Source organism: Kosakonia pseudosacchari, assembly GCF_015167415.1.
In the GTDB taxonomy this organism is placed as follows: Bacteria; Pseudomonadota; Gammaproteobacteria; order Enterobacterales; family Enterobacteriaceae; genus Kosakonia; species Kosakonia pseudosacchari.
The window spans coordinates 2,994,749-3,225,434 of record NZ_CP063425.1 but is presented as its reverse complement, the minus strand read 5'-3'; the positions used below and the strand labels follow the sequence as shown (position 1 = coordinate 3,225,434).

At 53.8% G+C, this 230,686-nt stretch carries 208 protein-coding genes, 5 tRNA genes, 3 pseudogenes, 2 riboswitches and 1 other annotated feature (2 of these 219 cut by a window edge); of the genes and pseudogenes, 150 read left to right on the top strand and 66 right to left on the bottom strand.

Going from position 1 to position 230,686, the window contains the following annotated elements; genetic code table 11:
- Positions 1 to 373: the 3' portion of a PTS fructose transporter subunit IIBC gene (gene fruA, locus IP581_RS15200; protein ID WP_193820763.1), read on the top strand. Its footprint begins 1,319 nt before the window's first position; only the last 373 of its 1,692 coding nucleotides appear in the window; its start codon lies beyond the left edge, outside the window; its stop codon occupies positions 371 to 373.
- A gap of 50 nt (positions 374 to 423) precedes the next feature.
- On the opposite strand, the gene nfo is transcribed toward fruA, so the two are convergent.
- Together nfo and IP581_RS15190 are read right to left on the bottom strand one after the other, a co-directional pair.
- Entirely contained in the window at positions 424 to 1,281 is an 858-nt protein-coding gene (gene nfo, locus IP581_RS15195) for a deoxyribonuclease IV (RefSeq protein ID WP_086868172.1), read from the bottom strand.
- Positions 1,282 to 1,353: 72 nt separating this feature from the next.
- Positions 1,354 to 2,403, bottom strand: a complete 1,050-nt coding sequence (locus IP581_RS15190; protein WP_193820762.1) for a YeiH family putative sulfate export transporter — start codon at positions 2,401 to 2,403, stop codon at positions 1,354 to 1,356.
- A 101-nt stretch (positions 2,404 to 2,504) separates the two neighbouring features.
- Between IP581_RS15190 and yieE the strand changes: the two genes are divergently transcribed.
- The 8 genes from yieE to IP581_RS15150 all read left to right on the top strand — a co-directional run bounded on the left by yieE (position 2,505) and on the right by IP581_RS15150 (position 13,265).
- Entirely contained in the window at positions 2,505 to 3,371 is an 867-nt protein-coding gene (gene yieE / locus IP581_RS15185) for a DNA-binding transcriptional regulator YeiE (RefSeq protein WP_097400432.1), read from the top strand.
- Between the two features lie 177 nt (positions 3,372 to 3,548).
- Positions 3,549 to 4,334, top strand: a complete 786-nt coding sequence (locus tag IP581_RS15180; RefSeq protein ID WP_193822710.1) for a transporter substrate-binding domain-containing protein — start codon at positions 3,549 to 3,551, stop codon at positions 4,332 to 4,334.
- A gap of 3 nt (positions 4,335 to 4,337) precedes the next feature.
- Positions 4,338 to 5,003, top strand: coding sequence for an amino acid ABC transporter permease (locus IP581_RS15175; RefSeq protein ID WP_097400433.1), 666 nt, complete (start codon positions 4,338 to 4,340; stop codon positions 5,001 to 5,003).
- Entirely contained in the window at positions 5,003 to 5,659 is a 657-nt protein-coding gene (locus tag IP581_RS15170; protein ID WP_097400434.1) for an amino acid ABC transporter permease, read from the top strand. Before IP581_RS15175 ends, IP581_RS15170 begins: the two co-directional genes overlap by 1 nt.
- Positions 5,640 to 6,377: an amino acid ABC transporter ATP-binding protein gene (locus tag IP581_RS15165; RefSeq protein WP_086868180.1), complete on the top strand. Its 738-nt coding sequence runs from the start codon at positions 5,640 to 5,642 to the stop codon at positions 6,375 to 6,377. The genes IP581_RS15170 and IP581_RS15165 overlap by 20 nt, the downstream gene beginning before the upstream one ends.
- Before the next feature lie 182 nt (positions 6,378 to 6,559).
- Positions 6,560 to 8,029 (top strand): amino acid permease, encoded by a 1,470-nt coding sequence (locus tag IP581_RS15160; protein WP_017459778.1) that lies wholly within the window; start codon positions 6,560 to 6,562, stop codon positions 8,027 to 8,029.
- Positions 8,030 to 8,302: 273 nt separating this feature from the next.
- Positions 8,303 to 10,282: a catecholate siderophore receptor CirA gene (gene cirA / locus IP581_RS15155; RefSeq protein ID WP_193820761.1), complete on the top strand. Its 1,980-nt coding sequence runs from the start codon at positions 8,303 to 8,305 to the stop codon at positions 10,280 to 10,282.
- Between the two features lie 130 nt (positions 10,283 to 10,412).
- Positions 10,413 to 13,265: an RHS repeat protein gene (locus IP581_RS15150; RefSeq protein WP_193820760.1), complete on the top strand. Its 2,853-nt coding sequence runs from the start codon at positions 10,413 to 10,415 to the stop codon at positions 13,263 to 13,265.
- Positions 13,266 to 13,302: 37 nt separating this feature from the next.
- Here IP581_RS15150 and fghA read toward each other — a convergent pair whose 3' ends face one another.
- On the bottom strand, positions 13,303 to 14,139 hold the full coding sequence (gene fghA / locus IP581_RS15145; RefSeq protein ID WP_086868185.1) for an S-formylglutathione hydrolase: 837 nt from the start codon (positions 14,137 to 14,139) through the stop codon (positions 13,303 to 13,305).
- Positions 14,140 to 14,289: 150 nt separating this feature from the next.
- Between fghA and IP581_RS15140 the strand changes: the two genes are divergently transcribed.
- From IP581_RS15140 to IP581_RS15100, 9 genes are all read left to right on the top strand, one after another.
- Positions 14,290 to 15,417, top strand: a complete 1,128-nt coding sequence (locus IP581_RS15140; protein WP_193820759.1) for a YbfB/YjiJ family MFS transporter — start codon at positions 14,290 to 14,292, stop codon at positions 15,415 to 15,417.
- A gap of 126 nt (positions 15,418 to 15,543) precedes the next feature.
- Complete coding sequence (gene folE, locus IP581_RS15135) at positions 15,544 to 16,209, top strand: GTP cyclohydrolase I FolE (protein WP_017459784.1); 666 nt, start codon at positions 15,544 to 15,546, stop codon at positions 16,207 to 16,209.
- An 18-nt stretch (positions 16,210 to 16,227) separates the two neighbouring features.
- Positions 16,228 to 17,388: a DUF418 domain-containing protein YeiB gene (gene yeiB, locus IP581_RS15130; RefSeq protein ID WP_193820758.1), complete on the top strand. Its 1,161-nt coding sequence runs from the start codon at positions 16,228 to 16,230 to the stop codon at positions 17,386 to 17,388.
- 155 nt (positions 17,389 to 17,543) lie between these two features.
- On the top strand, positions 17,544 to 18,569 hold the full coding sequence (gene galS, locus IP581_RS15125; RefSeq protein ID WP_097399390.1) for an HTH-type transcriptional regulator GalS: 1,026 nt from the start codon (positions 17,544 to 17,546) through the stop codon (positions 18,567 to 18,569).
- Between the two features lie 294 nt (positions 18,570 to 18,863).
- Positions 18,864 to 19,862 carry a galactose/glucose ABC transporter substrate-binding protein MglB gene (mglB, locus tag IP581_RS15120; protein ID WP_086868191.1) on the top strand — a complete coding sequence of 333 codons (999 nt, stop codon included), beginning with the start codon at positions 18,864 to 18,866 and terminating at the stop codon, positions 19,860 to 19,862.
- An 81-nt stretch (positions 19,863 to 19,943) separates the two neighbouring features.
- Entirely contained in the window at positions 19,944 to 21,464 is a 1,521-nt protein-coding gene (gene mglA / locus IP581_RS15115; protein ID WP_086868193.1) for a galactose/methyl galactoside ABC transporter ATP-binding protein MglA, read from the top strand.
- Positions 21,465 to 21,479: 15 nt separating this feature from the next.
- Complete coding sequence (gene mglC, locus IP581_RS15110; protein WP_017459789.1) at positions 21,480 to 22,490, top strand: galactose/methyl galactoside ABC transporter permease MglC; 1,011 nt, start codon at positions 21,480 to 21,482, stop codon at positions 22,488 to 22,490.
- Positions 22,491 to 22,667: 177 nt separating this feature from the next.
- Positions 22,668 to 22,895: a hypothetical protein gene (locus tag IP581_RS15105; RefSeq protein WP_086868194.1), complete on the top strand. Its 228-nt coding sequence runs from the start codon at positions 22,668 to 22,670 to the stop codon at positions 22,893 to 22,895.
- 136 nt (positions 22,896 to 23,031) lie between these two features.
- Positions 23,032 to 23,457, top strand: coding sequence for a hypothetical protein (locus tag IP581_RS15100; protein WP_086868195.1), 426 nt, complete (start codon positions 23,032 to 23,034; stop codon positions 23,455 to 23,457).
- Here IP581_RS15100 and sanA read toward each other — a convergent pair.
- The 4 genes from sanA to IP581_RS15080 all read right to left on the bottom strand — a co-directional run bounded on the left by sanA (position 23,450) and on the right by IP581_RS15080 (position 26,410).
- Positions 23,450 to 24,181 (bottom strand): outer membrane permeability protein SanA, encoded by a 732-nt coding sequence (sanA, locus tag IP581_RS15095; RefSeq protein ID WP_086868196.1) that lies wholly within the window; start codon positions 24,179 to 24,181, stop codon positions 23,450 to 23,452. The two genes, IP581_RS15100 and sanA, sit on opposite strands and share 8 nt — an antisense overlap.
- 121 nt (positions 24,182 to 24,302) lie before the next feature.
- Positions 24,303 to 25,190 carry a cytidine deaminase gene (cdd, locus tag IP581_RS15090; RefSeq protein ID WP_193820757.1) on the bottom strand — a complete coding sequence of 296 codons (888 nt, stop codon included), beginning with the start codon at positions 25,188 to 25,190 and terminating at the stop codon, positions 24,303 to 24,305.
- A gap of 129 nt (positions 25,191 to 25,319) precedes the next feature.
- The gene (locus IP581_RS15085; protein ID WP_086868199.1) at positions 25,320 to 26,015 is read right to left on the bottom strand and encodes a CidB/LrgB family autolysis modulator; all 696 of its coding nucleotides are present in this window, start codon (positions 26,013 to 26,015) and stop codon (positions 25,320 to 25,322) included.
- Positions 26,012 to 26,410, bottom strand: coding sequence for a CidA/LrgA family protein (locus IP581_RS15080; protein ID WP_065370513.1), 399 nt, complete (start codon positions 26,408 to 26,410; stop codon positions 26,012 to 26,014). Before IP581_RS15080 ends, IP581_RS15085 begins: the two co-directional genes overlap by 4 nt.
- A gap of 220 nt (positions 26,411 to 26,630) precedes the next feature.
- Here IP581_RS15080 and dusC point away from each other — a divergent pair, with 220 nt between their 5' ends.
- From dusC to IP581_RS15060, 4 genes are all read left to right on the top strand, one after another.
- Entirely contained in the window at positions 26,631 to 27,581 is a 951-nt protein-coding gene (gene dusC, locus IP581_RS15075; RefSeq protein WP_193820756.1) for a tRNA dihydrouridine(16) synthase DusC, read from the top strand.
- Positions 27,582 to 27,770: 189 nt separating this feature from the next.
- Positions 27,771 to 28,604, top strand: coding sequence for a transcriptional antiterminator BglG (gene bglG / locus IP581_RS15070; RefSeq protein WP_193820755.1), 834 nt, complete (start codon positions 27,771 to 27,773; stop codon positions 28,602 to 28,604).
- Positions 28,605 to 28,729: 125 nt separating this feature from the next.
- On the top strand, positions 28,730 to 30,586 hold the full coding sequence (gene bglF / locus IP581_RS15065; RefSeq protein WP_193820754.1) for a PTS beta-glucoside transporter subunit IIABC: 1,857 nt from the start codon (positions 28,730 to 28,732) through the stop codon (positions 30,584 to 30,586).
- 15 nt (positions 30,587 to 30,601) lie between these two features.
- Positions 30,602 to 31,993, top strand: coding sequence for a glycoside hydrolase family 1 protein (locus IP581_RS15060; protein WP_193820753.1), 1,392 nt, complete (start codon positions 30,602 to 30,604; stop codon positions 31,991 to 31,993).
- A gap of 34 nt (positions 31,994 to 32,027) precedes the next feature.
- Here IP581_RS15060 and IP581_RS15055 read toward each other — a convergent pair whose 3' ends face one another.
- On the bottom strand, positions 32,028 to 32,942 hold the full coding sequence (locus tag IP581_RS15055; RefSeq protein WP_097399395.1) for a LysR family transcriptional regulator: 915 nt from the start codon (positions 32,940 to 32,942) through the stop codon (positions 32,028 to 32,030).
- A 73-nt stretch (positions 32,943 to 33,015) separates the two neighbouring features.
- Here IP581_RS15055 and IP581_RS15050 point away from each other — a divergent pair, with 73 nt between their 5' ends.
- Positions 33,016 to 33,972, top strand: coding sequence for an MBL fold metallo-hydrolase (locus IP581_RS15050; protein WP_097399396.1), 957 nt, complete (start codon positions 33,016 to 33,018; stop codon positions 33,970 to 33,972).
- Between the two features lie 39 nt (positions 33,973 to 34,011).
- On the opposite strand, the gene yohP is transcribed toward IP581_RS15050, so the two are convergent.
- Positions 34,012 to 34,095: a small membrane protein YohP gene (gene yohP, locus IP581_RS15045; protein WP_000698460.1), complete on the bottom strand. Its 84-nt coding sequence runs from the start codon at positions 34,093 to 34,095 to the stop codon at positions 34,012 to 34,014.
- A 109-nt stretch (positions 34,096 to 34,204) separates the two neighbouring features.
- On the opposite strand from yohP, the gene IP581_RS15040 reads away from it, so the two are divergent.
- Positions 34,205 to 34,978, top strand: a complete 774-nt coding sequence (locus IP581_RS15040) for an SDR family oxidoreductase (protein ID WP_193820752.1) — start codon at positions 34,205 to 34,207, stop codon at positions 34,976 to 34,978.
- On the opposite strand, the gene IP581_RS15035 is transcribed toward IP581_RS15040, so the two are convergent.
- Positions 34,975 to 35,559 (bottom strand): DedA family protein, encoded by a 585-nt coding sequence (locus IP581_RS15035; protein WP_086868211.1) that lies wholly within the window; start codon positions 35,557 to 35,559, stop codon positions 34,975 to 34,977. The two genes, IP581_RS15040 and IP581_RS15035, sit on opposite strands and share 4 nt — an antisense overlap.
- 170 nt (positions 35,560 to 35,729) lie before the next feature.
- Here IP581_RS15035 and IP581_RS15030 point away from each other — a divergent pair, with 170 nt between their 5' ends.
- Both IP581_RS15030 and pbpG read left to right on the top strand, forming a co-directional pair.
- A complete protein-coding gene (locus IP581_RS15030) occupies positions 35,730 to 36,317 on the top strand; it encodes a Yip1 family protein (RefSeq protein WP_017459802.1) in 588 nt (195 codons plus the stop codon).
- 170 nt (positions 36,318 to 36,487) lie between these two features.
- Positions 36,488 to 37,432, top strand: a complete 945-nt coding sequence (pbpG, locus tag IP581_RS15025) for a D-alanyl-D-alanine endopeptidase (protein ID WP_193820751.1) — start codon at positions 36,488 to 36,490, stop codon at positions 37,430 to 37,432.
- Here the strand turns inward: pbpG and IP581_RS15020 are convergent, their stop codons facing one another.
- Together IP581_RS15020 and dld are read right to left on the bottom strand one after the other, a co-directional pair.
- A complete protein-coding gene (locus tag IP581_RS15020) occupies positions 37,433 to 37,987 on the bottom strand; it encodes a GNAT family N-acetyltransferase (protein WP_097399399.1) in 555 nt (184 codons plus the stop codon).
- 101 nt (positions 37,988 to 38,088) lie between these two features.
- Positions 38,089 to 39,825: a D-lactate dehydrogenase gene (gene dld, locus IP581_RS15015; protein WP_193820750.1), complete on the bottom strand. Its 1,737-nt coding sequence runs from the start codon at positions 39,823 to 39,825 to the stop codon at positions 38,089 to 38,091.
- Positions 39,826 to 40,130: 305 nt separating this feature from the next.
- Here dld and bglX point away from each other — a divergent pair, with 305 nt between their 5' ends.
- From bglX to IP581_RS14990, 5 genes are all read left to right on the top strand, one after another.
- The gene (gene bglX, locus IP581_RS15010; protein ID WP_193820749.1) at positions 40,131 to 42,428 is read left to right on the top strand and encodes a beta-glucosidase BglX; all 2,298 of its coding nucleotides are present in this window, start codon (positions 40,131 to 40,133) and stop codon (positions 42,426 to 42,428) included.
- 149 nt (positions 42,429 to 42,577) lie between these two features.
- Positions 42,578 to 43,495, top strand: a complete 918-nt coding sequence (gene osmF, locus IP581_RS15005) for a glycine betaine ABC transporter substrate-binding protein OsmF (protein ID WP_086868221.1) — start codon at positions 42,578 to 42,580, stop codon at positions 43,493 to 43,495.
- An 8-nt stretch (positions 43,496 to 43,503) separates the two neighbouring features.
- Positions 43,504 to 44,658 (top strand): ABC transporter permease, encoded by a 1,155-nt coding sequence (locus tag IP581_RS15000; protein WP_193820748.1) that lies wholly within the window; start codon positions 43,504 to 43,506, stop codon positions 44,656 to 44,658.
- On the top strand, positions 44,651 to 45,598 hold the full coding sequence (locus IP581_RS14995) for an ABC transporter ATP-binding protein (RefSeq protein ID WP_086868227.1): 948 nt from the start codon (positions 44,651 to 44,653) through the stop codon (positions 45,596 to 45,598). Before IP581_RS15000 ends, IP581_RS14995 begins: the two co-directional genes overlap by 8 nt.
- Positions 45,582 to 46,319 carry an ABC transporter permease gene (locus IP581_RS14990; RefSeq protein WP_193820747.1) on the top strand — a complete coding sequence of 246 codons (738 nt, stop codon included), beginning with the start codon at positions 45,582 to 45,584 and terminating at the stop codon, positions 46,317 to 46,319. Before IP581_RS14995 ends, IP581_RS14990 begins: the two co-directional genes overlap by 17 nt.
- On the opposite strand, the gene IP581_RS14985 is transcribed toward IP581_RS14990, so the two are convergent.
- Both IP581_RS14985 and mlrA read right to left on the bottom strand, forming a co-directional pair.
- Positions 46,294 to 46,407: a protein YohO gene (locus IP581_RS14985; protein WP_086868231.1), complete on the bottom strand. Its 114-nt coding sequence runs from the start codon at positions 46,405 to 46,407 to the stop codon at positions 46,294 to 46,296. The two genes, IP581_RS14990 and IP581_RS14985, sit on opposite strands and share 26 nt — an antisense overlap.
- 60 nt (positions 46,408 to 46,467) lie before the next feature.
- Positions 46,468 to 47,199 (bottom strand): HTH-type transcriptional regulator MlrA, encoded by a 732-nt coding sequence (mlrA, locus tag IP581_RS14980; RefSeq protein ID WP_086868233.1) that lies wholly within the window; start codon positions 47,197 to 47,199, stop codon positions 46,468 to 46,470.
- Between the two features lie 219 nt (positions 47,200 to 47,418).
- Here mlrA and IP581_RS14975 point away from each other — a divergent pair, with 219 nt between their 5' ends.
- From IP581_RS14975 to IP581_RS14965, 3 genes are read left to right on the top strand one after another with little or no spacing between them, the layout of a single operon-like run.
- The gene (locus tag IP581_RS14975; protein ID WP_086868235.1) at positions 47,419 to 49,107 is read left to right on the top strand and encodes a sensor histidine kinase; all 1,689 of its coding nucleotides are present in this window, start codon (positions 47,419 to 47,421) and stop codon (positions 49,105 to 49,107) included.
- On the top strand, positions 49,101 to 49,820 hold the full coding sequence (gene btsR / locus IP581_RS14970; protein ID WP_086868237.1) for a two-component system response regulator BtsR: 720 nt from the start codon (positions 49,101 to 49,103) through the stop codon (positions 49,818 to 49,820). The genes IP581_RS14975 and btsR overlap by 7 nt, the downstream gene beginning before the upstream one ends.
- Positions 49,821 to 49,873: 53 nt before the next feature.
- Complete coding sequence (locus tag IP581_RS14965) at positions 49,874 to 50,359, top strand: YehS family protein (protein WP_086868239.1); 486 nt, start codon at positions 49,874 to 49,876, stop codon at positions 50,357 to 50,359.
- A 72-nt stretch (positions 50,360 to 50,431) separates the two neighbouring features.
- Here IP581_RS14965 and IP581_RS14960 read toward each other — a convergent pair whose 3' ends face one another.
- Together IP581_RS14960 and metG are read right to left on the bottom strand one after the other, a co-directional pair.
- The gene (locus IP581_RS14960) at positions 50,432 to 50,887 is read right to left on the bottom strand and encodes a YehR family lipoprotein (RefSeq protein ID WP_086868241.1); all 456 of its coding nucleotides are present in this window, start codon (positions 50,885 to 50,887) and stop codon (positions 50,432 to 50,434) included.
- 87 nt (positions 50,888 to 50,974) lie between these two features.
- Positions 50,975 to 53,008, bottom strand: coding sequence for a methionine--tRNA ligase (gene metG, locus IP581_RS14955; RefSeq protein WP_193822709.1), 2,034 nt, complete (start codon positions 53,006 to 53,008; stop codon positions 50,975 to 50,977).
- Positions 53,009 to 53,299: 291 nt separating this feature from the next.
- Between metG and apbC the strand changes: the two genes are divergently transcribed.
- The gene (gene apbC / locus IP581_RS14950) at positions 53,300 to 54,409 is read left to right on the top strand and encodes an iron-sulfur cluster carrier protein ApbC (RefSeq protein ID WP_017459824.1); all 1,110 of its coding nucleotides are present in this window, start codon (positions 53,300 to 53,302) and stop codon (positions 54,407 to 54,409) included.
- A 33-nt stretch (positions 54,410 to 54,442) separates the two neighbouring features.
- Here apbC and IP581_RS14945 read toward each other — a convergent pair whose 3' ends face one another.
- From IP581_RS14945 to IP581_RS14930, 4 genes are all read right to left on the bottom strand, one after another.
- A complete protein-coding gene (locus IP581_RS14945) occupies positions 54,443 to 54,868 on the bottom strand; it encodes a GNAT family N-acetyltransferase (RefSeq protein WP_086868243.1) in 426 nt (141 codons plus the stop codon).
- A 12-nt stretch (positions 54,869 to 54,880) separates the two neighbouring features.
- A complete protein-coding gene (locus IP581_RS14940) occupies positions 54,881 to 55,216 on the bottom strand; it encodes an RcnB family protein (protein ID WP_017459826.1) in 336 nt (111 codons plus the stop codon).
- A gap of 196 nt (positions 55,217 to 55,412) precedes the next feature.
- Positions 55,413 to 56,426, bottom strand: coding sequence for a zinc-binding alcohol dehydrogenase family protein (locus tag IP581_RS14935; RefSeq protein WP_086868246.1), 1,014 nt, complete (start codon positions 56,424 to 56,426; stop codon positions 55,413 to 55,415).
- A gap of 108 nt (positions 56,427 to 56,534) precedes the next feature.
- Complete coding sequence (locus tag IP581_RS14930; protein ID WP_086868248.1) at positions 56,535 to 57,665, bottom strand: ABC transporter ATP-binding protein; 1,131 nt, start codon at positions 57,663 to 57,665, stop codon at positions 56,535 to 56,537.
- Positions 57,666 to 58,017: 352 nt separating this feature from the next.
- Here IP581_RS14930 and IP581_RS14925 point away from each other — a divergent pair, with 352 nt between their 5' ends.
- The 6 genes from IP581_RS14925 to IP581_RS14900 all read left to right on the top strand — a co-directional run bounded on the left by IP581_RS14925 (position 58,018) and on the right by IP581_RS14900 (position 65,155).
- Positions 58,018 to 59,253, top strand: a complete 1,236-nt coding sequence (locus IP581_RS14925; RefSeq protein ID WP_017459829.1) for an extracellular solute-binding protein — start codon at positions 58,018 to 58,020, stop codon at positions 59,251 to 59,253.
- 56 nt (positions 59,254 to 59,309) lie between these two features.
- Positions 59,310 to 60,617: a carbohydrate ABC transporter permease gene (locus tag IP581_RS14920; protein WP_086868252.1), complete on the top strand. Its 1,308-nt coding sequence runs from the start codon at positions 59,310 to 59,312 to the stop codon at positions 60,615 to 60,617.
- Positions 60,618 to 60,627: 10 nt separating this feature from the next.
- On the top strand, positions 60,628 to 61,479 hold the full coding sequence (locus IP581_RS14915; protein ID WP_017459831.1) for a sugar ABC transporter permease: 852 nt from the start codon (positions 60,628 to 60,630) through the stop codon (positions 61,477 to 61,479).
- 4 nt (positions 61,480 to 61,483) lie between these two features.
- A complete protein-coding gene (locus tag IP581_RS14910) occupies positions 61,484 to 62,683 on the top strand; it encodes a glycoside hydrolase family 53 protein (protein ID WP_193820746.1) in 1,200 nt (399 codons plus the stop codon).
- Positions 62,684 to 62,713: 30 nt separating this feature from the next.
- Positions 62,714 to 64,771 carry a beta-galactosidase gene (locus IP581_RS14905; RefSeq protein WP_193820745.1) on the top strand — a complete coding sequence of 686 codons (2,058 nt, stop codon included), beginning with the start codon at positions 62,714 to 62,716 and terminating at the stop codon, positions 64,769 to 64,771.
- 66 nt (positions 64,772 to 64,837) lie between these two features.
- Positions 64,838 to 65,155: a glucose PTS transporter subunit EIIB gene (locus IP581_RS14900; protein ID WP_097399409.1), complete on the top strand. Its 318-nt coding sequence runs from the start codon at positions 64,838 to 64,840 to the stop codon at positions 65,153 to 65,155.
- Positions 65,156 to 65,378: 223 nt separating this feature from the next.
- Here IP581_RS14900 and IP581_RS14895 read toward each other — a convergent pair whose 3' ends face one another.
- The gene (locus IP581_RS14895; protein WP_086868260.1) at positions 65,379 to 66,644 is read right to left on the bottom strand and encodes a maltoporin; all 1,266 of its coding nucleotides are present in this window, start codon (positions 66,642 to 66,644) and stop codon (positions 65,379 to 65,381) included.
- Positions 66,645 to 66,912: 268 nt separating this feature from the next.
- On the opposite strand from IP581_RS14895, the gene IP581_RS14890 reads away from it, so the two are divergent.
- The 5 genes and pseudogenes from IP581_RS14890 (at position 66,913) to IP581_RS14870 (ending at position 75,482) form a co-directional block, all read left to right on the top strand.
- Positions 66,913 to 67,986 (top strand): LacI family DNA-binding transcriptional regulator, encoded by a 1,074-nt coding sequence (locus tag IP581_RS14890; RefSeq protein WP_097399411.1) that lies wholly within the window; start codon positions 66,913 to 66,915, stop codon positions 67,984 to 67,986.
- A 755-nt stretch (positions 67,987 to 68,741) separates the two neighbouring features.
- Positions 68,742 to 73,400: an autotransporter outer membrane beta-barrel domain-containing protein gene (locus IP581_RS14885; RefSeq protein ID WP_228007771.1), complete on the top strand. Its 4,659-nt coding sequence runs from the start codon at positions 68,742 to 68,744 to the stop codon at positions 73,398 to 73,400.
- A gap of 340 nt (positions 73,401 to 73,740) precedes the next feature.
- Positions 73,741 to 74,109 (top strand): annotated as a pseudogene (locus IP581_RS14880) (integrase); the annotation flags it as partial.
- Positions 74,110 to 74,116: 7 nt separating this feature from the next.
- Positions 74,117 to 74,439, top strand: a pseudogene (locus IP581_RS14875) (methyl-accepting chemotaxis protein); the annotation flags it as partial.
- Positions 74,440 to 74,810: 371 nt separating this feature from the next.
- Positions 74,811 to 75,482, top strand: coding sequence for a hypothetical protein (locus IP581_RS14870; RefSeq protein ID WP_193820744.1), 672 nt, complete (start codon positions 74,811 to 74,813; stop codon positions 75,480 to 75,482).
- Positions 75,483 to 76,063: 581 nt separating this feature from the next.
- On the opposite strand, the gene IP581_RS14865 is transcribed toward IP581_RS14870, so the two are convergent.
- Entirely contained in the window at positions 76,064 to 76,573 is a 510-nt protein-coding gene (locus IP581_RS14865) for a hypothetical protein (RefSeq protein ID WP_193820743.1), read from the bottom strand.
- A 379-nt stretch (positions 76,574 to 76,952) separates the two neighbouring features.
- Positions 76,953 to 77,049: riboswitch (TPP riboswitch) on the top strand.
- A 34-nt stretch (positions 77,050 to 77,083) separates the two neighbouring features.
- Here IP581_RS14865 and thiM point away from each other — a divergent pair.
- From thiM to IP581_RS14820, 9 genes are all read left to right on the top strand, one after another.
- Complete coding sequence (gene thiM / locus IP581_RS14860; protein ID WP_097399414.1) at positions 77,084 to 77,866, top strand: hydroxyethylthiazole kinase; 783 nt, start codon at positions 77,084 to 77,086, stop codon at positions 77,864 to 77,866.
- Positions 77,863 to 78,663 (top strand): bifunctional hydroxymethylpyrimidine kinase/phosphomethylpyrimidine kinase, encoded by an 801-nt coding sequence (gene thiD / locus IP581_RS14855; RefSeq protein ID WP_086868267.1) that lies wholly within the window; start codon positions 77,863 to 77,865, stop codon positions 78,661 to 78,663. Before thiM ends, thiD begins: the two co-directional genes overlap by 4 nt.
- A gap of 150 nt (positions 78,664 to 78,813) precedes the next feature.
- Positions 78,814 to 79,866: a class I fructose-bisphosphate aldolase gene (fbaB, locus tag IP581_RS14850; RefSeq protein WP_086868271.1), complete on the top strand. Its 1,053-nt coding sequence runs from the start codon at positions 78,814 to 78,816 to the stop codon at positions 79,864 to 79,866.
- A 237-nt stretch (positions 79,867 to 80,103) separates the two neighbouring features.
- Positions 80,104 to 81,258: a mandelate racemase family protein gene (locus tag IP581_RS14845; RefSeq protein WP_193820742.1), complete on the top strand. Its 1,155-nt coding sequence runs from the start codon at positions 80,104 to 80,106 to the stop codon at positions 81,256 to 81,258.
- Between the two features lie 88 nt (positions 81,259 to 81,346).
- Positions 81,347 to 82,975: an ABC transporter substrate-binding protein gene (locus IP581_RS14840; protein ID WP_193820741.1), complete on the top strand. Its 1,629-nt coding sequence runs from the start codon at positions 81,347 to 81,349 to the stop codon at positions 82,973 to 82,975.
- Positions 82,972 to 84,009, top strand: a complete 1,038-nt coding sequence (locus tag IP581_RS14835) for an ABC transporter permease (RefSeq protein ID WP_086868280.1) — start codon at positions 82,972 to 82,974, stop codon at positions 84,007 to 84,009. Before IP581_RS14840 ends, IP581_RS14835 begins: the two co-directional genes overlap by 4 nt.
- Positions 84,006 to 84,911 carry an ABC transporter permease gene (locus IP581_RS14830; protein ID WP_193820740.1) on the top strand — a complete coding sequence of 302 codons (906 nt, stop codon included), beginning with the start codon at positions 84,006 to 84,008 and terminating at the stop codon, positions 84,909 to 84,911. Before IP581_RS14835 ends, IP581_RS14830 begins: the two co-directional genes overlap by 4 nt.
- Complete coding sequence (locus tag IP581_RS14825) at positions 84,883 to 85,746, top strand: ABC transporter ATP-binding protein (protein ID WP_193820739.1); 864 nt, start codon at positions 84,883 to 84,885, stop codon at positions 85,744 to 85,746. Before IP581_RS14830 ends, IP581_RS14825 begins: the two co-directional genes overlap by 29 nt.
- A 10-nt stretch (positions 85,747 to 85,756) precedes the next feature.
- Positions 85,757 to 86,530 carry an ABC transporter ATP-binding protein gene (locus IP581_RS14820; RefSeq protein ID WP_086868287.1) on the top strand — a complete coding sequence of 258 codons (774 nt, stop codon included), beginning with the start codon at positions 85,757 to 85,759 and terminating at the stop codon, positions 86,528 to 86,530.
- A 611-nt stretch (positions 86,531 to 87,141) separates the two neighbouring features.
- On the opposite strand, the gene yegS is transcribed toward IP581_RS14820, so the two are convergent.
- The 3 genes from yegS to IP581_RS14805 all read right to left on the bottom strand — a co-directional run bounded on the left by yegS (position 87,142) and on the right by IP581_RS14805 (position 90,502).
- Positions 87,142 to 88,041 carry a lipid kinase YegS gene (yegS, locus tag IP581_RS14815; protein WP_086868289.1) on the bottom strand — a complete coding sequence of 300 codons (900 nt, stop codon included), beginning with the start codon at positions 88,039 to 88,041 and terminating at the stop codon, positions 87,142 to 87,144.
- A gap of 250 nt (positions 88,042 to 88,291) precedes the next feature.
- Positions 88,292 to 89,653, bottom strand: coding sequence for a prephenate-dependent tRNA uridine(34) hydroxylase TrhP (gene trhP / locus IP581_RS14810; RefSeq protein ID WP_086868291.1), 1,362 nt, complete (start codon positions 89,651 to 89,653; stop codon positions 88,292 to 88,294).
- A 117-nt stretch (positions 89,654 to 89,770) separates the two neighbouring features.
- The gene (locus IP581_RS14805; RefSeq protein ID WP_193820738.1) at positions 89,771 to 90,502 is read right to left on the bottom strand and encodes a tetratricopeptide repeat protein; all 732 of its coding nucleotides are present in this window, start codon (positions 90,500 to 90,502) and stop codon (positions 89,771 to 89,773) included.
- A 234-nt stretch (positions 90,503 to 90,736) separates the two neighbouring features.
- Between IP581_RS14805 and IP581_RS14800 the strand changes: the two genes are divergently transcribed.
- On the top strand, positions 90,737 to 91,201 hold the full coding sequence (locus tag IP581_RS14800; protein WP_193820737.1) for a helix-turn-helix domain-containing protein: 465 nt from the start codon (positions 90,737 to 90,739) through the stop codon (positions 91,199 to 91,201).
- A 41-nt stretch (positions 91,202 to 91,242) separates the two neighbouring features.
- Here IP581_RS14800 and baeR read toward each other — a convergent pair whose 3' ends face one another.
- From baeR to yegD, 7 genes are all read right to left on the bottom strand, one after another.
- A complete protein-coding gene (gene baeR, locus IP581_RS14795) occupies positions 91,243 to 91,965 on the bottom strand; it encodes an envelope stress response regulator BaeR (protein ID WP_086868299.1) in 723 nt (240 codons plus the stop codon).
- On the bottom strand, positions 91,962 to 93,473 hold the full coding sequence (gene baeS / locus IP581_RS14790; protein WP_193820736.1) for an envelope stress sensor histidine kinase BaeS: 1,512 nt from the start codon (positions 93,471 to 93,473) through the stop codon (positions 91,962 to 91,964). Before baeS ends, baeR begins: the two co-directional genes overlap by 4 nt.
- Entirely contained in the window at positions 93,470 to 94,885 is a 1,416-nt protein-coding gene (gene mdtD, locus IP581_RS14785) for an MFS transporter (protein WP_193820735.1), read from the bottom strand. Before mdtD ends, baeS begins: the two co-directional genes overlap by 4 nt.
- A complete protein-coding gene (gene mdtC, locus IP581_RS14780; protein ID WP_193820734.1) occupies positions 94,882 to 97,959 on the bottom strand; it encodes a multidrug efflux RND transporter permease subunit MdtC in 3,078 nt (1,025 codons plus the stop codon). The genes mdtD and mdtC overlap by 4 nt, the downstream gene beginning before the upstream one ends.
- Entirely contained in the window at positions 97,960 to 101,082 is a 3,123-nt protein-coding gene (locus tag IP581_RS14775) for an MdtB/MuxB family multidrug efflux RND transporter permease subunit (protein WP_193820733.1), read from the bottom strand.
- A complete protein-coding gene (locus tag IP581_RS14770; protein WP_193820732.1) occupies positions 101,082 to 102,317 on the bottom strand; it encodes an MdtA/MuxA family multidrug efflux RND transporter periplasmic adaptor subunit in 1,236 nt (411 codons plus the stop codon). The genes IP581_RS14775 and IP581_RS14770 overlap by 1 nt, the downstream gene beginning before the upstream one ends.
- Positions 102,318 to 102,497: 180 nt before the next feature.
- Complete coding sequence (yegD, locus tag IP581_RS14765) at positions 102,498 to 103,850, bottom strand: molecular chaperone (RefSeq protein WP_193820731.1); 1,353 nt, start codon at positions 103,848 to 103,850, stop codon at positions 102,498 to 102,500.
- Positions 103,851 to 103,983: 133 nt separating this feature from the next.
- On the opposite strand from yegD, the gene alkA reads away from it, so the two are divergent.
- Complete coding sequence (gene alkA, locus IP581_RS14760; RefSeq protein ID WP_193820730.1) at positions 103,984 to 104,838, top strand: DNA-3-methyladenine glycosylase 2; 855 nt, start codon at positions 103,984 to 103,986, stop codon at positions 104,836 to 104,838.
- 157 nt (positions 104,839 to 104,995) lie between these two features.
- Here alkA and IP581_RS14755 read toward each other — a convergent pair whose 3' ends face one another.
- Positions 104,996 to 108,325, bottom strand: coding sequence for a diguanylate cyclase (locus IP581_RS14755; RefSeq protein WP_193820729.1), 3,330 nt, complete (start codon positions 108,323 to 108,325; stop codon positions 104,996 to 104,998).
- 353 nt (positions 108,326 to 108,678) lie between these two features.
- Here IP581_RS14755 and udk point away from each other — a divergent pair, with 353 nt between their 5' ends.
- The 3 genes from udk (at position 108,679) to asmA (ending at position 111,864) form a co-directional block, all read left to right on the top strand.
- Positions 108,679 to 109,320: a uridine kinase gene (udk, locus tag IP581_RS14750; protein WP_017458502.1), complete on the top strand. Its 642-nt coding sequence runs from the start codon at positions 108,679 to 108,681 to the stop codon at positions 109,318 to 109,320.
- Positions 109,321 to 109,406: 86 nt separating this feature from the next.
- Positions 109,407 to 109,988 carry a dCTP deaminase gene (dcd, locus tag IP581_RS14745; RefSeq protein ID WP_086868319.1) on the top strand — a complete coding sequence of 194 codons (582 nt, stop codon included), beginning with the start codon at positions 109,407 to 109,409 and terminating at the stop codon, positions 109,986 to 109,988.
- Positions 109,989 to 110,013: 25 nt separating this feature from the next.
- On the top strand, positions 110,014 to 111,864 hold the full coding sequence (gene asmA, locus IP581_RS14740; RefSeq protein WP_086868321.1) for an outer membrane assembly protein AsmA: 1,851 nt from the start codon (positions 110,014 to 110,016) through the stop codon (positions 111,862 to 111,864).
- Positions 111,865 to 111,910: 46 nt separating this feature from the next.
- Here asmA and IP581_RS14735 read toward each other — a convergent pair whose 3' ends face one another.
- The gene (locus IP581_RS14735; protein WP_193820728.1) at positions 111,911 to 112,495 is read right to left on the bottom strand and encodes an NUDIX domain-containing protein; all 585 of its coding nucleotides are present in this window, start codon (positions 112,493 to 112,495) and stop codon (positions 111,911 to 111,913) included.
- Between the two features lie 82 nt (positions 112,496 to 112,577).
- On the opposite strand from IP581_RS14735, the gene IP581_RS14730 reads away from it, so the two are divergent.
- Positions 112,578 to 113,333: a DeoR/GlpR family DNA-binding transcription regulator gene (locus tag IP581_RS14730; protein ID WP_193820727.1), complete on the top strand. Its 756-nt coding sequence runs from the start codon at positions 112,578 to 112,580 to the stop codon at positions 113,331 to 113,333.
- 41 nt (positions 113,334 to 113,374) lie between these two features.
- Here the strand turns inward: IP581_RS14730 and IP581_RS14725 are convergent, their stop codons facing one another.
- Entirely contained in the window at positions 113,375 to 114,958 is a 1,584-nt protein-coding gene (locus IP581_RS14725; RefSeq protein WP_193820726.1) for a TerC family protein, read from the bottom strand.
- 693 nt (positions 114,959 to 115,651) lie between these two features.
- Here IP581_RS14725 and IP581_RS14720 point away from each other — a divergent pair.
- The 39 genes from IP581_RS14720 (at position 115,652) to ugd (ending at position 159,586) form a co-directional block, all read left to right on the top strand.
- On the top strand, positions 115,652 to 116,797 hold the full coding sequence (locus IP581_RS14720; RefSeq protein WP_086868329.1) for a polysaccharide export protein: 1,146 nt from the start codon (positions 115,652 to 115,654) through the stop codon (positions 116,795 to 116,797).
- Between the two features lie 2 nt (positions 116,798 to 116,799).
- Positions 116,800 to 117,243, top strand: coding sequence for a low molecular weight protein-tyrosine-phosphatase Wzb (wzb, locus tag IP581_RS14715; protein WP_025263910.1), 444 nt, complete (start codon positions 116,800 to 116,802; stop codon positions 117,241 to 117,243).
- 2 nt (positions 117,244 to 117,245) lie between these two features.
- Positions 117,246 to 119,414, top strand: coding sequence for a tyrosine-protein kinase Wzc (gene wzc, locus IP581_RS14710; protein ID WP_097399438.1), 2,169 nt, complete (start codon positions 117,246 to 117,248; stop codon positions 119,412 to 119,414).
- A 103-nt stretch (positions 119,415 to 119,517) separates the two neighbouring features.
- Entirely contained in the window at positions 119,518 to 120,363 is an 846-nt protein-coding gene (gene wcaA / locus IP581_RS14705; RefSeq protein WP_097399439.1) for a colanic acid biosynthesis glycosyltransferase WcaA, read from the top strand.
- Positions 120,363 to 120,854, top strand: coding sequence for a colanic acid biosynthesis acetyltransferase WcaB (gene wcaB, locus IP581_RS14700; protein ID WP_086868337.1), 492 nt, complete (start codon positions 120,363 to 120,365; stop codon positions 120,852 to 120,854). The genes wcaA and wcaB overlap by 1 nt, the downstream gene beginning before the upstream one ends.
- Positions 120,851 to 122,068 carry a colanic acid biosynthesis glycosyltransferase WcaC gene (wcaC, locus tag IP581_RS14695; protein ID WP_193820725.1) on the top strand — a complete coding sequence of 406 codons (1,218 nt, stop codon included), beginning with the start codon at positions 120,851 to 120,853 and terminating at the stop codon, positions 122,066 to 122,068. The genes wcaB and wcaC overlap by 4 nt, the downstream gene beginning before the upstream one ends.
- Positions 122,043 to 123,263 carry a colanic acid polymerase WcaD gene (wcaD, locus tag IP581_RS14690; protein WP_065370571.1) on the top strand — a complete coding sequence of 407 codons (1,221 nt, stop codon included), beginning with the start codon at positions 122,043 to 122,045 and terminating at the stop codon, positions 123,261 to 123,263. The genes wcaC and wcaD overlap by 26 nt, the downstream gene beginning before the upstream one ends.
- Before the next feature lie 13 nt (positions 123,264 to 123,276).
- Entirely contained in the window at positions 123,277 to 124,023 is a 747-nt protein-coding gene (gene wcaE, locus IP581_RS14685; protein WP_193820724.1) for a colanic acid biosynthesis glycosyltransferase WcaE, read from the top strand.
- A 22-nt stretch (positions 124,024 to 124,045) separates the two neighbouring features.
- On the top strand, positions 124,046 to 124,600 hold the full coding sequence (wcaF, locus tag IP581_RS14680) for a colanic acid biosynthesis acetyltransferase WcaF (RefSeq protein WP_086868343.1): 555 nt from the start codon (positions 124,046 to 124,048) through the stop codon (positions 124,598 to 124,600).
- 26 nt (positions 124,601 to 124,626) lie between these two features.
- Positions 124,627 to 125,748 (top strand): GDP-mannose 4,6-dehydratase, encoded by a 1,122-nt coding sequence (gene gmd, locus IP581_RS14675; protein ID WP_017458486.1) that lies wholly within the window; start codon positions 124,627 to 124,629, stop codon positions 125,746 to 125,748.
- A 2-nt stretch (positions 125,749 to 125,750) separates the two neighbouring features.
- On the top strand, positions 125,751 to 126,716 hold the full coding sequence (fcl, locus tag IP581_RS14670) for a GDP-L-fucose synthase (protein WP_086868345.1): 966 nt from the start codon (positions 125,751 to 125,753) through the stop codon (positions 126,714 to 126,716).
- Between the two features lie 2 nt (positions 126,717 to 126,718).
- On the top strand, positions 126,719 to 127,192 hold the full coding sequence (locus tag IP581_RS14665; RefSeq protein WP_193820723.1) for a GDP-mannose mannosyl hydrolase: 474 nt from the start codon (positions 126,719 to 126,721) through the stop codon (positions 127,190 to 127,192).
- Positions 127,189 to 128,493 carry a colanic acid biosynthesis fucosyltransferase WcaI gene (wcaI, locus tag IP581_RS14660; protein ID WP_193820722.1) on the top strand — a complete coding sequence of 435 codons (1,305 nt, stop codon included), beginning with the start codon at positions 127,189 to 127,191 and terminating at the stop codon, positions 128,491 to 128,493. Before IP581_RS14665 ends, wcaI begins: the two co-directional genes overlap by 4 nt.
- Positions 128,490 to 129,926 (top strand): mannose-1-phosphate guanyltransferase, encoded by a 1,437-nt coding sequence (gene cpsB / locus IP581_RS14655; protein WP_193820721.1) that lies wholly within the window; start codon positions 128,490 to 128,492, stop codon positions 129,924 to 129,926. Before wcaI ends, cpsB begins: the two co-directional genes overlap by 4 nt.
- 109 nt (positions 129,927 to 130,035) lie before the next feature.
- Positions 130,036 to 131,406: a colanic acid biosynthesis phosphomannomutase CpsG gene (gene cpsG, locus IP581_RS14650; RefSeq protein ID WP_193822707.1), complete on the top strand. Its 1,371-nt coding sequence runs from the start codon at positions 130,036 to 130,038 to the stop codon at positions 131,404 to 131,406.
- A 57-nt stretch (positions 131,407 to 131,463) separates the two neighbouring features.
- Positions 131,464 to 132,858: an undecaprenyl-phosphate glucose phosphotransferase gene (gene wcaJ / locus IP581_RS14645; protein WP_097399443.1), complete on the top strand. Its 1,395-nt coding sequence runs from the start codon at positions 131,464 to 131,466 to the stop codon at positions 132,856 to 132,858.
- A gap of 9 nt (positions 132,859 to 132,867) precedes the next feature.
- Complete coding sequence (wzxC, locus tag IP581_RS14640; protein WP_086868355.1) at positions 132,868 to 134,346, top strand: colanic acid undecaprenyl disphosphate flippase WzxC; 1,479 nt, start codon at positions 132,868 to 132,870, stop codon at positions 134,344 to 134,346.
- A 32-nt stretch (positions 134,347 to 134,378) separates the two neighbouring features.
- Complete coding sequence (wcaK, locus tag IP581_RS14635; RefSeq protein WP_086868357.1) at positions 134,379 to 135,659, top strand: colanic acid biosynthesis pyruvyl transferase WcaK; 1,281 nt, start codon at positions 134,379 to 134,381, stop codon at positions 135,657 to 135,659.
- Positions 135,656 to 136,876, top strand: a complete 1,221-nt coding sequence (gene wcaL / locus IP581_RS14630; RefSeq protein WP_086868359.1) for a colanic acid biosynthesis glycosyltransferase WcaL — start codon at positions 135,656 to 135,658, stop codon at positions 136,874 to 136,876. The genes wcaK and wcaL overlap by 4 nt, the downstream gene beginning before the upstream one ends.
- Positions 136,877 to 136,886: 10 nt before the next feature.
- Positions 136,887 to 138,302, top strand: a complete 1,416-nt coding sequence (gene wcaM, locus IP581_RS14625) for a colanic acid biosynthesis protein WcaM (protein ID WP_193820720.1) — start codon at positions 136,887 to 136,889, stop codon at positions 138,300 to 138,302.
- A gap of 176 nt (positions 138,303 to 138,478) precedes the next feature.
- Positions 138,479 to 139,372: a GalU regulator GalF gene (gene galF, locus IP581_RS14620; protein WP_097399446.1), complete on the top strand. Its 894-nt coding sequence runs from the start codon at positions 138,479 to 138,481 to the stop codon at positions 139,370 to 139,372.
- A 405-nt stretch (positions 139,373 to 139,777) separates the two neighbouring features.
- Positions 139,778 to 140,860, top strand: coding sequence for a dTDP-glucose 4,6-dehydratase (rfbB, locus tag IP581_RS14615; RefSeq protein WP_193820719.1), 1,083 nt, complete (start codon positions 139,778 to 139,780; stop codon positions 140,858 to 140,860).
- A gap of 2 nt (positions 140,861 to 140,862) precedes the next feature.
- Positions 140,863 to 141,762 (top strand): dTDP-4-dehydrorhamnose reductase, encoded by a 900-nt coding sequence (gene rfbD, locus IP581_RS14610; RefSeq protein ID WP_193820718.1) that lies wholly within the window; start codon positions 140,863 to 140,865, stop codon positions 141,760 to 141,762.
- A gap of 45 nt (positions 141,763 to 141,807) precedes the next feature.
- The gene (gene rfbA / locus IP581_RS14605; RefSeq protein ID WP_193820717.1) at positions 141,808 to 142,686 is read left to right on the top strand and encodes a glucose-1-phosphate thymidylyltransferase RfbA; all 879 of its coding nucleotides are present in this window, start codon (positions 141,808 to 141,810) and stop codon (positions 142,684 to 142,686) included.
- Positions 142,687 to 142,688: 2 nt separating this feature from the next.
- Positions 142,689 to 143,237: a dTDP-4-dehydrorhamnose 3,5-epimerase gene (rfbC, locus tag IP581_RS14600; protein ID WP_193820716.1), complete on the top strand. Its 549-nt coding sequence runs from the start codon at positions 142,689 to 142,691 to the stop codon at positions 143,235 to 143,237.
- A gap of 14 nt (positions 143,238 to 143,251) precedes the next feature.
- Complete coding sequence (pseB, locus tag IP581_RS14595) at positions 143,252 to 144,283, top strand: UDP-N-acetylglucosamine 4,6-dehydratase (inverting) (RefSeq protein WP_228007770.1); 1,032 nt, start codon at positions 143,252 to 143,254, stop codon at positions 144,281 to 144,283.
- Positions 144,283 to 145,434, top strand: a complete 1,152-nt coding sequence (pseC, locus tag IP581_RS14590; protein WP_193820715.1) for a UDP-4-amino-4,6-dideoxy-N-acetyl-beta-L-altrosamine transaminase — start codon at positions 144,283 to 144,285, stop codon at positions 145,432 to 145,434. Before pseB ends, pseC begins: the two co-directional genes overlap by 1 nt.
- A complete protein-coding gene (pseF, locus tag IP581_RS14585) occupies positions 145,435 to 146,145 on the top strand; it encodes a pseudaminic acid cytidylyltransferase (protein ID WP_193820714.1) in 711 nt (236 codons plus the stop codon).
- Complete coding sequence (gene pseG, locus IP581_RS14580; RefSeq protein ID WP_193820713.1) at positions 146,123 to 147,655, top strand: UDP-2,4-diacetamido-2,4,6-trideoxy-beta-L-altropyranose hydrolase; 1,533 nt, start codon at positions 146,123 to 146,125, stop codon at positions 147,653 to 147,655. The genes pseF and pseG overlap by 23 nt, the downstream gene beginning before the upstream one ends.
- Entirely contained in the window at positions 147,655 to 148,707 is a 1,053-nt protein-coding gene (pseI, locus tag IP581_RS14575; protein WP_193820712.1) for a pseudaminic acid synthase, read from the top strand. The genes pseG and pseI overlap by 1 nt, the downstream gene beginning before the upstream one ends.
- Before the next feature lie 59 nt (positions 148,708 to 148,766).
- Entirely contained in the window at positions 148,767 to 149,948 is a 1,182-nt protein-coding gene (locus tag IP581_RS14570; protein WP_193820711.1) for a lipopolysaccharide biosynthesis protein, read from the top strand.
- Positions 149,941 to 150,921: a polysialyltransferase family glycosyltransferase gene (locus IP581_RS14565; RefSeq protein ID WP_193820710.1), complete on the top strand. Its 981-nt coding sequence runs from the start codon at positions 149,941 to 149,943 to the stop codon at positions 150,919 to 150,921. The genes IP581_RS14570 and IP581_RS14565 overlap by 8 nt, the downstream gene beginning before the upstream one ends.
- Complete coding sequence (locus IP581_RS14560; RefSeq protein ID WP_193820709.1) at positions 150,911 to 152,272, top strand: DUF6418 domain-containing protein; 1,362 nt, start codon at positions 150,911 to 150,913, stop codon at positions 152,270 to 152,272. The genes IP581_RS14565 and IP581_RS14560 overlap by 11 nt, the downstream gene beginning before the upstream one ends.
- Positions 152,257 to 153,240: a glycosyltransferase family 2 protein gene (locus tag IP581_RS14555; protein WP_193820708.1), complete on the top strand. Its 984-nt coding sequence runs from the start codon at positions 152,257 to 152,259 to the stop codon at positions 153,238 to 153,240. Before IP581_RS14560 ends, IP581_RS14555 begins: the two co-directional genes overlap by 16 nt.
- A complete protein-coding gene (locus tag IP581_RS14550) occupies positions 153,240 to 154,010 on the top strand; it encodes a DUF4422 domain-containing protein (protein ID WP_193820707.1) in 771 nt (256 codons plus the stop codon). The genes IP581_RS14555 and IP581_RS14550 overlap by 1 nt, the downstream gene beginning before the upstream one ends.
- Positions 154,007 to 155,152: a UDP-galactopyranose mutase gene (glf, locus tag IP581_RS14545; RefSeq protein ID WP_193820706.1), complete on the top strand. Its 1,146-nt coding sequence runs from the start codon at positions 154,007 to 154,009 to the stop codon at positions 155,150 to 155,152. Before IP581_RS14550 ends, glf begins: the two co-directional genes overlap by 4 nt.
- A 14-nt stretch (positions 155,153 to 155,166) precedes the next feature.
- On the top strand, positions 155,167 to 156,603 hold the full coding sequence (locus IP581_RS14540; protein ID WP_193820705.1) for an undecaprenyl-phosphate galactose phosphotransferase: 1,437 nt from the start codon (positions 155,167 to 155,169) through the stop codon (positions 156,601 to 156,603).
- Positions 156,604 to 156,745: 142 nt separating this feature from the next.
- Complete coding sequence (gene gndA, locus IP581_RS14535; RefSeq protein ID WP_097399463.1) at positions 156,746 to 158,152, top strand: NADP-dependent phosphogluconate dehydrogenase; 1,407 nt, start codon at positions 156,746 to 156,748, stop codon at positions 158,150 to 158,152.
- 267 nt (positions 158,153 to 158,419) lie between these two features.
- A complete protein-coding gene (gene ugd / locus IP581_RS14530) occupies positions 158,420 to 159,586 on the top strand; it encodes a UDP-glucose 6-dehydrogenase (protein WP_193820704.1) in 1,167 nt (388 codons plus the stop codon).
- Positions 159,587 to 159,628: 42 nt separating this feature from the next.
- On the opposite strand, the gene IP581_RS14525 is transcribed toward ugd, so the two are convergent.
- Complete coding sequence (locus tag IP581_RS14525; protein ID WP_193820703.1) at positions 159,629 to 160,633, bottom strand: NAD-dependent epimerase; 1,005 nt, start codon at positions 160,631 to 160,633, stop codon at positions 159,629 to 159,631.
- Positions 160,634 to 160,837: 204 nt separating this feature from the next.
- Here IP581_RS14525 and wzzB point away from each other — a divergent pair, with 204 nt between their 5' ends.
- Positions 160,838 to 161,821, top strand: coding sequence for an LPS O-antigen chain length determinant protein WzzB (wzzB, locus tag IP581_RS14520; RefSeq protein ID WP_193820702.1), 984 nt, complete (start codon positions 160,838 to 160,840; stop codon positions 161,819 to 161,821).
- Positions 161,822 to 161,861: 40 nt separating this feature from the next.
- On the opposite strand, the gene hisIE is transcribed toward wzzB, so the two are convergent.
- The 9 genes from hisIE to hisL form a co-directional block, all read right to left on the bottom strand.
- Positions 161,862 to 162,473 (bottom strand): bifunctional phosphoribosyl-AMP cyclohydrolase/phosphoribosyl-ATP diphosphatase HisIE, encoded by a 612-nt coding sequence (gene hisIE / locus IP581_RS14515; RefSeq protein WP_193820701.1) that lies wholly within the window; start codon positions 162,471 to 162,473, stop codon positions 161,862 to 161,864.
- The gene (hisF, locus tag IP581_RS14510) at positions 162,467 to 163,243 is read right to left on the bottom strand and encodes an imidazole glycerol phosphate synthase subunit HisF (protein ID WP_193820700.1); all 777 of its coding nucleotides are present in this window, start codon (positions 163,241 to 163,243) and stop codon (positions 162,467 to 162,469) included. The genes hisIE and hisF overlap by 7 nt, the downstream gene beginning before the upstream one ends.
- Entirely contained in the window at positions 163,225 to 163,962 is a 738-nt protein-coding gene (gene hisA, locus IP581_RS14505; RefSeq protein WP_086873114.1) for a 1-(5-phosphoribosyl)-5-[(5-phosphoribosylamino)methylideneamino]imidazole-4-carboxamide isomerase, read from the bottom strand. The genes hisF and hisA overlap by 19 nt, the downstream gene beginning before the upstream one ends.
- A complete protein-coding gene (gene hisH, locus IP581_RS14500) occupies positions 163,962 to 164,552 on the bottom strand; it encodes an imidazole glycerol phosphate synthase subunit HisH (RefSeq protein WP_193820699.1) in 591 nt (196 codons plus the stop codon). The genes hisA and hisH overlap by 1 nt, the downstream gene beginning before the upstream one ends.
- Positions 164,552 to 165,619, bottom strand: coding sequence for a bifunctional histidinol-phosphatase/imidazoleglycerol-phosphate dehydratase HisB (gene hisB, locus IP581_RS14495; RefSeq protein WP_193820698.1), 1,068 nt, complete (start codon positions 165,617 to 165,619; stop codon positions 164,552 to 164,554). Before hisB ends, hisH begins: the two co-directional genes overlap by 1 nt.
- On the bottom strand, positions 165,616 to 166,677 hold the full coding sequence (gene hisC / locus IP581_RS14490; RefSeq protein WP_193820697.1) for a histidinol-phosphate transaminase: 1,062 nt from the start codon (positions 166,675 to 166,677) through the stop codon (positions 165,616 to 165,618). Before hisC ends, hisB begins: the two co-directional genes overlap by 4 nt.
- Positions 166,674 to 167,978, bottom strand: coding sequence for a histidinol dehydrogenase (gene hisD / locus IP581_RS14485; protein ID WP_193820696.1), 1,305 nt, complete (start codon positions 167,976 to 167,978; stop codon positions 166,674 to 166,676). Before hisD ends, hisC begins: the two co-directional genes overlap by 4 nt.
- Before the next feature lie 4 nt (positions 167,979 to 167,982).
- The gene (hisG, locus tag IP581_RS14480; RefSeq protein WP_086873109.1) at positions 167,983 to 168,882 is read right to left on the bottom strand and encodes an ATP phosphoribosyltransferase; all 900 of its coding nucleotides are present in this window, start codon (positions 168,880 to 168,882) and stop codon (positions 167,983 to 167,985) included.
- 35 nt (positions 168,883 to 168,917) lie between these two features.
- Positions 168,918 to 169,040 (bottom strand) — a sequence feature (His leader region).
- Positions 169,016 to 169,066: a his operon leader peptide gene (hisL, locus tag IP581_RS14475; RefSeq protein ID WP_001364200.1), complete on the bottom strand. Its 51-nt coding sequence runs from the start codon at positions 169,064 to 169,066 to the stop codon at positions 169,016 to 169,018. (Overlaps the previous feature by 25 nt.)
- Positions 169,067 to 169,241: 175 nt before the next feature.
- On the opposite strand from hisL, the gene IP581_RS14470 reads away from it, so the two are divergent.
- From IP581_RS14470 to tsuB, 4 genes are all read left to right on the top strand, one after another.
- A complete protein-coding gene (locus tag IP581_RS14470; protein ID WP_193820695.1) occupies positions 169,242 to 170,069 on the top strand; it encodes an SDR family oxidoreductase in 828 nt (275 codons plus the stop codon).
- A 340-nt stretch (positions 170,070 to 170,409) separates the two neighbouring features.
- Complete coding sequence (locus tag IP581_RS14465) at positions 170,410 to 171,771, top strand: APC family permease (RefSeq protein WP_020454269.1); 1,362 nt, start codon at positions 170,410 to 170,412, stop codon at positions 171,769 to 171,771.
- A gap of 167 nt (positions 171,772 to 171,938) precedes the next feature.
- On the top strand, positions 171,939 to 172,994 hold the full coding sequence (gene tsuA, locus IP581_RS14460) for a thiosulfate utilization transporter TsuA/YeeE (protein ID WP_193820694.1): 1,056 nt from the start codon (positions 171,939 to 171,941) through the stop codon (positions 172,992 to 172,994).
- A gap of 15 nt (positions 172,995 to 173,009) precedes the next feature.
- A complete protein-coding gene (tsuB, locus tag IP581_RS14455; protein ID WP_020454267.1) occupies positions 173,010 to 173,237 on the top strand; it encodes a thiosulfate utilization sulfurtransferase TsuB/YeeD in 228 nt (75 codons plus the stop codon).
- A gap of 32 nt (positions 173,238 to 173,269) precedes the next feature.
- Here the strand turns inward: tsuB and sbcB are convergent, their stop codons facing one another.
- Positions 173,270 to 174,694 carry an exodeoxyribonuclease I gene (gene sbcB, locus IP581_RS14450; protein ID WP_193820693.1) on the bottom strand — a complete coding sequence of 475 codons (1,425 nt, stop codon included), beginning with the start codon at positions 174,692 to 174,694 and terminating at the stop codon, positions 173,270 to 173,272.
- Between the two features lie 210 nt (positions 174,695 to 174,904).
- Between sbcB and dacD the strand changes: the two genes are divergently transcribed.
- The 4 genes from dacD to IP581_RS14430 all read left to right on the top strand — a co-directional run bounded on the left by dacD (position 174,905) and on the right by IP581_RS14430 (position 178,346).
- Entirely contained in the window at positions 174,905 to 176,065 is a 1,161-nt protein-coding gene (gene dacD, locus IP581_RS14445) for a serine-type D-Ala-D-Ala carboxypeptidase DacD (protein WP_193820692.1), read from the top strand.
- A gap of 121 nt (positions 176,066 to 176,186) precedes the next feature.
- Positions 176,187 to 176,660 carry a DNA gyrase inhibitor SbmC gene (sbmC, locus tag IP581_RS14440; RefSeq protein WP_097399476.1) on the top strand — a complete coding sequence of 158 codons (474 nt, stop codon included), beginning with the start codon at positions 176,187 to 176,189 and terminating at the stop codon, positions 176,658 to 176,660.
- Positions 176,661 to 176,785: 125 nt separating this feature from the next.
- Positions 176,786 to 177,844, top strand: a complete 1,059-nt coding sequence (locus tag IP581_RS14435) for an FUSC family protein (protein WP_097399477.1) — start codon at positions 176,786 to 176,788, stop codon at positions 177,842 to 177,844.
- Between the two features lie 166 nt (positions 177,845 to 178,010).
- A complete protein-coding gene (locus IP581_RS14430) occupies positions 178,011 to 178,346 on the top strand; it encodes a DUF496 family protein (RefSeq protein WP_193820691.1) in 336 nt (111 codons plus the stop codon).
- A 31-nt stretch (positions 178,347 to 178,377) separates the two neighbouring features.
- Here IP581_RS14430 and IP581_RS14425 read toward each other — a convergent pair whose 3' ends face one another.
- A complete protein-coding gene (locus tag IP581_RS14425) occupies positions 178,378 to 179,238 on the bottom strand; it encodes an L-threonine kinase (RefSeq protein ID WP_193820690.1) in 861 nt (286 codons plus the stop codon).
- A 455-nt stretch (positions 179,239 to 179,693) separates the two neighbouring features.
- Positions 179,694 to 179,875, top strand: a riboswitch (cobalamin riboswitch).
- A gap of 99 nt (positions 179,876 to 179,974) precedes the next feature.
- Here IP581_RS14425 and IP581_RS14420 point away from each other — a divergent pair.
- From IP581_RS14420 to cobT, 16 genes are all read left to right on the top strand, one after another.
- Entirely contained in the window at positions 179,975 to 181,354 is a 1,380-nt protein-coding gene (locus tag IP581_RS14420; protein ID WP_193820689.1) for a cobyrinate a,c-diamide synthase, read from the top strand.
- On the top strand, positions 181,351 to 182,307 hold the full coding sequence (gene cbiB / locus IP581_RS14415) for an adenosylcobinamide-phosphate synthase CbiB (protein WP_193820688.1): 957 nt from the start codon (positions 181,351 to 181,353) through the stop codon (positions 182,305 to 182,307). The genes IP581_RS14420 and cbiB overlap by 4 nt, the downstream gene beginning before the upstream one ends.
- 11 nt (positions 182,308 to 182,318) lie before the next feature.
- The gene (locus tag IP581_RS14410) at positions 182,319 to 182,951 is read left to right on the top strand and encodes a cobalt-precorrin-8 methylmutase (protein WP_193822705.1); all 633 of its coding nucleotides are present in this window, start codon (positions 182,319 to 182,321) and stop codon (positions 182,949 to 182,951) included.
- Positions 182,948 to 184,087 carry a cobalt-precorrin-5B (C(1))-methyltransferase CbiD gene (gene cbiD, locus IP581_RS14405; protein WP_193820687.1) on the top strand — a complete coding sequence of 380 codons (1,140 nt, stop codon included), beginning with the start codon at positions 182,948 to 182,950 and terminating at the stop codon, positions 184,085 to 184,087. Before IP581_RS14410 ends, cbiD begins: the two co-directional genes overlap by 4 nt.
- Positions 184,081 to 184,686 (top strand): cobalt-precorrin-7 (C(5))-methyltransferase, encoded by a 606-nt coding sequence (locus IP581_RS14400; protein ID WP_193820686.1) that lies wholly within the window; start codon positions 184,081 to 184,083, stop codon positions 184,684 to 184,686. The genes cbiD and IP581_RS14400 overlap by 7 nt, the downstream gene beginning before the upstream one ends.
- Positions 184,676 to 185,245 carry a decarboxylating cobalt-precorrin-6B (C(15))-methyltransferase gene (locus tag IP581_RS14395; protein WP_193820685.1) on the top strand — a complete coding sequence of 190 codons (570 nt, stop codon included), beginning with the start codon at positions 184,676 to 184,678 and terminating at the stop codon, positions 185,243 to 185,245. Before IP581_RS14400 ends, IP581_RS14395 begins: the two co-directional genes overlap by 11 nt.
- Complete coding sequence (locus tag IP581_RS14390; protein ID WP_086873096.1) at positions 185,238 to 186,011, top strand: cobalt-precorrin-4 methyltransferase; 774 nt, start codon at positions 185,238 to 185,240, stop codon at positions 186,009 to 186,011. Before IP581_RS14395 ends, IP581_RS14390 begins: the two co-directional genes overlap by 8 nt.
- A complete protein-coding gene (gene cbiG / locus IP581_RS14385) occupies positions 185,992 to 187,047 on the top strand; it encodes a cobalt-precorrin 5A hydrolase (RefSeq protein ID WP_193820684.1) in 1,056 nt (351 codons plus the stop codon). The genes IP581_RS14390 and cbiG overlap by 20 nt, the downstream gene beginning before the upstream one ends.
- Positions 187,047 to 187,772 (top strand): precorrin-3B C(17)-methyltransferase, encoded by a 726-nt coding sequence (locus tag IP581_RS14380; RefSeq protein ID WP_193820683.1) that lies wholly within the window; start codon positions 187,047 to 187,049, stop codon positions 187,770 to 187,772. The genes cbiG and IP581_RS14380 overlap by 1 nt, the downstream gene beginning before the upstream one ends.
- Entirely contained in the window at positions 187,769 to 188,554 is a 786-nt protein-coding gene (locus IP581_RS14375) for a cobalt-precorrin-6A reductase (RefSeq protein ID WP_193820682.1), read from the top strand. Before IP581_RS14380 ends, IP581_RS14375 begins: the two co-directional genes overlap by 4 nt.
- 10 nt (positions 188,555 to 188,564) lie before the next feature.
- A complete protein-coding gene (gene cbiK, locus IP581_RS14370) occupies positions 188,565 to 189,359 on the top strand; it encodes a sirohydrochlorin cobaltochelatase (protein ID WP_086873092.1) in 795 nt (264 codons plus the stop codon).
- Entirely contained in the window at positions 189,356 to 190,066 is a 711-nt protein-coding gene (locus IP581_RS14365) for a cobalt-factor II C(20)-methyltransferase (protein ID WP_193820681.1), read from the top strand. The genes cbiK and IP581_RS14365 overlap by 4 nt, the downstream gene beginning before the upstream one ends.
- 201 nt (positions 190,067 to 190,267) lie before the next feature.
- Complete coding sequence (locus IP581_RS14360; protein ID WP_193820680.1) at positions 190,268 to 191,791, top strand: cobyric acid synthase; 1,524 nt, start codon at positions 190,268 to 190,270, stop codon at positions 191,789 to 191,791.
- Positions 191,785 to 192,330, top strand: a complete 546-nt coding sequence (gene cobU / locus IP581_RS14355; protein WP_193820679.1) for a bifunctional adenosylcobinamide kinase/adenosylcobinamide-phosphate guanylyltransferase — start codon at positions 191,785 to 191,787, stop codon at positions 192,328 to 192,330. Before IP581_RS14360 ends, cobU begins: the two co-directional genes overlap by 7 nt.
- The gene (cobS, locus tag IP581_RS14350) at positions 192,327 to 193,067 is read left to right on the top strand and encodes an adenosylcobinamide-GDP ribazoletransferase (RefSeq protein ID WP_193820678.1); all 741 of its coding nucleotides are present in this window, start codon (positions 192,327 to 192,329) and stop codon (positions 193,065 to 193,067) included. Before cobU ends, cobS begins: the two co-directional genes overlap by 4 nt.
- 27 nt (positions 193,068 to 193,094) lie before the next feature.
- On the top strand, positions 193,095 to 194,153 hold the full coding sequence (gene cobT, locus IP581_RS14345; RefSeq protein WP_193820677.1) for a nicotinate-nucleotide--dimethylbenzimidazole phosphoribosyltransferase: 1,059 nt from the start codon (positions 193,095 to 193,097) through the stop codon (positions 194,151 to 194,153).
- Positions 194,154 to 194,192: 39 nt separating this feature from the next.
- On the opposite strand, the gene IP581_RS14340 is transcribed toward cobT, so the two are convergent.
- A complete protein-coding gene (locus IP581_RS14340) occupies positions 194,193 to 194,504 on the bottom strand; it encodes an ArsR/SmtB family transcription factor (RefSeq protein ID WP_017458424.1) in 312 nt (103 codons plus the stop codon).
- 237 nt (positions 194,505 to 194,741) lie between these two features.
- Between IP581_RS14340 and fusA the strand changes: the two genes are divergently transcribed.
- The 8 genes from fusA to IP581_RS14300 all read left to right on the top strand — a co-directional run bounded on the left by fusA (position 194,742) and on the right by IP581_RS14300 (position 201,655).
- On the top strand, positions 194,742 to 196,844 hold the full coding sequence (fusA, locus tag IP581_RS14335) for an elongation factor G (RefSeq protein WP_193820676.1): 2,103 nt from the start codon (positions 194,742 to 194,744) through the stop codon (positions 196,842 to 196,844).
- 216 nt (positions 196,845 to 197,060) lie between these two features.
- Positions 197,061 to 197,414, top strand: a complete 354-nt coding sequence (locus tag IP581_RS14330; protein WP_407659109.1) for a type II toxin-antitoxin system RelE/ParE family toxin — start codon at positions 197,061 to 197,063, stop codon at positions 197,412 to 197,414.
- Between the two features lie 4 nt (positions 197,415 to 197,418).
- Complete coding sequence (locus IP581_RS14325; protein WP_086873084.1) at positions 197,419 to 197,721, top strand: helix-turn-helix domain-containing protein; 303 nt, start codon at positions 197,419 to 197,421, stop codon at positions 197,719 to 197,721.
- A gap of 82 nt (positions 197,722 to 197,803) precedes the next feature.
- The gene (gene ldtA, locus IP581_RS14320) at positions 197,804 to 198,754 is read left to right on the top strand and encodes a L,D-transpeptidase (RefSeq protein WP_193822704.1); all 951 of its coding nucleotides are present in this window, start codon (positions 197,804 to 197,806) and stop codon (positions 198,752 to 198,754) included.
- Between the two features lie 143 nt (positions 198,755 to 198,897).
- Positions 198,898 to 199,923 carry an LLM class flavin-dependent oxidoreductase gene (locus IP581_RS14315; RefSeq protein WP_097399495.1) on the top strand — a complete coding sequence of 342 codons (1,026 nt, stop codon included), beginning with the start codon at positions 198,898 to 198,900 and terminating at the stop codon, positions 199,921 to 199,923.
- A gap of 187 nt (positions 199,924 to 200,110) precedes the next feature.
- Entirely contained in the window at positions 200,111 to 200,587 is a 477-nt protein-coding gene (locus IP581_RS14310) for a cold-shock protein (RefSeq protein ID WP_086873081.1), read from the top strand.
- A gap of 245 nt (positions 200,588 to 200,832) precedes the next feature.
- Entirely contained in the window at positions 200,833 to 201,372 is a 540-nt protein-coding gene (locus IP581_RS14305) for a DUF2058 domain-containing protein (RefSeq protein WP_097399496.1), read from the top strand.
- Positions 201,373 to 201,409: 37 nt separating this feature from the next.
- Positions 201,410 to 201,655 carry a DUF2543 family protein gene (locus IP581_RS14300; protein WP_097399497.1) on the top strand — a complete coding sequence of 82 codons (246 nt, stop codon included), beginning with the start codon at positions 201,410 to 201,412 and terminating at the stop codon, positions 201,653 to 201,655.
- A gap of 98 nt (positions 201,656 to 201,753) precedes the next feature.
- On the opposite strand, the gene IP581_RS14295 is transcribed toward IP581_RS14300, so the two are convergent.
- Positions 201,754 to 202,263 (bottom strand): hypothetical protein, encoded by a 510-nt coding sequence (locus tag IP581_RS14295; RefSeq protein ID WP_193820674.1) that lies wholly within the window; start codon positions 202,261 to 202,263, stop codon positions 201,754 to 201,756.
- Between the two features lie 510 nt (positions 202,264 to 202,773).
- Positions 202,774 to 203,109 carry a gamma-glutamylcyclotransferase family protein gene (locus IP581_RS14290; protein WP_193820673.1) on the bottom strand — a complete coding sequence of 112 codons (336 nt, stop codon included), beginning with the start codon at positions 203,107 to 203,109 and terminating at the stop codon, positions 202,774 to 202,776.
- A gap of 330 nt (positions 203,110 to 203,439) precedes the next feature.
- Between IP581_RS14290 and IP581_RS24140 the strand changes: the two genes are divergently transcribed.
- The gene (locus tag IP581_RS24140) at positions 203,440 to 203,694 is read left to right on the top strand and encodes a rhodanese-like domain-containing protein (protein ID WP_097399500.1); all 255 of its coding nucleotides are present in this window, start codon (positions 203,440 to 203,442) and stop codon (positions 203,692 to 203,694) included.
- The gene (locus tag IP581_RS14280) at positions 203,691 to 204,998 is read left to right on the top strand and encodes an MFS transporter (RefSeq protein ID WP_193820672.1); all 1,308 of its coding nucleotides are present in this window, start codon (positions 203,691 to 203,693) and stop codon (positions 204,996 to 204,998) included. The genes IP581_RS24140 and IP581_RS14280 overlap by 4 nt, the downstream gene beginning before the upstream one ends.
- Positions 204,999 to 205,103: 105 nt before the next feature.
- Here the strand turns inward: IP581_RS14280 and IP581_RS14275 are convergent, their stop codons facing one another.
- Both IP581_RS14275 and IP581_RS14270 read right to left on the bottom strand, forming a co-directional pair.
- Positions 205,104 to 206,282, bottom strand: coding sequence for a dienelactone hydrolase family protein (locus tag IP581_RS14275; RefSeq protein ID WP_193820671.1), 1,179 nt, complete (start codon positions 206,280 to 206,282; stop codon positions 205,104 to 205,106).
- 295 nt (positions 206,283 to 206,577) lie between these two features.
- A tRNA-Asn gene (locus IP581_RS14270) sits at positions 206,578 to 206,653 on the bottom strand.
- 6 nt (positions 206,654 to 206,659) lie between these two features.
- On the opposite strand from IP581_RS14270, the gene IP581_RS24135 reads away from it, so the two are divergent.
- The 3 genes from IP581_RS24135 to IP581_RS14260 all read left to right on the top strand — a co-directional run bounded on the left by IP581_RS24135 (position 206,660) and on the right by IP581_RS14260 (position 208,451).
- Positions 206,660 to 206,818 (top strand): DUF5951 family protein, encoded by a 159-nt coding sequence (locus IP581_RS24135; RefSeq protein WP_228007769.1) that lies wholly within the window; start codon positions 206,660 to 206,662, stop codon positions 206,816 to 206,818.
- Between the two features lie 27 nt (positions 206,819 to 206,845).
- Positions 206,846 to 208,294, top strand: a complete 1,449-nt coding sequence (locus IP581_RS14265; protein WP_193820670.1) for an EmmdR/YeeO family multidrug/toxin efflux MATE transporter — start codon at positions 206,846 to 206,848, stop codon at positions 208,292 to 208,294.
- A gap of 81 nt (positions 208,295 to 208,375) precedes the next feature.
- Positions 208,376 to 208,451: transfer RNA gene (locus IP581_RS14260), tRNA-Asn, on the top strand.
- A gap of 247 nt (positions 208,452 to 208,698) precedes the next feature.
- Here IP581_RS14260 and IP581_RS14255 read toward each other — a convergent pair.
- The 6 genes and pseudogenes from IP581_RS14255 to IP581_RS14230 form a co-directional block, all read right to left on the bottom strand.
- Positions 208,699 to 210,477 (bottom strand): aminopeptidase P family protein, encoded by a 1,779-nt coding sequence (locus IP581_RS14255; protein ID WP_193820669.1) that lies wholly within the window; start codon positions 210,475 to 210,477, stop codon positions 208,699 to 208,701.
- 19 nt (positions 210,478 to 210,496) lie between these two features.
- Positions 210,497 to 211,951: an AMP nucleosidase gene (locus tag IP581_RS14250; protein ID WP_086873064.1), complete on the bottom strand. Its 1,455-nt coding sequence runs from the start codon at positions 211,949 to 211,951 to the stop codon at positions 210,497 to 210,499.
- Positions 211,952 to 212,087: 136 nt separating this feature from the next.
- Entirely contained in the window at positions 212,088 to 213,065 is a 978-nt protein-coding gene (gene acuI, locus IP581_RS14245) for an acrylyl-CoA reductase (NADPH) (RefSeq protein ID WP_193820668.1), read from the bottom strand.
- Positions 213,062 to 213,799, bottom strand: a pseudogene (gene acuR / locus IP581_RS14240) (acrylate utilization transcriptional regulator AcuR). Before acuR ends, acuI begins: the two are co-directional and overlap by 4 nt.
- A gap of 144 nt (positions 213,800 to 213,943) precedes the next feature.
- Positions 213,944 to 214,132, bottom strand: coding sequence for a YjfB family protein (locus tag IP581_RS14235; RefSeq protein WP_017458405.1), 189 nt, complete (start codon positions 214,130 to 214,132; stop codon positions 213,944 to 213,946).
- Positions 214,133 to 214,292: 160 nt separating this feature from the next.
- Positions 214,293 to 214,781, bottom strand: a complete 489-nt coding sequence (locus IP581_RS14230) for a GNAT family N-acetyltransferase (RefSeq protein WP_193820666.1) — start codon at positions 214,779 to 214,781, stop codon at positions 214,293 to 214,295.
- A 96-nt stretch (positions 214,782 to 214,877) separates the two neighbouring features.
- Here IP581_RS14230 and IP581_RS14225 point away from each other — a divergent pair, with 96 nt between their 5' ends.
- Entirely contained in the window at positions 214,878 to 215,810 is a 933-nt protein-coding gene (locus IP581_RS14225; protein ID WP_193820665.1) for a LysR family transcriptional regulator, read from the top strand.
- Positions 215,811 to 216,160: 350 nt separating this feature from the next.
- Positions 216,161 to 217,705, top strand: coding sequence for a methyl-accepting chemotaxis protein (locus tag IP581_RS14220; protein WP_193820664.1), 1,545 nt, complete (start codon positions 216,161 to 216,163; stop codon positions 217,703 to 217,705).
- Positions 217,706 to 218,052: 347 nt separating this feature from the next.
- Here the strand turns inward: IP581_RS14220 and IP581_RS14215 are convergent.
- Positions 218,053 to 218,128, bottom strand: a tRNA-Asn gene (locus tag IP581_RS14215).
- Positions 218,129 to 218,458: 330 nt separating this feature from the next.
- Between IP581_RS14215 and nac the strand changes: the two genes are divergently transcribed.
- Both nac and cbl read left to right on the top strand, forming a co-directional pair.
- The gene (gene nac / locus IP581_RS14210) at positions 218,459 to 219,376 is read left to right on the top strand and encodes a nitrogen assimilation transcriptional regulator NAC (protein WP_086873058.1); all 918 of its coding nucleotides are present in this window, start codon (positions 218,459 to 218,461) and stop codon (positions 219,374 to 219,376) included.
- A gap of 104 nt (positions 219,377 to 219,480) precedes the next feature.
- Positions 219,481 to 220,431: an HTH-type transcriptional regulator Cbl gene (gene cbl, locus IP581_RS14205; RefSeq protein WP_020454221.1), complete on the top strand. Its 951-nt coding sequence runs from the start codon at positions 219,481 to 219,483 to the stop codon at positions 220,429 to 220,431.
- An 84-nt stretch (positions 220,432 to 220,515) separates the two neighbouring features.
- On the opposite strand, the gene shiA is transcribed toward cbl, so the two are convergent.
- Both shiA and IP581_RS14195 read right to left on the bottom strand, forming a co-directional pair.
- On the bottom strand, positions 220,516 to 221,841 hold the full coding sequence (gene shiA, locus IP581_RS14200) for a shikimate transporter (protein ID WP_193820663.1): 1,326 nt from the start codon (positions 221,839 to 221,841) through the stop codon (positions 220,516 to 220,518).
- A 348-nt stretch (positions 221,842 to 222,189) separates the two neighbouring features.
- A complete protein-coding gene (locus IP581_RS14195; RefSeq protein ID WP_193820662.1) occupies positions 222,190 to 222,735 on the bottom strand; it encodes a chorismate mutase in 546 nt (181 codons plus the stop codon).
- 305 nt (positions 222,736 to 223,040) lie between these two features.
- Between IP581_RS14195 and IP581_RS14190 the strand changes: the two genes are divergently transcribed.
- Entirely contained in the window at positions 223,041 to 223,553 is a 513-nt protein-coding gene (locus tag IP581_RS14190) for a GNAT family N-acetyltransferase (RefSeq protein WP_193820661.1), read from the top strand.
- 43 nt (positions 223,554 to 223,596) lie between these two features.
- On the opposite strand, the gene IP581_RS14185 is transcribed toward IP581_RS14190, so the two are convergent.
- Both IP581_RS14185 and IP581_RS14180 read right to left on the bottom strand, forming a co-directional pair.
- Positions 223,597 to 224,388 carry an MBL fold metallo-hydrolase gene (locus IP581_RS14185; RefSeq protein ID WP_193820660.1) on the bottom strand — a complete coding sequence of 264 codons (792 nt, stop codon included), beginning with the start codon at positions 224,386 to 224,388 and terminating at the stop codon, positions 223,597 to 223,599.
- Positions 224,389 to 224,625: 237 nt separating this feature from the next.
- Positions 224,626 to 224,970 carry a winged helix-turn-helix transcriptional regulator gene (locus IP581_RS14180; RefSeq protein WP_086873053.1) on the bottom strand — a complete coding sequence of 115 codons (345 nt, stop codon included), beginning with the start codon at positions 224,968 to 224,970 and terminating at the stop codon, positions 224,626 to 224,628.
- A 90-nt stretch (positions 224,971 to 225,060) separates the two neighbouring features.
- Between IP581_RS14180 and IP581_RS14175 the strand changes: the two genes are divergently transcribed.
- A complete protein-coding gene (locus tag IP581_RS14175) occupies positions 225,061 to 225,387 on the top strand; it encodes a nuclear transport factor 2 family protein (RefSeq protein ID WP_193820659.1) in 327 nt (108 codons plus the stop codon).
- Positions 225,387 to 226,166, top strand: coding sequence for an SDR family oxidoreductase (locus IP581_RS14170; RefSeq protein ID WP_193820658.1), 780 nt, complete (start codon positions 225,387 to 225,389; stop codon positions 226,164 to 226,166). The genes IP581_RS14175 and IP581_RS14170 overlap by 1 nt, the downstream gene beginning before the upstream one ends.
- A 115-nt stretch (positions 226,167 to 226,281) precedes the next feature.
- On the opposite strand, the gene IP581_RS14165 is transcribed toward IP581_RS14170, so the two are convergent.
- Both IP581_RS14165 and mtfA read right to left on the bottom strand, forming a co-directional pair.
- Positions 226,282 to 226,357, bottom strand: a tRNA-Asn gene (locus IP581_RS14165).
- 99 nt (positions 226,358 to 226,456) lie between these two features.
- On the bottom strand, positions 226,457 to 227,254 hold the full coding sequence (gene mtfA / locus IP581_RS14160; RefSeq protein WP_086873050.1) for a DgsA anti-repressor MtfA: 798 nt from the start codon (positions 227,252 to 227,254) through the stop codon (positions 226,457 to 226,459).
- A gap of 93 nt (positions 227,255 to 227,347) precedes the next feature.
- On the opposite strand from mtfA, the gene IP581_RS14155 reads away from it, so the two are divergent.
- From IP581_RS14155 to IP581_RS14140, 4 genes are all read left to right on the top strand, one after another.
- Positions 227,348 to 227,437, top strand: a tRNA-Ser gene (locus IP581_RS14155).
- 397 nt (positions 227,438 to 227,834) lie between these two features.
- Positions 227,835 to 228,101, top strand: coding sequence for a cell division protein DrpB (gene drpB, locus IP581_RS14150; RefSeq protein ID WP_193820657.1), 267 nt, complete (start codon positions 227,835 to 227,837; stop codon positions 228,099 to 228,101).
- Positions 228,102 to 228,125: 24 nt separating this feature from the next.
- Entirely contained in the window at positions 228,126 to 228,824 is a 699-nt protein-coding gene (locus tag IP581_RS14145; protein ID WP_097399516.1) for a phosphohydrolase, read from the top strand.
- Between the two features lie 12 nt (positions 228,825 to 228,836).
- A complete protein-coding gene (locus IP581_RS14140; protein ID WP_193820656.1) occupies positions 228,837 to 229,331 on the top strand; it encodes a very short patch repair endonuclease in 495 nt (164 codons plus the stop codon).
- Here the strand turns inward: IP581_RS14140 and yedA are convergent.
- Complete coding sequence (yedA, locus tag IP581_RS14135) at positions 229,306 to 230,217, bottom strand: drug/metabolite exporter YedA (RefSeq protein WP_193820655.1); 912 nt, start codon at positions 230,215 to 230,217, stop codon at positions 229,306 to 229,308. The two genes, IP581_RS14140 and yedA, sit on opposite strands and share 26 nt — an antisense overlap.
- Positions 230,218 to 230,393: 176 nt before the next feature.
- Between yedA and IP581_RS14130 the strand changes: the two genes are divergently transcribed.
- Positions 230,394 to 230,686, top strand: the 5' portion of a protein-coding gene (locus IP581_RS14130) for a DUF808 domain-containing protein (protein ID WP_193820654.1). 619 nt of this gene lie beyond the right edge of the window; only the first 293 of its 912 coding nucleotides appear in the window; the start codon lies at positions 230,394 to 230,396; its stop codon lies off the right edge, out of view.

Below are 230,686 nucleotides of genomic sequence, written 5' to 3'. Positions count from 1 at the left end.
GCCGCTGGCGATGGGTCTGGCGACCATTGTTGCCCGCAACAAGTTCGACAAAGGTCAACGTGAAGGTGGTAAAGCGGCACTGGTACTGGGTCTGTGCTTTATCTCCGAAGGGGCTATTCCATTTGCCGCCCGTGACCCGATGCGTGTTCTGCCGTGCTGTATCGCCGGCGGTGCGCTGACCGGCGCTATCTCCATGGCGATTGGCGCGAAACTGATGGCACCGCACGGTGGTCTGTTTGTGCTGCTGATCCCAGGCGCTATCACGCCGGTGCTGGGCTACCTGCTCTCTATCGTAGCGGGTACGCTGCTGGCGGGTCTGGTGTATGCCTTCCTGAAACGGCCGGAAACAGAAGCCGTAGCGAAAGTAGCATAAGAAATTGCTGACACCCGGGAAATGAGAAGGGCCGCTAAGCGGCCCTTTTTTTATGCGGTGGCGTCAGCGGTCTGCTGCGCCTTCAGCCAGGCAATCTCTTCAGCCCAGATATCCGGATTAATGGTTTCCAGAATCATAGGAATACCGTCGAAACGCGCATCGCGCATGATCCAGCGAAACGCGTCATGCCCGATATTACCTTCGCCGAGGCTGTGGTGGCGGTCAACGCGGCTACCAAAAGTGCTTTTGGCATCATTCAGATGCATACCGCGCAGATACTGGAAACCAACCACACGTTCGAATTCCGCAAAGGTGTCTGCTGTGGCTTGTTCAGTACGCAAATCATAGCCTGCGGCAAACGCATGGCAGGTATCAATGCACACACCAACGCGGGATTTGTCTTCCACACCGTCAATGATCGCCGCCAGATGCTCGAACTTAAACCCCAGATTGCTGCCCTGACCGGCCGTGTTTTCAATCACGGCGGTAACACCTTCGGTTTGTGCCAGCGCAATATTGATGGACTCGGCAATACGCGCCAGGCATTTATCTTCGTCGATCTGCATCAAATGGCTGCCGGGGTGGAAGTTCAGCAGCGTCAGCCCCAGTTGCTGGCAACGGCTCAGCTCATCAATAAACGCGTCGCGGGATTTTTCCAGCGCCTCGGCCACCGGATGGCCCAGGTTAATCAGGTAGCTGTCGTGCGGCAGGATCTGGCCGGGTGTGAAGTGGTATTTTTCGCAGGCGGCTTTGAATTCGTCGATGGTTTCCGAACTCAGCGGCGCGGCCCGCCACTGGCGCTGATTTTTGGTAAACAGCGCAAAGGCGGTCGCGCCAATCTCTGCCGCGCGAATGGCGGCATTCGCCACGCCGCCGGAGGCGCTCACATGCGCACCAATGTATTTCATAAAAACTCCTGTTAAACCCGCCAGGGGAAAAACGCTCATCATAGCGGGTCAACAGGCAGGAGATGTAGTGGTTTATGCCATCAGGTGATGAACTGCAAGGTTAATGGCACCGCCGCCGACAATCAGCCAGACAAACAGAATCAGCCCCATGACCAGCGGTTTTGCCCCGGCATTCTTCAGCGCGCTGATGTGTGTGGTTAACCCCAGCGCCGCCATCGCCATGGCAAGCAGCAGCGTATCCAGCGTATTCAGCGTGTTCACTACCGATGCTGGCAACAGATGAAATGAGTTAAACACCGCGACAGCCACAAAGCCCAGCGCAAACCACGGGATCGTCAGCTTGCTTTTTTCTGCGCCTTGCTGCGGGCTGAGCTGTTTTACGCGTGCGGCCAGCAGCAGTAAAAACGGAGCCAGCATCATCACGCGCAGCATTTTGGCAATCACGGCGGCATTTTCCGTTTCCGGGCTGATGGCATGACCGGCGGCAACCACTTGCGCCACTTCATGTACCGTTGAACCCACCCAGATACCGTAGGTTTCCGGGCTGAACCACTGTGCAAGCAGCGGGTAGAGCGCCGGGTAGATAAAAATTGCCAGCGTGCCGAAAATCACGACTGTGGCGACCGCTACGGTCACTTTACTGGCTTCCGCTTTGACCACCGGTTCGGTTGCCAGCACGGCTGCCGCACCGCAAATACTGCTGCCTGCGCCAATCAGCCAGCTGGTTTTTTTATCCAGCCCGAATACTTTTTGCCCAAGAAAGCAGGCCAGCAAAAAAGTACTCGATAGCGTCAGCACATCGATGGCGATACCGCTAACCCCCACGTCGGCAATTTGCGAAAACGTCAGGCGAAAACCATAAAGAATAATCCCCAGTCGTAACAGGTGCTGTTTGGCGAACAGCACGCCGCTGTCGCAACGGTGGTGCCATGTCGGGTAGAGCGTGTTGCCGAGAAGCATGCCGATAAGAATAGCCAGCGTTAAGGCGCTCAGCCCCAGGCCCGCGACCGACGGGATAGCGCCAAGCCATAATGCGGCGGCGGTAATCAGGCCGGTCAACAGCAAGCCAGGAACAAAGTGCCAGGCCGGATGGCGTCGAGTCTGTAACGTGATTTCTGTCATAACCTTCTCCTTTCAATGGAGAAAAGGTTAAGGCGAACTGGCTTAAAGGTAAAATTGATTATATATTTATAATCAATCTTTATAAGTGGTAAGTGACCTCTATGCATATAACGTTACGCCAGCTTGAAGTCTTTGCTGAAGTGCTGAAAAGCGGCTCCACTACGCAGGCCTCACAGCGACTGGCGCTCTCGCAATCTGCGGTAAGCGCTGCGCTAACCGATCTTGAAGGGCAACTGGGTGTGCAACTGTTTGACCGCGTAGGCAAACGGCTGGTGGTGAATGAACATGGACGTTTGCTTTATCCCCGCGCGCTGGCAGCGCTGGAGCAGGCGACGGAGATCGAGCAGCTGTTTCGCGAAGATAACGGCGCTATCCGCGTATTCGCCAGTAGCACCATTGGTAATTACATCCTGCCGGAGGTGATTGCCCACTACCGCCGCGATTTTCCCGATCTGCCGCTGGAACTGAGCGTGGGCAACAGCCAGGATGTGATCAACGCGGTAGCAGATTTCCGCGTCGATATCGGTTTAATCGAAGGCCCGTGCCACACGGCGGAGATTATCGCCGAGCCATGGCTGGAAGATGAACTGGTGGTGTTCGCGCCGCCGTCATCGCCGCTGCTGCAAGGGCGCGTGACGCTGGAGCAACTCGCCGCTGCACCGTGGATCCTGCGTGAACGCGGCTCCGGCACGCGCGAAATCGTCGACTATTTACTCCTCTCGCATCTGCCGCAATTTCATCTGGGTATGGAACTTGGCAACTCAGAAGCCATTAAGCACGCGGTGCGCCACGGGTTGGGCATTAGCTGCCTGTCGCGGCGCGTGATTGCCGAACAGCTTGAAACAGGCAGCTTAGTGGAAGTGCCAATCCCGCTGCCGCGTCTGGTGCGCACGTTGTGGCGTATCCACCACCGTCAGAAACACCTCTCCAGCGCATTAAACCGCTTTATTCGCTACTGCGAGATTTGATTGCACCATCAGCAGGCGTCTGCACCGTTTTGGTGGTGCAGACGCAGCGCTGCAACCTTCGGTTCACGCCGTAAACCTCCTGTATATCACGCTCCGTCAGAATATATCGTTCTGGCACATTAGTTGCAGAAAGTGATTCAAAGAATCTTTTGTTTCATGAGTGATGAGGTGTTGATGATGAAAACGTGGATGAAAGCAGCAGCGGTGGCGACAGTAATGTTGGCTTGCGCCTCGCAGGCTATGGCGGATCAATTACAGGATATTCAGAAGCGCGGCGTACTGCGTGTCGCGGTGCCGCAAGATTTCCCGCCGTTTGGCTCTGTAGGCACCGATCTCAAACCGCAGGGTTACGACATCGATATGGCCGAATACCTGGCAAAAGGTATGAAGGTGAAACTGCAACTGGTGCCAGTAACCAGCGCTAACCGTGTGCCGTACCTGCAAACGCATAAAGTTGACCTCGTCATTTCCAGCCTTGGCAAAAATGCGGAACGCGAAAAAGTGATCGACTTCAGCCGCGCCTATGCCCCGTTCTTCCTTGGCGTGTTTGGCCCGAAAGAGGCCACCGTGACCGATGCGAAAGCGTTAAGCGGCAAATCCATCGGCGTTACACGCGGTGCCGTGGAAGATATGGTGCTGAGCGACATCGCGCCGAAAGATGCCGACGTGAAGCGCTACGAAGATAACAACACCACGCTGTCTGCTTATATGTCCGGCCAGGTGCAATATCTCGCCACCGGTAACGTTGTCGTGGCGGCGATTGCGCGGCAGAACCCGCAAAAAGCGCCGGTCAGCCAGTTTATGCTGAAAGATTCGCCGTGCTATATCGGGCTGATGAAAAACGAACCCGCGTTGAAAGCGGAAGTCGACAAGCTGGTAGAGCAGGCGCTGAAAGAGGGCGAGCTCAATAGCTTGTCACAGAAATGGATGCAGGCGCCATTACCGGCCAATTTTGGCGCGTAACGCATGACGACATCGCTTGATTTCGCCGCGCTCTGGCCGTTCTGGCCGGAGCTGCTGGCAGGGCTCTGGACCACGGTGACCTTAACCACGCTGGCGACGGTTGGCGGTGTGGCGATAGGCATCGTCGGTGCGGCGCTGCGTAGCGGTAAACCCGGCGTGCTGAGTGCCATCTGGGGCGCGTACGTTGAGCTTATCCGCAACACGCCTTTTGTGGTGCAGCTGTTCTTTATTGTGTTTGGTTTACCAGGGCTCGGGCTGAAACTCACCGCCGGTGAAGCGGCGCTGATCGCCATGCTGGTTAACCTCGGTGCCTACAGCACGGAAATTATCCGCGCCGGGATCCAGGTGGCGCCGAAAGGGCAGTGGGAAGCGGCCCGCGTATTGGGGCTCAGCAAATCGCAAACCTTTTTACGGGTGATTTTGCCTCCCGCGCTGAAACGCATTTATCCGGCGCTGGTGAGCCAGTGCATTATCGTCATGCTGGGCTCCTCGGTGGTGTCGCAAGTCTCTTATGAAGAGTTGACCTTTATGGCCAACCTGATTCAGTCGCGCACATTTTTAAGTTTTGAAGTCTATTTTGTCACCACATTGCTGTATCTGATGCTGTCGCTGTTGATGCGCCAGCTGCTGCTGGCAATTGGACGCAAATGGCTGGGGAGCGAGAGCTGATGAGTACGTTTACCGACTGGGATATTCTGCGCAACCTGCTGCTGGCGGCGCGCTGGACGGTGCTGCTGTCGCTGATCGCCTTCATCTGCGGCACGCTGGTAACGCTGCCGCTGCTGGTGTTGCGCATTAGCCGCTGGCGCTTACCAAAACGGTTTATCAGCGCCTATGCCGCGTTATTTCAGGGCACGCCGCTGTTGATGCAACTGTTCCTGGCTTTTTTTGGCCTTGCGCTGTTTGGTATTGACGTCAGCGCGTGGACGGCGGCGACGCTGGCACTAACGCTGTTTACCAGCGCTTTCCTGCTTGATATCTGGTACGGCAGCATTAACGCGCTGCCAAAAGGGCAATGGGAAGCCTGCCGCTGCCTGGGGCTGAGTTTTGGTCAAACGCTATTTCGCGTGATCGCGCCACAGGCCATCCGAATCGCCATTGCGCCGACGGTGGGCTTTTCCGTGCAGGTGATTAAGGGCACGGCGCTGGCGTCGATTATCGGTTTTGTCGAACTGACCAAAGCCGGCACCATGCTTAACAACGTCACCTTCGCGCCGTTTAAAGTGTTTGGCCTGGTGGCGTTAGGCTACTTCCTGCTGTGTTATCCGCTGTCGCGCTACAGCCGTTATCTGGAGAAGAAATTCCATGCCGCTCATCACCATTAATGAAGTGCAGAAATATTATGGCGACAACCATGTGCTGAAGGGCGTAAGCCTCGACATTGAAATGGGCGAAGTGGTGTCGATCATTGGCCGCAGCGGTTCGGGCAAAAGCACCTTACTGCGCTGTATGAACGGGCTGGAAGGCTACCAGGATGGCAGTATTAAACTGGGCGGTATGACGGTAACTGACCGGGAATCGCAGGCGCGTGAGATCAGCCGCTCAGTGGGCATGGTATTCCAGAGCTTTAACCTGTTCCCGCATATGACAGCGCTGGAAAACGTGATGCTGGCGCCGCGCCGGGTGCTGAAATTACCTGCTGACGAGTGCCGTCGGCTGGCTATCGAGATGCTGGAAAAAGTGGGGCTCGGCGAGCGTATCGACTACTATCCCGCCAATCTTTCCGGCGGTCAGCAGCAGCGTGTGGCGATTGCCCGTGCGCTGGCGATGAAACCGAAAGTGCTGCTGTGCGATGAAATTACCTCGGCACTGGATCCGGAACTGGTCGGCGAGGTGCTGCGCGTGCTGGAGCAGCTTGCCCGCGAGGGGATGACGCTGATTCTGGTGACCCATGAAATGAATTTTGCGCGCGAAGTGGGTGACCGCGTGGTGTTTATGCATCAGGGAAAAGTCTGGGAGCAGGGCGACAGCAAAGCCTTTTTTACGCAGCCGAAAACACCGGAACTGCAGCAGTTTATCGCCTCAGTACGCGGTCTGAATTAATCTTTCTGCTCCCGCATCCGCGCGGGAGCCTGTTTTGTGCCTCGCAACATCTGCCATTCACTGCTTTACTTATAATCCGTTGCCGATCATGAAGGTCTCTAATAAGAGGCGTTTTATGCCGGAAGGCCGGCGTTTCGTTTGCTACAATCGCGCCTCATTTTTTGGATGGATAGCATTTTCTTATGGTTTCCGAAACTAAAACCACAGAAGCGCCCACGCTTCGTCGAGAACTCAAAGCGCGTCATCTGACGATGATCGCCATTGGCGGTTCCATCGGTACAGGTTTGTTTGTCGCATCAGGGGCGACCATTTCTTCAGCGGGCCCTGGCGGCGCGCTGTTCTCTTATATTCTGATTGGCCTGATGGTCTATTTCCTGATGACCAGCCTGGGTGAACTGGCGGCGTTTATGCCGGTTTCCGGTTCGTTCTCCACTTATGGTCAGAAATATGTTGAAGAGGGTTTCGGCTTCGCGCTGGGCTGGAACTACTGGTACAACTGGGCGGTGACCATCGCCGTTGACCTCGTGGCGTCGCAATTAGTGATGACCTGGTGGTTTCCGGATACGCCGGGCTGGATCTGGAGCGCGCTGTTCCTCGCGGTGATTTTCCTGCTTAACTACATCTCTGTGAAAGGCTTTGGCGAAGCGGAGTACTGGTTCTCGCTGATTAAAGTAGCTACCGTCATTATCTTTATCATTGTCGGCGTGATGATGATTGTCGGTATTTTCCAGGGGGAAAAACCGGCGGGCTGGAGCAACTGGGCGATTGGCGATGCGCCATTTGCCGGTGGTTTTTCCGCCATGATCGGTGTGGCAATGATCGTCGGTTTCTCTTTCCAGGGGACTGAGCTGATTGGTATCGCGGCGGGTGAATCGGAAGATCCGGAGAAGAACATTCCGCGCGCGGTGCGCCAGGTGTTCTGGCGTATTCTGCTGTTCTATGTGTTCGCGATTTTGATTATCAGCCTGATTATTCCATACACCGATCCGAGCCTGCTGCGTAACGACGTGAAAGATATCAGCGTCAGCCCGTTTACGCTGGTGTTCGAGCATGCGGGTCTGCTCTCTGCGGCGGCGGTGATGAACGCGGTGATCCTGACGGCGGTGCTGTCGGCAGGCAACTCAGGAATGTACGCCTCCACGCGTATGCTCTACACGCTGGCGTGTGATGGCAAAGCGCCGCGCATTTTCGCGAAATTATCGAAAGGCGGTGTACCGCGTAACGCGCTGTATGCCACCACGGTGATTGCTGCGCTGTGCTTCCTGACCTCCATGTTTGGCAACCAGACCGTGTACTTATGGCTGCTGAACACCTCCGGGATGACCGGTTTTATCGCCTGGCTGGGCATTGCCATTAGCCACTACCGTTTTCGTCGTGGCTATGTGGCGCAGGGGCATTCGCTGGATAACCTGCCGTATCGTTCAGGTTTCTTCCCGCTGGGGCCGATTTTCGCTTTCGTCCTGTGCCTAATCATCACGCTTGGGCAGAACTATCAGGCTTTCCTGGCAGACAGCATTGACTGGGGCGCCGTTGCGGCGACGTATATCGGTATCCCGCTGTTCCTTATTATCTGGTTAGGCTATAAATTTTCTAAAGGAACCCGTTTCGTGCGTTATAGTGAAATGGAGTTTCCGGAACGTTTCACGAAATAAATTCACTCTTTAGCCCTCTGTATGGAGGGCTTTTTTTTGCCCTGCCAACGTTCCCTCCCGCTGCGATTATTTACATAACTTTAATTTTTCGAAATTGATAATCATTATCGTTTGCATTATGGTAAGTGCCTGAATAAAAAGGGTATCTCCCTGGGCCTTCTGTGCCCGAATGCCACTCATTTTCCCCGTCAGAGTCAATGTAACGCTGACGTGTTTTGCAGTATGTGAGCAATATTCTTCGCAATTTTTGTAGTTACCTCATGGAGTTACGGAATGTTTACCTTGAATCCCATTGTCCGGGGAGGCCTCTGCGCGTCCGCATTTTCTTTGGCGCTGCCGGTAATGGCCGCAGAGAATGGCGAAACGCTGGTGGTCACCGCGTCGGCAACGGAGCAGAACCTGAAAGACGCTCCGGCCAGTATTAGCGTGATCACGCAGGAAGATTTACAGCGTAAGCCGGTGCAAAACCTGAAAGATGTGCTGAAAGAGGTGCCTGGCGTTCAGCTCACCAACGAAGGGGACAACCGTAAAGGCGTCAGTCTGCGTGGCCTCAACAGTAGCTACACGCTGATCCTGATTGACGGCAAGCGCGTCAACTCCCGCAATGCGGTTTTCCGCCATAACGATTTTGATCTTAACTGGATCCCGGTCGATGCCATTGAGCGCATTGAAGTGGTGCGCGGCCCGATGTCTTCCCTGTACGGTTCGGACGCGCTCGGCGGCGTGGTGAACATCATCACGAAAAAAATCGGCCAGCACTGGACCGGCACTATCACTGCGGATAGCACTATTCAGGAGCACCGCGATCGCGGTGACACCTGGAACGGCCAGTTCTACACCAGTGGCCCGCTAATTGATGGTGTGCTTGGGCTGAAAGCCTTTGGCAGCGTGGCGAAACGCGAAAAAGATGAACAGCAGAGCTCGCAAACGGACGCCAGCGGTCAGTCGCCGCGTATCGAAGGTTTCACCAGCCGTGATGGCAACGTTGAGTTTGTCTGGACGCCAGGCGACGATCACGATTTTACCGCCGGATATGGCTACGACCGCCAGGACAGAAACTCGGATTCGCTGGATAAAAACCGCCTTGACCGGCAAAACTACTCGCTGGCGCACAATGGCCGCTGGGGCGTGGCAAACAGTGAGCTGCGTTTCTACGGCGAACAGATCGATAACAAAAACCCGGGCAACAGCAGCGCAATCCGTTCGCAAAGCAACACGCTCGATGGCAAAGTGGTGCTGCCGCTGGGGCAATATAATCAGCTTGTTACGCTGGGTGGCGAGTGGCGTCACGACACGTTAAAAGATCCTGTTAACCTGACTGGCGGCAACAGCAGTGAAACCTCGACCAGCCAGTACGCACTGTTTGTTGAAGATGAGTGGCGCATTTTCGAACCACTGGCGCTGACCACCGGTGTCCGTATGGACGACCACGACACTTATGGCGATCACTGGAGCCCACGTGCTTACCTGGTTTACAGCGCCACCGATACGCTGACCGTAAAAGGCGGCTGGGCGACGGCATTTAAAGCGCCTTCTTTGTTGCAGCTCAGCCCGGACTGGGCTACCAACTCATGTCGTGGCGGCTGTCGCATTGTTGGCAGCCCGGAGCTGAAACCAGAGACCAGCGAAAGTTTCGAGCTCGGCCTTTACTACAGCGGGGAAGCGGGCTGGCTGGAAGGCGTGCAGGGCAGCGTAACGGCGTTCCAGAACAATATCGACGACATGATCAATATCAGCCGTACGTCGAGCCTGAGCGAAGCACCGGGTTACGCTAACTTCGTCGGTTTTGAGCGTAATGCCAGCGGCGTGCGGGTGCCGGTATTCCGATACTACAACGTGGATAAAGCGCGAATTCAGGGGGTGGAAACCGAGGTGAAAATCCCGTTCGATGAAGCATGGAAGCTGACGCTGAATTACACCTATAACGATGGGCGTAACCTGAGCGGTGGCGGCAATAAACCGTTGCAGGATCTGCCGTTCCACACCGCCAACGGCACGCTGGACTGGCAAGCAAACCCGGCGTGGTCATTCTATGTTTCCGCCAACTACAGCGGGGAAAAACGCTCCGTATCGCAGGGCGTAACGCCGGGCGGCTACGTTATCTGGAATGCGGGCGGCGCATGGCAGGCGACGAAAAGCGTCAAGCTACGCGCGGGTGTGCTCAACCTTGGCGATAAAGATTTGCGCCGCGACGATTACAGCTACAACGAAGATGGCCGCCGCTACTTTATGGCGCTGGATTACCGCTTCTGACAGACTCCCCGGTGGCGGGGCAAAAAGCCGCCGGGGTATGATTTCGCATTATCACCCCCGGCTTTAGCCTCTATACGCGCCTGCGCGTACCTATACTTCTCCTGATATCTACCCGCAAATGGAGAATCCTATGAGCACGTTTCTTTACAGTAAAACTCCGTCGGTCACGGTTTTTGACAACCGTGGCCTGACGGTTCGTGAAATGGCATATCACCGCCATCCAGACACTCCGGACGTCACCGATGAGCGCATTACGCGCCATCAGTTCGATGCGCGCGGTCTGCCGTCACAAAGTGCCGACCCGCGTCTGTATGCCGCCGGGCTGGCGAATTTTGTCTTTATCAGTGATCTCGGTGGTACGCCGCTGCGTACGCAAAGCGCCGATGCGGGCACATCCGTTGTCCTGAACGACGCCGCCGGGCGGACTGTTTTGCAGGTCAGCAATATTGGCGCGGGTAATGACCGCAGCGCCACCGTCACCCGTGCCTTTCAGTATGAAGATGCCAGCCTGCCGGGGCGGCTGCTGGGCATTACCGAGCAGGCTGCCGGCGACAGCGCGCACGTCACGGAGCGGTTTATCCGGGGCGGTAATTCCGCAGATGAACAGAACCACAACCTGGCCGGGCAACTGGTCGGCCACTATGACCCGGCAGGCCTGCTGTCGACCAACAGCATTTCCCTGAGCGGCGTGCCGCTTTCTGTCACCCGCCAGCTGCTGCCTGATGATGCAGAAGCCGACTGGCAGGGCGCGGATGCGTCTGCATGGAACGACCTGCTGGCGGGGGAAACCTACACCACTACCAGCACGGTGGATTCCGCCGGTAATGTACTGACCACCACCGACGCGAAAGGCAATGTCCAGCGCGTGGCGTATGACGTGGCGGGGCTGCTGAAAGGCAGCTGGCTGGCGGTAAATGGTGGGACAGAGCAGGTCATCGTGAAATCCCTGGCCTGGTCCGCCGCCGGGCAGAAACTGCGCGAGGAGCACGGCAACGGTGTGGTGACCACGTATTCCTATGAAGCCGAAACGCAACGTCTGGTGGGGATTAAAACCGAGCGCATTACAGCCGCGAAAGTGCTGCAGGATTTGCGCTACGAGTACGACCCGGTGGGCAATGTGCTGGTTATCACTAACGATGCCGAGGAGACGCGCTTCTGGCGCAATCAGGAAGTCGTTCCCGAAAACCGCTACACCTACGACAGCCTGTACCAGCTTATCAGCGCGACCGGGCGTGAAATGGCGAACGCGGTACAGCAGAACAGCAGCCGGCCTGATTTCTCCTCTTTTGACGACGCCACCTACACGAACTACTCCCGCACGTACACCTACGATAACGCCGGTAATCTGACGAAAATTCAGCACAGCGCGCCCGCATCCGGCAATAACTACACGACATCAATGACAGTCAGCGACCGCAGCAATCGCGCGGTGCTCAGCACGTTTACGGAAAATCCGGCGGATGTGGAGGCGCTGTTTACCGCTGGCGGTCAGCAGAAACAGCTTTTACCGGGACAGTCGCTGGTATGGACGCCGCGCCAGGAATTACAGCAGGTCACGCCCGTCACCCGCGACGGCGCAGCCGATGACAAAGAAAGCTACCGTTACGACGCCGCCAGCCAGCGCATCGTCAAAACCACCTCACAACTGACCGGCAACAGCACACAGACAAAACGGGTGATTTACCTGCCGGGTCTCGAACTGCGCAGCAGCGCAGCCGAAGAATTGCAGGTCATCACTGTTGGTGTTGCCGGTCGCGCCCAGGTGCGGGTTTTACACTGGGAAAGCGGGCAGCCTGACAGCATCAGTAATGACCAGATTCGTTACAGCTATGACAATCTCACCGGCAGCAGCAGCCTCGAAGTGGACAGCAGCGGCGAGCTTATAAGCCAGGAGGAGTATTACCCCTACGGCGGCACGGCACTGTTTGCCGCACGCAGCCAGCTGGAGGCGGATTACAAAACCATTCGTTATTCCGGCAAGGAACTGGACGCAACCGGGCTCTATTACTACGGCTACCGTTATTATCAGCCGTGGGCGGGCAGATGGCTTTCGGCAGACCCGGCGGGCGGTATCGACGGACTGAACCTGTTCAGGATGGTCAGAAATAATCCTGTTCGCTATCGGGATAATAATGGTCTGCAACCGAATGAAAACCCTGCAAGCATAATCGGCAATGTTTTAAGTGAAAGATTCAATGAGGAAATGACGAAGCCTGGGCAACAAAGTTGGTCTATTTCTACAGAAGAGCCTTTTGAAACGTTGCAAAAAGTGGTGACAGATTTAGTCGCCCGGAAACAAACTCCCGTTTTTATGATGATAGATATGCAGCGATTACAAACAGCCAGTACCGGCATTAAGGCTTTATTTAATAAAGGAAAGGTAAGAACCAACCCTGAAACGGAACGCCGGCATATCGAGATAATCAATTTCGCTAAAGAAAAGAAATTGCCGATGATTGACGTTAATTATTTATTCAGTGCGATGAAGGGCATACCAAAAGGTGAAAGTATGGAAAGTCTGACAAATAAAGTGAAGACTTACAGTAAGCTCCGCAACCCGATGGAGTCGGTGCCTGACTCATGGAGAATGCTGAAAAAATCGGAAAGCTTGTTTACGCCGGGTATGGATATTTCAACGCAAGAAGTTGCGGGTGTGAATAATGCTGACAGAATAATGACAACCAGTCAGTTCCTGGCAAAATTCGCCGATAATCCAATAGTTTTAATGGGGCAGCTTGAAGATGTTTGTGTGCGCATGACCGCGATGGACTTGCTACGAATGGGGAAAACCGTGTTGGTTAGCCAGGATCTCATTGTTGATGATAAAAATCAAAATAACATAAGCGGTATTACCACAACGAAAGCAGGCTACTGGGATTATCCTGCAAAACGCACTGCGCCGAATTCCGAATATAAAGGGAACCTCGTTTTCTTCACCAAAAAGGTCGCGGCAAAAAGTAGAGCTTCTCAGATGCAGAACTAGCACTTAAACCCCGGCGAATGCATTGCCGGGGCTACTGCTATTTCAGCAGATGCTGCGCATGGAAGCGCAGATGATCTTCTATAAAAGCAGCAATAAAGAAGTAACTGTGATCGTAACCGGACTGGATACGCAGCGTCAGCGGCCAGGATTTTTGCCGCGCCACTTCCGCCAGCCGCGCGGGCTGTAACTGATCGGCCAGGAACTGATCGTTATCACCCTGATCGATAAGTGTTGGGATCGCGTCAGTTTCATTGCTTTCCAGCATCAGCGCGCAGCTATCCCACTCACGCCATTGTTGCGCGTCGTCACCCAGATAGGCGCGAAATGCTTTTTGTCCCCACGGAACCTGTATTGGGTTCACGATTGGTGCGAAGGCGGAAACGCTGGTGTAACGGCCTGGGTTTTTCAGCGCCATGATCAACGCGCCGTGACCGCCCATCGAATGGCCACTGATCGCGCAGCGGTCGCTGACCTTAAATTGCGACTGGATAAGCGCAGGGAGTTCATCGCGCAGATAATCATACATACGATAGTGCGCCGCCCATGGCTGCTCGGTGGCGTTGAGGTAAAAACCTGCGCCTTTGCCGAGGTCATAGCCTTCTGCATCTGCCACATCGTCGCCGCGCGGGCTGGTATCCGGCATTACCAGCACAATACCTAATTCTGCGGCCACGCGTTGCGCGCCAGCTTTGGTGGTGAAGTTTTCATCATTGCAGGTGAGACCGGAAAGCCAGTACAGCACCGGCGGCGGTGTTGCGCTGTAGTGCGGCGGTAAAAAGATGCTAAAGGTCATCGTGCAGTTCAGTACGGTGGAGTCGTGGCGCCAGCGCTGTTGCCAGCCTTCAAAACAGCGGTGCTCTTCAAGCATTTCCATGCGGGGCTCCTTAGAATTTTTACAGACAAAGTAAGGTGACTTCCTTTCATCATACAGGCTATTCCCCTTGCTGTGAGTAACTTTCACTTCCGCATAAACGCAACATACTGCATCATAAACATAACTTTACGTTAACATTTGGGGGCGCTAATGGCGCAACGTGTGGCGCTTTGTGGGTTTATTGTGCTGGTGGTCGCGATGGGCATCGGGCGTTTTGCCTTCACGCCGCAGGTGCCGTTAATGATCCGCGACGGGCAACTGACTCTGACCAGCGCCGGGCTGGTGGCGGCGATTAACTACCTCGGTTATCTGCTTGGTGCCTGGGACGCAATGCGCGCGCAGCGGCATATCGAAGTCCGTCTTTATCTTGGTATTGGCGGCGCGGTGGCGCTGACCTTTCTCTCTTCGCTTGCGGATAACGCCGTGATTCACGGCGCATTGCGCCTGGTGATTGGCGCCATGAGCGGCTGGGCGATGGTGCTGATTGCCGCCTGGACCAACGAGCGGCTGGCGCATGCCGGAAAACCAGGACTGAGCGCCGCGGTTTTCGCCGGGCCGGGGGCGGGCATTGCTTTAAGCGGCCTGCTGGCGGTGGCGATCCAGGCAAAAGGGTTAAGTGCTGCATCTGCCTGGCAGGTGTATGGCGTGCTGGCACTGCTGCTGGTGGCGTTGATTGCTCGCTATTTGCCGCGTCCTGGTGAGTGGCATCGGCCGGGAGAAAAGCCGCAGCCGTTACAGTTAACCCCCGATCTTAAACGGCTGGTGTGGAGCTATAGCCTCGCCGGGTTTGGCTATATCTTACCGGCGACCTTTCTGTCGCAAATGGCGGCGCTGCGCTTTCCTGGTAGCCTGTTTGCTCAGTTTGTCTGGCCGGTATTCGGTGCCGCAGCGGTGGTGGGGATAGCACTCAGTATTCTGCTGCACCATGTTGGTCACAGCCATCAGCGGCTGGCAGTCGTGCTGTGGCTACAGGGCGCGGGCGTACTGGCGGCATGGTTGCTACCAGGGATGAGCGGGCTGGTGTGCGGTGCGTTGCTGGTGGGCGGCGGATTTCTTTGCGCCGTGCAACTTTCACTGCTGTATGGACGCGAGCTCGCCCCCAATCACACACGCTATATGGCCGGGTTATTGACCACCGGTTATGCGATGGGGCAACTGGTGGGACCCATGACGTCCGCGCTTTCCACCTGGCTTACGCAGCGGCTGGAACCGGCGCTTGGCGTGGCGGCAATTGCCCTGGTTATTGGCGGGGTTCTGGTCTGGAAACGCACGAACTGAAAGGCGGCAGCGATTTCAATAATTATCGCCGCCGGGGCTGGATTATGTGCGCGACCTCACGCACAATGTTCGCTCACTTTGCGTTAACAACGCGAAGTTCGCCACACCTGCAGGAGAATAAAAAACATGTCATCACTCAGTAAAGAAGCGGCGCTCGTTCATGAGGCTCTGGTTGCCCGTGGTCTGGAAACGCCGCTGCGCCCACCGGTGCAAATGGATAACGAATCCCGTAAACGTCTTATCGCCGGCCATATGACCGAGATTATGCAACTGCTGAATCTCGATCTGAATGATGACAGCCTGATGGAAACACCGCATCGCATCGCCAAAATGTATGTCGATGAGATCTTCTCCGGCCTCGATTACGCCAATTTCCCGAAGATCACCGTCATTGAAAACAAAATGAAAGTCGATGAGATGGTGACGGTGCGCGATATCACGCTGACCAGCACCTGCGAACACCATTTTGTCACTATCGACGGCAAAGCCACCGTTGCCTATATTCCGAAGGATTCAGTGATTGGCCTGTCGAAAATCAACCGTATCGTGCAATTCTTCGCGCAGCGCCCGCAGGTGCAGGAGCGACTGACGCAGCAGATCCTTACCGCACTGCAAACACTGCTTGGCACCAACAATGTCGCGGTTTCTATTGATGCGGTGCATTATTGCGTGAAAGCGCGCGGCATCCGCGACGCGACCAGCGCGACGACGACCACCTCGCTCGGCGGCTTGTTCAAGTCGAGCCAGAATACCCGCCAGGAGTTCCTGCGCGCCGTCCGCCACACTAACTAATTCGCCGGAGCCGCCGACATGGAGAGGAATGTCACGCTGGATTTTATTCGTGGCATCGCCATTCTCGGTATTCTTTTACTGAATATCACCGCCTTTGGTTTGCCCAAGGCGGCCTATCTTAACCCAGCCTGGTACGGCGACATCACGGCGTCAGATGCCTGGACCTGGGCGCTGCTCGATCTCTTCGCGCAGGTAAAATTCCTCTCGCTGTTTGCCATTTTGTTCGGCGCGGGTCTGCAAATGTTGCTGCCGCGCGGTAAGCGCTGGATCCAGTCGCGCCTGACGCTGCTGGTGCTGCTCGGTTTCATTCATGGTCTCTTTTTCTGGGATGGCGATATTCTGCTGGCTTACGGGCTGGTGGGGCTGATTGCCTGGCGCATGGTGCGTGACGCGCAGAACGTGAAAACGATGTTTAACACCGGCGTGGTGCTGTACCTGATTGGCATTGCCGTTTTGTTGTTGCTGGGGGGGATTTCGGGTTCGCAGCCGAACCGCTCCTGGTTGCCGGATGCGGCGAATGTGCAGTACGAAACCTGGTGGCGAGTCAGCGGCGGCATCGGCGAGGCCATCAGTAATCGCGCGGATATGCTCTCTAACGCGCTGCTGGCACTGGGCGCGCAATATGGCTGGCAACTGGCGGGCCTGATGCTGACAGGCGCGGCGCTGATGCGCAGCGGCTGGCTGAAAGGGCAATTCAGCCTGCGCCATTACCGCCGAACGGGTGTGCTGCTGATTAGCTTAGGGCTTCTGATCAACATTCCGGCGATAATTGCTCAGTGGCAGCTTGGCTGGTCGTATCGCTGGTGCGCTTTTCTTCTGCAAGCGCCGCGCGAGCTTGGCGCGCCGTTACAGGCGGTGGGCTATGCGGCGCTGGCGTGGGGGTTCTGGCCGCAGATCTGTGGTTACAAACTGGTCAATGCCATTGCCTGCGTTGGACGCATGGCGCTCACTAACTACCTGCTGCAAACGGTAATCTGTATCACCTTATTCAATCGTTTCGGGCTGTTTATGCAGTTCGATCGCTTGCAACTGCTGGCCTTTGTGCCTGCGGTGTGGGCGGTGAACATCCTCTTTTCCCTCTTCTGGCTCAGGCATTTTCGCCAGGGGCCAATGGAGTGGTTATGGCGGCAATTGACCGCACGTGCTGCAGGGACATCATTAGCACGCACATCCAGATAACGATCTGGATCACAATCATTAACAAAACGGATGTAACCGTTTCCATTCATGTGATGTCACTCACGTAGCTATCGCCTGCTCGCTGCCAGAATAGCCTCCTTACTTAACACAGGGGGTGGCTGTGAACTGCCGCAATCCAGAAAAGGTGGGTAAAAATGATCACCATTCGTGACGTTGCCCGGCATGCGGGCGTCTCTGTCGCGACGGTGTCCCGCGTGCTCAATAACAGCGCGCTGGTCAGCCCGGAAACGCGCGAAACGGTGATGAAAGCCGTCGCCCAGCTGGGTTATCGCCCGAATGCCAACGCCCAGGCGCTGGCGACGCAGGTTAGCGACACCATTGGTGTGGTGGTGATGGATGTCTCTGATGCTTTTTTCGGTGCGCTGGTGAAAGCGGTGGATACGGTTGCGCAGCAGCACCAAAAATATGTGCTGATAGGCAACAGTTATCACGAGGCGGAAAAAGAGCGTCACGCTATTGAAGTCCTGATCCGCCAACGTTGTAACGCCCTGATTGTTCACTCAAAAGCCCTCAGCGATGAAGAGCTGACAGGCTTTATGGAGCAGATCCCCGGCATGGTGCTTATCAACCGCCTGGTGCCAGGCTATGCTCACCGCTGCGTCTGCCTTGATAACGTCAGCGGGGCGGTGATGGCGACGCGCATGTTGCTTAATAACGGCCATCAGCGCATCGGTTATCTGGCGTCCAGCCATCAGATTGAAGACAACGATATGCGCCGTGAAGGGTGGTTCCGCGCGCTGGAAGAGCAGGGGATTAACGCCCCGGACAGCTGGGTTGGCACCGGTTCGCCGGACATGCAAGGCGGTGAAGCGGCGATGGTGGAATTGCTGGGGCGCAACCTGCAACTCACCGCCGTCTTTGCCTATAACGACAGCATGGCGGCGGGGGCGCTGACGGCGCTGAAAGACAACGGCATTGCGGTGCCACAGCATTTATCACTGATTGGTTTCGATGATATTCCCATTGCGCGTTACACCGACCCGCAACTAACGACGGTGCGTTACCCGGTCGCCTCAATGGCGCGACTGGCGACCGAGCTGGCGTTGCAGGGAGCCGCGGACAAGCTGGATCCAGAGGCTGCGCACTGTTTTATGCCGACGCTGGTACGCCGCCATTCGGTGACCTCGCGGCAAACTGTGGCACCGATCACTAACTTATAAACTTCGATGATGTAACCGTTTTCAATCTGTGAGTAAATTCACAGTATCTTAACAAGGCGCTGACTATGATGTCAGCGTTTTAGAAGCTGAAACACGATGTAACGGTGATTAATCACTTTCACTACAAGTGAGCGCTTTGAAACATCGAAGAAAGCGAACTTCTGGAGCGTTACCCGGACACGGACGAATGGATTTTTAGAGTGAACTTCGGTCGGCAGTAACGTCTTCGTAACAACTGACCCGCCGAGCATTATTCACAAGAACTACCCTGCATATAAAAAAACCGGAGATACCATGAATAAGAAGGTGTTGACTCTGTCTGCTGTTATGGCAAGCATGCTTTTTGGCGCAGCCGCACACGCAGCGGATACCCGCATTGGTGTGACCATCTATAAATATGACGACAACTTTATGTCCGTTGTCCGTAAGGCTATTGAGAAAGACGCCAAAGCAGCGCCAGATGTTCAGCTGCTGATGAACGACTCGCAGAATGACCAATCCAAACAGAACGACCAGATCGACGTGCTGCTGGCGAAAGGCGTAAAAGCACTGGCGATCAACCTGGTTGACCCGGCAGCGGCAGGTACGGTGATTGAGAAAGCGCGTGGTCAAAACGTTCCGGTTGTTTTCTTCAACAAAGAACCTTCTCGTAAAGCGCTGGATAGCTACGATAAAGCCTATTACGTGGGTACCGATTCCAAAGAATCCGGCGTGATTCAGGGCGACCTGATTGCTAAACACTGGGCGGCAAACCCGGCCTGGGATCTGAATAAAGATGGTCAGATCCAGTACGTGTTGCTGAAAGGCGAGCCGGGCCACCCGGATGCTGAAGCACGTACCACTTACGTTATCAAAGAGCTGAATGATAAGGGCATTAAAACCCAGCAGCTGGCTCTGGATACCGCGATGTGGGATACCGCTCAGGCGAAAGACAAAATGGACGCCTGGCTCTCTGGTCCGAACGCTAACAAAATTGAAGTGGTTATCGCTAACAACGACGCGATGGCAATGGGCGCGGTTGAAGCACTGAAAGCACACAATAAATCTGCTATTCCGGTATTTGGCGTTGATGCGCTGCCAGAAGCGCTGGCGCTGGTGAAATCCGGTGCTATGGCCGGTACTGTGTTGAACGATGCGAACAACCAGGCGAAAGCAAGCTTTGATCTGGCGAAAAACCTTGCCGAAGGCAAAGGCGCGGCAGATGGCACCAACTGGAAAATCGACAATAAAATTGTTCGTATTCCTTACGTTGGTGTAGATAAAGACAACCTGGCTGAAATCGCCGGTAAATAATATTAAGAAAGCATGTTCTCATTGGGCGCAACGACTGTTGCGCCCTTATAACACGATATGCCAGGCCAACAAGGTATAATTATGGTCAGCAATAATACTCAGTCGTCAGGTGAATTCTTGTTGGAAATGAGCAATATCAACAAGTCTTTTCCAGGCGTAAAGGCACTCGATAATGTCAATTTGAAAGTCCGTCCGCACTCTATCCATGCATTAATGGGTGAGAACGGTGCGGGGAAATCAACATTATTAAAATGTCTTTTTGGGATCTATCAAAAAGATTCCGGTAGCATTCTTTTTCAGGGGAAAGAGATCGATTTCCATTCCGCGAAAGAAGCGCTGGAAAATGGTATTTCGATGGTTCACCAGGAACTCAACCTGGTGTTGCAACGTTCCGTGATGGACAATATGTGGTTGGGGCGTTATCCCACCAAAGGCATGTTTGTCGATCAGGATAAAATGTTCCACGATACCAAAGCCATTTTTGATGAGCTGGATATTGATATCGACCCTAAAGCACGCGTGGGAACATTATCTGTATCGCAAATGCAGATGATTGAAATTGCCAAAGCGTTCTCTTATGACGCCAAAATTGTCATTATGGATGAGCCGACTTCTTCGCTGACGGAAAAAGAAGTCAATCATCTGTTTAAAATTATTCGTAAGCTGAAAGAGCGTGGCTGCGGTATTGTTTATATCTCCCATAAAATGGAAGAGATATTCCAGCTGTGCGATGAAATTACGGTCTTGCGTGATGGTCAATGGATCGCCACCCAGCCGCTGGAAGGGCTGGATATGGATAAGATCATCGCCATGATGGTTGGCCGCTCCCTGAACCAGCGCTTCCCGGACAAGCACAACGTACCGGGTGAAACCATTCTGGAAGTGCGTAATCTCACCTCGTTGCGCCAGCCCTCTATTCGCGATATCTCCTTTGATTTGCGTAAAGGCGAAATTCTCGGTATCGCAGGCCTGGTCGGGGCAAAACGCACTGATATCGTTGAAACGTTATTTGGTATTCGCGAGAAATCCTCTGGCACCATTAAATTGCATGGCAAAGTGATTAATAACCACAACGCCAATGAAGCCATTAATAATGGTTTTGCGCTGGTGACTGAAGAGCGCCGTTCTACCGGTATTTATGCTTATCTTGATATCGGTTTTAACTCCCTTATCTCCAATATTCAGAATTATAAAAATAAGGTTGGTCTACTGGATAATAGCCGCATGAAGAGCGATACCCAGTGGGTTATTGACTCGATGCGTGTTAAAACGCCTGGGCACCGTACACAAATTGGATCGCTTTCCGGTGGTAACCAGCAAAAAGTTATTATCGGCCGTTGGTTATTAACTCAGCCGGAAATTTTAATGCTCGATGAGCCGACCCGTGGTATTGACGTTGGTGCGAAATTTGAAATTTACCAACTGATTGCCGAACTGGCGAAAAAGAATAAGGGGATCATTATTATTTCCTCTGAAATGCCTGAGTTGTTAGGCATCACTGACCGTATTCTGGTAATGAGCAATGGCCTTGTTTCCGGAATTGTTGATACTAAAACGACAACGCAAAACGAAATTCTCCGTCTTGCGTCTTTGCACCTTTAAGATCAGGGGCTCCTCATGAGTGCGTTAAATAAGAAAACTTTTCTCACTTATCTGAAAGACGGCGGTATTTACGTTGTTCTTTTAGTGTTACTGGCCATTATCATTTTTCAGGATCCCACATTCTTAAGTCTGCTGAACTTAAGTAACATTCTGACCCAATCCTCGGTGCGTATTATTATCGCGCTGGGTGTTGCGGGGCTGATTGTTACCCAGGGTACCGACCTTTCCGCCGGGCGTCAGGTTGGCCTCGCGGCGGTGGTTGCCGCAACGCTGCTGCAATCGATGGAAAACGTCAACAAGGTCTTCCCGGATATGGCGACGATGCCGATTCCGGTGGTGATCCTGATTGTTTGCGCGATCGGCGCGGTGATTGGCCTGGTAAACGGTATCGTGATTGCCTACCTGAACGTGACGCCGTTTATCACCACGCTGGGTACGATGATCATCGTTTACGGTATCAACTCCCTGTACTACGACTTTGTTGGCGCGTCGCCGATTTCCGGCTTTGACAGCGGCTTCTCGACCTTTACGCAGGGCTTTATTGCGCTGGGCAGCTTCCGCTTGTCATATATCACCTTCTACGCGTTGATCGCCGTGGCGTTCGTCTGGGTGCTGTGGAATAAAACCCGCTTTGGCAAAAACATTTTCGCCATCGGCGGTAACCCGGAAGCGGCGAAAGTCTCCGGCGTTAACGTGGCGCTGAACCTGCTGATGATTTACGCGCTGTCCGGGGTGTTCTATGCCTTCGGCGGGATGCTGGAAGCGGGTCGTATCGGTTCTGCCACCAACAACCTTGGTTTTATGTATGAACTGGACGCCATCGCCGCCTGCGTGGTTGGCGGGGTCTCCTTCAGCGGTGGCGTGGGTACCGTGCTTGGCGTGGTGACCGGTGTGATTATCTTCACCGTTATCAACTACGGCCTGACCTATATCGGTATTAACCCGTACTGGCAGTACATCATCAAAGGCGGCATCATTATCTTCGCCGTGGCGCTGGACTCGCTGAAATACGCACGCAAAAAATAATCCCATCGTCTGTACCCGGCCCGCTCAAAAAGCGGGCTTTTTTTTGCCTGTTTCCCCCTGCTGCCATGGAGTAAACCCACTGCCTTCCTCCAAAAAACTTCACGCGCGGCGAGTTGTTAAATTTTTTGCTTCGGTGCTACGCTCAATAAAGACGCAACATTAATAAGGAGATTAGGGATGAACAGCGAGTGCGCGTTTCCTGCACTTCCCGTGATTGGCTGGCAGGTGGGAGTGGTAGAGGATGTAAATGGCGTGGTAGTGAAGTTTGGTTGCAGCACGGGACCCTGCGGCGCGGGAACAACGACCTTTGATTCGCCCTTTTTTAATTTAACCCCGGATATGGTGAGAAGCCTGATCTACGACCTTGAGCGAAGCCTGCAACAGCATGAGAGCAAAGTGGCCTGACGCTTCGCTTTGCACTTCGGGTACATCCCATGTGCCCGATATTTAAGTCAATTCTGAATGCCTGTCTGCCCATAGCTACTTACGCTTGAAAGAATGAATCTGTGAATGATGTTGTATCCGCAGCTCAGGGGCGCTTATGAATTTTGTCTATTTTACTGTTGATAATTTACCGCATGAAAAAAACTCACCTGTTAACTTCTCTTTGAAAAATGTCGAACTGTTGCGCGATGGCGACGTGATTGCCTCACTTGGCGATATAAAAATCACCGCATTGCCTTTTTTTTACTTTTGCCCGGTGCCCACCGGTTTTCGCAAAATAGAGTTCAGAATGAAGAACAGCCCGCCAGCGCGAATTGTCTGCAGCGCAGGGTACTTAAAAAGCGGGGAATACCTGGTGAATACGCCGGAAGGGGAGAAGGCCCTGTCCTTCAATGCGCTAAATGGTCACTGGACGCTCGATAAAGCCAGCCGTGCGGTTATCGATCACCGTCATTTCGTTGAGCGCGGCTTTACGCTTGTTCGTCCAGTGAAAACCAGCAGTCGCAACGCGGCAATTAATTAACGCTTCCGTTTTTTCCTTTCTTTTGCATATCGATAAGCTGCTCGGCGGTGACGGCCGGGTAGCCTTGCGCGTCGTCCGGCACTTCCTGCATTGACGGAATGGGCACCAGCGGGCCGAGGAAGCGCGGCTCACGCTTGAATATATAGAGATCGGCGATAGTACCCAGCCGTGCGCCAAACTCGCGTACGCGTACGCTCCACATATCTTTCGGCGAAGGCACGGCGTAACACTGCGCCTGAATACCCATATGCTGGGCGATAAATAACGCGCGTTCGCAGTGGAAACGTTGGGTAATGATGATGAAATCGTTGGTATCGAAGACTTTGCGGGTGCGCACAATCGAATCCAGCGTCCGGAAACCGGCGTAATCCAGCACGATATCGGCAGGATCGACACCGGCGGCAATCAAATCCTTACGCATGGTCATCGGTTCGTTGTAACTTTGCAGCGCGTTATCGCCGCTCAGCAACAGGTAGTTAACCTTGCCGCTGTTATACGCATTAAGCGCACCCTGAATTCGGTAGCGGTAATATTGATTGATAACGCCGGTGCGGTAGTACTTCGCAGTGCCGAGAACCACCCCAACCTGGCGCCAGGGGAGATCCTGCAAGTCGTCGTAAATATAGGGGGCGGTTTTCCAGCTCATCCAGCGGTCTAAGCCAAGCGCAGTCAACAGCAGTAAGCCGATAAGGACTAACAAGCTGTAAGTAAAACGCTTTAACATGCAGCAGACTCGAACAGGATTAGAATGTCCCTCAGGCTACTTTACCCGTACGGCAAGCGCAAGAAACGGCAGTTCAATTGCGGGGTTTTTCATCACTGCGGGCGCGAACCCGCAGCGACAATTATTTACTTAGCAAAACGCGTTCGACATGCTCACATCCCAGCGCGCGCAATGTTGCGGCAGTGGCATCCCATTGGGTGAGCGGCGCATCGGCGCGTTCCGCCAGCACCGCGCGTTGAATATCTGCGTAATCAAAACCGCTAAGGCTTAGCAGATTCAGCGCGCCTTGCAATGGTGGCAGCGTTGGGTTGAACGCGGCGTTTTCCGCGTAGCTCCCGCTGAAGATACGTCCGTCACGACAAAGAATTGCCACGCCTGACGGCGAAGTGGTGTAGGGCGAATGGCTTTTATTTGCCGCGTGAATGGCCGCCTGCGCTACCTCATCCCCGCTCGATGCAAAACCGTGGTTCTGTTGATCCATTAACAGCGTTTTGATGTCAAGATCTTTTGGACCAAACGCGTCCGGCAGGTAATCACCCAGCGTATGCGGCGCGCGACCCGGCAGGTTAATGCGCAGACTCAGACCGCTGTTGAGTTCATTCATAAACTGGCGGCAGTGGCCGCACGGCGTGTAGTTGACGGTGATGGAAGAGAGCGCTTTTTCACCGCGCAGCCAGGCGTGGCTGATAGCGCTCTGCTCGGCATGCACGGTTTGCTGCATTGTCGCGCCGGCAAACTCCATATTGGCACCGAAGTACCATGTTCCGCTGACGCCACGCGCAATCGCGCCCACGTTGAAGTGGGATAGGTCGGTGCGGGCGCAGGCGGCGGCGAGCGGCAGCAACGCAAATGCCAGCGCATCTTCGTCCAGCCCCGTTGCGCTTTGCAATGTTGCCACCTGCTCTGCGCTCAGCATGGCGGGGAAGTGCTCATCCGCCAGCAGAGGAGCCAGTGCGGTCTGTAAATTCTCCGCAAGCCCGGAAAAAGCAGGGTGAAAACGTGAATGCATAGCTGTGCCTCATAGCAGTGTATTGGAATCGTAGTTTACGGGGCTGTATAGCCCTTATGTGTGATTCACTTCACACTGTATGTGCAACTTATGAAACTCAAATTAAAAATGCGCGACGTATCGCAAATTTTAGCCCAGCAACGCGAGGATAACCGGGAACAAAAACGGGGCGACCAGCGAGGTGATAATCCCGCAAATCACCAGCGCCAGCGAACTGAACGCCCCTTCCTGATAATCCAGCTCGGCGCAGCGCGCGGTTCCCAGCGCATGCGAGGCGGTTCCCATCGCCAGCCCGCGTGCTGATTTTGTGGTGATACGCATCAGGTTCAGCAAGGTATGGCCAAACACCGCACCCAATACGCCAACAAAGATCACGCAGACAGCGCTGATGGCCGGGATACCGCCAATGCTGCCGCCAACCGCCATCGCAATCGGCGTGGTGACGGATTTGGGTAATATTGACGCTGCAATTTCCGGTGTCGCGCCCATCAGCAGCGCCACGGCGGTACCGGAAAACATCGCCACCATGCTGCCGATAAAGCAGATAGTAATAATCGATTTCCAGCGGGCGCGAATCTGGTGTAACTGCTCATAGAGCGGAAACGCCAGCGCCACGACGGCGGGTTGCAGCAGATCGTTAAGGATTTTACTGCCCTGGAAATAGTGGTCATAGGGAGTGCCCGTGACCAGCAGGATCGGGATGATCACCACCATCGCCACCAGCAGTGGGTTGAGCAGCGGCAGCTTGAAACGTGCGGCGAGTTTACGCGCGGCGAAAAACACCGCCAGCGTCAGCGGTAACGACCACCAGATATACGTCATCATTCTTTCTGACCTTTTTGTCCTGCCACTTTACGCTCGCCGTGCACCAGATGGGTGCTCCAGCTCACCACCAAAAAGACGATAAGTGTGCTCACCGCACAAGAAACAACAATCGGGCCGAACTGCGCGCGCAGCAGGTCGTAATACTGCATCACGCCTACGCCAATAGGCACGAACAGCAGCGCCATGTAACGGATCAAAATAAAGCAACCGGGGTTTACCCATTTGGCGGGCAGAATTTGCAGCGCCAGCAGCACGAACATAATCAGCATGCCGATAATGCTGCCAGGAATGGCAATCGGCAGCAGGGATGAAACAAAAATGCCTGCGTAGAGACAAGCGTAAATAAGCACAAACGCACGAAGATACTGCCAGATAATATTCAATGAGTTACTCATGGTGAAAGCCCTTGTCGAAACGCATTCATCATACAATTAAAGCGAAAAACGTGCTACTGATCACATCATGAATTGTGAGCATACCAAACATTCCATTCAGGAACGTTATGCATTCCCACAAGATTTACCGCATGATGTAGCCCAAAGTGTAGTGAAGAAAGGCACTTTCCACGCCTGAACAGAGACGCTACTATGGCGCCTCTTTTTTATGGGGCGAGATATGCGTGTATTACTGGCGCCGATGGAAGGCGTGCTCGATTCGCTGGTGCGCGAGCTGCTGACTGAGGTTAACGATTATGATTTGTGCATCACCGAATTCTTGCGCGTGGTGGATCAACGCCTGCCGGTAAAATCCTTCTATAAAATCTGCCCGGAACTGCATCGTCAAAGCCGCACGCCTTCCGGTACGCTGGTGCGTATTCAACTCTTAGGGCAATATCCGCAGTGGCTGGCGGAAAATGCCGCGCGCGCGGTTGAGCTGGGCTCCTGGGGTGTTGATCTCAACTGCGGTTGCCCGTCGAAGCTGGTCAACGGCAGCGGCGGCGGCGCGACGTTGCTCAAAGATCCTGAGCTTATCTACCGTGGCGCAAAAGCGATGCGTGAAGCGGTGCCGTCACATCTGCCGGTGACGGTAAAAGTGCGTCTTGGCTGGGACAGCCCCGCTCGGGCGTTTGAAATTGCCGATGCGGTACAGCAGGCCGGTGCCAGCGAACTGGCAGTCCACGGGCGCACCAAAGAAGAGGGCTACAAAGCGGAGTGCATTAACTGGCACGCCATCGGTGAGATCCGCAAGCGGTTAACGATCCCGGTGATTGCCAATGGCGAGATCTGGGACTGGAAAAGTGCGCAGGATTGTATGGCGGCCACCGGCTGCGATGCGGTGATGATTGGTCGCGGTGCGCTGAATGTGCCGAATCTTAGCCGGGTGGTGAAGTACAACGAACCGCGTATGCCGTGGCCGGAGGTTGTCGAATTGCTGGCGAAATATTCGCGGCTGGAAAAGCAGGGCGATACCGGTTTGTATCATGTTGCGCGCATCAAACAGTGGCTCGGTTATTTACGTAAAGAATATCTTGAGGCCAGCGAACTGTTTACCGAGATCCGCGCCTATAAAAATTCCGACGATATCGCGCAAGCGATCGCCCGCCAGCGTAGCCGCGTTGGCGTCTAACACGCGCCGATTACAACATTTATTAACTGAATATATCGTATGATGGCGATCACATTTCACTGGCTGTCTCGTTGTTCGCTCTGATAAAGCTGGTTTAAAGTGCGGGCGTGGATTGTTACTGCGCAAGCAGGCGAAACCTGATCATCTGGCAACTGCCGGAGGTCAGGTTTTTTTGTTTCCGGGGTCGGAATGAATATCGCCAAAATATTAAACAATAACGTCGTGGTGGTGCTGGACGAGCAGCAGCGCGAACAAGTGGTGATGGGCAGGGGAATTGCCTTCCAGAAACGCCCCGGCGACCAGCTTGATGAGCGCTGCATCGAAAAAGTGTTCGCCCTGCAAAGCGATGAACTGGTGCGGCGTCTTGGCGAGCTTCTTAGTCAGATCCCGCTGGAGGTGATGACCGCCTGCGATCGCATTATTGAACTTGCCAAAGAGCGGCTCGGGAAGTTGCAGGAGAGCCTCTACATCACGCTGACCGACCACTGTTTTTTTGCCATTGAGCGGCAGAAAAAGGGCGCGGTGGTGCGCAATGTGCTGTTGTGGGAGATAAAACGCCTCTACCCGAAAGAGTTTGAACTGGGTCAGCAGGCGCGGGCGATCCTCGCGAAACGCCTTGGCGTGGAGCTGCCGGAAGATGAGGCGGGGTTTATTGCCCTGCATCTGGTGACGGCGCAACTGAACAGCGAAATGCCTGAAGTGATGCATATCACTAAGGTGATGCAGGAAATTTTGCATATCGTGAAGTACCAGTTGAAGCTGGAATACGATGAAGAGTCGCTGAGCTATCACCGTTTTGTCACGCACCTGAAGTTCTTCTCCCAGCGCATGCTGAGCCGCACGGTGGTGGAAGACGACGATGTGTCGCTCCACCAGGCGGTGAAAGAGAACTACCGGCTGGCCTGGCAGTGTGCGGAAAAAGTGGCGCGTCACCTGGTAAGCAATTATCAGCGCTCGCTGACCACAGAAGAGATTATGTTCCTCGCTATTCATATTGAGCGGGTACGCAAAGAACGGCGCTAACGCGCTTTACGGATTGTTACTGCAAGCATAATGCAGGCAAAACCTGAGTCCGACACCGCGAGGTGCCGGTCTCAGGTTTTTTTTTACTCAGTCAACGCCTCCGGGCATGAAGTAAGGAACGCAGCATGGAATATCAAGCGCTGGCAAAAGAGATCCTCAGCCACGTAGGCGGCAAAGAGAACATCACAAGCCTGGTGCACTGCGCCACGCGGTTGCGCTTTAAACTTAAAGAGATGAAAAAAGCCGATGCCGAAGGCTTAAAAGCCAACCCCGGCGTGATTATGGTGGTGGAAAGCGGCGGCCAGTTTCAGGTGGTGATTGGTAACCACGTTCATGATGTCTGGCAAGCAGTGCGTAACGAAGCGGGCTTAACAGACGATACGCCCGTGGCGGCAGGCGATGATAAAGGCAGTCTGTTTGGCCGCATCATTGATATCATTTCCGGCATTTTCACCCCTTTTATCGGCATTCTTGCGGCGTCCGGTATCCTTAAAGGTTTACTGGCGCTGGCGGTCGTATGTGGCTGGCTCACGACCACCAGCGGCACGTACAAAATCTGGTTCGCCGCCAGCGACGCGCTCTTTTTCTTCTTCCCGCTGATCCTCGGTTACACCGCCGGGAAAAAATTTGGCGGCAACCCGTTTATTACGATGGCGATTGGCGGCGCGTTAACGCACCCATTAATGATAAGTGCCTTTGAAGCCGGCCAGGCGAGCGGAGCGGTGAGCGAAACCTTCCTGGGTATGCCGGTCACCTTCATCAATTACAGCGGGTCGGTGATCCCCATTATTCTGGCTGCGTGGGTTAGCTGCTGGCTGGAAAAGCAGGGCAACCGCTTTCTGCACGCGTCGATTAAGAACTTCTTCACACCGCTGTTTTGCATTGCCATTACCGTGCCGCTGACATTTCTGGTGATTGGCCCGATCGCCACCTGGCTTAGCCAGATGCTGGCGCATGGCTACCAGGCGGTTTACACGCTGGCACCGTGGCTGGCGGGCGCGGCGCTCGGCGCGCTGTGGCAGGTTTGTGTGATTTTTGGTCTGCACTGGGGGCTGGTGCCGTTAATGATCAACAACCTGGCGGTGTTCGGCCAGGACACCATGCTGCCTGTCCTGCTGCCTGCGGTATTAGGCCAGGTGGGAGCAACGCTGGGGATCTTCCTGCGTACCCGCGATGGCCGACAGAAAATGCTGGCAGGCTCCGCCATCGCCGCCGGTATTTTTGGTATTACCGAACCGGCGGTCTACGGTTTAACGCTGCCGCTGCGTCGTCCGTTTATTTTCGGTTGTGTCGCCGGGGCGATGGGCGGCGCGATTGTTGGCTTCAGCAACAGCCATGTTTACTCCTTCGGTTTTGCCAATGTCTTTACGCTGGCGCAGATGATCCCGCCGGGCGGCGTTGACGCCACGCTGTGGGGCGGCATTGTCGGGTGTGTTGTAGCGCTGGTGCTCTCCTGCGTATTGACGTTTGTTGCCGGTCTGCCGGCAACGACCGTTGCCGCAGAGCCGGTTGACGTTGTCCCGGCAACGGCCAGCGCGGTCCTCGCGCCGATGAACGGTAGCGTGCTGGCGCTCGACCAGGTGCCGGACACCACTTTCGCCAGCGGTTTGCTGGGGGAAGGGGTGGCGATTATTCCGGCCGATGGTCGGGTGGTGGCGCCGTTTGCCGGTGAAGTAGCTTCGTTGTTTGAAACCAAACACGCTATAGGCCTGCTCGGCGATAACGGCATTGAAGTGCTTATCCACGTCGGTATCGACACGGTGAAACTCGACGGGAAGCCCTTCACCGCCCATGTGCAGGTGGGTGACAAAGTGAAAGCCGGCGATCTGCTGCTGGAGTTCGATCGCGAGGCGATTATCGCCGCCGGATTCGATCTCGCCACGCCCATTATCATCAGTAACAGCGACAGCTTCGGTGGCGTTCACACCGTGGCCTCCCGTTCAGTTCAGGCCGGTATGCCGCTGCTTGCGGTTGCGGGTTAATCAAAGGAGAAAGAGATGAAAGCATTTCCGAAAGCGTTCTTATGGGGGGGCGCACTCGCGGCCAATCAGGTGGAGGGCGCGTATCTTGAAGGTGGGAAAGGTCTTTCGACCTCTGATGTACAGCCAAAAGGCGTGTTTGGCGATGTTGTCGAACGTGTGCCGGGTGACAGCGCCCTGAAAGATGTGGCGATCGATTTCTATCACCGCTACCCGGAAGACATCGCCCTGTTTGCCGAGATGGGGTTTCGCTGCCTGCGAGTGTCGATAGCCTGGACGCGCATCTTCCCCAACGGGGATGAGCCCGCGCCGAACGAAGCCGGCCTGGCATTTTACGACAAGCTGTTTGATGAGCTGGCAAAACATGGCATCACGCCGCTGGTCACGCTCTCCCACTATGAGATGCCATGGGGGCTGGTAAAGCAGTACGGCGGCTGGGGCAACCGCAAAACCATCGCGTTTTTCGAACGTTATGCGCGCGCGGTGTTCACCCGCTATGCCAGCAAAGTGAAACTGTGGCTGACCTTTAATGAGATCAACATGTCGCTGCACGCGCCGATGACCGGCGTAGGTCTGCCGGAAACCAGCAGCAAAGCGGAGGTGTACCAGGCCATTCATCACCAACTGGTGGCGAGTGCGCTGGCGGTAAAAGCCTGCCACGAGATTGTCTCTGACAGCAAAATCGGCAACATGTTGCTGGGCGGTTTGATGTATCCGCTGAGCTGTAAACCGGAAGATGTGCTGGAAGCGCTCCAGCAGAACCGTAGCTGGGAATTTTTTGGCGATGTACAGTGCCGTGGCGCCTATCCGGGCTATATGCTGTGCTATTTCCGCGACAACGGCATTCGCATCGATATCACCGATGCTGACCGTGACGCGCTGAAATCGACTATCGATTTTATCTCTTTTAGCTACTACATGACCGGTTGTGTCACTACTGATGAAGAGCTGAACCAGAAAGCGCGCGGCAATATTCTCAGCATGGTGCAGAACCCGCATCTGGCAAGCTCTGAGTGGGGCTGGCAGATTGACCCGATTGGCCTGCGCACACTGCTTAATATGTTGTGGGATCGCTGGCAGAAGCCGCTGTTCATCGTTGAAAACGGTCTGGGCGCGAAAGACAAGGTGGAAGCGGACGGCAGCATTAACGACGATTACCGCATTGTTTATCTTAACGATCATCTGGTGCAGGTGCGCGAAGCGATTGACGATGGCGTGGAGGTGATGGGCTACACCAGTTGGGGGCCGATTGATCTGGTCAGCGCCTCCAAAGCGGAGATCTCTAAGCGTTACGGCTTCATTTATGTCGATCGCGATGATAATGGCAACGGCACCCTTGCACGCAGCCGTAAGAAAAGTTTTTACTGGTATCGCGATGTCATCGCCAGCAATGGCGAGAGTCTGAAATAACACCCGCTCTGCCCGCGTTGAGCGGGCAGAGGCGTCAGTTAAGGCGTTTAGCGATAAACGCTTTCAGCCACATTACCGCCGGATCGCTGCTGTGGCGCTGATGCCACAGCATTGCCAGCTCAATTGGCTGCACATCCAGCGGCAGCGGGCTGCTCGCAAACCCGCGCGTGCGCTGCCACTCCTGCGCCAGGCCTGCCGGTACGGTTGCCAGTGCGGGCATGGTCTCCAGTAACCCCGGCAGGGCGGCGAAATGCGGCGTGGTGTAGTAGATGCGGCGCTGATGGCCGGTTTTTGCCAGCAGCGTGTCGAAGTGGCTGCTGGTGGCTTCCCGGTAGCTGACCATTAAGTGCGGCTGCGCGGCAAAAGTGTCGATATCCAGCGGTGCGCTCAACGCCAGCTGTTGCGGATGCCAGAGCGTGATAAACGGCATGGTGGTCAGCACCTCGCGCTCCAGCCAGCGCGGTCCGGCCTCGGCGACGCTTATCGCCATATCCATCTCGCCGCCTTCCAGCCGACCTGCGTCGCTGAAGGGATCGCTGGCCACCACATTCAGGCGCATGCCAGGCGCGGCCTGTTGCAACGCCGGGATCAGCTTCGGCATCAGCCACATTTCCACCCAGTCCGCCATCCCGAGCGTCAGCGTAACGGTTGCCGTTTGCGGATCAAATGCCGTTTGCTGAAACAGCGCGCTTTGCAACTGCTCCAGCAGCGGTAGCAGTTCTGTGTGCAGCTCCACGGCGCGGGCGGTGGGCTGCATTTTATGGCCGCTACGAATAAACAACGGATCGTCAAACAAGGTACGCAGACGCGACAGCACACCGCTTACCGCCGGTTGACCCAGATGCAGCTTATCCGCTGCGGCGGAAACGCTCTGTTCGCGAAACAGCACCGCAAAGGCGATCAATAAATTAAGATCGATTTTGCGGAAATCATTCTCTTTGATAGTCATTATTACTCCAATCAATTGGAGTGATAGTAGCCGTTGCCGGATACTGGCGCAATGAAAACGACTGGAGAAGAGTATGAAACATTATCCACTTCTGTTGGCGCTGGCGACGGCGGGGTTGAGTTTTGGCGCTATTGCCGCCACACCGCTCTCAACACACCAGCCGCAAGCGCCGGGTTTTTACCGCATGGCGATGGGCGACTGGCAAATCACCGCCGTTTCCGATGGCACCGTAGCGGTTCCGTTCGACAAACTGTTGACCCATATCACCCCGGAGCAGTTGCAGGAACGGATGGCGCAGGCCAGTTTACCCGTCAATGCCGAAACCTCGATCAACGCCTTTGTGATTAACACCGGTAAGCAGCTCATTCTGGTGGATGCCGGTGCCGGGCAGTTGTTTGGTGACGCGGGCGGTCATCTGCCGGAAAACCTGCGGGCGGCGGGCATTGATCCGGCGACCATCGATACGGTGCTGTTGACGCATATCCATGCCGATCACTCCGGCGGCGTGCAGCGCGACGGCAAACCGGTATTTGCGAATGCCACCGTGCGGGTCGATCAGCGTGATGTCGATTTCTGGCTCAACCCGGCACATGAAAAAGAGGTAGAAGAGGGGCAGCGCCATACTTTTGCGGAGTCCGAACGCTCGCTGCGCCCGGTTATCGATGCCGGTAAGCTCAGCCCCTTCCGTGCGCCAACGCAAATTATCCCCGGCATTGAAGCGATCCCGGCCCCGGGACACACGCCAGGCAGCGTCATTTACCGCGTCACTCACGGCGGTAAGACGCTGATGCTGTGGGGCGATATTATTCACGCGCACCCGGTGCAACTCCCCCAGCCGGAAGTGGCGATCCATTTCGATGTTAATCAGCAGCAAGCGGTAACAACCCGTGAAAAGGTGCTGGCGCAGGTCGCGCGTGAAGGCGACTGGGTGGCCGCGGCGCATATTGCTTTCCCGGGTATCGGTAAAGTGATGAAAGCGGACAACGGTTATCGCTGGGTGCCGGTGAATTACAGCGCTAAGGGGAATTAATCAGCAAAGCCGGGTAGCGGGAGCTACCCGGCGACACAGTTAGAAGATCATCTTAAATACGCCAGTGACCACCAGCAGACCAATCAGAAAGATAATCAGGATTGCCCAAAGCAGTATCTTCATCATTTTCTTCGTCCTTTTTATATGCAGGTAGTTAAAAGCGTAGGCAATCTCACGCAGTTGTGCCTTTTTCCTATACTTACCTGTCTATTTGTTAACCAGAGGACGACCTATGCCTGTAACCAAAGTTGCGATTGTGACCGCCGCCGATTCCGGGATTGGCCGACAGTGTGCGCTGATGCTGGCGGAACAGGGGTTTGATATCGGCATTACCTGGCATTCGGACGAAAAGGGCGCGAAAGAGGCTGCTTTGCATGTTGAGGCGCTTGGACGGCGGGCGGAAACCATCCACCTCGATCTCAGCCAGTTGCCGGAAGGGGCGCAGGCGATTGAGACGTTGATTTCCCGCTTCGGGCGCATTGACGTGCTGGTGAATAACGCCGGGGCGATGAGCAAAACCCCGTTTCTTGATATGAAATTTGAGGACTGGCGCAGCATTTTTACCGTCGATGTCGACGGCGCGTTTCTCTGCTCGCAAATCGCCGCCAGGCACATGGTGCAGCAGGGGCAGGGCGGGCGCATTATTAATATCACCTCGGTGCATGAGCATACGCCGTTACCGGACGCCAGTGCCTATACCGCCGCCAAACACGCGCTCGGCGGGTTAACCAAATCGATGGCGCTGGAACTGGTGGATCACAACATCCTGGTCAACGCCGTCGCGCCGGGGGCAATAGCCACGCCGATGAACAACATGCGCGATGAAGATGCAAAACCGGGTTCGTTGCCCATTGTTCCGCTGACAAGACCGGGCACCACCAAAGAGATCGCCAGCATGGTTGCCTGGCTCTGTTCAGAACATGCCAGCTACACCACCGGACAATCGTTGATTATTGATGGCGGTTTTATGCTGGCTAACCCGCAGTTCAAACCGAAAACGGCTTAGTCGTTCGCCGCGTTGCGCTGGCGTTTTTTCCGCCGATGATGAAACCACCAGCGCAGCGCCACCACCAGCACGATGGCGAGAATCAGCCAGATCCAGCGTTTAACATGCTGGTCGAACTGGTGCAGCCACGGGCCAATCACTTCCCCGCCTACGTAACCGAGCGTGGTAAACAGCAGTGCCCAGACGATGGCACCCACGATGTTGAGCGGCAGAAAGATTTTCGGTCGTAAACGGCTGGTGCCAATCAACAGTGGGCCAATAATACGAAAGCCGTACATAAAACGTGAACCGATAACAAACAGGTAGGGATGGCGGCGGATGAGCGACTGCGCCTGGTGGATTTTTTCCCGGTGGCGGGAGAAGCGGCGCAGGATTTTCGTGCCGTAGCGTCTGCCGAGCAGATAGAGCAACTGATCGCCGATCATGCCGCCCAGCGCCACGGATATCACCACCAGCCAGAACCGTAATAGCCCCTGGTGCGCGGCGACACCGCCCAGCAGGGTAATTGTCTCTCCTTCAGCCACACTACCAATCACCAGCGCGGCGTAGCCGTACTGGCTAATCAGATGATTGATATCCATTGTTTTTATGTCCTCCCGGTAAAACGCTTTTAAGCATACACCCGATATCGCGCCTTCGCCGGAATGACGCCGTTTCGTTGTCGCGCCATTTTTGTTGTTGTACAAAAAATAATCGTAATAGTGAATTATACTGACAGTGTCGATGTTCGGGCTTTCAGCGAGGGGGCGTTATGAACCATGTCTGGGGACTCTTTTCCCATCCCGATCGTGAAATGCAGGTTATTAAGGGCGAAAACGAGACAATTTCGCATCATTACACTCACCATGTATTAATCATGGCGGCCATTCCGGTTGTCTGCGCGTTTATTGGGACGACGCAAATCGGCTGGAATTTTGGTGAAAACAGTGTGGTGACGCTGTCATTGTTTACCGGTTTCTATCTGGCGGTGCTGTTTTATGCGTTGATGCTGGCAGGCGTGGCGGTGATGGGGCGCGTGATCTGGTGGATGGCGCGTAGCTTGCCGCAGCGGCCCTCATTAGGGCGCTGCATGGTGTTCGCCGGTTATGTGGCGACGCCGCTGTTTCTCAGTGGGATTGTGGCGCTCTATCCGCTGGTGTGGCTTTGCGCGCTGGTGGGGACGGTGGCGCTGTTTTACACCGGTTACTTGCTGTATGTCGGTATCCCAACCTTCCTGAATATCAATAAAGAAGAGGGCTTAAGTTTCTCAAGCTCGACGCTGGCGATCGGGGTGCTGGTACTCGAAGTGCTGCTGGCGCTGACGGTGATCCTGTGGGGTTACGGTTACCGCTTGTTCTAAACCTGTTGCGTTGCTGGCGTAAATGTCGGCAACGCAATCTCTCGCAACGATTATCCTCTGGCGGCAACCCTGCGTGGCGGCTATTATGCCAAAGCCAGCTCTGTTATTGCTCCGGCTGACAGAAGCGGTGTGCGTAATAACGTGCGTGAATAATTTTCAGAAGTCTCACCATGCAGAAATTTCGAGTTTCCTTATTAAGCCTGGCGTTAATACTGGCTGCGCCCGTGGCGCCGTTTGCCGTCGCGAAAACCACAGCGGCGACCACCGCCGCACAACCTGAAATCGCTTCAGGTAGCGCGATGATTGTCGATCTGCAAACCAATCAGGTTATCTACTCCAGCCACCCTGATCTGGTGCGTCCTATTGCTTCCATTACCAAGCTGATGACAGCGATGGTGGTGCTGGATGCGCACCTGCCGCTGGATGAGAAACTCAAAGTGGATATCAGCCAGACGCCGGAGATGAAAGGGATTTACTCTCGCGTGCGCCTCAATAGCGAAATCAGCCGTAAAGATATGCTGCTGCTGGCGCTGATGTCTTCGGAAAACCGCGCGGCGGCGAGTCTCGCGCACCACTATCCGGGCGGTTATAACGCCTTTATCGCGGCGATGAACGCCAAAGCGAAAGCGCTGGGCATGACTAATACCCATTATGTTGAACCGACCGGCCTGTCAATTCACAACGTCTCGACCGCCCGCGACCTGAGCAAGCTGTTAATTGCCACCAAACAGTATCCGCTGATTGGTCAGCTCAGCACCACGCGTGAAGAGATGGCCACCTTCGCCAACCCGGCTTATACACTGCCGTTTCGCAATACTAACCACCTGGTGTACCGCGATAACTGGAACATTCAGTTGACGAAAACCGGCTTTACCAATGCGGCAGGACACTGCCTGGTGATGCGCACCGTGATTAACAACAAACCGGTAGCGCTGGTGGTGATGGATGCGTTTGGCAAATTTACCCACTTTGCCGATGCCAGTCGTTTGCGCACCTGGATTGAAACCGGCAAAGTGCAGCCGGTTCCGGCTTCTGCATTAAGCTATAAGCGCCAGAAAGCGGCGCAGATGGCACAAAACCCTTCTGCGGGTGAGCAGACCGCGCAAAACGATTAATTACTCCGGCAGCGTCCAGTCACCGTCGTTGAGTGGACGCTGCATGATCAGCGTATCCCGCCAGTCGCCTTTCTTGTAACCGACGCTTCGCAACTGCCCGGCAATCTCAAACCCGTGCTTTTTATGCAGCCGCAGCGAACCGGAATTGTTGTTGCCATCGCCAATCACCGCAATCAGTTGCCGCCACGGGCCTTCTTCGCAACGTGCGATCAATGCGCTCATCAACGTGCTGCCAATACCACGCCCGGTCATGCTGGCATCCACATAAATGGACTCTTCGAGCGTGTAACGATAGGCCTCGCGCGGACGGTAATAACCGGCATAGCAATAGCCGACCACGATGCCGTGATAGAGCGCCACCATCCACGGCAAACCCTCTTTCGCGATGCGATTCATGCGGCTGCGCATTTCATCAATAGTAGGTGGGACTTCTTCAAAGGAGGCCCGGCCGTGCAGAACATGCCAGGCGTAAAGCGAAGCGATGGCGTGAACGTCGTCAGGGCAGGCGTCGCGCACTACCACCGCAGGACCGGATAAGATATCGACAGCTGACATAACGGGTGTGCTCCTTCAAAGCAGGCGGCCATAGAAACGTTTCTCTGGCGCTGTTCGCTACTCTATTACGAAAGGAGCACACAATACAGCCCGTCGCCGGGTTATTTCATCGCCGTTGACGATGCATTATCTGTCGCCGATTCTTCCTGCCAGAACTTACGCTTGCTGGTTTTACCGATGCCGGGGTTCATGCTGTTTGTCGGGTCGTTTCCTTTATAAAAACGTTTTAACGGTTCAGCGGCTTCATACAGATGCCCGACGTTATGCTCGGCCGGATATTGCGCGCCACGCTGGCGTAACAGTTCCAGCATTTGCGCTTTCAGCGCATGGGCATCCACGCCTTTTTTCACAATGTAATCCTGGTGGAAAACATGGCACATAAAGTGGCCGTAATAGAGTTTATGCACCAGCTGGCTGTCGATTTCCGGCGGCAGATGCTCAAACCAGTCGCTGTCATTGCGGCGCAGCGCGATATCCAGCGCCAGAATATCCTCCACTTCATCGGCATGAACGGCCTGGTAGCGGATCGCCGCACCGGCGGCGGCAAAGCGGTGTAAAAACGCTTTGCTCCCCTCTTCAGGAGTGCAAACGAAGAAATCCCCCTCGGCACTGGCAAAGTACGTTTTCAGCCAGTTTTCTGCTTCCGCAATGCCATCGCCGGACATTTTCAGTAGCAAGTGGTGCTCATATTTATCGCGCCATTCTTTCATGCGCGGCGGCAGGTGAGACGGGAAAAAGCCACTGATTTTTTGCAATGAGCGGTCAATAAAATGCGGCTTAAACACCGCCGCCTTTTCCAGTAGCGCTTCGGTGCGGCCTTTCATGGTGAAGAAGAACGGCATTTTGTCGGTGCCGAGTTTATCGATCATCAGGAAGGTGTCTTTACCGTAGCGTTCGGCGATATCGTAAATATCGCGATGCATATACTCACCGGCGACCGGCAGGTGTTCGAAGTTCGCCAGAATATGACGGCGGATCTCCGCCAGCACTGCCGTTTGATTGGTACCGATGTAGAACACTTGCTGGCGCGTTTCGGCCGGGAAGGTATCCAGACGCACGGCGAACACCGCCAGTTTGCCCGCACAGCCGGACGCTTCGAACAAGCGCTGCGGGTCGGCGTTGTAACGCGCCGGCGTGTCGGCATCGACATCGCGCACGCGGGTGACGTAATCATGATCGTGGCCGTGGCGCTGGTCGTGCAGCACGTCGCTATCGCTCACACGATCGTCATCGAGCTTGCTTAAAATCTGCTCCGGCGTTTCCCCCAGCGAAATCCCTAAATGGTTTACCAGCACCAGTTTGCCCTGCTCATCGATACGCGCGAACAGCGACATTTCGGTGTAGGCCGGGCCGCGTTGCACCAGCGAACCGCCGGAGTTATTGCAGATCCCGCCGATGACCGACGCGCCAATGCAGGAGGAGCCGATCACCGAATGCGGCTCGCGGCCCAGCGGTTTAAGCGCTTTTTCCAGCGAATAGAGCGTCGTACCCGGGTAGGCAAGCACCTGTTCGCCGTTATCCAGCAGGTGCAGCTTATCAAGGCGCAGGGTGCTGATAATCACGATTTCCCGGTCATAATCATTGCCGTTTGGCGTCGATCCTTCCGTCAGCCCGGTGTTGGCCGCCTGCATCAGAATAATTTTATCGGCGTTAACACAGGCCTGCAGAACGCGCCATAATTCGACCAGCGAGCCGGGGAAAACCACCGCCAGCGCATCGCCCTGTCCAGAGCGAAAGCCTTTACGATAGCGGGCCGTTTTGGCCGGGTCGGTAAGCAGGTGAGAAGCGCCAACCAGCCGTTTGAGTTCGCTGATAAAGGCGTTGTTTGGATGTGACATTATCCACTCCTTGTGGCTAATCATTGTTCAAGACATTTCATTCTTCGGGCCGTCTTTTATTGGCGTTGGCACCCGGAAGCTTATCTCAGTAAGCGTCATAAGAATGTGAACCTGCCGCTTTGGCGCGTTATGCATGATGACGTGTAAAGTGCGCATTAATGGTAGTCCCGTAAAACCAAACGGGGGAGCGAATTCGCATAAAAATCAGAGTCCCACTCTGCAACACGTGCCAGGATTATGGCACACTGCGTTTCTTTCGCGGCCAGTGACCGCGGTTATGGGTGAAAAACAAGAGAGTAAACGACATGAAATGGCTATGTTCTGTAGGTGTCGCTGTGAGCCTCGCGCTGCAACCAGCGCTGGCTCAGGAGATGTTCGGCAACCATCCGCTGACGCCAGAAGCAAGGGATGCGTTTGTCACTGAGTTGCTCAAGAAAATGACGGTCGATGAAAAAATCGGCCAGTTGCGTTTAATCAGCGTCGGGCCGGATAACCCAAAAGAAGCCATTCGCGACATGATCAAAGCAAGCCAGGTCGGCGCGATTTTTAACACCGTCACCCGGCAGGATATTCGCGCCATGCAGGATCAGGCGATGCAGCTTAGTCGTCTGAAAATCCCTCTGTTTTTCGCCTATGACGTGGTACACGGCCAGCGTACCGTCTTCCCGATTAGCCTCGGTCTTGCTTCCAGTTTTAACCTTGATGCGGTGAAAACGGTGGGCCGCGTTTCTGCCTATGAGGCGGCGGATGACGGCCTGAATATGACCTGGGCGCCAATGGTCGATGTCTCGCGCGATCCGCGCTGGGGCCGCGTTTCTGAAGGGTTTGGCGAAGATACGTACCTGACCGCTGAAATGGGTCGCACCATGGTAGAAGCGATGCAGGGCAAAAGCCCGGCGGATCGCTACGCGGTCATGACCAGCGTGAAACACTTCGCCGCTTATGGCGCGGTTGAAGGCGGTAAAGAGTACAACACCGTTGATATGAGCCCGCAGCGCCTGTTCAACGACTATATGCCGCCGTACAAAGCCGCGCTGGACGCTGGCAGCGGCGGCGTCATGGTGGCGCTGAACTCGCTCAACGGCACGCCGGCGTCATCTGACTCGTGGTTGCTGAAAGATCTGCTGCGTGACGAATGGGGCTTTAAAGGCATCACCATTTCCGATCACGGGGCGATTAAAGAGCTGATAAAACACGGCACCGCCGCCGACCCGGAAGACGCCGTGCGCGTGGCGCTGAAGTCCGGCATCAACATGAGTATGAGCGATGAGTACTACAGCAAATACCTGCCGGGCCTGGTGAAATCCGGCAAAGTGACGATGGCGGAACTTGATGATGCCACCCGCCACGTACTGAATGTGAAGTACGATATGGGGCTGTTTAACGATCCGTACAGCCACCTGGGGCCGAAGGAGAGCGACCCGAAAGACACCAATGCCGAAAGTCGTCTGCACCGCAAAGAAGCGCGTGAAGTGGCGCGCGAAAGTATGGTGCTGCTGAAAAACCGTCTGGAAACGCTGCCGCTGAAAAAATCGGGCACCGTGGCGGTGGTGGGCCCGCTGGCCGACAGCAAACGCGATTCAATGGGCAGTTGGTCTGCGGCTGGTGTCGCCGATCAGTCCGTTACCGTGCTGACCGGTATCCGCAACGCGCTGGCCGGTAAAGGTGAAGTGGTGTATGCCAAAGGGGCAAACATCACCAATGACAAGGATATCGTTAATTTTCTCAATCTCTATGAACCGGCGGTAGTGGTTGATCCGCGCTCGCCCAAAGAGATGATTGATGAAGCGGTCGCTGCGGCGAAAAAATCCGACGTGGTTGTTGCGGTTGTCGGTGAAGCACAGGGCATGGCGCATGAAGCCTCCAGCCGTACCGATATCACCATTCCGCAGAGCCAGCGCGATTTGATTGCCGCGCTGAAAGCCACCGGCAAACCGCTGGTGCTGGTGCTGATGAATGGTCGTCCGCTGGCGCTGGTGAAAGAGGATCAGCAAGCCGACGCCATTCTGGAAACCTGGTTTGCCGGCACCGAAGGCGGCAACGCCATTGCCGATATTCTGTTTGGTGATTACAACCCGTCCGGCAAACTGCCGATGTCTTTCCCGCGCTCGGTTGGTCAGATCCCGGTTTATTACAGCCACCTGAACACCGGACGCCCGTATGACGCCGATAAACCGAACAAATATACCTCCCGCTACTTCGACGAAGCGAACGGCCCGCTCTATCCGTTTGGTTATGGCCTGAGCTACACCACCTTTAAAGTCTCTGACGTGAAGATGTCTGCGCCGTCGATGACGCGCACCGGCAAAGTGACCGCCAGCGTTGAGGTGACCAACACCGGCAAGCGAGAAGGCGAAACGGTTATCCAGATGTATTTGCAGGATGTCACCGCGTCAATGAGCCGTCCGGTAAAACAACTGCGCGGCTTTGATAAGGTGAATCTGAAACCGGGCGAAACCCAAACCGTTAGCTTCCCGATCGATATTAATGCGCTGAAATTCTGGAACCAGCGCATGAAATATGACGCGGAGCCGGGCAAATTCAACGTCTTTATCGGCGTTGATTCCGCGCGCGTGAATCAGGGCGCTTTCGAACTGCGTTAACCTTTCCCAGGCCGGGAAACCGGCCTGATTTTCCTCGCTATATCTTATTCCTTTATCGTTTAGGGCTCTCAGGCGACAAAGCGGCTATTTTTCGGCTACGCTCTTTTCTCAAGCTGCTGAAAAAGGCGGTAAAAAATGAGGGAAGTACAATGACAATCATGAAAAAGATTGCGTGCTCAATAGGGTTGATGGCCGCCGTGAGCCTCCCGCTGCAGGCGGCGGAGCCGGTAAAGGTCGGTTCTAAAATTGATACCGAAGGGGCGCTGCTGGGCAATATCATTTTGCAGGTTCTGGAAAGTCATGGCGTAAAAACAGTCAATAAAGTGCAACTCGGCACCACGCCAGTGGTGCGCGGCGCGATCACCTCTGGTGAGCTGGACATTTATCCGGAGTACACCGGTAACGGTGCGTTCTTCTTTAAAGATGAGAACGATGCGGCGTGGAAAAACGCGCAGCAGGGCTACGAGAAAGTCAAAAAGCTGGATGCCGAAAAAAATAAGCTGGTCTGGCTAACCCCCGCCCCGGCGAACAACACCTGGACGATTGCGGTGCGTCAGGATGTGGCGCAGAAAAACAAACTTAACTCGCTTGAGGATCTGAGCCGCTACCTGAAGCAGGGCGGTGAATTTAAGCTCGCCGCTTCGGCTGAATTCATTGAGCGCACCGATGCGCTGCCCGCGTTTGAAAAAGCCTACGACTTTAAGCTGAAACAGGATCAATTGTTGTCGCTGGCCGGTGGCGATACGGCGGTCACCATCAAAGCAGCAGCGCAGCAAACCTCCGGCGTCAATGCGGCGATGGCCTACGGTACGGATGGACCGGTGGCAGCGCTGGGGCTGCAGACCCTGAGCGATCCGAAAGGGGTGCAGCCCATCTATGCGCCAACGCCAGTGGTTCGCGAATCTGTGCTGAAAGCCTACCCGGAACTGGATACGTGGCTAAAACCGGTCTTTGCCAGCCTGGATGAGAAAACGCTGCAAAAACTCAACGCCAGTATTGCGGTGGAAGGGCTGGATGCGAAGAAAGTCGCGGCTGACTACCTGAAAGAAAAAGGCCTGGTGAAATAATTACCCCTATGGATGTTTCGATACGCTGCCATAACCGTGTGTTGTTGCTGTTGGCGGTACTGGGCGGGTTGGCGGCGTGGCTGCCGTTTGTGAACTATGCGCCAAACCGGCTGGTCTCCGGCGAAAGCCGCGCCTTATGGCAGCTTTTTTCCGCGCTCTGGTTACTGGCACCCGCGATATTACTGGCGATGAGTTTTCTGCCCGGTCGCGGTGCGCAGGTGGCAACGTTGCTGTTCACCGAAGTGCTGTTCTGCCTGCTGATATGGAGCGCGGGCAGGGCGGCGACCGATCTCGTGCAAACGGGCAGCCCGCTGGCGCGCACATCACCCGGCAGCGGGTTATGGCTGTGGCTGGCACTGACGCTTTTGGCCTGTAGCGATGCGATTCGCCGCGTGGTGGTAAACCCCGTGTGGCGCTGGTTGCTGCATGCGCAGGTGTGGTGCTTTCCTCTCTATTTATTACTCAGCGGCGCGCTGGATAATCTCTCACTGCTACGCGAATACACCAATCGCCAGGATGTGTTCAACGATGCGCTGGCGCAGCATTTAACGCTGTTGTTTGGCACGCTGTTGCCTGCGCTGGTGTTCGGCTTCGCCGTCGGGTTGTGGTGCTATCGTCATCCTTCCCGGCAGGGACCGGTATTCGCTCTGCTCAACGTCATTCAAACCATTCCTTCGGTGGCGCTATTCGGCTTACTGATAGCCCCGCTTGCCGGGCTGGTACAGCAATTTCCTGAGCTTGGTCGTTTTGGCATTGCCGGAACCGGCCTGACACCGGCACTGATTGCGCTCATTCTCTATGCCTTACTGCCGCTGGTGCGCGGCGTGGTCGCCGGATTAAACCAGGTATCGCAGGAGGTGCTGGAAAGCGCCGAAGCGATGGGCATGAGCGCGCGTCAGCGTTTCTGGCAGGTGCGCGTGCCGCTGGCGCTTCCGCTGCTGCTGCGCAGCCTGCGGGTGGTGGCGGTGCAAACGGTCGGGATGGCGGTGATTGCCGCATTGATCGGCGCGGGCGGGTTTGGTGCGCTGGTCTTTCAGGGGCTGCTTAGCAGCGCGCTGGATCTGGTGTTGCTGGGCGTCATTCCGGTTATCGCGATGGCGGTGATCGTTGATGCGTTATTTGCGTTAGGGATAGCGCTGCTGAAGGTGAAACATCATGATTGAATTTAATAATGTCAGTAAAACCTTTGCCGGTCAGCCCGCGGTTAGCCATCTCGATTTGCAGGTTAAAACTGGCGCGTTTTCGGTGTTGATTGGCACCTCGGGTTCCGGAAAATCCACCACCCTGAAGATGATTAACCGGCTGGTGGAGCATGACGAAGGCACAATTACCTTTGCCGGGGTAGATATCCGCTCGCTGCCGGTGCTGGAGCTGCGCCGTCGCATGGGGTATGCCATTCAGTCGATTGGATTATTTCCTCACTGGACGGTGGCGCAGAACATTGCCACCGTGCTGCAACTGCAAAAATGGTCGCGCGCGAAGCGCGACGCGCGGGTTGATGAACTGATGGCCTTGCTTGGGCTGGAGTCTTCCCTGCGCGAGCGTTTTCCCCATCAGCTTTCCGGCGGTCAGCAGCAGCGTGTGGGCGTTGCCCGTGCGCTTGCCGCCGATCCGGAAGTCCTGCTAATGGATGAACCTTTCGGCGCGCTTGATCCCGTGACACGCGCGGCGTTACAGCAGGAGATGGTGCGTATTCACCGCCTGCTTGGGCGCACCATTGTGCTGGTGACGCATGATATTGACGAAGCGTTGCAACTGGCCGATCACCTGGTGTTGATGGATGGTGGCAAGGTGGTACAGCAGGGCACGCCGTTATCGATGCTGACCGCGCCGCGTAACGATTTCGTGCGCGAGTTTTTTGGCCGCAGCGAGCTTGGCGTGCGGCTGCTCTCATTGCGTCAGGTGAGCGGATATCTGCGCAGTGAACGCGTTGATGTCGGTGAACCGCTTCAGGCAGCGATGACGCTGCGTGAAGCGCTCTCGGCGTTTGTCGCCCAGCAGTGCGAGGTGTTGCCGGTGAATAATGCGCAGGGGCAGCCCTGCGGCAGTCTGCATTTTCGCGATTTGCTGCGTGTGGAGGCCGCCTGTGAAGATCCTGCGTGATCCGCTACTGTGGCTGATGGTGCTGTTTATTGCGCTGCTGGTCTGGTTGCCGCACAGCGCGGCGCTGTTTAGTTCGTTCTTTCCGCAACTGCCGCGCCCGGTCTATTTGCAGGAGAGTTTTGTTTCGCTTACCGTCGCCCATTTCTCGCTGGTCGCGGTTTCCAGCGTGATAGCGATTGTGCTGGGCGTTGGCGCAGGCATTGCGGTCACGCGTTCTGCCGGGCGGGAGTTTCGCCCGCTGGCGGAAACCATTGCCGCCGTGGGGCAAACTTTTCCCCCGGTGGCGGTGCTGGCGATTGCCGTGCCGGTAATGGGCTTTGGTAAACAACCGGCGATTATTGCGCTGGTACTGTATGGCGTATTGCCGATTTTACAGGGGACGCTGGCGGGGATCGCCTCGGTGCCGGAAAGCGTGCAAAGTGTGGCGAAAGGCATGGGTATGAGCACGTGGCAGCGGTTGTTAAAAGTCGAATTACCACTCGCCGCACCGCTGATTATCGCCGGGGTGCGCACGTCGGTGATTATAAATATCGGCACCGCCACCATCGCTTCCACGGTGGGTGCAAGTACGCTGGGGACGCCAATCATCATTGGCCTGAGCGGTTTTAATACGGCTTATGTGGTGCAGGGGGCGGTGCTGGTGGCGCTGGCAGCGATTATTGTCGATCGGGGATTTGAACGGCTGGCGCAGCGGCTCAACCGACACCGCCACGCACAATAAACGAATAACCGGCGAGCATGACGCCACCAATTCCGCCGATAGCCATCAGCAAAAAGATAGCGATAACAAGGATTTTACCAGACTTCATTTTATGCTCCTTCTGAATCAGGCTGGCATTATAAAGGCAAGTTGAGTTGTTAATAAAACATTAAATGCCGAGCAACCAGACGCTGTGTCCCGCGTCGCGCCATGCCAGCATCTGCTGTTGCTGCGATTCACCCGGCGTTTCGCCGCACCACACCAGCAGTGTCCGGCCGGGAAACATCTCCGGGCGCAGCTGGGGCAGGGCGTGCGCCAGAATATCCACCCGCCATCCCTGCTGGCTTGCCATCCAGCCCTCCAGCCACAGCCGCGTGGTGTCCTGCACATTCCAGCCAACCACCAGCGCGTCTTTGCCCGGTTTTTTACGCGCAGATGTCAGGCAGCCGGAAATGTAATTGATAAGGATGCCGTCAAGCAGGCTCAGCATCGCCAGCAGGGCGGGCTGCTGAGTTTGTAGCCGCAATCGTAAAGGGATGAGCAGATGCGTTGTCAGCGCCTGCGCAGGATAGTCTCGCCCGTGCTCTTTGATCCACTGATGCAGACGATGCGGGTCACCCTGTTGCAGGTATTGCAGAGCGGTTTCTTGCTGGGCGCGCCAGCCATCATGCGTCTCAGCCAGCGCCGGAGAGAGCAGCTTTTGCACTTTGCTGACCTGCACGCCGGTCTCTATCCAGCGTTTGATCTCCCGAATGCGGTCAATGTCCTCTTCGGTAAATAACCGGTGGCCGCCATCCGTACGCTGGGGTTGTAATAGTCCATAACGTCGCTGCCAGGCCCGCAGCGTCACGGGGTTGATGTCGCATAACAACGCCACTTCACCGATTGTGTAAAGCGCCATGGTGTTACCCTCGCCAGCCGACTCCCTGTATAACTGTAGCCGCTGCCGTCTGGCACAGGATGCGCAGCCGCAAAATTGCGCAAAATGTGTGCGAACGGTTAATCACTCTGGCTTACTTTGTGATGCGGAGCACGATTTTGTATTTTTTTGCAGCGCTTCAAAGAAACATCTGAAAACACCCTGTATGTTACGCGCTTTGGTTGATGTGGTGTTGCGGGTATGTACGAGTTCAATCTGGTGTTGCTGCTGCTTCAGCAGATGTGTGTGTTTCTGGTTATCGCCTGGTTGATGAGCAAAACGCGGCTGTTTATTCCGCTGATGCAGGTGACCGTGCGCTTACCGCATAAGCTGCTGTGCTATGTCACCTTCTCCATTTTTTGCATTCTCGGCACCTATTTCGGCCTGCATATCGAAGATTCTATCGCCAACACGCGCGCGATTGGCGCGGTGATGGGCGGTCTGCTCGGCGGCCCGTTAGTGGGCGGTCTCGTCGGGTTAACCGGCGGTATTCACCGCTATTCGATGGGCGGCATGACCGCGCTGAGCTGCATGCTCTCTACGTTTGTTGAAGGGTTGCTCGGCGGCCTGGTGCACCGCGCGCTCATCAAACGCGGGCGCACCGATCTGGTGTTCAGCCCGTTTACCGCCGGGGCGGTGACCTGCGTGGCGGAACTGATCCAGATGCTGATTATCCTGCTTATCGCCCGTCCGTTTGATAGCGCCTTGCACCTGGTGCAGAGCATTGCTGCGCCGATGATGGTGACTAACACCGTGGGCGCGGCGCTGTTTATGCGCATCCTGCTCGATAAGCGCGCAATGTTTGAAAAGTATACGTCGGCGTTTTCCGCCACCGCGCTGAAAGTGGCTGCGTCGACGGAAGGGTTTCTGCGCCAGGGCTTTAACGAAGAGAACAGCATGAAGGTGGCGCTGGTGCTCTATAAGGAGCTCGATATTGGGGCGGTGGCGATAACCGACAGGGAAAAACTGCTGGCCTTCACCGGTATCGGTGATGATCACCATCTGCCGGGGCGACCTATCTCATCGGTCTGGACGCAGCGCGCCATTGAAACCGGGGAAGTGGTTTATGCCGATGGCAACGAAGTGCCCTACAAATGTTCGCTCCACCCGCAATGTAAACTCGGCTCAACGCTGGTGATCCCGCTGCGTGGCGAAAACCAGCGCGTTGTGGGCACGATCAAATTGTATGAAGCGAAAAACCGCCTGTTCAGCTCCATCAACCGCACGCTGGGCGAGGGGATTGCCCAACTGCTTTCGGCGCAGATCCTTGCCGGGCAGTATGAGCGGCAAAAGGCGCTGCTTACCCAGTCGGAAATCAAGCTGCTGCATGCGCAGGTAAACCCGCATTTCCTGTTTAATGCCCTGAACACGCTAAAAGCGGTGATCCGCCGCGACAGCGATCAGGCCGGGCTGCTGGTGCAATATCTCTCCACGTTCTTTCGTAAAAATTTAAAACGGCCGTCGGAAGTAGTGACGCTGGCGGACGAAATTGAACATGTAAACGCCTACCTGCAAATTGAAAAAGCACGTTTTCAGTCGCGCTTGCAGGTGCAGTTGCATGTGCCGGAGGCGTTATCGCACCTGCAACTTCCGGCATTTACCCTGCAACCGATCGTGGAAAATGCTATCAAACATGGCACATCGCACCTGCTGGGCGTGGGTGAGATTGTGATTAACGCCAGCCAGGACGGACGGCATCTGGTGCTGGACATTGAAGACAATGCCGGTTTGTACCAGCCGAAAACCGACGCCAGTGGATTAGGGATGAGCCTGGTGGATAAGCGCCTGCGCGCGCGTTTCGGCGATGAGTGCGGCATTACCATTGCCTGCGAGCCGGATCTGTTTACCCGCATTACCTTACGACTCCCGCTGGAGGAACACGCATGTTAAAAGTGCTGATTGTTGATGATGAACCGCTGGCCCGGGAAAACCTGCGTATTCTGCTCCAGGAAGAGAGCGACATTGAGATTGTTGGCGAGTGCGGCAACGCCGTCGAAGCGATTGGCGCGGTACATAAACTGCGCCCGGATGTGCTGTTTCTTGATATCCAGATGCCGCGCATTAGCGGGCTGGAGATGGTCGGCATGCTCGATCCGGGCAACCGACCGTATGTGGTTTTTCTGACGGCGTTTGATGAATACGCAGTGCAGGCGTTTGAAGAACACGCGTTCGATTATCTGCTTAAACCGATCGAAGCTCGCCGCCTGGAGAAAACCCTCAGCCGTCTGCGTCTTGAGCGAAACGTGCAGGATATGTCGGTGTTGCCGGAAAACCAGGAAGCGCTGAAATTCATTCCCTGTACCGGGCATAGCCGCATCTGGTTATTGCAGATGGACGAAGTGGCATTTGTCAGTAGCCGCATGAGCGGCGTGTATGTGACCAGCCAGGAGGGCAAAGAGGGGTTTACTGAGCTGACACTGCGCACGCTGGAGAGCCGTACGCCGCTGGTACGTTGCCACCGCCAGTACCTGGTTAATATGGCGCATCTTAAAGAGATCCGCCTTGAAGATAACGGCCAGGCGGAATTACTGCTGCGCGATGGCCTGACGGTGCCGGTGAGTCGACGTTATCTGAAAAATTTAAAAGAGGCGTTGGGGTTGTAAATTCCTGTGCGATGCCTACACTGCGCGCTGGTTCATCATTTCCGGAAACAAATATGCTTAATAACGATATCCTGCGCAGCGTGCGTTACACCCTGCAAGCTGATAATACCGCGCTGGTGCGCATTCTGGCGCTGGCAGACACGGTAGTGACCGTTGAACAACTGGCACCCTGGCTGCGCAAAGAAGATGAGGAAGGTTATAAGCCGTGCCCGGATATTGTGTTGTCTGCGTTTCTGAATGGCCTTATCTATGAAAAGCGTGGCAAAGATGAAACCGCACCGCCGCTGGTGGCCGAACGTAAGCTGAATAACAACATCGTGCTGAAAAAGCTGCGCATCGCCTTCTCGTTAAAGACTGACGATATTCTGGCCATTCTGACTGCCCAGCAGTTTCGCATCTCTATGCCGGAAATTACCGCCATGATGCGCGCGCCGGATCATAAGAACTTCCGCGAATGCGGCGATCAGGTGATGCGTTATTTTTTGCGTGGTCTGGCGGTACGCGAGCAAAAACCGAAGGGTAAAACCGAAGCGGAATAATCAACTATCCTTCAGGCTGCATCGCTGTGGTTTAGCGCCGCCAGCAACGCGCAGCCTGAAGGAGAATATGACTTACTGGACTTCTTTAAAGCCGCGTGATTTCAGCAGCTCTTCTGATTTCTTCATGCTGATTTTGCCATTGACCGTGCCGGTAAACTCGGAACCTTGCAGATTGTTCAGCGCAGCAAAATCGACCTCGTTGTAATCCACATCCAGCGTCTCCTGGGCGTAGGTTTCCTGATAATCCACGCTCTCTTTGATCCCTTTAATGCTCTGGTATTTTTTGCTGATCGGATCCAGAACCTTCATGGCTTCCTCTTTGTTTTTCGCGCCAATTGAGGAGTATTCAATTTTGTTTTTCGCCGTCTGGCGCTCGACCTGGTCACCTTTGTAGTAATAGGTGAGCGTCACTTCTGTGCCCGCTTGTGCGAAGCTAAACGTTTTGCTCTGCTCTTTTTCACCACAGCCGCTCAGGCCAATAAGTAAAGCGACAGAAAAAAGTGCGGCGATGAGTTTACTCAATTTCACGATAATCCCCTGTTTTCCATGTGAGGTAATGTTTGGTAATGCAAAATTGAGTATAGAAAAAGGCGCTGAATTCAGCGCCTTATTTTTTTACTTCACTTGCTGGCCTGCTTTTGCGCCGCTATCGGGGCTTAACAGGAAGATATCTTTCCCGCCAGGGCCGGCGGCCATCACCATCCCTTCGGAGATACCAAAGCGCATTTTGCGCGGCGCGAGGTTCGCGACCATTACCGTCAGGCGACCAATCAGCGCGCTCGGGTCCGGGTAAGCGGAACGAATACCGGAGAAGACATTGCGTTTTTCGCCATCCAGATCCAGCGTCAGGCGCAGCAGCTTGTCGGAACCGTCGACAAACTCGGCGTTTTCAATCAGCGCCACGCGCAGATCGACTTTCGCGAAATCATCAAAGCTGATGGTCTCCTGAATCGGGTTATCCGCCAGCTCACCAGTGACCGGTGCGGCAGCCGCTTTCACTTCCTCTTTTGACGCTTCCACCAGCGCTTCCACCTGTTTCATTTCGATACGGTTATACAACGCTTTGAAGGCGTTAACTTTGTGGCCGAGCAGCGGCTGGTTGATGGCATCCCACTCAAGCGTGGTGTTGAGGAACGCTTCGGTGCGCTCCGCCAGCGACGGCAGAACCGGCTTCAGCCACGTCATCAGCACGCGGAACATGTTCAGCCCCATGGTGCAAATAGCTTGCAGATCGGCGTCGCGGCCCTCCTGTTTCGCCACCACCCACGGTGCTTGTTCGTCAACGTAGCGGTTCGCCACATCGGCCAGCGCCATAATTTCGCGCACCGCTTTGCCGAACTCACGGCTCTCCCACGCCTCGCTAATGGTCACTGCCGCGTCGGTAAAGGTTTTGTACAGCGCCGGATCGGCAAGCTCTGCTGCCAGTACGCCATCAAAACGTTTATTGATAAAACCAGCGTTACGCGAGGCGAGGTTGACCACTTTGTTAACGATGTCGGCATTCACGCGCTGAATGAAATCTTCGAGGTTAAGATCGATATCATCAATGCGCGAAGAGAGCTTCGCCGCGTAGTAGTAACGCAGGCTGTCGGCGTCGAAATGGTTCAGCCAGGTGCTGGCTTTGATAAACGTACCGCGCGATTTGGACATCTTTGCGCCGTTCACTGTCACATAACCATGCACGAACAGGTTGGTCGGCTTGCGGAAGTTGCTGCCTTCCAGCATCGCCGGCCAGAACAGGCTGTGGAAGTAAACAATGTCTTTACCGATAAAGTGATACAGCTCGGCAGTGGACTCTTTTTTCCAGTATTCGTCGAAGCTGCTGGTATCGCCGCGCTTGTCGCACAGGTTTTTGAATGAACCCATGTAGCCGATTGGCGCATCCAGCCAGACGTAGAAGTATTTGCCCGGCGCGTTAGGGATTTCGAAACCGAAATAGGGCGCATCGCGGGAGATATCCCACTGCTGTAAGCCGGATTCGAACCACTCCTGCATTTTGTTCGCCACCTGCTCCTGCAGCGCGCCGCTGCGCGTCCACGCCTGCAACATTTCGCTGAATGACGGCAGATCGAAGAAGAAGTGCTCGGAATCACGCATTACCGGCGTCGCGCCGGAAACCACCGACTTCGGCTCAATCAACTCGGTCGGGCTGTAGGTTGCGCCGCACACTTCGCAGTTATCGCCGTATTGATCCGGTGATTTACATTTCGGGCAGGTGCCTTTCACAAAACGATCCGGCAGGAACATGCCTTTTTCCGGATCGTAAAGCTGAGAGATCGTGCGGTTTTTAATAAAACCGTTCTCTTTCAGGCGGGTGTAGATAAGCTCCGACAACTCACGGTTCTCATCGCTGTGCGTCGAGTGGTAGTTGTCGTAGCTGATGTTAAAGCCAGCAAAATCGGTCTGATGCTCCTGACTCATGTCCGCAATCATCTGCTCCGGAGTGATCCCCAGTTGCTGCGCTTTCAGCATGATCGGCGTGCCGTGGGCATCGTCCGCACAGATGAAGTTGACCTCGTGGCCGCGCATTCGCTGGTAACGGACCCAGACATCAGCCTGGATGTGCTCCAGCATATGGCCGAGGTGGATGGAGCCGTTGGCGTACGGCAGCGCGCACGTTACCAGAATTTTCTTCGCGACTTGAGTCATAGTAGGCATTACATCTTCTTGAGAAAAAGGGGCATAAATATTACCAAAAAGGTAAATATTGCGCCACGCGAGAAGGGCTTTTGCAGCGTTTTAATCCCTACATCAACCTTTTTGGTAAAGATCGCTGCCCCTGTACCTGGAGTTTTAAGCACGTTTCAATCCATAGATGAATACATGAGTAATAATTACGCCATGCGTTAACGGCATTTATCCGTAAATGAATAATTGTTGCCCGTGGGGTAAACTTGCTGGCTACAATGTCGTTTTCAGAACAACTACAAAGGAGTCGGGATGAGTTCGCAATCCCAGGCCAAATCCCCGGAAGCGTTACGCGCGATTGTCACCGGGACGCTGGCCGATTTTCAGCATCCAACCCTGAAACACAATCTCACCGCGCTTAAAGCGGTGCACCATGTCGCATGGCTGGATGATACCCTGCATGTTGAACTGCTGATGCCGTTCGTCTGGCGCAGTGCGTTTGAAGAGTTAAAAGCCCAGTGCAGCGCCGAATTGCTGCGTCTGACCGGCGCGCGCGCCATCGACTGGAAGCTGTCGCACAACATCGCCACCTTAAAACGTGTGAAGAACCAGCCGGGCGTCAACGGTGTGAAAAACATTATTGCCGTCAGTTCCGGCAAGGGCGGGGTGGGGAAATCCTCCACGGCGGTCAACCTGGCGCTGGCGCTGGCGGCGGAAGGGGCGAAAGTCGGCATTCTCGACGCCGATATTTATGGCCCGTCGATCCCGGTAATGCTCGGTGCGGAACATGAGCGTCCAACCTCGCCGGACGGCACGCATATGGCGCCGATTATCGCCCACGGCCTGGCGACCAACTCGATTGGTTATCTGGTAACCGACGATAACGCTATGGTGTGGCGCGGTCCGATGGCCAGCAAAGCGCTGCTGCAACTGTTGCAGGAGTCCATGTGGCCGGATCTCGATTACCTGGTGCTGGATATGCCGCCTGGCACCGGTGATATTCAGCTGACGCTGGCGCAGAACATTCCGGTGACCGGCGCGCTGGTGGTGACCACGCCGCAGGATATCGCGCTGATTGACGCCAAAAAAGGCATCGTCATGTTCGAGAAAGTGGAAGTGCCGGTGCTCGGTATTGTTGAAAACATGAGCATGCACATTTGCAGCAACTGCGGTCATCACGAACCGATTTTCGGCACCGGTGGTGCGGAAAAACTGGCTGAGCAGTATCACACTGAGTTGTTGGGTCAGATGCCGCTGCACATTTCGCTGCGTGAAGATCTGGATAAAGGTACGCCGACAGTGGTGAGCCGCCCGGACAGCGAATTTACCGCTATCTACCGTCAACTTGCCGGGCGCGTAGCCGCGCAGCTCTACTGGCAGGGCGAAGTCATTCCTGGCGATATCGCATTTCGCGCAGTGTAAGTCAGCAAACCTCTCCCGTCCGGGAGAGGTTTTTCACTTCTTCAGATAGTGCATCAGCACGTAATCCCCTTCCGGCGAAACGCCCTGTGCTTCGATATGCCAGCCGTGGTGCTGATAAAACGCCAGTGCGGTTTTGTTCTGCAACAAGCATTTCAGCGCGCCGGTGCTGGTAAAGGTAGATTGCGCATGTTTGAGCAGTGCGCTGCCGACGCCTTTGCCCTGAAAGGCCGGGTCGACAAACAGGTTGTGCAGGAAGTTGTCGTTTTCGTACACCGAGGCGAACCCCAGCCGGTGGCCATCCTCTTCAGCGACCCAGATGGTCTCATCGAGCGTGGCGGCGTCAAAATCCTCCAGCCGCCAGTCGCTACCATCAAGCCAATGCCAGCTCGCTTTGCGGGCGTGTAAAAAAAGGGTACGTAAAAACGGTCTGTCACTTTCCTGCCAGCGGCGAATAATCATTCAGTTCCTGGTTTAGCGATGGTAAAAGATGTCGCCGTTATAGGCTTTGAGGATTTTGCCTTCGGCATCAGTAATAAGCACATAGTTGCCGCCCATGTAGGTCCAGTGGCTACCGGCTTCAGGGGCGGGCAGGTTACGCAGTTGCCACTGTTTAATGTTGTACTCTTCGCTGCGGTACATTTCTGGAACCGTGTCGCCAATGGTGAATTTCGTAAAGTCGGCGACGAACTCATTAATTTCGTAAGATTGCGCCCCGCTAGCGCCTGGCGTCGCGGTTTGCGGTGCGGCAAAGGCCGTCGTGGCGGTTGCCAACAGCGCGCCCAGAAGCATCATTTTTGTTTTACTCATACTCTCTCCAGGTTGTTCTTATCCATTTCACGCGGTTGCATAAATAGCACGCCATCATTGCCGTTAACGGACAACGGAGCAACCACCAAAAATAACGCTTTGGTAAAAAGTGTAAGCAAACCCAGGGAGGAGCAGGAAAAGCGGACGGCGATTTTCGCTATCCGCTTGTAACCTTTAAGAATAATCCTGGCGAGTATTAGCCAGCAAACCCTTCCAGTACGATTTTCCCGACCGCCCGCTGGCTTTCCAGCAGCGCATGGGCTTTACGCAGGTTCGCGGCATTGATCGCGCCAAAATGCTCGCCAAGCGTGGTTCTTAACACCCCTTCATCGATCAACTGCGCCACGCGGGAGAGCAACTGGTGCTGGGCAATCATATCCTCGGTGGTGAACATTGAACGGGTAAACATAAACTCCCAGTGCAGTGAAATGCTTTTCACCTTCAGCGGCAGCGCATCCAGGCTGTGCGGATCGTCAATCAGCGCCAGTTTACCCTGCGGTTTCAGGGCGTTAATCAACTGCTGATAATGCTCTTCGGTATTATTGAGGCTGGCGACATGCGACACCTGTTTGATACCAATGCGCGCCAGCTCTTCGGTCAGCGGTTTGCTGTGGTCAATCACATAGTGCGCGCCCAGCTCTTTTACCCACTGCTGGCTGGTGGGGCGGGATGCCGTACCAATCACCGTTAAGCGGGTTAACTTACGTGCCAGCTGCGTCATGATCGAGCCTACGCCGCCCGCCGCGCCAACAATCAGCAGCACATCATTTTCGTTGCCGCCTTCTTTGATACCCAGACGGTCGAATAACAGCTCCCAGGCGGTAATGGCGGTTAAGGGCAGGGCGGCGGCGGCCGCGTTATCCAGCGTTTTCGGTTTGCGCGCGGCGATGCGTTCGTCCACCAACTGGAATTCGCTGTTGCTGCCAGGGCGGGTTAGCGCACCGGCGTACCACACTTCATCGCCCGGCTGGAACAACGTTACCGCTTCTCCCACGGCAGTCACCACGCCAACGGCATCCCAGCCCAGCACGCGCGGTGCATCGGCGTTAAAACCGGCGCGCACTTTGGTATCCACAGGGTTGACGGAAACGGCTTTCACTTCCACCAGCAAGTCGTGGCCGCTGGCGGTCGGTTGCGGCAGTTCAATGTCGGTAAGAAAATCCAGATTGCTGCCGTTCTGCGCGGCGCGGGTAATAGCGATAGCTTTCATCATGGCTCCGTTAATGCGTTTTTGCTGTCGATGCAGATAAGGGTAGTCAAAGCTTATCTGATGAAAAACACGCAAAACGGAGCAGCACTTATCCTTGATGAGTGAAAATCAATTTATCTGCGCGTCCGGAGAGTCCGGGTTTGGCACCGGAATATCGGCGCTGACACGCAAATCCTGATCGTCAAAAATCATGCAGTGGCGGCTATCAAAAGCGAGGGTAATTTTCTGCCACGGGCGGAAATGGACATCCCCCGGCAACAAAATTTTAATGTTGTCATGGCCGTAACACTGACCAAACAGGTAAGTGTTATTCCCCAGCCGTTCCACCACTTCACACTGAAACTCCAGCGGCGTGCCGCGCGTGACATCCGTGGAGAGATGTTCCGGTCGAATGCCGAGCGTGATCGACGCACCAGGCTCCAGCCGCGAGGTGTCAATACCGAGCGTTAATTGATGCCCCTGCGCCAGCGTGATAGTCACTTCGCCGGGTTGCCAGGCGTTAACGGTTGCCGGCAGGAAGTTCATCTTCGGCGAGCCGATAAACCCGGCGACAAACTTGTTTTTCGGGTTGTAGTAGAGCGACATCGGCGAGCCCATTTGCTCGACATTGCCGTAGTTCATCACCACGATTTTATCCGCCAGCGTCATCGCTTCCACCTGGTCGTGGGTGACATATACCATGGTGGTTTTCAGCTCCTGATGCAGGCGCGCAATGTGCAGGCGCATCTCAACGCGCAATTCGGCGTCGAGGTTTGACAGCGGTTCGTCGAACATAAATACGCGCGGGTTACGGACAATCGCACGACCAATAGCGACACGCTGGCGCTGACCGCCAGAGAGCTGTTTCGGTTTTCGGTCCAGTAGATGGCTCAGTTGCAGGGTTTTCGCCACCATCTCTACCTGGCGGCGGATCTCCTCTTTCGGCACTTTGTTCACTTTCAGCCCGTAGCCCATGTTTTCCGCCACGGTCATATGCGGATAGAGCGCGTAAGACTGGAACACCATCGACACGCCGCGATGGGCTGGCGCCACATCGTTCATCACCTCGTCGCCAATCAACACTTCGCCTTCGCTGACCTCTTCCAGACCAGCAATCATGCGCAACATGGTGGATTTGCCGCAGCCGGAAGGGCCGACAAATACCGCGAATTCGCCATCGTCAATCGACAAATTGACATTATTCAGCGTCACCGTGTCGCCAAACCGTTTGGTGACATTCCTCAGTCGTATATTGGACATCAACGTTCCCCGAATGTAGTAGCCGTTATTTGCCGTTTATGCCGTGTTCTGAGTGTTTTTGTATTACGTATAACAATCATCTGGCGTTGCTGCTGAACGGCGAAAAATCTTGTTATGACTATAACTTCCAGCGTTTTTGCGCCCTATACTGAATTTTCATTTCTGTAATGCCGGTCACATAACTCACCGTTTATGCTCGTTTTATTAATTAGTAAAGCGTAGCGTATAACAAATTCAATAAGGCGGGTGAATGCGTCTTAAGCCCTGCAATATCAGGTGGTTTGTTTAAAGGGTATCCTGATGTTGCGCCATAGAAACCACAAAATTGTTATACCTTGACATGAGGTTGATAATGAAAAAGAACACACTTACTGCACTGATCCTCTCTGCACTCGCCGTTGGCCAGACGGTTAGCCTGTCGGCGCACGCCGCCACTCAGCAGCTTAATGTCTGGGAAGACATCAAAAAGTCGGTCGGCATTCAGGACGCCGTAAAAGATTTCGAACAAAAGTACGACGTCAAAGTTAACGTGCAGGAGATGCCCTACGCGCAGCAACTGGAAAAATTACGCCTTGATGGGCCAGCCGGAATTGGCCCGGATGTGCTGGTCATTCCCAATGATCAGCTGGGTGGCGCGGTGGTGCAAGGGCTGCTGACCCCCCTGAATCTGGATAAAGAAAAAGTTGACGCCTTTACGCCTGCCTCAATTAACGCCTTTCGTCTGGATAACACTCTGTATGGTGTGCCGAAAGCGGTGGAAACCCTCGTGCTTATCTATAACAAAGAACTGATTGATAAGCCGCTGCAAAGCCTGCCGGAGTGGCTCGACTATTCGAAAAAACAGCGCGCGCAGGACAAATACGGGCTGCTGGCCAAGTTTGACCAGATTTATTACAGCTGGGGTGCCATCGGGCCGGAAGGCGGCTACCTGTTTGGCAAAAACGACAAAGGCGGCTTCAACCCGCAGGATATTGGCCTCAATAAACCGGGCGCGGTGGAAGCCGTCACCTTCCTGAAAAAATTCTATGCTGAAGGCGTGTTTCCCTCCGGCATCCTCGGCGATAACGGCCTGAATGCCATCGATTCGCTGTTTACCGAGAAAAAAGCCGCAGCGGTGATCAACGGCCCGTGGGCATTCCAGCCGTATGAAGCGGCGGGTATCAATTACGGCGTCGCGCCGCTGCCGAACCTGCCGGACGGCAAGCCGATGAGCTCGTTCCTCGGCGTGAAGGGCTATGTCGTTTCAACCTGGAGCAAAGACAAAAAACTCGCGCAGCAATTCATCGAATTTATCAACCAGCCGCAGTACGTGAAAACGCGCTATATCGCCACGCGTGAAATCCCGGCGCAGAAAGCGATGATTGACGATCCGGTTATCAAAAACGACGAAAAAGCCAGCGCGGTAGCGGTGCAGGCGGCGCGTGCGACGGCAATGCCGGGCATTCCGGAGATGGGCGAAGTGTGGGGCCCGGCGAATGCCGCGCTGGAGCTGAGCCTGACCGGCAAACAGGAACCGCAGGCGGCGCTCGATGCGGCCACCAAACAGATCCATATGCAAGTTGAAGCGATGCAGGCCAGTAACCAGTAACCGCGTGTTGTTGCGAAACGGGAGGGACACCTCCCGTTGTTGAAAAGGAGTCGTACGTGATTATCAGTCCCAGCGAAAATTTTGCCAAAACGCGTGGCGCAGGGCGTCATGCGTGGTGCGGGCTGCTGCTGGCCGTTGTGCCGGGTTTTGGTCAGTTTTATCACCGCCAGTGGTTAAAGGGCCTTATCTTCCTGGTGCTGCTTAGCAGCTTTATGGGCATTTTTTACGATTTTCTGCGCGAAGGATTGTGGGGGTTATATACGCTTGGCGAAGAGGTTCCGCGTGATAACTCCATTTTCTTGCTGGCAGAAGGGATTATCAGCGTACTCATCATCGCCTTTGGCGTGATGGTCTATTACCTCTCGCTGCGCGATGCATGGGTAAACGGTAAAAAACGCGACGAGGGAAAACCGCTCAACAGCGTACGCAAACAGTACCAGATGTTGCTCAGCGACGGCTTCCCGTATCTGATGATCACGCCAGGCTTTATTCTGCTGGTGTTCGTGGTGATTTTCCCGATCCTCTTCGGTTTCGCCATCGCCTTCACCAATTACAACCTTTACCACACGCCACCGGCCAAACTGGTGGACTGGGTGGGATTAAAGAACTTCGTTAACATCTTCACCTTGTCGATCTGGCGCTCAACCTTCTTTGATGTCCTGCAATGGACGGTGGTCTGGACGCTGCTGGCCACCACGTTGCAGTGTTCCGTTGGCGTACTGCTGGCGATTCTGGTGAACCAGAAAGATCTGCGTTTTAAGCCGCTGATACGCACCATTTTTATCTTGCCATGGGCGGTGCCGGGGTTTGTCACCATTCTGGTGTTCGCCGGGATGTTTAACGACTCGTTTGGCGTGATTAACAATGCCATTCTCGCCTTCTTCGGCATTGCGCCGAAAGCGTGGCTGACGGATCCGTTCTGGACAAAAACGGCGCTGATCATGATGCAAACCTGGCTCGGCTTCCCGTTTGTCTTCGCCATGACCACCGGCGTGTTGCAGGCCATCCCGGATGATTTGTACGAAGCGGCGAAAATGGATGGCGCGGGGACCTGGACGCGGTTGCGCACCATTACGCTGCCGCTGGTGCTGTACTCGATTGCGCCGATCATCATCACCCAATACACCTTCAACTTTAACAATTTCAACATCATCTATCTGTTTAACAACGGCGGCCCGGCGGTGGCGGGGGCGAACGCGGGGGGAACGGATATCCTGGTGTCGTGGATTTATAAGCTGACGATGTCCTCCTCGCAGTATGCGATTGCGGCGACCATCACCATTTTGCTGTCGATTTTTGTTGTCGGCCTGGCGCTGTGGCAGTTCCGCGCGACCAAATCCTTTAAAAACGACGATATGGCATAAGGGAAGAAAAATGGCTCAATCACAAAGTATCCGCCGCGAGAAGTGGATCCGCCTGACGCTCTCCTGGCTGGTTATCGGGCTAGTATCGCTGATTATCATCTACCCATTGGTATGGACGGTTGGTGCGTCGCTAAACGCCGGTAACAGCCTGCTCAGCACCTCGATAATCCCGGAAAACCTCTCGTTTCAGCACTACGCCGATCTGTTTAACGGTCAGGTCAATTACCTGACCTGGTACTGGAACTCAATGAAGATCAGCCTGCTGACCATGGTGCTGACGCTTATCAGCGTCAGCTTTACCGCCTATGCCTTTTCCCGCTTTCGTTTTAAAGGGCGGCAGAACGGGTTGATGCTGTTCTTGCTGTTGCAGATGATCCCGCAATTTTCGGCGCTGATCGCCATTTTCGTGCTGTCGCAACTGTTGGGCTTAATCAACAGCCATATGGCGCTGGTACTGATTTACGTCGCCGGGATGATCCCGATGAACACCTATCTGATGAAAGGCTATCTCGATGCCATCCCGCGAGATCTGGATGAGTCCGCCCGCATGGACGGCGCGAGTAACTTCCGCATTTTTATTGAGATCATCATGCCGCTGTCGAAACCGATTGTGGCCGTGGTGGCGCTGTTCTCTTTCACCGGGCCGCTGGGCGATTTCATTCTCTCCAGCACCATTTTGCGCACCCCGGACAAATACACGCTGCCGATTGGGCTTTACAACCTGGTGGCGCAAAAAATGGGCGCCAGTTACACCACCTACGCGGCGGGCGCGGTTTTGATCGCCGTTCCGGTGGCCATTCTTTATCTGGCACTGCAAAAATACTTCGTCTCCGGCCTCACCTCCGGCAGCACCAAAGGATAACCACATGAAAAGATTTGCACCCGCTCTGCTTGCTGTCTGTCTTGGTAGTTTGTCCGCCAGCACCTTTGCCGCCGACGCGTTAAAGACGCGCCCTTTTAGCGGTATGCCCGCCGATTTCATCAAAGGCGCGGATATTTCAACGCTGCTCGACGCCGAGAAACACGGGGCGAAGTTTTATAACGAAAATAACCAGCCGCAGGATGCGATCGCCATTCTGAAGGCCAATGGCGTCAACTATGTGCGCTTGCGTTTGTGGGTCGATCCGAAAGATGCGCAGGGCCAGGCCTATGGCGGTGGTAACAACGATTTCGCCAGCACGCTGGCGCTGGCGAAACGAGCCAAAGCGCAGGGTATGAAACTGCTGCTCGATTTCCACTACAGCGATTTCTGGACCGATCCGGGCAAGCAATACAAACCGAAAGCCTGGGAGAAAATGGATTACCCGCAACTGAAAACGGCAATCCATGACTATACCCGCGACACTATCGCCAGCTTTAAGCAGGAGGGTGTACTGCCGGATATGGTGCAAATCGGCAATGAGATCAACGGCGGCATACTGTGGCCGGAAGGCAAAAGCTGGGGGCAGGGCGGCGGTGAGTTTGACCGGCTGGCGGGCTTGCTGAATTCCGCTATCGACGGCCTGAAAGAGAACCTGAACAACGGCGAACAGGTGAAAATCATGCTGCATCTGGCGGAGGGCACCAAGAACGATACCTTCCGCTGGTGGTTTGATGAAATCACCAAACGCAACGTGCCGTTCGATGTCATTGGCCTCTCCATGTACACCTACTGGAACGGACCAATCAGCGCGTTACAGGCCAATATGGACGACATCAGCAAGCGCTACAACAAAGATGTGATTGTGGTGGAAGCGGCTTATGCCTACACGCTGGCGAACTGCGATAACGCGGAAAACAGCTTCCAGGCGAAAGAGGAGAAAGATGGCGGCTACCCCGGCACCGTGCAGGGGCAATATGACTATATCCACGATTTAATGCAGTCGGTCATTAATGTTCAGGGCCATCGCGGCAAAGGTATTTTTTACTGGGAGCCAACCTGGATTGCCATTCCCGGAAATACCTGGGCCACGCAAGCGGGCATGAAATATATCAACGACCAGTGGAAAGAGGGAAATGCCCGCGAAAACCAGGCGTTATTTGATTGCCAGGGGAAAGTGCTGCCATCGGTAAAAGTTTTTAATTAATTTTGGTGTGGTAAATTTCAGGAATTCATTATGAATAAATTTGCGCCTTTAAGCCCGAAGGTCGTCTCGCTATTGCATGGCGCGGACTATAATCCGGAACAGTGGGAAAACTATCCCGATATTATTGATAAAGACATTGCCATGATGCGGCAGGCAAAGTGCAATGTGATGTCCGTCGGAATATTCAGTTGGTCGAAACTCGAACCGCAGGAAGGGGTATTTAATTTCGCCTGGCTGGATGAGGTCATCGATAAATTATATGCCGCCGGTATCCATATATTTCTGGCAACGCCAAGCGGTGCGCGTCCGGCCTGGATGTCGCAAAAATACCCGGAGGTGTTGCGGGTGGGGCGCGATCGCGTCCCGGCTCTGCACGGCGGGCGGCACAATCACTGCATGACCTCGCCGGTGTACCGGGAAAAGACGCTGAAAATCAACACGCTGCTGGCAGAGCGCTATGCGCGCCATCCGGCGGTGCTGGGCTGGCATGTTTCCAATGAATATGGCGGCGAATGCCACTGCGCGTTGTGCCAGGAGAAATTCCGCGGCTGGCTGAAAGCACGTTATCAGACGCTGGAAAACCTCAATCACGCCTGGTGGAGCGATTTCTGGAGCCATACCTACAGCGACTGGTCGCAGATCCAGTCGCCAGCGCCGCAGGGGGAGGTCTCCATTCACGGGCTGAACCTCGACTGGCGGCGTTTTAACACCGCGCAGGTCACCGATTTTTGCCGTCATGAAGTGGCTCCACTGAAAGCCGCTAACGCACAACTGCCGGTGACCACCAACTTTATGGAGTATTTCTACGATTACGACTACTGGCAGCTTGCCGAAGCGATCGATTTTATCTCCTGGGATAGCTACCCAATGTGGCACCGGGATAAAGATGAAACGGCGCTGGCCTGCTACACCGCCATGTATCACGACATGATGCGCACCCTGAAAGGCGGGAAACCGTTTGTGCTGATGGAATCCACGCCGAGCGTCACCAACTGGCAGCCGACCAGCAAGCTGAAAAAGCCGGGAATGCACATTCTCTCCTCGCTGCAGGCGGTGGCGCACGGTGCCGATTCGGTGCAGTACTTCCAGTGGCGTAAAAGTCGCGGGTCGGTCGAGAAGTTCCACGGCGCGGTTATCGATCACGTCGGGCATCTGGATACGCGCGTGGGCCGCGAAGTGTGTGCCCTGGGCGACATACTCAGCAAACTTACGCCGGTTATGGGGTGCCGTACCGATGCCCGCGTGGCGATTATTTTCGATCAGCAGAACCGCTGGGCGCTGGATGACGCCGAAGGGCCGCGCAATAAAGGGCTGGAGTATGAAAAAACCGTTAACGAGCACTATCGACCGTTCTGGGAAAAAGGCATTGCCGTTGACGTGATCAATGCCGATGCCGATCTCAGCCGTTACCAGTTGGTGATTGCGCCGATGCTCTATATGGTGCGCGACGGTTTTGCCGCGCGCGCAGAGGCGTTTGTCGCGGCGGGCGGTCATCTGGTGACCTCCTACTGGAGCGGCGTAGTCAATGAAAGCGATCTCTGTTACCTCGGCGGTTTCCCGGGGCCGCTGCGCAAATTGCTCGGTATCTGGGCAGAAGAGATTGATTGTCTGGACGATAACGAGCGCAATCTGGTACAGGGGCTGGCGGGTAACGAGGCCGGGTTACAGGGGCCGTATCAGGTGCGCCATCTGTGTGAGTTGATCCACACCGAGAGCGCGCAGGCGCTGGCAACCTACCGGGATGATTTCTACGCCGGGCGACCTGCCGTGACGGTCAATCATGTCGGTAAAGGCAAGGCCTGGCACGTTGCCTCACGCAACGATCTCGCCTTCCAGCGTGATTTCTTCGCCAACATTATTGATGAGCTGGCGTTGCCGCGCGCGCTGCAACACGATTTGCCGCCGGGCGTCGTTGCCACGGCGCGTACGGATGGCGAAAGCACCTTTGTCTTTATTCAGAACTTTAGCGCCCAGCAGCAGACGATAACGCTGCCTGGCGGCTATCAGGATTGTCTATCCGGTTCGTCGGTCAGCGGTGCGCTGTCGCTGGCTCCCTGGGATTGCCGGGTAGTAAGCCGTAACGCGTAAGTGAACCTTCCGCGCCTGCCTATTCGGGCAGGCGTTTTTTTATCTGCTGATTATCAGGAGACTATTATGGTGAGCCTTAAATCCTTCCTGCATTACTTTTCTGAACCGAAAAATGCGACCGCAACGCCGATGAGTGAGGGAGAGTTGCAGAAAATCCAGCGGCTGGCGCAAGCCTTTGGCGGAGCACAGAATATTGCGCATGTGGATGCCTGTTTAACCCGTTTACGCGTCACGGTAAACGATCTGGCTGCTGTCGATTCTCAGGCGCTGCAAAACGAAGGGGCGTTAGGCGTGATTATTCTTGGACAAGAAGTTCACGCTATTTTTGGTAAACAATCTGACACGCTGCGTAAATTGCTTGATGAACATTTCTCTTCTCGCTAATAAATAAAAAAAGGGATACCTGCGAGGGTATCCCGAAATAAAACAGTGGCAACTTTGCTCAGTTTGCGGAGATAATGTAAATAATGATGTTACTCGTTAATACATACAACATGGTTCATTATCTTATTGCGACAAAATAGTTTCCCGGTATTGGCGTTTTGAAATAAATCGCCACAGTAAACAAATACAGCCAACAAACAGATAATGTGAAGGGTGAAGTCTATTACCACCAGGCTTCAACCTGAACACCGAAATTCCAGGTGTTATTTTTCGTGCCATCTTCAAATGATTTCCCGTCTTCAGAATCATTTAAATAAGAGGCGAAAAGGCGTAACTCAGGACGCGACATAAATTCCGGGCCATCCGCCAGACCGACAGCGAAAGTATATTTCTCGCCGCTCTGTTTGTAGTGGGTGCCGTTTTTATAATCATCTTTCTGGTAGAAACCGCCGACTTCACCAATCAGGCGCACATAATTGGTGAGCTGATATTGAGCGCGGCCAACCAGCGAAACCAGGCGCGTTTTGTCGGTGTATTCGGTGATGTCGTTGGCAGAACCGTAGGTCAGTACGTGGTTCAGCGAGAACTTATCGGTAATCGGAATAAGACCGGTGTTAATCACGCGATAGCCGCTGGCGTCATTAACGTCGTGCCACATGTCGTACCAGCCGCCGCCCTGCGACACCATGTTCTGCGCCAGCCCTTTGTTGGCGTATTGCAGCACCAGCTTGTTGTAGCCGCCAAACATATCCTGGCTGATTTCACCGGTCACCATCACGCCGTCGTCGGCATCATACAGACCGCCATACGCTTTCTGTTTTTTGGTCGGGTTTGGCATAGCGTAGTCAATGCCGAACTCGGTCCACGCGCCTGACCACGGTTTCCAGCCCGCATAACGCAGGTCGATATAGTTGATGTTGACGTCGTTATCGTTATCCACGCGGTAATCGACATCGTTGGCGTCGCCACGGATCCATGCCACAGACACCGCGCCCGGGCCTACGGTGTAGTTTTCAATACCCGCGCCGGAACCGGAAATGTTCCAGTATTTGGTGTCGATAATGTGCAGATCGTGGCGCTGGTAGTAGCGTTTACCGCCCCAGATCACCGCGTTGGGATCGTTAGGGATAAGCCCTTTGATTTGCAGGTTTAACTGACGCAAACCAAATTGCGCGTCATCACCAATGGTGGTTTCGTTGTCATTGGAGCCGTCGGACACCATGCTGACCATAGTGTCGAGGTAAAAGCTCACGTCGTCTTTTTTATACACTTCCGAGCCCAGTTCAACTTCCCCGTAGGTATCGGATTCGTTACCGAGACGGCCGATCTTGTTTTTCTGCCACTCCACCTGTCCGCCATCGCCCGACACGCCTACGCCACCGCGCAGGTAACCGTGGAAGTCGATAGGCACAGACGAGGCGGCCAGGATGGATGGTGAAGTCAGCGCAGCGGCTAACGCAAGTGTGAGAGTGCGTAGCGTAGTGTTCATATCATTCCTCTTATTGTTTTGTATTACGTTCACATAAACGCTGTCATAAAATGCCTAAATGTAAAAACAGGCAAACTAACGATCGCGAATGTGTGATTAAGTGCAAATAAATCAGCGTTTTTTGTTACAGGTAGCGAATTCCTTCACAATGTTCGCTATTGTGAGCGTGATACTTATTTGACAAGAAAGAGACGAGGAAAAGTGTGGTGAGCGTTTTTTTAGATGTCCCCTGTTACAATCGGCGCATAACAACATAAGGAACCGGACCATGAAGTCTAAAAGTGCGACGCTAGAAGACGTTGCCCGCCATGCGGGTGTCTCCTATCAGACCGTGTCCAGGGTACTCAACAAATCTGCCAATGTATCCGAAGCCACGCGTCTCAAGGTTGAGAAATCCATAGAGTTATTGCGCTACGTACCCAACAGGCTGGCTCAACAACTGGTCGGTAAGCAGAGCCAGACCATTGGGCTGGTAACCACTTCGCTGGCGCTGCACGCTCCATCGCAGGTGGCGGCGGCGGTAAAACGCTACGCCAACCTTGATGGTTACCAGGTGCTGATCTCGATGATTGATGAGAACGTCAACCATGATATCCAGGCGGCTATCAACGAATTGAAATCACAGCTTGTCGATAAAGTGATCATCAACGTGCCGCTGGAGACCGAACAGGCCCAGCGTATCGCGTCTGACAACGATGATATCGTCTGCCTGTTTCTCGATGTTGATCCTTACAGTTCAGTGTTTAACGTTTCGTTTAACCCGGCAGACGGTACGCGTGCCAGCGTCAAACATCTGTACGATTTGGGGCATCGGGAGATTGCCTTACTGGCCGGGCCGGAGAGTTCTGTCTCCGCGAAGCTGCGCCTGAAAAGCTGGATCGAAACCCTTAACGGCTATGGCCTGAAACCGGTGATGGTGTTTCACGGGAACTGGGATGCGCAGAGTGGTTATGCCGGTGCGCTACAGATGTTGCGCGAAACGCCAAACTTTACCGCCGTGTTGGTCGGCAACGACCAGATGGCGCTGGGCGTATTAAGCGCGTTTCATCAGCACCAGGTGGCGATCCCCGGTGAGAAATCGGTCGTCGGTTATGATGACACCTACGAAAGCTCATTCTTTTACCCGGCGCTGACCACCGTCTCGCTGGATCTCGATTTACAGGGTAAGGAAGCGGTTCGACGACTGCTCGACAGCGGCCACGGCGATGCCACGCGCAGCTCTTCGGTACTGCCCGCGCGGCTCATTGTGCGCCACTCGACGGGGGCACTGCAGGCGCAGGACACCAACCTGCAAGCGATCGCCCAGCAGCTGCAAGCCATTGCGCACAAGTTGTGGAAATGATCGCGCGTTAATGTCATCCGGCATCGGTGCCGGGTGACATCGCCGCACTGATTCACTTTTCAATCCATTATTCCGTGTTTCAGCCATGTTTATATTCGGCCTTGCCCTGAGACTGTATTTATTTTCGGATTTTTAATTTTATTAATTAACACAAAAATAACAGGCAACTTGTTAATATTTCTCACTTCATTGAGCGAAATAAACGGCCAATAAAAAATGCTATTGTCTGGTATCTGTTCAGCGGTTTACTGTTAAGATAATGCTTGCCGGAGGGTTAGTACCGACATTTGGTCTAAATGTAATTAAGCGTTTACTTAACTGAAAAATAGCTGTGGTTTTAGCGGTAACGGTAAGTTGGATATATTTAATATTTAAAATGCCGGGCTTTATTTCCTGTGTAATAGCATTTTATTTTACGTGTTCCATTAATTTATCTTTCACGACTGTGCGCGAGTTGTTCAGTTGGTGTTGCGGTGCGTCTGCATAAGCAGTGGGAACTGCCCGTATTTTATCGGAATAGATTACAGGAGCACTTATTTTTAAATATAAGGAAGTGAGATATGGAAAGGATTGTTAAACCTCATTCAGGGCAGCTAGCACGGCAATTCTCGGCAACGTCGCAACCAGGCATGGCGCCCTATCACTCATCTGATTTAACTAGCCTTCCGAATATAAAAACCACGCTTTCACGGCTTGCCTGCGCGGTCAGAGTCACCTTTCCGGTGTTAATGTTTTTTACCGGCATGCCAGCTGCTGTGGCCGTAAACATTACGCAAAATACACTTTACGATAAGCCAGTTAACGATATTAGTGATGGGCTCACGTTCGATCCGAATAGCGGCCTGGAAATAACCGCTGGAGCCGGTACCGTCAATGTCACTAACAGCGCAGGTCCGTATGCAGTAGCGATGGACAGCGCTTATTTATGGTTACATGGCGGCTCCCTTAATAGCGCAGGCGATCTGCTGTTGAAAGGCCAGTCAAACATTCAGATCGGCGGGGCACAAATTGGTGGTGCCCCCGTTTCGACAAATGGTGAGGGCGGCACACTCACCTTTGGCAACCTTGTGACAGACACCGGTGCTGGTACGTCAACCGCTATTAATATTTATGATGCGCAGTCGGCAATCGTGGCTAACAGCATCAACCTGCAGTCTGAAACAAGCCAGTACGTCCAGACCGGCGGCACGACCACGGTGGCGCATGATATGTCAATTCTGCCCGGTGGTAGCGCGGCGAGTGGCGGGTTATCGATCAGCGGTTCCGCGATTCTCAATGTGGGCGATAATCTCACCGCCAATCTCGCTGGCGGTGTCATGGGGTTGCATATTGCCGATGGCGCAACCGTGAATATTGGCGGCGATTTTACGCTCTCTAATGAGAGCACCCTTTATGATATCAATGCGGTGGCGAATAATGCATTAATTAGCAATGCGGACGTGCATGTTAAAGGCGATATGAACCTTAATGGTACTCATACCGGCGACACGGCGTTGCAAATACATGGCGGTTCTTCCGCGCACCATGTCGTTATTGGCGGGAATATCAATCTCAATGCCTCGGCTGCCGGGAATAATATGCAAACGGTACTCGGTAATAATGCCTGGGTGGATGTGGAAAAGAACATTACGCTTAACAGCGTATCTGGCGCCAATAACACCCTTTATATTGGTAATGCGCTAACTAATGAGCAAAACCATGTTGATGCAACGCGCATTATTATGAGCGGGACGGGCGATAATAAGGTTATTTTTAATAACGCCTTCTCTACGCAATCGAATGATGATGGCTATGTTTTTAATATGCAAATATGGGGTGAGGGCAGTGTTGAATATCAGTCGGGTCATACTACGCTGGGTCTGGAGTCTGATTATAGTGGTGATACGCTAATTAGCGGCGGTTTGGTCACGATTAACCATACGAAAGCGCTGGGATCAAATACGATAACAATTAATACTGACGCCAATGACGCGACGAAAGGGCTGGAAATTGCCGGAATGGATCACTACGCCTTCACTAATAAAATGAGCGGCACGGGTATGACGACGGTTTCAGGCGATGTGATCATTTTTATTAATAAAAATCCGTATGCCGGAACATGGAATATCACCGGGAAAGCAGCAACCAGCAGGGATTTATTATCCAGCGACAATGCCTTTGGCTCAGGGACGATTAATGTCGCTGCGAATGGGGAATTTACTGCGCAAACTGACGCTGCGTTCGAATTTAATAATCATCTGACCGGTGCTGGCGATTTTATCGTCGATAATAATCATAACTCGTTTAATTTTACCGCTGATGTGGGGCGTGATTTTTCCGGTGATGTCTATCTCAGAAATAATGATTTTCTGCTGGATGGGTTCAATACCAGCGCACTCACTCAGGCCACACTGCATGTTGAAAACGGCAACACGACTACCGTCGGCCCGGGCACCCAGTCCATTGGTGGTCTGGCTTTCAACGACGGCACAATGGTATTTGGCGATATCGATTCCCTGCCTTTGGTCGAGGCGACCGGAAATGTGGATGTGTCCGGACGGGGCACTATTCAGATCAGCAACAGCAGCAGCTTGCAAAATGTGTCGCACTCGCCGGATACCAGCAAACCGCTCATGCAACAGGATGAAGCGGGCATCGAATACCAGTTGCTGGAAAGCCAGCAAACCGTGGCCGGCGCTGGCGGTAATTTGCTGCTCGTCGATGAAAATGGCCAGCCTGTGTCCGCAGAAACGGAGCACGACGTGACGCAAAATGGCCAGACCGTGGCGAAAGGGCACTATGACTACCGTCTTACCAGCGGGAGCAGCGCGGATGGTATGTATATCAATTACGGGCTGACAGAACTTGAACTGCTGGGGCGGGGCAATGATGCCCTGACATTGAGCGCTGAAGGTAACAGCGGTAATGCCGCCGATTTGAGCGCGAAAATCAGTGGAAGCGGTGACTTGAACATCAACACCGACACGACGGTTTCATTATCCAATCAGGATAACGACTACACCGGCGTAACGCGGATTATTGCCGGTGAGTTGCAGTTAGCTAACGATCAAACCCTGGGCAACACCTCGTTGGTCGATATGGCTTCTGCAACGGTGCTGGATATTCATGGCTATCAGCAAACTCTGGGCGCGGTGGAGAGCCAGCAGGGATCGATAATCGATCTTGCTGGCGGCAGCCTGACGATGACCGACAGCAGTGAGATCGCCGGTGCGCTCACCGGCAGCGGCGCATTAAATTTCATTGGCGGGCAGACGGCTATCTATGGTGAAAACACCACGCTCAGCGCCGATATCACCATAGAATCGGGCGCATCCGTTACCCTCGATAACACGCGGGGGCTGGGGACGTCGGGCATCGACACCAGCGGTTTTCTCAAATTTAACAGTACCTCCGGCCGGTTTGAAAACCCGCTCTCCAATAGTGGAATTGTTGTTCTGAACGACAGTGATATCCAGTTTACCGCTGACAACAGCCATTTTGACGGTACGGTTGAGATTGGTGATGGCAGCCAGCTTACGGTTAATACGGGAGACCAACTGAGTTTCGCGTCGATAATCGATGACGGAACGCTTCGGCTGGTGACTGACAGTGACTGGACCGTGCAAAACAGCGTGACCGGTTCCGGGGGGCTGGAAAAAGGCGGCTTCGGCCTGCTCACACTCTCGCAGGCTGCCGCGCTCTATACAGGAGAGACCCATATCCGAAGCGGCGGCTTGCAGTTCGGTTCACCCGAGGAGCCGTTCACGCTGGCGTCATCGCACGTCACTATCTATAAAAACGCGGCGCTTATCGGCAACGGCGCGGTAGCAGGTGATGTGACTAACGCCGGCACCCTGTCTATCGGGAGCGAAACGACGAACCGGGCTGCACGCGCGGTCGGTGATGTGCTTACCATTAACGGCAACCTGAATAACAGCGGCACGGTTCAGATAGGTGCGGCAAACAGCGGCAAAGTACCGGGTAATCAACTGGTGGTGAAGGGCGATTACCAGGGGAGCAACGGTTTGATTAATTTCAACACCGTTCTGGCGGATGACAACTCCGCAACGGAAACGCTGCGGGTGGAAGGCGATACCAGCGGTACGACTAAGGTCAGTGTTAACAATGTTGGCGGCACGGGCTTGCCTACGCTGAATGGGATCCAGCTCATCCATGTTAATGGACGTTCTGCCGGGCGATTTACCCAGCAGGGGCGAATTGTCGCGGGCGCGTATGACTATATGCTGATGCGCGGTTACGGGCAGGATTATGCGCACTGGTATTTAAGTAACCAGATGCCAGAAGACGTGCCGCCTGATCCGGAGGACCCTCAAGATCCACCGATTGACCCCGAAAATCCACCGGGCGACCCCGATCAACCGCCGTCTGAGCAGCCTGATCCTGATCCGACCCCGTCGCAACCGACACCACCACACGTCACTAAGCCGGTTTACCGGCCAGAAGGGGGAAGCTACACGGAAAATCTGGCGGCAGCCAACCGCATGTTTGCCTTCCGTTTGCAGGAGAGTGCTGGCGAAAACCAGGCCGATAACGCACCGCAGGACGATACCGCAGAGAGCAGCATGTGGATGCATCAGGCGGGAACGCGTCACCGCTCGCGCGACGACAGCGGACAATTGAAAACCGACTCGACTCAGTATGTGGTGATGCTGGGCGGCGATCTGCTGCAGTGGGGCGACAGCCGCCAGGGGCGCGGGCACGCGGGAGTCATGGCCGGATACGGAAACCACCACAGCAAAACGCACTCGGGCATCAGCGGTTACGATGCTGACGGTCAGGTAAATGGCTACACGGCTGGCGCATACGGCGCATGGTATGCCGACGGTGTAAATAAAACCGGGTTGTATGTGGGCAGTTGGGCGCAATACAGCTGGTTCACGAATTCAGTCAGCGGTGAGGAGCTTTCTGCCGAGGCGTATCACGCCAAAGGTGTCAGTGCCTCCGTTGAAACCGCCTGGAACTGGAAAGCCGCTGCGTTTTCCGGCAGCGACGGTTCGCCGACAAGCTGGTACATTCAGCCGCAGGCGCAGGCTATCTGGATGGGCGTAGACGCGGAAGATCACCGCGAAGCAAACGGCACGCGCGTTAGCGGCGATGGAAGTAACGCGCTACAAACGCGCCTCGGGATCCGCAGCTGGCTCAACAGTGATGGTGGCCGGGATAATGGCAACGGGCGGGCGTTAGCGCCGTTTATCGAAGCCAACTGGATCCACAATTCGCAGCGTTTCGCCACGCACATGGACGGCGAAACCATCAGCCAGGCGGGTGCGGATAATGTCGGCGAAGTGAAAATCGGCATGACTGGCAGGTTGAACACGCAACTGCATCTGTGGGGCAACATCGGCTATCAACGCGGCGGCAAAGGCTATAGCAGTACGCAAGCGACGTTTGGCGTTCGTTATGAATTCAAATAGTTACCCGTACACCTTATTTTGCAGGGGTTGCGCGCGGCGCTTTTGCCGGAAGGCTGGTTTACAACACCCGGCGCGCGCATTCTCCTGGGTGGCGGTTACGAACCGCTAACCACAACGTATTGATTTTTAAGTTATTCTTTGTGCCCTTCTTTGTGAAGGCTGAGAAAAATCCGTATTACCTGATCTGGATAATGCCAGCGTAGGGGGCCGAAATTCGGCTTCCTTCTCATGAGATTGACTCTCTTTTTGTTAGTGCGCAATGCACTTGAGGTACAAAAAGGGCGCAATCATGGGGTACAGAAATCTTCCATACACATTTCAGTGAAACGGCAACAACTCTCTGCAAATCCGGCTTTCAAACGGCAGGATGTATAAAAAATCACGACTCACGGATAGCTTCCGTGAAGCATCTGCTTTGATGATTGGCGTTACGCCACACATTCCTTTTGTTAAATCATTAGCTACACCGCTCTCGATGTTCGATGCGTTTATTTCAAACCTGATTGTGTCTGAACGTAGGGCTGTGAAAGTTTTGCCGCTACCTCATCAGCCGATTGATGAACCCGCTGCTAACGTTGAGCTAGCAGCACCAGTCGAGCTAGAAAAGATGTTAACCCTTTCTGATGCCTGGGCTATGTACAAAGACGAAAAAGGGCGTAACTGGACGAAATCGATCTCAATGGCGAATGAGCGTTATAGGGAAGTATTGCCAACTCGCCAGCGGAGTCCGCAATCTGGCGCAGCGATTGTCGGTTGCTGCGAAAGAGATTAAGGCGTTGATTGAGCAGTCCGGCTCAGGTTCAGCCTGGCAGCGAAAGGGGGGGAGCGAGCGGGCGAAAGCATGAAGCGTATTATGGCTTCCGTTAAGCAGGTGTCCGAACTGATGTCGGAGATTGATCTCTCCACCAATGAGCAAAGCCGCGGTATTGAGCAGATCAATATTGCTGTCGTGCAAATGGATTCCGTTACCCGGCAGAACGCCGCACTCGTTGAGGAAGCCTCTGCCGCTGCACATTCGCTGAAAGAGCAGTCGCAATGACTTAAACAGGCTGTGGCTGTCTTCAAACTTAACTAATGACAAACGGTGACAGGCAGGCTTCGGCCTGCCTTTCTTTTTATGGTTGCGTTATCTTTGAGGGTGATTTTGCGCTCCGGTTCCAGCAACGCGAGGCGCTGAAAGGAAGCGGAGGTTGGTTAGGTTGGGCTGGGTTAAGCAAAAATCAGACTGCAGGAAAAAGTGCGAAACAATCAAAATTAGGAGTTTTCCTATGCTCTGATAAGCAGTAGACTATCCTTTTACCTATCACATAACAAAATGAAATATACGATTCCAGCCAAGTTGTTCTTCGGTGTTTTAGCAGTGACTTTTGTTTGTTTAACATACTTGTTGATTAATGTGGCGATTTAAAAATGAAAAATGAAACGACAGAGATAGATTTACTGGAGTTGCTTTTCTTTATAAAAAAGAAAAGTAAAAGCATCATTTTCTCAATGGCGGTAGCGCTGATTTTAGCAATTGTTTTTTTGTGGGTGGAAAAAGATGAAGTAAATATAAACTATGAAGTAAAAATAAACAGTGATGCTCCCAGTATGATTATTAATTGTGATGCTGATTTTGATTGCAAATCGAATTTCATTGAATCGATTATCAAAGGCAATAGTGACAGATTTACTATTCAGTCAGATGAAAGAACAAAAGTAATTAATCTCACCTGGAGAGGCAAGACTTCCGAAAAACCGATCGCTGATGCTGCAATTAAAACGATATATCAAAAAATCAGCGCCTGGTATGTTCAGGATTATCAAGCGTATAAAAGAATAATTGATGATAATAAAAACAACGAGATGAATGGTACTGAACTCTATACAAAAATAGCCTTTATTACAAAGCTGGACTATTCGAAGGAAAAGGATTTTATATTTATCAGTAAAGGTGATGTCAGTAATAAATATAAAAAAGGTATATTCATTGTATTAGCGTTAATGATAGGGTTTATTTTATCGACTTCTTATCATTTAACGAAAAGAAGCATTGTTGAATATAATAAAAAGAAAATATTCAAAAAAACGCAAATTAACTAAAAAAGCAATACCAGTGTATAAATAAAGTATAAGCCCGCCGAGTGAATTACCCAGAAGACGGGGTTCACTCGAGAGTTGCGGGCTTTTTACAGTAGTAAATGAAAACAGGATCAACCAGATTGGGGTTATACAGCATCCATTTTATTAGCAGAGTAATTAATTAAAAAATTTAACTGATTCATCTTTAATTCACATAATTGATAACCGGGAACATCAGGATAGATCTATAAAAATCCGTTTCGGATATTGTATTGACACTGACCCCATAACCGTATTCTTTTCCTGCCCATATTTCTTTTATCAACCACGGTTCGCTACATACTGCGAGAGCCCCGTCTGCCTGGCTGGGGCAGAGCAGGTAAGCAGAATAGAGATGGACTCCTGAGACGACGGAAACGTTGAATCAGATTCAACTGATTCGGTGTGCCCTTCCTTGTTAAGACTGAGAAATACCAGTATTACCCGATCTGTAAGATACCCACGTCAGTAACGACGGGATTTTCCGCCGTTGTATACCCGAATAATTTTCAAAAATGAAAAAAAGCCCCACCTTTTTAGGTTCGGAGCCAGATCTGGCGCGCTTAAATTTCCCGTAGGCTGTACGTTAAAAAGTAGCGGCCTGCGTACTTTTCAATGCTGTATACCCTGCCGCTGTAATCGATCCGAACCGTGGCACCGTCAACGGCGATCGCCGATAGGGAGCCGCTGCCAGTCAGAAATGAAAAGTCGCCGTAAAGCTGCTGCACGCTAGCTCCATCGGCGTTGCGTAGGTAATACCGGTGTACGGTCGGGGCGGTGGCTCCGCCTTCGCTGTTCTGCGTGGTGTAAAGCCATGTGCCCGGGGCGAGCAGGCGCACGCTCTGAAGCGTGTCGCCTGCTCGCGGATCTGGCTGATAACTCAGCCAGGCGAAGATGACCAGCAACACAGTTAACAGCCAATGGGCCGCATTAATGCGCACCTTCTGATAAAACCATAAATAAGTTTGCGGCAGTGCGGCGTTACGTCCGTAGGCGTGACTGCGTGCTTCTCTCATATTGTTTTGTAGGATCTGCCGTCTACTTATAGGGCCGATGCCTGGCGGTGATGCCATCTCCCTTCTCCTTTTCTCTTTGAATGTTATGGTCGTTATGGGGCGGCAACTGATTGATAAGCAAGCATTAAAAAAACGTTCTTTACGGCGTAGAGAAAGATACCTGTGATTTTAGTAACCATAAAAATCAACGAGTCAGACTGCCTGAAGGTATCGATGTTGTGTTCATGACCGTTATGAAATCATTAAATTTTCATGGCTTGCACCTGCTTGTTGAAAAGCCGATTAGCCGGTGAAACCGTCGTAATATGGTCGCGCCCGTGTGGGTTGTGATGAGGGGCAGATGCCATTTTTAAAAGGGTTGTGTCTTTCTCTTCCCGCTGGCATGCTCCTGAACAGGGATTAATGAGAGCATTAATCGCAAGTAGTTGAATTTTTTTTAAATGACTCGGGGTGCCCTTCTTTGTGAAGGCTGAGAAATACCCGTACCACCTGATCTGGATAATGCCAGCGTAGGGAAGTCAGATGCCTGCCCGGCATCCCTTCTTCACGCCGGGCAGGAGCGAAACCATGCAACCTGACCTGCTTGATCGTGTGCAACTCGCACATGCGTTACAGCAATTCCGCCGTCGTTCTCCCCTTGTGCACTGTATGACCAATGATGTCGTACAAACCTTTACCGCTAACGTGCTGCTGGCGCTTGGCGCCTCACCCGCGATGGTGGTTGATAGCGAAGAGGCGCCACAGTTCAGCGCTATCGCCGATGCGCTGCTCATCAATGTGGGCACTTTGACGCGCGATCGCGCCACAGCTATGCGTCTGGCGGTGGAAAGCGCGAATGCCGCGCATAAACCCTGGACACTCGATCCCGTCGCCGTTGGCGCGCTCACGTTACGTACGGAATTCTGCCAGCAACTGCTGGCGCTGCGTCCGGCGGCGATCCGGGGTAACGCTTCGGAAATCCTCGCGCTTGCCGGCATGAGCGCAGGCGGACGCGGCGTGGATACCACCGATACCGCCAGCGCAGCACTGCCTGCGGCGCAGGCGCTGGCGCGGCAAAGCGGGGCGATTGTCGCGGTAAGCGGCGAAGTGGATTACATCACCGATGGCCCGCGCGTGCTGATGGTCACCGGCGGTGATGTGTTGATGACACGTGTGGTCGGCACCGGCTGCGCGCTCTCGGCGGTGGTGGCTGCCAGCTGCGCGTTGGCGGGCGATAAGCTGGAAAATGTCGCCGCGGCCTGCGCGTTTATGGCACAAGCCGGCAGCCTGGCCCGCGCGAAAAGCGCGGGGCCGGGCAGTTTTGTTCCCGCCTTTCTGGATGCGCTGTACGCGCTGGGAGGCAACGCATGAAGCGCATCAACGCGTTAACCGTTGCCGGCACCGACCCCAGCGGTGGGGCGGGTATTCAGGCGGATCTTAAAACCTTCTCGGCGCTGGGCGCATACGGCTGTTCGGTGATCACCGCACTGGTGGCGCAAAACACCCGTGGCGTGCAGTCGGTGTACCGCATTGAACCCGATTTTGTCGCCGCGCAGCTTGATTCCGTGCTCAGCGACGTGCGCATCGACACCACCAAAATCGGTATGCTGGCAGAAACGGACATTGTGGAAGCGGTCGCGGAGCGGCTGCGGCGCTACCAGGTGCGCAATGTGGTACTCGATACGGTGATGCTCGCCAAGAGTGGCGACCCGCTGTTATCGCCTTCGGCTGTGGCGGCGCTGCGTCAGCATTTACTGCCACAGGTTTCACTTATTACGCCTAATTTGCCGGAAGCCGCCGCGCTGCTCGATGCGCCGCATGCCCGCAGCGAACAAGAGATGCATGCCCAGGGCGAAGCGCTGCTGGCGCTCGGCTGTGAAGCGGTGTTGATGAAAGGCGGCCATCTGGAGGACGCCGAAAGCCCGGACTGGCTGTTCACGCGCGATGGGGCGCTGCGCTTTACCGCCCCGCGTGTGAAAACGAAAAACACGCACGGCACCGGCTGCACGCTCTCCGCCGCGCTGGCGGCGCTGCGCCCGCGCCATAACGACTGGGCATCCACCGTGGTGGAAGCAAAACAGTGGTTAACGGCGGCGCTGGTGCAGGCGGATACGCTGGAAGTTGGGCATGGCATTGGCCCGGTGCATCACTTTCACCAGTGGTGGTAAACCGGTATACGAAACGTGCCAGCAGATTATGCTGAAAAAAGTTGCAATGGTGGAAAATCTCGCGCGAGGGAACCAGGCTTATCTCTGCCTGCCGTCAGGCAGGTAAGGATAATCCAATTCGCTTTGCGCGAAGCTTACGGGAGCATAGCTATGACTGATATTGTGCAGTTACTTGGCAAAGACGCCGACAGCCTTCTGCAACACCGTTGTATGACCATCCCCGCTGACCAGCTCTACCTGCCAGGACACGATTATGTGGATCGCGTAATGGTCGACAACAACCGCCCGCCGGCGGTTCTGCGAAATATGCAGACGCTGTATAACCACGGGCGGCTGGCGGGCACGGGCTATCTGTCTATTTTGCCGGTCGACCAGGGGATCGAGCACTCGGCGGGCGCGTCGTTTGCCGCCAACCCGCTCTACTTCGATCCAAAGAACATTGTCGAGCTGGCGATTGAAGCCGGTTGTAACTGTGTGGCATCCACTTACGGCGTGCTGGCGTCGGTTTCGCGCCGTTACGCGCACCGCATTCCCTTCCTCGTCAAACTGAACCACAACGAAACGCTCAGCTACCCCACCGAATATGACCAGACGCTGTACGCCAGCGTCGAGCAGGCGTTCAATATGGGCGCGGTCGCCGTCGGGGCGACGATTTACTTCGGCTCGCAGGAGTCTCGCCGCCAGATTGAGGAGATCTCCGCCGCCTTTGAACGCGCGCATGAACTCGGCATGGTCACCGTACTGTGGGCGTACCTGCGTAACTCTGCGTTCAAGAAAGATGGCGTCGATTACCACGTTTCCGCCGATTTAACCGGCCAGGCGAACCACATTGCCGCCACCATTGGCGCGGATATTGTGAAGCAGAAAATGGCGGAAAATAACGGCGGCTACAACGCGGTGAACTTCGGTTACACCGACGAGCGCGTTTACAGCAAGCTGACCAGCGACAACCCGATTGACCTGGTGCGTTACCAGCTGGCGAACTGCTACATGGGCCGCGCCGGGCTGATTAACTCCGGCGGCGCGGCGGGCGGCGATACCGATCTGGGCGACGCCGTTCGTACGGCGGTTATCAACAAACGCGCGGGCGGCATGGGGCTGATCCTTGGCCGTAAAGCGTTTAAGAAAACCATGGCCGACGGCGTGAAACTGATTAACGCCGTGCAGGATGTCTATCTTGACGAGAAAGTGACCATCGCCTGATGCCCCATTTACCCTCCCCGCTGGGGGAGGGTAAACTAAAAACGGCATTTCATTTCTGCTCAGTTCCCTTCCCGATCTTCATCACATTTCCGTAACCTTTTGTGAAAAATGTCACGCACCGTCGTGCGCATGCCCAAAAAATGGCGGCCGCTTAGCGGAAATTGTCCGAGGATGCGGCGTATTTTTGTGCATATATTTTCTTATGAAACGGCTTTTCAAAAATACCAAGGATCTGTAATGAAAATTGAATCTGTCAATGTCACCGTCTTTCAGCATCCCACGCGCCGCGTTTCCGACAGCGCCGGACACTCGCATCCGGGGCCGGAAACGCAGGCCAGAATGGCGATGCTGACCATTACCGCAGACGATGGCAGCAAAGGCTACGCCTTCGCGCCGCCGGAAGTGGTGCGTCCGTTTGTGCTCAACGCTTTTTTCCGCAAAGTGATGGTCGGGCAGGATCCGTTTAACCGCGAGCGCATCTGGCAGGATCTGGTGCACTGGCAGCGCGGTAGCGCACATCAGTTAACCGAGCGCGCACTGTCGTTTGTTGAACAAGCGCTGTGGGATTTGATTGGCCGCAAGCTCAATATGCCGGTGTACAAGCTGCTTGGCGGCTACCGCGACAAAGTGCCCGCTTATGGCAGCACCATGTGCGGTGACGAGCTGGAAGGCGGGCTTTCAACACCGGAAGAGTACGCCGCCTTCGCCGAAAAACTGGTGGCGCGCGGCTACAAAGCCATCAAGTTACACACCTGGATGCCGCCGGTGAAATTCGCGCCGAACCCGAAAATGGACGTCAAAGCCTGCGCCGCAGTGCGTGAAGCGGTCGGCCCGGATATCGACCTGATGATTGACGGCTACCACTGGTACAGCCGCACCGAAGCGCTCTATATCGGTAAAGAGCTGGAAAAACTCAACTTCGCCTGGTTCGAAGAGCCGATGGAAGAAGAGAGCATGTCCTCTTACGCATGGCTGGCGGAAAATCTGTCAATTCCGATTATCGGGCCGGAAAGTCTGGGCGGGAAACACCACAGCCGTGCTGACTGGGTAAAAGCGGGCGCCTGCGACATTCTGCGTGCCGGTGCCAACGGCGTGGGCGGCATTTCGCCGACGCTGAAAGTGGCGAACCTGGCGGAGTCGTTCGGCATGGATTGTGAAGTGCACGGCAACGGCGCGGCGAGCCTGGCGGTGATTGGCGCCATCCGCAACTGCCGCTGGTATGAGCGCGGTTTGCTGCACCCGTTCCTCGATTATGACCAACCGGCAGCGTACTTAAACAGTATTGTCGACCCGATGGATGAAGAGGGTTTTGTTCATCTGCCGCAGCGGCCGGGGCTCGGCGAAGACATCAATTTTGCGTATATCGAAGCCAACACTGTCAGCCACGACTGACAGATAACAATAAATGCCCGGAGGCGATGACTTTCGGGCCGCACCGGTCGATTACCGGTAAAACGTACTCTACAAACGGTATGCACAGATGAAAAAAACCTCCCTCGCGGGCGCGTGTTTACTCGCGCTCTCGCTGATGATGGGGAGCGGCGCGGCATTGGCGAAAACGCCGCCCGATCAGCTCATCATCGGCATGAACATGAATAACCTGCTGACGCTCGATCCAGCGGCAATGACCGGCAACGAAGTGGTCGGTATTGTGGTCAATCTCTACGACTCACTGGTTGAGCTCGATGCGAATGAACTCACCAACGTTAAACCGGCGCTGGCGGAGTCCTGGGATATCAGCCCGGACGGCAAAACGCTCACCTTCCACCTGCGCAACAACGTCAGGTTTCACTCCGGCAACCCGCTGACCGCGCAGGATGTGGTGTGGTCGATGCGCCGCCTGCTGCACCTGAACCTGGCGCAGGCGTCGGTGTGGAAATCTTACGGTTTCAGCAAAAAGAATATCGATCAGCAGGTGAGCGCGGCGGACGACAACACCGTGCAAATCCGACTGCCTAAGCCTAACGATCCGCAACTGGTTCTCTACTCGCTGGGCGCGCTTGGCAATCTCGGCGTGCTGGACAGCAAAACTGTGCAAAGCCATGAAGTGAATGGCGACTGGGGCAACCGCTGGCTGACCACCAACGAAGCGGGTTCCGGGCCGTTTATGCTGGAAACCTGGCAGGCGAAAGATGTGCTGCGCATGAAGCGCAACCCGAATTACTGGCGCGAGGAGCCCAAACTGAGCCGCGTGGTGCTGCGCCATTTCCAGGAGCCGCAAACCCTGCGCCTGATGCTGGCGAAAGGCGATCTGGATATTGCCAATAACATGGCGGTTTCGGACATCAACGCGCTGCGTAAAGACCCTAACGTAACGGTGGAAGCGGTGCAAAAGGGCACGGTTTATTACGTGGCGATGAGCATGAAAGAGCCGCATTTCACCAACCCGAAAGTGCGTGAAGCGGTGCGGTATCTGATTGATTACCAGGGTATCAATAAAGCATTGATGCCGGGCTATGGCGTGCTGCACCAGCGACCAATCAAAGCGGGAATGCCGTCAACGCTGCCGGATCCCGGCTACCGGCTGGACATTCCGCGTGCGAAAAAACTGCTCGCGGAAGCGGGTTACCCGGACGGGTTTGATACCACGCTGCGCGTACTCGCCGACCAGCCGTTTCTCAATATCGCCATCGCCGTGCAGTCAACGCTGATGCAGGCCGGGATTAACGCCAAAATCGTCACCGGTACCGGCAACCAGATCTATGGCGCGATGCGCGAGCGTAAATTCGAAATGCTGGTGGGACGCGGCGGCAGCGGTGTGGAACCGCATCCGCACTCGAGCCTGCGCGCGCTGGTCTATAACCCCGATAACAGCGACGAAGCCCGGCTGACCAACTTCCAGGGCTGGCGCACCAGTTTCTACGATAAACCGCTCAACGAGATGATCGACAACGCGCTGCTGGAGCGCGATCCGGAAAAGCAGAAAGCGGACTATCAGCAAATTCAGCGGCGCTATGACCAACTGATCCCGGCGCTGATCCCGCTCTCGCAAATGGTGGATTCGGTGGTGGTGCGTAATGAAGTGAAAAACTTCCAGTCGCATCCGTCTGCCACCACGTTCCTGCGCGAGGTGTACAAAGCGCCCGTCACCACAGGAGAGAAAGGATGAGTTCGTTACTGCTTGCGCCTGGTTCACGCACCCGACGCCTTTCAAAACGGTTCACTCAGGTGGTGGTGACGCTGTTTGGCCTGCTGCTGCTGACCTTCTTTATTGGCCGCGTGATGCCTGTCGATCCGGTGCTGGCGATTGTCGGCCCGGATGCGGATCACAGCACCTACCAGCAGGTTTATCAGCAACTGGGGTTTGATAAGTCGCTGCTGACCCAGTTTGGTATTTACCTGAATAACCTGCTGCACGGCGATCTTGGCAACGCGTTGCTGACCGGCAAACCGGTACTGGACGATATTGTGCGTGTCTTCCCGGCGACGCTTGAGCTGGCGACGATGGCGATAATCGTTGGCGCCGGGCTCGGTGTTCCGCTGGGGGTACTGGCGGCGGCGCGTCGTAACAGCGTTGCCGATTACGTGGTACGCATTATCAGCCTTGCCGGTTACTCGACACCGATTTTTTGGGTCGGCATGATGGGGCTGCTGCTGTTCTACGCCTGGCTTGGCTGGGTCGGCGGTGCCGGTCGGCTGGATCTGGGGCTGGATGGCGTGGTAGCGCATCGCACCGGGCTTATCACCGTGGATGCGCTGCTGGCAGGCAATGGCGCGGTGTTCTGGAATGCGCTTAATCATCTGGTGCTGCCCGCCTCGCTGCTCGGTTTCCACTCGCTGGCGTATATCAGCCGCATGACCCGCAGCTTTATGCTGGCGCAACTGTCGCAGGAGTTCATCATCACCGCGCGGGTGAAAGGGTTGACGGAACGCCAGGTCATCTGGAATCACGCCTTTCGCAATATCCTCGTGCAACTGCTGACGGTGGTGGCGCTGGCTTACGGTTCGCTGCTGGAAGGGGCGGTATTGATTGAAACCGTCTTTTCGTGGCCGGGCTTTGGCTCCTACCTCACCGGCAGTTTATTGCTGGGAGATATGAATGCGGTCATGGGCTGCGTACTGCTGGTCGGGGTGATTTTCGTGATGCTCAATCTGCTCTCCGACATGCTTTACCAACTCTTTGATCCGAGGACGAAATCATGACGGTCTCTTTTGATTCGCCGCTCTCTTCGACAAGCCGCGAGCGCAGCCTGCGTATCAAACGCGGCGTCGGGCGTGCGGCAGGCTTTCTTGGCAAAATGGCGCGTAACCCGCTCACGGCAATCGGCGGCAGCATCATTTTGCTGCTGCTGGTGGTGGCGATCTTCGCGCCGCTTATCGCGCCCTATAACCCGCTGGTTCAGGATCTGGAAAACGCGCTGAGCGCGCCGAATGCCGCGTACTGGTTTGGCACCGATGAGTTTGGCCGCGATATTTTTAGCCGCCTGGTTTACGGCTCGCGCATCACGCTTTATATCGTGCTGCTGGTGTCCGTCACCGTTGGCCCTCTGGGGCTGCTGCTTGGCGTTACCGCCGGGTACTTTGGCGGCAAGGTGGATATGGTGCTAATGCGCGTGACCGACATCTTTATCTCGTTTCCGAGCCTGGTGCTGGCACTGGCGTTTGTCGCGGCGCTTGGGCCGGGGCTTGAACATGTGGTGATCGCCATTACGCTCACCGCCTGGCCGCCGATTGCGCGGCTGGCGCGCGCGGAAACCCTCTCATTGCGCCAGGCTGATTTTATCTCCGCCGTGCGCTTGCAGGGGGCGTCGCCGGTGCGTGTCCTGTGGCGGCATATTGTGCCGCTGTGCCTGCCGTCGGTGATTATCCGCATCACCATGAACATGGCGGGGATCATTCTGACCGCGGCGGGGCTGGGCTTTTTAGGCCTGGGCGCGCAGCCGCCGGAGCCGGAGTGGGGCGCGATGATCTCAAGCGGGCGCACCTACATGATGGAGTGCTGGTGGGTAGTAACGATTCCGGGGCTGGCGATCTTAATCAACAGCCTGGCCTTTAATTTCCTGGGAGACGGCTTACGTGACATCCTCGATCCTCGCAGCGAATAATTCGCCGCTACTCGATGTGCGCAACCTGCATGTCGATTTTATCAACGGGCGCGCGGTAACCCATGCGGTGCGCGGCGTCTCCTTCAGCCTTGGTCAGGAGAAACTGGCGATTGTCGGTGAGTCTGGCTCTGGGAAATCCACCGTCGGGCGCGCCTTGCTGCGCCTGCACCCGGCGAAGGCGCGCATTCAGGCAGAGGCAATGCAGTTTGGCGATGTCGACCTGCTGAACATCAGCGAAGCGCAGATGCGCCAGGTGCGCGGCAAGCGTATTTCGATGATTATGCAGGACCCGAAATATTCGCTGAACCCGGTGGTTTGCGTGGGCGATCAGATAGCCGAAGCCTGGTTAACGCACCATCCGGGCAAGAAAGCCGAGGCGAAGGCGAAAGTGCTGGAGATGCTTGATGTGGTGCGCATCCGTCAGCCGGAACGCGTTTATCATCTCTATCCGCATGAAATTTCCGGCGGCCAGGGGCAGCGCATCATGATTGCCATGATGCTGATCACCGACCCTGAACTGGTGATCGCCGACGAACCCACCTCGGCGCTGGATGTTTCGGTGCGTTTGCAGGTGCTGGGTTTGCTGGACGACTTGGTGAAATCGCGCGGGCTGGGGCTGATTTTTATCAGTCACGACATCAACCTGGTGCGCAGTTTCTGTGACCGCGTGCTGGTGATGTACGCCGGACGGGTGGTGGAGTCGATTGCCGCCAGGGATCTCGATAACGCGCAGCACCCCTACACGCAGGGGCTGATTCACGCCCTGCCGGAAATCCACAACCGCCGTCCGGTGCTGCCAGTGTTGCAGCGCCAGGCCAGCTGGCTGGGCGAATAAGGAGAGCAGAATGATCAACGTGAAAAACCTGCACCTCGCATTTGGTGAAGGGGAAAAACGCAATCAGGTGCTGGAGGATGTCAGTTTCAGCGTGCAGCCAGGCGAGATTTACGGGCTGGTAGGGGAATCCGGTTCCGGTAAGACTACGGTACTGAAGTGCCTGGCGGGGTTGTTTACCCACTGGGAAGGCGAGTTGGCAATCAACGGCCAGCCGCTGGAAAAGCGCCTTAGCCCGCCGCGCTGTCGGCTGGTGCAGATGGTGTTTCAGGACCCTTACGGTTCGCTGCACCCGCGTCACACTATTGGCGACATTCTGGAAGAGCCGCTGCAAATTCATGGTATTCACGATCGCGATCGGCGCATCAACACGCTACTGGATAAAGTGGGGTTAAACCGCGCGTTTCGTGACCGTTATCCGCATCAGCTTTCCGGCGGTCAGCGGCAACGGGTGGCTATCGCCAGGGCGCTGATTCTGGAACCGCGCGTATTGCTGCTTGATGAGCCGACTTCGGCGCTGGACGTCTCGGTGCAGGCGGAGATCCTCAACTTGCTGGCGGCGCTGCATCAGGAGTCGCAACTCACTTACCTGATGGTGACGCACGATCTTGGCGTGATCGCCCATTTGTGCCAGAAAGTGGCGGTGATGCAGCACGGTAAAATCCTCGAGACCTTAACCGTCGATGCGCTGGTGAGCGGCGCGGCGCAATTGGATTACACGCGGATGCTGGTGAATGCCAGCCAGCAATATAGCCGCGAGATGGCGCGGGAGGTGGCGGCGTATTAAATTTGTCTGCCGTCCGGCTTATATATCGTGATTGTGGAAGGGTTCCGTTCACCATCAGAACGGTTCTCACAATAGACTTCATTGCGGTGAACGGGACAAGGGGAACACCGCGTTCCCCTTGTCAATCCCCGCGGCCCCGCAGGAAATCGGTGCTGCGCACTACGCTCACCTCCCGCGTGCCTGCCTGCGGTCGGCTCGATTCAAGATTACTCGTCCCATCCCTGGGACTCGCCCCTTCGGGGCCAGCGCTAGCGCTGTTCAAAATTGCTCCCGGCAATTTTGTCCTGTCTCGATTCGCCTCTGGCCGCCATCCATGGCGTCCAGACCTTGTCATTCACGCTCCGGTTCGCCGATTTCAGCGGGGACTCAACCCCATCGCTGTGAGATTCGCGACAATAAATAACGGCATATGGCGCAATGATCCATAGATGGGATAAGGGGAGCGCGGCAGCTCCCCTTATCCCGTTCACCGCATAAGTGATGAATGAAACTCCCGTACGTCTGGTGAACGGAACCATTCCACCCATGCGGCATGCCGCATCGATTGCCGGTGGAGCTTGTGCTTACCGGGCCTGATTGGGCTTCCAACACCCGCGTAACGTTGCGGCGCATTAACGCAATAACGGGCAATCCGGCGGCAACCGGCATTGCAGCGCATTCGGCACCACTTCAATGCGAAACTGCTCGCCGCGCAGCGGTTCGCCGTCGAGATTAAACGTCATTTCATGCGGCGCATTGATTTCGAACCACGCCGATTTCCCGTCGATAATATGCGGGTTATCTTCCGGCTGTGTCAGGGTGGTGAACAGCGCCGGAAGCAATTCATCGCCGGTGAAAATCCGTAGCTGCAATAAACCGTCATTGATCAACGCTTGCGGGCAGAGTTGCTGTCCGCCGCCCGCCTGGCGACCATTGCCGATGCCAATCACCAGCGCGTCGCCCTGCCAGTGAAAATCTTCGCCGGTTATTTCGCAGCGATCCGCTTTCAGCATATCCATGCGCATCAGGCCGTGAATCAAATAGGAGACGCCGCCGAGCGCGGCTTTGAGTTTTTCCGGCGTTTCACTGGTAATCCGAGTGCCAAAACCGCCGGTCGCCATATTGATAAAGCAGGTTTTATCGTTTACGCGGGCGATATCAATCGGCACCGCTTTACCGACAATCGCCAGCTGTAAAGCTTTATCCAGACCTTCCGGGATGCCGGCGCTGGTGGCGAAATCATTGGCCGTGCCGAGCGGCAAAATGCCCAGCGCCGGAATTGTCTCGCCTTTGCAGTTCACCAGCGCGGTCGCCACTTCGTTAATGGTGCCATCGCCGCCACCGGCAATCACCGTGGCTACGCCACGTTGCTGTGCCTCCTCGACATAGCGCACCGCGTCACCTTTTTCCCAGGTGACGCGCACCTGAATATCCATGCCTTCATCGCGCAATAGCGTTACTGCTTCGCGCAGGGCGTCGTCCCCGGCGCTTTTACCGTTGAGGATTAACAAACTTGTGGGAAATGCGCTCATTCTTTTCATCCTGATTGAATTCGATGAGAAAAGTGTATCGCAGGAGAGAAAAGTGGGGAGAAAAAGCAGAGAAAGGATGAAAAAAAATCAGCCTGCGTAAGGGAGATTACGCAGGCTAAGGAGGTGGTTCCTGGTACAGCTAGCATTTATGGGTTATGTTTTTCAGCGAGAAGGATAATACCCGTATTAAACGGGGCGGTATGTGATCCGATTCTAAGATTTTTCGCGCCGAAAAAATAACCCTGCTCAATCACTTCGCGTGAGGATTGCGTGTTGACTGCCCGGTGAAATTTCTCATCAACAGCGCATATTCCAGCGCCATATCCTGCGGAACCGGCAGCCAGACAGTATAACCGTCTCCCGGCGCGACCGGCATGGCTTCGCCTTTGGCATTTTCCATATGCTCCAGCGTAAAGTTGACGTTGCCCTGCGGGGTCATCAACTCCAGGCTGTCGCCCACGGAGAACTTATTTTTCACCGCTACCGCCGCAAGATCGCCTTTGCGCTCACCGGTAAATTCACCGACAAACTGCTGGCGTTCGGAAACGGAATAACCGTATTCATAGTTCTGATAGTCGTCATGGGTGTGACGGCGCAGGAACCCTTCGGTGTAACCACGGTGCGCCAGCCCTTCCAGCGTCTCCAGCAGCGAGGTGTCGAACGGCTTGCCCGCGGCGGCGTCGTCAATCGCTTTGCGATAAACCTGCGCCGTGCGCGCGCAGTAGTAGAAGGATTTAGTGCGGCCTTCGATTTTCAGCGAATGCACACCCATCTGCGTTAACCGTTCAACATGCGCAATTGCCCGCAGATCTTTCGAGTTCATGATGTAAGTGCCGTGCTCATCTTCGAAGGCGGTCATGTACTCGCCCGGACGCTGGGCTTCTTCAATCATGAACACTTTATCGGTCGGCGCGCCGATGCCGAGCGTCGGTTCAATGTTCTGCACCGGGATCGGTTCATGGACATGCACGATATTGCCGATGGCGTCCTCTTTGCCTTCCTGCACGTTATATTCCCAGCGGCAGGCGTTGGTACAGGTGCCCTGGTTCGGATCGCGTTTATTGATATAACCCGAGAGCAGGCAGCGGCCGGAATAAGCCATACACAGTGCGCCGTGAACGAAGATTTCGATCTCCATTTCCGGAACCTGGGCGCGGATTTCGGCAATCTCTTCCAGCGACAATTCGCGCGAAAGGATCACGCGGGTCAGCCCCATTTGCTGCCAGAACTTCACGGTTGCCCAGTTAACGGCGTTGGCCTGCACGGAGAGGTGAATCGGCATCTGCGGGAAGTTTTCACGCACCAGCATAATTAAACCGGGATCGGACATAATCAGCGCATCCGGCCCCATATCCACCACCGGTTTCAGGTCGCGAATAAACGTTTTCAGCTTGGCGTTGTGCGGGGCAATGTTCACCACTACGTAAAACTGCTTACCCAGCGCGTGGGCTTCGTTAATGCCGATTTGCAGGTTTTCGTGGTTGAATTCGTTATTGCGCACGCGCAGCGAGTAACGCGGTTGGCCCGCGTAAACCGCGTCTGCGCCATAGGCGAAAGCGTAACGCATATTTTTCAGCGTTCCCGCCGGGGAGAGGAGTTCCGGTTTAAACATGATGTTCTCATTCTGATGACAGGTCAGACAGCCTCACCGCAGTGAGGCAGTAGGGGAGTTCCCCTAAATTTAGGGCGGGAATTGTAGCGCCGCGAGTCGGGGGAGTAAACCCGCGTGTTAGTTCACGCGCAGGTAGGTGCCATCGGCGCTGACGTTATGGCCGAAACCGCAATTCATTGCGTCATCCGTTTTCATCTCCAGCCTGTTGAGATCCGCCGCCAGACTTAACGAAATGGTGCACTGCGAAATGCCTTCCTCACGCAAAACGATGTCGCCTTTGCCGCTTTTCAGCGTCACTTTTTCGCTGAACTCGCCCATATTCGGCCCGGAGTAAAGCCCCATGATGCCGAAATAAAGACCGGACCAGTCAGCCTGCCAGGTCTCTTCACTTTTAGGTTTAAGCGTGATGACTTCCCACTGGCTCATCCCGGCGTACTGCCAGTATTCCCCTGCGGCGGAAGCCGGTTTTGGCAGCGCGTGTAACTTATCCTGAATACGCGAGAGGTTATATTTCGACTTTTCATCGTCCGGCATAATGGACAGCCACGCCTGCGCTTTACGGTACTCGCCCTGGCGGATCCAGGTCAGTGCCACGTTGTTGTAGGCGGTCGCTATCAACACACCGTTCGGTTTATCTTTGCCTAATTCGCACTGCTCCAGCCATGCCGCCTGTTCTTCGAAAGCCTCGCGCGCTTTGGGGTAGTCTTTCGCTTTGTAATACTGATCGCCTTGTTTGGCATAATCGGCGATTTTTGCGCAGTCTGCATCCATCTGCGCTTCGGTAAGCTCCGCCTGGCAGCTGAACGCTGCCAATAAGAGTGTCAGCGCACCGTAGTAGTATTTCCTCACTATCCCTTTCCTTTTATTGTTGTTAGGCCTGGCGGCTGGCGAAACGACGCCATGCCCTCAGACGCCCGCCATCATACAGAGGATTGCGCTGTTGTTCACGAAAGACGTATTCACTGAGGTTATACTTGGCGACAGGCCGTGTCAGGCTGCTGTCGGGTTGCTGTCAGGTGCGGATCGTGTTGCTGTCTGCGGGGTTGGGTGACACTACAGGCCGGATTCATCAGGAGAAAGAATATGAGCGATAGCAAAGTAAAAGCATTACGTCTGGCTCGTGCCTGGTCACAGGAACAACTGGCGGAGATGGCGGCGCTGAGCGTCAGAACGGTACAGCGAATTGAAAATGGCGATCAGCCTTCGCTGGAAACACTCAGCGCGCTGGCGGCGGTGTTTGGCGTCAGCGTCACCGAGCTTTCCGCGCAGAGCGAGGCGGGTGAAGAGGCGCTGGATAAACGCATTACCGCTGCGCGGGAACAACTCGACGCCGAAAGCAGCTTCTGGCGCATGTTGATTACCGCCGTTATCGTCTGCGTGCTGCTGTTTTTCCTCAATCGCAGCACCGCGCCGGATAGCGACTGGTCATTGTGGGTGGCGGCGATTTGGGGCGGGCTGGTGGCGGTGAAAGGGTTGCGGATTTTTGTCTTCGCGAATCTGATTAGCCAGTGGCATAAGCAACGTTTGCAGCGGTTGCTGCGTAAATAGCACGACCGGAGCGTGTCGGGCGCGTGCGCCCGACATACGGCTCATGCTAGTTTGCAGGCGTCGGCTTCCCAGCGGTAACCGACACCGTAAACGGCGCGGATAAAGGATTGCTCCTCATCCAGCGCTTCGAGTTTGCGACGCAGGTTTTTGATATGGCTATCGATGGTGCGATCCGTCACCACGCGGTAGTCATCATACAGATGGTTAAGTAATTGCTCGCGGGAGAAGACTTTACCCGGCTCGCTGGAAAGCGTTTTCAGCAGACGAAACTCCGCGGGCGTCAGATCCAACAGTTTATTGTGCCAGCTCGCCTGAAAACGGCCTTCATCGACAATCAACGGGCTTTCCGCGTCCAGCCGCTCCAGTTCGCGCTGTGGTTTGCAGCGGCGCAGAATGGTTTTCACGCGCGCCACCACTTCGCGCGGGCTGTAAGGTTTGCAGATGTAATCATCCGCGCCAATCTCCAGCCCCAGCAGGCGGTCGATCTCTTCGATTTTCGCTGTCACCATAATAATGGGCACGTTAGAAAAACGACGGATCTCCCGGCATAACGTTAGCCCGTCGGTGCCGGGTAGCATCAAATCCAGCAGGATCAGATCCGGCGGCGTCTGGCGCACGTAAGCGAGCACCTGATCGCCGTGGTTAATCAGCGATGGCGCGTAGCTTGCCGCGCGCAGATAGTCGAGCAGCAACTGCCCAAGCTTTGGCTCATCTTCAACAACCAGGATGCGTGGCGTGTTTTCATCGATCGGTAACTCAGTCATACATCTCTCGTTTTTTCGCGTTCAAGCGGTAGTTCAACTGTAATGCTAACCCCGCCGAATGGCGAGTGCGCCGCATGGATAGCGCCACCGTGCGCTTCCACAATATTCAAACAGATAGCCAGCCCCAGGCCGGAGCCGCCGCTGGCGCGGTTACGCGAGCCTTCTGTGCGATAAAAGCGCTCGAACAGCCGTTTGAGTTGCTCATCGCTGACGCCCGGTGTGCTGTCGGCAAAACGCATCACCAGCGTGTTATCGCGGTTGATGACCTGGATAAGCGTTTGCCCGCCCGCATCGGTGTAGCGCAGGCTGTTTTCCAGCAGGTTGTTAAAGAGCTGCATCAGGCGATCGGGATCGCCAAACACCGTGGCGCTGGTGGGCATTTCAAGGGAAAGTGTCAGATTGCGGCTGGCGTAACGCTCGCGGAACGCGCCTGCGGCGATCTCCACCAGCGACACCACATCCACCGGCGCTTTCTGGTAGGCCAGCGCCCCTTCATCGGACATCGACAACTGATGCAGATCGTTGACCAGTTTGGTGAGCGTGGCGACTTCCGCCTGCAGCGAGGCCACCGATTCCGGTGTGAATTGCCGCACGCCATCCTGAATCGCCTCCAGCTCGCCGCGCAGCACCGCCAGCGGCGTGCGCAGTTCGTGCGAAATGTCCGCCATAAAGTCACGGCGCATCTGCTGGTTGCGCTCCAGCGTGCTGGCGAGCTGGTTAAAGTCGCGCGCCAGCCGACCAAGTTCATCCTGGCTACCAGGCGTGACGCGGGTGGAGAAATCACCCGAGGCGAGCCGGTGGGTGCCCTCGACCAGCCGTTTTACCGGAGCCAGTAAACCGCGCGCCAGCGGGAAGGTAGCCAGTGCGGCGAGCAGAGTGGCAAGCCCGACAATTAACCAACTGGTGCGCCGCTGCTGGCGATCAAAGTTGATATCGGTGTTGCGCGTCAGGCGCTCAATCGGCGACGCGATAACCCAGCCGACGGTTGCGTTATTCACGACAATCGCCCGGCGAGTGCCGTCCGTTGGCACCGGCGAACGCGGGCCGACCAGTACGTTAGCGTCCTGATCGATAACCCAGAATTTGGTGCGCCAGCCGCGCGGCGGCATATCCGGCGGCGGTGGGCGGGAATCGTGCGCCATTTCCCCTTCCGGGGGCGGGCCCATGTCGCGCTCCATCCCCGGCGGCGGTTCGCCTTGCATCCCGCGCGGTGGCTCGCCGGGACGGTCTTCATCGTGGTCATTATCCCGTTCGAATGAACGCAAGAGCTGGAAAATCACCCGGTCATTGTTACGCAAAAACTGCCAGCTACCGTTCTGCGCATACTGCTCGGCCAGCGCGTCGCTCAGCATTTGCAGGCGCTGCTCGTTGCCGCGCTTAATGTAGTCAATAAAACCGTGCTCAAAGCTGAGGCGCACCGCCCAGTGCATGGTGATCAGCAGAACAATGCAGGTGGCTAAAATTGCCAGAAACAGTTTGGCCGTAATACCCGGCCGCCAGAATTTCATGATTCTCTCCTGTGGCGACGGGCAATCACGACGTTCTGGCTGGCGTCGTTCGGGACGCGGGCGAAGAGCAACGCCGGAAGTGAAATAATCACCGCCATGCTGAGGTAAGCGTAAAGAAAAACATGGTGCGCCACGCCGCTGTCCGCAGACAGATGCTGCTGACCAAACAGGCCGAGCAGCAGACCGGCAACGGTCACGCCGATACTCATCGATAACTGCATGATCATCGACAGCAGGCTATTGCCGCCGCTGGCCAGCTCATCGGGCAGATCTTTGAGCGTTAAGGTGTTCATGGAGGAGAAGCGCATCGAGTTGATCATCCCCTGGCAGAACAGCACCACCGGCAGCAGGTAATACCAGCCGAGCAGGGCGGTACCCATGAACAGCAGGCTGATGACAGCCAGGCCAAGCGTGGAGCAGACCAGCACGCGGCGGTAACCAAAACGGTTCACCACCTGCACCACGATGCGTTTCATCCCCATACTGCCGAGCACCATCGGGATCATCATCAACCCGGCGTGAAAGGGCGAAAACCCCAGACCAATCTGCAAAAACACCGGCGTCATAAACGGCAACATCCCGCTGCCGATGCGCCCGGCGAAACTGCCGGCCAGACCCAGTGAAAATGAGGGCGTGCGGAACAACCGCAGATTAAACAACGCCCCGTCGTTGCCCCTGGCATGCAGCAGATAAAAGAGGATCGCGGCCGCGCCCACCGCCACCAGCACGCCAAGTTGCCATGACGTTAGCCCCAGCCCGCGATTGCCATCAAGCGCCAGCGTCAGCGTTGCCATGCCGCCCGCGAGCAGCACAAAACCCGCCATATCAAAGCGGCGGGTTTGCAGGGTGTAGTTGGGCATCAGGCTGAGGGTGGCAATCGCACCGAGAATACCCACCGGCAGGTTAATCAGGAAAATCCAGTGCCAGGAAGCATATTCCACCAGCATACCGCCAAGCGCCGGGCCGAGTAGTGGGCCGATCTGCCCCGGCAGGGTGACAAAGGTCATTGCCGCCATGTACTGATCGCGCGGAACAATTTTCATCACCGTTAGCCTGCCGACCGGCACCATCATCGCGCCGCCAACGCCTTGCAGCACGCGCGACATGACCAACTGATCGAGTGTGGAAGCCTGGGCGCAAAACAGTGAGCCAGTGGTAAACAGCACAATGGCGGCAAAAAAGATGTTTCGCACGCCAACCCTGTCAGCCAGCCAGCCGCTGGCGGGCAGCATCACCGCCACCGTCAGCACATAGGCGACCACCACCATATGCATGTGCAGCGGGCTCTCCCCGAGGCTTTTCGCCATCGAGGGGAGCGCGGTGTTAACAATGGTGGTATCCAGCGACTGCATAAAAAAACCAAAGGCGACAATCCATAGTTGCCAGCGGATGTTGTTTGGTAGCTCATTCATTCACTAACTGGCTCTCTTTCGTGGCGACTAAAACGCATGCGCAGGCGGTCGAAGAAGAGATAGACCACCGGCGTGGTGTACAGGGTGAGCAACTGACTCATTACCAGCCCACCGACAATGGTGATACCGAGCGGCTGGCGAAGTTCGGAGCCGTCGCCACCGGAGATAACCAATGGCAGCGCGCCAAACAGCGCCGCCAGCGTGGTCATCATGATCGGGCGAAAACGCAGCAGGCAGGCCTGGAAAATCGCCTCTTCAGCGGTGAGGTTCCCCTGGCGCTGCGCTTCGAGCGCGAAGTCGACCATCATAATCGCGTTTTTCTTTACAATCCCAATCAATAGCATAATGCCAATCAGCGCTATCAAACTGAACGGCGCGCCGAAAAGCTCAAGCGCCAGCAGCGCGCCCACGCCCGCCGAGGGCAGGGTAGAGAGAATGGTCAGCGGGTGAACATAGCTCTCGTACAAAATCCCCAGCACGATATAGACCGTCGCAATTGCCGCCAGGATCAGAATGACCTGCGAGTTCATCGTCTCCTGGAATACCTGCGCGGTACCGGCAAAACTGCCGCGCACGCTGGAAGGCACGCCAAGCTGCGTCATTGCGCGGTTAATGGCGTCGCTGGCCTGTGATAATGAGGTTCCCGTTGGCAGGTTAAAGGCAATGGTCGATGCCGCCGACAACCCCTGGTGATTTACCGATAGTGGCGCGTTCGCGGGCTGCCACTTCGCGAAGTAGGAGAGCGGAATGGTTTTGCCATCACTGTTGATGACGTACATCTTATCCAGCGCGCTGACATCCTGGGTGTAGCGCGGGTCGACTTCCATCACCACTTTGTACTGGTTTAGCGGCTGGTAGATGGTGGAAATCTGCCGTTGACCGAAAGCATTATTCAGCAGGCTGTTGGCTGCCTGAACGCTGATACCGAGCCGCGACATGGTTTCGCGGTCGTACACCAGGTTCATCTCCGCGCCGTTATCCTGTTGATCCGAGTTAACGTCCGCCAGCTCCGGCAACGCGGCAAGGGCTTTGCGGATTTTAGGTTCCCATTCGCGTAGCGCGCTGAGCGAGTCCGACAGCAAGGCGAACTGGTAGCTGGCGTTGGCCTGGCGACCGCCGACGCGAATATCCTGCACGGCCATCAAAAACAGGCTCGCGCCCGGCTCTTTGGCCAGCTTGCCGCGCAGACGATCAATCACCTGTTGCGCAGTTTCTTTACGCACATCGCGTGATTTCAGGGTGATAAACATCATACCGCTGTTAACGCGTGAACCGCCGGTAAAACCGGTGACATTATCCACCGCCGGATCGTCACGAATGATCTTCATAAAGTCCTGCAATTTGCCGCGCATTGCCTGAAACGAAATGCTCTGGTCGGCCTGAATCCCGCCCATCAGCACGCCGGTATCCTGCTCCGGGAAGAAGGTTTTCGGAATCGAAATATAGAGCCAGATATTGAGCGCGATGGTGGCTATCAGCACCAGCCCGACCAGCCGCGCGTGGTTGAGTACCCATTTCAGCGAGCGGGCATACTGCCGCTGTAGCGCCACCAGCAGACGGCCGAAGCCTTTTTCCCGGCTGCGCTCGCGCGGTTTATGCGCTTTTAACAACCAGCCGCACATCATCGGCGTTAGAGTCAGGGAAATGAGCAGCGAAATACCAATCGCCACCGACAGCGTGACGGCGAATTCGCGCAGCAGTCGTCCCGGCAATCCCGCCATCAGCAGCAGCGGCAGAAACACCGCCACCAGCGAGATACTCATCGACAGCACGGTAAAACCCACTTCACGCGTACCTTGTAGCGCCGCCTGCAATGGTTTCATCCCCGCTTCCAGATGGCGCGAGATATTTTCCAGCACCACAATGGCATCATCGACAACAAAACCGGTGGCAATCGTCAGCGCCATTAGCGACAGGTTATTCAGGCTAAAGCCGCATAAATACATGGCGGCAAAGGTGCCGATAAGCGAGACGGGAACGGCAACCGCCGGGATCAGCGTTGCGCGACCTGAACGTAAAAACAGGAACACCACGAGGATCACCAGCGCCACCGAGATAACCAGTGTTTGTTCGACCTCGGCCAGCGAAGCGCGAATAGTCGGCGAACGATCCTGGGCGATTTGCAAATCGATCGCCGCGGGAATGGTTTGTTGCAACTCCGGCAGACGCGCGCGAATGCTATCGACTGTCTGAATAATATTGGCTTCCGGCAGCTTGCGGATCATCAGCAAAATGGCGGGCTTCGCATTGGTCATCCCGGCGTTGCGCACATCCTGTACCGAATCCGTGACTTTAGCGACATCGCTTAAGCGTACAGCGGAGCCGTTTTTGTAGTGAATGATTAAGGGCTGGTATTCGGCGGCGGTTTTCAGCTCATCATTGGTTTGCACCTGCCAGCGCTGCGCGCCGTCCTCCACTGCGCCCTGCGGTTTGCGCACGTTGGCATTACTGATGGCCGTACGCACCGCATCCAGCGACACCCCCTGGTTAAACAGCGCCTGCGGGTTCAAATCCACACGCACGGCGGGTAGCGAACTGCCGCCAATATCAACGTCGCCCACGCCGTCAATCTGCGCGATGGTTTGCGCCAGTTGCGTTGAGGCGAAGTCGTACAACTGCCCCTGCGAATAGGTGTCCGACGTGAGCGTCAGGATCATGATGGGAGCCGCAGACGGGTTTGCTTTGCGATAGGTTGGGCGGCTGGGCATACCGCTTGGTAACAGATTTTGCGCGGCGTTGATCGCCGCCTGCACATCGCGTGCCGCGCCGTTGATATCGCGATCGAAATTAAACTCAAGAATAATACGCGTGCTGCCGAGCGAGCTGGATGAGGTCATTTCACTGACCCCGGCGATGCGCCCGAGCGAGCGCTCAAGCGGCGTCGCCACGGAGGAGGCCATAGTCTCCGGCGACGCGCCCGGCAGCGAGGCGCTGACCATAATCACCGGAAAATCGACCTGCGGCAACGGGGCGACCGGCAGAAGCCGGAAGCCGAGAATGCCGCACAGCGTAATGGCGAGCGAAATCAAAATCGTCGCCACCGGGCGGTAAATGAAGAGGGCGAAAAACTTCACTTACGCCTCCTCTTCACGACGTGGAAAACGCTTTTTCACCGCCAGCGACAGACGGTCGAACAACAGGTAAATCACCGGCGTCGTAAAGAGTGTCAGCACCTGGCTCACCAGCAAACCACCGACCATGCCAATTCCCAGCGGACGGCGTAATTCTGCGCCGACGCCGGTGCTCAGCATTAACGGTAGCGCGCCGAGCAGTGCCGCCAGGGTGGTCATTAATATCGGGCGAAAACGCAGTAAACAGGCCTGGAAAATCGCATCGCGCGGCGACATGCCCTCTTCGCGTTCGGCGGCGAGGGCGAAATCGATCATCATGATGGCGTTTTTCTTGACGATACCAATAAGCAAAATAATGCCAATGATAGCAATCACATCCAGTTCACTGCCGGAAACCATCAGCGCCAGCAGCGCGCCAACGCCTGCCGTTGGCAATGTCGACAGGATAGTGATGGGGTGAATAAAGCTCTCGTACAGCACACCAAGCACGATATACATCGCCGCAACTGCCGCGACAATCAGCCAGATGGTGCTGCCAAGCGCCGCCTGGAACGCCAGCGTGCTGCCCTGGAATTGCGTGGTGATGTCCGTCGGGAAGTTGAGCGTTTTCTCGCTATCCAGCACGGCCTGCACCGCATCGCCGAGCGAATACCCCTCCGCCACGTTGAAGGAGATCGTTGTCGACGGGAATTGATCCAGATGGTTGATGCTCAGCGGTGCGAAGCGTTGCTCCACTTTTGCAATCGATGAGAGCGGCACGATGCCGCCATCTGTACTGGTCAGGCGAATATTGTCGAGCGCGGAAAGGCCTGGGGTTTGTGTCGTGTCGTGTTCCAGCACCACGCGATACTGGTTTGCCTGGGTGTAAATGGTGGAGATCAACCGCTGACCAAACGCGTTATACAGCGCGTTATCCACATCTGCCATGTTGATGCCAAGGCGGCTGGCACTGTCGCGATCGACATTAACGTAGGCCACCAGGCCTTTGTCCTGCCAGTCGCTGCTGACATCCGCCAGTTGTGGCAGCGCCTGCAGTTTACTCACCAGTTGCGGCACCCAGGTACTGAGCGCATCCAGCGAGTTGGCCTGTAAGGTGAACTGATATTGCGTGCGGCTGACGGTGGTATCAATGGTTAAATCCTGCGTCGGTTGCAGGTAGAGCGCGACACCGGGCACCTTCGCCGCGGCCTGTTGCAGGCGCTCAATCACTGGCTGGACGCGATCGTCGCGCTCATCCAGCGGTTTCAGGTTGATTTGCAGCCGTGCGCTGTTAAGCGACGGGTTGGTGCCATCGACACCGACAAACGAGGTCAGGCTTTCTACCGCCGGATCGCGCAGGATAATGTCAGCCACCTGGCGCTGGCGTTCTGCCATGCTGGTAAAGGAGGCGGATTGCGGCGCTTGCAGCGTTCCCTGGATAATGCCGTTGTCCTGCACCGGGAAGAAACCTTTCGGAATGAACACCCACAGCATGATCGACAAAAACAGCGTGCCGACTGCCACGCTCAGCGTCAGCCACGGGTGATTGAGCACTTTGCTAAGGAGCCTGCCGTAGGCCGCGATGACGCGTTCGAAAAAACGCTCCGACGCGCGGGAAAAACGGTTTTGTTTGCGCAGGGATTCGGCGCTCAGCATGCGTGCGCACATCATCGGCGTCAGCGTCAGCGACACAATCGCGGAAATCAGTATGGCGATTGCCAGCGTAACGGCAAATTCGCGGAACAGGCGGCCGACGATATCCCCCATAAACAGCAGCGGAATCAATACTGCAATCAACGAGAACGTCAAGGAGATAATGGTGAAGCCAATCTCGCCGGCCCCTTTCAGGGCGGCGGCCAGCGGTTTTTCGCCTTTTTCGATGTAGCGCGAGATATTTTCGATAACCACAATGGCGTCGTCGACCACAAAGCCGGTAGCGATGGTCAGCGCCATCAGCGTCAGGTTGTTGATGGAGAAACCGAGGAACACCATCGCCGCGAAGGTCCCGACCAGCGACAGCGGCACCGCCACGCCAGGAATAATGGTCGCCGGGATATTGCGCAGAAAGACGTAGATGATCATCACCACCAGCGCGATTGCCAGCATCAGTTCGAACTGGGTGTCATCGACCGATGCGCGAATATTGTTGGTGCGATCCGACAGCACTTTCACCGTCACCGATTTTGGCAGGCTTTCGGTTAACTGCGGCAGCAGCGTCCGAATGTTGTCGGCGGTGTCGATAATGTTCGCCCCCGGCTGTCGCTGGACGTTCATGACAATCGCTTGCTGCTTATTGGCCCAGGCGCCAAGCCAACTATTTTCTGCGCCTTGTTCAACGGTCGCGATATCGCCAAGCCGGATCGGCGCGCCATTCTGATACGCGACAATCAACTGGCGATACTCTTCGACCGACTGCATCTGATCGTTGGCCGAAAGCGTGACGGCGCGGGTTGGACCGTCGAGGCTGCCTTTCGCCGAATTGACGTTGGCATTACTGATAGCGGTGCGAATGGTTTCGCTGGTCAGCCCGAGAGCAGCAATCGCCTGGGCATTGAGTTTGACGCGCACTGCCGGGCGCTGACCGCCAGAAAGCGTCACCAGGCCGACGCCGGAAACCTGCGAAATTTTCTGCGCGACGCGCGTTTCCACCATATCTTCCACCTGGGTCATGGGCATGGCGGAAGAGGTGACGGCGAGCGTCATAATCGGTGGATCTGCCGGGTTAACTTTACTGTAGACCGGCGGGTTGGGCAGATCGGACGGCAGCAGGCTGTTAGCGGCATTCATCGCCGCCTGCACTTCCTGTTCGGCGACATCCAGCGGCAGGCTGAGCTGGAACTGCAAGGTCACCACCGACGCGCCGCCGGAACTTTGCGACGACATCTGTTTTAAGCCGGACATCTGACCAAACTGGCGCTCCAGCGGCGCGGTGATCGCTGACGTCACCACATCGGGGCTGGCGCCGGGGTAGAGCGTCACCACCTGAATGGTCGGGTAATCGACTTCAGGCAGCGCGGAAACGGGCAGAAAACGGTAGCCGATAATACCGGCAAGCAGGATCGCCACCATCAACAGCGTAGTGGCGACCGGACGCAAGATAAACAGACGGGAAGGGCCGCCCGTCCGGCCCGGCGGTAGCAACTGCATCAGGAATGCGCTCCTTTGGCCGGATGTTCACGCTTTGCCGGTACGGCGTCGGCGTTTTTCGCATCCACAACTTCCACTTTCGCCCCTTCGGTCAGGCGGTCAATGCCGTCCGTCACCACGCGATCGCCCGCCGACAGACCGGCGGCAATCACCACTTTCTGGCTGTCCTGAATACCTGGCGTCACAGTGTGTTTGCTGACCTGATTTTTATCGTTCAGAACCCAGACGAAATTACCTTCGTTGCCCATTTGCAGGGCGGCCGCCGGGATCACTACCGCATCCTGCTGCGTGGCAACCAGCATGCGTGCGTTGACGAACTGGTTCGGGAACAGGGCATCGTCCTGGTTATCAAAGCGGGCTTTCAATTTGATGGTGCCGGTGGTGGCGTCAATCTGGTTATCGAGGCTTAATAATGTGCCGCTGCTGAGCTTCTGTTTATTGGTGCGATCCCAGGCTTCCACCACCAGCTGCTGGCCCGATTTTTGCGCCTGTACCACAGTAGCGATTTCGCTTTCCGGCAGGGTAAATACCAGATCGATGGGGTGCGTTTGCGTCAACACCACGATACCGGTGGTGTCGCTACTGCTGATTTGGTTGCCGATATCCACCTGTTTTAAACCCACTCGCCCGGAAATGGGGGCGGTGATGCGACTCCAGTCCAGTTCTAACTGCGCGCTGGCAACAGAGGCTTCATCGGCTTTCACGGTGCCTTCTGATTCGGTCACCAGCGCCTGCTGGCTGTCGAGATCCTGGCGTGAAACCAGGCTGGTTTTCGCCAGTTGTTGGTAGCGGGCAAGGTCGCGGCGGGCGTTGGCGAGCGTGGCTTTATCTTTCGCCAGTTGCCCCTGGGCTTGCGCCAGAGCCACTTTAAATTGGCTTGGGTCGATTTCCGCCAGCAGATCGCCCGCTTTTACTTGCTGACCTTCCTGAAAATGGATCGCCATAAGCTGGCCGGAAACGCGGCTGCGCACGGTAACGGTGTTCGCGGCGGTGATGGTGCCAAGCCCGGAGAGATAACGCGGTACGGCTTCACGGGTTGCTGTTGCGGCCTGCACCGGCGGCAGCGCGCCGCCGCGCATTCCATGGCGACCGCCGCCCGGCGCGCCCTGGCGCTGAGTCTGACCGGTTGCGGTGGAGGCGTTGTCTTTGTGCGCGAAATGGTACCAGGCTACGCCCGCTACCGCCATGACCACGACCGCGACAAGCGTGCGGCGAAACGTAACACTACCTTTCATCGTTATGGGTATCTCATTGGAAAACTAATGGCGAAATAATACTAGTTTAGTAACGGCACGCCCCGGAAAAATGGAGGAAAAATGAAACACTGTCTGGAAACGTATGGCAGGAAGGGTAATTTGCGTTAGGGGGATTTTAAAGAAGAAAATAATGCCGGGAGGGATCCTCCCGGCGAGATCTTAACGAAACAGTGTCTGCGCCCAACGCGCAAGACCGGCGGTGACGGAGCCAAAGTCATCGCCGCCCGCAATCGGGATCCCCGGCAGGGTTTGCGCCAGCGCTTTTTTAATCAGCGGTGAACGCGCGCTACCGCCGGTGAGATAAATCACTTCCGGTGTTTCCGCACTGTTTTCCAGCGCCAGTTGCACCTGTTCAAGGATGCGTTGCAGCGGCTGATTTAGCGCGCTTTCCAGGCCATCCTGGTCAATTGCCGCCGCGAGGTCATCGCTAATAAAGGGCAGGGGAGCGGTAACCTGTGTGTCGTCGGAAAGGGCGATTTTGCTCTCTTCAGCGCTGCGCACCAGCCGGTAGCTCAGGCGTTGCCGCCACACTTTGACCAGCAGGGCGACTTTTTCTGCATCACGGGCGTCGCGCAGGAGATCGTTCAGCAAGCGGCCATTGGCGGCGCTATAAAACTCAGTCTGCGCGGGAACATCGTTAATCGCTACCGCATTCCACCAGGGCAGGATCGGCAGTGCGATACCTTTTTCTGTCTGACCGCCCATCCCGAGCAGTGGCATCAGGCTTTTGAATGCCAGCGCGATATCTAAATCGTTACCGCCAACGCGGCAGCCGCTATGCCCTAACAGACTGGCGGCGCGCTCTTGCTTATCGCGCCACTGCGGTCCCATCAGCAATAATGAGCAGTCGGTCGTACCGCCGCCGATATCCACCACCAGTACCCGTTTTTCCGCACTCAGCGTGGCTTCAAAATCGAGCCCGGCGGCGACCGGTTCGAACTGGAACACCACATCACGGAACCCGGCGCGTTTCGCGGCGCGCTCAAGAATACCTTGCGCCTGCGCGTTGGCTTCATCGCCGCCAAGCCCCTGGAAGTTAATCGGGCGGCCAATCACCGCTTGATCAATACCTTCCGGCAATTGCGTTTCCGCCTGCTGGCGAATATGCAGCATCATGGCGCACACCAGGTCTTCAAACAGGGCGATTTGCTGCGGTTTCAGGCCGCTGGCGCCCAGGAAGGATTTCGGTGATTTAACAAAGTACACTTCTTCCGGATCGCTGACGTATTGACGCAATGACGCCAGCCCAAACTGTACGCTGGCGGCGCTAACCTCAATATCTTCCTCGCGGTTAAAGCTCATCGCCCGGCGCAACAGCGCCTGGGTTTCGCCGTCTGTCGCCGGAACCTGATGATGGCGATAGAGCCACTCGCTGACCGCTTCACGCGTCGGTGCGCAGAGCATCGACGGGAGTAAATTACTGTTATTTTCCATTTTCAGCAGCTGCGCTGCACCGTCGCGCATCACCGCGACCGAGCAGTTTGCCGTACCGTAGTCAAAACCAACAAACACGTGTTTATCCCCATGCCAGTGAAGAAGGGGGGCGACTTTAGCCGAATGCGTGGCGGGCGACAACCGGAATATGAAAGCAAGGCGGAAAATCCCCGGTTTGTTATGCTGTTAGCGTCACTATTCAGGAGTTGCTATGTACACACTGCACTGGCGCAAGCCGTATGACTGGGCGTGGATGTTTGATTTTTTACGCGCGCGCGCCGTGGCGGGCGTGGAGGAGATTAGCGCAACGCGTTATGTGCGCACTTACCATTACCACGGGCATCGTGGGTTAATCACCGCCGAGCCTGACTTCGCTACTACGACGCTGAAGGTCACGATCAGCGATGGGCTTGTGCCAGTGGCTGAACACTGCCTGGCGCGCCTGCGTGGTTTGTTTGATCTGGATTGCAACGCAGAAAGGGTGAACACGGCGCTGGGCTCACTTGGTGCGGCGCGTCCCGGTTTGCGTTTGCCGGGCAGCATGGACCCGTTTGAACAGGCGGTGCGGGCGATTTTGGGGCAACTGGTAAGTGTGGCGATGGCAGCGAAACTGACAGCAAAAGTGGCGCAGCGCTTCGGTGAACCGCTGGCAGACGTGCCGGGAATGATTTGCTTTCCCGCGCCGCAGCAACTGGCACAAGCGCAACCGGAGGATCTGAAAGCGTTGGGGATGCCGTTAAAACGCGCGGAGTCGCTCATTTTTCTCGCGCAGACGGTATGCGACGGTACATTCCCGCTCAGCCCACCCGCAGATGTGGAACAAGGGGTGAAAGCGCTGCAAACCTGGCCGGGTATCGGGCGCTGGACCGCGAACTATTTCGCGCTGCGTGGCTGGCAGGCGAAAGATGTCTTCCTGCCGGATGATTACCTTATTAAGCAGCGTTTTGCCGGGATGACGCCTGCGCAAATTCGCCGTTACGCGGCGCGCTGGCAGCCGTGGCGTTCATATGCGTTGTTGCATGTCTGGTATAGCGTTGGCTGGCAGCCCGAGATGGAGGAGAAATAAGGCTATTAATTGAGCCCAAGAGGAAAATAAGGCGTTATTGGCGCAGCAAGTTTGGAACCGGCCAGCGCGGAAAAACCGGAGCGTACACGTAGTACGTGAGGATTTTGAGCACTGCCCGGTTTCAAAATGGCAAGTAAAATAGCCTTATTACCTCTTGTCAGTTGATGGCGAAATAACTGCTATTAAGCATCAAATCCAGCGGCTGCGCCTGCGAAATAATATCCCCGTAGATCAAATCGATACCGATTCCCGACAGGGTATCCATCATTAGTGGCTGGTGGGTCGGTCCGGCGATGCTCTTCACGCCCAGTCGCTGGGCGTGGCCCTGAATAATGGTCACCATCATCTCGTCCATCAGGTTGCCGTGGACGTTGGTGACTAACTCAGGCTCCAGCAACAGGTAGTCGGCCATATGCGGTGTAAGGTGGTTAAACACTTCCAGATCGTGCCCGATATGGCTGAAAATAATGCGGCAACCCGCATGGCGCAGGCGTTTGAGATTCTCATTAATCGTGTTGCCTTCACGCATCAGCGCATCGGCATGAATAATCAGATGCAGCAAACGACCCGGCAGTGGTCCGCTTTCCAGCATTTGCAGCAGTTCTGCCACCAGAGACTGACTTGCCAGCCCAACGACGGAAAGCGGCAGCGCGACGCCAAGGCCTTTACCGGCGACGGCCGTTGCGTGGTTGCGGAAAAATTCGTGAAACACCCGTCTGTCGAGTGCGCGGATAAGTTCCGGTTCCGACAACCCTGAGCGGAACGCGTGCTCCTCCATCACTTCCCCTTCGCTAGTCCACAGGCGCAGCGACAGCAGCCAGAAATTGCAGGCCTCCGGCACGCGCGGAGAGGCCACACCGCGCGCAATCATCAGCAAATGGTTGTCTTTGATCATGTGCCACTGCTCATCCAGCGACATCATGTTGCGCTCATGCTGCATCAGCCCTTGCTGCGCTTCGTAGACGGTCACGATGCCGCGACCATTGTTCTTGGAGGCGTAACAGGCGATATCCGCCTGCGACATGACGTCTGATGCCTGGTAATTGCTCTCATCAATAATCGTAATCCCGGCGCTGGCGCCGATGCGGTGCAGGCGACCTTCCCACATAAAGTGATAATCATTGATGGCTTCAATCATCCGCCCGGAAATATAGCGCGCGCTCTCGACATTACAGTCCGGCAGCAGCAGGCCAAACTCATCACCGCCGAGACGGGCGAGGATATCGGTTGAGCGCAACATGCTGAGCATCAGTGAGGATATTTCACGTAACAAGGCATCACCTGCGGCATGCCCGGCTGTGTCATTTACTGCTTTAAAGCGGTCGAGATCGATAAACACCAGCGCGTGTCGCTGGTGGAACTCCTGTACGGTCACCAGCAGGCGCTTGAGATGGTTTTCAAAACTGACGCGGTTCGCCAGATGGGTGAGGGCGTCGTGAGAGGCGCTGTAGCTGAGCTGGCGCAGCATCTTGCGCGACTCGGTGACATCCTGGATAACCAGCACCGAGCCGATATTTTGCCCGTCCAGCGTGCTTAACGGCGTGACGCTGTAGTGGATATCGAAGCTACCGCCGGTGCGACAGTGCAGCACCACATCCTGCTCAATCGCGGTACGCGACATATCGCCGCTATGAATGTTTTCCATCACCGGACCGTTATCGCCGAAGGTGATGCGCAGCACGGTCAACAAGGGCTGACCAATGGCCTGTTCCTGCGGCCAGCCGCTCATTTTTTCCGCCACCGGATTCATAAAAGTGACTTTCATATCGATATCGGTACACAGCACCGCTTCGCCGATGGAATCCAGCGTAATGTGCAGCCGCTCTTTTTCCTGGAACAACGCATCGTTAAGCTGTTTCACCTCGGTCATGTCCATATTGACGCCGAGCAGCCGCTCAACTTCGCCGTTCTTATTGAGCACGCGGTTGGCAAGGGTGCGGATATGGCGAATCCCCTCTTTAACCGGCACTCTGAATTCCAGCTTGAAGGCGACGCGGGCGGCCAGCGCATCGCGGATAACGCGCTCGGTTTCCGGGCGATCCTCCGGCAGAATGCGTTCGTACCACAGATGCCAGGTTGGTTTGATATGCGCAGGGACTTCGTACATCTCAAACATACGTTTATCCCAACTGATGATGTCTGGCTCCAGCTCCCACTCCCAGATACCGATACCACCTGCTTCGTTCGCAAGGGTAATGCGCTCCATCAAGCGTTTGTTCACCCACTCGGTCTGCTTCAGGTCGTTAATATCTTCTATCTGGGCAATGAAATAGAGCGGGGTGCCATCGGCATGGCGCACGACGGAAACGGCCAGTAGCCCCCAGACCAGATTGCCATTACGTGTGTAATAGCGCTTTTCCAGCGAGTAGGTAGGAATGTCGCCGCGAATCAGTTGATCAAGCAGTTCGAGGTCTTTTTGTAAATCTTCCGGCCAGGTGAGTTGCTGAAAGTTCATTAAACGCAGTTCATCCTGGCTGTAACCCAGAAACTGGCACAGCGCTTTGTTGGCCTGCAGCCACTGCCCATCGGTGCCGACTAACGCCATGCCAATGGCGGAATATTCCATGGCGTTACGAAAACGTTCTTCGCTTTCGGTAATGTGCTTACGTTCGGCGCGAAAGGCGTACATCACCATTGTCATCACGTTAACCGGCAGCAGGATCATCAAAAATGGCAGCCAGGGCGCGTTGGTCATTACGCCGCTTTTCGGCGCGATAATCAGGTTCGGCTCCCGCGCGATGATCAACGACACCATCATGACGGTTATTAGAAACACCAGAAACGCTTCCATGCGCGGCAGACGAACCGCACTCCACATCAACAACACAATGACGGCGGTGAAAGGCCACGGTAAATAGTGCAGCGACAGCCAGCTAAGCGTCAGCGTAATGGCAAGCGTCGCCAGTGTTTCCAGCAGTAGTTGCGGTTTGCGATGGCGCAGCAAATAGTGCGGTTTGAATAACAGCCCGAGCGGCACCAGCGCCAGCGCGCCGATGGATTCTGACAACACCCAGATAATAAAGGTACGCAACACGTTTTCTGGCGCTACCAGCAGACAGATCAGCGCACCGCCGACCAGCGGCGGAACCACTGCGCTGCCAATGGCAAGGCGGATCCAGTCGCCCAGATTTTGCAGCGGGTTATACCAGGGCAACAGTTTACGCAGCAGTACCGCGCCAACGGCCGCTTCAACAATATTGACGGCGGTATAGCGCAGATCGACAAAAGAAACGGAAAAAAGCAGCACGGTAGCGGCAACATTGCCCAGCGCGCAGGCAAAGGCGATGCCGGGCCACATCTTACCCGCGTGGCGGTAAAACGCCACGGTCATGATCGCGGTGGGAAACCAGAGCGGGGCAATGACGGTACCAAAACGGATCAATTCCAGCGAGAACAGGGTAAAGATAAAAGAGAGTAAGCCTAAACTGAGGAGCCGCAGTCCAGGATAGGGTGTGGTAACCAAAACGCGCTGGTGTTGTTTCTTCATTACCGCTTAATCCGCAAGCCCTGTGCCGTCCGGAACAGAGTCCGACGAATGAAATTTGAAATTTGGATTATGCTAGTACAAACAATTTACAATTCCTATGCCGGGCGCTCATAATTTGACATCATAGTGTTATTAATTACTTAGTGGATGAATAAAACGCGTATCGCGCTCCATTTTTGAGCGGTTTGCTTTGCGAATAATGCGTTTTGCGGGTAAAAAATGGCGACTTTTTAGCACACCTGAATCCCGTGTCTATTCGACTGGTATCGTGACGGTGAAATCCCTATAATTGCGGCGTTTGACGCTCTGGCGTCGCCCTTCCTTTACATCCAGGTTATCAGGTCGCTAAATTTATGACTGATCAGTCTCATCAGTGCGTCATTATCGGCATCGCCGGCGCATCCGCTTCAGGTAAAAGCCTTATTGCCAGCACGCTTTACCGCGAACTGCGCGAACAGGTAGGTGATGAACATATTGGCGTTATTCCCGAAGACAGTTACTACAAAGATCAAAGCCATCTGTCGATGGAAGAACGTGTAAAAACCAACTATGACCATCCGAGCGCGATGGATCACAGCCTGTTATTCCAGCATTTAGAATCGCTTAAACGCGGCGAAGCCATTGAGTTACCGGTTTATAGCTACGTAGAACATACCCGTACGCAAGAAACCATTCGCATTGAAGCCAAAAAAGTCATCATTCTGGAAGGGATCCTGCTGCTGACCGATTCACGCCTGCGCGATGCAATGAACTTCTCTATTTTCGTCGATACGCCGCTGGATATCTGCCTGATGCGCCGTATTAAACGTGACGTTAACGAGCGTGGCCGTTCAATGGATTCGGTCATGGCACAATACCAAAAAACCGTGCGTCCAATGTTCCTGCAGTTTATTGAACCCTCCAAACAGTACGCCGATATTATCGTGCCGCGCGGCGGTAAAAACCGCATCGCCATTGATATTCTGAAAGCCAAAATCAGCCAATTCTTTGAGTAATAATGTTAGGCTGTCACCGTTCGTATTAATTTGTCCGACCCCTGAGGCGCGCTCAGGGGTATGCCGCATCAAAAGGAGAATGTGCCATGCGTCTTTGTGACCGAGATATTGAAGCCTGGTTGAACGACGGTCGGCTCGCGATTAACCCGCGCCCGCCGGTTGAGCGTATTAACGGTGCGACGGTTGATGTCCGCCTGGGCAACAAATTCCGCACATTCAGCGGGCACACGGCGGCGTTTATCGATCTCAGCGGCCCGAAACACGAAGTCAGCGCCGCGCTTGACCGGGTGATGAGTGATGAAATTGTGCTGGCAGACGGCGACGCTTTTTACCTGCACCCGGGGGAACTGGCGCTGGCGGTGACGTATGAGTCCGTCACACTGCCTGCGGATTTGGTCGGCTGGCTGGATGGTCGCTCTTCGCTGGCGCGTCTGGGTCTGATGGTGCACGTTACCGCGCACCGTATCGATCCCGGCTGGTCCGGTTGCATCGTGCTGGAGTTCTATAATTCAGGCAAACTCCCGCTGGCATTGCGTCCAGGCATGTTGATTGGCGCGTTGAGCTTCGAGCCGCTCTCCGGCCCGGCAGAACGCCCTTATAACCGCCGTGAAGATGCGAAATATCGTGATCAGCAAGGCGCGGTCGCCAGCCGTATTGATAAAGACTGAGTGAAGTAGACCTACTGAGGACGCCATGAGAAGAGTGTTAACCACGCTGATGATCCTGTTGGTCGTGCTGGTAGCCGGCCTTTCGGCGCTGGTACTGCTGGTCAATCCCAACGATTTTCGCGCTTATATGGTGCGTCAGGTTGAAGCCCGTAGCGGTTATCAATTGCAGCTTGATGGCCCGCTGCGCTGGCATGTCTGGCCGCAGCTTAGCATTCTCTCAGGGCGGATGACCTTAACCGCTCCCGGTGCGCAGACGCCGGTGGTCGCAGCCGACAATATGCGCCTTGACGTGAATCTCTGGCCGCTGCTTTCGCACCAGTTGCACGTCAAACAGGTGATGCTGAAAGGCGCGGTTATCCAGTTAACGCCGCAAAGCGCCGCTGCGCCGCAAAAAGGCGCTCCCGTGGCACCGCGTGAAAACAACCTGCCGCAGGTGGAAGGGGATCGCGGCTGGTCATGGGATATTGCCAGCCTGCAAGTAGTTGATAGCCTGCTGGTATTCCAGCACGATGATGATGAACAACTGACGGTGCGCGATATCCGCCTGCAAATGGAGCAGGATTCGTTGCACCAGGCAAAGCTTGATTTCGCCGGGCGCATTAACCGCAATCAACGTGATTTAACCCTCTCTTTCAGCGCGCAAGTCGATGCCCGCGACTATCCGCATAACCTCACCGCCGCCGTCGATAACCTGAAATGGCAATTGCAGGGCGGCGATGTCCCGACGCAGGGAATCGAAGGAGAAGGGCGCTTACAGGCGCAGTGGCAACGTGCGCAGCAACGCCTGACACTCAATGATCTGAGCCTGCGCGCGAACGACACCGCGCTTACCGGTAACGGCAGCGTGACGTTTGGCAACCTGCCGGTGTGGGCGCTCGATTTACAGTTTGATTCTCTCAACCTTGATAATTTGTTACCGCCGGAGCAGACCGCCGATAACAGCGGTTCGCCGCAGCAGCAAGGGCAGGCGCAAAACCGCCTGCCGCGGCCGGTTATCTCCACCAGTCTGGATGCGCCGGAGTACAACGGGTTACGCAGTTTTACCGCACAGATTGGCATTCGTGCGAAAAGCGTGCGCTGGCGCGGTATGCAGTTTGCGGATGTGGTCGGGCAATTCAATAATAATGCCGGTTTGCTGTCGATTCCCACCTTGCAAGGCAAAATGGGCAACGGAGAGATCTCGCTACCTGGCGAGCTGGATGTGCGCGGTGAGGGCTCCCTTGCGACCTTCCAGCCAAAACTGGATAACGTTGAAATTGGCACCATCCTGAAAGCCTTTAATTACCCGATTGCCCTGACGGGCAGCCTGAGCATGGCGGGGGATTTCTCCGGGCCAAATATTGATGCCGAGGATTTCCGCCGCCACTGGCAGGGTGAGGCGCACGTCGATTTGAAAAACAGCCGTATGGAAGGGCTCAACTTCCAGCAACTGGTGCAGCAGGCCGTGGCGCGCAGCAGCGATGTACAGGCGCAGGAAAACTACGATAACGCCACGCGCCTTGATAGCTTCACCAGCGATGTGTCGCTGGATAAAGGGTTAATGAAATTCAGTGATATGCAGGGCAGTTCTGCGCTGCTGTCACTTACCGGGGAAGGCGAAATGGACCTGCTGAAAGAGCAGGCCGATACCCGCTTTGAAGTGCGTGTCATGGAAGGCTGGAAAGGGCAGAGCGAGCTTATCGATTTCCTGAAAAATACCCCGGTTCCACTGCGTGTATACGGTAAATGGCAGGCGCTCAACTACAGCCTGCAAGTGGATCAATTGCTGCGTAAACATCTGCAGGATGAAGCGAAACGCCGGTTAAATGACTGGGCGGATCGCAATAAAGATCGCCAGAGCGGCAAAGATGTGAAAAAACTGCTCGAGAAGATGTAAGCGAGACAGTTTGCCGGGTGGACGCTCCGCCACCCGGCAAAGCAATTTACAAAATGCCTTCCAGCGCCAGGTGCTGTAACAGCATAATGGTTTTACCGTCGGCAATCTCACCGCTGCGGATAGCCGCCAGTGCCGCGGCGAAATCCATCTCCACGACTTCGATATCCTCGCCTTCCTCTGCTAAACCGCCGCCATCACCGATGCGGCGGCTGTCATCATATTCGGCGATAAAAAAGTGCAATTTTTCGCTGACCGAACCGGGGCTCATCCACGCTTCAAACACCTTTTGCACCTGCTCAAGCCGATAACCGGTTTCCTCTTCTGCTTCCTGTTTTATACGCGCTTCCGCGGCAAGTTCATCCAGTAAACCGGCTGCTGCTTCCAGTAAAAAGCCGCTGTGCTGGTTAACGAACAGCGGCAAACGAAACTGTCGGGTGAGGATCACGCTGCGTTTGCGGGTGTTGTACAGCAGGATCACCGCGCCGTTGCCGCGATCGTAAACTTCGCGGCTCTGGCGCTGCCATTCACCGTCTCTGCGGCGAAAATCAAAGGTGTACTTCGTCAGTTTGCCCCAGTCTTCGGATAAGGGTTTGGTCGCAACAATGCGTACTTGTGCATTTTCAGATGGCATATTGGCTCCTCAGGACGTAAGATTGCATCTTATCGTGCAGTTTCGTGCATTAAAAGGTAATTTCGTGCAAATGGAGCACCTCATGCTGACCTCACAACGCAAACAACTGATCCTTGCCCGCCTTGCTGAAGAGGGGCAGGTGCTGTCAAAAAATCTCAGTGAGCAATTCGGCATTTCAGAAGATACCGTGCGCCGCGACTTGCGCGAACTGGCGGCTGAAGGGCGTTTGCAGCGGGTTCACGGCGGCGCGTTACCGGCATCGGCTGCGGTGGTTACTTTTTCCGAGCGACAAACATTGCAATCGGATGCCAAGCGGCGGATCGCGCAGAAAGGGGCTGAGCTGGTATCGCCCGGGCAAGTGGTGATGATTGATGGTGGCACCACCACCAGTGAGTTAATCCGCTTTTTCCCTGAAGATCTGCGCATTACCGTCGTCACCCATAGCCCAGGTATCGCTGTCGGGCTGGCACAACATCCATTTATTAATGTGGTGATGATTGGCGGCCAGCTTTATAAACACTCTATCGTCAATGTCGGCGCGGCGGCGCTGGAGGGAATTGCTCGCGTGCGCGCCGATCTTTTTTTTATGGGAGTGACCGGCGTGCACGTTGAGGCGGGTTTAAGCACGGGTGATTTCGAAGAGTCGCGTATCAAGCATGCCATGGCGCAAAGGGCGGCGGAGACAGTGGTGCTGGCCTCACCGGAAAAATTAAACACCGCCTCACCGTGGGTGATCGGCGATATCGGGCTTATCAATACGCTGGTGGTTGATGCGCAAACCGATGCGCGCACACTGGAGCCGTTTGCCCGGCGTGGTATTGCGGTTGTTAAAGCGTAGGAAAGCAGGCGGGAAATAGCCGGGGCGAACCCCGGCATGTTTTACACTTCGTAATCGAGATTAGTGTCGCTGCCAAGCGGAATAAGCTGCACTTTTTGCACCCGATGGCTTTCAACATCCAGCGTTTTTAGCAGGTAATCACCCACCTGCACCTCTTCTCCCGGCTGTGGAATACGTTGCAAATACTCCATCAGCAGTCCGGCAATGGTGTGATATTCGCGTTTATCGTCGAGCGGCAGCGGGACATACTGAACCAGATCTTCCAGCGGCATATGACCGTTTGCCGTCCAGCTACCGTCACTGTTTTTCTGAATATCGTGGCGCGCGTCAATCTCTTCTACTTCGTTGGGCAAATTGCCGGCGATAGTTTCCATCACATCGCTTAAGGTGACCACCCCTTCAACGGAGCCAAACTCATCCACCACAAACGCAAAGTGAGTACGAGCATTACGGAACTGTTCCAGTGCCTGCAACAGCGGTAATCCTTCCGGGAACACCAGCGGCTGACGCACCAGCACGCGCAGATCGAGCGGTTCGCCATGTAACGATTGCTGGAGCAGATCGAGGATATGCACCACGCCCAGCAGGGTGTCATCCTCTTCGCCACCGGTGACAACCACACGCGTATGCTGGTTTTTATCCAGCAATGCGCGGACTTCAGCTTCCGGCGCGCTCAGATCAATATGTTCAATATCGTGACGCGACGTCATGATGCTGCTCACCGTACGCTGATTAAGATTCAGCACGCGCTCAATCATCCGCCGCTCCTGCGGGTTGAAAATCTGATCATCGTCGCCGTCGCGCAGCATTGAGGCGGCATCGGCATCCAGCTCCGCTTCTTCTTTACGTCCGCTCAGCAAACGCATGACCGTTTCGGTGGTACGCTGGCGCAGCGTGCGGTTGGCGAACAGAAAACGGCGGCGGTTGAAGATAGCCAGCTGGTTCAGTGCTTCAATCATTACCGAGAAACCAATCGCGGCGTACAGGTATCCTTTCGGTATATGGAAACCAAACCCGTCTGCCACCAGGCTAAAACCGATCATCAGCAGGAAGCTGAGACACAGAATAACAATCGTAGGATGGTTATTGACGAAGCGGGTGAGGGATTTACTCGCCAGCAGCATCAGCGAAATGGCGATAACCACCGCCGCCATCATCACGGCCAGGTGATCAACCATCCCTACGGCCGTGATCACGGAATCCAGTGAGAACACTGCGTCCAGCACAACAATCTGCGTTACCACGGCCCAGAATTTCGCGCCGCGCCGCTGCGTGGGGTTGTCGCTGTCTTTCCCTTCGAGGCGCTCGTTGAGTTCAACCGTTGCTTTAAACAACAGGAACAGCCCGCCCACTAACATAATTAAATCGCGGGCACTGAAACTGAGGCCGCGTATGGTAAATAAAGGTTGGGTCAGTGTGACCAGCCAGGAAATTGAGGCCAGCAACAGCAGGCGCATCAGCATGGCGAGTATCAGACCGGTGACGCGCGCGCGGTCACGCTGCGCCGGTGGCAATTTCTCGGCGAGAATTGCAATAAAAACCAGGTTATCAATACCAAGCACCAGTTCAATCACGACCAGCGTGACCAGACCAGCCCAGATTGACGGATCGGCAATCCATTCCATCGTTAACGTAACACCTTATGTGATATGACAATTGTCACAATGCGATCATGGATAAAGCTGAGATAAATTGCAATGTTAGCCTGCGATTTATCTTATTTTAGGTGGTTATTTAAAACGCTTTAAATGTTATTTCCTTATTGTTTCTGTGATTAATTATAACTATTTAAATATGGAAAATAGGAAAAGTCGCATCGCTAATATCAGCTCGGTTTTTTGTCAATATGCGGTAAATCCTAAAAAGCTAAATTTTTGGTCTTAATATTATTCTTAAAAAGATGTTTATCTCTGAATGTCGCCTTGCCTGCTATTCGCTTAGCTGCAACAATTCCTCCAGCATCGTTCAAATATACCAGCGTGTTTATTTTCAGCATTGTTAATCAGTGCGAAAGCCGGTACCTGCCGTATTTTATCTGGTTGGTAAATAGCGCCACCAGAAAGAGGATGTAATGGATGACTATCAATGACTTAGCGTCAATCAGTGAATTGGTAACTGAAAGCCAGGGGCGGTAGCGTGCCTGCGGGTATGTCAATCAGCCTGGATTATTCTGTAATCGCATGTGGTTGAATAAACGCTTTTTAGGACTGATGCCAGTTATATTTCTCAAGAATTAACTGCATTCTGAATCTGTGTACAGCTTGAGCGCTTATTTAAATCGCACAGGATAATTACTCTGCCAAAGTGATAATTAATCAATGATGAAATCTAAAACGAAATTGATGCCATTATTGGTGTCCATTAGCTTGATGAGTGGCTGCACCGTCTTCCCCGGGAGCAATATGTCTACGATGGGAAAGGATGTGATTAAACAGCAGGATGCTGATTTTGATATAGACCGTATGGTGAATGTCTATCCATTAACCCCGCGTCTGATTGAACAATTGCGCCCGCGCACCAATGTTGCTCAACCGAATATGTCACTGGATCAGGAGATTTCCGCCTACCAGTACCGCGTTGGCCCAGGGGATGTGCTGAACGTAACCGTGTGGGATCACCCGGAACTCACCACGCCAGCCGGTCAGTATCGTAGTTCGAGCGATGCCGGTAACTGGGTACAACCCGATGGCACCATGTTCTATCCGTATGTCGGTAAGATTCACGTCGCCGGTAAGACGCTGAATGAGATCCGTAGTGATATTACCAGCCGTTTAGCGACCTATATTGCTGACCCGCAGGTGGACGTTAATATCGCCGCGTTCCGCTCACAAAAAGCCTATATCTCCGGTCAGGTAGCGAAATCGGGTCAGCAGGCGATCACCAACGTACCGCTTACCGTACTTGATGCGATCAACGCCGCGGGTGGTCTGACCGACAGCGCAGACTGGCGCAACGTCGTGCTGACACACCAGGGCCAGGAACAGCGTATTTCGCTGCAGGCGCTGATGCAAAACGGCGATCTCAGCCAGAACCGTTTGCTCTACCCCGGCGACATTCTGTTTGTTCCGCGTAATGACGATCTGAAAGTGTTCGTGATGGGCGAAGTGAAAAAACAGAGCACGCTCAAAATGGACTTCAGCGGCATGACGCTGACCGAAGCGCTCGGCCAGGCCGAAGGTATCGATCTGACCACCTCCAACGCCAGCGGCATTTTTGTTATTCGTCCGCTCAAAGGCAACGAAAGTGGCCGTGGCAACAAGATCGCCAACATTTACCAGCTCGATATGTCGGATGCCACATCGCTGGTTATGGCAACGAACTTCCGTCTCCAGCCGTATGATGTGGTGTATGTCACGACCGCACCGGTTGCGCGTTGGAACCGTCTTATCAACCAGTTGCTGCCGACAATCAGTGGCGTTCGCTACATGACCAACACGGCCAACGACATCCAAAATCTGCAATGACTATGTTCAACAAAATTCTGGTGGTATGCGTGGGGAACATTTGCCGTTCCCCCACGGCAGAACGGCTGCTGAAAAAATACCAGCCCGCTTTAACGGTAGACTCAGCCGGGCTGGGCGCGCTGGTTGGACGTAGCGCGGACGCCAACGCCGTGAGCGTGGCGGCGGATAATCAACTCTCTCTGGAAGGGCATTGCGCGCGACAAATTACCGGAAAAATGTGCCGCGAATACGACCTGATTCTGGTGATGGAAAAACGTCATATTGCCCGCCTGTGCGAGATTGCCCCGGAAATGCGTGGAAAGGTCATGTTATTTGGCCACTGGGATAACGAGCGGGAGATCCCCGACCCGTATCGCAAAAGTCGTGAAGCTTTTGAAGCTATTTACACCTTACTTGACCAGTCTGCCCGCCATTGGGCGCAGGCATTGCAAGCTCAGCAGGGATAATAATGACAGAGAAAACACACCATTCGCATTCTGCTGCCCCGGCGGTGGGCAACGACGAAATCGATATTGGCCGTTTGCTCGGCACAATCATTGAGGCTCGCTGGTGGGTGCTGGGCATCACCTCGGTCTTCGCACTGATTGCTGTGGTCTACTGCCTGTTCGCAACTCCTATTTACAGCGCCGATGCGCTGGTGCAAATCGAGCAGAATACCGGAAGCTCGCTGGTGCAGGATCTGAACAGCGCGCTGTCGAACAAGCCACCGGCGTCGGACGCGGAAATCCAGCTTATTCAGTCACGACTGGTGCTGGGTAAAACCGTTGACGATCTCGATCTGGATATCTCCGTGGTGAAAAACACCTTTCCGCTGTTTGGGGCAGGGTGGGAGCGCCTGATGGGGCGGCAGAACGAGACGGTGAAAGTCACCACGTTCACGCTGCCAAAAGGCATGAACGAGCAGACTTTCACATTAAAAGTGCTCAGCCCGAAACAGTATCTGTTAAGCAGTGACGGCGGTTTTGAAGCGCGCGGCGAAGTGGGGCAACAGCTCAGCAAGCAAGGCGTCACCATGATGGTGAGTGCCATTCAGGCCTCGAATGACAGCGAGTTCACCGTGACCAAGTTTTCTACGCTTGGCATGATTAACAACCTGCAAAACAATCTGACGGTAACCGAGAACGGTAAAGACACCGGCGTGCTGAGCCTCACCTATACCGGCGAAGACCGCGATCAGATTCGCGCCATTCTGGACAGCATCACGCGCAACTACCTTGAGCAGAACATTGAGCGCAAATCCGAAGAAGCGGCCAAAAGCCTGGTCTTCCTCGATAAGCAACTGCCGGAAGTGCGCAAAAACCTCGATGAGGCCGAGGAAAAACTCAACACCTACCGTCAGCGCAAAGACTCCGTCGACTTGCCGCTGGAAGCGAAATCGGTACTCGATTCGATGGTCAACATCGATGCGCAGTTGAACGAACTGACCTTCCGTGAAGCGGAAATCTCCAAACTTTATACCAAAGTTCACCCGGCTTACCGCACGTTGCTGGAAAAACGTAAAGCGCTGGAAGATGAGAAAGCGAAGCTGAACGATCGCATCACCGCGATGCCGGAAACGCAGCAGGAGATTGTTCGCCTGACGCGCGATGTCGAATCAGGCCAGCAGGTTTATATGCAGTTGTTGAATAAACAGCAGGAGCTGCGTATCACCCAGGCGAGTACCGTTGGCGATGTGCGTATTGTCGACCCGGCCATTGCACAACCGGGCGTGCTGAAGCCGAAGAAAGCGCTGATCATTCTTGGCAGCATTATCCTGGGCCTGATTGTTTCGGTAGTCGGCGTGCTGCTGCGCTCGCTGTTTAACCGCGGTATCGAAAGCCCGCAAGTGCTCGAAGAGCAGGGAATCAGCGTCTACGCCAGCATTCCACTGTCGGAGTGGCAAAAAGCGCGGGATAGCGTCAAAACCATCAAAGGGGTTAAACGCTATAAGCAGAGCCAGTTGCTGGCGGTGGGCAACCCAACGGATCTGGCCATCGAAGCGGTGCGCAGCCTGCGTACCAGCCTGCACTTCGCCATGATGCAGGCCAATAACAATGTGTTGATGATGACCGGGGTTAGCCCGTCAATCGGTAAAACCTTTGTCTGCGCCAACCTTGCGGCTGTGATTAGCCAGACCAATAAACGCGTACTGCTGATCGACTGCGATATGCGCAAAGGCTACACCCATGAACTGCTGGGCACCGACAACGTAAATGGCTTGTCCGAAGTGCTGGCCGGGAAGGGCGCTATCGAAAGTTGCGCGAAGCCAACTTCTATCAGCAACTTTGACCTGGTGCCGCGCGGTCAGGTGCCGCCAAACCCATCCGAGCTGCTGATGAGCGAACGCTTTAGTCAGCTGGTGAAATGGGCCAGCAGCCACTACGACCTGGTGCTGATCGATACCCCGCCGATCCTCGCGGTAACGGATGCGGCAGTCGTGGGTCGCCACGCCGGCACCACGCTGATGGTGGCGCGTTACGCGGTGAATACGCTCAAAGAGATCCAGACCAGCCTGAGCCGCTTCGAGCAAAACGGCATTCAGGTGAAAGGCGTGATCCTGAACTCGATTTTCCGCCGCGCGACCGGCTACCAGGATTACGGCTACTACGAGTACGAATACAAGTCCGATTCAAAATAACCAGACCTTACCTCTGTCCCTCAACGCGCTGCGCCTTTTCCCTTATGGGAAAAGGCGGCAGTAAGGGCGAAAGCGGCATGTTGAACGCATTAGGGAACGCATCATGAGCACAACAGCAAACCCGTTAATTTCAATTTATATGCCAACCTGGAACCGGCAACAGCTGGCGATCCGCGCGATTAAATCGGTGCTGCGCCAGGATTACCCGCACTGGGAAATGATCATTGTTGATGACTGCTCCGCAAACTTCGAGCAGTTACAGCAGTTTGTTGATGAGCTGGGCGACCCGCGTGTCAGTTACACGCGTAACGCCTTTAACTCCGGTGCCTGCGCGGTGCGTAACCAGGCGATTTTGCAGGCGAAAGGCCAGTACATTACCGGCATTGACGATGACGATGAGTGGACGCCAAATCGCCTGTCCGTTTTTCTGGCGTACAAACATCTGCTTAATACCCGCGCTTTTTTGTACGCCAACGATTATGTCTGCCAGGGCGAAGTCTATGCGCAACCGGCGAGCTTGCCGCTCTACCCGAAATCGCCGTTCTCGCGCAAGCTGTTCTACAAGCGCAACATCGTGGGTAACCAGGTGTTCACCTGGGGGTGGCGTTTTAAAGAGAGCTTATTTGATACTCAATTGAAGGCGGCGCAGGATTACGACATTTTCCTGCGGATGGTCGAGGAGTACGGCGAGCCGTGGAAAATCGAAGAAGCCACGCAGATCCTGCACATTAACCACGGTGAAATGCAGATCACCTCTTCGCCGAAGAAATTTTCCGGTTACTTCCACTTTTATCGTAAGCACAAAGACAAATTCGATCGCGCCAGCAAGAAATATCAGCTGTTTACCCTCTACCAAATTCGCAATAAGCGGATGAACTGGCGCACGTTGTTGACGCTGTTTTCTCTGCGTAACGGTAAGCGTCTGGCTGATGGGCTGCGGGGGAAATAATGCGTCTGGAAGATTTTCGCGCTAATCACTGGAATTTGCGCCCGTGCTGCATGGTTGCGGCGTACCGCATTGCTCATTTTTGCTCCGTGTGGCGCAAAAAGCATGTCATCAACAATCTCTGGGCTGCTCCCGTCATTTTGTTGTACCGCTTTGTCACCGAATGCCTGTTTGGCTATGAAATTCAGGCCGCCGCGACAATTGGTCGCCGCTTTACCATTCATCACGGTTATGCGGTGGTGATCAATAAATATACTGTCGCCGGGGATGATTTCACCATTCGTCATGGTGTCACCATCGGCAACCGTGGGCCCGATAACCTGGCCTGTCCGGTGATTGGCAACAACGTTGAACTGGGTGCCAACGTAGTGGTGATTGGCGATATCACCATTGGTAATAACGTCACCATTGGCGCGGGGAGCGTGGTGCTCGACAGCGTGCCGGACAACGCGCTGGTGGTTGGCGAAAAAGCGCGCGTGAAGGTGATTAAATGAATATTTTGCAATTTAACGTGCGCCTTGCAGAAGGCGGTGCCGCAGGCGTCGCGCTCGATTTACATCAGCGCGCGCTGCAACAAGGCATTTCATCACGTTTTATTTACGGCTATGGCAAAGGCGGCAAAAAAAGCGTCAGCCACGACAACTATCCGCAGGTGTATAAACAGACACCTCGTCTGACGTCCATCGCTAACCTGGCGCTGTTTCGCCTGTTTAACCGCGATGTTTTTGGCAACCTGAATAATCTCTATCGCACCGTGACCCGCACAGAGGGTCCGGTGGTACTGCATTTTCATGTCATGCACAGCTACTGGCTGAATCTGGATGAACTGGTGACATTTTGCCAGAAGGTGAAAGCGCACAAGCCGGATGTCATCTTTGTCTGGACGCTGCATGACCACTGGAGCGTGACCGGGCGCTGCGCCTTTACCGATGGCTGTGAAGGCTGGAAAGAAAATTGCCGCAAATGCCCGACGCTGTCGAACTACCCGCCGGTGAAAGTTGACCGTGCGCATAAGCTCGTTGACAGCAAACGTCAGTTATTTAACGACATGCTGGCGCTTGGCTGCCAGTTTATCTCCCCCAGCCAGCACGTGGCGGACGCCTTTAATAGCCTGTATGGTGCCGGGCGCTGCAGCATTATCAATAACGGCATTGATGTAGCAACAGAGGCCATTCTTGCCGAACTGTCGCCAGTGAAAGAGACGCAAGGCAAACCGAAGATTGCGGTGGTGGCGCACGATCTGCGTTACGACGGCAAAACCAATCAGCAACTGGTGCGTGACATCATGGCGATGGACGACCGCGTGGAGCTGCATACCTTCGGTAAGTTTTCCCCGTTTGAGGGTAAAAACGTTGTCAACCACGGTTTTTTGACCGATAAGCGCAAATTGATGAGTGAACTCAACGAGATGGACGCGCTGGTCTTTAGTTCCCGCGTGGACAACTATCCGTTGATTTTGTGCGAAGCATTATCGATCGGTGTGCCGGTGATTGCCACCCATAGCGATGCGGCGCGCGAAGTGTTGCAGAAATCGGGCGGTAAGACCTTCAGCGAGCAGGAGGTATTGCCGCTAGTGCAGTGCCATAAAGCCGACATTGCCCAGGCGGTATTTGGCGAAAGCCTTGACGCGTTCCGCGCGCGCAGCCGCCAGGCATACAGTGGCCAACAGATGCTGGAGGAGTATGTCTCATTCTATCAAGGTCTGTAGCTACCTCCTGCTGCCGCTCATTTATCTGCTGGTTAACGTCAAACTCCTCCAGTTAGGAGAGAGTTTTCCCATCACTATCGTGACGTTTTTGCCGGTGCTGCTGCTGCTCTATGTTGAGCGCATCAGCGTGAAAAAGTTGATGATAGCGCTGGGTGCCGGGGCAGGATTGACGCTGTTTAACTTCATTTTCGGTAAGTCGCTGGACGCCAGTAAATATGTCACTTCGACGATGCTGTTCGTTTATATCGTGATCATCATCGGCATGGTGTGGAGTATCCGCTTCAAAACCATTTCACCGCATAATTACCGCAAGATATTGAGATTTTTCTATGCGGTAGTGGCATTCGTGGTGCTGTTAGCGGCGATGGAAATGGCGCAGATTATCCTCACAGGCGGCAGCAGTTTAATGGAGGGGATTTCGAAATATCTCATCTATAGCAACAGTTACGTGCTGAATTTTATCAAGTTCGGCGGTAAGCGTACTACGGCGTTATATTTCGAACCGGCATTCTTCGCTCTGGCGTTAATCTCAATTTGGCTCAGCATCAAACAGTTTGGTATCAAAACGCCGAAGACCGATGCTATGATTTTGGCAGGGATAGTTCTTTCGGGATCGTTCTCAGGGGTAATGACATTTATCCTGTTTTATCTGCTGGAATGGGCTTTCCAGTATCTGAACAAAGAGGCGATCCGTAAAAAGTTACCATTGGCAATTATTTCACTGGCAGTGTTTATTGTTGGCGTTGTATTTGCTTTTCCATATATCGCAGAACGAATCGGCGATTTAGGTACGGAAGGCTCTTCCTCGTATTATCGTATTATCGGTCCGCTGGTGATGGTGGGATATTCACTGACCAATATTGATGGTGTAGTAAGATTTGGCTCACTTTACGAATATGTCGCATCATTCGGAATCTTTAACGGTGCGGACGTCGGGAAAACAATAGACAATGGGTTGTATCTGCTGATCATTTATTTTTCATGGTTCGCAGTATTACTGACCGGATGGTATCTGTTTAAAGTTGGAAAAATGACGATAAATGCCTTTGGCAACAATCAGAATTTTCGCGTTCAACTTTATCTGTTCACTCCGATATCGTTGTTTTTTACGGGGTCTATTTTTAGCCCGGAATATGCGTTTTTAATCGTTTGTCCATTTATTCTGCGCAAAGCGTTGAATATAGCGACTACATGATGAGGTGGGTCAAATGCTGCTAAGTGTTATTACTGTCGCGTTTCGTAATTATGAAGGTGTGATGAAAACCTGGCAGTCGCTGGCTCACCTGGCGAAAGCGCAAAATATTGAATTCGAATGGATTGTGGTTGACGGCGGTTCTCAGGATGGTACTGAGGAATTTCTGAAAAACCTCAACGGTCAGTACAATTTACGTTATATCAGCGAACGCGATAAAGGCATCTATGATGCCATGAATAAAGGGATCGATATGGCCGCAGGACGCTTTGCGCTGTTTCTCAATTCCGGCGATATTTTCCATGAAGAAATTGTGGATGTTGTTCGTCAGCTGGACGATGAGAAAGAGAATGCAATGTATATTGGCGATGCGCTGCTGGATTTCGGCGATGGCACAAAAATACGTCGTGGCGCAAAACATGGCTGGTATATTTACCACAGCTTACCGGCCAGCCATCAGGCTATATTTTTCCCGGTAAATGGTCTGAAAACTTACCCCTACGATCTGCAATATAAAGTCTCTTCCGATTACGCTTTAGCCGCCAGAATGTTTAAAGCGGGGTTCCCGTTTAAACGTTTGAAAGGTCTTGTATCTGAATTTTCGATGGGCGGCGTATCAACGTCTAATAACCTTGAATTATGTCAGGATGCTCGCAATGTGCAGCGTAAAATATTACGCATGCCGGGCTTCTGGGCACAGTTGTCTTATATGTTGCGTTTACGGACGACCGGCAAAGCGAAAGCCTTATATAACAAAGCATAACGCTCAGATATAAGGAAAAATGATGCAGGATTTAAAAGGATTCTCCGTGCCGAAAGGCTTTCGGGGCGGCAACGCTATTAAGGTTCAACTGTGGTGGGCGGTGCAGGCGACATTATTCGCCTGGTCCCCGCAGGTGCTGTATCGCTGGCGCGCATTTCTGTTGCGTTTATTTGGCGCAAAGATTGGAAAAGGTGTGGTTATTCGTCCATCGGTAAAAATTACTTATCCGTGGAAATTAACATTAGGCGATTACAGCTGGGTAGGAGATGACGCAGTGTTATACACGCTGGGTGATATTTCTATCGGTGCGAATTCAGTGGTTTCTCAGAAATGTTATTTGTGCACCGGCAGTCACGATTATATGAGCGCGCATTTTGATATTAACGCGACGCCAATCGTGATTGGTGAGAAGTGCTGGCTGGCGACAGATGTGTTTGTCGCGCCGGGCGTCTCCATCGGCGACGGGACGGTAGTCGGTGCTCGCAGCAGTGTTTTTAAATCGCTTCCGGCAAATGTGATTTGCCGTGGCAATCCCGCAGTGGTGACGCGCGAACGCGTTGAAAAGGTAACTCCCTGAACTGGGACTATTGAGGAAAATAAATTATGTCTAAAGTCGCTCTCATCACCGGCGTAACCGGGCAAGATGGCTCTTATCTGGCGGAACTGCTTCTGGAGAAGGGTTACGAAGTTCACGGCATTAAACGCCGCGCTTCCTCATTCAATACCGAGCGTGTGGATCACATCTATCAGGATCCGCACACCAGCAACCCGAAATTCCATCTGCACTACGGTGACCTGACCGATACCTCCAACCTGACGCGTATCCTGCAGGAAGTGCAGCCGGATGAAGTCTACAACCTGGGCGCGATGAGCCACGTGGCTGTGTCGTTCGAATCCCCGGAATATACCGCCGACGTTGATGCCATGGGTACGCTGCGTCTGCTGGAAGCCATTCGCTTCCTGGGTCTGGAGAAGAAAACCCGTTTCTACCAGGCGTCCACCTCTGAGCTTTATGGTCTGGTGCAGGAAATCCCGCAGAAAGAGACCACGCCGTTCTACCCGCGCTCTCCGTACGCGGTTGCCAAACTGTACGCGTACTGGATCACCGTGAACTACCGCGAATCCTACGGCATGTATGCCTGCAACGGCATTCTGTTCAACCACGAATCTCCGCGCCGTGGCGAAACCTTCGTGACCCGCAAAATTACCCGTGCTATCGCCAATATCGCACAGGGTCTGGAATCCTGCCTGTACCTCGGCAACATGGACTCCCTGCGTGACTGGGGCCATGCCAAAGATTACGTGAAAATGCAGTGGATGATGCTGCAACAGGAAAAACCGGAAGACTTCGTTATCGCCACCGGCGTGCAGTACTCCGTGCGTCAGTTCGTGGAAATGGCGGCGGCACAGTTGGGTATCAAACTGCGCTTTGAAGGCACCGGCGTGGAAGAGAAAGGCATTGTCGTTTCTGTGACCGGCCATGACGCACCGGGCGTGAAACCGGGCGATGTGATTGTTGCCGTTGACCCGCGTTACTTCCGTCCTGCTGAAGTGGAAACCCTGCTCGGCGACCCGAGCAAAGCGCACGAAAAACTGGGCTGGAAACCGGAAATCACCCTGCAGGAGATGGTCTCCGAAATGGTGGCAAAAGATCTGGAAGCAGCGAAAAAACACTCACTGCTTAAGGCCCACGGTTACGAGGTTGCCATCGCGCTGGAGTCCTGAGCATGACCAAACAACGTGTTTTTGTGGCTGGCCATCGCGGGATGGTGGGGTCAGCCATCGTACGGCAGCTCGAACAGCGGGCGGATATCGAACTGGTGCTGCGTTCCCGCGAGGAACTGAACCTGTTAGACAGCGCGGCTGTGAATGCGTTTTTCGCCAGTGAGCGTATCGATCAGGTTTACCTGGCGGCGGCGAAAGTGGGCGGTATTGTGGCGAACAATACCTACCCGGCGGACTTCATCTACGAAAATATGATGATTGAGAGCAACATCATTCACGCCGCGCACAAGAACGACGTGAACAAGCTGTTGTTCCTCGGTTCGTCCTGCATCTACCCGAAACTGGCTCACCAGCCGATTGCGGAAAGTGAGCTGTTGCAGGGGACGCTGGAGCCGACCAACGAGCCGTACGCGATTGCCAAAATCGCCGGTATTAAGTTGTGCGAATCCTACAACCGTCAGTATGACCGTGATTACCGCTCGGTGATGCCGACCAACCTGTACGGGCCGCACGACAACTTCCACCCGAGCAACTCGCATGTGATCCCTGCGCTGCTGCGCCGTTTCCACGAAGCGACGCAGGAAAATGCGCCGGATGTGGTGGTGTGGGGCAGCGGCACGCCGATGCGCGAATTCCTGCATGTGGATGATATGGCTGCGGCCAGCATTCATGTCCAGGAGCTGGCGCGCGAAGTGTGGCAGGAGAATACCGAACCGATGCTGTCGCACATCAACGTCGGCACCGGCGTGGACTGCACCATTCGTGAACTGGCGCAAACCGTGGCAAGCGTGGTGGGTTACAAAGGTCGCGTGGTGTTTGATGCCACCAAACCGGACGGCACGCCGCGTAAACTGCTCGATGTGACCCGCCTGCATCAGCTTGGCTGGTATCACGAGATCTCACTGGAAGCGGGGCTTGCCAGCACCTACCAGTGGTTCCTTGAAAACCAGCACCGGTTCCGGGGGTAAGTATGTTTTTGAGTCAGGAAGATTTTGCCACGGTGGTGCGTTCAACCCCGCTGATTTCCATCGATTTAATCGTGGAAAACTCACGCGGCGAGTTTTTACTCGGCAAGCGTACTAACCGCCCGGCCCAGGGATACTGGTTTGTCCCGGGCGGACGCGTGCAAAAGGACGAGCCGCTGGCGGCCGCTTTCGAGCGACTGACTCAGGCGGAACTGGGACTGCGCCTGCCGATGTCGGCAGGCGAGTTTTACGGCGTCTGGCAGCACTTCTATGACGACAACTTTTCCGGCCCGGATTTCACCACGCATTACATCGTGCTGGGCTTCCGCCTGCGTGTGGACGAAGAGTCCCTCGCGCTGCCGCAGGATCAGCACAACGACTACCGCTGGGGAACGCCGGAGTCACTGATTGCCGACCCGCTGGTACATGACAATAGCCGCGCCTATTTCCTCGACGCGCAGGGAGTACCGGGCTTATGAAAATCCTGGTCTATGGCATCAACTATTCGCCGGAGCTGACCGGGATCGGTAAGTACACCGGCGAAATGGTGGAATGGATGGCCCGTCAGGGCCATGACGTGCGCGTGATTACCGCGCCGCCGTACTACCCGGAGTGGAAAGTGGGCGCGCAATACAGCGCCTGGCGCTGGCGCAAAGAGCAGGGCGTTGCCACCGTGTGGCGCTGCCCGCTGTATGTGCCCGCACAGCCATCGACCTTAAAACGGCTGCTGCATCTGGGCAGCTTTGCCCTGAGCAGCTTCTTTCCGTTGATGGCGCAGCGTCGCTGGAAACCGGATCGCATTATCGGCGTCGTGCCGACCCTGTTTTGCACGCCGGGCATGCGCCTGCTGGCAAAACTGAGCGGCGCGAAAACCGTGCTGCACATTCAGGATTATGAAGTCGACGCCATGCTGGGGTTAGGCATGGCGGGTAAAGGTAAAGGTGGCCTGGTGGCGAAACTGGCGACCGCCTTTGAACGCAGCAACCTGCATAACGTTGACAACGTATCGACCATCTCCCGCTCGATGATGAACAAAGCGCGGGAGAAAGGTGTGGCGGCGGACAACCTTATTTTCTTCCCGAACTGGTCCGAAGTGGCGCGTTTTCGCGATATCGACGACGGATCCGTCGCGCAACTGCGCCGCACGCTCGGCCTGCCGGATGACAAAAAAATCATTCTTTACTCCGGCAATATCGGTGAGAAGCAGGGGCTGGAAAACGTTATTGAAGCGGCGGCAAAACTGCACAACCAGCCGTGGCTGTTTGTGATTGTCGGTCAGGGCGGCGGCAAGGCGCGGCTGGAAAAAATGGTCAGCGAGCGCGGGCTTCACAACGTGAAATTCTTCCCGTTGCAGCCGTATGACGCGTTGCCTGCCTTATTAAAAATGGGCGATTGCCATCTGGTGATCCAAAAACGCGGCGCGGCTGACGCCGTGCTGCCGTCCAAACTGACCAACATTCTGGCGGTCGGCGGCAATGCCGTGATTACCGCCGAAGAGAGTACCGAACTTGGCCAGCTGTGTCTGACCCAGCCTGGCATTGCGGTCTGCGTTGAACCGGAATCGGTCGACGCGCTGACCTGGGGCATTGAACGCGCGCTGGCGCTGCCCAAAAACAACACGGTGGCACGTGAATATGCCGAACGCACGCTCGAAAAAGAGAACGTGTTAAGCCAGTTTATTGCAGATATCAGCCCGGAGAATTCCATTCAGCCCGCACCAGCCCGCGAAAGCGTGCATGACGGCGAACTGAACTTCGACGGTAATGGGGATAAATCATGAGTCAAACACAACTGTACCCGGTCGTGATGGCCGGCGGCTCCGGCAGCCGTTTGTGGCCGCTGTCCCGTGTGCTTTACCCTAAACAGTTTCTCTGCCTGAAAGGCGAACTCACCATGTTGCAAACCACCATCTGTCGCCTGAACGGTGTGGAGTGCGAAAGCCCGGTGGTGATTTGTAACGAACAGCACCGCTTTATCGTGGCGGAGCAACTGCGTCAGCTGCACAAGCTGACCGAAAACATCATTCTGGAACCGGCAGGTCGCAACACGGCTCCGGCTATCGCGCTGGCAGCGCTGGCGGTAAAGCGCCACAACCCGGATAGCGATCCGCTGATGCTGGTGCTGGCCGCTGACCATGTGATCCAGGATGAAGAGGCGTTTCGCACGTCGGTACGCAATGCGATCCCTTACGCCGAAGCGGGCAAACTGGTGACCTTTGGTATCGTGCCGGATCTGCCGGAAACCGGTTATGGCTACATCCGTCGCGGCGCGGTTTCAGCCGGTGACGTCGATGCGGTGGCGTTTGAAGTGGCGCAATTTGTCGAAAAACCCAACCTCGAAACGGCGCAGGGTTATGTGGCGAGCGGCGAGTATTACTGGAACAGCGGTATGTTCTTGTTCCGCGCCGGTCGCTATCTGGAAGAGCTGAAAAAGTATCGTCCGGATATCCTTGAAGCCTGCGAAAAAGCGATGGATGCCACCGACCCGGATATGGACTTTATCCGCGTTGATGAAGCGTCTTTCCTCGCCTGCCCGGAAGAGTCGATTGACTATGCGGTCATGGAACGCACCGCCGATGCGGTTGTGGTGCCAATGGATGCTGGCTGGAGCGATGTTGGCTCCTGGTCGTCGCTGTGGGAAATCAGCCAGCACACGCCGGAGGGAAACGTCCATCACGGCGACGTCATCAGCCATAAAACCGAAAACAGCTACGTTTACGCCGAATCAGGCCTGGTCACGACCGTCGGGGTGAAAGATCTGGTGGTGGTGCAGACCAAAGATGCGGTGCTGATTGCCGACCGTAACGCCGTGCAGGATGTGAAAAAAGTGGTCGAGAAAATCAAAGCCGACGGGCGCCACGAACATCACATTCACCGCGAAGTTTACCGCCCGTGGGGTAAATATGACTCCATCGACTCCGGAGACCGCTATCAGGTAAAACGCATTACCGTGAAGCCGGGCGAAGGACTTTCCGTACAGATGCATCATCACCGCGCTGAACACTGGGTGGTGGTCGCCGGTACGGCAAAAGTGACAATTGATGGCGAGGTGAAATTGCTGGGCGAAAACGAATCTATCTATATTCCGCTCGGCGCGCGCCACTGTCTGGAAAACCCTGGGAAAATTCCGCTCGATCTGATCGAGGTACGCTCCGGTTCGTACCTTGAAGAGGATGACATTGTGCGGTTCGCCGATCGTTACGGCCGTATTTAATTCCCGTGCCGGATAACGAGAAAGTTATCCGGTTTATAAATTTAAATTAATCAACAAGATATGGCCATTTTACGGTCACGGCTGACTGTTGCCTGAAGAAGAGGTAATGATGGAAAAATTAACCTGTTTTAAAGCTTACGATATTCGCGGCAAGCTGGGCGAAGAACTCAATGAAGATATTGCATGGCGTATTGGCCGCGCCTACGGGGAGTACCTGAAGCCGCAGACCATCGTGCTGGGCGGCGATGTGCGGCAGACCAGCGAAGCGCTGAAGCTGGCGCTGGCGAAAGGGTTGCAGGACGCTGGTGTGAATGTGCTGGATATTGGTCTTTCCGGCACCGAAGAGATCTATTTCGCCACCTTCAATCTGGGCGTTGACGGCGGTATCGAAGTCACCGCCAGCCATAACCCGATGGACTATAACGGCATGAAACTGGTGCGTAAGGGCGCGCGGCCGATCAGCGGTGATACTGGCCTGCGCGATGTGCAGCGCCTGGCGGAAGCCAATGATTTCCCGTCGGTGAACCCGGAAAAACGCGGCAGCTACGAGCAAATTAATCTGCGCGACGCCTATATCGATCACCTGATGGGCTATATCGATACCAATAACCTCAAGCCGCTGAAGCTGGTGATTAACTCCGGTAACGGCGCGGCAGGCCCGGTGGTGGATGCCATTGAAGCCCGCTTTAAGGCGCTGAATGTGCCGGTGACGTTCGTCAAAGTGCATAACGAGCCGGACGGCACCTTCCCGCACGGTATTCCTAACCCGCTGCTGCCCGAGTGCCGCGACGATACCCGCAACGCGGTGATTGAACATAACGCCGATATGGGCATTGCTTTTGATGGCGACTTTGACCGGTGCTTCTTGTTCGACGGGGAAGGGCAGTTTATCGAGGGCTACTACATTGTTGGCCTGCTGGCGGAAGCGTTCCTCGAAAAACATCCGGGCGCGAAAATTATTCATGACCCGCGCTTGTCGTGGAACACAGTGGATGTTGTTGGCCGCGCGGGCGGTACGCCAGTGATGTCGAAAACCGGCCATGCCTTTATTAAAGAGCGGATGCGCGAAGAAGACGCTATTTATGGCGGCGAAATGAGCGCGCACCACTACTTCCGTGACTTTGCCTACTGCGACAGCGGCATGATCCCATGGCTGCTGGTCACCGAACTGCTGTGCCTGAAAGGCAAAACGCTGGCGCAACTGGTGCGCGACCGCATGGTGGCGTTCCCGGCGAGCGGTGAGATCAACAGCAAACTGGCGGACCCGGCGACGGCGATCAATCGCGTTGAACAACACTTCACGCCTGGCGCGCTGGAGATCGACCGTACGGACGGCATCAGCATCGCGTTTGCCGACTGGCGCTTTAACTTGCGCTCTTCCAACACAGAACCCGTTGTACGTCTGAACGTTGAATCGCGGCGCGACGAGGAACTGATGAAAGCGCGAACGCAGGAAATTCTGGCACTGTTGAATCAATAACGATAAGGCGTTCCTCTCCCCGATGCCGGGGAGGGAACATTACAGGCAGGTACAACAATGACTCATCTCAAAAAACGCGACCGGGCCAAAACGAATGCATCGTTAATCTCTATCGTGCAGCGCTTCTCCGACATCACCATTATGTTCGGTGGCCTGTGGTTGGTGTGTAAGGTCAATGCGCTGCCGTTCTTCTACATGCATCTGCTGATGGCTCTGATTACGCTGGTTGTTTTCCAGATGATCGGCGGAATGACCGATTTTTACCGCTCCTGGCGGGGCGTAAAAATCATGACCGAACTGACGCTGCTGTTGCAGAACTGGACGCTGAGCCTGATTTTCAGCGCGGGTCTGCTGGCGTTCAATACTGATTTTGATAACACCTTCACCATTTATCTGGCCTGGTATTTATTGACCTCGATGGGGCTGATGCTGAGCCGGGCGGTGATCCGCTTTGGCGCAGGCTGGCTGCGTAATCTTGGCTACAACACGCGCCGCGTGGCGGTGGCGGGTGACATGCCGATGGGCCAGGAACTGCTGGAAGGTTTTCGCAATGAGCCCTGGCTCGGGTTTGATGTGGTCGGGGTTTACCACGACCCACAACCGGGCGGCATTACCACAGGCTGGGCGGGGAATCTCGACCAACTGGTGGAAGATGCGAAAAGCGGGAAAATTCACAACGTCTACATCGCCATGTCGATGAATGACGCGGCTTGTATCAAAAAGCTGGTGCGCCAGCTGGCCGATACCACCTGTTCGGTGATCCTTATCCCCGATGTTTTCACCTTTAATATTCTGCACTCGCGTGTGGAAGAGGTGAACGGCGTGCCGGTGGTGCCGCTGTATGACACGCCGCTTTCTGGTGTCAATCGCATCCTGAAACGTCTGGAAGACATTGTTCTCGCCTCGCTGATTTTGCTGCTCATCTCCCCGGTGCTGCTGGCGATTTCGGTGGCGGTGAAACTCAGCTCGCCGGGGCCGGTTATCTTCCGCCAGACGCGCTATGGCATGGACGGTAAGCCAATCAAGGTGTGGAAATTCCGCTCCATGAAGGTGATGGAAAACGACAAAGTGGTGACGCAGGCAACGCAGAACGATCCGCGCGTGACGAAAGTCGGCAGTTTCCTGCGCCGTACGTCGCTCGATGAACTGCCGCAATTTATCAATGTGCTGACCGGCGGGATGTCGATCGTTGGCCCGCGCCCGCATGCGGTGGCGCATAACGAGCAGTACCGCTCCCTGATTGAGGGCTACATGCTGCGCCATAAAGTGAAACCCGGGATTACCGGCTGGGCGCAAATTAACGGCTGGCGCGGTGAAACCGACACGCTGGAGAAAATGGAAAAACGTATTGAGTTCGATCTCGAGTACATCCGTGAATGGAGCCTGTGGTTCGATATCAAAATCGTTTTTCTGACCGTCTTTAAAGGCTTTGTTAACAAAGCGGCGTATTAAGGAAAGGTCATGAGCCTGAGAGAAAAAACCATCAGCGGCGCAAAGTGGTCCGCCATGGCGACCCTGACCATTATTGGTCTGGGGCTGGTGCAGATGACCGTGCTGGCGCGCATTATCGATAACCACCAGTTCGGTCTGCTGACCGTCTCGCTGGTGATTATCGCGCTGGCGGATACGCTGTCGGATTTCGGCATCGCCAACTCGATTATTCAGCGTAAAGAGATAAGCCATCTCGAACTGACCACGCTGTACTGGCTCAATGTTGGGCTGGGCATTGTGGTCTGTATCGCTGTTTTCTCCCTGAGCGGGGTCATAGCCAATGTGCTGAATAACCCGGATCTGGCACCGCTGATTAAAACGCTGTCGCTGGCTTTTGTGGTGATCCCGCACGGCCAGCAGTTTCGCGCGTTGATGCAAAAAGAGCTCGAGTTCAACAAGATAGGCGCCATTGAAACGCTGTCGGTGCTGGCGGGCTTCAGCTTTACGGTCATCAGCGCGTTCTTCTGGCCGCTGGCGATGACCGCGATCCTCGGTTATCTGGTTAACAGCGCCGTGCGCACGCTGCTGTTTGGTTATTTTGGCCGCAAAATTTACCGTCCTGGGCTGCATTTCTCGCTGGCGTCTGTCAGTTCCAACTTGCGTTTTGGCGCCTGGCTGACGGCAGACAGTATCATCAACTATGTGAACACCAACCTTTCCACGCTGGTGCTGGCGCGTATTCTCGGTGCCAGTGTCGCCGGGGGCTACAACCTGGCGTACAACGTGGCGGTGGTGCCGCCGATGAAGCTCAACCCCATCATCACCCGCGTACTGTTCCCGGCGTTTGCCAAAATCCAGGATGACACGGAAAAGCTGCGCGTGAACTTTTACAAGCTGCTGTCGGTGGTCGGGATCATTAACTTCCCGATCCTGCTGGGGCTGATGGTGGTGTCGAACAACTTTGTGCCGCTGGTGTTTGGCGACAAATGGAACAGCATCATTCCTATCCTGCAACTGCTGTGTATTGTCGGCCTGTTGCGCGCGGTGGGTAACCCGATCGGTTCGCTGCTGATGGCGAAAGCGCGGGTGGATATCAGCTTTAAATTCAATGTCTTTAAAACGTTTCTCTTCATTCCCGCCATTATTGTCGGCGGACATCTGGCGGGGGCGCTCGGCGTGACGCTTGGTTTTCTGCTGGTGCAAATCATCAACACGGTTCTGAGCTACTTCGTGATGATCAAACCGGTGCTCGGCTCCAGTTACCGTCAGTACATCCTGAGCCTGTGGCTGCCCTTTTACCTGTCGCTGCCGACGCTGGTGGTGAGCTATGGCCTGGGCCTGGCTCTGAACGGACATCTGCCGCTGGCGGCGATGCTGGCGATTCAGGTCGCAGCGGGCGTGGTGGCGTTCGCCGGGATGCTGATTGTGTCGCGTAATGCGCTGGTGGTGGAGATGAAACGCCAGTTTTGCCGCAACGAGAAACTTAAAACGCTGCTTCGCGCAGGATAAGAAACCTGATTGAACCCCTTTATGAGGTCGTTATGAAATTATTGATCCTTGGCAATCACACATGCGGCAACCGTGGTGACAGCGCTATTTTACGTGGATTGCTGGATGCGATTGCCCTGATTGAGCCTGAGGCAGAGGTGGATGTGATGAGCCGCTATCCGGTGAGCTCATCCTGGTTACTCAACCGTCCGGTAATGGGCGACCCGCTCTATAGCCAGATGAAAGAGCAGAACAATGCCGCCGGCCTGATGGGGCGTGTGAAGAAAGTGCTGCGCCGCCGTTACCAGCACCAGGTGCTGCTTTCCAGAGTGACGGATACCGGTAAGCTGCGCAATATCGCTATTGCGCAAGGGTTTACCGATTTTGTCCGCCGTCTGGCGGACTATGACGCGATTATTCAGGTCGGCGGCTCGTTCTTTGTCGATCTGTATGGTGTGCCGCAGTTTGAGCACGCGCTGTGTACGTTTATGGCGAAAAAACCGATCTACATGATTGGTCACAGCGTGGGGCCGTTCCAGAACGAGGCGTTTAACCAACTGGCGAATTATGTCTTTGGCCATTGCGATGCGCTGATCCTGCGCGAAACCGTAAGCCTCAATTTGATGAAGCAAAGCGACATCACCACCAGCAAAGTGGAGCAGGGCGTTGATACCGCCTGGCTGGTGGATCACCATCAGCACGATTTTGTTGCCAGCTATGCGGTGCAGCACTGGCTGGACCTGGCGGCGAAAGAGAAGACCGTGGCGATCACGCTGCGTGAACTGGCGCCGTTTGATAAACGACTGAACACCACCCAACAGGCCTATGAACAGGCTTTTGCCGAGGTGGTCAACCGGATCATTGACGCGGGTTATCAGGTTATTGCCCTCTCTACCTGCACCGGTATCGACAGCTATAACAAAGATGACCGCATGGTGGCGCTCAATCTGCGCCAGTATGTTAGCGATCCGTCGCGCTACCATGTGGTGATGGATGAGCTGAACGATCTGGAGATGGGTAAGATCCTCGGCGCGTGTGATTTAACGGTGGGTACGCGCCTGCACTCGGCGATTATCTCGATGAACTTCGGTACGCCGGCGATTGCTATCAACTATGAACACAAGTCTGCAGGCATTATGCAGCAACTCGGGATGCCGGAAATGGCGGTAGACATTCGCCATCTGCTGGATGGTTCTCTGGCGGCGATGGCGGCTGACACGCTGGGGCAGTTGCCTGCGATTAACCAGCGTCTGGCAACGGCGGTGGCGGCGGAACGCGAGCATGGCATGAAGATGGTCAAATCGGTGCTTGATCGCGTACAGGGGGTGAAATGAAAGTCAGCTTCTTTTTGCTGAAGTTTCCCTTATCTTCCGAAACCTTTGTGCTCAACCAGATCGTTGCCTTTATCAATATGGGTTTTGAGGTTGAGATTGTCGCCCTGCATAAGGGCGATATGAACAATACCCATGCGGCGTATACCGAGTACCGGCTGGCAGAAAAAACGCACTGGCTGCTGGCTGAGCCGGAAGGGAAGATGGCAAAACTGAGCTATCGCGGGCAGGCGATAGCGCGGGGGATCTGGAAATCCTCCACCTGGAAAGCGTTGAATATGTCGCGCTATGGTGACGAAGCTCGCAATCTGATCCTGCCTGCCATTTGCGGCCTCGCGCCGCGCACGTTCAGCGCCGATGTCTTTATCGCCCACTTTGGCCCGGCAGGCGTTACCGCCGCAAAACTGCGGGAGCTGGGCGTACTCAAGGGCAAAATCGCCACCGTGTTCCACGGCATTGATATCTCTCACCGCGACGTGTTGAACCACTACACGCCTGAGTATCAGCAACTTTTCCAGCGTGGCGATCTGATGCTGCCGATCAGCGATTTATGGGCCGGCAGACTGAAAAACATGGGTTGCCCGGAGACCAAAATCGCCGTGTCGCGCATGGGGGTTGATATGGCCCGCTTCAGCCTGCGCTCGGTTAAAAGCCCCGGTAGTCCACTGCAAATCATCTCTGTGGCGCGTCTGACCGAGAAAAAAGGGCTGCACGTCGCCATTGAAGCGTGCCGTTTGTTAAAAGAACGCGGCGTGGATTTCAAATATCGCATCCTCGGTATTGGCCCGTGGGAACGGCGCTTACGCACGCTTATCGAACAATTCCAGCTGGAAGATGTGATTGAAATGCCGGGTTTTAAACCCAGCCATGAAGTGAAAGCACTGCTCGATGAAGCCGATGTCTTTTTGCTGCCGTCGGTGACCGGCGCGGATGGGGATATGGAAGGCATTCCGGTTGCGCTGATGGAGGCGATGGCAGTGGGGATCCCGGTAGTTTCAACCGTTCACAGCGGCATTCCGGAGTTGATCGATGCCGGGCAGTCCGGCTGGCTGGTGCCGGAAAATGATGCCGAAGCGCTGGCGCAGCGACTGGCTGCTTTCGGTGATATGGAGAGCCGTGATTTAACGCCGGTGGTGACGCGGGCGCGCGAAAAAGTCGAGAACGACTTCAACCAGAAAATCATCAACCAGCAACTTGCCAGTCTGTTGCAGACGCTTTAACAGAGGTTTTATGACCGTGAAGAAAACAGCAACTGCGCTCTCGCGACGCACCTTCCTGGCCGCCGGTTCCGCGCTGGCGGCGCTTCCATTGCTACATATTCCCACAGCCCGCGCGTTGGGACGTAACGACACGGTCAGTATCAGTGATTACAACCGCAATGACTGGCCCGCGGCGTTTAAACAGGCCTTTGCTGACGGGCAAACCGTGGAAGTCCCCGCAGGGGTGGTCTGCGACAATATTAACACCGGTATTTTTATTCCCGCTGGCAAAACGCTGCTGGTGCGCGGCGCGCTGAAAGGTAACGGGCGCGGGCGCTTTGTCTTGCAGGACGGTAGCCGGGTGGTGGGGGAGAAGGGCGGCAATTTCTATAACATCACGCTGGATGTTCGCGGCTCAGACTGCGAAATCAAAGGTGTGAGCATGAGTGGCTTTGGCCCGGTGATGCAGATCTATATTGGCGGTAAAGAGTCGCGCACGATGCGCAACCTGGTCATTGATAACATCACGGTGAGCAAAGCGAACTATGGCATTTTACGCCAGGGTTTCCACAATGAACTCGACGGCGTGCGGATCACTAATGGTCATTTCAGCGACTTACAAGGTGATGCCATCGAATGGAATGTGGCTATCAATGACCGCAACGTCCTGATTTCCGATCACGTGATTGATAACATTAACTGCACCAACGGGAAGATTAACTGGGGCATTGGTATTGGGCTGGCGGGCAGTACCTATGACAATAACTACCCTGAAGATCAAGCCGTTAAAAACTTTGTCGTGGCGAATATTACCGGCAGTAACTGCCGCCAGTTAGTGCATGTGGAAAACGGTAAACATTTTATTATTCGCAACGTTAAAGCGAAAAACATCACCCCGGATTTCAGTAAAAAAGCCGGGATCGATAATGCAACTGTCGCGATTTACGGCTGTGATAATTTCGTCATTGATAATGTTTCAATGGTCAACAGCGCCGGGATGCTGATTGGTTATGGTGTTATCAAAGGCGATTATTTGTCGATCCCGCAGAATTTCAAACTCAACGATATCCAGCAGGACAACAGCAGCAGCAAATATAAGCTGCGCGGTATCCAGATATCGTCCGGTAATGCCACCTCGTTTGTGGCTATCACAAATGTGAAAATGCAGAGCGCGACGCTGGAGCTGCACAATAAACCGCAACATCTTTTCCTGCGTAATATCAACGTGACGCAACAGGCGGCCAACGGCCCGGCACTGAAGCTGAACTTCGATTTACGCAAAGATGTCCGCGGGCGTTTTATGGCGAAACAGGACACCTTGCTGTCATTGGCGAATATTCACGCAGTCAATGAAAATGGGCAAAGTTCAGTCGATATCGACAGAGTCGATCAGCATGTGGTGAATGTCGATAATTTGAACTTCCGTTTACCAGCGAAGCGGCTCTGAGCGCGGGAAATGGCCTTTTACGATAAATCCTGGTGATTTAGCACCTGGGTTAGGTTTACATCTACTGCCTTGCAGGGACATTAGGCGTAACATCTTTCACTTTCCTCGCTGCAACGCACTGGCGAAAACAGGTTAAAGGTTTATAATTCATCCAATTATTACAGGTGGAAGAAATAATGGTTAATTTGAAAGCAGTTATTCCGGTAGCCGGTCTGGGAATGCATATGCTCCCGGCCACGAAAGCGATTCCAAAAGAGATGCTACCGATCGTCGACAAGCCGATGATTCAGTACATCGTCGACGAAGTTGTTGCTGCAGGGATCAAAGAAATCGTTCTGGTGACTCACTCGTCCAAAAACGCGGTGGAAAACCACTTCGACACCTCCTACGAACTTGAAGCGCTGCTTGAACAGCGTGTTAAACGCCAGCTGCTGGCGGAAGTGCAGTCTATTTGTCCGCCAGGCGTGACGATTATGAACGTGCGTCAGGCGCAGCCGCTGGGGTTGGGCCACTCAATTCTTTGCGCGCGCCCGATCGTTGGCGACAACCCGTTTGTCGTTGTGCTGCCGGATATCGTGCTGGATACGGCAACGGCCGATCCGCTGCGTTATAACCTCGCGGCGATGGTGGCACGCTTTGCTGAGACAGGCCGTAGCCAGGTGCTGGCAAAACGCATGAAAGGCGATCTCTCTGAATACTCCGTGATCCAGACCAAAGAGCCGCTGGACACAGAAGGTAAAGTCAGCCGCATTGTGCAGTTTATTGAAAAACCGGATCAGCCGCAGACGCTGGATTCCGACCTGATGGCAGTGGGGCGCTATGTACTTTCTGCCGATATCTGGGCGGAACTGGAAAAAACCGAGCCGGGTGCCTGGGGGCGTATCCAGTTGACTGATGCGATTGCTCAACTTGCGGAAAAACAGTCTGTTGATGCGATGTTGATGACCGGCGACAGCTATGACTGCGGTAAGAAAATGGGGTACATGCAGGCCTTTGTCAACTACGGTCTGCGTAACCTGAAAGAAGGTCAGAAATTCCGCGAAAGTATTAAAAAATTGCTTACACAGTAACAATTAAAAATGTTGTGTAATTAAGTCATTCATTACCGGGGCAGTAAAGAGTTGCTATGAGGTATTACCTTCTCTGGTGATTCTTACTGCCCTTGTTTATTTTCATTATTTATCAACTATTAATAGGTTCGATTTGCGGAATTATTGCGCAAATGCAATCAAGGTTTTCCCTTGTTTCCAGCGCTGTTTCAGCGGAGAATAGCTCCTTAACATTTTGTGCCTGGCGACAATAAAATACTATTAACGCATAGTGAGCGTTAACACCCCCTGAAGAGTTGTTTGGCGAGTGCAGTACACTGGTAGCTGAAGAGCCAGGGGCGGTAGCGTGCCTTCAATTATCTATTTTCTTCCATTTTGCTTATTCATTTAGCTCAAAACATTACATAGCAAGAACGGATAATTCTCGTGAAAATATTGGTCACTGGTGGTGCAGGCTTTATCGGCTCTGCGGTTGTTCGGCATATCATTAATAACACTCAAGATTCTGTGGTGAACGTGGACAAATTAACCTATGCCGGAAATCTTGAATCGCTCACTGACATAGCAGGGAGCGAGCGCTATTTTTTTGAGCATGAGGATATTTGTGACGCGGCGGCGATGGCGCGTATTTTCGCCGAACACAAGCCCAATGCGGTTATGCATTTGGCTGCAGAAAGTCATGTTGATCGGTCCATAACGGGGCCAGCAGCTTTCATTGAAACTAATATTGTTGGCACTTATGTGTTGCTCGAAGCAGCACGTGCGTTTTGGTCAACTTTAACTGAGGGGGCAAAAGAAGGCTTCCGTTTTCACCATATTTCGACAGACGAAGTTTATGGTGATTTACCCCATCCTGATGAGCAAACGCAAGAGCAGCCGTTACCCCTGTTTACTGAGAAGACGGCCTATGCCCCAAGTAGCCCTTATTCTGCTTCCAAAGCTTCCAGCGATCACCTTGTTCGTGCTTGGTTGCGTACCTATGGCTTGCCAACAATCGTAACCAATTGTTCAAATAATTATGGTCCTTATCACTTTCCCGAAAAATTGATCCCACTAGTCATCTTGAATGCACTAGAAGGAAAACCTCTTCCGATTTATGGCAAAGGCGATCAAATTCGTGATTGGTTATATGTCGAGGATCACGCACGTGCGCTCTATACCGTGGTCTCGCAAGGTGTTGTAGGTGAGACGTATAATATTGGTGGTCATAACGAAAAGCAGAATCTCGAAGTTGTCCACACAATTTGTGATTTGCTCGATGAAATCGTGCCAAAAGCTGGCTCTTACCGCGATCAAATCACCTATGTAACAGATCGGCCAGGCCATGACCGCCGTTATGCCATTGATGCTGACAAAATCAGCCGCGAACTGGGATGGAAACCGCAGGAAACGTTTGAATCAGGCATCCGTAAAACTGTGCAGTGGTATCTGGATAACCAACGCTGGGTTGAAAATGTTAAGAGCGGCGCTTACAAGGTCTGGATCGAACAGAACTACGAGAAGCGTTAATCATGAATATTTTACTCTTCGGTAAAACAGGGCAAGTGGGTTGGGAGTTGCAACGTGCTCTGGTACCACTCGGTAAGGTCATTGCTGTTGATGTGCACTCTACTGAATATTGTGGTGATTTCAGCAACCCGCAGGGGGTGGTTGAAACCGTTCGGCGTATTCGCCCTGACGTAGTGGTTAATGCTGCTGCGCATACGGCTGTCGATAAGGCTGAATCTGAACGTGATTATGCTCAATTGCTGAACGCGACCAGTGTTGAGGCGATCGCTCGCGAAGTAGGTACGCTTGGCCGCTGGTTGGTGCATTATTCAACGGATTATGTTTTCCCAGGCTCGGGTGATAAACCGTGGCGTGAAACGGATGAGCCAGCGCCTTTGAACGTGTATGGTGAAACTAAACTTGCAGGGGAAAGGGCGATTCAGCGATATTGTCCTAATCATCTGATTTTCCGCACCAGTTGGGTCTACGCTAGTAAAGGAAACAATTTTGCTAAGACAATGCTCAGACTGGCGAAAGATAGAGAAATCTTGTCCATTATTGACGACCAGTATGGCGCGCCGACCGGTGCGGAATTGCTTGCAGATTGTACAGCCCATGCAATTCGTACCGTATTGAAGAAACCAGATGTTGCCGGGCTTTATCATCTGGTTGCGGCAGGGACGACGACCTGGTACTCCTTTGCTCAGCTGGTATTTGACGAAGCGCGCAAAGAGGGGGTGGCGCTAGCGCTGAATAGTACCAACCCCATCGCGACAGAAGCGTACCCCACGCCGGCCAAACGACCCAAAAATTCACGCCTTAATACTGAAAAATTCCAACGTGAATTCGATTTGGTGTTACCTCCATGGGAGCTCGGCGTTAAACGTATGCTGGCAGAGCTCTTTAGTACAGCGCCAATCTAACTTTTTTAAATGCCTCTGGGCAGGCATTTTGCTTGGGATTACAAAATGAAAACACGTAAAGGAATTATACTGGCGGGCGGTTCGGGAACTCGTCTGTACCCGGTGACAATGGCTGTGAGCAAACAGCTGCTGCCGATTTATGATAAGCCAATGATTTACTATCCGTTATCCACGCTGATGCTCGCGGGGATTCGCGATATTTTAATCATCAGCACCCCGCAGGATCTGCCGCGCTTTGAGCAACTTCTCGGCGATGGCAGCCAGTGGGGTTTAAGCCTTCATTACAAAGTACAGCCAAACCCGGACGGGTTGGCGCAGGCATTTATCCTCGGCGAAGAATTTATTGGTAACGATTCTTGTGCACTGGTGCTGGGGGATAATATTTTCTATGGTCATGATTTGCCAAAACTGATGGAAGAAGCCGTTGATAAAGAGAATGGTGCGACAGTATTTGCTTATCATGTAAACGATCCTGAGCGATACGGCGTTGTAGAATTCGATGTGGCAGGTAAGGCGATTAGCTTGGTAGAGAAGCCTGTTAAACCTAAAAGTAACTATGCAGTGACGGGGTTATATTTTTATGACAATGATGTCGTGGAAATGGCAAAAAGTTTAAAGCCTTCTTTGCGGGGAGAACTTGAAATAACAGATATTAATAGCCTCTATCTTATGCAAGAGAGACTATCGGTGGCGATGATGAGACGTGGTTATGCCTGGCTTGATACCGGAACTCATCAGAGTCTAATAGAGGCAAGTAATTTCATTCAGACGATAGAAGCGCGTCAGGGGCTTAAAGTTTCTTGTCCAGAAGAAATAGCCTATCGGAAAAAATTCATCGATGCAGAACAGGTAAAATTTTTAGCAGAACCATTGAAGAAAAATGCTTACGGTCAATATTTGTTAAAAATGATTGAAGGGAATTAAGAATGAATGTAATTAAAACTACAATTCCTGATGTGCTCATTTTTGAACCGACTGTTTTTGGCGATGACCGTGGCTTTTTTTTTGAACGTTATAATCAGAAAGTTTTTGAAAAGGTTGTTGGGCGGAAAATTGAATTCGTCCAAGATAATCACTCAAAATCATCAAAAGGCGTTCTTCGTGGCTTGCATTATCAATTGCCCCCTTACTCGCAGGAGAAACTCGTGCAGTGTGTGGTCGGTGAAATATTTGATGTTGCAGTTGATATTCGCCAAAGTTCGCCAACTTTTGGTCAATGGGTGGGTGTGAATTTGTCAGCACAAAATAAACGGCAAATATGGATTCCAGAAGGTTTTGCTCATGGATTCCTGGTAGTGAGTGATGATGCTGAATGTCTTTATAAAACAACAAACTATTATGCTCCTGCATTTGAGCGCGGCATTCGATGGGATGACTCAACTTTGGGAATCAACTGGCCGCTCGAAGGGCCTTTTAATTTGTCTGAGAAAGACAAAATACAACCCATCTGGAATAATGTTCAGTTTTTTGAATGAAAGTATGACGGGCAATGACGTCTAAAATTTATGTAGAGTACAATGACATGTTTAATGATAAAGTAATTCTTGTTACAGGTGGTACCGGGTCGTTCGGTAATAAATTTGTCCGCATGACCCTGGAAAAATACAATCCAAAAAAAATCATCATTTACTCTCGTGATGAGATGAAACAATGGGAAATGGCTAAGCATTTTAAAGATGAAAGCCGTATCCGTTTTTTCATTGGTGATGTTCGCGATAAAGATCGTTTATATCGTGCATTAGATGGCGTTGACTATGTTGTTCATGCTGCGGCGACTAAAATCGTACCAACAGCAGAATACAATCCATTCGAGTGTGTTAAAACCAATATTAACGGTGCCATGAACGTTATTGATGCATGCATCGATAAAGGTATCGAACGTGTCGTCGCCCTTTCTACCGATAAAGCAAGTAGTCCTGCCAACCTGTATGGTGCTACGAAGTTGGCATCTGACAAGCTTTTTGTCGCGGGTAACTCTTACTCTGGCGCAACCAAAACCCGCTTTGCCGTAGTGCGCTATGGGAACGTTATGGGGTCTCGTGGTTCAGTTATCCCCTTCTTCCTCTCTATCAAAGATAAAGGTGAGTTGCCGATTACGGATGATCGCATGACGCGTTTTATGATTACGCTTGAGCAAGGCGTTGAGTTAGTCTGGCATGCGTTCAATGATATGGTCGGCGGCGAAATTTACGTGAAGAAAATTCCGTCAATGAAAGTGTCTGATATTGCGACTGCCGTTGCGCCGGATGCTGTTCAAAAAGTCATTGGTATCCGCCCTGGTGAGAAACTGCATGAGCAAATGATCAGTGCAGAAGATGCTCTTTACACCTATGAGTATCCAGAACATTTTAAAATCCTACCTGCAATTCATAATTGGTGTGATTCGCCGGAACGTATTAAAGATGGTAAGCGCGTGCCGGAAGGCTTCGTCTATGAAAGTGACAGCAATGCCGAATGGATGAGTATTGACGAACTCCGTCAGTGGATTGATGAAAATCGCGAAAAAGTAGGCAACATCTGATGAAACTTATCCCCTATGGTCGTCAAGATATTTCTGAAGAAGATATTAGTGCAGTGGTAGATGTACTGAGGTCGGATTTTCTTACCCAAGGGCCCTGCGTTCCTCAATTTGAGCAAGCAATTTCTAAGTATGTTAATGTTAAACATGCTGTTGCAGTCAATAGCGCAACTTCTGCGCTTCACATGGCTTGTCTGGCGCTAGGATTGAACAAAGGGGACTGGCTCTGGACTTCGCCGAATACCTTTGTCGCTTCAGCTAATTGTGCCCTTTACTGCGATGCCAATGTGAGTTTTGTTGATATAGATCCACAGACTTACAATATGAGCGTCAGCGCTCTTGAAGCCAAACTCGTTGCAGCTAAAGCCGAAGGCGAATTGCCAAAAGTCGTTGTACCGGTAGCGTTTGCTGGTCAGTCGTGTGAAATGGAAGCTATCCATAAACTCTCTCAACAGTATGGTTTTGCCATTATTGAAGATGCATCGCATGCGATTGGCGGCAGCTATCAAGGGGCTAAAATTGGTAACTCACGTTTCGCTGATGTTACAATCCTGAGCTTCCACCCGGTTAAGATCATCACAACCGCCGAAGGCGGTATGGCACTGACTAACAGCGATGAATTGGCGGAAAGGATGCAACTTTTCCGCAGCCATGGTATTACCCGCGATAGTGAAAAAATGAACAGGGCTTCAGAAGGTGGCTGGTACTACCAACAGGTCGCTCTCGGTTTTAACTACCGCATGACTGAACTGCAGGCCGCACTGGGTATAAGCCAGTTAAAACGTATTGATGGATTTGTAACCCGTCGCCACGAACTGGCAAAACGTTACCACACTGCATTCGATGGAATTCCGGTATCTATGCCAGCGCAGTCAGAGAGCGGTTATAGTGCCCTGCATCTTTATCCGCTGACGGTAAACGATCCGGCGCAGCGTAAACAATTATTTGACTATCTGCGTAACAAGGGTATTGGGGTCAATGTTCACTATATCCCGGTTCACACTCAGCCGTACTATGAACAGTTAGGGCATAGAGTTGGGGATTATCCGATTGCTGAAGATTATTATTCTCGCGCAATAAGCATTCCTATGTATTCGACGCTGACTGATGAAGAGCAAGACTACGTTATCAAATGCATCCGGGAGTTTTTTTAAATGAATGTGGCAATCATTCCTGCACGTGGAGGCAGCAAGCGAATACCGCATAAAAATATTAAAGAATTTTGCGGGAAGCCAATGATTGCCTGGTCAATTGAAGCCGCTCAACAGAGCGGCGTTTTTGACCGAATCATTGTTTCAACAGATGATGAAAAGATCGCTGCGGTTGCTCGTCAATATGGCGCGGAAGTCCCATTTATGCGACCTGAAGAGCTGTCGAATGATTTTGCCGGGACGATCCCGGTGATTCGTCATGCAACGGAATGGCTCTCTAATCAGGGTTGCATTGTAGATTTTGTTTGTTGTATATATGCAACAGCACCTTTCATTCAATTTGAAGATATTGTTCACGGGCTTCACATTATTCGCGAACAACAAAGTGATTATGCTTTTACAATCACCCGCTTTCCGTATCCCATCCAGCGCGCACTTAAAGTTAGCGATGAGCAGCGTATCAGCATGTTTTCGCCAGAAATGTTCCATGTCCGTTCTCAGGATCTTGAAGAATCCTGGCACGATGCAGGGCAATTTTATTGGGGAACATCAACTGCATGGTTGAATGAGAAACCGATATTCAGCGCTGATTCCCGCGCAATAGAGCTTCCGCGCGAACGTGTTCAGGATATCGATACTCCAGAAGACTGGCAGGTTGCTGAATGGCTGTTTAAAGCCATGGACTACAAAAATGAATATTTATCTGCGAACTGATTCATCACTTTCAATTGGTTCTGGTCATGTGATTAGATGTTTGAACCTTGCAAAAGTTTTAAGAAAATCAGGGGCGCAGTGTGTTTTTATATCGAAAAATCATCGCGGCAGTATTATCGATAAAATTATTCAAGAAGGCTTTTCAACTAAAATAATAACTATTGATAACACGCCTGATGCTTACATTCGTGATGAGAAATTTTGGCTAAATGGTAGCCAGAGTGACGATGCCTTACAGTTTATCTCCTTGATAGAAGAGCAAGATCAACATCCCGATATTATTATTGTTGATCATTATTCTCTTGATAAAGAATGGGAGGAGATAGTTAAAAAACGGTTTTCAAGTGCTCGCCTGGTTGTTATTGATGATCTCTGTAACAGACCTCATTTTTGTGATCTGTTAATCGACCAGACTTACCAACGACGTCCCGAAGAATATGCCTCCTTAAATGAGAATAATGGTCTGGTTTTGGCAGGAACAAAATTTGCTTTGCTTAACCCGCTATTTGCAGGCTTACGAAATCAATCTATTGCATGCAAAGAAAAAGTTGATTATCCAAAAACATTAATGCTCACAATGGGGGGCGTTGATGCGCATAATATAACCGGTAAAGTTCTGGAATATCTGGCGCAGGCTGCGTTTAAAAATATCGATAAAATAACCGTTATATTAGGTAGTGCGTTCCCTCATCGTTACGAAATATATGCACTTGCAGCAAAATCAAATTATAACGTTGAAGTTCTGACCAATGTAACCAATATGGCTGAACTTATGCTTGAGCACGATTTCGCCATTGGTGCGTTGGGAGGGACTACCTGGGAACGTTGCACGATGGCCTTGCCGGCTGTAAACATTGCCATTGCGGATAATCAATTGACGATTGCAAAAAACCTCTCAAATACAGGTGCAATAGTTCTTTATGCAGATAATTTTAATAAAGATGAATTCGTTAATGCGGTGCAACATCTTTTTGAACGGTATCATGAGCAAAGAATTCTTGTTACGGATATTTGTGATGGTCTGGGGCTTTTCCGAGATATTCAGGAAATAATACCTGTACCTGCCAAAGATGGTATTAACGTTACGCTGCGTTTGGCTACACAAGAAGACATTAATTTTGTGTATCAACTCCAGTGCGAGCCCCATACGCGTAAATTTGCACGCAATCCGGATATTCCATCTTTCGGAAATCATGTCGTATGGATGACGCGTAAATTAAATGATGATAAATCACAATTCTATATCATTGAGCATGGCAGTTCATGTGGCGTTTTACGACTGGATCCCATCAGGCATGCATCTGCGAAATATGAAATATCGATATTTCTGACGGCGAGCGTTCAGGGAAAAGGCGTTGCAAGCGCGGCTATCAAACGCACCTTGATTTTACATAATGGCGATACAATTCTCGCTACAGTGTTGCCAGAAAATTATGCATCGCATCAGTTATTTGAACGTCTCGGTTTTATTAAAATATCTCCCGATGAATATATTAGTGAGAAAAAATAATGCATGAATTTATTACTATTGATGGTCGTAGAATTGGTAAAGACCATCCTCCCTATATTATTGCAGAACTCTCGGCTAACCATAATGGTGATATTAATCGGGCTTTCAAAATTATGGAGGAAGCTAAAGCTGCAGGTGCCGATGCAATAAAGTTGCAAACATACCGCGCTGATACTATCACTATTGATTGTGACACCGAAGACTTCCAGATTCATGGTGGATTATGGGACGGTCAAACGCTGTTTAATTTATACAAAGGTGCACAGATGCCATGGGAATGGCATAAACCTTTATTTGAAAAAGCCAAAGAGTTAGGGATTACTATTTTCAGTAGCCCATTCGATTTTACCGCCGTTGATTTACTGGAAGAGTTAGGTGCGCCAGCATATAAAATTGCGTCCTTCGAAGCCATTGATTTGCCTCTGATTAAATATGTCGCTAAAACCGGTAAGCCCATGATTATTTCTACCGGTATGGCTGATGAGCAAGAAATCCAGGAAGCGATCAATGCAGCAAAAGAAGGGGGCTGCAAGGAACTCGTCGTTCTGCATTGTGTAAGCGGTTATCCTGCACCGGCCGAAGATTACAATCTAGCGACCATTCCTGATATGGCAGAACGATTTGGTGTTATCACCGGCTTGTCTGACCATACGATTGATAATACAACTGCTATTGCTTCTGTTGTGCTCGGCGCCAATGTTATTGAAAAACACGTTACGCTAGACCGTAATGGCGGTGGCCCGGATGACAGTTTCTCGCTTGAGCCTGATGAGTTAGTGGCGCTTTGCCGTGATGCTAAAACTGCATGGCAGGCATTGGGTCGCGTTAATTATGAGCGAAAAGAGAGTGAAAAAGGGAACGTTAAATTCCGTCGCTCGCTTTACGTTGTAAAAGATATGAAGAAAGGAGAAAAACTGACTCCTGAGAATGTGAAGAGTATTCGTCCAGGTTTCGGTTTAGCACCCAAGTATTATGATGCAATTATGGGGAAACGTATTAATCAGGATATTAATAAAGGCATTCCATTTGATTTAAAGTTTATTGAAAATTAAAGATGATACTAAATAAAATTTTCAATAAAATGCTTCCGCTCTTTTTGAGAGGGGGAGCATTGGCTAGCAAATTCATACTTATAATATTTATTTCTCACGCTTATACTTTGTCAAATTTGGGGGAGTATGCTCTAATCGTAGCTGGCGTTAGCTATGTTAGTTATTTACTAGGTTTCGATTTCTATACTTACTCGTCAAGGAAAATAATCGGGTCTCCGAAAAATGAGCAAAGCTCATTCCTTAAAAATCAGTTTTTTTTATATTTCACTCATTATTTTCTTGCTATTTTAATAACTTGCTTGTTTGTGCTTTACGAGCCTTCATTAAAAATGATAGCCATAATTTTTGTTGTTTTAATCATATTGGATCATTGTTCACAAGAGGTTATGAGATTATTGGTAGTATATGAATATCCATTCAGTGCAAACTTACAGTTTTTTATCCGTAATGGGCTTTGGGTATATGCGTATATACCGTATGCTTTTATTAACCCCGACATTCCATTTTACACCATATGGTTTTTTTGGATTGCCGCTGAAATAATAAGTGTTTTTTTTATAATAATAATTTTAAAAAACATACCATTATCTCTAATCGTCGGATCAAAAATAGATCATCAATGGATATTTCAGGGCCTAAAGGTTTGTTTTCCTCTTTTAATATCAACACTTTCGTTGCGCGGTATATTTACCGCAGATAGATATATTCTGGGCTATTTTGGGAATAAAGAAATAGTCGGTATATATTCTTACTTTTCTAGTTTTTCATCTTCTATAATGGCTTTTGTCGATGCAAGTGTGGTAATGCTTTTTTATCCAAGGTTGGTGAGATACTCAAAGGAAGGTTTAAGAACAAAATACTTTGCTACAAAGCAAAAATTTTTAAAAGCGATAATTATAACAAGTCTCTGCATTACTGCAATGCTTATACTAGGCGTACCTTATATTTCTAAAGTAATTGGGAAAGAGAATTTTTTAAATTCGCTGTCATTGTTTTATATATTACTGCTTGGTTCTGTAATGTATTGTATTTCACTTGTTTATCATTTCGATTTATATGCAAGGAATTTAGATAGGTATATTATCAAATCTAGTATACTTGCATTTTTGGTTACTATTCTATTAATGGTTGTTTTAGGTTATTTCTATTCATCTATTGGCATAGCTATAAGCCAGTTTATCGGTATAACTGTGTTGTTCATAGCAAAATATAGATTTTGCAAGTTAGGAACATATGATTGATGTAATATATATTTCTGGGGTTCTGAACGAAAGTCATTTAGTTTATGTGGCATCATTTATACACAAGATCAAAAATGAGAGTAACTTTAACTTCGAAATATATTATGAAAACAATTTGAGATTCTTGACCAATACAAAAATTAACACCAATATTATTGAAAAATGGTTAGGCAAAGTTACCTATGTTAAACCAGGAAAGGGTGTTCGAGCGGGGTATCGGAAAGAAATTTTGCATCTATTTATCGGTTCTGTAGGTATTAAGCCTGCCTTATCGATGCGAAAAAAAAATATCACATGTAAAATTAGCAACATAGTAATTGATGAAGGTATTGGGTCAGTATCAGATATTCATACTATGCAAAAAGTTTACATGCGTGAGCGTAAGATAAATCACTTCAAAGCTTATTTACATGCTTTAGTTTATTTATATTTAAAGAGGGGTATTTTAGCTAAACAAATTTGGAGATTATTTGATGGACTTAAACCCAATCAACAAATAATAGAGTTTATCAAAGCTAAATCTGTACCACTACGATATGAAAATACCTCATACTTGCTCTTACTTACGCAACCTTGGGTTAAACTTGGTGTAATTACTGAGGACGAATACATAGACTATCTTCGCAACATCATTAGTGAAGCAAATACGTTAGAGCTAAAATTGATAGTAAAACCTCATCCTTCAGAAGATTTTCAGTTGTACGAAAATCTTGGCCTCAAGGTGATAGATACCCTGACGCCAGTTGAATTATGTTTCGATTTTGCTAATTGTGTTGCAGTTATAGGCTTTAATAGCACGTCACTTATCTTATTGAATGCCATATATAATACACCTGCTTTTAGGCTAAGCTTTGAAAAACTCGACCGCGTTGTTAGGTGCTCACATCTGCAAGAATGTCTTTTCAAAAAATATGCAAGTCAACCTATGACTTTGATAGATATTTTTAATGAATTATCTCAAAGTGAGCACTGATATGGTTATTTTCTTTTGTTTTCTGAGCGCCTTCTTTTTATGGTCGGTCAATATACTTGGTCTAACATCTTGGTCTTTAAATATATTATTTGTAATTGTTTGGGTTTTTACTATTCTTTCATGTATTAAAAGTAAAAATACGGAATCTGCACTCAATATTATCATGATTTATTGCATGAGCGTGGGCGTGATTTGCTGTCTTATCGTTGAGGGAGGGGCTTATTTATCTGAGATAAGAATGTTCGGTAAACTCAGCGGAGCCACTATTCGTGTCGGTTTTACAGCTTTAATTTTTTTGCTGACAACTATCTTAATTACTGGGATTCTCAGTAAATATTTACAACCAGTAAATACTATGGATAAAAAAATTAACTGGTCTATAAATATATTGATACAAATAATTATGTTTGGTTCGTTTTTGGGACTCCTTTTTGTCTACTCTAAATATGGAACACCAAACTCTAATGGAGTCGACCGTTTCAAATATTGGAGTGAAATAGCTCCCGGATGGGGGAGATATTTGCAATTTATGCTACTTCAGTTTTCTTTTCTTTTGGGTATTAAATATACAGAGTCCAAAGCTAAAAAATATATAGTCCTTCTTGTGATCTCTGTGTCTATGCAATTTATTGGTGGTGAAAAATTCACTGGCCCTTCATTATCAATTCTTTTCTTCTTGATACCGATTCTTTTTTATCTGCAAAAAGATTTAATTTCAGTAATATCTCGCCCTAAAATTATGATAACTATTCTTGTTGTGTTATCAGTATTTATGTTTTCGTCCTATTTAAGCTACTCAGCAATATATGGGGACTCAGCACAAGGTATTCGTTACTTGGTTGAACGTGTCGCGTTGCAAGCGCAGGTTTGGTGGGCTGTGGATTCGGCCTCTGAAATTATTAATCCGCAGTTGAGTCTGGCTTGGCTACTTAGATACGGTTTTGGTTTGGGTTTAAATGAAGGTAATGTGAATTTTGGTATGTATTTCCTTATGCAAAAGATCACTCCTTCTGATGTGTTTTTACGATTTGTTGATAATGGGATACGTTTTACGATGGGAGCACCTGTTAATTATAACTATTTCTTTGGTAATGTTCTTGGTCCAATCGTTGCAATTTTTTTTGGTTTTTGGGCGGGTTTCGGCACATGGTTGTTACGTAATGCTATTCTAATGAAAGATCTTTTTTACGGGTTTATAGTTTTAAAATATTATTACTTTATCCTTCAAATTTGCATTATGTCTGATTGGTATTATTTTTTAACTGCTAAATTTATAGTGTTCACGATTTTTATAGCTTTTTATTCTCTCGTGTTACAAAGGATAATTATCAAAAAATGGGCAAGTGCGTAAAATACTCAATTATAGTTCCTATTTATAATGTTGACCGTTTTTTGAAGGATTGCCTTGATTCTATTCAAAATGCAATGACAGATGAATGTGAATGTATTCTAATTAATGATGGTTCAACAGACAATTCTGGGCATATTGCAGAAGTATACTGTGAGACACAAGCGTTTTTTCATTACTATAAGAAAGAAAACGGTGGGCTATCAGATGCACGTAATTTTGGGTTGCAATTTGCAAAAGGAGAGTACATCCTTTTTGTAGATTCAGACGATGTCATCAGCCCTATAATAATTCATGCGATCGATATTGCACTTAAAAAAAGTAACACAGATGTTGTTTATTTCAATTTCTTAAAGTTTTACTCAGGAAATGTAATTAAGTTACTTGCGAACGATATTAATGGTTTGCAGATCAGATATTCAGGTCGTAAGGAATTGTCACAGATGCCTAATTTTGCTTGGGCTCGAGTAGCAAGACGTAATCTCTATACCGAGAATAAATTTCCTACTGGTATAATATATGAGGATGTATTTACCTCGCCTTATATAAGTCAGCAATCAACTGTTGTCGCTTTTATCGATTTGCCTTTATATGGTTACCGTAAGCGCAGTGGGTCAATTACAACTGATTCGGCTGAAAAGCAGTTTAAAATGTTTGAAGCTGTAAAATTACTCAAGGCCAGACAAGAAAAGGGAGAAGTGGAATTCGTATTTTACTCCACTGCTCTTATAAATTTATCTCAGTCTTGTCTCGTTAGCTTGGCTCGCATTGAGGACGCAAATACTCGTAGAATCTATAGAAAATTTATTAAAAATGAATTTAATGCCTTAACTTTTAAAAATATTATGGTTAGTTATTCGAAAATTAAGTTTAAATGCCTTGCTATGGCATCAAAAATTACGCTTAGCTTATATGTTTTAGAAAAGATTTTGAGACCTGTTGTTTTATTCGCAGATAAAAGGAATCATTGATGCTTCTCACTGTATATACAGTTAGCCATAAACCTTACGATTTTCCTTTAGAATTAGGGTATATACCCCTTCAGGTCGGAAATGCTTTTCAGCCTATTGCTAGTATCGCAGTGAGAGATTCCAGCGGTGATAACATTGCCACGCTTAATCCTTCATTTTGCGAGTTAACCGCTGCTTACTGGATCTGGAAGAACTCTGAGGCTGATGTCGTTGGCCTCGTTCATTATCGTCGCTATTTCGCTTCTTCTACCAGTAACCTTACTGTGAAAGGAAAACGTATTGCTTCTCCTGCAGAATTACAGGAAATGCTAAAAAACGCTGATATTCTAGTAGCTAAACCCAGAAACTATTTCATCACCAGCATTAAAAGTCATTATATTCATGCCCATCATGAATCAGACTATACTCAACTTCGCGACGAAATTGTTTTACAACAGCCAGACTATCTGACTGATTTCGACCATATTATGGCCGGTACAAAAATCAGTCTTTACAATATGTTCGTTTGCAAAAAATCATTGATCGATGAATATTTTGCCTGGCTTTTCCCAATACTGTTTGCGCTCGAAAAAAAAATCGGCTATCAGAACTATGACGCATACCAAAAACGCGTTTTTGGTTTTATGGCGGAACGTCTCTTCAATGTCTGGCTTCATCACCAGCAGGGGCGTCTGCGGATTAAATATTTGCCTATTGTGAATATTGATGGCGAAAACCTTTTTTTGAAAGGTATTGGCTTGTTAAAACGACATTTTTGGGGAAAAAAATGAAAGTTGCTATTGTAGGTGCTGGTATCTCTGGTGCTGTGATTGCACGATTATTAGCTGAGCAGGGAATCGCATCTGTCGTTTTTGACAAACGCTCTCATGTCGCAGGTAATTGCCATTCAGAACGCGATCCACAAACTAACGTCATGTTGCATGTATATGGCCCCCATATTTTTCACACGGATGATAAAGAGGTTTGGGATTTTGTTAATCAGTATTCAGAGTTTATGCCATTCACCAATCGCGTAAAAGCAGTCTATAAAGGCAACGTTTATTTACTGCCAGTTAACCTGCATACAATTAACCAGTTTTTCAACAAAACGATGCGTCCCGATGAAGCCCGTGCTTTTATTGAATCCAAAGCTGATAAATCCATTGTAGAACCACAAAATTTTGAAGAGCAGGCCATCAGCATGATTGGTCGTGAGTTGTATGAAGCGTTCTTTAGAGGTTATACCCGTAAGCAATGGGGCTGCGAGCCTACGCAACTACCCGCCAGCATTCTGAAGCGCTTGCCGCTGCGTTTTAATTACAACGACAATTATTTTAATCACCAATACCAAGGCATGCCTAAAGAGGGGTATACCGCGATGGTGGCAAATATCCTCGATCACGAACTTATTGAAGTCAGAACCGGGATTGAGTTTGTGGCCTCGGGAAGCGCAGCCTGGCAGCACGTTTTCTGGTCAGGTGCGTTGGATGGCTATTTCAACTTTAGTGAAGGGCGTCTGGGTTACCGTACACTGGATTTTGAGAGGTTTACTGCGGATGGTGATTATCAAGGAACCGCGGTTATTAATTACTGTGAGGAGGATATTCCTTATACTCGAATTACTGAGCATAAGCATTTCTCGCCATGGGAATCGCATGAAAAGACAACCTGCTATCGTGAGTTTAGCCGCTTCTGCTCCGAGGACGATATTCCGTATTATCCGATCCGTATGGTTAAGGAAAAAGAATTACTCAACCGCTACTTAGATAAAGCGCTGGAGTTGAACAATACTACGTTTGTCGGTCGTCTTGGGACGTATCGCTACCTGGATATGGATGTTACTATTCGGGAAGCTATTGATGTTGCGAGAAAATTTCTTGAGTGTCAAAAAAATCAGGGACGAATGCCTGTATTCAATATAAATCCTCGCTAACGTCAGGTGTAGACATGGATAACGATAATTTTTTGAATAAATATAATCCACTACTGTGCAGAATTTTTCTCGCCATGTCGGACTTTATATTTTTTAATTTATCACTGGCGCTCTCAATTGGCTGTGTTTACTGGATATTTAATGATCTCTATCGCTTTATCCCAGATACACAGTTAAAGGTGCGTATTATTTCTCATGCCATTCTTGGATTTATTTGCGTGGCATGGTTTTGGGTCCGGTTGCGGCATTACTCTTATCGTAAACCTTTCTGGTTTGAGTTGAAGGAAATTATCCGCACTATTGTCATCTTCGCTGTGTTTGACCTGGCCTTGGTTGCGTTTTCAAAATGGCAATTTTCCCGTTATGTATGGGTTTTTTGTTGGTCCTTTGCGTTAGTTTTATTGCCATTTTTCAGAGCCATGACTAAACATCTTTTGAATCGTCTGGGAATCTGGAAGAAAAAAACCATCATCATGGGCTGTGGGAATAATGCGATTGAGGCTTACCATGCGCTCCAGAGTGAGGAAATGCTTGGCTTTGATGTCGTTGCATTTTACGACGAGGAATCTACAGAGACGACGTTGCAGGGTTACCCGGTACTTAAGGATCCCAATATTCTCTGGGAACTGAAGAAAACGGGCGATATCCATTTTATTGTGGCATTTGAAATGGAAAACAGTGATAAGACTATCAACTGGCTACGTGAGTTGTCGAAGAAGGATTGTCGCTCTGTCACCGTTATTCCTTCTTTGCGGGGGCTACCGCTTTACAACACAGATATGTCCTTTATATTTAGTCACGAAGTTATGTTGTTGAGGATTCATAATAATCTAGCAAAACGCACTTCCCGTTTCCTGAAGCGGACATTTGATATCGTTTGTTCATTATTCATTATTACCATTTCGTCGCCACTGCTCCTTTATCTTTGGTATAAAGTCACACGCGATGGTGGTCCGGCAATTTATGGTCATATGCGAGTTGGCCGCCACGGTAAACTTTTCCCTTGCTATAAGTTCCGCTCAATGGTGATGAATTCGCAGGAGGTTTTACAAAAATTGCTGGATTCGAATCCTGCAGCCAGGGAAGAGTGGGATCGTGATTTTAAGCTTAAGCATGATCCACGAATTACTCCGGTTGGTCGGTTTATTCGAAAAACCAGTCTTGATGAATTGCCGCAACTTTTTAACGTTCTCAAAGGGCAGATGAGTCTTGTTGGTCCGCGACCAATCATTTCGGAGGAGCTCAGCCGTTATGATGAAAACGTTGATTATTATTTAATGGCTAAACCGGGGATGACAGGATTGTGGCAGGTGAGTGGGCGCAATAATGTCGATTACGACACACGTGTCTATTTTGACTCCTGGTATGTTAAAAATTGGTCACTCTGGAATGACATAGCTATCCTGTTCAAAACTGTTAGGGTCGTTTTGCACAGAGATGGTGCGTATTAAGCGCTGAATTAGTCTCGACCGCGTTCTAACTTAAGCAACATCAATTGCTACCTTCTGGTTTCAAACCTGAGTTAACATATGATTCACTTTTACCTGCCATTGGTATGTGAGGCAGGGTATCTACACCTGACAGGAGTATGTAATGTCCAAGCAACAAATCGGCGTTGTTGGTATGGCTGTGATGGGGCGCAACCTGGCGCTCAACATTGAGAGCCGTGGCTACACCGTTTCAGTTTTCAACCGCTCCCGCGAAAAAACCGAAGAAGTGATTGCCGAAAACCCGGGCAAAAAGCTAGTTCCTTACTACACCGTACAAGAATTTGTCGAATCCTTGGAAACCCCGCGCCGCATCCTGTTGATGGTTAAAGCGGGGGCAGGCACCGATGCTGCTATCGACTCCCTCAAGCCATATCTCGATAAGGGCGACATCATTATTGATGGCGGCAATACTTTCTTCCAGGACACCATTCGCCGTAATCGCGAACTTTCTGAAGAAGGTTTCAACTTCATCGGCACCGGCGTTTCCGGTGGTGAAGAAGGCGCGCTGAAAGGCCCATCAATTATGCCTGGCGGTCAAAAAGAAGCCTATGACCTGGTTGCTCCGATCCTGACCAAAATTGCTGCAGTGGCGGAAGATGGCGAACCTTGCGTGACATATATTGGTCCGGACGGCGCGGGCCACTACGTTAAAATGGTGCACAACGGCATCGAATATGGCGATATGCAGCTAATCGCTGAAGCGTATGCGTTGTTGAAAGGCGGCCTGAATCTCTCTAATGAAGAGCTGGCGAAAACCTTCAGTGAGTGGAACGCCGGCGAGCTGAGCAGCTATCTTATCGATATCACCAAAGATATCTTCACCAAAAAAGATGAAGAAGGTAAATATCTGGTTGATGTGATCCTCGACGAAGCGGCGAATAAAGGCACCGGCAAATGGACAAGCCAAAGTTCGCTGGATCTCGGCGAGCCGCTGTCGCTGATTACCGAATCCGTGTTTGCGCGCTATATCTCTTCCCTGAAAGAGCAGCGTGTTGCCGCGTCTAAGGTGCTTTCCGGTCCGCAGGCGAAACCGGCGGGTGATAAAGCTGAATTTATCGAGAAAGTACGTCGTGCGCTTTACCTCGGTAAAATTGTTTCCTATGCACAGGGCTTCTCTCAATTGCGTGCTGCTTCTGACGAGCACAACTGGGATCTGAATTACGGCGAAATCGCCAAGATCTTCCGCGCTGGCTGTATCATTCGTGCGCAGTTCCTGCAGAAAATCACTGATGCTTATGCCGAGACCCCGGCTATTGCAAACCTGCTGCTGGCACCGTACTTCAAGAAAATTGCGGATGACTACCAGCAGGCGCTGCGTGATGTAGTGGCTTATGCCGTGCAGAATGGTATTCCGGTACCGACCTTCTCGGCAGCGGTGGCGTACTATGACAGCTACCGTTCTGCGGTGCTGCCAGCGAACCTGATCCAGGCTCAGCGTGATTATTTCGGCGCGCACACGTATAAGCGCACCGATAAAGACGGCGTGTTCCATACCGAGTGGCTGGATTAATCTGATAATCACCCATCTGGTTTACTCAGGCCCGGTTGCTAAAACCGGGCTTTTTTTTCGTCTTAACCGCCGTTTTTTCGGGCAGTCATATTCATTTTGTCGATTATTGGCCGCTAAACCATACATAAACGTCGCTGTTGGCGGCAGATTGTCGCCTTGACAGTCCCTCAACAGAAGAGGTAAAAACCCCAACAGTTATTGATATTAAGCGGGTGGCGACGGGATCGTCATCTCCGGTTTCATACACTCACAAAAGTTGCTTATCGAATGAAAATAACAATCTCCGGAACAGGTTACGTTGGACTATCAAACGGGATTCTGATTGCGCAGAACCATGAAGTGGTGGCGCTGGATATCGTTCAGTCCAAAGTAGATATGCTTAATCAGAAGATCTCTCCCATTGTCGATAAGGAGATCCAGGAGTATTTGCAGAATAAGCCGCTGAACTTCCGCGCGACGACGGACAAACTCGACGCCTATCGCGGCGCAGATTTCGTCATCATTGCCACGCCGACGGATTACGATCCGAAAACGAACTACTTCAACACCAGCAGCGTGGAATCAGTGATCCGCGATGTTCATGAGATCAACCCGCAAGCTGTGATGATCATTAAATCCACCATTCCGGTGGGCTTTACCCAATCCATCCGTGAAAAATACGGCATTGATAACGTTATCTTTTCACCGGAATTCCTGCGCGAAGGTAAAGCGCTGTACGATAACCTGCACCCGTCGCGTATCGTTATCGGCGAACGCTCCGAACGTGCCGAGCGTTTTGCTGCGTTGCTGCAGGAAGGCGCTATCAAAAAAGATATTCGCGTGCTGTTCACTGACTCCACGGAAGCCGAAGCGATTAAACTGTTCGCTAACACTTATCTGGCGATGCGCGTGGCGTACTTCAACGAACTGGATAGCTATGCAGAAAGCCTGGGGTTGAACAGCCGTCAAATTATCGAAGGCGTATGCCTTGATCCGCGTATTGGCAATCATTACAACAACCCGTCGTTTGGCTACGGTGGCTACTGCTTGCCGAAAGATACCAAACAACTGCTGGCCAACTACCAGTCGGTACCGAATAATATTATTTCGGCGATTGTTGATGCTAACCGTACACGCAAAGACTTTATTGCAGATTCCATCCTGGCGCGTAAACCGAAGGTAGTGGGCGTTTATCGTTTGATCATGAAGAGCGGTTCCGATAACTTCCGCGCCTCTTCGATTCAGGGCATCATGAAGCGAATTAAGGCGAAGGGCGTGCAGGTCATCATTTATGAACCGGTGATGCAGGAAGACGAATTCTTCCACTCCCGCGTGGTACGCGATCTGGACGCGTTCAAAAAGGAAGCGGATGTCATTATCTCCAACCGTATGGCGCAAGAGCTGGCGGATGTGGAAGACAAAGTTTATACCCGCGATTTATTCGGTAATGACTAATTGTTATTGCAGAAAGTAAAACGGCCCGTCAGGGCCGTTTTTTTACACCTTATAAAAATCTCTGTACCAGTCAACAAAGCGCTTCACGCCGTCTTTGACCGATGTCTGAGGCTTAAAACCTGTTACAGCATACAGTGGTTGGGTATCTGCGCTCGTCTCCAGCACGTCGCCAGGCTGGATCGGCATCATATTTTTCTGCGCTTCAATCCCTAATGCTTCTTCCAGTGCCGTGATGTAATCCATCAACTCAACCGGGGAACTGTTGCCAATGTTATAAACATGGTAAGGCGCGGAACTGGTCGCCGGTGAGCCGCTTTCGACGGTCCAGTTTACATCCGGCTGCGGGATCACATCCTGCATACGGATAATCGCTTCCACAATATCGTCAATATAGGTGAAGTCGCGCTTCATCTTGCCGTAGTTGTACACATCTATGCTCTTGCCTTCCAGCATCGCTTTGGTGAACTTAAACAGCGCCATGTCCGGGCGACCCCACGGGCCATATACCGTAAAGAAACGCAGGCCGGTGGTTGGCAGGCCATAGAGATGCGAATAGGTATGCGACATCAGTTCATTGGCTTTTTTCGTTGCTGCGTAGAGCGATACCGGGTGGTCAACCGAATCGTCGGTTGAGAACGGCATCTTACGGTTTAACCCGTAAACGGAGCTGGAGGATGCATACAGCAGGTGCTGCACTTTATGATGGCGGCAGCCTTCAAGAACGTTCAGATGACCAATCAGATTTGATTCGGCATAAACATGCGGGTTTTCCAGCGAGTAGCGGACACCTGCTTGTGCAGCGAGATGAATCACGCGGTCAAATTTCTCACGCGCAAACAGCTGCGCCATCCCTTCGCGGTCGGCGAGATCGATTTTATGAAAATGGAAATCGGGAGAGGCCAGGAGATCCAGGCGCGCCTGTTTCAGGTTGACATCGTAGTAATCATTCAGGTTATCAATACCCACAACCTGGTGGCCCGCTTTCAACAAACGTTCACTAACGTGATAGCCGATAAACCCGGCGGCGCCAGTAACCAGAAATTTCATAGCTCATCCTTTCTAACATCTAAAAACATACAATCTGTCTATTGTATGATCCCAGACCGGCAATCGCTATCAGTTATAAACGCGGTCATAATTCTTAAATAGTGTCTGGTAAATCTTAATTACACGTAGTCCTATAGAAAAAAAATAACGAACCGCTAAACTCGCGCTCTATAATTCTCTTTGCGCTTCTCATTTAAGGTTGCTATGACATACGAAAAACAAAGTTTGCCAGCCAGACAGAGCGATGATTCAGAACAGATTGATTTGTTAGATGTTTTATCTCAAGTCTGGAGTGGTAAGCGGATTGTAGCTTTATTTATTCTTTTCGCTGTTATTGTTGCTGGCGTCTATGTAAGCATCGCCAAAGAAAAATGGACGTCGACCGCGGTGATCAGCGCTCCGGATGCCGGGCAGATTGCTGGTTACTCAAATGCGATGAGTGTAATAATCAATGATCCACGGTTTGATATCACTGATATCCAACAGCGCGTGATTGGGCGTTTCAACGCGGCTTTTTCTGCTCTCGCGGAAGCTCTTAAGAATCAGGAAAAACCTGAAGAGCTGACAATTAGCGCAGCAGTACAGGGACAGCCATTACCCCTTAAGCTGGCTTATGTCGGAGCAAGTGCTCAAGATGCACAGCGGAAGCTGGCAGAATATATTGAAAAAGTCGACCAGCAAATCGCCAGAGAATTGGTAGATGATTTAAAGACCAATATTAAATCTCAAACAACAAATTTAGTAGCATCATTGGCGACGCAGGAAAAAGTGGCGCAGGAACAAAAGAATTTGCGCATCAAACAGATTATTCAGGCGCTCTCGGTGGCTAAAGAGTCTGGTGTCAAATCGCCACAAGTGCAACAAACAGAAAACGTGTCTCAGGACACTATGTTTCTGCTCGGCAGTACGGCACTGGAATCAATGGTGAAAAATGAATCTTCCCGTCCGCTGATTTTCTCTGATGATTACTATAAAACTCGGCAAAATCTATTAGATATCCAGAGCATAGTCGTAAAGCCTCAGAATATTCATGCGTATCGCTATGTAATGAAACCAACTTTGCCTATCCGCCGCGATAGCCCGCGTAAGGTAATTACTCTGGTACTGGCAATTTTACTCGGCGGTATCCTGGGGTCAGGTTTCGTGCTGACACGTAACGCCTTCCGAAATCATCAATCGAAAGCATAAGCACAAAAAAACCGGGCAGCGCCCGGTTTTTTTACGTCTACTATTTATGCCGCTTGCGTAAATTCTCAATCACTGTAGTCAGGTCTAACTGTTGATCCTGCAGCAGTACCAGCAGGTGATACATCAGATCAGAAGCTTCGTTAGTCAACTCTTCTCGGTCGTTTACGGTTGCCGCCAGCGCGGTTTCTACACCTTCTTCCCCCACTTTCTGCGCAATACGTTTAGTACCGCTGGCGTAGAGTTTGGCGGTGTAAGAACTTGCCGGGTCGGCGGTTTTACGCGCGGCGAGCAGCTCTTCTAACTGGTAGAGGAACAACCATTGGTGACTGGTATCGCCAAAGCAACTGGATGTTCCCGTGTGGCAGGTTGGGCCGATAGGATTAACAAGAATCAGCAACGTGTCGTTGTCGCAATCTGGGGCTATTTTCACCACATTAAGGAAGTGGCCTGAAGTTTCACCTTTGGTCCACAGGCGCCCTTTAGTGCGGGAGAAAAAAGTGACTTTGCCGCTTTCCTGCGTTTTTGCCAGCGCTTCTTTGTTCATGTAACCCAGCATCAGCACTTCGCCGGAAACCGCATGTTGCACCACAGCGGGCAGCAGTCCGTCGGTTTTTTCCCAGTCCAGTTGGGCCAGTTGTTGCTCTGTTAACATACCCTGATCTCCACGCCCTGGTCTGCCAGGTACGTTTTTAATTCACCAATATTGATAATCTGCTTGTGAAACACGGAAGCCGCCAGCGCGCCATCAACGTTCGCATCGCGGAAGGCTTCCAGGAAATGTTCCATAGTGCCCGCGCCACCAGAAGCAATCAGCGGTACGTGGCATACCGCGCGCACTTTCTTCAGTTGTTCAAGATCGTAGCCATTGCGCACGCCATCCTGGTTCATCATGTTGAGTACGATTTCTCCGGCGCCGCGCTTTTGCACTTCCTGCACCCAGTCCAGCGTTTCCCATTGCGTGACCCGGGTACGGTTCTCATCACCGGTGTATTGATTAACGTGATATTTACCCGTTTCAGCGTCAAACCAGGTGTCGATACCGACAACAATGCACTGCACGCCAAAGCGATCGGCCAGCCGTGTGATGAGCTCAGGATCGGCCAGCGCCGGGGAGTTAATCGAAATTTTATCTGCGCCGAACGAGAGAATTTTCGCCGCATCGTCAGCAGACTTAATCCCACCCGCTACACAGAAAGGAATATCAATTACTTCAGCCACGCGTGACACCCAGCTCTTATCCACCACGCGGCCATCGCTTGAGGCGGTGATATCGTAGAACACCAGCTCGTCCGCGCCTTCTGCGGCGTAGCGTTTTGCCAGCGGTACAATGTCGCCAATAATTTCGTGATTACGAAACTGCACGCCTTTCACCACCTGGCCATCACGCACGTCAAGACAAGGGATTATCCGTTTTGCCAGCATTGAATGGCCTCCTTCACCGTGAATTTACCTTCCAGCAGCGCCCGTCCGACAATCACGCCGCGCACGCCCGTACCGCGCAGCGCGGCTATATCATTTAAACCGCCGATGCCGCCGGAAGACTGAAACGCTACCTGCGGCCAGCGGGCACAAATCTCTTCATACAGGGAAACGTTCGAGCCCGCGAGCGTACCGTCGCGGGAAATATCGGTACACAGCACATGTTTCAGCCCAACGGCCAGATAGGTTTCCACCAGGGCTTCCAGCGTCACACCGGAGTTCTCCTGCCAGCCGCTCACCGCGACCTGCTTAGTGCCCTGTTCATCAATACGCACATCCAGCGCCAGCACCAGTTTGTCTGCGCCAAAGCGTGCAAACCAGCCTTTCACTATCTCAGGCGATTTTACCGCCGTCGAGCCGATGACCACGCGGGCAACACCGGCAGCGAGCAGGGCGGCGACATCCTCTTCCGTGCGCACTCCGCCGCCAACCTGTACCGGAACCTTAACCCCGGCAACCAGCGTTTTCAGCAATGGGATCTGGCGTTTCGCCGGATCTTTCGCGCCGGTTAAATCGACGAGGTGCAACACTTGCGCGCCCTGCGCGGCATAATCCCGCAAGCGCGGCAGTGGGTCGTTGCCATAATCGCGCTGCTGAGCGTAGTCGCCCTGATGAAGACGTACGACGGTGCCGTCAATTAAGTCTAAAGCCGGAATAATCATCACATCTCCAGGAAGTTTTTCAGCAGTTGCGCACCCGCGCGGCCGGAGCGTTCCGGGTGAAACTGCACACCGTAGAAATTGTCTTTCTGCACGGCGGCGGTAAACGGTTCGCCGTAATCACAGCGGGCAATGGTGTACTCATTCACCGGCATGGCGTAGCTGTGCACAAAGTAGAAGTAAGCGCCGTCCTCGATGCCCTGGAACAGGCGGTTCCCGGCTTTTGCGTAAACCTGGTTCCAGCCCATATGCGGCAGCGGCAGGCCAACGTCTTTCATCTTCGGCACATCCTGTTCGATGATGCCCAACAAATCGACGCCGTGGGTCTCTTCGCTAAAACGCCCAAGCAGTTGCATTCCCAGGCAGATGCCAAGTACCGGCTGCGTGCAGGCTTTCACCAGTTCGATCAGCTCGCGCTCGCGCAGCTGATCCATGGCTGCCTGCGCCGTTCCGACACCGGGTAAAAACAGTTTGTCCGCGCGCAGCACCACATCCGGGTCGCGACTGACTTGCGGCTCGTAACCGTGGCGCGAGACGGCGGATTTCACCGAATTCAGGTTGGCGCAGCCGGTATCGAGGATCACCACATTCATCACAGCACTCCTTTTGATGAGGGGAGCGTATCGCCTTCCACGCGGATCGCCTGGCGCAGCGTGCGGCCAAATGCTTTAAATAAACTTTCCACGCGGTGGTGGTCGTTTTTGCCTTTGGTTTTGAGATGCAGCGTCACGGCCATGGTGTAAGAGAGCGAGCGGAAGAAATGCTCGACCATTTCGGTGCTCAAATCCCCCACGCGCTGGTAGGCGAACTCGGCTTTATATTCGAGGTGTGGACGGCCGGAAATGTCCAGCGCACAGCGAGCCAGGCACTCGTCCATCGGTAACACAAAGCCAAAACGGTTGATACCACGCTTATCGCCAAGCGCCAGTTTTAGCGCTTCACCCAGCGCCAGTCCGGTATCTTCTACCGTGTGGTGATCGTCAATATAGAGATCGCCCTTAACGGTGATTTCCATGCGGAAACCTCCATGAGTGGCGATTTGATCAAGCATATGGTCGAAGAAACCGACGCCGGTGTGGATCTTGCTGCCGCCTTCGCGATCCAGCCACACTTTGACATCAATCTGCGTCTCTTTGGTATTGCGCTCAACGTGCGCATACCGGTCACGGCGCGTCAGTTGTTCACCAATCATTGCCCAGTTCAATGTTTCGGGGTGATAACGCAGGCCGCCAATCGACATATTATTTGCCAGCTCAATATCGGTAGCGCGGTCGCCAATAACATAACTGGCGGCGCGATCAAGCGCGCCTTCTGCCAGCCAGCGTTCCACCAGCTTCACTTTTGGCTTACGGCAGTCGCACTCATCGCCAGGAAAATGCGGGCAAATCAGTACCTCTTCGAATTCAACGCCTTGCGAGGTAAAAGCCTGCATCATCAAGTTGTGCGGGCCATCGAAATCCGCCTGCGGGAAGCTGCTGGTGCCCAGACCGTCCTGGTTGGTGATCATCACCAGCTTGTAACCGGCTTTTTGCAGTTTCAGCAATACCGGGATGACGTCTGGCTCGAATTCCAGTTTTTCGAATTTATCCACCTGATAATCGGAAGGCGGCTCGGAAATCAGGGTTCCGTCACGGTCAATAAACAGGTACTTCTGGCTCATACTGGCTCCGCACGTAAGGCGTCAATGACGCGCTGGCTCTCTGCACGGGTGCCAATGGTGATGCGCAGGCAGCCGCTTAAAGAAGGTTGTTTGTTCTGGTCTCTCAGGATAATGCCTTGATCCCACAATGATTTAAATACTGCGCTGGAGGCAGTCAGACGCACGAGAATATAGTTAGTCTCCGAGTCGAACACCTGCTCCACACAAGGAATATCCTGCAGTGCGGTAACCAGATACTGACGTTCAACCAGAATTTGCGCCACCCGCTCGCGCATCGCGACAATACCCTGCGGGCTGAGCGCTTGCGCGGCAATATCCGCCACCGGTGTAGAGAGCGGATAGGGGGCAATCACTTTTAACAACAGCGCGATAACGTCTTCATTTGCAAGCGTAAAGCCGCAACGCAGGCCTGCCAGCGCAAACGCTTTGGAGAGTGTGCGCAGTACCACCAGATTCGGGTATTCACTGAGCCAGCCCGCCAGCGTGGCCTGCGGGCAAAACTCAATATAAGCCTCATCCGCCACAACAATGGCTTTGCCGCGCGTCATTTCGAGCAAGACGCGAAAATCTTGCGGATTGATAATCTGCCCGGTGGGGTTATTCGGGCTGCAAACATAAATAATTTTGACACCATCGAGTTTGTCGGCGATGCCTTGCAGATCCAGTTGCCAGTCAGCCAGCGCGGGCACGGTACGGTACTCCACGCCCAGCGTCTCGGCGCTGACGCTATACATGCCGTAGGTCGGCGGGCAAAACAGCACCGCGTCTTTACCTGGTTCACAAAACGCGCGGATTAGCAGTTCAATCCCTTCATCTGCGCCACGGCTGACCAGTACCTGCTCCGGTTTTACGCCCGCATATTGTGCATAATTTTCGATCACCGCTTGCGGCTGGCACTCCGGGTAACGATTTAATGTTTGCTGCGTCAGTTCAAAAGGAACCGCTGTCGGGAATTCATTGGCATTCAGCCAGACGTCGCCTTTACCGCCAAGACGGCGAGCCGACTGATAGGGCGTCAGTTCGCGCACGTTTTTACGCGCCAGTTCTTCAATGCTCATGCTTGCTCCTTTAGCGCGTTAACGCGCAACGTGACGGCGTTTTTGTGCGCGGTCAGGCGTTCTGCCGCCGCCAGCGTTTCGATGGTGCTTGCAAGCCGCGCGAAACCGTCGCGGGAGAGTTCCTGCACCGTCATACGTTTCTGGAAATCTGCCAGACCCAGGCTGGAACAGGTGGCGGTGTAACCGTAAGTCGGCAGCACATGGTTGGTGCCGGAGGCATAGTCGCCTGCGGATTCCGGTGACCAGTCACCGAGAAACACCGAGCCCGCGCTGGTGATGCTCTCCACCAGCGAACGGGCGTCACGAGTCTGAATAATCAGGTGCTCCGGCCCGTATTGGTTGGAAATCGCCACGCATTGCGCTAAATCGCGCGCCACAATCAGGCGGCTGGCAGAGAGTGCCTGGCGAGCGGTTTCCGCGCGCGGCAATTCCGCGAGCTGGCGTTCAACCGCCTCGGCCACACGGGTCGCCATTTCGCTGTCCGGCGTCAGCAGGATCACCTGTGAGTCCGGGCCGTGTTCCGCCTGCGAAAGCAGATCAGAGGCAACAAAATCCGGCGTTGCGCCGCTATCAGCAATCACCAGCACTTCGGAAGGGCCGGCGGGCATATCGATTGCCGCGCCGTCCAGACGCTGGCTGACCTGGCGTTTGGCTTCGGTCACAAAGGCATTTCCTGGACCAAAAATTTTGTCGACCTTCGCGATCGATTCGGTGCCAAATGCCAGCGCGGCAATGGCCTGCGCGCCACCGACTTTGAAGATCGCCTGCACGCCGCAAAGCTTAGCGGCATAGAGAATTTCATCGGCAATCGGCGGCGGTGAGCAGAGCACCACTTTCTGGCAACCGGCAATACGCGCCGGTGTGGCCAGCATTAATACGGTTGAAAACAGCGGCGCGGAGCCGCCGGGAATATACAGACCCACTGAGGCGATAGGGCGGGTAACCTGCTGGCAACGCACGCCTGGCAGGGTTTCAACATCTACCGTTTGCAGCTTTTGCGCGGTGTGGAAGGTGTCGATATTTTTCACCGCCAAGGCCATCGCTTGCTTGATGTCGTCACCCAGACGTGCGCTGGCATCCGCGATTTCCTGTTCGGTGACTTTCAGCGCGTCGACCTGAGTTTTGTCAAACCTGGCGCTGTATTCACGCAGGGCGTTATCTCCGCGCGCTTTGACAGTGTCGAGGATCTCAACCACGGTACGCGTGATGCTATCAGAAGCAGAGATAGCCGGGCGCATCAGCAAGTCGCGTTGCTCCGCTTCGCTACAGCGGTTCCAGTCGATTACGGTATTGAAGCTCATGGCTTTACTCCATCATCTTCTCAATCGGCAGCACCAGAATGGAACTTGCTCCCAGCGCCTTCAGTTTTTCCATGGTTTCCCAGAACAGGGTTTCGCTGCTGACCATGTGCATTGCCACACGCTGTTGATCGCCCGCCAGCGGCAGGATCGTGGGGCGTTCAGCGCCAGGCAGCAGGGCGATGACCTCTTCCAGACGCTCGCTTGGCGCGTGCATCATGATGTATTTCGATTCGCGCGCCTGAATAACACCCTGAATACGGGTCAGCAGTTTATCGATAAGTTGCTGCTTGGCGTCGGTCATTTCACCATCGCGCTGAATCAGGCAGGCTTTAGAGCGGTAAATCACTTCCACTTCGCGCAGGCCATTAGCTTCGAGCGTCGCGCCGGTCGAAACCAGATCGCAAATCGCATCCGCCAGGCCCGCACGCGGGGCGACCTCAACAGAACCATTTAACAGACAAGATTTAAAAGAGACGCCTTTCTGATCGAGATAACGTTTTAACAGGTGCGGGTAAGAGGTGGCGATCCGTTTGCCGTCCAGCGCTTGCGGCCCGTTCCAGCTTTCATCGACCGGGGTTGCCAGCGACAGGCGGCAACCGCCAAAATCGAGGCGACGCAGGGTGAAATAGCGCGGATCTTCACCCTGCGCACGGCGGGTCAGCAACTCTTCTTCCAGTACGTTTTCGCCGATGATGCCCAAATCAACGACACCGTCCATCACAAGGCCTGGAATGTCATCATCGCGTACGCGCAGAATATCAATCGGCATATTTTCCGCCAGGGCGATCAGGCGCTGGGTGTGCAGGTTAATTTTAATCCCGCAGCGGGCCAGGAGTTCGCGTGAATCTTCGCTCAGGCGGCCGGATTTCTGAATAGCTATGCGTAAACGCGAGTTGTCTAACATTCTGTTGTCCTCTTTTATCCTGCTGAATTTGGTTCAAAAAAAAGCCCCCGGAAGAAGATCTTCCGGGGGCTTTCTCTGCGTTCATGCACCACTGGAAGATCCAAACGTCTTCCAGCACACATCGCCTGAAAGACTAGTCAGGATGATGGTGATGATGGTGGTGTTTAAATTGAACGCGGGTCATAAAATTCTCGATGAATGGTTATTCATAAGTTGTCAGTTAACGTAAACCACTTTGGTCGCCGAAGGCAAGGGCTTTTTTTTATCATTAAATCATTTCATATTCGTTCTATGAATTGTCAGTTATCACTGGCTGGCGTAGCCTTAAACAGGTGGAAGCGAGAGTGCAGGGGAGAGGCATGAAAAAGGTCGCGATTATCGGATTAGGATGGCTGGGAATGCCGCTGGCACTGTCATTAACCGCGCGAGGCTGGCAAGTTATCGGCAGTAAAACCAGCCAGGATGGCGTCGAGGCGGCGCGCATGTGCGGCATCGAAAGTTATGTGCTCAACCTTGAACCAGAATTAGTCTGCGAATCGGATGATCTGGATGCGCTGATGCAGGTAGATGCGTTAGTTATCACCCTCCCGGCGCGCCGCAGCGGCCCTGGCGAAGAGTTCTATCTACAGGCTATGCAGGAGATTGTCGACAGCGCGCTGGCTTATCGCATACCGCGTATTATTTTTACCAGTTCCACTTCTGTTTATGGTGATGCACCCGGCATCATCAAAGAAAACACGCCGCGCCAGCCCGTCACCGCAAGCGGACGGGTGCTGAAAGAACTGGAAGACTGGCTGCACAATTTGCCCGGCACATCGGTGGATATTTTACGTCTGGCTGGGCTGGTGGGACCGGCGCGCCATCCGGGACGTTTCCTGGCCGGAAAAACCGCGCCTAACGGCCAGCATGGCGTAAACCTGGTGCATCTTGAAGATGTCATCGCCGCGATTACTTTGTTACTGCAGGCACCGAAAGGCGGACACATCTATAATCTCTGCGCGCCGGGGCATCCTTCGCGCGAAAGTTTCTACCCGGCAATGGCGCGACAGCTTGGCCTGGCACCGCCCACCTTTACTGCATCCCGCAGCGATGATGAGAAGGGAAAAATCATAGACGGCAGCCGTATTTGCAATGAGCTGGGGTTTGACTATCTTTATCCGGATCCGGCTCAGATGCCGCTGACGTGATTTCTTTAGCAATTAGTGCTATTAAAATGTTTAATAATTCAGCGATAGCCTAAAATTCAGGCACTTAGTTGCATAAACAGTGCAGGAGAGGCCATACCGTATTGTCATCGTGCTTCAGGATGGTGCAAAATACGCCGCTGCAAAAAAATGAAGAGACTAGCCGACGTTAATCCGTCGGTTATTTTTTTTTGCAAGCACAAACGTCATTCAATAAAAGAGGCCGGGCTTCGTACCGGATAGATACACATTTAAAAACCGACAGTCGTTGTCGCTGAGGAAATAACACAAATGGGGCAATTTTTTGCTTTTGCGCCGGCACTCGCCGTACAGGAGAATCGCCATGACGCATAACGTTACTCCAAAAACCTCTCGCGTGGAATTACGTAAGACGCTTACGCTGATTCCGGTTGTAATGATGGGCCTGGCCTATATGCAGCCAATGACGCTGTTCGATACGTTTGGTATCGTCTCTGGCCTGACCGATGGCCATGTGGCAACCGCGTATGCCTTTGCGTTGGTCGCTATCCTCTTTACTGCGCTGAGCTACGGTAAGCTGGTACGCCGCTTCCCGTCTGCTGGCTCTGCGTATACCTACGCGCAGAAATCTATCTCCCCGGCCGTTGGCTTTATGGTGGGCTGGTCATCGCTGCTGGACTATCTGTTCATGCCGATGATCAATATTCTGCTGGCGAAAATTTACTTTGAAGCGCTGGTGCCTTCGGTGCCGTCGTGGATTTTCGTGGTGGCGCTGGTGGCCTTTATGACGGTCTCCAACCTGCGCAGTATCAAAACCGTGGCGAACTTCAACACCCTGATCGTTATCCTGCAAATGGGGATTGTGGCCGTTATCGTTGGTTTGATCATCTACGGTGTTTCCCACGGCGAAGGCGCTGGCACGCTGGTAAGTTCCCGCCCGTTCTGGTCTGAAGGCGCCCATGTCGTGCCGATGATCACTGGCGCGACTATCCTGTGCTTCTCGTTCCTCGGCTTTGACGGTATCTCTTCTCTTTCTGAAGAGACCAAAGATGCTGAGCGTGTGATCCCGCGCGCTATCTTCCTGACTGCGCTGATCGGCGGCATGGTATTTATCGGGGCCTCTTACTTCCTGCAACTTTATTTCCCGGACATCTCCCGCTTTAAAGAGCCGGATGCGTCTCAGCCGGAAATCATGTTGTATGTTGCGGGTAAAACCTTCCAGTGGGGCGTGCTGATTTTCTCCAGCGTGACCGTGCTGGCGTCCGGTATGGCCGCGCATGCGGGCGTTTCCCGTCTGATGTATGTGATGGGACGCGATGGCGTATTCCCGACCCGTTTCTTCGGTTATATCCATCCGAAATGGCGTACTCCGGCGTGGAACGTGTTGCTGGTCGGTGCCATTGCGCTGCTGGCGATCCGTTTTGACCTGGTAACGGCTACGGCACTGATTAACTTTGGTGCGCTGGTGGCGTTCACCTTTGTTAACCTGTCGGTGATTTCCCAGTTCTGGATCCGTGAAAAACGTAACAAGACGCTGAAAGATCATTTCAACTATCTGGTGCTGCCGGTGTGCGGCGCGCTGACGGTTGGCGCCCTGTGGATTAACCTTGAGCAAAGCTCGATGATCCTGGGCCTTATCTGGGGCGGTATCGGCCTGGTTTATCTGGCCTGCGTAACCCGCAGCTTCCGCAATCCAGTGCCGCAGTACGAAGATATCGCGCAGTAAATTTTCTGCTGTATATGTACTCAGCCGGAGCCTTGTCTCCGGCTTTTTTATATCGGTTACCTCCCTATTAATAACCAGGCGAACTAAGTTAGATAATTTCATTATTGGTTCTGGTTATGCTGCGCGTGGAAAATTCACGATCTGTTTTTTCTGACGTAGCTACCGTTATGTTTTCAATGATGTTAAGTGGATTGATTTGCGGCGCACTGCTGGGGTTTGTGATGCAGCGCGGACGCTTCTGCCTGACCGGCGGCTTTCGCGATATGTATCTCGCCAAAAATAACCGTATGTTTTATGCCCTGTTGATTGCCATCGCTATCCAAAGCGTTGGCGTCTTCGCGCTTATTCAGACCGGGGGGCTGCAATACAATGCCGGCGCTTTCCCGTGGCTGGGTACGGTGGTTGGCGGTTACATTTTCGGGCTGGGGATTGTCTATGCTGGTGGTTGCGCGACAGGCACCTGGTACCGCGCGGGGGAAGGGCTGATAGGGAGCTGGATTGCGCTGTTTACCTATATGGTCATGAGCGCAGTGATGCGCTCCCCGCATGCCGACGGCATTAATGGCTTGCTGAAAACCTACAGCACGGAACATAACTCGATTGCCGAAACCTTCGGTGTTTCTGTCTGGCCTTTTATCGCACTGCTCCTTGCCGTCACGCTGTGGGCGGTCGCCAGAGAGCTGCGTAAGCCGAAGCTGAAGATTGCTTCGTTGCCGCCGCGTCGCACCGGGCTTGCGCATCTGCTGTTTGAAAAGCGCTGGCACCCTTTTGTCACTGCGGTACTTATCGGTCTTATCGCACTGCTGGCCTGGCCGCTCAGTGAAGCCACTGGCCGTATGTTTGGTCTGGGCATTACCTCACCCACCGCCAACATTTTGCAGTTCCTGGTGGCGGGGCAGAGTAAATTCCTCAACTGGGGTGTATTCCTGGTGCTGGGTATTTTTCTGGGGTCGTTTATTGCCGCGAAAGCCAGCCGTGAGTTTCGCGTACGCGCGGCGGATGCACAAACCACGCTGCGTAGCGGATTTGGCGGTCTGTTAATGGGCGTGGGAGCCAGTATGGCTGGCGGCTGTTCGATAGGTAATGGTCTGGTGATGACCGCGATGATGACCTGGCAGGGCTGGGTGGGGCTGGTGTTTATGATCCTAGGCGTATGGACGGCGTCATGGTTTTTATATGTTCGTCCGCAGCGCAAAGCGAAACTGGCGGCGGCTGCGGCTTAACTGACAGGAGCTGTTATGGCTGTAAAAAAACTGGATGTGGTAACACAGGTTTGCCCGTTTCCTCTGATAGAAGCGAAAGCGGCGCTGGCGGAAATGGCCCGCGGCGATGAACTGATTATTGAGTTCGACTGCACCCAAGCGACGGAAGCTATTCCGCAATGGGCGGCGGAAGAGGGCCACACCATTACGGATTACCAACAGGTTGGCGACGCCGCCTGGAGTATTACCGTGCAGAAGGCGTAAGCCGATGCCCTCCCGTTACCGGGAGGGCACTCTCAGACTATCTCTTCGGCGTACTGCCACAGCGCTTTCAACAGCGCCTGCTTTTCACTGTCCCCTTCATACTGCTGGAACAACGCCTGGAGTGTTTCGGCGTACTGTTGCAGAAACTCCGGCGTAAAGACATTGCGGCGGTGCGTCAGCCAGCGCTGCTGTTCCTGCTCATCCAGCGTGCCGGGGAAGTTCCGCGCCCGGTAGTTAAACAGCAGTTTTTCAATACGCGCATCGGCAAAAGTGATGTCCAGCGCGGGCAGGTTGCGCGGCTCGGTTTCCAGCAAAATTTTCATCGCGGCGCGGTCAGCATCGCTGAAAAAGCCGTTATAGATTTGTGCGTCCACGTTATCGGAAGGGACAAACGGTTCCGCCTCGGCGAAAATTGCCAGCACTTTCTCGCGCACATGCGGGTTATCGCGCAGGATTTGCAAATTATCATGGTAATGCTGAAGGTTAATGCCCAGCCGCTCGGCGTCCTGCGGACGCAGCGTATTGGCCTGCGCCAGAACAGGGCATTTATTCAGATGTACCAGTTTGACCGGCACCGCTGCGTTGTCGCCGAGTTCCGCTTTCGGTGTATACAGCCTTTCGCGCAGCGCATTGGTGTCCAGTTCCAGCAGCGGCGACATGTCGCCTGCCAGGTCCACCATAATCACCGCGTTGCGGTTTTCCGGGTGCCAGGCCAGAGGTGCCACCCAACTGGTGTTCCCGCGCCAGGCGCCAAACATCCCGGAGACATGCACCAGCGGTTTCATTTGCGGCACATCAATCAGCGTCGCCAGCTTCTGCTTATGGCGATGGCTGAACAGGTAGTCGAACAACTTCGGCTGCTTTGCTTTCACCAGTTGCGCCATGGCGATTGTGGCGTAAACATCCGCCATTGCATCGTGGGCGTTGGCATGTTCAATGCCGTTGGCTTTTGTCAGGTGCTCAAGACGGAAACTGGGCAGACCATCCTCGTTTTCCGGCCAGTTAATCCCGTCCGGGCGCAGAGCGTAGCAGGCGCGCATAACGTCCAGCAGATCCCAGCGTGAGTTATGGTTTTGCCAGCTCCAGGCATAAGGATCGTAGAAGTTGCGGTAGAAAATATTGCGCGTCACTTCGTCGTCAAAACGCACATTGTTGTAACCGAGCACGCAGGTGTTCGGCACAGTGAACAAATCGTGAATGCGTTTGGCGAACGCCGCTTCGTTCTCGCCTTTGGCGCGTGCGATTTGCGGGGTGATGCCGGTTATCAGCACCGCTTCCGGCTGCGGCAGATAGTCGTCAGCCGGTTGGCAATAAAAGACTTCCGGTTCGCCAATAATGTTGAAATCCGCGTCGGTGCGAATCGCGGCGAACTGCGCCGGGCGATCCAGCGCCGAGCTGGTACCGAAAGTTTCATAATCGTGAAAGAGAAAAGTGGGCGTTGCGGCGGAATCAGACACCAGATGCTCATCCTGTCAATAAATATGCCCTCTATGGTAAACCATCCCGGCGCGTGTGCCGAAGGAAAACCGGTCATTCTTCCGCAGATCTTCGCAAAAACAGATGGTTAAAACCGATCTGTGTCACATTTTATTGCAATTAAAACAGGTAACGACACACGAAGTTCCGTACAAAGAACGACGATTTTAGATGCTATAGAGGATATTTCATTGAAACGCCGTTTGTTTGTTGCTTCTTTGCTGGCGGTTTGCGTGCACAACGCTTACGCCGACGACTTACCTTTTGCCCCTCAACCCCCGGCAATTCAGGCGGGCTCCTGGGTATTGATGGACTACACCACCGGGCAAATCTTAACGGCGGGCAATGAACATCAGCAACGTAACCCGGCGAGCCTGACCAAACTGATGACCGGCTACGTTGTTGATCGCGCCATCGATAGCCACCGCATCAGCGCTGATGATGTTGTCACTGTCGGAAAAGACGCCTGGGCAAAAGGGAACCCGGTGTTCGATGGTTCTTCACTGATGTTTCTCAAACCGGGCGATCGCCTGACGGTTCGCGACTTAAGCCGTGGTTTGATTGTTGATTCCGGTAACGATGCCTGCGTGGCGCTGGCGGATCATGTGGCGGGCGGTCAGCCGCAGTTTGTCGCCATGATGAATGATTACGTCCAGAAGCTGAATCTGCGCGATACCCATTTTGAAACTGTGCACGGGCTGGATGCGCCGGGTCAGCACAGCTCTGCGTATGATCTGGCGGTGCTCTCCCGCGCCATCATTCATGGCGAACCGGATTTCTACCATATGTACAGTGAAAAAAGCCTGACGTGGAACGGCATTACCCAGCAAAACCGTAACGGTTTGCTGTGGGATAAGACGCTGAACGTTGACGGGCTGAAAACCGGCCACACTTCTGGCGCGGGCTTTAACCTGATCGCCTCAAGCGTGGACGGAGAACGTCGCCTGATTGCGGTGGTAATGGGCGCAGACAGCCCGAAAGGGCGTGAAGACCAGGCGCGTAAACTGCTGCTCTGGGGGCAGCAGAATTTCGATACGGTAGAAATTTTGCGTAACGGTAAAAAAGTCGGCAGCGAACGGGTGTGGTACGGCGATAAAGCGCAGGTTGATGTCGGCACCGATCAGGATTACTGGCTGGTGCTGCCGAAAGCGGAACTGCAAAACATAAAAGCCAAATATGTGCTGGACAGCAAAGAGCTGGATGCACCGCTGGCAGCGCATCAGCGCGTGGGGGAAATCCAGCTTTATGACCGCGATAAAGCGATCGCACACTGGCCGTTGGTCACGCTGGATAGCGTCGGTAAAGGCGGCTTGTTCTCGCGCCTGAGCGATTACCTCCACCACAAAAGCTGACACCGTCAAGCGTCGGCAGGAAGGCATGCGAGTTTGCTCGCATAATTGAGCTGTTGCAGATGGCAGGCGCAGGTCTGCCCGTTATACTGTATGTTCGAACAGTAACACTAAGGGAGTTAGTATGAGCTACACAGTCAAGCAGTGTGAAAAACGCCGTATCGCCGGGTTTCATCTGGTCGGGCCGTGGGAAGAGAAAGTTAAACAGGGATTTGCGCAGCTGTCGATGTGGGTTGATAACAAGAAAATTCAGCCGCTGGAGTGGATTTGCGTCTATTACGACAACCCGGATGAAGTGCCAGCGGAAAAATTGCGGGCGGATGTGGCGGTGACCGTGGGGGAGGCATTTCAGGTACCGCCTAACAGCGAAGGGGTGATGACCACCGAAGTGCCAGCTGGCCAGTATGCGGTTGCGGCGGCGCGGGTTTATAACGAAGAGTTTGGTGCCAGCTGGGATCGCTTTTTCGATGAGTTGCTCTCCGATCAGGCATTACAAATTTCCACCGGACCTTGTTTTGAAATCTATCGCAACGACGGACAGCGCGACGGTTACTGGGAGATTGAGATGTATATTCCGGTCGAGCCGAAAACGCTGTAAGCCGTAAACGCACGTAAAGGGACGCCAGGATCAAACTGGCGTCTCTTTTTTGTTTTAAAAGGTGATATCAGCTACTGAAAAATCCTACAATTGCGCCTCTTTTATTTCTAACCCGGAGAACGGCCGTGCGCCGCGACAAATCACTCAGCCCTTTTGAAATTCGTCTTTACCGCAATTATCGCGTCGTGCACGGCGTGCGCATTGCCCTGGCCTTTGTTCTGACTTTCCTGCTGATCCGCCTGCTGGACGTGCCGGAAGGCACCTGGCCATTAATCACGCTGGTGGTATTAATGGGACCAATTTCCTTTTGGGGGAATGTTGTTCCGCGTGCTTTTGAGCGTATTGGCGGCACTATCTTCGGGGCCGCACTGGGGCTGGTGGCGTTAAGGCTGGAGCTGATTTCTTTGCCGGTGATGCTGGTGTGGTGTGCCGTTGCGATATTTTTATGCGGCTGGCTGGCGCTTGGTAAAAAACCCTATCAGGCGATCATTATCGGCGTGACCCTTTGCGTAGTGGTCGGCGCGCCGACGGGGGATATGCAAACCGCGTTGTGGCGCAGCGGCGACGTCATTATTGGTTCGCTACTGGCCATGTTGTTCACCGGCATCTGGCCGCAGCGTGCTTTCTTGCACTGGCGCATTTTGATGGCGAATTATGTCACGGCGTTTAACCGTGTCTATCAGGCGGGTTTATCACGCAATCTGGTGGAGCGGCCGCGTCTGGAAAAGCACCTGCAAAAAATTCTCACCGACGTGGTAAAAATGCGCGGCTTAATCACGCCGGCCAGTAAAGAGACCCATATCCAGAAAGCGATTTTTGAAGCTATTCAGACCGTCAGCCGTAATTTGGTATGCATGCTGGAGTTGCAGATCAACGCCCACTGGAGCTCGCGCGCCAGTCATTTTGTCATGATCAATGCCAGTACGTTGCGTGAAACGCAGCAGATGACGCAGCAGACGTTGCTGACCATTGCCCACGCACTGTATGAAGGCAATCCGCAGCCGATTCTGGCAAACACGGAAAAGCTCAATGAGATTGTCACAGAGCTACGCCAGTTAAGCCGCGAGCATGAGGGTGATGCGCTGGCAGAAACGTCGATTCATGGTTATGTCTGGTTAAGCCTGGAGCTGGCGCGTCAGCTGGAATTGTTATCGCATTTGATCTGCCGGGCATTGCGCAAATAAGCGACAGATAGCCGCGGTACGCAGTCTGGTTGTTTCGATTCAGCTGAATTTGTGGTTATGATAGGTAAAAGGAAAAATTATTGTCATATGCAACCGCTTTGGGTAGGTTTGCCTCTAAGCTTGTTGCGTTAACGAATCCGAATCTCACATTATCAGGGGTGTAAAAATGGAAACAACCAAGCCTTCGTTCCAGGACGTTCTGGAGTTTGTGCGTCTGTTCCGCCGCAAAAACAAGTTACAGCGTGAAATTCAGGACGTTGAGAAGAAGATCCGTGATAACCAGAAGCGCGTACTGCTGCTGGATAACCTCAGCGATTACATCAAACCGGGCATGAGTGTTGAAGCCATTCAGGGCATTATCGCCAGCATGAAAACCGACTACGAAGATCGTGTGGATGATTACATCATCAAAAACGCCGAGCTGTCGAAAGAGCGTCGTGACATCTCCAAAAAGCTGAAAACCATGGGCGAACTGAAGCCGGTTGAAGGGAAAAACGAATAATGCCTCGCGGTGAGAGGTTCGCCTCTCACCCTTATTTCACGCCACCTTCCACCATCTTCAACAAATAATTTTTCGGCCAGTGCGCCGCCAGCGTTCTCTTCTCTAACACCCGACAAACCGCTTCCACATCATGACGTGCCGAATCAAGAAACAACCCCACCACGCTTCCACTGTGCGCCACGTTCAGACCGTATAAATCGAACCGCTCCACCAGATTGAGCAGAGTAGTGAATGCGGGTTTCGGCAACAATGACTGGCTGGCTATCGCGCTGAGCGTTGCGGCTTCGCCGAGCAGCGCGGCATCATTTTGCGCACAGGCGCGCTGTAACATTTGCCACGCGTTATCCAGGATACCTGCATTTTTCAGCAGCACCTGCTGGCGCACCATCCGGTGATAATCTGCGGTCGTCAGTGTCAGCGGGCTTTCCAGCAGCAGGATCTCGGTATGCGGAAGCGCGCCGCAGGGAATGCGCGCTGCGGCCGTGTTGTGGTCAAACAGTGTCAGGCCTGAAAACAGCGTACTGTCGGTCGGCTCCAGCGCCACGCAAAGTTTCGCCAGCGTCTCTTCATCAAGCCTTTGATTAAGATGCCGGGCCGCTGCCACGGCTGTCGCCGCGATATCGGCGGTGCTGCTGGCCATACCTTTCGCTACCGGAATCGTCGAGCGGCAGTCGATACGCAGGGTCGATGATAGTGATGCGGGAAGTTGCCAGTGCGCCAGCAGTTGCCTGAGCATCGCGCGGGTGAGCGGACGTTCGTTAGCAAGCGGCGTACCGGTGGTGACTTCCACGTGGCTGTACCACGCCACCGGGCAGGAGACCAGCTTTTCGCCGCCGAGGATCCAGCCCTGAATGATTTCGCCGCAGGATGCGGGACAGGCTGCCTGCGCCACGGTGCTTCTCCCTGAAAATAAAACCGGATAGTGTCACTTCATCCTCTCGAATGCCAGCATTACCGCCACTCTGGCCTGGAGCTACCCGGGCACGAAGCATGCTTTGTTAATGCTATTCGCCGATGGCTTTTACCGTCACCAGTTAAGGATTTTCGCAGGCTCACTACCGCACAACGTTTTTCGTCAGCACTATCACATGGCTCCTCCGGTATGTCGTTTACCGTCCGGGTAGGCGTGCAAATTACGCATGTAGCGTTGAGTAAATTCCGGCGCTGAAGATCGGTTGGCGAAAGCTGAATAAATCAGGTGTTGATAAAAACGGGTGCGCAATACATTGTCATAGCGCAACAAACTCGCGTTTACGCGACGATAAACTGCTTCAGTTTTATTTCCCTGCAGCTATTCAGTGCGCTTTGGGGAAATGTCATGAGAACGCGAACCCTGTTTTCGCGCCGTGACGCACTAAGCCAACAGGTTTTGCCGCCGCTTTTTGCGCGGCTGGGAAGGGGGTGAAAATCCCCCGCAGCCCCCGCTGCTGTGATGCTGACAACCCCGAAAACGCCACTGATCGCCAGATCGGGAAGGACGGGTGAGGATGACGCTAAGCCAGAAGACCGACCTGATGGGCCATTATCAACAACTTCGGTGGGAAGTGGGTTGCTCAGTAGCGTACGGTCGCAAGACCGGGCAAACGCGCGCCTGACTTCAGCTTTCCGCCCGTAATGGGGTGTCAGTAATGTCAAACAGGCGCAGCGCCTTTCTCCTTGCCGGAACCGGCAGCAGTTGTGGGAAAACCACCGTCACGCTGGGGCTGCTCACTGTTTTTAAACGCCGTGGCTTACGTGTTCAGCCGTTCAAAGTCGGACCTGATTACCTCGACACCGCCTGGCACAGCGCCGTTTCTGGCGTTGCGTCCCGCAATCTCGATAGCTTTATGCTGCCGGAACCCACGCTAAACGCGCTCTTTAGCCAGCATGTTGCTGCCTGCGATGTCGCCGTGATTGAAGGCGTGATGGGCTTGTACGACGGCTACGGCACCGACCCCGATTATTGCAGCAGCGCCGCGCTGGCAAAACAGCTTGGCATCCCGGTGATTTTGCTCGTTGATGGCAAAGCGGTGTCGACCTCCATTGCCGCTACGGTGATGGGGTTTCAGCATTTTGATCCGCAACTGCCGATTGCCGGCGTTATCGTCAACCGCGTCAACAGCGACAGCCATTTTCAGCTACTCAAACACGCCATTGAACGCTATTGCGCGCTCCCGGTGATGGGTTATGTCCCGACCACGCCAGGTGTTGCGCTACCGGAGCGCCACCTCGGCCTGGTGACCGCGCGTGAATCGATGGTGGAAGCGTCGTCATGGCATGATTTTGCCAGGCGTCTGGAGCAAACCCTTGATATTGACCAACTGCTCACACTCAGCCAGCTCACCACCCTGCCCGCAGGGCAAATGCCGCCATTGCCGGATGCGGTTGCAGGCACAGGGCTGACGCTGGCAGTCGCTTTTGATGAAGCCTTTAACTTTTACTATCCCGATAACCTCGACTTACTGGCGCGTGCGGGCGTGCGCATTGTGCGCTTTAGCCCGCTGCGGGATCGCCAGTTGCCGGATTGCCAGATGCTGTGGCTGGGTGGCGGTTACCCGGAGCTGCATGCGCGGGCGTTATCAGAAAATACCCCAATGCTGGAGGCTATTCGCGCGGCGCATCGGCGCGGCGTGGCGATCTATGCCGAGTGCGGCGGGCTGATGTATCTCGGCACCGCGCTGCGTGACGCGGGCGGCGAGGAGTGGCCGATGACGAATGTGATCCCCGGTCTTAGCGTGATGGGCAGCAAACTGACCCGCTTTGGCTACTGCGAAGCCCGCGCGACGCAACAGACCTTACTGGCGGCAGCGGGTGAAACCTTGCGCGGTCATGAATTTCACTACTCGGATTTCACCGCGCAAACGGCGGCGGTGCTGGACTGCCATAAAACCCGCGATGGAGAAGTGCGCAAACGCTGGCAGGGCGGCTGGCAGGTTGGCAACACGTTTGCCAGTTACCTGCATCTGCACTTTGGCCAGCACCCGCAAATGCTCAACCACTGGTTTGCCGCCGCAAGGAGCGCGCCATGACACTGCTTGCCTGGGCTGTGGCTTTTTTACTCGATCGATTGCTGGGCGACCCGCCGCACTGGCCGCATCCGGTGCGCTGGATCGGCGCACTGATTAACTTACTGCAAAACATCGTGCGGCGTTATTGCCATAGCGATAACGCGCTGCGCACTGGCGGCGGCGTGATGTGGCTGGTGGTGGTCGGGGTGAGCTGGAGCCTGGCATGGGGTGTACTGGCGCTGGCGAACGCCATTCACCCGTGGTTCGGCTGGTGCATCGAGGTGTGGATGATCTTCACCACGCTTGCCACCCGCTGTCTGGCGGATATGGCGCGGGAAGTTGAAAAGCCGCTGCGCGAAGGGCTGCTGGCTCAAAGCCGCGAAAAACTCTCATGGATTGTCGGGCGCGATACCCGCCAGTTGCAGCCGCCGCAAATTACCCGCGCGGTGGTGGAAACGGTCGCCGAGAACACCGTCGATGGGGTAATTGCGCCGCTGTTCTTTTTGCTGCTCGGCGGTGCGCCACTGGCGATGGCCTACAAGGCAGTCAACACGCTGGATTCAATGGTCGGTTACAAACATGAAAAGTACCGCGCCATCGGCATGGTCAGTGCCCGGCTCGATGATGTCGCCAATTTTATCCCGGCACGCCTGAGCTGGCTGTTGCTGAGCATCGCCGCCTGGTGTTGCCGCCAGGATGCCTGCGCCGCGCTGCGTATCGGTTTTCGTGACCGGAAGAATCACAGCAGCCCGAACTGTGCCTGGCCGGAAGGTACGGTGGCCGGTGCGCTCGGCGTGCGCCTTGGCGGGCCAAACGACTACTTCGGCGAACGCGTCGACAAACCGTGGATTGGCGATGATACGCGCGCCATTGAGGTTAATGACATTGGGCGAGCCATTCAGATGATGTGGCTGGCTTCGACGCTGGCGCTGGCGTTGTTTGCGCTGGTGCGTTTTGTGTGGATGGGAGCCTGAGGATGGAAAAGATGGATTATTTGCAGCAACCGCAGGCTATTGAAGCCAAAAGTTTTGTCATTATCGGCGACATCATCAACGAGACGCGTCCCGATTACCGCTTTGCCAGCCCGCTGCATGAAGCGGTGATCAAACGGGTTATTCATACCACCGCAGATTTTGACTGGCTCGATATCTTATGGTTCTCCGCTGACGCGCTGGAAAGCCTGTGTGCTGCGATTAAACAGGGCTGCACGCTCTACACCGATACCACCATGGCGCTTTCCGGCATTAACAAAACGCTGCTGGCGCAGTTCGGCGGTGAAGTGCGGTGCTATATCTCCGACCCGCGCGTGGTGCGTCGCGCCAAAGCTGACGGCATCACCCGTTCGATGGCGGCGGTTGACCTGGCGCTGGGGGAAGAGGGCGGCAAAGTGTTTGTCTTCGGTAATGCTCCCACTGCGCTGTTTCGCCTGCTGGAACATAACACGCCGGTAAAGGGTGTGGTCGGCGTGCCGGTCGGGTTTGTCGGCGCGGCAGAATCGAAAGCGGCGCTGGTGGCGAGCGGTTTACCGGCTATTGCCGCACACGGGCGCAAAGGCGGCAGCAATGTGGCGGCGGCGATCATCAATGCGCTGCTTTACAGCCTGCGGGAGGCGCAATGAGCGAACAGGCGTTCGACGAGCCGGTGTGGCACAACGGAAAAGCGCTGCGCAAAGGTTATACCACGGGCTCCTGCGCGACGGCGGCCGCGAAAGTGGCGGCGCTGATGGTGCTGCGCCAGCACCTTATTCATCAGGTGTCGATTGTCACGCCATCGGGCGTCACGCTGTGCCTGAACGTCGAATGCCCGCATGTGGAGGGGCTTCAGGCTGTCGCCGCGATTCGCAAGGACGGCGGCGATGACGTTGATGCCACCCATGGCATGCTGATTTTTGCCCGCGTCACGCTTAACGAGGGTGGCGAAATAACCCTGCGCGGCGGCGAAGGCGTTGGCACGGTGACCCGCAAAGGCATTGGCCTGGCGGTGGGAGACGCGGCCATCAACCGCACGCCGCGCCAGACTATCGAAGCCGCCGTGCGCGAAGTGATTGGTCCGACGCGCGGCGCAGAGGTGGAAATTTTTGCCCCAGAAGGGGAAGAACGGGCGAAAAAAACCTACAACGGCAGGCTCGGTATTGTTGGCGGCATTTCAATTATTGGCACTACCGGTATTGTGACGCCGATGTCGGAAGAGAGCTGGAAACGCTCGCTGGCGCTGGAGCTGGAGTTAAAACGCGCCGCCGGGGTGGATCGCGTGATCCTGGTGCCCGGCAACCACGGCGAGCGGTTTGTTCGCGAACATCTGGGCGTCTCCGGCGAACAGGTCGTCACCATGAGTAACTTCGTCGGCTACATGATCGAAGAGGCAGTGCGCCTCGGTTTCCGGCATATCGTGCTGGTCGGTCACCCCGGCAAGCTGGTGAAAATCGCCGCCGGCATCTTTCACACCCACAGCCATATCGCTGATGCGCGTATGGAAACGCTGGTCGCACACCTGGCGCTGCTCGGTGCACCACACGCCCTGCTGCTGGCGGTGAGCGAATGCGACACCACTGAGGCGGCGATGGAATACATCGATGCCGCCGGGTTCAGCCACCTTTACGATCACCTCGCAGCCCGCATCTGCCTGCGTATCGAACAGCTGCTGCGCTTTACGCACAACCCGCCGCAGTGTGATGCCGTGATGTTCTCCTTTGATAACAATGTGCTTGGCGCGAACCGTTCCGTTGAGGCGATTGCGAGGGATCTCAAATGTTGACGGTCGCCGGGATGGGGCCGGGCAATCTGGCGCTGATGACGCCGCAGGCGCAGGAGGCGGTGGCGCAGGCTGAGGTGCTGGTCGGCGGTAAACGCCACCTGGCGCAGTTCCCCGATTTTGCCGGGCAACGGCGGGCGCTGGATGCGAATATTCCCGCGTTGCTGGCGTGGCTGGAAAAAAACATGGCGCGCAATATCGTGGTGCTGGCCTCCGGCGACCCGTTGTTTTACGGCATCGGCACGCGGCTGGTGGCGCACTTCGGTATCGAACAGTTGCGCATTATTCCCGGCATCAGCGCCGCGCAATACCTCTGCTCGCGCACCGGTATTGATATGAACGATATCTGGCTGACCAGCAGCCACGGGCGCGTTGTCGATTTCGATGCGCTGGCGCGCGCCAGCAAAGTCGCGATGGTGACTGATGCCCGCTGCGGGCCAAAAGTCATTGCCGATGCGCTACTGGCGCGCGGGGCAGAAAAGCGCTGGCTGGTGATTGGCGAAAATCTCGGTATGGACAATGAGCGTATCCACTGGCTGCGCCCGGCGGAGGTGCAGGCGCATTACGAAATGAATGTGGTGGTGATCCTCAATGAAAGATGAGCGGTTTATTCGCGGTGAAAAAGTGCCGATGACCAAAGAGGCAGTGCGCGCAGTAGCGCTGTCGAAGCTGGCGCTGCACGATGCCCGCCACCTGATCGATATCGGCGCGGGCACCGGCAGTGTGAGCATCGAAGCGGCGCTGGCGCACCCGCAATTGCAGGTCACGGCGATTGAACGCAACCCGGCAGCGCTCGGGCTGCTGGAAGAGAATTTTCAGCGCTTTGCTTGCCGCAATATCACCCTGGTTCCCGGCGTTGCGCCGCTGTTTATCGGGCAGCCTGCGGACGCGGTGTTTATGGGCGGCAGCGGCGGCAATCTGACGAAACTTATCGACTGGTCGCTGGCGCAGCTTAACCCCGGTGGGCGGCTGGTGATGACCTTTATTTTGCAGGAAAACCTAAGCAGCGCGCTGGCGCATCTGGCTGATTGCTCCGTCTCAGCGCTGGATTGCCAGCAACTTCAGGTTTCCCAACTGACCCCGCTTGGCAGCGGTCACTACTTCAAAGCGCACAATCCCGTTTTTTTGATTTCCTGTGAAAAGGAGCAACACCATGGCTGACCACACGGATGCACAAACTGTCTGGTTTGTGGGCGCTGGACCGGGCGATAAGGATCTCATCACCCTGAAAGGGTATAGGCTGTTACAACAGGCGCAGGTGGTGATTTATGCCGGTTCGCTGATTAATACCGAACTGCTGGAATACTGCCCGCCAGACGCGCAATGCCACGACAGCGCCGGGTTGCACCTTGAGCAAATCATCGACCTGATGGAAGCCGGGGTGAAGGCCGGGAAAGTGGTAGTGCGCCTGCAAACCGGCGATGTCTCTCTGTATGGCTCGGTGCGCGAACAGGGAGAAGTGTTAACCCGCCGGGGTATTCGCTGGCAGGTTGTACCCGGCGTCAGCGCTTTTCTGGGGGCGGCGGCGGAGCTGGGTGTGGAGTACACCGTGCCGGACGTGTCGCAAAGCCTGATCATCACCCGCCTCGAAGGACGCACGCCGGTGCCGGAGCGCGAACAACTGGAGGCATTCGCCAGCCACCAGACCTCGATGGCGATTTACCTCTCGGTACAACGCATTCATCGCGTGGCGGAGCGCTTAATCGAAGGCGGTTACCCGCACACGACGCCAGTCGCGGTGATTTACAAAGCGACCTGGCCGGAAAGCCAGACGGTGCGTGGCACGCTGGCAGATATTGCTGACAAAGTGCGCGATGCCGGGATCCGCAAAACCGCGCTGATCCTCGTTGGCGCATTTCTGGGCGAAGAGTTCCACTACTCGCGGCTTTACGCGGCGGATTTTAGCCATGAATACCGCAAAGCCTGACGCGATAGCGCTGTTTTGTCTGACACCGGGTGGCGTGGCGCTGGCGGCGCGTCTGCAAGCTGTGCTGCCGATGACCTGTTATACCAGCGAGAAACTGCTCACGGCGGGGTTTTTGCCCTTTGAGGGGAGTTTTGCACAGAGTCTGCGCGAGGCGTTTTGCCACTTTTCCGCGGTGATTTTTATCGGCGCAACTGGCATTGCCGTGCGCGTTATCGCCCCGCTGGTGAATGACAAATTTAACGATCCGGCGGTGATCGTCATTGATGAACGCGGGCAGCATGTCATCAGCCTGCTTTCCGGGCATTGCGGCGGCGCGAACGCGCTGACGCGCTACCTGGCGGCGGTGCTGGACGCCGATCCGGTGATCACCACCGCGACAGACGTGAACGATCTGGCGGCACTCGACATGCTGGCCATTCAACTGGATGCGCGAATGCAGGATTTTCGCGCGGCGGTAAAGACCATCAATCAGATGCTGGTCAGCGGTAAACGCGTTGGTCTGTGGGGTGAAGTGGCGATGCGTGAGGACGTGGCGCGCTGCGATACGCGTGGTTTTATCGCAGTGGATCGCCTCGATGCGTTACCGCAACTGGATGGCCTCGTGTGCGTGACCACGCAAGCCGCGCTGCCGGTGTTGCCGTTGCCGGTTTTCAAACTGGTGCCGAAGCGCATCGTGGCGGGGATCGGCTGTCGCCGCGATACGCCGTTTACGCGGCTGCTGGCGCTGTTACAACGCCAGTTGCAGGCGAACGACATCGACCCGCTGGCGCTGCGCGCGATTGGCAGCATCACCTTAAAGCAGGATGAAAAAGGGCTGATCAAACTGGCGCAACGCCTGGGCGTGCCGTTTGACGTTTTCACGGCTGAGGCATTGCGACAGCACGAACACCATTTTCCCGTCTCAGAATTTGTCCGCCACACTGCCGGGGTCGGGAGCGTCTCCGGCCCGGTGGCATGGCTGATGAGCCACGGGCAACTGACTGGCGAAACCCTGCGCGAGCAGGGCGTGACTATTACTTTGGGAGTTTCACACTGATGTTAACGGTAATCGGGATTGGCCCCGGCTCACAGGCAATGATGACCATGGAAGCCGTTGAAGCGCTGCAGGCGGCGGAAATTGTGGTTGGTTACAAAACCTATACCCATCTGGTGAAAGCCTTTACCGGCGATAAACAGGTGATCAAAACCGGCATGTGTAAAGAGATCGAGCGCTGCCAGGCGGCGATTGAGCTGGCGCAGGCTGGACATAACGTGGCGCTGATCAGCAGCGGTGACGCCGGGATCTACGGCATGGCCGGGCTGGTGCTTGAGCTGGTGAACAAGCAGCAACTGGATGTGGACGTCCGTCTGGTGCCGGGCATGACCGCCAGCATTGCCGCCGCCGCGCTGCTCGGCGCGCCGCTGATGCATGACTTTTGCCATATCAGCTTAAGCGACCTGATGACGCCGTGGCCGGTGATTGAAAAGCGCATTGTCGCGGCGGGTGAAGCGGATTTCGTGATTTGCTTCTACAACCCGCGCAGCCGGGGGCGCGAAGGCCATCTGGCACGCGCGTTTGAACTGCTCGCGGCCAGCAAAAGCGCCGACACGCCGGTGGGCGTGGTGAAATCCGCCGGGCGTAAGAAAGAGGAAAAATGGCTGACCACGCTCGGCGAGATGGATTTTGAACCCGTCGATATGACCAGCCTGGTGATTGTCGGCAACCGCGCCACCTATGTGCAAAACGGCCTGATGATCACACCCCGGGGCTACACCCTGTGACCGCCGGGCAAGTATTGGTTATCGGCGGCACCAGTGATGCGCGGCAAATTTGCCAGCAGCTGGACGACGCGAATGTGCGCTATACGCTGTCGGTGGCGACGCCGACCGGGCAGCAGCTGGCAGGAAATATTTGCGGCCAGGTGCGCTGCGGGCGACTGGAGATGGACGACATGGTCGCATGGCTGCAACACCACGGTACGCGCTGGGTCATTGATGCTTCGCACCCGTATGCCGATGTGGTGAGTCGCAATATCGCCGCGGCCTGCGAGCAGGCGCAGGTGTTGCTCAGCCGTTATCAACGCCCGGAGCAGTTACCGGATTTAACCCATCCGTTGCTGTTTTATGTCGCCACGCTGGAAGAGGCCTGCGCCAAAGCCCGCGAACTGGGCGAACGTATTTTGCTGACCACCGGCAGTAAAGATCTGGCGCGCTGGCGCGAAGGCTTACCGGATAAAACCTTGCTGGCACGCGTGCTCCCTGTGCCGGAGGTGGTGGCGCAGTGCGCGGAGCTGGGTTTTGGTGTCGGCGATATTTTCGCCCTCTGCGGTCCGTTTAGCGCCGGGTTTAACGCCGCATTTTATCGCCAGTATCAAGTGGAGGTGATGATCACCAAAGCCTCCGGCGCAGAAGGCGGTTATCTGGAAAAAGTACAGCCCGCGCTGGATGCCGGCATCCCGTGCATTGTTATTGCCCGCCCGCAACCTGCGGTGAGCGGGGAAGAGTTACTTAACAGTCAGGATGCCTTCGCCAGGCGGTTGCGGCGCTGGCTAGCAGCACAGTGAGGAGAACTGCATGAAAAAAGCCCTTCTGGTGGTGAGCTTCGGCACCAGCTATCACGACACCTGTGAAAAAAACATCGTTGCCTGCGAACGCGCGCTGGCGGCCAGTTGCCCGGATCGCACCCTGTTTCGCGCGTTCACTTCCGGCATGATCATTCGCAAGCTCAGGCAGCGCGATAACCTGCATATCGATACCCCGCTGGCCGCGCTGCAAAAGCTGGCGGAACAGGGTTATCAGGATGTGGCAATCCAGTCGTTGCACATTATCAACGGTGATGAGTACGAAAAAATTGTCCGTGAAGTACAAACGATGCGCCCTCTCTTTAAACGGCTGGTGATTGGTGCGCCGCTGCTTAGCAGCCATGAAGATTACCTGCATCTGATGCAGGCGCTTTCACGCCAGATGCCGCTGGTCGCCCCCGATGAACGCGTGGTGTTTATGGGCCACGGAGCCAGCCATCATGCTTTTGCCGCGTATGCCTGCCTTGACCATATGATGGCGGCGCATCGCTTCCCGGCGCGCGTTGGCGCGGTGGAAAGCTACCCGGAAATCGACGTGGTGATCGACAGTTTGCGCCACGAAGGGGTGAAAGCCGTGCACTTGATGCCGCTGATGCTGGTGGCCGGCGATCATGCGATTAATGACATGGCATCGGATGATGAGGATTCATGGAAAACGCAGTTTGAACGCGTCGGTATTGCAGCCACGCCGTGGCTGCAAGGGTTAGGCGAAAACGCTGATATCCGCGCGATGTTTGTTCAGCATTTACAGCAGGCGCTAGAGCAATCGCTGGAGGTGGCGGCATGAACGGAAAGCTCTACGCACTGAGCACCGGGCCGGGGGCTGCGGATCTTATCACTGTGCGCGCGGCGCGCATTCTCGGAACGTTGGATGTGCTGTATGCCCCGGCCGGGCGCAAAGGCGGCGACAGCCTGGCGCTGTCGATTGTGCGCGAGTATCTCGGTGAACAGACGGAGGTGCGCTGTTGTCACTTCCCGATGAGCGCCGACAGCGCAGAAAAAGAGGCGGTGTGGGATGAGGTTGCCGCCGCGCTGGAGGCTGAAGTGCAGGCAGGTAAGCAGGTCGGTTTTATTACGCTTGGCGACGCCATGCTGTTCAGCACCTGGGTGTTTTTGCTGCAACGTCTGCAACACCCGGAAACGGTGGAAATTGTTCCCGGCGTCACCTCGTTTGCAGCCATCGCCGCGCGGGCGCAAACACCGCTGGCGATGGAGCAGCAATCGCTGGCGGTAGTGTCCTGCACCGCGCCGGAAAGCGATATCCGCCAGGCGCTGGCGCAACACGACAGCCTGGTGTTGATGAAAGTCTATGGCCGTTTCGCGCGGATCAAAGCGCTGCTGGCCCAGGCTGGGTTGCTCGACCATGCGCTGCTGATGGCGGAAGCCACGCTGCCGGGAGAGCAGTGCTGGCGACAGCTTGCCGGGGTGAGCGACGATCAGCCGCTGCCCTATTTTTCGACCATTCTGGTGAATAAACAGTGGGAGAAGGCCTGACAGCCCCTGATGTGCGAGGGCAACCTGTGTTCAACCGCGAGGTTGAGCGGAGGGGGCCGGGCATGGGGTAATTATTGCGTTATCGTCAGCCGTGAGATTGCTTTATTCTGCATGGCTTGTGACGAGTAAAACGGCACGGCGAGCAGCAGTGCCGCTATATAAACCAGCCCGCATGCGGGCGAGGCAGGTTAAGGAGGCGCCATGACGCAGGCCATTATGCTGCAAGGCACCGCATCGGACGTGGGCAAAAGCGTGCTGGTGGCGGGGCTTTGCCGTATTTTTCATCAGGACGGGCTAAAAACCGCGCCGTTTAAATCGCAGAATATGGCGCTTAACTCCGGTATCACTGCGGACGGCCACGAGATGGGGCGGGCGCAGATATTTCAGGCTGAAGCGGCGGGTATCCAGCCGGATGTGCGTATGAACCCGGTGCTGCTCAAACCAACCAGCGATCGCAAAGCGCAAGTGGTGCTGATGGGGAAAGTCGCGACCGATATGGACGCCGTGAGTTATCACGACTATAAACCGCGCCTGCGCGAGCAGATTATCCGCGTTTACCAGAGCCTGGCGCGGGAGTATGACGCGCTGGTGCTGGAAGGGGCGGGCAGCCCGGCGGAGATCAACCTGCGCGACCGGGATATCGTCAATATGGGCATGGCGGAGATGGCCGCTTGCCCGGTCATTCTGGTGGCAGATATCGACAGAGGCGGCGTTTTTGCCGCGATTTACGGCACGCTGGCGCTGCTGCAGGAACACGAACGCTGGCGGGTGAAAGGGGTGATCATCAATAAGTTTCGCGGCGATGTCGCGCTGCTCACCCCGGGAATTAAGCAGATAGAAGACTTAACCGGCGTACCGGTGATTGGCGTCATGCCGTGGCTGGAGGTCGACCTTGAAGATGAAGACGGCGTGGCGTTACAGCGCGGAAAATACGTGCGCACCGGCGAGCGAGCGCTGGATATCGCCGTGGTGCAACTCCCGCATATCTCTAACTTCACCGATTTCAACGCGCTCGCCGCTCAGCCGGATGTGCGCGTTCATTACGTGCGTACGCCAGATGAGCTGCAAAACGCCGATCTGCTGATCCTCCCCGGCAGTAAAAACACCCTTGGCGATCTCAACTGGCTGCGCGAAAGCGGGCTGGCGAAAGCGATGCTGGAACGCCATCGTGCGGATGTACCGATTATTGGCGTCTGCGGCGGGTATCAAATGCTTGGCGAAACCATTATTGATGAGGTGGAATCCGGGCTGGGGCAACAGCCAGGGCTGGGGCTGCTGGAGACGGTGACGCGGTTTGCCCGTGACAAGACCACCACGCGGGTCGAGGCGAGTTTGCCGGAGACGCTGCCCGGCTGGCTGGCACCCTGCGCCGGGCTATCGCTGCGCGGTTATGAAATTCATCTGGGTGAAACCACGCTCAGCAATGGTTGCCAGGCGGCGCTGTGGTTGCAAAAAGCGGGGCAGCGCGTGGCAGACGGCGCGATCAGCCGCGACGGTCTGGTGTTTGGCACCTATCTGCATGGCTTGTTCGATAGCGATACTTTCACCCGCACATTGCTTAACGGGCTGCGCCAGCGTAAAGGGCTACCACCGCTGGATGCGCGCGTTGATTATGCGCGGTACAAAGCGCAGCAGTTTGATATCCTCGCCGACGCCATGCGTCAGCATGTGGACATTGATCGTATTTATCAGATTATGCAGCAACATCAGGAGCAAGCATGTTAACCCTTGTTACCGGCGGTGCGCGCAGCGGCAAAAGCCGCCATGCTGAATCGCTGGTCGCGAATGCAAAAACGGTGCTCTATATCGCCACGTCGCAAATCTTTGATGATGAAATGGCGGCGCGTATTGAGCACCATCGGCAGGGACGCCCCCGACACTGGCGTACCGAAGAGCGCTGGCAACAGTTATCAGACGTCATTACTCCGCATAACGATCCCAATGAAGCCGTATTGCTGGAATGCATCACGACGCTCGTCACCAATCTGCTGTTTGCTTCTGGCGCGGGCGACGACCCGGAGAACTGGGATTACGCCGCGCTGGAAGCGCAGGTTCAGCACGAGATTGAGCAACTGATTGCCGCCTGTGCGGCGTGCCCGTCACCGGTGGTGCTGGTGACCAATGAAGTGGGCATGGGCATTGTGCCGGAAAACCGCCTGGCGCGGCATTTTCGCGATATCGCCGGGCGCGTCAACCAGCGGCTGGCGCAGGCGGCGGATCACGTCTGGCTGGTGGTGTCCGGGATTGGAGTCAAAATCAAATGATCAAATTATTCTTCGCCACGCTCTCGTTTATCAGCCGGTTGCCAGTGCCTGGCCGTTGTGTTCAGGGGCTGGATGTCGCGGACTATGTGCGCGGTATTGTGACATTTCCCCTGGTAGGGCTGCTGCTTGGGGCGCTCAGCGGTATCGTCGTGCTGGTGCTGCAACCCTGGTGCGGCGTGCCGCTGGCGGCGTTTTTTGGCGTGCTGGCGCTGGCCTTGTTAACCGGCGGTTTTCATCTGGATGGTCTGGCGGATACCTGTGACGGCGTCTTTTCCGCGCGGCGGCGCGAACGGATGCTGGAGATCATGCGTGATAGCCGGCTTGGCACCCACGGCGGCCTGGCGCTGGTGTTTGTGCTGGTTGCCAAAATCCTGGTGATCAGCGAGCTGCAACTTCGCGGTGTCAGCATGGTTGCCGCACTGGCGATGGCCTGCGCCGCCGGACGCGGTTGCTCAGTGTTACTGATGTTCGGCCATCGCTATGCTCGCGAAGAGGGGCTGGGCAACCTGTTTATCGGCAAGGTTTCCGGCAGAGACACGCTGGTTACGCTGACGATCACCGGGTTGCTGGCGATTGCCATATTAGGTTTGAAAGGAATTATTGCGCTGCTGGTGACGCTGGCGGCGATCTTCCTGTTGGGCCACATGCTTAAACGTACGCTGGGTGGGCAAACCGGCGACACGCTGGGCACCGCGATTGAACTTGGCGAACTGGTCTTTCTTCTGGCGCTGCTCTGAACAGCCCGCAACATAACGAGAAACAACATGCAGACATTGACGACACTCCTGGCAAGTATCCCGTCTCCCGATAATGTAGCGATGGCAAAGGCGCAGCAACATCTGGATGGTTTACTGAAGCCGGTTGGCAGCCTTGGACGGCTGGAAGCATTAGCGGTGCAACTGGCGGGAATGCCGGGGTTAAACGGCAAACCGTTTAGCGGTGAGAAAGCCATTGTGGTGCTGTGCGCCGATCATGGTGTCTGGCATGAAGGCGTGGCGGTATCTCCGCAGGTGGTCACCGCGATTCAGGCGGCGAATATGACGCAGGCGACGACGGGTGTTTGCGTGCTGGCCGCGCAGGCTGGTGCGAAAGTGCATGTACTGGATGTCGGCATTGATGCCGATCCGATCCCGGGTCTGGTGAATATGAAAGTCACGCGCGGCAGCGGCAATATCGCCACCGGCCCGGCAATGAGCCCGCAGCAAGCCGAAGCGTTGCTGCTGGAAACGATGCGCTACACCCGAGCGCTGGCGGCGCAAGGCGTGCAACTGTTCGGCGTCGGTGAACTCGGCATGGCGAACACCACACCGGCGGCGGCGGTTGTCAGCGTGTTGACCGGCGAAGAGCCTGAACAGGTGGTTGGCATTGGCGCAAATTTGCCGGAAAACCTGCTCGGGCATAAAGCGCAGGTGGTGCGTAAAGCGATTGCCGTTAACCAGCCCAACCCCGACGATGGCCTTGCGGTGCTGGCAAAAGTGGGGGGGTACGATCTGCTGGGAATGACCGGCGTGATGCTTGGTGCGGCGTCGTGTGGTTTGCCGGTGGTGCTGGATGGTTTTCTTTCTTACGCTTCCGCGCTGGCGGCGTGCCGCATTGCGCCACAGGTAAAACCGTATCTGATCCCTTCACATCTGTCGGCGGAAAAAGGGGCGCGCCTGGCGCTGGAACACCTGGGGCTGGAACCCTATCTCAATATGGGTATGCGTTTAGGCGAAGGCAGCGGCGCGGCACTGGCGATGCAACTGGTGGATGCGGCTTGTGCTGTCTACAACAACATGGGCACGCTGGCGGCGAGCAATATTGTGTTGCCGGAAACGAAATAACGATCTCCTTTGCCGGGTGGCGCTCTGCCTTGCCCGGCATTACCCTTCTTTTTGCATCGCCTGCAGCAGCGTATCCAGCAAACCTGGAAAGCAGGCGTCGAGATCTTCGCGGCGCAGGGAGATCATATTTTCCCGCCCCTGCGGGCGCTGCCAGACCACGCCGCTATCGCGCAGTACGCGCCAGTGATGTGTCATGGTCGATTTCGCCACATCTTCCGGGCGCAGGGCGTTACAACTTAATTCGCTGCCATCGGCAAGCCGCTTGATCATCGCCAGGCGCAGGGGATTGCCAAGGGCAAAGAGCACATTTTCAAGGCGAAATTGCTCACGTTCGGGGTGGTTAGCGATCATAATCTTCCTGTGTCGGCGGTGGCTGTGCTGGAAAAGCCGCAGCCCGTATCGGCGGCTGGGCCGGTACTATACGCAAACTGCTTTGCGAAAGCCACGAAGTCAATCGCGGCTCAACCAATCGTAAGAATAGCAAAAATAGTTCGAATATACTCGTACAGTTGTACTATCATAGATGCCGTGAATACATAGCGGCCAATTCCGGCCGCGAACTAACCGTCAAATGACTAAGGACGCATCATGCCCCGACCCATCCCCCTCGAACGTTATCGCAACATCGGTATCTCCGCGCATATCGATGCCGGTAAAACAACCACCACTGAGCGCATTCTGTTTTACACCGGGATGAGCCACAAACTGGGTGAAGTACACGATGGCGCGGCAACAACCGACTGGATGGCGCAGGAGCAAGAGCGCGGCATTACCATTACGTCTGCGGCGGTAAGCTGCTTCTGGCCTGGTATGGACAGAGGGTTTGAGCCGCACCGCATCAATATCATCGACACCCCCGGGCACGTGGATTTCACCATTGAGGTGGAGCGTTCCATGCGTGTGCTCGACGGCGCGGTAATGGTGTATGACTCCGTCGGTGGCGTGCAGCCGCAGTCCGAAACCGTGTGGCGTCAGGCTAATAAATACCATGTGCCGCGTCTCGCGTTCGTCAACAAGATGGACAGACCCGGCGCGGATTTTTTCCGCGTGGTGCAGATGATGATCGACCGCCTGAAAGCCAACCCGGTGCCGATTGTGATCCCGATTGGCGCGGAAGAGCACTTCACCGGTGTGGTGGATTTGATCAAAATGCGCGAAATCATCTGGGATGACGCGACGCAGGGTATGACTTTCAACTATGGCCCGGTACCGGATGATCTGATGGCAACCGCGCTGGAGTGGCGCGAGAAAATGATCTCTGCGGCGGCAGAAGCCAGTGACGAGCTGATGGATAAATATCTGGAAACCGGCTCGCTGGATGAAGCGGAAATTATTGCCGGCCTGCGCAAACGCACTGTCGCCGGGGAAATTCAGCCGATGTTATGCGGCAGCGCCTTTAAAAATAAAGGCGTCCAGCGCATGCTCGACGCGGTGGTGGAGCTGATGCCGTCGCCGCTGGATATCCCTGCCATTCAGGGCGTGGATGAAAAAGGCCAACCGGCAGAGCGCCATGCTAATGACGACGAACCGTTTTCGGCGCTGGCATTCAAACTGATGACCGACCCGTATGTGGGCCAGCTTACCTTTATCCGCGTCTATTCCGGCGTGCTGAAAAAAGGGGATGCGGTATACAACCCGGTGAAAGGTAAAAAAGAGCGCATCGGACGTATTGTGCAGATGCATGCCAACGATCGCCATGAAGTGGATGAGCTGCGCGCCGGCGATATCGCCGCCTGCGTTGGCCTGAAAGATGTCACCACTGGCGACACGTTAAGCGACCCGGATAAAGTGATCACCCTGGAGCGCATGGAGTTTCCTGAGCCGGTGATTTCGCTCGCTATTGAGCCGAAAACCAAAGCGGATCAGGAGAAGATGGGTATCGCGTTGCAACGGCTGGCGTCGGAAGATCCGTCATTCCGCCTGCATACTGATGAGGAGTCCGGGCAGACGATTATTTCCGGGATGGGTGAGTTACACCTGGAAATTATTGTCGACCGCATGAAACGTGAGTTTGGCGTGGAGGCGAATATCGGTCGCCCGCAGGTCACATACCGCGAAACCTTGCGTAAAACCGTGAAGGATATCGAAGGTAAATTTGTGCGCCAGTCCGGCGGTAAAGGGCAATATGGCCATGTGGTACTGACGCTTGAGCCGCTGGAGCCGGGTAGCGGCTTTGTATTTGAAGACGCCACCAAAGGCGGCGTGGTGCCGCGCGAGTATATTCCTTCTGTGGAGAAAGGTTTGCGCGAAGCCATGAATAACGGCGTGCTGGCGGGTTATCCGGTGGTCGATGTGAAGGCAACCCTGACATTTGGTTCCTATCACGATGTCGACTCCTCGGAAATGGCCTTCCGCATGGCGGCGATCTTTGGTTTCAAAGAGGGCGCGCGCAAAGCGGATCCGGCAATCCTGGAGCCGATCATGCATGTGGAAGTGGAAACGCCGGAAGAGTACGCCGGGAACATTATGGGCGATCTCTCTTCCCGTCGCGGGATGGTGCAGGGCATGGAAGAGCGTTTCGGTAGCCAGATTATCCGCGCCGATGTGCCACTGGCCGAGATGTTCGGCTACTCCACCACGCTGCGATCCATGTCGCAAGGCCGCGCGACCTACAGCATGGAATTCCACCACTATGCGGAAGCACCGCGCAACGTGGCGGATGACATCATCGCCAGCCGTGCGAAAGAATAACACCTGCGCGGTAACAAAAAACCCCGCCCCGGCGGGGTTTTTTCTTGTGTGAAGCCGGATCGTAAAATCAATGCAACGCTGTAATTTGCCGCTGATATTCAGGAATCACGCTTCCATTGCTATCCATCTGTGCATGCATACCCCGTCTGAACGCCGCATTATTTCAATATAGAATTTGATCTATATAGTTTTTGATCTATATTTATGGGGTGTGCTGTGTGGCGGATAACAATGACGCAGACGTTTGAAAAATGGTTTGATGCACTGGGGGATAACGATCGCGCCAGTGTGCTGGCGGCGCTGATGGTACTTCGGGTTAAAGGCCCGCAGCTACCAAGGCCTTATGCGGATACGGTAAAAGGCTCGCGTTATAACAATATGAAGGAGCTACGCATACAAAGCCGGGGCGAGCCGTTTCGGGTCTTCTATGCCTTTGATCCGCAGCGCGTGGGCATATTGCTTTGCGCTGGCAACAAGGCGAGTCATGAGAAACGCTTTTACGATGTGATGATCCAGATTGCAGATCGGGAGCTAACGCACCATCTGCACAAGATAAAAATTAAGGAGTAACGCGATGAGCAAAACGCTGGAACAGCTAATTGCCGAACAAAAGGCCGAGGTTGTCACCGCTGCGCAGTCACTCGCGCAAGAGATGCTGCTCAATATCCACCTTGCCGAGCTGCGTGAGCGGGTACAAAAAACGCAGATTGAAATGGCGCAGGAGTTGGGGCTGAAACAGCCCACGGTCGCCGTGATGGAAAAGCAAGGGCGGGATATTAAACTTTCCACGCTGAAGCGCTACGTGGAAGCGACAGGCAGCAAGCTACGCATTGATATTGAGCTGCCGGATGGCTCGCACTATGGCTTTGCGCTGTGAAGCGATAACATGCTGTAAAAAAGAGAAAACCCGCAAAGCAAACTATCATTAGCAAATACCCGTTGCGCCCGAGGAAAAGATGATGCGCTGCGTTAAACTCCTTTGCTGTTGTGTTGCTTTACTCTGCGCCCAGGGCGCTCAGGCCGTAAGCTATCCGCTGCCGCCGGAAGGCAGCCGTCTGGTGGGAAGCCCGCAAACTATCACCATTGCGCAGGGAAACACGTTACCGCTGGAAGCGTTTGCCGCGAAGTACGGTCAAGGGCTGAGTAATATGCTCGAAGCCAACCCGGATGCCGATCCCTTTTTACCTAAAGCCGGTTCACAACTGGTCATTCCGCAGCAGGTGATCCTGCCCGCTACCGTCCGCGAAGGCATTGTGATTAACGTTGCGGAAATGCGTCTTTACTATTACCCGAAAGATTCGAATACCGTCGAGATCTTACCGATTGGCATCGGCCAGGCCGGACGCGAAACGCCGCGCAACTGGGTGACTGCGGTGGAACGCAAGCAGGAGGGGCCAACCTGGAGACCCACGGCGAATACCCGAAAAGCGTACGAGAAAGAGGGAAAAACCTTACCTGCGTTTGTACCCGCCGGGCCGGATAACCCGATGGGGCTGTATGCCATTTATATCGGGAAGCTGTACGCCATTCATGGCACGAATGCGAATTTTGGCATTGGGCTGCGCGTTAGTCAGGGCTGTATCCGTTTACGCAGCGATGACATTAAATACCTCTTCGACAATGTATCTGTGGGAACGCGGGTGCAGATTATCGACCAGCCGGTCAAAATCACCACCGAGCCGGATGGCAGCAGTTGGGTTGAAGTTCACGAACCGCTATCGCGCAATCGCGCCGAGTTTGAGTCCAGCAACAAAGTGCCGCTGCCTGCCACCCCGGTACTACATGCGCTGATGAAAGGCGAAGGCATCGATGCGAACCGGGCAAACCAGGCGCTGGAACGCCGTTCCGGTATGCCGGTAAATATTAGTGCGCCTGTGGTGAATCATCCGATTGATAAACAATCGCTATAGAATGGTTTATCAATAAATTTGAACCTTAAGGTTAAACAATCGGTATTTATTCTTCTCATGGAGTGCGTAGAGTAAGGGCAATCCTGGACGGGTAATGAATCCCGTCTGCTGATTACCTCTCTGAACAGAAGGACAACGACGCCATGAAGAAGATCGGATTTTTGTCATTTGGTCACTGGACACCTTCGCCGCAATCGGCGACGCGTTCAGCGGCTGACACGCTGCTGCAATCCATCGATCTGGCGGTTGCCGCTGAAGAGCTTGGTGCTGACGGCGCGTATTTTCGTGTGCATCACTTTGCCCGCCAGCTCAGCTCACCTTTTCCGTTACTGGCCGCTATTGGCGCTAAAACGCACAAAATAGAGATTGGCACTGGCGTTATTGATATGCGCTATGAAAACCCGCTGTATATGGCAGAAGATGCCGGTGCGGCGGATTTGATTTCTGGCGGGCGTTTACAACTGGGCATCAGCCGGGGTTCACCGGAACAGGTTGTTGATGGCTGGCGCTATTTTGGCTATCAGCCGGCGGAAGGCGAAACCGATGCGGATATGGCGCGCCATCATACACAAACGTTTCTTGATGTGCTGCGCGGCGAAGGGTTTGCCAAACCGAACCCGCAACCAATGTTCCCGAACCCACCAGGCTTGCTGCGCCCGGAACCCTGGTCTGAAGGTTTGCGCGAACGTATCTGGTGGGGCGCAGGCTCAAACGCGACAGCGGTTTGGGCGGCAAAACTGGGGATGAACCTGCAAAGCTCCACGCTGAAAAATGATGAAACCGGCGAACCGTTCCATATCCAGCAGGCGCAGCAGATTCGTGCCTACCGTGAAGCCTGGAAAGCAGCAGGGCACTCGCGCACGCCGCGCGTCTCTGTCAGTCGCAGTATTTTTGCGCTGGTGGACGATCGTGACCGGGCTTACTTTGGTGGCAGCCGTGACGACAGCGATAAAATCGGCTTTCTTGATGAGAAAACCCGTGCTGTTTTTGGCCGCAGCTATGCAGCAGAACCGGATAAATTGATCGAACAGCTGAAACAGGATGAGGCCATTGCCGAAGCAGATACGCTACTGCTGACCGTGCCGAATCAATTAGGCGTGGATTATAATGCGCACGTGATTGAGTCGATTCTTAAGCATGTCGCGCCGGAAATGGGCTGGCGTGATTGATTGGTAACTGCAGTTGAAAGCATAACCTCCTCCTCGTACGGCGCACTATAAAGCGCCGTACTCCGCTTTGCCGGGCTGAAATTTATCACCAACACTTAAGCCAAAGACGTAGTCGGCGCAGGCATTGTGCTTTACACTGCGCGCTGCAAAAACAGAGCAAATGAACGATTAAGTAGGTGGTAAGGCGATGAACGGAAAGATCACAACCTGGTTTAAAGATAAAGGCTTCGGATTTATCAAAGATGAAAACGGGGAAAACCGTTACTTTCATGTGATTAAGGTCGCCAACCCTGAGTTGATTAAAAAAGATGCGGCAGTAACGTTCGAACCCACGACAAACAACAAAGGGTTGTCTGCTTATGCAGTGAAAGTGGTCCCCGAAAGCAAATACATCTATATCGCAGGTGAACGAATTAAGCTCACATCGATTAAATCTTATCTGGTGTACAGCGAAGAAGTTCCCGCTGATATCCGCATCGATAAAGACAATGCGGTGCTGTCCGTTGGCGCGCTGATGGGAAGTATCCGGCCTAAATCAGCGGCTAAGCCTGGCGAAATGCGCTCGCTAAAAAAACTGGCAATCACCACCTTTCAGGGAACGACTCTGATCTTCTCCGAAGACGAGATAGACGTGGATGCGACAGTTAAGTTGCTTAAAGTCTAAATACCCTGATTGGTTTACTGCCGAAACCAGCGTTTTATAAACCGTGTTTCGCCGTCGTTTACTGTTCGCTATGGTACTTTTCTTCTCAATCAGCCCCCAGAGTAATACTTTCGCCCCGTGGATAATGTGCGGTGGCGAACGCAATGTCTGCTCTTCGCGGGTAATGAGTCGATCCCGCAATCTGGTCTCTTAACAGCAATTACAGCTATAATCCGACACATTGTTCAACCGGTTTACAGAAGAAAATGACAAAACTCACGTTACAAGAGCAGATGCTCAAAGCGGGATTAGTAACCAGTAAGAAAATGGCCAAAGTCCAGCGTACTGCCAAGAAATCACGCGTTCAGGCGCGTGAGGCAAGAGAGGCAGTGGAAGAGAATAAAAAAGCGCAGCTTGAGCGCGATAAGCAATTAAGCGAGCAACAAAAACAAGCGGCGTTATCAAAAGAATATAAAGCGCAGGTGAAACAGCTTATTGAAATGAACAGGATCACTATTGCCAAAGGCACTATTGATTTTAACTTCACAGATAATAAGCTAATTAAAAAAATAGTGGTGGATAAAAATACTCAGGCGCAACTAATTAGCGGTCGTCTCGCTATTGCTCGTCTGGTTATTGATGGCAATGGTGAGAGTGAGTACGCGATTATTCCGGCAATCGTAGCCGATAAAATTGCTCAGCGGGATGCGAACAGTATTGTATTAAACAGCGCGCTTAGTCAGGAAGAGCAAGATGAAGATGATCCGTACGCGGATTTTAAAGTGCCCGATGATTTGATGTGGTAATAACCACTACAAACGATCTCAATCTCTGGGGGAATATATGAGTAACGAAGTACCGCTTAAATTTTATGACATCGTGGATGAGTATTCGACAGAAACCGAAAAAACGGTAAAAGAATCAGAACGCGATGCGCTGGCACACTATTTCCAGTTGCTGATTACCCGTTTGATGAATAACGAAGAAATCAGTGAAGAGGCGCAGCAAGAGATGGCCAATGAAGCGGGTATTGATGCGCTGCGTATTGATGAGATTGCGACATTTCTGAATCAGTGGGGCAACGAGTAACCTCTGTTGCCATGATTCCTGAAAGCACGAAGGTGGATTTTTTATGTCCGCTCACAGTCGGAAGCGGACATCGCAAATATCCCTGAACGTGAAAAAAATTAGTAGAGGATATTTGCCATCGCTTTGTACCGTTCAGGTAACGCGCTGTTCAGCGCCAGGACTTTTTCAAGAATAGAGAATGTCGGCTCCCCTTTCGCCCGTTCGCACTCGACGATTGCGGAACGTATTGTCGCCGCTGCCGTAGAAATGTTATTGAAATAGTCTTCTGATTCCGCCGTCTGTAATTCGCCTGAAATGGCGTAACGGACAATTGGCCAGTCTGTAAAATCAATTAACGGGAACGCTTCTTTATCGGGTGATATATTGGCTAATAACAACGCTTCCGCTTTTTTGTGATCATTTTGTGCAGTTGAAAGGAGCTGTAAACGATATTTGATTTTTGACAGAGTGTCGTCATTTACTTTTTGTGACGAGAGCGCCGCAACAAAAGCGGATAACTCATCCTCAGGTGGGCTGTGATCATAATGCGTATTCCGCTGGGCTTCAGAAAGAGGCTGAGTATTATTTGATGCGATTTCAATTAAATAATTTAAAATTTCTAAAGTCATTTACTATGCCTTATGAATTTTTTGCGCGGTCCGGGTTGGCGATAATAAAAATAGTGCTGGCAGCTTTTTATCGCTGTTAATAAAACCCATGTCGAAAATAACGCATGGCATGCCAGATTATGAAAGGTGCTGTGGAGTAACGTTTTTAAAACGTTACTCAGCTCCTGTTTCATATTTAAATAGCATCGCTCAAGCAGGTTTACGCGGTGAGTATCATTGATGGTGTGTCGTTTGAAAAACGAAAAATTGTGCGGCCTGGTGTGAGTTCAACTCAACATGGTTAACAACGATAAGGTTTTTCTGCTGACGTGAGGCAGGCTCATGCGAGGAATGATACGGCCTGTATTCACTGTTTATTTTTCTTCGAACAGGCTCCGGCATTTAGTAAACCACCTGCATTTGTGGCACAAGCCCCTCAAAAACGGGGCCTGGTTTAAGCAAAAAAGTTCAGCGTACTTGCCTCAGACATGGGGTGTTTTGCGTTGAAGGCGGTTAATCACTACTGCGCTGCTATGCTTTTTCCTGCGGTTGCAGTTGATAAATCCATGCCGTCACATGTTTGCCGTCGAGCGTGGTCACCTCCACCTGAACACGATCGTAGCCCTCTTCAAATTCATCCAGCATCTGCCAGTGCGCTGCCAGGTTAGCGGATAAAAACAGGTAACCATCAACCCGGGAACCGTCCTTATCCAGCACAATACCAGGGAAATCGGCGGCTGCGCCCCAGCCATATTCATAAAACGTTCCCGTAACGTAACCCGGCAGCCACTCTCCGCCGATAGTTTCCAGAATATAGGCATTCGAATGACCGGGGCGAAGCGTACCGTAAACAAACAATGATTCCATTTTTCCTCATTATCTAACGCAATGAATAACCAGCAGAATGATCATCAACATACGTTTAAGCACTGCAGTTCGCAACTGGTAGGAATCGGGTAAGCGGTTGTGACATCCCGGGGAAGTGCTCAGGGTTATTACCGGCATTGAGAATGTACTTACTAATAACTCCATGATTTATGATTCACTGAGCAACCGGCTTTCATTATTGCGGCTCAAAACATGCGGTCGGGCAGTTATCAAACCTGCCGGTGATGTGTCAGGCGAGACTAAAAGCATCAATTTCAAACAGTGGTTTCGCTGAAAACACGCAATGATAGCCTGTTTTAATAAAATGCCATGGAACCGGCTGAGCGGAATGTTATTTCCATCGGCAGTATGCATATCCCACTGCGGGCGTTGCCAGCACGCATCGCAGAACTCCCTCAGGATCAACTGATAGTGTGTTACTGCAAATCCGGGAGCCGTAGCAAACGCGCTATCCTGTTTTTACAGGATCAGGGATTTACCCACGTTGTTAACCTTACCGGCGGGGATGATGGGGCTAACACAAAGCGAAAAGCAAAATTTGTGCTAATGGGATGGGTTGTATGAAAGTTGATGTGTTGATGCGTCTTGGCCCCCGTTTCTTCTTATTGCAAACGGGCACATCGCTGGGCATGGTATCGGGGCATATTTTCCGACTGGCTATGGCCTGGTGGTGCCTGCAAATCACGCACTCTGCGGTCACTTTTTCTTCACTGATTGCGATATCCGTGGCGGCAGAGATTTACCTTAAACCGTTTCTGGCGTCATTTGGCGATCGCTTCAATCGCATCAAATTTATCATTGCCTGCCAGTTCGCTGTTTCAGGGATCATCGCATTATTCTGCATGGCTAGTTATCTGGGGTATTTCAATTTGGTGGCTATCACCTCGGGACTCGTGGTGATGAGCGCTATCTCATCTGTGCGTGAGCCAACGATTATGGGGCTAATTCCCGATCTTGTTGCAGAAGGAGAAGTGACGCAAGCTATATCGCACCGGTCGACCATCAATTCCATTATTATGTTGACAGGTCCGGTGATTGCGGCCTCGCTTATTTCGGTTTTTTCAGCAGGGGGTGCGCTGTACATTTCTGCACTGGTTTACGCATTGTCCAGCATCGCGCTTATTATTTTATTGTATAAATATGATGTGGACGCCGTTTCAACGGGCGAAAAGGAGAGCTGGTTTTATAAAACTAAGGGAGCATTTAAAGCGATTTACCATGTTAAATCTGAGTTTCATATTGCACTGGTCTCCTCTGTTATTAATTTTACGATGTTCCCTTTCTTTTCCGTGACGATACCGTACTGGATCAGCACTGAATTAAAGCTTCCCGCTACCTATCTTGGTGCATTCGAATTCTCATTTGCTCTGGGGCTGATTGTTAGCAGTCTTTATATTAATGCTATCGTAAGAGCATGGGCGGGGCGGCTCAATAATGTTTTATTTGGTTTTGTCCTTTTGGGCAGTAGCGTCATGGCAATTGTCTTGATGGGAAATATCTATATTTCTATTGCGCTGGCGTTCTTCAGCGGTATGGCGTTTATTTTTATCAATGTTAACCTCAGTACGCTGCGCTCAACCGCAACGCCGCGTAATTACCGAACAAGAATGAGCGCCATGGCAAGCTTTTTATCCAGTCTGGTAAACCCTTTTGGCGTGGCCATTGCTGGCTGGTATATCAGTGTGTTGGGGGTGGTTCCGTTTACCGTTATTTCCGGTGCCGTTGTGGTGTTCATTGCTCCCGTTATTTTATGTTCGTTTCATTTGCGGCGGGCACTTTCACTTGATGAAGTTGAAATGAAAGGGTATTACGAAAAAGCCTATCCGGCCGCATTTTATAAACGCGGGCAGCAAAAACAGGACGCATAAAGGATATTTAACAGAAGCGCTTTGACGTTATGACCAGACTTTGCATGGTTGCCATTCTGGCAACCATGCTGAGTGTGTTTTCTCTGTGACTGGTTTCTGTTGGGTCTAAGGCGTCTTTCCGGTGACGACTCGGTTATTAATGGCGTACACCGTGCATTTGCCCGCGCCCGGACGCTGCTCCTGTTGGCAGATATTTAGCGCCGTTTCTGCGGCTTCATGGCTGTTCCTGGCCCAGTACGCAGCGCCCCAGTCGCCGTCCTCGTCTGTGGCAAAGGCTTTTTCATAGCGTTGTGTTGCGGCATATTCTGAGAACGCTTTTTTACCGGCGGCATTGAGCGCAGGCGGTGCAGGCAGGTGCGTTTCGGGCAGAGGCACAGCTTCGCTGGCCGGTAAATGCTGCTGTTTTAGAAATGTGGCCACCGTCTGCCACCAGAAACTTTCCGGCGCTGAATCCATAAAGACATGTCCGTTGTTGCCGAAGGCCGGCATCGTGATGAATTGCGCCGTGTGGCCTCCCTGTTGATAGGCATCGAACATCTCTTTGCCCATCGACGGCGGGAAGGATTTATCATTTTTCGCATACAGCCACAGGGACGGGATCTGCGCTGTTTTCCCGTAACGAGCGTAAGCTTGCAGCAGACCGGCTTTATCGCAGAGTGATTTCCCGTCAATAGCCCCTCGTCCGCCGTCGAAATTGATCACTGCCTTAACGCCTGGTGGGTTAGCCGCGCCAGCGGCAATTACCGCAAAACCGCCTGCGGACATCCCGGCCAGGATGGCGTTATCGGGTGCGGCCCACGGCTGGCGGCGCACGGCATCGAGGGCGGCGAGCAGATCACGGGTGTCCTGCGCACCGGCCTGCATATGTAGCGGTTGCGCGCAGGAGCCATCGGCATACTCCGCCGCACCGCTTGATTGTCCGTACCCCTGACGCAGGACAACCACCGCCGCATAACCGTGGCGCGCAAAGGCGATAGCCGTTGAGGCATAACGGTTCGGGTTGATTATCCAGCGATCAAACTCTGCAGTGCCAACGGTTCCATTCGTGATTAACACCACGGGCAAAGGCGTCTGGCTGACCATGCGTGTGACAAAGGCATCCAGCACGGCGGGCTGGCCATTATCTAAAGTCACCGCAAGCAAAAGCGGCTCTCTTATCAGCCCGTCAATCTGCTGGTATTGCGGGGCTTGTGCGGGATCATCAGCATGGCCTGCAGCAGTAAAGAGGAGGAGGGCGGTGGCGAAAAGAGAGTTTGCCAGACGAGTCGTAGAAAGGTTACGCATGGTAGTGAACCCTGAAATGTGTGGCCTGAATAGATGCCGGGTGATTGGCGACCTGGCGTGCTGGTCACCTGTTTTTATGCTTTATGGCGCGCGGTATTGATTACGCATGTCCATGATTTCTGCAAGCCGCGAACATAGCATTAAAGTAAGCAAATATTTTCAACGGATTGCGCAACAGGTTCAGCGCGATGATGCGCAGCTGGAAAGGTGCATTTGGGGAGGGGGAAATTTATCGCGATCTTTAGCGGAACGATAAAAGCAAAAAAGCCTGCTTAAAAGCAGGCTTTTTTAAATCTGGCTCCTCTGACTGGACTCGAACCAGTGACATACGGATTAACAGTCCGCCGTTCTACCGACTGAACTACAGAGGAATCGTTGTGGAGGCTTATCTTAGCGGCGAAAAATCTTTTGTCAAACCTCATTTCTCGCACGGTGTGCTGACTGCTGAATCCATCGACAATTTGCGCTTGTTATCATCGATTTCTGCGGAAATGCTTTGCAGGATCAGGGTTTCTCCCCCATCATTTGAAATGTGATTTCACCTTTCGCGGCTAAGGACCAATTTGAACGTCGTCACTCCTCTTCGCCACGCTGTCATGCGCACGCCGTGGTACAGAAAGCGTAAAAGCTACCGTGTTTTATTCTGGCGAGAAATCACCCCCCTTGCCGTACCTATCTTCCTCGAAAACACCTGTGTCCTGATGATGGGCGTGCTCAGCACCTTCCTCGTAAGCTGGCTGGGCAAAGAGGCGATGGCGGGAGTAGGGCTTGCTGATAGCTTTAACATGGTGGTGATGTCGTTTTTCGCGGCTATCGACCTGGGCACCACGGTGGTGGTGGCCTTCAGCCTCGGTAAGCTGGACGGCGAGCGGGCGAGGGCAGCGACGCGCCAGTCGCTGGTGATCATGACCCTGTTTTCGATTGTACTGGCGGCGGTGATCCACTACTACGGTACGGAAATTATCGATTTTATCGCCGGGGCGGCAACGGCAGACGTCAAAGCGCTGGCGCTGACCTACCTCGAACTGACGGTGCTCAGCTACCCTGCTGCAGCTATTGCGCTGATTGGCAGTGGTGCGCTGCGCGGCGCGGGCAATACCAAAATCCCGCTGTTGATTAATGGCGGCATGAATATCCTCAACATTCTTATCAGCAGCGTGCTGATCTACGGTCTCTTCGGCTGGAAAGGGATGGGTTTCGCCGGGGCAGGGCTGGGGCTGACCATTTCGCGCTACATTGGCGCGGTGGCGATTATCTGGGTACTGATGATTGGCTTTAACCCGGCGCTGCGCATTCCGCTAAAAAGTTATTTCGAAAAGCTCAACTTCAGCATCATCTGGGAAGTGATGGGCATCGGTATTCCTGCCAGTATTGAATCGGTGCTGTTTAACGGCGGCAAGCTGCTGACGCAGATGTTCGTTGCTGGCATGGGCACTAACGTTATCGCGGGTAACTTTATTGCTTTCTCCGTCGCCGCGTTGATCAATCTGCCGGGTAATGCGCTGGGTTCTGCCTCCACGATTATCACCGGTAAACGGCTGGGTAAAGGGCAGATAGGCCAGGCGGAGCGCCAGTTGCGTCATGTATTCTGGCTCTCGACGCTGTTACTGACCGCGCTTGCCTGGGGAACCGCGCCGTTTGTCGGCATTTTCGCCTCGTTTTACACCCGGGAAGAGGATGTAAAAGAGGTGGTTAAAGTGCTTCTCTGGCTTAACGCGGCGTTTATGCCCATCTGGGCGGCCTCCTGGGTGCTGCCAGCCGGGCTGAAAGGCGCGCGTGACGCCCGTTTCGCCATGTGGGTGTCAATGCTTGGAATGTGGGGCTGTCGCGTCGTCGCCGGTTATACCCTGGGGATTATGCTCGGTATGGGCGTGGTTGGGGTCTGGCTTGGGATGTTCCTTGACTGGGCGGTGCGCGGCGCGCTGTTTTACTGGCGTATGGTCAGCGGACGCTGGCTGTGGAAGTACCCGAAGCCGCAAAAAAGCGCCATTTCTGCGCAGAATGGAGAATAATTCGGCAAACGCGCCAAAATGTGAAAAACAGCCTTTGACAAGGGCCAGGGGCATCGCTAATATTCGCCCCGTTCACACGATTCCTCTGTAGTTCAGTCGGTAGAACGGCGGACTGTTAATCCGTATGTCACTGGTTCGAGTCCAGTCAGAGGAGCCAGATTTAAAAAAGCCTGCTTTTAAGCAGGCTTTTTTGCTTTTCTGCACTCTTACATCCGTTGACTGGCGCTTTGCCCTGCGTAGCTATTTTTTGAAGCGCCATAATACCATAATGGCAAAAGCGAACGACGCCGCCACGCCTGGCTTATCAGGCCGGGTGGCGATAAGCTGGCAAAAACACTGAAGCGTTACCCCTGCACTTTTAAAATAAAACCCGCCGCGGCGAGTTTTTTGAATAAAACGAATATTTAGCTCGCCTGTACGCGCAGAGGTGCAGTGGCGGTAAACAGCCACGCGCGGGCGTCGTCATCAACCAGCGGCGACAGGGTGTCGCGCACCTGCTGGTGATAGTCATCCAGCCACTGCTGCTCCTGTTCGCTAAGCATGCTCCACTCCACCTGGCTTAAATCAATGGGGATAAGCGTCAGCGAAGCAAAGCGGCAGAATCCCGGCTGGCTTTCCACCACTTCCACCTGGTTTTCAATACGAATACCGTAGTTGTCCGCTAAATAGTAACCCGGCTCGATAGTCATGATGTTGCCCGCCGACAGCGGCCACGGATTGACCTTTTTCGCAATGCGCTGCGGCTGCTCATGGATCAACAACTGATGACCAACGCCATGGCCGGTGCCGTGGTCGAAATCCAGCCCTAAATCCCATAGCGCCCGGCGCGCAAACGCATCCAACTGGTGGCCGTGCGTACCGGCAGGAAATTGCAGGGTGAACATCGATAAAAAGCCTTTCAGCACGGCGGTGTAATGCAACCGCTGCTGAGCATTGAGCGCGCCAAACGACAGCGTACGCGTCGCGTCAGTAGTACCGTTCTGGTACTGGCCGCCGGAATCATTCAGATAGAAGTTGGCGCTGGTGATGGCTTTGTTGGTTTTTTCGCTGCTGTGGTAATGGCACATCGCCGCATTGCTGGCTGAGGCTGAAATGGTGCTGAAACTCTGCTCAATAAAGCCGGACTGCCGCTGGCGGAATGTCAGCTGTTTTTGCTGCGCTTCCAGTTCGGTTATCGGGTTGCCCGCCGCTTCACGTGCGGGTACTTCGCGCGCCAGCCAGGCGAGGAAATTAACCCACGCTGCGCCATCCTGCTGGTGGCTTTCGCGGTAGCCTGCCAGTTCGGTGGCGTTTTTATGCGCTTTGATAAAGGTAATAGGATCGGCACTCCATAGCACCTCGCCACCCCGCTGTTCAATCGCGAAACGCAGCGCCACCGGCGCGAAATCACCATCAAGCAGGATGCGTTTCCCGGCGGCGATTTGCTGGCAGCGCGGCAGGAAGGCGTCAAAATCATGCAGCGTCAGCGTTGAGGTGAGCTGCGCAGATAAACCGGTGGTTTTCTGCAGGTTCACAAACCACTCGACGTTTCCCTCGCGGCTAAGCAGGGCAAATGAGTGCGCCACCGGGTTCATTGCAATGTCTGAACCACGAATATTCAGCAGCCAGGCGATGTTATCCGGCAGCGTGATCGCCAGGTAATCCGCGCCTTTTTCCGCCAGCACCCGCGCGATGCGTGCGCGTTTATCGGCGCTACTTTCACCGCTTATCGCCAGCGGCATCTCACGAATGACGCCGCACGGTGCCGCCGGGCGGTCGGCCCAGATGGCATCGAACGGATCGCTATCCAGCGCCACCAGTTCACAGTGCGTAGCGTTCAGCGCCTGAAACTGGCTATTAACCATCAGCAGTGGCTCAAAACCGATGCGGCTGCCCGCAGGTAAGGAAGCGTTTAACCACTGATCCAGCGGCTCGTTGTGCAAATGGTGGATCTCAAAATCATGGAGATCGACTTCACTACGCACCTGCACCTGGTAGCGGCCATCCACGAACAGCAGCGCCTTGTCGCGCAGCACCAGCGCCAGACCGGCAGAACCGGTAAAGCCCGTGAGCCACTGGAGTTTATTGTCATGTGGCGCACAATCTTCGCTCTGGTGCGCATCGGCGCGCGGAACAATCATGCCGTCAAGCTCCAGGGCGACCAGGCGATCGCGTAACGCTTGTAACGGTGTTGGGGTTTGCATGGTTAATCCTTTTTAATTGTTATCTGAATGGCGGTTCGTTAAAGGTGCGCAATTTACGCGAGTGCAGGCGGTCGCCCTCTGCGCGAAGCAGATCGATGGCGCGGATGCCAATTTGCAAATGCTCGGAAATCGCCCCTTCGTAAAAACGGTTGGCCTGGCCGGGGAGTTTGATCTCGCCGTGCAGCGGCTTATCCGACACGCAAAGTAAGGTGCCATACGGCACGCGGAAGCGATAACCCTGGGCGGCAATGGTGGCGCTTTCCATATCTATCGCCACCGCGCGGCTCAAGTTAAAGCGCAGTGAGGAGGCAGAATAGCGCAGCTCCCAGTTGCGATCGTCGGTGGTGACCACCGTGCCGGTACGCAGCCGCTGTTTGACCTCCTCACCCGGCATGTCGCTCACCGCTTTGGTCGCGTCATACAGCGCACGCTGTACTTCGGCGATGCTCGGGATCGGAATATCCGGCGGCAGCACGGCGTCCAGCACGTGGTCGTCGCGCAGGTAGGCATGCGCCAGCACGTAATCACCAATCGCCTGGCTTTCCCGCAGGCCGCCGCAGTGGCCAATCATCAGCCAGACATCCGGGCGCAACACGGCCAGGTGATCGCAAATGGTTTTCGCGTTCGACGGGCCCACACCAATATTAATCAGCGTAATTCCCTGACCGTCAGCGGTGACCAGGTGCCATGCCGGCATCTGGTGCTTTTTCCACGCCAGATCAGAAATCGCCTGCTCAGGCGCTTCCGTATCGGCTGTGATCCAGTTACCGCCCGCGCAGGAGAGCGCGACGTAAGGGCTATCGGGGTTGAGGATCTCGTTACAGCCCCAGCGCACGAACTCATCGACATAACGCGTGTAGTTGGTAAACAACACAAACGGCTGGAAGTGTTCAACCGGCGTGCCGGTGTAGTGGCGCAGTCGCGCCAGCGAGAAATCCACGCGGCGCGCATCAAAATGGGAAAGCGGGTAAAGCTCAGTCGGGTGGAACAGGCCATCGGCGGTCTCGTCGCCAATCTGCGCCAGTTCGGTAGTGGGAAAATGGCGCGTTAAGCCCGCGCTCATTGACCTGTCGAGCGTCAGCTCCGAACCGTCAATCACGTAAGGGTACGGGATTTCATGCGCCGATAACCCCACCTCAATGTGTGCGCCATAGTCCTGACACAGCAGTGTTAATTGTTCGAGTAAATAGGGACGAAACAGCGAAGGACGGGTGATGGTGGTGGTGTAACAGCCCGAATGGGTAAAGCGGGCGTAGGCGCGGGTTTTTGGTGGATTCGTCGCGCTGCCATTCCAGCTTACGGATAACTGCGGATAGACGAATAACCCTTGTGCGCGGGCGTCGGTATCAGGAAGCTGGCCGTCGTCAATATAGCGAGCGATCGCCTGACGAAGGGCCTCGACGGAACGGTCATACAGCGCTTCAAGTTGATCCAGCGCTTGTTCCGGGGTCAGATTTGCACCCTTATTATTCATCTTTATCTCCTTATCTGCTCTACGGCTGTAGCCGATAGTATGTCACAGGAATGTGAAACGAAAGCAGTGCGCAACGGGATTCGGAGGAAACGGATGAGGGAGTGATCCGGCGCGACAGCGCGCGCCGGACGGCGGATTAGCCGCTGATTTTCACCAGGGTACGGCCCTGGATTTTATTACTCAGAAAATCGGCAGCGGTGGCCGGAGCCTGTTCCAGCGTAATTTCGGTTGCAGCCTGCTGGTAGTAACTTTCCGGCAATGTACGAGCGAGATTTTCCCACACGGCACTGCGCTGCGCGGTTGGCACCATCACGGAATCCACGCCCTGCAAACGGACGTTGCGCAGAATAAACGGCATCACAGTGGTCGGTAGCTCGAAACCGCCTGCCAGACCGCATGCGGCGACGCAGCCGCCGTAGTTTGTCTGCGCCAGTACCTTTGCTAATACGTGGTTGCCAACGGTATCAATCGCACCGGCCCATAGCTGTTTTTCCAGCGGACGGGTCTGTTCAAAATCGCTGCGCGGCAGGATCTCATCCGCGCCCAGCTTACGCAGAAAATCATGGGTGGATTCGCGCCCGGTCACGGCAGCAACGGTGTAGCCCAGCGCTTTCAGCAGCACGACAGCGGTGCTGCCGACGCCACCGCTGGCACCGGTGACCAGCACGGTGCCATCCTGCGGTTTAATCCCGGCATCCTGTAGCGCCATGACGCACAGCATGGCGGTAAAACCAGCGGTACCAATGATCATCGCATTGCGCGCGCTTAACCCTTCCGGCAGTGCAACCAGCCAGTCACCTTTTACGCAAGCCTGCGCGGCAAGGCCGCCCCAGTGGTTTTCGCCCACGCCCCAGCCGGTGAGGATCACGGCCTGGCCGGGAGCAAAGCGCGCATCGCGGCTTTCGCTCACGCGACCGCAAAAATCAATGCCCGGCACCATCGGGAACTGGCGAATAATTTTGCCTTTACCGGTGATTGCCAGCGCGTCTTTGTAGTTAAGGCTGGACCAGTCGATATCGACCCGAACGTCGCCTTCACCCGGTGCGGGCAGGGCTATCTCTTTCACTTCCGCCAGGGTTTTATTCTCACTCTGTTCCAGAACTAATGCTTTCATGACTGCGTTTTCCTCGTCGGATGAGGTGTATTTTCGGCGTTTTCGCCGTCCTGTGCAGATGCTCCATCCCCCGTCATGCTTTACGCAGCAGGGGCGGTTGTTATGCTGTGGTGGAAAAATTGCCAGTACTGATCCAGCGGCTCGACGGAGCGAAACAGCTTGGCGCGCATCACGGCACCTTCCCAGCCGGACCAGAACACACTAGCCAGCTCGCGGCTTGCGGTGTCTGATGGCAGTTCGCCGCAGGCTTTTGCCTCATCCAGACACGCTGCGACGCGCGTTTCCCAGTCGGCGAGGATCGCTTTCAGGCGCTCAGGGAAGGCTTCCGGTAACAATGGCGTTTCCTGTAACAGATTCCCCACCAGGCAACCCCGGCGGAAGGCGTATTTCGCCATTCCCAGGCCCGCGTGATGCACAAAGGCAGCCATGCGTTGCAGCGGGGAGAGTTGGGTCTCGCCTAAAAATTTATCCAGTTTATGGGCGAAAAAGTCGCCGTAAGCGGCGAGCACCGCCATGCCAAATTCCTGCTTACTTTTAAAGCAGTGATAGAACGAGCCTTTCGGCACCGCGATATTTTTGATCACCGCATCAATGCCTGCCGACAGATAGCCGGTTTCCGTTAGCACTTCCAGACCCGAACGAATCAGCTCCTGGCGGGTATCGGTAAAGTCGCGCTCCACTTTTGGCGGTCGCCCACGGCGGGGTTTTTGCAGTGCTGCTGTTTCGCCATTCATAATTTAGACCGATCGGTTTTAATTCGGCAGAGGCTACGCCGATTTAACATTGCAGGCAAGCGAAAAACAAAAAAGCCCGCGCGAGGCGGGCTTGCAAACGTTGCCGGTTGGCGCTGTTACCGCAAGCGCCAGCAGGCAAACGGCTTAAGCGGTGGTATTGATATTACGACCGATTGCCGGGTTGGAAGGTAACTGCGGGATCTGCTGAATCAAGTCGCTGGCGATGGTTTTCTGCGTATCGAGCGCTTTTTTCAGCACCAGCGTATTGACTTGATTATCAAGCTGATAAGAGTCAAGGCTGCTGGCTAATGATGCAATTTGTATCGGATCCATGCTGTAAATCCTTTATTGTAAAAAAAACAACCAAAGAACAGCTATGAGTATAGCTGCACAGTTTTTATCGGCAGCAAGCGCGGGATCTTTAAGCGAGGCGTGAGACGAAGCGGATGATGAATAAGCGAAAACCCGCCGTGGCGGGTTTAATGAAGAGAGATTACGTGCGGGGGTTTTCGGCGAATTTCAGCAGGGCATCACCATCCAGCCGGTAACGTACCCATTCACTTTGCGCCCGCGCGCCGATGCTCTGGTAAAAATCAATAGCGGGCTGGTTCCAGTCGAGCACGCTCCACTCCAGACGACCGCAGCGGCGCTCAACGGCGTACTGCGCAATCTTTTGCAACATCGCTTTTCCGGCACCGTTACCGCGAAAAGCGGGCGAAACGTAGAGATCTTCCATGTAAATACCGTTGCGGCCAAGCCAGGTCGAATAACTGGTGAAGAACACCGCGTAACCCACGGCTTTGCCTTCGATTTCACAGAGTAAGGCTTCCGTTTTACTCTCTGTGCCGAACAGGGTTTCGCGGATCTCATCCGCAGTGGTGATCACTTCTTCAGGCGCTTTTTCATACACCGCCAGTTCATAAATCATCGCAAAAATAGCGCTTGCGTCAGTCGGGCGGGCCGGGCGGATGATAATGCTCATTGCTGTTCCTGTTGTTTTTACCGGGAGTTCAAAATTGATGGCCGCCAGCATAAGCGGTATCGTGCAAAGAATTAAGTGCAATGAAATCACCAGTCGATGAATATTATGCATCCAACGTTACGCCGTCTTGATCTCAACCTGTTACCGGTTTTCGACGCGGTCTATCGCCACCGTTCTGTGCGGCAGGCGGCACAAGAGCTGGCGATGAGCACCTCGGCGCTTAGCCACGCGCTCTCAAGATTACGCGCGACGCTCAACGATCCGTTATTTTACCGGGAAGGGCATCTTATGTGCCCAAGCGTCTATGCCAGCCAACTCGCGCCCGCTATCGCGTCGGCCTTAGCGCATCTCAACCATCAACTCACCCCGCAAGCGGAATTTAATCCCGCAACGACAACAGACTGTTTGCAGATCGCCATCACCGATTTCACCGCGTTGAGTATTTTCCCCGCGCTGATGGCTGAATTGCAGCACACCGCACCCGGCCTGCGTTTCGAGTTTCGCTATTTGCCGCGTAGCCCCGCGCTCAATGAACTGCTGGCAGGAGAAGTGGATTTTGCGCTGGGGTTTAGCGCGCCGCAGGATAGTCATTACGCGGAACTGGACGAGATCGACTGGTTTACCGATGAGTATGTCGTTATCAGCAATCCACGCAGGCAACAGTTAACGCTGGATGATTACCTTGCCGCGCGCCACCTGGTGGTGACGCCATGGAATGAAAGCAAAGGCGTGCTGGACAGGGAACTTGAACGTCTGGGTTACAGGCGGCAGGTGGCGATAAAAACCTCCTCAATGCTCAGCGCGCCTTTTATTATCGCCGACAGCGATCTGCTGATGGCGCTTCCGCGATCGGCCGCGGAAAAGTTAAAGCAGGCGGCAAAGATCACCATCTTTGCGCTGCCTTTTGCAGTTCCCCCGTTTGAGGTGAAGATTTATTCCCATAAACGCAGCGGCAAGCGAGGGGCGGCACAATGGCTGCACAAAATGTTGAAAGAACTGCCGCACACGCAAACCACGCGCAACACGTAAAGCCTGCCCGTAAGCCAGACTCTGCGCAGGGCACACAAAAACGGCGAGGCTCCGTTAGCGAATGCGGCGGGATCCCGTTGTCTTCTCTATGACGCCTTCGCGCCTGAGTGTGACGGCGTTCTTATTTATTAATAAGACTTTCGCCGGATGAATTAACCCGCCAAAAAATAACACTCTATTTATTAATTAGTTACTTTTTCATAACTTCAAAACGGTTACGTTGTGAAAGATATACAACTTCTATCGATTAACTCGTTTTTTTTTATTTCCGATATAGAGATAAGGCGCGGTTCGAACGCCCGAAGCCGATGCTGTACCCGCCATATAAAACAACAATAGGTACTCATGCCATGAAACTATCCCTCGCGCAAAAACTTTGGCTCCCTCTCATCGTGGCACTGGTGTGCCTTGCCGGGACGCTGCTCTACAGCTCTTTTACGGTCAAAGAAGACCAACTGGCGCTGCGGAAAAACGAGTTGCAGCATGTTTCGCAACTGGCGCTCAGTATCGTCAAAACACAGGCCGCGCTGGTTGATAAAGGGGCGATCACCCAGCAGGAAGCGCAGCAGCGCGCAACCCAGTTGATTAAAGATTTACGCTATGGGGAAACGGGATATTTCACGATTCTCAATACCCAGGCTGAAGTGATTATGCATCCGATCAACGCGAAACTAATTGGTCAGGGGCCGCAGATTGCCGATGCCAATGGCGCCTATATCTTCAGAGATATGGTTGCGGTTACCCGTGATAATCAGGCCGGGTTTACCGCTTACGTTTTCCCTCGTCCTGGCGAGACGGAAGCTCAGCCGAAAATCGCTTACAGCATTCCGTGGACGCCCTGGGGCTGGATCATCACCACCGGGCTTTATGTGGATGATATCGACACGGCATTTCGGGTTTCGCTCTACCAGAACCTGATTGAGTTTGTGGCTATCAGTATTCTGCTGTCGGTGATTGTATATCTTATTAACCGGGGAACACTGCTGGCGCTTGGGGGCGAACCTCGTTATGCCGTTGATGTCGCCGCACGGATTGCCGCCGGGGATCTTTCGCAGACGGTGGATAAAAAAGCCGGGGACAACTCAAGCTTGATCCACGAAATGGGCGTGATGCGTGAGCAACTGACCGCGGTGATTAAAGATATCCGTGAAGGGGCGGAAATCATTAACACCAGCACTCATGATATTGTCGCAGGAAATCAACAGGTTGCCTCCCATTCTGAACAGCAGGCGATATCACTGGAACGCACCTCGTCCAGCATGGAACAGATCACCGCCGCCGTGAAACAAAACGCGGAGAATGCCGGGCAGGCGCGCCATCTGGCGAGTGAAGCCGTGGATATTGCCTCGCGCGGCGGAGTGGTCATGCAGAGCATGAATGAAACCATGAACGGTATCTCCGAAAGCGCCGGGAAAATAGCGAGCATTATCGAGGTGGTTAACGGCATTGCGTTTCAGACCAATATTCTGGCGCTGAACGCGGCGGTTGAAGCAGCCAGAGCCGGGGAACAGGGCAGAGGCTTCGCGGTGGTCGCGGGTGAAGTGCGCAGCTTGTCATTGCGCAGCTCCCAGGCGGCGCAGGAAATTAAAGGGCTGGTGGAAGAGTCTGTCACTCGCGTCAACAACGGCTCGTCACAGATCAAAATAGCTGGCAGCAGTATCGACGAGATGATTGTGGCGGTGCGGCGCGTCTCGGACATCATGTCGGAAATCTCCGTCGCCACCGACGAGCAGAGCAAAGGCATCAGCCACGTTAACGAAGCGATTGTGCAAATTGATGCGGTAACGCAGCAGAACACCGCGCTGGTTCAACATGCAGTTTCGGCCGCCAGTGCGCTGGAAGAGCAGACCCGTCGGCTGACGCAGACTGTGGCCTTTTTTAATACCGGCAGATAATCATCGCCGCATCCCGCTAACGGGCCTGCACAGCCAGGCCCGTTAATCTTTATCTCTACCAGCTTCGCCAATACAGGCAAACCCGCACTCGCAATACGGGACATAACCTTCACTTTTACTGCGGCGAACCGCGTTTATTTCTGAACCGGCAAGCGTAATCCCTGAGCGCAGCAATGCGGTTTGTCAGGAATAGCTGAAAAAACGAGAGGGTTGAAAACTGCGGCTGGTGCCTGGCGAGCAAACGCTCAGCTATCAAAGCCACGTTTTGCCTGAATGAAAGGTGATTGGTTTCGCATACTAGCGGCAGAAAAGCAAAAAGCCTGCTTAAAAGCAGGCTTTTTTAAATCTGGCTCCTCTGACTGGACTCGAACCAGTGACATACGGATTAACAGTCCGCCGTTCTACCGACTGAACTACAGAGGAATCGTGTGAACGGGGCGAATATTAGCGATGCCCCTGGCCCTTGTCAAAGGCTGGATCGTTCTGTGGCGATCGTTTGCTGACTATTTCAGCAATCTGCTGTCACGATAAGCACTTAAACGCGCATTTGCACCAAAACTGTGCAATAAGTCTTTCGAGGGGCATCATACAAACCACTGTTTCAGTAATAATTCCCCCGGTTGTAATTAGAATCTCTTATTATCCAGCCTGTTAGCGCCTTTCATTTTGCCTAACTAAAACTGGCAAGCATATTGCAACTCTCCTGACAACATCACATCCGGCGTTGGCACTGGTATCCGTACAGGAGGCAAAATGAACTTAAGACGACTGAAATACTTCGTAAAAATCGTCGATATTGGAAGCCTGACTCAGGCAGCCGAAGTATTACATATTGCGCAGCCCGCGCTGAGCCAGCAGGTTGCCACTCTGGAAGGCGAACTGGATCAGCAATTACTGATTCGCACCAAACGTGGCGTGACGCCGACGGAAGCGGGCAAAATCCTCTACACCCACGCACGGACAATTTTGCGCCAGTGCGAACAGGCGCAACTGGCGGTAAACAATGTCGGTCAATGCCTGCGGGGACAAGTCTCTATTGGTCTGGCGCCGGGCACTGCCGCATCTTCCGTCACCATGCCGCTGTTGCAGGCGGTGCGTACCGAGTTGCCGGAAGTCATGGTCTATCTGCATGAAAATAGCGGCTCAACGCTGAACGATAAATTGCTCAGCGGGCAACTGGATATGGCGGTGCTGTATGAACGCGCGCCGGGCGCGGGGATTAACAGCCTGCCGCTGCTAAAAGAGGATTTGTATCTGGTGGGCACGCGTGACTGCCCGGGGCAGAGCGTCGATCTGACGGCGGTTGCCGATATGAATCTATTCCTGCCGCGCGATTACAGCGCCGTCCGTTTGCGTGTTGATGAAGCGTTTTCGCTGCGTCGGCTGACCGCGAAAATCATTGGCGAAATTGAGTCGATCGCCACGCTGACGGCGGCGATTGCCAGCGGAATGGGCGTGACGGTGCTGCCGGAGTCTGCCGCACGTTCGCTGTGTGCCGCGACGAACGGCTGGATGGCGCGTATCACCACGCCTTCGATGAACCTGCCGTTGTCATTGAACGTTTCCGCACGCGGCACGCTCTCGCCGCAGGCGCAAGCGGTGAAAGATATTTTAATGTCGTTAGTCAGCCGCCCGGCGATGGAAAGCCATGAGTTGCAGCTGGTAAGTTAAGCATTATTCCTTAATGGAATAAGATGCTGGTTTTTATTATTTGTTCTGCCTGGCCGCAGACTTTAACAATATCGTCATGTCTGACAGGCCAGGAGCAGCAAAGGGTGAATTTCCAGCAACTCAAAATTATCCGCGAGGCGGCGCGGCGGGATTACAACCTGACCGAAGTCGCCAACATGCTTTACACGTCACAATCCGGCGTGAGCCGCCATATTCGTGAGCTTGAAGAAGAGCTGGGGATTGAGATTTTTATCCGTCGCGGCAAACGTTTGTTGGGCATGACAGAACCCGGTAAAGCGCTGCTGGTGATTGCCGAGCGCATTCTTAACGAAGCGAGCAATGTGCGCAGGCTCGCCGACCTCTTTACCAATGACACCTCAGGCGTGCTGACCATTGCGACGACGCATACCCAGGCGCGTTACAGCTTGCCATCGGTGATTAAAGCGTTTCGCGCGCTGTTCCCGGAAGTGCGACTGGAGTTGATTCAGGGCACCCCGCAAGAGATTGAATCTCTGCTGCATAACGGTGGCGCAGACATCGGTATTGCCAGCGAACGCTTAAGCAATGACAGCTCACTCGTGGCGTTTCCCTGGTTTCGCTGGCATCACAGTTTGCTGGTGCCCGCCGATCACCCGCTGGCACAATCCTCACCGCTAACACTCGAAGATATCAGTCGCTGGCCGCTTATCACCTATCGCCAGGGGATCACCGGGCGGTCGCGTATTGATGAAGCGTTTGGTCGCAAAGGGTTAATCCCGGATGTGGTGCTGAGCGCGCAGGATTCCGATGTTATCAAAACCTACGTCGAGCTGGGGCTGGGCGTCGGGCTGGTGGCAGAACAATCGAGCGGCGAAAACGAAGAAGGCAAACTGGTGCGGCTGGATACGCAGCACCTGTTTGATGCCAATACCGTCTGGTTAGGATTAAAACGCGGTCAGTTACAACGAAACTATGTCTGGCGCTTTATTGAGCTGTGTAACGCCGGGCTGTCGGTCGACGATATCAAACGCCAGGTGATGGAGCCGGACGAAGCGGCGATCGATTACCAGATTTAACGAAAGTTATAAGCAACAGCGCCTCCGCATGCGGAGGCGCTGTTTTTATCCCGGAATGAACATCACCTTCTGTGCAGGTGGTGTTTACTGATGCGTGTACGACGGTGTTTTCATCAGCATCGCTGTCAGGGCGGAGAGCAGACAGCCTGCCAGCAGATAAATGGCGACGGAATGCCACTCGCCAGCGGAAAAGTTCAGCAGCGCGGCGGCAATAAAGGGCGTAAAACCGCCGCCGACCACGCTGGCGACCTGGTAACCGACTCCCGCGCCGCTGTAGCGATAGCCCGCGCCGAACATTTCGGTGAACATCGGCTGTTGTACGCAAACCACCATATCGTGAGCGATATTGGCCAGCAGTAACGAAAAGATCACCACACCGAAAATGGAGCGCGCTTCCAGTGCCATAAAGAACGGGAACGCGCTCAGCGCACCGAGCAATGCGCCCGTGATGTAAATGCGCCGCCGTCCATAGCGATCTGCCATCCATGCGAATAACGGAATGGTCAGGCAACTTATCCCGCCGACCAGCAAGCCGATATTGAGGAACAGTTCACGCGGTAAACCCAGATTTTGCGTCGAGTAGTTCAGCGCAAAGGCGGTGACGATATACATGGTCAGCAGTTCACACAGGCGCAAGGCGATAATTTTCAAAAACGCGCCCGGATGGCGAAACAGCGCTTCAAACACCGGCGGGCGTTTTTTTGTCTGCGCCGGTTGTTGCGTCTGCGCTCGTTCAAACTCGGCGGACTCTGCCATGCCGTTACGCACCCACAGCGCACCGAGCACCAGTACGATGCTGAACAAGAAAGGCAGACGCCAGCCCCAGCTCAGAAACTGCTCGTTGGTGGTCAGGCTGCTGATGAGCGACACAAGACCTGTGGAAAGCAACAATCCGACGCCATACCCAACCTGAACGCCGCTACTGTAGAAGGCTTTTTTCCCGGAGGGTGCGCTTTCGACAGCCAGCAGCGCCGCGCCACCCCATTCGCCGCCAACGGCGAAACCCTGGATGGCACGCAGGATCACCAATAACGCCGGTGCCCACCAGCCGATAGTGGCAAAGGAGGGCAGAATGCCAATACAGGCTGTGGCGATGCCCATCATCCATACCGTCATCATCAGCATTCGCTTGCGACCGAGACGATCGCCGAAATGACCAAAGACAATGCCGCCGAGCGGGCGGAATAAAAAACCGACGCCAAACGTGGCGAAAGCGGCAAGCGTGCCCATCGCCGGGTCTATCTGCGGGAAAAACTCGCTGTTAAATACCAGCGCGGCGGTGATGCCATATAGTAAAAAATCGAACCAGTCGACCACTGCGCCGGCAAAGCTGCCCCATGCCGCACGGCGGGCGCGATTGAGTGGCGGTGCCTCTTCATCGGGGTGGGTTGTGATGAGCGTGGAGTCCATAGTTGTTCTGTCCGTTCCTCAAAATTGCAAAATTTTCTAGTTTTAATAGGGAGAAAAGGTTACTCACATCGTACGCAGCCAAAAAAAGCCGTTATTGAGACTACAGCGACAGCGGACAGGAGAAAACTCTTTTGCAGAGCGGGCGGCATGAAAGGGGGAATTTAACTCAGGGGGCGTTAATGCGCAGAAGATTATTCGGTTGTTGAATGATTTGAGTGCGTGGCATTCGGGTGGTCGATATTAAACCGCAGCCTCCGTCCATAACCCGGCATCTCTTATCGAATACCCGGCCTGTCTGCACACTGGCAGGCCGGGCATGGGAGTTTTCATTGCGTACGACATTGATGGCTAACGTGCGCGATGAATAAGGCGTAAAGCGGCAAGAAGGTTGTTTTTATCCGCCTCGCTGAGGTTCGGTGCCATAATTTGTGCCGACAGCCATGCGGTGTCTGCTTCAGTGAAAGCGCCGGTGAGCAACCGCTGGCTGATGGCGGTAAGCAACTCGCTATCCAGTTGATTTATCTGTTGTCGCGTCGCATCCAGGCTTCTGACGGAGCGGTTAACATCCGGGGTGGCTAACCAGTCGGCCAGATAGCGATACTGAACAGCCTTGCTGGCATTCATCAACGCGCGGAAAAAAGGCTCCACGGAGTGGGGATCCAGACCCGCGTCCTGGGCGTTTTTCACCGCTTCCGCCAGTACTTTTTGTTCCCGCTCTACATCTTCCACCGGGGAATGATGCTGCGCCTTATAACTGGCGACATCTTTCATGATCAGCATGCGTTCATTGAGTGCAGATGAAAGTGTGCTGAGCGACACCGATGCGACGGAACCTGCAAAAACATTGCCGCACATGAACAGTGATGAAAGGAAAACAACCGCAGACTGGAACATCAACTTACCCTCCTGTCAAAACCCAAAAAAAAGCCGTTCTCGGGGAAGAACGGCGAATCGACCATCACGGCTAAAATAACTAACACGATTCATATTCTATTAGTTGCATTAATGAATTATTTCGCAACGGTCGTTTTGTGTAAGTAAATGAAACGATGCAAATAAGCGACACAGTGTGAGGGCGCAGTGTGAAAATGGCGCCGGAGCCCCAGGGCTGTACAATACGAGCCGCGGAACGGTGTGGAACCGGCCTGAGGCTGTTATGCCTGTCAGGCTTAACGCTTGTTACCATTGGGAACATTCAGATGACAGATATTACAATCAGACCAGCGCGAAGCGAGCACCTGGCGGCGTTAAGAGCCATTGAACTTGCCGCGTTTGAAACGCTGCGCCAGGCGGGGGCAGTCAGTGGCGCGCCTGTTGCTAACAGCCTGGACGCGTTGCATCAGCTATGCAGGGAAGGGGTGTTGCTCGTCGCGTTCGCGCCGGGCGATATTCCAGTCGGTTTTGCCGGAGCCGAGATCAGGGAAAACTGGCTGCACATTGCCGAAGCGGATGTTCACCCGGACTGGCAACGGCAGGGAGTTGGCCGACGCCTGATGCACGCGCTTTTGGCGGAAGGCAAAGCGCGTGGTTTAAACGGCGCCTCGTTGACGACCGATCGTAATGCGCCCTTCAACGCGCCGTTTTACGCTTCGCTGGGTTTTGCCATCATTGAAGGCAACGCTATTTCACCCCGGCTGAAAGCGCTGCTTGCCGCGGAAACCCTCGCCGGGCTGGATCCGAAACGCCGGGTTGCCATGCAATTATGCTATTGAATCGATGGCCGCCGTGCTTGATGTGCGAGCGTGCGCCAACGGCTTAGCGCAGGCAGGCAATATATTTCTCACCTGACCGGGGCACAATTTCCGCCGCATTCTGCGCGATCTCCCGTCCTTCAAACGCGCCGTAGAGCTTTGCGAATTTCACCACATCCAGTCGGCGCGTCATTTCACGAACCGTCTCTGCCGGCAGCGGCAGCATATTCGGGTAGCTCCACATAAAGGAGACGGCATTTGCGCCCGGCGCGACCTGAACGATGTCGCCGGACAGCAGCACACCTTCATCCCGTGCCCAGTGGAGAACGCAGCCACCGGCAAAATGGCCGCCAAGGCGCATGATGCTTACGTCTGATGTCAGTTGCAGAGTGTCGCCATCCCAGAGAGTAATGTGCGGGCTGTCGCGCATGATCCACTCACGATCGCGTTCATGCAGATAAATCGGGGCGTCAAAGGCGGCAGCCCAGTCTTGCATGGTAGTGTAGAAATGAGGATGCGAAATCGCGATAGCCTTGAGCCCGCCCAGAGAGGCGATCAGCGTTTTTGTGGCGTCGTCGAGCGTGGCGATGCAGTCCCACAGAATATTGCCTTGCGCTGTTCTCAGCAGAAACGCGCGCTGCGCAATCGCGAAATCAGGCACGGTTTGGATGCTGAAGAGATCGCTTTCGTGTTGTTGCCATTTATTGACGTGCGAGGCCAGAAGGGCAGGGAACTCAACCCACTTCTGCCCGGTTACCGGCACGAACTGGCGCTCATCTTCGCAGATAGTGCACCGCTGTGGGGGCGTGTCGGTTATTTCATACGAGGTGCCGCACGCATTGCATAAGGTGATCATGGTCGTCCTCTCTGTTCCGGTTACGTCAGTGATAAAGGGGTTTTGCAGAGAATGGCTTCATTTTTGCCGGGCAATGTCCGCGCCATTATGAAGTAACAGCACCTTTAGCATGGCACATGGCGGCTGCGGTATGTGCTGGAGAGTGCGACCAAAAAAAGAAGAAATGCCCGCTGTGCGGCTGAACGATTCAGCGCGCAGCGGGTTGTATCATAACGAAGGGCAATATTTTCGCCGGATTTAAGGCTCGTTCGGTGAGAAGGTGTCGCGTTTTTCAGCCCATTTCAGCATCGCATCCAGCGCCGGACACAGAGCTTGCCCCCACTGCGTAAGCCGGTATTCCACCTTCGGCGGGATCTGCGGATAGACCTTGCGCGACACAATGCCATCCGCTTCGAGTTGCCGCAGTTGCTGGCTCAACATCTTTTGCGAAATGCCAGGAATAAGCCTGCTGAAATCGGAATAGCGCTGCACTTTTCCATCAAATAAATGAAACAGGATGACCAGCTTCCAGCGGCCCTCCAGTAATCGCAGCACCTGCTCTACGCCAAGCGCGGCGGTATCGGGGGTATAAATCTTACTCATAAGCGTGTTACTAACTTTTTTGTGCGTTCTTGATGATTTGACACTATATGGTGAAAATGAGAGCACCGCAAACCGAAGGAGCCTCTCACCATGTCTTTATCATTACCCGACGCAGTTGCTACCTACTTCGCCATCAGTAATGGCGCAGATATCGCCAACGTTAGCCACTGCTTTACGCCTGATGCCGTGGTTATTGATGAAAGTAAGACGCATCGCGGGCTTGAAGCTATCCAGGCCTGGCAACGCGACGTGCAGAATGCTTTTGACTACACCGTTGAACCGATCCGCGTGGCGGATGACGGAACGCGGCTAACGGTAACCTCACATGTGGCGGGCAATTTTCCCGGCAGCCCGGTGCAGCTTAGCCATGCGTTCACCTTACTGGACGGGAAGATTGCCGCACTGGAGATCGTGTAATGAGCATGAATCTGAACTTACAAGGAAAACGCGTTCTGGTCACGGCGGGCACGAAGGGCGTCGGAAAGGCGGTTGTTGGCCTGTTTCATGACGAGGGGGCGAAAGTGTTAACCACTGCGCGAATCCAGCCTGAAGAATCGTTAGCGGATCACTTTGTGGCGGCCGATCTGACAACGGTTGACGGTTGTCAGCGCGTCGCGCAGGCAGTGCAGAGCCACTTTGGCGGCGTTGACATTATTGTTCACGTTGTTGGTGGCTCGACAGCGCCCGGTGGCGGTTTCGCCGCGCTGGGCGAAGAGGAGTGGCAACAGGAACTGAACCTTAATCTGCTGCCTGCGGTCCGGCTCGACAGAGCACTGTTACCCGGTATGCTCGCGCAGGGGGCCGGGGTCATTATTCATGTCACCTCTATTCAGCGCGAACTGCCGTTGCCGGAATCGACAACCGCGTATGCCGCGGCTAAGGCCGCCCTCTCGACCTACAGTAAAAGCCTGTCAAAAGAGGTGTCACCAAAAGGGATCCGCGTGCTGCGTGTCGCACCCGGCTGGATCGAAACCGAAGCCTCCGTCGCGCTGGCCGAACGGCTGGCGCGCCAGGCGGGAACGGATTACGAAGGTGGTAAGAAAATCATCATGGATTCCATCGGGGGTATCCCGCTGGGGCGTCCATCAAAACCGGCGGAAGTGGCCAGTCTCATTGTGTTCCTCGCTTCACCCTGTGCGGCGGCGATCACAGGAACAGAGTACGTTATCGATGGCGGCACAGTGCCCACCGCCTAATCGTGACGGGCATTGCGCGTTAATCTGGTCGCCTGCTGTGCAGAAAAGAGAAGGAAAGGCTGAAGCGAAGGCCTGAAAAGCAAAAAGCCTGCTTAAAAGCAGGCTTTTCATAATCTGGCTCCTCTGACTGGACTCGAACCAGTGACATACGGATTAACAGTCCGCCGTTCTACCGACTGAACTACAGAGGAATCGTGTGAACGGGGCGCATACTACTGGCCCCGTACTTGAGTGTCAACACTAAATTTAACACACTGATTCAATTGGCGAATTAAAACACAGGCGGCGTTTTAATGTACCTGCCGTGTACTGTCGTTATCGCAGCCTGCCTGCCCGCGCAAACGGCTTAGCGGATCCTGCCCATAGAAATGGCAGAAGCGCTGCCACAGCGCCGGGAAGCGGGGAGCGAACAGCTCTGGCGCGCTAAAGAAATACTCTGACAGCACGGCGAAACACTCTGCCGGATCGGTTGCCGCGTAGGCGTCGATGCTGGCCGCGCTTTCGCCAACCAGATCGATCTCATCCTGAATGTTGTCCATCGCGGCACGCAGATCGTGTTCCCAGCCTGCCACTTCACGCAGCGGAATCAGCGGAATGCCGCTGGCGCGATCGCCGTTGCGCGTATCCAGTTTATGCGCCACTTCATGAATAATGAGATTAAAGCCGGAAGCGTCAAACGAGTCCTGAATATCCAGCCAGTTAAGGATAATGGGGCCTTGTTGCCAGCTCTGCCCGGACTGAACCACGCGCTGGTTGTGCACCAGACCAATGTCGTCTTCCCACTCGTCATCAACAACAAACGGCGCCGGGTAGATCAGCACTTCGTGGAAGCCATCCAGCCATTCAAGGCCAAGCTCCAGCACCGGCAGGCAAAACAGTAAGCCGATGCGCGCGCTTTTCAGCGCATCCAAATCGAATCCTTGCAACGGAACCAGGCGTTTTTGCTGCAAAAAGCGCTCAGCCAGATGAACAAGTTTCTCCTGTTCCTCCGACGACAAATTTGCTAACACGGGGGCATTTAACGCTTCTTCCCAGGGGTATTCTGCGCCTTCGGCAGATTCCCTTGTCTTCCAGGGCCACTTAATCATCGTTTTGCTCGCAAACTCGCCACTTGAACCAAATTAACGGGACAGGGTCTGTTAAAATGCCAAATTACCTGGCATCATGGCAACCATCTGAACGGAGAGATGCCGGAGCGGCTGAACGGGACGGTCTCGAAAACCGTAGTTGGGGCAACTCAACCGGGGGTTCAAATCCCCCTCTCTCCGCCATTATTCAAACAGTTACGCGCTTCGCTTTCAACGACTCCCGTCACAGTTGCTTTTCCACTCTTGCATTTGCACATTTTATAACCTTTTCTTAACATAATTGATAGAAATGATTGCCCCTTTTATCATTAATTTTTGTAGCGTTTCGTCCTGGCCTGGAAATGTCATCGCAAGCGCACTCATTCCACTTTTTCTTATTATTTCTTATCCCGTTACGTCTGTTTGTCATTGACACGTGGCACTCTCTTTCGCGGTCTGCGGCCGTTGCGGGTGAGGGGACTCATCAGTCTCGCTGATATATCTTTAAAATTAATCACCAGACGATATGATGAGAGCGTTGTCACATTTATGCTGGGACAATTTCATTCCTTTCCTCCCTTAACCCATGCGGAAAACCATTATGGACGATAAAGCGGTTCGCAGCCTCGGTGGCAAACTGGCACTCTGGGTGTTCTGGATTTTCTGCGTCTATTTTATCTGGACTGTGCTAAACGATATCTGGCCAGTCAGCCAGACAAATTTGCCGGTCGGGTTTAATACTGGCACTGTGGGAACTGCGACAGGTGACTGGCTGAACTCGCTTTTTGGCGTGCTGGTTTTAGCCGTCGTGGGGGTGATACTTGGCGCTATTGCCTGGTACACGCGTCCGCAGGGTCCGGATGCCTGAAACAGTACATCAACGGGAACAAGAATGAATGTAATCGACTGGCAGCACCGTTTTGACCAATGGATTTCTCAGCATTTTAACCACGGCGACGCCGCGCATGATGTCTCACACTTTCGCCGGGTCTGGAAAACGGCACAAACGCTCATGCAGGGCCAGCAGGTTGACGCGCTGGTGGTGCTGACCGCCTGTTATTTCCACGACATCGTGAGTTTTGCCAAAAATCACCCGCAGCGTCACCAATCCTCAGTAATGGCGGCAGAAAAAACGGCGGCTATTCTCGCAAGCGATTTTCCTGATTTCCCGCAACACGCCGTGGCTGGCGTGCGCCATGCTATTGAAGCGCACAGCTTCAGCGCGGGTATTGCGCCGCAAACGCTGGAGGCGAAAATTGTTCAGGATGCCGATCGGCTCGAATCACTGGGGGCGATTGGTCTGGCGCGCGTCTTTGCCGTTTCGGGCTCGATGGGCGCGGCCTTATTCGATGGTGAAGATCCGTTTGCCGCCAAACGCGAACTGGATGATAAAGCCTTCGCTCTCGATCATTTTCGCTGCAAGTTGCTGAAATTACCCGCCACCATGCAGACTGAACAAGGGCGTAAACTCGCCGAACACAACGCGGATTTTTTGGTGCACTTTATGGCGAAACTCAGTGCCGAACTGCAAGGTGATCACCAGCGCGTTGATGAAGCGGTGCTGCGCCGCTTCAGTTTTCATTTGACCTGAGGGAGACGCGCGATGGCGGATGTGCATGATAAAACAACGCGCAGTAAAAATATGCGCGCCATCGGCACAAAGGATACGGCGATCGAAAAGCGGCTTGCCGCGTGTCTTGTTTCACTGGAACTCAATTTTCGTGTCCAGGACGCCGCCTTGCCGGGGCGACCTGATTTTGTGCTCGACGAGTATCGCTGCGTTATCTTTACCCACGGTTGTTTCTGGCATCACCACTCCTGTTACCTGTTCAAAGTGCCTGCCACGCGCACGGATTTCTGGCTGGCGAAGATTGGCAAAAACGTGGAACGCGATGCGCGCGACACGGCGTTGTTGCTCAAACAGGGCTGGCGAGTGCTGGTGGTCTGGGAGTGTGCGCTGCGTGGACGGTTAAAACTCGGCGATGAGGCGTTATGTGAACGGCTGGAAGAGTGGATCTGCGAAGGACAACAGACTGCGCAGATCGACACTCAGGGGATTCATGCGATGGCGGTTACTTCTCTGCCTCGCAAGGCGTAACTGCCGGGCGCGCCGGAAGGAGATATTTACCCAACGTCACCAGCACCACTGCCATAATAATAATGCCCAACGCAAGCCACTCCACGGGGGAGAGATGTTCCCCGCCAAAACTTGTGCCAAGCAGCACAGCGACAACCGGATTGACATACGCATAGCTGGTGGCAACGGCAGGCGAGACGTTGCGGATCAGGTACATATAGGCGTTGATAGCGATAATGGAGCCAAACAGCGCCAGATAACCGACGGCGAAGAAACCGGAAAATGGCGGTACTGCGCTAAGGCGCTCGCCGCTTAATGCCGACGCCGCTAACAACACAATGCCTGCGGCCAGCATTTCGATTGCGCCCGCCATCATGCCGCCCGGTAGTTCAATGCGCGAGCCGTATACCGAGCCAAATGCCCAGCTTAGCGAACCGACCAGAATCAACACGGCGCCCCACGGATTACCGCTTAAATTCCCGCCGCTATTAAGTAAAACAATGCCTGCCAGACCAATGGCAATGCCAAACCACTCAAGTTTTCGTGTCTTAATGCCGAAAAAGTGACTGAAACATAAGGTAAAAAGCGGAACGGTCGCCACAACAACCGCGGCAATACCCGATGGCACATTTTGGTGTTCTGCGACGGTCACAAACCCGTTGCCCACCGCCAGCAGCAGCACGCCAATCAGCGCGGCATTAAGCATCGGGCGCAGCGGTGGCAATTTATGGCCGGTCAGTAATAAGACGCCGAACAGAAGGACGCCCGCAGATAAAAAGCGTGTACCGGCCAGCATAAACGGCGGCCAGCTTTCAACGCCAATGCGAATAACAAAGTACGTGGAACCCCAGATAATATAGAGCGCGAAAAGAGCGCCAATAAGCGGTAAAACTTGCCTGAAACGCATAACCCACCACGGCAAAAGATAAGAGGCTTATAGTAAACGTTAAAACTATCGGCCTGGCGAGTGGTTAATTGCATAAGAAGTGTTAAATTTTTGTTGACTGTAAGAGGTGATTTTCGTCCCGCGCTTTTTCCATCATACTGAGAAGCGTTACACCATAAATTCAAAAGGAAGACATTTTGGCAGGAAGTAGTTTATTAACATTACTCGATGATATTGCGACGTTGCTGGATGATATTTCAGTGATGGGTAAACTGGCGGCGAAAAAGACCGCCGGTGTGCTGGGCGACGATCTTTCGCTTAACGCACAGCAGGTCACCGGCGTGCGCGCCAATCGCGAATTGCCGGTGGTGTGGAGCGTCGCGCGTGGCTCACTGCTGAATAAAGTGATTCTCGTCCCGCTGGCGTTACTGATTAGCGCCTTTATCCCCTGGGCCATCACACCGTTGCTGATGCTCGGCGGCGCGTTTTT

Coding starts and splice junctions, on each gene's coding strand:
- IP581_RS14145 (WP_097399516.1), top strand. CDS start 228,126: ATGAATGTAATCGACTGGCAGCACCGTTTTGACCAATGGATTTCTCAG.
- mdtD (WP_193820735.1), bottom strand. CDS start 94,885: ATGAATGAGCTACCAAACAACATCCGCTGGCAACTATGGATTGTCGCC.
- cirA (WP_193820761.1), top strand. CDS start 8,303: ATGTTTACCTTGAATCCCATTGTCCGGGGAGGCCTCTGCGCGTCCGCA.
- IP581_RS14380 (WP_193820683.1), top strand. CDS start 187,047: ATGTTAACGGTAATCGGGATTGGCCCCGGCTCACAGGCAATGATGACC.
- wcaD (WP_065370571.1), top strand. CDS start 122,043: ATGTCTCATTCTATCAAGGTCTGTAGCTACCTCCTGCTGCCGCTCATT.
- wzzB (WP_193820702.1), top strand. CDS start 160,838: ATGACATACGAAAAACAAAGTTTGCCAGCCAGACAGAGCGATGATTCA.
- pseG (WP_193820713.1), top strand. CDS start 146,123: ATGAATATTTATCTGCGAACTGATTCATCACTTTCAATTGGTTCTGGT.
- IP581_RS14975 (WP_086868235.1), top strand. CDS start 47,419: ATGTACGAGTTCAATCTGGTGTTGCTGCTGCTTCAGCAGATGTGTGTG.
- IP581_RS14255 (WP_193820669.1), bottom strand. CDS start 210,477: ATGCAAACCCCAACACCGTTACAAGCGTTACGCGATCGCCTGGTCGCC.
- IP581_RS14315 (WP_097399495.1), top strand. CDS start 198,898: ATGAAGAAGATCGGATTTTTGTCATTTGGTCACTGGACACCTTCGCCG.
- gmd (WP_017458486.1), top strand. CDS start 124,627: ATGTCTAAAGTCGCTCTCATCACCGGCGTAACCGGGCAAGATGGCTCT.
- baeS (WP_193820736.1), bottom strand. CDS start 93,473: ATGAAATTCTGGCGGCCGGGTATTACGGCCAAACTGTTTCTGGCAATT.
- IP581_RS14395 (WP_193820685.1), top strand. CDS start 184,676: ATGAAAGATGAGCGGTTTATTCGCGGTGAAAAAGTGCCGATGACCAAA.
- yieE (WP_097400432.1), top strand. CDS start 2,505: ATGCATATAACGTTACGCCAGCTTGAAGTCTTTGCTGAAGTGCTGAAA.
- IP581_RS15165 (WP_086868180.1), top strand. CDS start 5,640: ATGCCGCTCATCACCATTAATGAAGTGCAGAAATATTATGGCGACAAC.
- yegS (WP_086868289.1), bottom strand. CDS start 88,041: ATGAGCGCATTTCCCACAAGTTTGTTAATCCTCAACGGTAAAAGCGCC.
- IP581_RS14140 (WP_193820656.1), top strand. CDS start 228,837: ATGGCGGATGTGCATGATAAAACAACGCGCAGTAAAAATATGCGCGCC.
- cpsG (WP_193822707.1), top strand. CDS start 130,036: ATGGAAAAATTAACCTGTTTTAAAGCTTACGATATTCGCGGCAAGCTG.
- IP581_RS15055 (WP_097399395.1), bottom strand. CDS start 32,942: ATGACTATCAAAGAGAATGATTTCCGCAAAATCGATCTTAATTTATTG.
- IP581_RS15160 (WP_017459778.1), top strand. CDS start 6,560: ATGGTTTCCGAAACTAAAACCACAGAAGCGCCCACGCTTCGTCGAGAA.
- hisH (WP_193820699.1), bottom strand. CDS start 164,552: ATGAATGTGGTGATCCTCGATACCGGCTGCGCCAACCTGAATTCGGTG.
- wcaJ (WP_097399443.1), top strand. CDS start 131,464: ATGACTCATCTCAAAAAACGCGACCGGGCCAAAACGAATGCATCGTTA.
- nac (WP_086873058.1), top strand. CDS start 218,459: ATGAACTTAAGACGACTGAAATACTTCGTAAAAATCGTCGATATTGGA.
- pseC (WP_193820715.1), top strand. CDS start 144,283: ATGAAACTTATCCCCTATGGTCGTCAAGATATTTCTGAAGAAGATATT.
- rfbD (WP_193820718.1), top strand. CDS start 140,863: ATGAATATTTTACTCTTCGGTAAAACAGGGCAAGTGGGTTGGGAGTTG.
- cdd (WP_193820757.1), bottom strand. CDS start 25,190: ATGCATTCACGTTTTCACCCTGCTTTTTCCGGGCTTGCGGAGAATTTA.
- IP581_RS14390 (WP_086873096.1), top strand. CDS start 185,238: ATGGCTGACCACACGGATGCACAAACTGTCTGGTTTGTGGGCGCTGGA.
- ldtA (WP_193822704.1), top strand. CDS start 197,804: ATGCGCTGCGTTAAACTCCTTTGCTGTTGTGTTGCTTTACTCTGCGCC.
- IP581_RS14525 (WP_193820703.1), bottom strand. CDS start 160,633: ATGAAATTTCTGGTTACTGGCGCCGCCGGGTTTATCGGCTATCACGTT.
- trhP (WP_086868291.1), bottom strand. CDS start 89,653: ATGTTTAAACCGGAACTCCTCTCCCCGGCGGGAACGCTGAAAAATATG.
- IP581_RS14840 (WP_193820741.1), top strand. CDS start 81,347: ATGAAAAAAACCTCCCTCGCGGGCGCGTGTTTACTCGCGCTCTCGCTG.
- IP581_RS15080 (WP_065370513.1), bottom strand. CDS start 26,410: ATGAGTAACTCATTGAATATTATCTGGCAGTATCTTCGTGCGTTTGTG.
- wcaK (WP_086868357.1), top strand. CDS start 134,379: ATGAAATTATTGATCCTTGGCAATCACACATGCGGCAACCGTGGTGAC.
- IP581_RS14865 (WP_193820743.1), bottom strand. CDS start 76,573: ATGGCATCACCGCCAGGCATCGGCCCTATAAGTAGACGGCAGATCCTA.
- bglG (WP_193820755.1), top strand. CDS start 27,771: ATGAATATCGCCAAAATATTAAACAATAACGTCGTGGTGGTGCTGGAC.
- drpB (WP_193820657.1), top strand. CDS start 227,835: ATGGACGATAAAGCGGTTCGCAGCCTCGGTGGCAAACTGGCACTCTGG.
- IP581_RS14940 (WP_017459826.1), bottom strand. CDS start 55,216: ATGAGTAAAACAAAAATGATGCTTCTGGGCGCGCTGTTGGCAACCGCC.
- rfbA (WP_193820717.1), top strand. CDS start 141,808: ATGAAAACACGTAAAGGAATTATACTGGCGGGCGGTTCGGGAACTCGT.
- hisD (WP_193820696.1), bottom strand. CDS start 167,978: ATGAGCTTCAATACCGTAATCGACTGGAACCGCTGTAGCGAAGCGGAG.
- IP581_RS14305 (WP_097399496.1), top strand. CDS start 200,833: ATGACAAAACTCACGTTACAAGAGCAGATGCTCAAAGCGGGATTAGTA.
- pseI (WP_193820712.1), top strand. CDS start 147,655: ATGCATGAATTTATTACTATTGATGGTCGTAGAATTGGTAAAGACCAT.
- IP581_RS14665 (WP_193820723.1), top strand. CDS start 126,719: ATGTTTTTGAGTCAGGAAGATTTTGCCACGGTGGTGCGTTCAACCCCG.
- IP581_RS14185 (WP_193820660.1), bottom strand. CDS start 224,388: ATGATCACCTTATGCAATGCGTGCGGCACCTCGTATGAAATAACCGAC.
- hisF (WP_193820700.1), bottom strand. CDS start 163,243: ATGCTGGCAAAACGGATAATCCCTTGTCTTGACGTGCGTGATGGCCAG.
- IP581_RS14550 (WP_193820707.1), top strand. CDS start 153,240: ATGCTTCTCACTGTATATACAGTTAGCCATAAACCTTACGATTTTCCT.
- IP581_RS14290 (WP_193820673.1), bottom strand. CDS start 203,109: ATGGAATCATTGTTTGTTTACGGTACGCTTCGCCCCGGTCATTCGAAT.
- IP581_RS15140 (WP_193820759.1), top strand. CDS start 14,290: ATGGCGCAACGTGTGGCGCTTTGTGGGTTTATTGTGCTGGTGGTCGCG.
- hisIE (WP_193820701.1), bottom strand. CDS start 162,473: ATGTTAACAGAGCAACAACTGGCCCAACTGGACTGGGAAAAAACCGAC.
- IP581_RS14175 (WP_193820659.1), top strand. CDS start 225,061: ATGTCTTTATCATTACCCGACGCAGTTGCTACCTACTTCGCCATCAGT.
- IP581_RS14430 (WP_193820691.1), top strand. CDS start 178,011: ATGGAAACAACCAAGCCTTCGTTCCAGGACGTTCTGGAGTTTGTGCGT.
- IP581_RS14835 (WP_086868280.1), top strand. CDS start 82,972: ATGAGTTCGTTACTGCTTGCGCCTGGTTCACGCACCCGACGCCTTTCA.
- cbiK (WP_086873092.1), top strand. CDS start 188,565: ATGAAAAAAGCCCTTCTGGTGGTGAGCTTCGGCACCAGCTATCACGAC.
- IP581_RS14995 (WP_086868227.1), top strand. CDS start 44,651: ATGATTGAATTTAATAATGTCAGTAAAACCTTTGCCGGTCAGCCCGCG.
- tsuB (WP_020454267.1), top strand. CDS start 173,010: ATGGCTGTAAAAAAACTGGATGTGGTAACACAGGTTTGCCCGTTTCCT.
- IP581_RS14365 (WP_193820681.1), top strand. CDS start 189,356: ATGAACGGAAAGCTCTACGCACTGAGCACCGGGCCGGGGGCTGCGGAT.
- IP581_RS14400 (WP_193820686.1), top strand. CDS start 184,081: ATGTTGACGGTCGCCGGGATGGGGCCGGGCAATCTGGCGCTGATGACG.
- IP581_RS14225 (WP_193820665.1), top strand. CDS start 214,878: ATGAATATTATGCATCCAACGTTACGCCGTCTTGATCTCAACCTGTTA.
- IP581_RS15190 (WP_193820762.1), bottom strand. CDS start 2,403: ATGACAGAAATCACGTTACAGACTCGACGCCATCCGGCCTGGCACTTT.
- IP581_RS14890 (WP_097399411.1), top strand. CDS start 66,913: ATGAAGTCTAAAAGTGCGACGCTAGAAGACGTTGCCCGCCATGCGGGT.
- gndA (WP_097399463.1), top strand. CDS start 156,746: ATGTCCAAGCAACAAATCGGCGTTGTTGGTATGGCTGTGATGGGGCGC.
- pseB (WP_228007770.1), top strand. CDS start 143,252: ATGACGTCTAAAATTTATGTAGAGTACAATGACATGTTTAATGATAAA.
- cobU (WP_193820679.1), top strand. CDS start 191,785: ATGTTAACCCTTGTTACCGGCGGTGCGCGCAGCGGCAAAAGCCGCCAT.
- cobS (WP_193820678.1), top strand. CDS start 192,327: ATGATCAAATTATTCTTCGCCACGCTCTCGTTTATCAGCCGGTTGCCA.
- IP581_RS14180 (WP_086873053.1), bottom strand. CDS start 224,970: ATGAGTAAGATTTATACCCCCGATACCGCCGCGCTTGGCGTAGAGCAG.
- fusA (WP_193820676.1), top strand. CDS start 194,742: ATGCCCCGACCCATCCCCCTCGAACGTTATCGCAACATCGGTATCTCC.
- IP581_RS14725 (WP_193820726.1), bottom strand. CDS start 114,958: ATGGAATGGATTGCCGATCCGTCAATCTGGGCTGGTCTGGTCACGCTG.
- IP581_RS15030 (WP_017459802.1), top strand. CDS start 35,730: ATGAACCATGTCTGGGGACTCTTTTCCCATCCCGATCGTGAAATGCAG.
- galF (WP_097399446.1), top strand. CDS start 138,479: ATGGTTAATTTGAAAGCAGTTATTCCGGTAGCCGGTCTGGGAATGCAT.
- IP581_RS14900 (WP_097399409.1), top strand. CDS start 64,838: ATGGTGAGCCTTAAATCCTTCCTGCATTACTTTTCTGAACCGAAAAAT.
- IP581_RS15100 (WP_086868195.1), top strand. CDS start 23,032: ATGAATTTTGTCTATTTTACTGTTGATAATTTACCGCATGAAAAAAAC.
- IP581_RS15020 (WP_097399399.1), bottom strand. CDS start 37,987: ATGTCAGCTGTCGATATCTTATCCGGTCCTGCGGTGGTAGTGCGCGAC.
- hisB (WP_193820698.1), bottom strand. CDS start 165,619: ATGAGCCAGAAGTACCTGTTTATTGACCGTGACGGAACCCTGATTTCC.
- yeiB (WP_193820758.1), top strand. CDS start 16,228: ATGGAGAGGAATGTCACGCTGGATTTTATTCGTGGCATCGCCATTCTC.
- hisA (WP_086873114.1), bottom strand. CDS start 163,962: ATGATTATTCCGGCTTTAGACTTAATTGACGGCACCGTCGTACGTCTT.
- hisG (WP_086873109.1), bottom strand. CDS start 168,882: ATGTTAGACAACTCGCGTTTACGCATAGCTATTCAGAAATCCGGCCGC.
- IP581_RS15040 (WP_193820752.1), top strand. CDS start 34,205: ATGCCTGTAACCAAAGTTGCGATTGTGACCGCCGCCGATTCCGGGATT.
- alkA (WP_193820730.1), top strand. CDS start 103,984: ATGTACACACTGCACTGGCGCAAGCCGTATGACTGGGCGTGGATGTTT.
- IP581_RS15000 (WP_193820748.1), top strand. CDS start 43,504: ATGGATGTTTCGATACGCTGCCATAACCGTGTGTTGTTGCTGTTGGCG.
- wcaL (WP_086868359.1), top strand. CDS start 135,656: ATGAAAGTCAGCTTCTTTTTGCTGAAGTTTCCCTTATCTTCCGAAACC.
- IP581_RS14250 (WP_086873064.1), bottom strand. CDS start 211,951: ATGAATAATAAGGGTGCAAATCTGACCCCGGAACAAGCGCTGGATCAA.
- IP581_RS14730 (WP_193820727.1), top strand. CDS start 112,578: ATGCTGACCTCACAACGCAAACAACTGATCCTTGCCCGCCTTGCTGAA.
- IP581_RS14325 (WP_086873084.1), top strand. CDS start 197,419: ATGAGCAAAACGCTGGAACAGCTAATTGCCGAACAAAAGGCCGAGGTT.
- glf (WP_193820706.1), top strand. CDS start 154,007: ATGAAAGTTGCTATTGTAGGTGCTGGTATCTCTGGTGCTGTGATTGCA.
- bglF (WP_193820754.1), top strand. CDS start 28,730: ATGGAATATCAAGCGCTGGCAAAAGAGATCCTCAGCCACGTAGGCGGC.
- IP581_RS14895 (WP_086868260.1), bottom strand. CDS start 66,644: ATGAACACTACGCTACGCACTCTCACACTTGCGTTAGCCGCTGCGCTG.
- IP581_RS14910 (WP_193820746.1), top strand. CDS start 61,484: ATGAAAAGATTTGCACCCGCTCTGCTTGCTGTCTGTCTTGGTAGTTTG.
- asmA (WP_086868321.1), top strand. CDS start 110,014: ATGAGAAGAGTGTTAACCACGCTGATGATCCTGTTGGTCGTGCTGGTA.
- IP581_RS14770 (WP_193820732.1), bottom strand. CDS start 102,317: ATGAAAGGTAGTGTTACGTTTCGCCGCACGCTTGTCGCGGTCGTGGTC.
- shiA (WP_193820663.1), bottom strand. CDS start 221,841: ATGGACTCCACGCTCATCACAACCCACCCCGATGAAGAGGCACCGCCA.
- IP581_RS15170 (WP_097400434.1), top strand. CDS start 5,003: ATGAGTACGTTTACCGACTGGGATATTCTGCGCAACCTGCTGCTGGCG.
- IP581_RS14410 (WP_193822705.1), top strand. CDS start 182,319: ATGGATTATTTGCAGCAACCGCAGGCTATTGAAGCCAAAAGTTTTGTC.
- IP581_RS15085 (WP_086868199.1), bottom strand. CDS start 26,015: ATGATGACGTATATCTGGTGGTCGTTACCGCTGACGCTGGCGGTGTTT.
- mlrA (WP_086868233.1), bottom strand. CDS start 47,199: ATGGCGCTTTACACAATCGGTGAAGTGGCGTTGTTATGCGACATCAAC.
- fcl (WP_086868345.1), top strand. CDS start 125,751: ATGACCAAACAACGTGTTTTTGTGGCTGGCCATCGCGGGATGGTGGGG.
- wcaC (WP_193820725.1), top strand. CDS start 120,851: ATGAATATTTTGCAATTTAACGTGCGCCTTGCAGAAGGCGGTGCCGCA.
- IP581_RS14800 (WP_193820737.1), top strand. CDS start 90,737: ATGAGCGATAGCAAAGTAAAAGCATTACGTCTGGCTCGTGCCTGGTCA.
- thiM (WP_097399414.1), top strand. CDS start 77,084: ATGCAACCTGACCTGCTTGATCGTGTGCAACTCGCACATGCGTTACAG.
- sbmC (WP_097399476.1), top strand. CDS start 176,187: ATGAGCTACACAGTCAAGCAGTGTGAAAAACGCCGTATCGCCGGGTTT.
- cbiD (WP_193820687.1), top strand. CDS start 182,948: ATGAGCGAACAGGCGTTCGACGAGCCGGTGTGGCACAACGGAAAAGCG.
- cbiB (WP_193820688.1), top strand. CDS start 181,351: ATGACACTGCTTGCCTGGGCTGTGGCTTTTTTACTCGATCGATTGCTG.
- tsuA (WP_193820694.1), top strand. CDS start 171,939: ATGTTTTCAATGATGTTAAGTGGATTGATTTGCGGCGCACTGCTGGGG.
- mglA (WP_086868193.1), top strand. CDS start 19,944: ATGGTCAGCAATAATACTCAGTCGTCAGGTGAATTCTTGTTGGAAATG.
- IP581_RS15150 (WP_193820760.1), top strand. CDS start 10,413: ATGAGCACGTTTCTTTACAGTAAAACTCCGTCGGTCACGGTTTTTGAC.
- apbC (WP_017459824.1), top strand. CDS start 53,300: ATGAGTTCGCAATCCCAGGCCAAATCCCCGGAAGCGTTACGCGCGATT.
- IP581_RS14905 (WP_193820745.1), top strand. CDS start 62,714: ATGAATAAATTTGCGCCTTTAAGCCCGAAGGTCGTCTCGCTATTGCAT.
- IP581_RS14965 (WP_086868239.1), top strand. CDS start 49,874: ATGCTTAATAACGATATCCTGCGCAGCGTGCGTTACACCCTGCAAGCT.
- yohP (WP_000698460.1), bottom strand. CDS start 34,095: ATGAAGATACTGCTTTGGGCAATCCTGATTATCTTTCTGATTGGTCTG.
- IP581_RS14915 (WP_017459831.1), top strand. CDS start 60,628: ATGGCTCAATCACAAAGTATCCGCCGCGAGAAGTGGATCCGCCTGACG.
- IP581_RS14190 (WP_193820661.1), top strand. CDS start 223,041: ATGACAGATATTACAATCAGACCAGCGCGAAGCGAGCACCTGGCGGCG.
- pbpG (WP_193820751.1), top strand. CDS start 36,488: ATGCAGAAATTTCGAGTTTCCTTATTAAGCCTGGCGTTAATACTGGCT.
- IP581_RS14720 (WP_086868329.1), top strand. CDS start 115,652: ATGATGAAATCTAAAACGAAATTGATGCCATTATTGGTGTCCATTAGC.
- mtfA (WP_086873050.1), bottom strand. CDS start 227,254: ATGATTAAGTGGCCCTGGAAGACAAGGGAATCTGCCGAAGGCGCAGAA.
- IP581_RS14235 (WP_017458405.1), bottom strand. CDS start 214,132: ATGGATCCGATACAAATTGCATCATTAGCCAGCAGCCTTGACTCTTAT.
- bglX (WP_193820749.1), top strand. CDS start 40,131: ATGAAATGGCTATGTTCTGTAGGTGTCGCTGTGAGCCTCGCGCTGCAA.
- fghA (WP_086868185.1), bottom strand. CDS start 14,139: ATGGAAATGCTTGAAGAGCACCGCTGTTTTGAAGGCTGGCAACAGCGC.
- cobT (WP_193820677.1), top strand. CDS start 193,095: ATGCAGACATTGACGACACTCCTGGCAAGTATCCCGTCTCCCGATAAT.
- IP581_RS14775 (WP_193820733.1), bottom strand. CDS start 101,082: ATGCAGTTGCTACCGCCGGGCCGGACGGGCGGCCCTTCCCGTCTGTTT.
- dusC (WP_193820756.1), top strand. CDS start 26,631: ATGCGTGTATTACTGGCGCCGATGGAAGGCGTGCTCGATTCGCTGGTG.
- IP581_RS14930 (WP_086868248.1), bottom strand. CDS start 57,665: ATGTCCAATATACGACTGAGGAATGTCACCAAACGGTTTGGCGACACG.
- IP581_RS15035 (WP_086868211.1), bottom strand. CDS start 35,559: ATGGATATCAATCATCTGATTAGCCAGTACGGCTACGCCGCGCTGGTG.
- wzc (WP_097399438.1), top strand. CDS start 117,246: ATGACAGAGAAAACACACCATTCGCATTCTGCTGCCCCGGCGGTGGGC.
- IP581_RS14360 (WP_193820680.1), top strand. CDS start 190,268: ATGACGCAGGCCATTATGCTGCAAGGCACCGCATCGGACGTGGGCAAA.
- ugd (WP_193820704.1), top strand. CDS start 158,420: ATGAAAATAACAATCTCCGGAACAGGTTACGTTGGACTATCAAACGGG.
- IP581_RS14755 (WP_193820729.1), bottom strand. CDS start 108,325: ATGAAGAAACAACACCAGCGCGTTTTGGTTACCACACCCTATCCTGGA.
- IP581_RS14925 (WP_017459829.1), top strand. CDS start 58,018: ATGAAAAAGAACACACTTACTGCACTGATCCTCTCTGCACTCGCCGTT.
- wcaB (WP_086868337.1), top strand. CDS start 120,363: ATGCGTCTGGAAGATTTTCGCGCTAATCACTGGAATTTGCGCCCGTGC.
- dcd (WP_086868319.1), top strand. CDS start 109,407: ATGCGTCTTTGTGACCGAGATATTGAAGCCTGGTTGAACGACGGTCGG.
- nfo (WP_086868172.1), bottom strand. CDS start 1,281: ATGAAATACATTGGTGCGCATGTGAGCGCCTCCGGCGGCGTGGCGAAT.
- IP581_RS14310 (WP_086873081.1), top strand. CDS start 200,111: ATGAACGGAAAGATCACAACCTGGTTTAAAGATAAAGGCTTCGGATTT.
- IP581_RS14945 (WP_086868243.1), bottom strand. CDS start 54,868: ATGATTATTCGCCGCTGGCAGGAAAGTGACAGACCGTTTTTACGTACC.
- IP581_RS14195 (WP_193820662.1), bottom strand. CDS start 222,735: ATGTTCCAGTCTGCGGTTGTTTTCCTTTCATCACTGTTCATGTGCGGC.
- thiD (WP_086868267.1), top strand. CDS start 77,863: ATGAAGCGCATCAACGCGTTAACCGTTGCCGGCACCGACCCCAGCGGT.
- IP581_RS14845 (WP_193820742.1), top strand. CDS start 80,104: ATGAAAATTGAATCTGTCAATGTCACCGTCTTTCAGCATCCCACGCGC.
- osmF (WP_086868221.1), top strand. CDS start 42,578: ATGACAATCATGAAAAAGATTGCGTGCTCAATAGGGTTGATGGCCGCC.
- metG (WP_193822709.1), bottom strand. CDS start 53,008: ATGACTCAAGTCGCGAAGAAAATTCTGGTAACGTGCGCGCTGCCGTAC.
- dld (WP_193820750.1), bottom strand. CDS start 39,825: ATGTCACATCCAAACAACGCCTTTATCAGCGAACTCAAACGGCTGGTT.
- acuI (WP_193820668.1), bottom strand. CDS start 213,065: ATGAAAGCATTAGTTCTGGAACAGAGTGAGAATAAAACCCTGGCGGAA.
- IP581_RS14340 (WP_017458424.1), bottom strand. CDS start 194,504: ATGATCGCTAACCACCCCGAACGTGAGCAATTTCGCCTTGAAAATGTG.
- IP581_RS14465 (WP_020454269.1), top strand. CDS start 170,410: ATGACGCATAACGTTACTCCAAAAACCTCTCGCGTGGAATTACGTAAG.
- wcaF (WP_086868343.1), top strand. CDS start 124,046: ATGCAGGATTTAAAAGGATTCTCCGTGCCGAAAGGCTTTCGGGGCGGC.
- IP581_RS14820 (WP_086868287.1), top strand. CDS start 85,757: ATGATCAACGTGAAAAACCTGCACCTCGCATTTGGTGAAGGGGAAAAA.
- IP581_RS14230 (WP_193820666.1), bottom strand. CDS start 214,781: ATGAGCATTATCATCCGCCCGGCCCGCCCGACTGACGCAAGCGCTATT.
- mglB (WP_086868191.1), top strand. CDS start 18,864: ATGAATAAGAAGGTGTTGACTCTGTCTGCTGTTATGGCAAGCATGCTT.
- wzxC (WP_086868355.1), top strand. CDS start 132,868: ATGAGCCTGAGAGAAAAAACCATCAGCGGCGCAAAGTGGTCCGCCATG.
- IP581_RS14555 (WP_193820708.1), top strand. CDS start 152,257: ATGGGCAAGTGCGTAAAATACTCAATTATAGTTCCTATTTATAATGTT.
- galS (WP_097399390.1), top strand. CDS start 17,544: ATGATCACCATTCGTGACGTTGCCCGGCATGCGGGCGTCTCTGTCGCG.
- IP581_RS14220 (WP_193820664.1), top strand. CDS start 216,161: ATGAAACTATCCCTCGCGCAAAAACTTTGGCTCCCTCTCATCGTGGCA.
- fbaB (WP_086868271.1), top strand. CDS start 78,814: ATGACTGATATTGTGCAGTTACTTGGCAAAGACGCCGACAGCCTTCTG.
- wcaM (WP_193820720.1), top strand. CDS start 136,887: ATGACCGTGAAGAAAACAGCAACTGCGCTCTCGCGACGCACCTTCCTG.
- IP581_RS14280 (WP_193820672.1), top strand. CDS start 203,691: ATGAAAGTTGATGTGTTGATGCGTCTTGGCCCCCGTTTCTTCTTATTG.
- IP581_RS14170 (WP_193820658.1), top strand. CDS start 225,387: ATGAGCATGAATCTGAACTTACAAGGAAAACGCGTTCTGGTCACGGCG.
- IP581_RS14470 (WP_193820695.1), top strand. CDS start 169,242: ATGAAAAAGGTCGCGATTATCGGATTAGGATGGCTGGGAATGCCGCTG.
- pseF (WP_193820714.1), top strand. CDS start 145,435: ATGAATGTGGCAATCATTCCTGCACGTGGAGGCAGCAAGCGAATACCG.
- IP581_RS14295 (WP_193820674.1), bottom strand. CDS start 202,263: ATGACTTTAGAAATTTTAAATTATTTAATTGAAATCGCATCAAATAAT.
- IP581_RS14870 (WP_193820744.1), top strand. CDS start 74,811: ATGAAAAATGAAACGACAGAGATAGATTTACTGGAGTTGCTTTTCTTT.
- cbiG (WP_193820684.1), top strand. CDS start 185,992: ATGAATACCGCAAAGCCTGACGCGATAGCGCTGTTTTGTCTGACACCG.
- IP581_RS14540 (WP_193820705.1), top strand. CDS start 155,167: ATGGATAACGATAATTTTTTGAATAAATATAATCCACTACTGTGCAGA.
- IP581_RS15175 (WP_097400433.1), top strand. CDS start 4,338: ATGACGACATCGCTTGATTTCGCCGCGCTCTGGCCGTTCTGGCCGGAG.
- IP581_RS14420 (WP_193820689.1), top strand. CDS start 179,975: ATGTCAAACAGGCGCAGCGCCTTTCTCCTTGCCGGAACCGGCAGCAGT.
- baeR (WP_086868299.1), bottom strand. CDS start 91,965: ATGACTGAGTTACCGATCGATGAAAACACGCCACGCATCCTGGTTGTT.
- IP581_RS15105 (WP_086868194.1), top strand. CDS start 22,668: ATGAACAGCGAGTGCGCGTTTCCTGCACTTCCCGTGATTGGCTGGCAG.
- btsR (WP_086868237.1), top strand. CDS start 49,101: ATGTTAAAAGTGCTGATTGTTGATGATGAACCGCTGGCCCGGGAAAAC.
- IP581_RS15050 (WP_097399396.1), top strand. CDS start 33,016: ATGAAACATTATCCACTTCTGTTGGCGCTGGCGACGGCGGGGTTGAGT.
- IP581_RS24140 (WP_097399500.1), top strand. CDS start 203,440: ATGGAACCGGCTGAGCGGAATGTTATTTCCATCGGCAGTATGCATATC.
- IP581_RS14300 (WP_097399497.1), top strand. CDS start 201,410: ATGAGTAACGAAGTACCGCTTAAATTTTATGACATCGTGGATGAGTAT.
- IP581_RS14830 (WP_193820740.1), top strand. CDS start 84,006: ATGACGGTCTCTTTTGATTCGCCGCTCTCTTCGACAAGCCGCGAGCGC.
- wcaI (WP_193820722.1), top strand. CDS start 127,189: ATGAAAATCCTGGTCTATGGCATCAACTATTCGCCGGAGCTGACCGGG.
- IP581_RS14935 (WP_086868246.1), bottom strand. CDS start 56,426: ATGAAAGCTATCGCTATTACCCGCGCCGCGCAGAACGGCAGCAATCTG.
- IP581_RS14735 (WP_193820728.1), bottom strand. CDS start 112,495: ATGCCATCTGAAAATGCACAAGTACGCATTGTTGCGACCAAACCCTTA.
- hisC (WP_193820697.1), bottom strand. CDS start 166,677: ATGAGCATTGAAGAACTGGCGCGTAAAAACGTGCGCGAACTGACGCCC.
- yedA (WP_193820655.1), bottom strand. CDS start 230,217: ATGCGTTTCAGGCAAGTTTTACCGCTTATTGGCGCTCTTTTCGCGCTC.
- folE (WP_017459784.1), top strand. CDS start 15,544: ATGTCATCACTCAGTAAAGAAGCGGCGCTCGTTCATGAGGCTCTGGTT.
- cpsB (WP_193820721.1), top strand. CDS start 128,490: ATGAGTCAAACACAACTGTACCCGGTCGTGATGGCCGGCGGCTCCGGC.
- IP581_RS15060 (WP_193820753.1), top strand. CDS start 30,602: ATGAAAGCATTTCCGAAAGCGTTCTTATGGGGGGGCGCACTCGCGGCC.
- sanA (WP_086868196.1), bottom strand. CDS start 24,181: ATGTTAAAGCGTTTTACTTACAGCTTGTTAGTCCTTATCGGCTTACTG.
- udk (WP_017458502.1), top strand. CDS start 108,679: ATGACTGATCAGTCTCATCAGTGCGTCATTATCGGCATCGCCGGCGCA.
- mglC (WP_017459789.1), top strand. CDS start 21,480: ATGAGTGCGTTAAATAAGAAAACTTTTCTCACTTATCTGAAAGACGGC.
- wzb (WP_025263910.1), top strand. CDS start 116,800: ATGTTCAACAAAATTCTGGTGGTATGCGTGGGGAACATTTGCCGTTCC.
- wcaA (WP_097399439.1), top strand. CDS start 119,518: ATGAGCACAACAGCAAACCCGTTAATTTCAATTTATATGCCAACCTGG.
- IP581_RS14985 (WP_086868231.1), bottom strand. CDS start 46,407: ATGAAGTCTGGTAAAATCCTTGTTATCGCTATCTTTTTGCTGATGGCT.
- IP581_RS14565 (WP_193820710.1), top strand. CDS start 149,941: ATGATTGATGTAATATATATTTCTGGGGTTCTGAACGAAAGTCATTTA.
- IP581_RS14275 (WP_193820671.1), bottom strand. CDS start 206,282: ATGCGTAACCTTTCTACGACTCGTCTGGCAAACTCTCTTTTCGCCACC.
- rfbC (WP_193820716.1), top strand. CDS start 142,689: ATGAATGTAATTAAAACTACAATTCCTGATGTGCTCATTTTTGAACCG.
- IP581_RS15180 (WP_193822710.1), top strand. CDS start 3,549: ATGAAAACGTGGATGAAAGCAGCAGCGGTGGCGACAGTAATGTTGGCT.
- wcaE (WP_193820724.1), top strand. CDS start 123,277: ATGCTGCTAAGTGTTATTACTGTCGCGTTTCGTAATTATGAAGGTGTG.